This is a genomic window from Acinetobacter sp. YH12126, from assembly GCF_013418745.1.
In the GTDB taxonomy this organism is placed as follows: Bacteria; Pseudomonadota; Gammaproteobacteria; order Pseudomonadales; family Moraxellaceae; genus Acinetobacter; species Acinetobacter amyesii.
Map to the genome: position 1 here is coordinate 1 of NZ_VPBM01000008.1, position 194,892 is coordinate 194,892.

General features: G+C 41.6%; 176 protein-coding genes, 6 tRNA genes, 5 pseudogenes and 1 riboswitch. Of the genes and pseudogenes, 112 read left to right on the forward strand and 75 right to left on the reverse strand.

Annotated features, from left to right (window positions below):
• Positions 1-241: 241 nt before the first annotated feature.
• The 4 genes from FTU62_RS07145 to FTU62_RS07160 all read left to right on the forward strand — a co-directional run bounded on the left by FTU62_RS07145 (position 242) and on the right by FTU62_RS07160 (position 6,208).
• Complete coding sequence (locus FTU62_RS07145) at positions 242-1,441, forward strand: MFS transporter (RefSeq protein WP_180102287.1); 1,200 nt, start codon at positions 242-244, stop codon at positions 1,439-1,441.
• A gap of 402 nt (positions 1,442-1,843) precedes the next feature.
• The gene (locus tag FTU62_RS07150; protein ID WP_373886331.1) at positions 1,844-2,572 is read left to right on the forward strand and encodes a M48 family metallopeptidase; all 729 of its coding nucleotides are present in this window, start codon (positions 1,844-1,846) and stop codon (positions 2,570-2,572) included.
• A 247-nt stretch (positions 2,573-2,819) separates the two neighbouring features.
• Complete coding sequence (locus tag FTU62_RS07155) at positions 2,820-5,231, forward strand: YgiQ family radical SAM protein (protein WP_180102288.1); 2,412 nt, start codon at positions 2,820-2,822, stop codon at positions 5,229-5,231.
• Between the two features lie 434 nt (positions 5,232-5,665).
• Positions 5,666-6,208, forward strand: coding sequence for a DUF2726 domain-containing protein (locus FTU62_RS07160; RefSeq protein WP_078189487.1), 543 nt, complete (start codon positions 5,666-5,668; stop codon positions 6,206-6,208).
• Between the two features lie 81 nt (positions 6,209-6,289).
• Here the strand turns inward: FTU62_RS07160 and FTU62_RS07165 are convergent, their stop codons facing one another.
• The 6 genes from FTU62_RS07165 to mdtD all read right to left on the reverse strand — a co-directional run bounded on the left by FTU62_RS07165 (position 6,290) and on the right by mdtD (position 12,674).
• Complete coding sequence (locus FTU62_RS07165) at positions 6,290-6,646, reverse strand: RidA family protein (protein WP_180005213.1); 357 nt, start codon at positions 6,644-6,646, stop codon at positions 6,290-6,292.
• 29 nt (positions 6,647-6,675) lie between these two features.
• A complete protein-coding gene (shiA, locus tag FTU62_RS07170; RefSeq protein WP_180102371.1) occupies positions 6,676-7,992 on the reverse strand; it encodes a shikimate transporter in 1,317 nt (438 codons plus the stop codon).
• A gap of 235 nt (positions 7,993-8,227) precedes the next feature.
• The gene (gene dinB / locus FTU62_RS07175; RefSeq protein ID WP_180022089.1) at positions 8,228-9,283 is read right to left on the reverse strand and encodes a DNA polymerase IV; all 1,056 of its coding nucleotides are present in this window, start codon (positions 9,281-9,283) and stop codon (positions 8,228-8,230) included.
• Between the two features lie 63 nt (positions 9,284-9,346).
• Positions 9,347-10,360: an MBL fold metallo-hydrolase gene (locus tag FTU62_RS07180; protein WP_180102289.1), complete on the reverse strand. Its 1,014-nt coding sequence runs from the start codon at positions 10,358-10,360 to the stop codon at positions 9,347-9,349.
• 59 nt (positions 10,361-10,419) lie between these two features.
• Positions 10,420-11,205 (reverse strand): GH25 family lysozyme, encoded by a 786-nt coding sequence (locus FTU62_RS07185; protein ID WP_180102290.1) that lies wholly within the window; start codon positions 11,203-11,205, stop codon positions 10,420-10,422.
• 77 nt (positions 11,206-11,282) lie between these two features.
• Entirely contained in the window at positions 11,283-12,674 is a 1,392-nt protein-coding gene (gene mdtD / locus FTU62_RS07190) for a multidrug transporter subunit MdtD (protein WP_180102291.1), read from the reverse strand.
• Between the two features lie 200 nt (positions 12,675-12,874).
• On the opposite strand from mdtD, the gene FTU62_RS07195 reads away from it, so the two are divergent.
• Together FTU62_RS07195 and FTU62_RS07200 are read left to right on the forward strand one after the other, a co-directional pair.
• Positions 12,875-13,012 (forward strand): hypothetical protein, encoded by a 138-nt coding sequence (locus FTU62_RS07195; RefSeq protein WP_180008096.1) that lies wholly within the window; start codon positions 12,875-12,877, stop codon positions 13,010-13,012.
• A 156-nt stretch (positions 13,013-13,168) separates the two neighbouring features.
• Positions 13,169-14,134 (forward strand): hypothetical protein, encoded by a 966-nt coding sequence (locus FTU62_RS07200; RefSeq protein ID WP_078189479.1) that lies wholly within the window; start codon positions 13,169-13,171, stop codon positions 14,132-14,134.
• A gap of 87 nt (positions 14,135-14,221) precedes the next feature.
• Here FTU62_RS07200 and FTU62_RS07205 read toward each other — a convergent pair whose 3' ends face one another.
• Positions 14,222-14,842 carry a TIGR00730 family Rossman fold protein gene (locus FTU62_RS07205; RefSeq protein ID WP_078189478.1) on the reverse strand — a complete coding sequence of 207 codons (621 nt, stop codon included), beginning with the start codon at positions 14,840-14,842 and terminating at the stop codon, positions 14,222-14,224.
• A gap of 320 nt (positions 14,843-15,162) precedes the next feature.
• Between FTU62_RS07205 and FTU62_RS07210 the strand changes: the two genes are divergently transcribed.
• The 6 genes from FTU62_RS07210 to FTU62_RS07235 all read left to right on the forward strand — a co-directional run bounded on the left by FTU62_RS07210 (position 15,163) and on the right by FTU62_RS07235 (position 23,712).
• Entirely contained in the window at positions 15,163-16,734 is a 1,572-nt protein-coding gene (locus FTU62_RS07210; protein ID WP_180077193.1) for a TerC family protein, read from the forward strand.
• Positions 16,735-16,864: 130 nt separating this feature from the next.
• The gene (locus FTU62_RS07215; protein WP_180102292.1) at positions 16,865-17,332 is read left to right on the forward strand and encodes a YchJ family protein; all 468 of its coding nucleotides are present in this window, start codon (positions 16,865-16,867) and stop codon (positions 17,330-17,332) included.
• Between the two features lie 59 nt (positions 17,333-17,391).
• Positions 17,392-18,036, forward strand: coding sequence for a trimeric intracellular cation channel family protein (locus FTU62_RS07220; protein WP_078189475.1), 645 nt, complete (start codon positions 17,392-17,394; stop codon positions 18,034-18,036).
• A gap of 144 nt (positions 18,037-18,180) precedes the next feature.
• Positions 18,181-19,500, forward strand: a complete 1,320-nt coding sequence (locus FTU62_RS07225; protein WP_180077190.1) for an MFS transporter — start codon at positions 18,181-18,183, stop codon at positions 19,498-19,500.
• 163 nt (positions 19,501-19,663) lie between these two features.
• Positions 19,664-21,883, forward strand: coding sequence for a DNA topoisomerase IV subunit A (parC, locus tag FTU62_RS07230; protein WP_180102293.1), 2,220 nt, complete (start codon positions 19,664-19,666; stop codon positions 21,881-21,883).
• A gap of 149 nt (positions 21,884-22,032) precedes the next feature.
• A complete protein-coding gene (locus tag FTU62_RS07235; protein ID WP_078189472.1) occupies positions 22,033-23,712 on the forward strand; it encodes a long-chain-fatty-acid--CoA ligase in 1,680 nt (559 codons plus the stop codon).
• A gap of 58 nt (positions 23,713-23,770) precedes the next feature.
• On the opposite strand, the gene FTU62_RS07240 is transcribed toward FTU62_RS07235, so the two are convergent.
• Entirely contained in the window at positions 23,771-24,160 is a 390-nt protein-coding gene (locus FTU62_RS07240) for a hypothetical protein (RefSeq protein WP_180049881.1), read from the reverse strand.
• Positions 24,161-24,268: 108 nt separating this feature from the next.
• On the opposite strand from FTU62_RS07240, the gene FTU62_RS07245 reads away from it, so the two are divergent.
• Both FTU62_RS07245 and ppa read left to right on the forward strand, forming a co-directional pair.
• Entirely contained in the window at positions 24,269-24,667 is a 399-nt protein-coding gene (locus tag FTU62_RS07245) for an MAPEG family protein (protein ID WP_078189470.1), read from the forward strand.
• Between the two features lie 115 nt (positions 24,668-24,782).
• A complete protein-coding gene (gene ppa / locus FTU62_RS07250; RefSeq protein ID WP_078189469.1) occupies positions 24,783-25,319 on the forward strand; it encodes an inorganic diphosphatase in 537 nt (178 codons plus the stop codon).
• Between the two features lie 103 nt (positions 25,320-25,422).
• Here the strand turns inward: ppa and FTU62_RS07255 are convergent, their stop codons facing one another.
• The gene (locus FTU62_RS07255) at positions 25,423-26,715 is read right to left on the reverse strand and encodes an OprD family outer membrane porin (protein ID WP_180102294.1); all 1,293 of its coding nucleotides are present in this window, start codon (positions 26,713-26,715) and stop codon (positions 25,423-25,425) included.
• A gap of 715 nt (positions 26,716-27,430) precedes the next feature.
• Here FTU62_RS07255 and FTU62_RS07260 point away from each other — a divergent pair.
• Both FTU62_RS07260 and FTU62_RS07265 read left to right on the forward strand, forming a co-directional pair.
• Positions 27,431-28,207 carry a TorF family putative porin gene (locus FTU62_RS07260; RefSeq protein ID WP_180102295.1) on the forward strand — a complete coding sequence of 259 codons (777 nt, stop codon included), beginning with the start codon at positions 27,431-27,433 and terminating at the stop codon, positions 28,205-28,207.
• Positions 28,208-28,603: 396 nt separating this feature from the next.
• Entirely contained in the window at positions 28,604-29,335 is a 732-nt protein-coding gene (locus FTU62_RS07265) for a TorF family putative porin (RefSeq protein WP_180102296.1), read from the forward strand.
• Between the two features lie 43 nt (positions 29,336-29,378).
• Here the strand turns inward: FTU62_RS07265 and FTU62_RS07270 are convergent, their stop codons facing one another.
• Entirely contained in the window at positions 29,379-30,869 is a 1,491-nt protein-coding gene (locus tag FTU62_RS07270) for a YifB family Mg chelatase-like AAA ATPase (protein ID WP_180102297.1), read from the reverse strand.
• Between the two features lie 66 nt (positions 30,870-30,935).
• On the reverse strand, positions 30,936-31,163 hold the full coding sequence (locus FTU62_RS07275) for an accessory factor UbiK family protein (protein ID WP_078189551.1): 228 nt from the start codon (positions 31,161-31,163) through the stop codon (positions 30,936-30,938).
• 278 nt (positions 31,164-31,441) lie between these two features.
• Here FTU62_RS07275 and glnK point away from each other — a divergent pair, with 278 nt between their 5' ends.
• The 7 genes from glnK to FTU62_RS07310 all read left to right on the forward strand — a co-directional run bounded on the left by glnK (position 31,442) and on the right by FTU62_RS07310 (position 37,610).
• Positions 31,442-31,780 (forward strand): P-II family nitrogen regulator, encoded by a 339-nt coding sequence (gene glnK / locus FTU62_RS07280; protein WP_067763174.1) that lies wholly within the window; start codon positions 31,442-31,444, stop codon positions 31,778-31,780.
• 61 nt (positions 31,781-31,841) lie between these two features.
• Entirely contained in the window at positions 31,842-33,233 is a 1,392-nt protein-coding gene (locus tag FTU62_RS07285; protein WP_180102298.1) for an ammonium transporter, read from the forward strand.
• Positions 33,234-33,371: 138 nt separating this feature from the next.
• Positions 33,372-33,830: a transcriptional regulator NrdR gene (gene nrdR, locus FTU62_RS07290; RefSeq protein WP_067763170.1), complete on the forward strand. Its 459-nt coding sequence runs from the start codon at positions 33,372-33,374 to the stop codon at positions 33,828-33,830.
• Between the two features lie 36 nt (positions 33,831-33,866).
• Positions 33,867-34,970 carry a bifunctional diaminohydroxyphosphoribosylaminopyrimidine deaminase/5-amino-6-(5-phosphoribosylamino)uracil reductase RibD gene (ribD, locus tag FTU62_RS07295; protein ID WP_180024232.1) on the forward strand — a complete coding sequence of 368 codons (1,104 nt, stop codon included), beginning with the start codon at positions 33,867-33,869 and terminating at the stop codon, positions 34,968-34,970.
• Positions 34,967-36,259, forward strand: a complete 1,293-nt coding sequence (locus FTU62_RS07300; protein WP_078189462.1) for a DNA adenine methylase — start codon at positions 34,967-34,969, stop codon at positions 36,257-36,259. Before ribD ends, FTU62_RS07300 begins: the two co-directional genes overlap by 4 nt.
• A gap of 33 nt (positions 36,260-36,292) precedes the next feature.
• Complete coding sequence (locus FTU62_RS07305; protein ID WP_180102299.1) at positions 36,293-36,952, forward strand: riboflavin synthase; 660 nt, start codon at positions 36,293-36,295, stop codon at positions 36,950-36,952.
• Positions 36,953-37,064: 112 nt separating this feature from the next.
• Complete coding sequence (locus tag FTU62_RS07310) at positions 37,065-37,610, forward strand: VTT domain-containing protein (RefSeq protein ID WP_078189460.1); 546 nt, start codon at positions 37,065-37,067, stop codon at positions 37,608-37,610.
• A gap of 62 nt (positions 37,611-37,672) precedes the next feature.
• Here the strand turns inward: FTU62_RS07310 and FTU62_RS07315 are convergent, their stop codons facing one another.
• The 4 genes from FTU62_RS07315 to FTU62_RS07330 all read right to left on the reverse strand — a co-directional run bounded on the left by FTU62_RS07315 (position 37,673) and on the right by FTU62_RS07330 (position 40,560).
• Positions 37,673-37,891, reverse strand: coding sequence for a hypothetical protein (locus FTU62_RS07315; RefSeq protein ID WP_078192596.1), 219 nt, complete (start codon positions 37,889-37,891; stop codon positions 37,673-37,675).
• A 142-nt stretch (positions 37,892-38,033) separates the two neighbouring features.
• Entirely contained in the window at positions 38,034-38,672 is a 639-nt protein-coding gene (locus tag FTU62_RS07320; RefSeq protein WP_180008068.1) for a hypothetical protein, read from the reverse strand.
• A gap of 39 nt (positions 38,673-38,711) precedes the next feature.
• Positions 38,712-39,119, reverse strand: coding sequence for a DNA polymerase III subunit chi (locus FTU62_RS07325; protein WP_078192594.1), 408 nt, complete (start codon positions 39,117-39,119; stop codon positions 38,712-38,714).
• On the reverse strand, positions 39,112-40,560 hold the full coding sequence (locus FTU62_RS07330) for a leucyl aminopeptidase (RefSeq protein ID WP_180102300.1): 1,449 nt from the start codon (positions 40,558-40,560) through the stop codon (positions 39,112-39,114). The genes FTU62_RS07325 and FTU62_RS07330 overlap by 8 nt, the downstream gene beginning before the upstream one ends.
• Positions 40,561-40,719: 159 nt before the next feature.
• Between FTU62_RS07330 and lptF the strand changes: the two genes are divergently transcribed.
• From lptF to FTU62_RS07350, 4 genes are all read left to right on the forward strand, one after another.
• Complete coding sequence (gene lptF, locus FTU62_RS07335) at positions 40,720-41,820, forward strand: LPS export ABC transporter permease LptF (RefSeq protein WP_180102301.1); 1,101 nt, start codon at positions 40,720-40,722, stop codon at positions 41,818-41,820.
• Position 41,821: 1 nt separating this feature from the next.
• A complete protein-coding gene (gene lptG, locus FTU62_RS07340) occupies positions 41,822-42,892 on the forward strand; it encodes an LPS export ABC transporter permease LptG (RefSeq protein WP_180024238.1) in 1,071 nt (356 codons plus the stop codon).
• 122 nt (positions 42,893-43,014) lie between these two features.
• The gene (gpmI, locus tag FTU62_RS07345; protein WP_180064891.1) at positions 43,015-44,562 is read left to right on the forward strand and encodes a 2,3-bisphosphoglycerate-independent phosphoglycerate mutase; all 1,548 of its coding nucleotides are present in this window, start codon (positions 43,015-43,017) and stop codon (positions 44,560-44,562) included.
• Between the two features lie 17 nt (positions 44,563-44,579).
• Positions 44,580-45,755 (forward strand): S41 family peptidase, encoded by a 1,176-nt coding sequence (locus FTU62_RS07350; protein ID WP_180059120.1) that lies wholly within the window; start codon positions 44,580-44,582, stop codon positions 45,753-45,755.
• Between the two features lie 22 nt (positions 45,756-45,777).
• Here the strand turns inward: FTU62_RS07350 and FTU62_RS07355 are convergent, their stop codons facing one another.
• From FTU62_RS07355 to FTU62_RS07365, 3 genes are read right to left on the reverse strand one after another with little or no spacing between them, the layout of a single operon-like run.
• The gene (locus tag FTU62_RS07355) at positions 45,778-47,205 is read right to left on the reverse strand and encodes a sigma-54 dependent transcriptional regulator (RefSeq protein WP_180102302.1); all 1,428 of its coding nucleotides are present in this window, start codon (positions 47,203-47,205) and stop codon (positions 45,778-45,780) included.
• Between the two features lie 19 nt (positions 47,206-47,224).
• Positions 47,225-48,790 (reverse strand): PAS domain-containing sensor histidine kinase, encoded by a 1,566-nt coding sequence (locus tag FTU62_RS07360; protein WP_180102303.1) that lies wholly within the window; start codon positions 48,788-48,790, stop codon positions 47,225-47,227.
• A 22-nt stretch (positions 48,791-48,812) separates the two neighbouring features.
• The gene (locus FTU62_RS07365) at positions 48,813-49,448 is read right to left on the reverse strand and encodes a response regulator (RefSeq protein WP_078189449.1); all 636 of its coding nucleotides are present in this window, start codon (positions 49,446-49,448) and stop codon (positions 48,813-48,815) included.
• 211 nt (positions 49,449-49,659) lie between these two features.
• Between FTU62_RS07365 and FTU62_RS07370 the strand changes: the two genes are divergently transcribed.
• The gene (locus FTU62_RS07370) at positions 49,660-50,709 is read left to right on the forward strand and encodes a serine hydrolase (protein WP_143221671.1); all 1,050 of its coding nucleotides are present in this window, start codon (positions 49,660-49,662) and stop codon (positions 50,707-50,709) included.
• A 122-nt stretch (positions 50,710-50,831) separates the two neighbouring features.
• On the opposite strand, the gene thrC is transcribed toward FTU62_RS07370, so the two are convergent.
• From thrC to xerD, 4 genes are all read right to left on the reverse strand, one after another.
• The gene (gene thrC / locus FTU62_RS07375; protein WP_078192584.1) at positions 50,832-51,971 is read right to left on the reverse strand and encodes a threonine synthase; all 1,140 of its coding nucleotides are present in this window, start codon (positions 51,969-51,971) and stop codon (positions 50,832-50,834) included.
• Between the two features lie 62 nt (positions 51,972-52,033).
• Positions 52,034-53,338: a homoserine dehydrogenase gene (locus tag FTU62_RS07380; RefSeq protein ID WP_078192857.1), complete on the reverse strand. Its 1,305-nt coding sequence runs from the start codon at positions 53,336-53,338 to the stop codon at positions 52,034-52,036.
• 130 nt (positions 53,339-53,468) lie between these two features.
• Positions 53,469-54,281 (reverse strand): DsbC family protein, encoded by an 813-nt coding sequence (locus tag FTU62_RS07385; RefSeq protein WP_180102304.1) that lies wholly within the window; start codon positions 54,279-54,281, stop codon positions 53,469-53,471.
• A 96-nt stretch (positions 54,282-54,377) separates the two neighbouring features.
• Complete coding sequence (xerD, locus tag FTU62_RS07390) at positions 54,378-55,295, reverse strand: site-specific tyrosine recombinase XerD (protein ID WP_180008059.1); 918 nt, start codon at positions 55,293-55,295, stop codon at positions 54,378-54,380.
• A 172-nt stretch (positions 55,296-55,467) separates the two neighbouring features.
• Here xerD and FTU62_RS07395 point away from each other — a divergent pair, with 172 nt between their 5' ends.
• The 5 genes from FTU62_RS07395 (at position 55,468) to ftsW (ending at position 60,605) form a co-directional block, all read left to right on the forward strand.
• Positions 55,468-55,731, forward strand: a complete 264-nt coding sequence (locus FTU62_RS07395) for a FeoA family protein (RefSeq protein ID WP_180102305.1) — start codon at positions 55,468-55,470, stop codon at positions 55,729-55,731.
• Complete coding sequence (gene feoB / locus FTU62_RS07400; protein ID WP_180049853.1) at positions 55,728-57,593, forward strand: ferrous iron transport protein B; 1,866 nt, start codon at positions 55,728-55,730, stop codon at positions 57,591-57,593. The genes FTU62_RS07395 and feoB overlap by 4 nt, the downstream gene beginning before the upstream one ends.
• Before the next feature lie 36 nt (positions 57,594-57,629).
• A complete protein-coding gene (locus tag FTU62_RS07405) occupies positions 57,630-57,881 on the forward strand; it encodes a DUF6587 family protein (protein WP_180035955.1) in 252 nt (83 codons plus the stop codon).
• A gap of 159 nt (positions 57,882-58,040) precedes the next feature.
• A complete protein-coding gene (murD, locus tag FTU62_RS07410; protein WP_078192580.1) occupies positions 58,041-59,387 on the forward strand; it encodes a UDP-N-acetylmuramoyl-L-alanine--D-glutamate ligase in 1,347 nt (448 codons plus the stop codon).
• A 21-nt stretch (positions 59,388-59,408) separates the two neighbouring features.
• Positions 59,409-60,605 (forward strand): putative lipid II flippase FtsW, encoded by a 1,197-nt coding sequence (ftsW, locus tag FTU62_RS07415; protein WP_078192579.1) that lies wholly within the window; start codon positions 59,409-59,411, stop codon positions 60,603-60,605.
• Here the strand turns inward: ftsW and FTU62_RS07420 are convergent.
• From FTU62_RS07420 to FTU62_RS07450, 7 genes are all read right to left on the reverse strand, one after another.
• Complete coding sequence (locus FTU62_RS07420; RefSeq protein WP_180022060.1) at positions 60,594-60,854, reverse strand: zinc-ribbon domain-containing protein; 261 nt, start codon at positions 60,852-60,854, stop codon at positions 60,594-60,596. The genes ftsW and FTU62_RS07420 overlap by 12 nt on opposite strands.
• 85 nt (positions 60,855-60,939) lie before the next feature.
• Positions 60,940-61,857, reverse strand: coding sequence for a tRNA glutamyl-Q(34) synthetase GluQRS (gluQRS, locus tag FTU62_RS07425; protein WP_373886332.1), 918 nt, complete (start codon positions 61,855-61,857; stop codon positions 60,940-60,942).
• A 4-nt stretch (positions 61,858-61,861) separates the two neighbouring features.
• Entirely contained in the window at positions 61,862-62,389 is a 528-nt protein-coding gene (dksA, locus tag FTU62_RS07430) for an RNA polymerase-binding protein DksA (RefSeq protein ID WP_078189438.1), read from the reverse strand.
• Positions 62,390-62,598: 209 nt separating this feature from the next.
• A complete protein-coding gene (gene cpdA / locus FTU62_RS07435; RefSeq protein ID WP_180102307.1) occupies positions 62,599-63,402 on the reverse strand; it encodes a 3',5'-cyclic-AMP phosphodiesterase in 804 nt (267 codons plus the stop codon).
• A gap of 10 nt (positions 63,403-63,412) precedes the next feature.
• Positions 63,413-64,033: an NUDIX domain-containing protein gene (locus FTU62_RS07440; RefSeq protein WP_111884865.1), complete on the reverse strand. Its 621-nt coding sequence runs from the start codon at positions 64,031-64,033 to the stop codon at positions 63,413-63,415.
• Between the two features lie 76 nt (positions 64,034-64,109).
• A complete protein-coding gene (gene thiC, locus FTU62_RS07445) occupies positions 64,110-66,005 on the reverse strand; it encodes a phosphomethylpyrimidine synthase ThiC (protein ID WP_180102308.1) in 1,896 nt (631 codons plus the stop codon).
• A 116-nt stretch (positions 66,006-66,121) separates the two neighbouring features.
• A riboswitch (TPP riboswitch) is annotated at positions 66,122-66,248 on the reverse strand.
• A gap of 102 nt (positions 66,249-66,350) precedes the next feature.
• The gene (locus FTU62_RS07450) at positions 66,351-67,337 is read right to left on the reverse strand and encodes a hypothetical protein (RefSeq protein WP_180102372.1); all 987 of its coding nucleotides are present in this window, start codon (positions 67,335-67,337) and stop codon (positions 66,351-66,353) included.
• 314 nt (positions 67,338-67,651) lie between these two features.
• Here FTU62_RS07450 and FTU62_RS07455 point away from each other — a divergent pair, with 314 nt between their 5' ends.
• Together FTU62_RS07455 and phoU are read left to right on the forward strand one after the other, a co-directional pair.
• Positions 67,652-69,007 carry a TolC family outer membrane protein gene (locus tag FTU62_RS07455; RefSeq protein ID WP_180102309.1) on the forward strand — a complete coding sequence of 452 codons (1,356 nt, stop codon included), beginning with the start codon at positions 67,652-67,654 and terminating at the stop codon, positions 69,005-69,007.
• An 83-nt stretch (positions 69,008-69,090) separates the two neighbouring features.
• Positions 69,091-69,807, forward strand: a complete 717-nt coding sequence (phoU, locus tag FTU62_RS07460; protein ID WP_078189433.1) for a phosphate signaling complex protein PhoU — start codon at positions 69,091-69,093, stop codon at positions 69,805-69,807.
• A 58-nt stretch (positions 69,808-69,865) separates the two neighbouring features.
• Here phoU and FTU62_RS07465 read toward each other — a convergent pair whose 3' ends face one another.
• Positions 69,866-71,662 (reverse strand): ABC transporter ATP-binding protein, encoded by a 1,797-nt coding sequence (locus FTU62_RS07465; protein WP_078189432.1) that lies wholly within the window; start codon positions 71,660-71,662, stop codon positions 69,866-69,868.
• Between the two features lie 172 nt (positions 71,663-71,834).
• On the opposite strand from FTU62_RS07465, the gene FTU62_RS07470 reads away from it, so the two are divergent.
• Positions 71,835-72,461, forward strand: a complete 627-nt coding sequence (locus FTU62_RS07470; protein WP_180102310.1) for an alpha-ketoglutarate-dependent dioxygenase AlkB — start codon at positions 71,835-71,837, stop codon at positions 72,459-72,461.
• 231 nt (positions 72,462-72,692) lie between these two features.
• Here the strand turns inward: FTU62_RS07470 and FTU62_RS07475 are convergent, their stop codons facing one another.
• Positions 72,693-73,469, reverse strand: a complete 777-nt coding sequence (locus tag FTU62_RS07475) for an IclR family transcriptional regulator (RefSeq protein WP_111884870.1) — start codon at positions 73,467-73,469, stop codon at positions 72,693-72,695.
• Between the two features lie 462 nt (positions 73,470-73,931).
• Here FTU62_RS07475 and FTU62_RS07480 point away from each other — a divergent pair.
• The 3 genes and pseudogenes from FTU62_RS07480 to FTU62_RS07490 all read left to right on the forward strand — a co-directional run bounded on the left by FTU62_RS07480 (position 73,932) and on the right by FTU62_RS07490 (position 77,268).
• A pseudogene (locus tag FTU62_RS07480) lies at positions 73,932-76,030 on the forward strand (FUSC family protein).
• Positions 76,023-76,223, forward strand: coding sequence for a DUF1656 domain-containing protein (locus FTU62_RS07485; protein WP_180102311.1), 201 nt, complete (start codon positions 76,023-76,025; stop codon positions 76,221-76,223). Before FTU62_RS07480 ends, FTU62_RS07485 begins: the two are co-directional and overlap by 8 nt.
• A 40-nt stretch (positions 76,224-76,263) precedes the next feature.
• A complete protein-coding gene (locus tag FTU62_RS07490) occupies positions 76,264-77,268 on the forward strand; it encodes an HlyD family secretion protein (protein ID WP_180102312.1) in 1,005 nt (334 codons plus the stop codon).
• A 105-nt stretch (positions 77,269-77,373) separates the two neighbouring features.
• On the opposite strand, the gene ruvX is transcribed toward FTU62_RS07490, so the two are convergent.
• Positions 77,374-77,817, reverse strand: a complete 444-nt coding sequence (ruvX, locus tag FTU62_RS07495) for a Holliday junction resolvase RuvX (protein ID WP_078192570.1) — start codon at positions 77,815-77,817, stop codon at positions 77,374-77,376.
• Positions 77,810-78,364 carry a YqgE/AlgH family protein gene (locus FTU62_RS07500; protein WP_180102313.1) on the reverse strand — a complete coding sequence of 185 codons (555 nt, stop codon included), beginning with the start codon at positions 78,362-78,364 and terminating at the stop codon, positions 77,810-77,812. The genes ruvX and FTU62_RS07500 overlap by 8 nt, the downstream gene beginning before the upstream one ends.
• A gap of 308 nt (positions 78,365-78,672) precedes the next feature.
• Between FTU62_RS07500 and FTU62_RS07505 the strand changes: the two genes are divergently transcribed.
• Complete coding sequence (locus FTU62_RS07505) at positions 78,673-79,398, forward strand: hypothetical protein (protein ID WP_180102314.1); 726 nt, start codon at positions 78,673-78,675, stop codon at positions 79,396-79,398.
• Between the two features lie 61 nt (positions 79,399-79,459).
• Here FTU62_RS07505 and recN read toward each other — a convergent pair whose 3' ends face one another.
• Positions 79,460-81,121 (reverse strand): DNA repair protein RecN, encoded by a 1,662-nt coding sequence (gene recN / locus FTU62_RS07510; protein ID WP_180102315.1) that lies wholly within the window; start codon positions 81,119-81,121, stop codon positions 79,460-79,462.
• Between the two features lie 599 nt (positions 81,122-81,720).
• On the opposite strand from recN, the gene FTU62_RS07515 reads away from it, so the two are divergent.
• From FTU62_RS07515 to FTU62_RS07525, 3 genes are all read left to right on the forward strand, one after another.
• Entirely contained in the window at positions 81,721-82,044 is a 324-nt protein-coding gene (locus FTU62_RS07515; RefSeq protein WP_067763086.1) for a pyrimidine/purine nucleoside phosphorylase, read from the forward strand.
• Between the two features lie 176 nt (positions 82,045-82,220).
• Positions 82,221-82,979, forward strand: coding sequence for a 23S rRNA (guanosine(2251)-2'-O)-methyltransferase RlmB (gene rlmB / locus FTU62_RS07520; RefSeq protein ID WP_180024258.1), 759 nt, complete (start codon positions 82,221-82,223; stop codon positions 82,977-82,979).
• 8 nt (positions 82,980-82,987) lie between these two features.
• The gene (locus tag FTU62_RS07525; RefSeq protein WP_373886335.1) at positions 82,988-83,908 is read left to right on the forward strand and encodes a DMT family transporter; all 921 of its coding nucleotides are present in this window, start codon (positions 82,988-82,990) and stop codon (positions 83,906-83,908) included.
• A 13-nt stretch (positions 83,909-83,921) separates the two neighbouring features.
• On the opposite strand, the gene coaE is transcribed toward FTU62_RS07525, so the two are convergent.
• From coaE to pilB, 4 genes are read right to left on the reverse strand one after another with little or no spacing between them, the layout of a single operon-like run.
• The gene (coaE, locus tag FTU62_RS07530; protein ID WP_180102317.1) at positions 83,922-84,524 is read right to left on the reverse strand and encodes a dephospho-CoA kinase; all 603 of its coding nucleotides are present in this window, start codon (positions 84,522-84,524) and stop codon (positions 83,922-83,924) included.
• Between the two features lie 9 nt (positions 84,525-84,533).
• Positions 84,534-85,394, reverse strand: a complete 861-nt coding sequence (locus tag FTU62_RS07535; protein WP_180102318.1) for an A24 family peptidase — start codon at positions 85,392-85,394, stop codon at positions 84,534-84,536.
• Positions 85,394-86,620, reverse strand: a complete 1,227-nt coding sequence (locus FTU62_RS07540) for a type II secretion system F family protein (RefSeq protein ID WP_078192563.1) — start codon at positions 86,618-86,620, stop codon at positions 85,394-85,396. The genes FTU62_RS07535 and FTU62_RS07540 overlap by 1 nt, the downstream gene beginning before the upstream one ends.
• Positions 86,621-86,652: 32 nt before the next feature.
• Positions 86,653-88,362 carry a type IV-A pilus assembly ATPase PilB gene (gene pilB, locus FTU62_RS07545; protein WP_180102319.1) on the reverse strand — a complete coding sequence of 570 codons (1,710 nt, stop codon included), beginning with the start codon at positions 88,360-88,362 and terminating at the stop codon, positions 86,653-86,655.
• Between the two features lie 275 nt (positions 88,363-88,637).
• On the opposite strand from pilB, the gene tpiA reads away from it, so the two are divergent.
• The 13 genes from tpiA to FTU62_RS07610 all read left to right on the forward strand — a co-directional run bounded on the left by tpiA (position 88,638) and on the right by FTU62_RS07610 (position 96,877).
• A complete protein-coding gene (gene tpiA / locus FTU62_RS07550) occupies positions 88,638-89,429 on the forward strand; it encodes a triose-phosphate isomerase (RefSeq protein ID WP_180102320.1) in 792 nt (263 codons plus the stop codon).
• A 13-nt stretch (positions 89,430-89,442) separates the two neighbouring features.
• Positions 89,443-89,772 (forward strand): preprotein translocase subunit SecG, encoded by a 330-nt coding sequence (secG, locus tag FTU62_RS07555; RefSeq protein WP_078192560.1) that lies wholly within the window; start codon positions 89,443-89,445, stop codon positions 89,770-89,772.
• Between the two features lie 52 nt (positions 89,773-89,824).
• Positions 89,825-89,909: transfer RNA gene (locus tag FTU62_RS07560), tRNA-Leu, on the forward strand.
• Between the two features lie 48 nt (positions 89,910-89,957).
• Positions 89,958-90,034: transfer RNA gene (locus FTU62_RS07565), tRNA-Met, on the forward strand.
• Positions 90,035-90,107: 73 nt separating this feature from the next.
• Positions 90,108-90,184: transfer RNA gene (locus FTU62_RS07570), tRNA-Met, on the forward strand.
• 58 nt (positions 90,185-90,242) lie between these two features.
• A tRNA-Met gene (locus FTU62_RS07575) sits at positions 90,243-90,319 on the forward strand.
• A gap of 90 nt (positions 90,320-90,409) precedes the next feature.
• A tRNA-Met gene (locus FTU62_RS07580) sits at positions 90,410-90,486 on the forward strand.
• Between the two features lie 216 nt (positions 90,487-90,702).
• Positions 90,703-91,227, forward strand: a complete 525-nt coding sequence (rimP, locus tag FTU62_RS07585; protein ID WP_078192559.1) for a ribosome maturation factor RimP — start codon at positions 90,703-90,705, stop codon at positions 91,225-91,227.
• Positions 91,228-91,262: 35 nt separating this feature from the next.
• Positions 91,263-92,747, forward strand: a complete 1,485-nt coding sequence (gene nusA / locus FTU62_RS07590) for a transcription termination factor NusA (protein ID WP_078192558.1) — start codon at positions 91,263-91,265, stop codon at positions 92,745-92,747.
• A gap of 10 nt (positions 92,748-92,757) precedes the next feature.
• Complete coding sequence (gene infB / locus FTU62_RS07595) at positions 92,758-95,451, forward strand: translation initiation factor IF-2 (protein WP_111884116.1); 2,694 nt, start codon at positions 92,758-92,760, stop codon at positions 95,449-95,451.
• Positions 95,451-95,858 carry a ribosome-binding factor A gene (locus tag FTU62_RS07600; RefSeq protein WP_180102321.1) on the forward strand — a complete coding sequence of 136 codons (408 nt, stop codon included), beginning with the start codon at positions 95,451-95,453 and terminating at the stop codon, positions 95,856-95,858. The genes infB and FTU62_RS07600 overlap by 1 nt, the downstream gene beginning before the upstream one ends.
• Before the next feature lie 166 nt (positions 95,859-96,024).
• A complete protein-coding gene (locus FTU62_RS07605) occupies positions 96,025-96,279 on the forward strand; it encodes a hypothetical protein (protein ID WP_180102322.1) in 255 nt (84 codons plus the stop codon).
• Positions 96,263-96,877, forward strand: a complete 615-nt coding sequence (locus FTU62_RS07610) for a hypothetical protein (protein WP_180102323.1) — start codon at positions 96,263-96,265, stop codon at positions 96,875-96,877. Before FTU62_RS07605 ends, FTU62_RS07610 begins: the two co-directional genes overlap by 17 nt.
• A 2-nt stretch (positions 96,878-96,879) precedes the next feature.
• Here FTU62_RS07610 and FTU62_RS07615 read toward each other — a convergent pair whose 3' ends face one another.
• From FTU62_RS07615 to FTU62_RS07670, 12 genes are all read right to left on the reverse strand, one after another.
• Positions 96,880-97,281 (reverse strand): Na+/H+ antiporter subunit G, encoded by a 402-nt coding sequence (locus FTU62_RS07615; RefSeq protein WP_168378199.1) that lies wholly within the window; start codon positions 97,279-97,281, stop codon positions 96,880-96,882.
• Positions 97,282-97,293: 12 nt separating this feature from the next.
• The gene (locus tag FTU62_RS07620; RefSeq protein WP_078189410.1) at positions 97,294-97,569 is read right to left on the reverse strand and encodes a monovalent cation/H+ antiporter subunit F; all 276 of its coding nucleotides are present in this window, start codon (positions 97,567-97,569) and stop codon (positions 97,294-97,296) included.
• On the reverse strand, positions 97,566-98,087 hold the full coding sequence (locus tag FTU62_RS07625) for a Na+/H+ antiporter subunit E (protein WP_180102324.1): 522 nt from the start codon (positions 98,085-98,087) through the stop codon (positions 97,566-97,568). Before FTU62_RS07625 ends, FTU62_RS07620 begins: the two co-directional genes overlap by 4 nt.
• A 1-nt stretch (position 98,088) precedes the next feature.
• Positions 98,089-99,897 carry a monovalent cation/H+ antiporter subunit D gene (locus tag FTU62_RS07630; protein WP_180102325.1) on the reverse strand — a complete coding sequence of 603 codons (1,809 nt, stop codon included), beginning with the start codon at positions 99,895-99,897 and terminating at the stop codon, positions 98,089-98,091.
• On the reverse strand, positions 99,897-100,262 hold the full coding sequence (locus FTU62_RS07635; protein ID WP_078189407.1) for a Na+/H+ antiporter subunit C: 366 nt from the start codon (positions 100,260-100,262) through the stop codon (positions 99,897-99,899). Before FTU62_RS07635 ends, FTU62_RS07630 begins: the two co-directional genes overlap by 1 nt.
• A gap of 1 nt (position 100,263) precedes the next feature.
• Positions 100,264-103,104 carry a monovalent cation/H+ antiporter subunit A gene (locus tag FTU62_RS07640; protein ID WP_180102373.1) on the reverse strand — a complete coding sequence of 947 codons (2,841 nt, stop codon included), beginning with the start codon at positions 103,102-103,104 and terminating at the stop codon, positions 100,264-100,266.
• Between the two features lie 343 nt (positions 103,105-103,447).
• Entirely contained in the window at positions 103,448-104,851 is a 1,404-nt protein-coding gene (locus FTU62_RS07645) for an AAA family ATPase (protein ID WP_180102326.1), read from the reverse strand.
• 46 nt (positions 104,852-104,897) lie between these two features.
• A complete protein-coding gene (locus FTU62_RS07650) occupies positions 104,898-106,400 on the reverse strand; it encodes a UvrD-helicase domain-containing protein (protein ID WP_111884125.1) in 1,503 nt (500 codons plus the stop codon).
• 9 nt (positions 106,401-106,409) lie between these two features.
• Positions 106,410-107,192 (reverse strand): bifunctional phosphoribosyl-AMP cyclohydrolase/phosphoribosyl-ATP diphosphatase HisIE, encoded by a 783-nt coding sequence (hisIE, locus tag FTU62_RS07655; RefSeq protein ID WP_078189402.1) that lies wholly within the window; start codon positions 107,190-107,192, stop codon positions 106,410-106,412.
• A gap of 96 nt (positions 107,193-107,288) precedes the next feature.
• A complete protein-coding gene (locus FTU62_RS07660) occupies positions 107,289-108,590 on the reverse strand; it encodes an NAD(P)/FAD-dependent oxidoreductase (RefSeq protein ID WP_180102327.1) in 1,302 nt (433 codons plus the stop codon).
• 103 nt (positions 108,591-108,693) lie between these two features.
• Entirely contained in the window at positions 108,694-109,581 is an 888-nt protein-coding gene (locus FTU62_RS07665; protein ID WP_180024275.1) for an SDR family NAD(P)-dependent oxidoreductase, read from the reverse strand.
• A gap of 401 nt (positions 109,582-109,982) precedes the next feature.
• Positions 109,983-111,260 (reverse strand): O-acetylhomoserine aminocarboxypropyltransferase/cysteine synthase family protein, encoded by a 1,278-nt coding sequence (locus FTU62_RS07670; RefSeq protein WP_180102328.1) that lies wholly within the window; start codon positions 111,258-111,260, stop codon positions 109,983-109,985.
• A gap of 319 nt (positions 111,261-111,579) precedes the next feature.
• On the opposite strand from FTU62_RS07670, the gene ettA reads away from it, so the two are divergent.
• A complete protein-coding gene (gene ettA, locus FTU62_RS07675) occupies positions 111,580-113,241 on the forward strand; it encodes an energy-dependent translational throttle protein EttA (protein ID WP_078192544.1) in 1,662 nt (553 codons plus the stop codon).
• Between the two features lie 64 nt (positions 113,242-113,305).
• On the opposite strand, the gene FTU62_RS07680 is transcribed toward ettA, so the two are convergent.
• On the reverse strand, positions 113,306-113,545 hold the full coding sequence (locus FTU62_RS07680; RefSeq protein ID WP_180102329.1) for an SEL1-like repeat protein: 240 nt from the start codon (positions 113,543-113,545) through the stop codon (positions 113,306-113,308).
• 520 nt (positions 113,546-114,065) lie between these two features.
• Here FTU62_RS07680 and FTU62_RS07685 point away from each other — a divergent pair.
• Positions 114,066-115,037, forward strand: coding sequence for a zinc transporter (locus tag FTU62_RS07685; protein WP_180102330.1), 972 nt, complete (start codon positions 114,066-114,068; stop codon positions 115,035-115,037).
• 25 nt (positions 115,038-115,062) lie between these two features.
• On the opposite strand, the gene FTU62_RS07690 is transcribed toward FTU62_RS07685, so the two are convergent.
• The 4 genes from FTU62_RS07690 to FTU62_RS07705 form a co-directional block, all read right to left on the reverse strand.
• Entirely contained in the window at positions 115,063-115,404 is a 342-nt protein-coding gene (locus FTU62_RS07690; RefSeq protein WP_078189395.1) for a hypothetical protein, read from the reverse strand.
• 154 nt (positions 115,405-115,558) lie between these two features.
• Positions 115,559-115,634, reverse strand: a tRNA-Glu gene (locus FTU62_RS07695).
• Between the two features lie 91 nt (positions 115,635-115,725).
• Positions 115,726-117,234, reverse strand: coding sequence for a glutamate--tRNA ligase (gene gltX / locus FTU62_RS07700; protein ID WP_180102331.1), 1,509 nt, complete (start codon positions 117,232-117,234; stop codon positions 115,726-115,728).
• Between the two features lie 169 nt (positions 117,235-117,403).
• Positions 117,404-117,697, reverse strand: coding sequence for a hypothetical protein (locus FTU62_RS07705; protein ID WP_180102332.1), 294 nt, complete (start codon positions 117,695-117,697; stop codon positions 117,404-117,406).
• A 381-nt stretch (positions 117,698-118,078) separates the two neighbouring features.
• On the opposite strand from FTU62_RS07705, the gene FTU62_RS07710 reads away from it, so the two are divergent.
• From FTU62_RS07710 to FTU62_RS07750, 9 genes are all read left to right on the forward strand, one after another.
• Positions 118,079-119,086 carry a sulfate ABC transporter substrate-binding protein gene (locus FTU62_RS07710; protein WP_180102333.1) on the forward strand — a complete coding sequence of 336 codons (1,008 nt, stop codon included), beginning with the start codon at positions 118,079-118,081 and terminating at the stop codon, positions 119,084-119,086.
• Between the two features lie 249 nt (positions 119,087-119,335).
• Complete coding sequence (locus tag FTU62_RS07715) at positions 119,336-120,352, forward strand: sulfate ABC transporter substrate-binding protein (RefSeq protein WP_078192855.1); 1,017 nt, start codon at positions 119,336-119,338, stop codon at positions 120,350-120,352.
• A gap of 185 nt (positions 120,353-120,537) precedes the next feature.
• Complete coding sequence (gene rsmH / locus FTU62_RS07720; protein WP_180011304.1) at positions 120,538-121,449, forward strand: 16S rRNA (cytosine(1402)-N(4))-methyltransferase RsmH; 912 nt, start codon at positions 120,538-120,540, stop codon at positions 121,447-121,449.
• Between the two features lie 10 nt (positions 121,450-121,459).
• Positions 121,460-121,792, forward strand: a complete 333-nt coding sequence (gene ftsL / locus FTU62_RS07725) for a cell division protein FtsL (protein WP_078189390.1) — start codon at positions 121,460-121,462, stop codon at positions 121,790-121,792.
• Between the two features lie 12 nt (positions 121,793-121,804).
• A complete protein-coding gene (ftsI, locus tag FTU62_RS07730; protein ID WP_168378186.1) occupies positions 121,805-123,631 on the forward strand; it encodes a penicillin-binding protein PBP3 in 1,827 nt (608 codons plus the stop codon).
• Between the two features lie 10 nt (positions 123,632-123,641).
• On the forward strand, positions 123,642-125,138 hold the full coding sequence (locus FTU62_RS07735) for a UDP-N-acetylmuramoyl-L-alanyl-D-glutamate--2,6-diaminopimelate ligase (RefSeq protein WP_180102334.1): 1,497 nt from the start codon (positions 123,642-123,644) through the stop codon (positions 125,136-125,138).
• A gap of 9 nt (positions 125,139-125,147) precedes the next feature.
• The gene (gene murF / locus FTU62_RS07740) at positions 125,148-126,557 is read left to right on the forward strand and encodes a UDP-N-acetylmuramoyl-tripeptide--D-alanyl-D-alanine ligase (protein ID WP_180102335.1); all 1,410 of its coding nucleotides are present in this window, start codon (positions 125,148-125,150) and stop codon (positions 126,555-126,557) included.
• Positions 126,557-127,675: a phospho-N-acetylmuramoyl-pentapeptide-transferase gene (gene mraY / locus FTU62_RS07745; protein ID WP_180024283.1), complete on the forward strand. Its 1,119-nt coding sequence runs from the start codon at positions 126,557-126,559 to the stop codon at positions 127,673-127,675. The genes murF and mraY overlap by 1 nt, the downstream gene beginning before the upstream one ends.
• 77 nt (positions 127,676-127,752) lie before the next feature.
• Positions 127,753-128,556, forward strand: coding sequence for a putative RNA methyltransferase (locus FTU62_RS07750; RefSeq protein WP_180021660.1), 804 nt, complete (start codon positions 127,753-127,755; stop codon positions 128,554-128,556).
• 53 nt (positions 128,557-128,609) lie between these two features.
• Here the strand turns inward: FTU62_RS07750 and ponA are convergent, their stop codons facing one another.
• Positions 128,610-131,150: a penicillin-binding protein PBP1a gene (gene ponA / locus FTU62_RS07755; protein ID WP_180102336.1), complete on the reverse strand. Its 2,541-nt coding sequence runs from the start codon at positions 131,148-131,150 to the stop codon at positions 128,610-128,612.
• 165 nt (positions 131,151-131,315) lie between these two features.
• On the opposite strand from ponA, the gene FTU62_RS07760 reads away from it, so the two are divergent.
• The 17 genes and pseudogenes from FTU62_RS07760 (at position 131,316) to FTU62_RS07835 (ending at position 150,704) form a co-directional block, all read left to right on the forward strand.
• On the forward strand, positions 131,316-132,374 hold the full coding sequence (locus FTU62_RS07760) for a pilus assembly protein PilM (protein ID WP_078189383.1): 1,059 nt from the start codon (positions 131,316-131,318) through the stop codon (positions 132,372-132,374).
• Complete coding sequence (locus FTU62_RS07765; RefSeq protein WP_078189382.1) at positions 132,374-133,060, forward strand: PilN domain-containing protein; 687 nt, start codon at positions 132,374-132,376, stop codon at positions 133,058-133,060. Before FTU62_RS07760 ends, FTU62_RS07765 begins: the two co-directional genes overlap by 1 nt.
• A complete protein-coding gene (locus FTU62_RS07770) occupies positions 133,057-133,830 on the forward strand; it encodes a type 4a pilus biogenesis protein PilO (protein WP_180102337.1) in 774 nt (257 codons plus the stop codon). Before FTU62_RS07765 ends, FTU62_RS07770 begins: the two co-directional genes overlap by 4 nt.
• Complete coding sequence (locus tag FTU62_RS07775; RefSeq protein ID WP_111884140.1) at positions 133,830-134,357, forward strand: pilus assembly protein PilP; 528 nt, start codon at positions 133,830-133,832, stop codon at positions 134,355-134,357. Before FTU62_RS07770 ends, FTU62_RS07775 begins: the two co-directional genes overlap by 1 nt.
• A gap of 61 nt (positions 134,358-134,418) precedes the next feature.
• Complete coding sequence (gene pilQ / locus FTU62_RS07780; protein ID WP_180102374.1) at positions 134,419-136,551, forward strand: type IV pilus secretin PilQ family protein; 2,133 nt, start codon at positions 134,419-134,421, stop codon at positions 136,549-136,551.
• A 36-nt stretch (positions 136,552-136,587) separates the two neighbouring features.
• On the forward strand, positions 136,588-137,133 hold the full coding sequence (gene aroK, locus FTU62_RS07785) for a shikimate kinase AroK (protein ID WP_078189378.1): 546 nt from the start codon (positions 136,588-136,590) through the stop codon (positions 137,131-137,133).
• Positions 137,134-137,147: 14 nt separating this feature from the next.
• A complete protein-coding gene (gene aroB / locus FTU62_RS07790) occupies positions 137,148-138,230 on the forward strand; it encodes a 3-dehydroquinate synthase (protein WP_180102338.1) in 1,083 nt (360 codons plus the stop codon).
• Between the two features lie 7 nt (positions 138,231-138,237).
• Positions 138,238-139,077, forward strand: coding sequence for a hypothetical protein (locus FTU62_RS07795; RefSeq protein ID WP_180088925.1), 840 nt, complete (start codon positions 138,238-138,240; stop codon positions 139,075-139,077).
• 446 nt (positions 139,078-139,523) lie between these two features.
• Positions 139,524-143,999, forward strand: a complete 4,476-nt coding sequence (gltB, locus tag FTU62_RS07800) for a glutamate synthase large subunit (protein ID WP_180021664.1) — start codon at positions 139,524-139,526, stop codon at positions 143,997-143,999.
• Between the two features lie 69 nt (positions 144,000-144,068).
• Complete coding sequence (locus tag FTU62_RS07805) at positions 144,069-145,490, forward strand: FAD-dependent oxidoreductase (RefSeq protein WP_180024289.1); 1,422 nt, start codon at positions 144,069-144,071, stop codon at positions 145,488-145,490.
• A gap of 241 nt (positions 145,491-145,731) precedes the next feature.
• Complete coding sequence (locus FTU62_RS07810; protein WP_180102339.1) at positions 145,732-146,616, forward strand: metal-dependent hydrolase; 885 nt, start codon at positions 145,732-145,734, stop codon at positions 146,614-146,616.
• A gap of 161 nt (positions 146,617-146,777) precedes the next feature.
• A complete protein-coding gene (locus FTU62_RS07815; protein ID WP_078189372.1) occupies positions 146,778-147,368 on the forward strand; it encodes a LemA family protein in 591 nt (196 codons plus the stop codon).
• Between the two features lie 29 nt (positions 147,369-147,397).
• Complete coding sequence (locus FTU62_RS07820; RefSeq protein ID WP_180102340.1) at positions 147,398-148,465, forward strand: TPM domain-containing protein; 1,068 nt, start codon at positions 147,398-147,400, stop codon at positions 148,463-148,465.
• Complete coding sequence (locus FTU62_RS07825) at positions 148,459-149,019, forward strand: TPM domain-containing protein (protein WP_180102341.1); 561 nt, start codon at positions 148,459-148,461, stop codon at positions 149,017-149,019. The genes FTU62_RS07820 and FTU62_RS07825 overlap by 7 nt, the downstream gene beginning before the upstream one ends.
• Before the next feature lie 324 nt (positions 149,020-149,343).
• Positions 149,344-149,855, forward strand: a pseudogene (locus FTU62_RS17385) (hypothetical protein).
• Between the two features lie 170 nt (positions 149,856-150,025).
• Positions 150,026-150,391, forward strand: a complete 366-nt coding sequence (locus FTU62_RS07830) for an antitoxin Xre-like helix-turn-helix domain-containing protein (protein WP_180102342.1) — start codon at positions 150,026-150,028, stop codon at positions 150,389-150,391.
• Between the two features lie 79 nt (positions 150,392-150,470).
• On the forward strand, positions 150,471-150,704 hold the full coding sequence (locus tag FTU62_RS07835) for a hypothetical protein (protein ID WP_180102343.1): 234 nt from the start codon (positions 150,471-150,473) through the stop codon (positions 150,702-150,704).
• An 89-nt stretch (positions 150,705-150,793) separates the two neighbouring features.
• Here the strand turns inward: FTU62_RS07835 and FTU62_RS07840 are convergent, their stop codons facing one another.
• Entirely contained in the window at positions 150,794-151,060 is a 267-nt protein-coding gene (locus FTU62_RS07840; protein WP_180102344.1) for a hypothetical protein, read from the reverse strand.
• Between the two features lie 161 nt (positions 151,061-151,221).
• Between FTU62_RS07840 and FTU62_RS07845 the strand changes: the two genes are divergently transcribed.
• Positions 151,222-151,428: a helix-turn-helix transcriptional regulator gene (locus tag FTU62_RS07845; RefSeq protein ID WP_180102345.1), complete on the forward strand. Its 207-nt coding sequence runs from the start codon at positions 151,222-151,224 to the stop codon at positions 151,426-151,428.
• Between the two features lie 50 nt (positions 151,429-151,478).
• Here FTU62_RS07845 and FTU62_RS07850 read toward each other — a convergent pair whose 3' ends face one another.
• On the reverse strand, positions 151,479-152,435 hold the full coding sequence (locus tag FTU62_RS07850) for an Arc family DNA-binding protein (protein WP_180102346.1): 957 nt from the start codon (positions 152,433-152,435) through the stop codon (positions 151,479-151,481).
• A 444-nt stretch (positions 152,436-152,879) separates the two neighbouring features.
• Here FTU62_RS07850 and FTU62_RS07855 point away from each other — a divergent pair, with 444 nt between their 5' ends.
• Genes FTU62_RS07855 through FTU62_RS07870 form a run of 4 tightly spaced genes read left to right on the forward strand, consistent with a single transcriptional unit; the run spans position 152,880 to position 158,646 of the window.
• Entirely contained in the window at positions 152,880-154,307 is a 1,428-nt protein-coding gene (locus FTU62_RS07855) for a site-specific integrase (RefSeq protein ID WP_180102347.1), read from the forward strand.
• A complete protein-coding gene (locus FTU62_RS07860; protein ID WP_180102348.1) occupies positions 154,304-156,241 on the forward strand; it encodes a hypothetical protein in 1,938 nt (645 codons plus the stop codon). The genes FTU62_RS07855 and FTU62_RS07860 overlap by 4 nt, the downstream gene beginning before the upstream one ends.
• Entirely contained in the window at positions 156,238-158,292 is a 2,055-nt protein-coding gene (locus FTU62_RS07865; RefSeq protein ID WP_180102349.1) for a hypothetical protein, read from the forward strand. The genes FTU62_RS07860 and FTU62_RS07865 overlap by 4 nt, the downstream gene beginning before the upstream one ends.
• 3 nt (positions 158,293-158,295) lie before the next feature.
• Positions 158,296-158,646 (forward strand): hypothetical protein, encoded by a 351-nt coding sequence (locus FTU62_RS07870; RefSeq protein WP_180102350.1) that lies wholly within the window; start codon positions 158,296-158,298, stop codon positions 158,644-158,646.
• A 57-nt stretch (positions 158,647-158,703) separates the two neighbouring features.
• Here FTU62_RS07870 and FTU62_RS07875 read toward each other — a convergent pair whose 3' ends face one another.
• Positions 158,704-158,988, reverse strand: a complete 285-nt coding sequence (locus FTU62_RS07875) for a hypothetical protein (protein WP_180102351.1) — start codon at positions 158,986-158,988, stop codon at positions 158,704-158,706.
• Between the two features lie 80 nt (positions 158,989-159,068).
• The gene (locus tag FTU62_RS07880) at positions 159,069-159,488 is read right to left on the reverse strand and encodes a pilin (RefSeq protein ID WP_180102352.1); all 420 of its coding nucleotides are present in this window, start codon (positions 159,486-159,488) and stop codon (positions 159,069-159,071) included.
• 711 nt (positions 159,489-160,199) lie between these two features.
• On the opposite strand from FTU62_RS07880, the gene FTU62_RS07885 reads away from it, so the two are divergent.
• Positions 160,200-160,463, forward strand: coding sequence for a hypothetical protein (locus FTU62_RS07885; protein WP_180102353.1), 264 nt, complete (start codon positions 160,200-160,202; stop codon positions 160,461-160,463).
• A 241-nt stretch (positions 160,464-160,704) separates the two neighbouring features.
• Complete coding sequence (locus FTU62_RS07890) at positions 160,705-161,118, forward strand: pilin (RefSeq protein ID WP_180102354.1); 414 nt, start codon at positions 160,705-160,707, stop codon at positions 161,116-161,118.
• A 416-nt stretch (positions 161,119-161,534) separates the two neighbouring features.
• Here FTU62_RS07890 and FTU62_RS17395 read toward each other — a convergent pair.
• A pseudogene (locus tag FTU62_RS17395) lies at positions 161,535-161,666 on the reverse strand (prepilin-type N-terminal cleavage/methylation domain-containing protein); the annotation flags it as partial.
• Between the two features lie 204 nt (positions 161,667-161,870).
• On the opposite strand from FTU62_RS17395, the gene tfpZ reads away from it, so the two are divergent.
• Entirely contained in the window at positions 161,871-162,587 is a 717-nt protein-coding gene (tfpZ, locus tag FTU62_RS07900) for a TfpX/TfpZ family type IV pilin accessory protein (RefSeq protein ID WP_180102355.1), read from the forward strand.
• Between the two features lie 208 nt (positions 162,588-162,795).
• Here tfpZ and bfr read toward each other — a convergent pair whose 3' ends face one another.
• From bfr to gmk, 6 genes are all read right to left on the reverse strand, one after another.
• Positions 162,796-163,260, reverse strand: a complete 465-nt coding sequence (gene bfr / locus FTU62_RS07905; protein ID WP_180102356.1) for a bacterioferritin — start codon at positions 163,258-163,260, stop codon at positions 162,796-162,798.
• Positions 163,261-163,516: 256 nt separating this feature from the next.
• On the reverse strand, positions 163,517-163,711 hold the full coding sequence (locus FTU62_RS07910) for a bacterioferritin-associated ferredoxin (RefSeq protein WP_078192519.1): 195 nt from the start codon (positions 163,709-163,711) through the stop codon (positions 163,517-163,519).
• Between the two features lie 218 nt (positions 163,712-163,929).
• Positions 163,930-164,313 (reverse strand): RidA family protein, encoded by a 384-nt coding sequence (locus FTU62_RS07915; protein ID WP_078189365.1) that lies wholly within the window; start codon positions 164,311-164,313, stop codon positions 163,930-163,932.
• A gap of 54 nt (positions 164,314-164,367) precedes the next feature.
• Positions 164,368-166,473, reverse strand: a complete 2,106-nt coding sequence (locus FTU62_RS07920) for a bifunctional (p)ppGpp synthetase/guanosine-3',5'-bis(diphosphate) 3'-pyrophosphohydrolase (RefSeq protein WP_180102357.1) — start codon at positions 166,471-166,473, stop codon at positions 164,368-164,370.
• A 218-nt stretch (positions 166,474-166,691) separates the two neighbouring features.
• The gene (rpoZ, locus tag FTU62_RS07925; protein ID WP_067762989.1) at positions 166,692-166,973 is read right to left on the reverse strand and encodes a DNA-directed RNA polymerase subunit omega; all 282 of its coding nucleotides are present in this window, start codon (positions 166,971-166,973) and stop codon (positions 166,692-166,694) included.
• Positions 166,974-167,049: 76 nt separating this feature from the next.
• A complete protein-coding gene (gmk, locus tag FTU62_RS07930; RefSeq protein ID WP_078189363.1) occupies positions 167,050-167,673 on the reverse strand; it encodes a guanylate kinase in 624 nt (207 codons plus the stop codon).
• A gap of 133 nt (positions 167,674-167,806) precedes the next feature.
• On the opposite strand from gmk, the gene ispH reads away from it, so the two are divergent.
• From ispH to rplS, 12 genes are all read left to right on the forward strand, one after another.
• Positions 167,807-168,757, forward strand: coding sequence for a 4-hydroxy-3-methylbut-2-enyl diphosphate reductase (gene ispH / locus FTU62_RS07935; protein ID WP_180102358.1), 951 nt, complete (start codon positions 167,807-167,809; stop codon positions 168,755-168,757).
• A 165-nt stretch (positions 168,758-168,922) separates the two neighbouring features.
• The gene (locus FTU62_RS07940) at positions 168,923-169,411 is read left to right on the forward strand and encodes a GspH/FimT family pseudopilin (RefSeq protein ID WP_180102359.1); all 489 of its coding nucleotides are present in this window, start codon (positions 168,923-168,925) and stop codon (positions 169,409-169,411) included.
• Complete coding sequence (gene pilV, locus FTU62_RS07945) at positions 169,411-169,917, forward strand: type IV pilus modification protein PilV (protein ID WP_180102360.1); 507 nt, start codon at positions 169,411-169,413, stop codon at positions 169,915-169,917. The genes FTU62_RS07940 and pilV overlap by 1 nt, the downstream gene beginning before the upstream one ends.
• Positions 169,918-169,919: 2 nt before the next feature.
• Positions 169,920-170,933 (forward strand): PilW family protein, encoded by a 1,014-nt coding sequence (locus FTU62_RS07950; protein WP_180102361.1) that lies wholly within the window; start codon positions 169,920-169,922, stop codon positions 170,931-170,933.
• Positions 170,930-171,691, forward strand: coding sequence for a pilus assembly protein PilX (locus tag FTU62_RS07955; protein WP_180102362.1), 762 nt, complete (start codon positions 170,930-170,932; stop codon positions 171,689-171,691). Before FTU62_RS07950 ends, FTU62_RS07955 begins: the two co-directional genes overlap by 4 nt.
• 18 nt (positions 171,692-171,709) lie before the next feature.
• A complete protein-coding gene (locus FTU62_RS07960; RefSeq protein ID WP_257223103.1) occupies positions 171,710-175,711 on the forward strand; it encodes a pilus assembly protein PilY in 4,002 nt (1,333 codons plus the stop codon).
• Between the two features lie 9 nt (positions 175,712-175,720).
• Positions 175,721-176,182, forward strand: a complete 462-nt coding sequence (locus FTU62_RS07965) for a type IV pilin protein (RefSeq protein WP_306670174.1) — start codon at positions 175,721-175,723, stop codon at positions 176,180-176,182.
• A complete protein-coding gene (locus FTU62_RS07970) occupies positions 176,176-176,664 on the forward strand; it encodes a type IV pilin protein (RefSeq protein ID WP_218948604.1) in 489 nt (162 codons plus the stop codon). The genes FTU62_RS07965 and FTU62_RS07970 overlap by 7 nt, the downstream gene beginning before the upstream one ends.
• Positions 176,665-176,808: 144 nt before the next feature.
• A complete protein-coding gene (gene rpsP / locus FTU62_RS07975) occupies positions 176,809-177,066 on the forward strand; it encodes a 30S ribosomal protein S16 (protein WP_078189354.1) in 258 nt (85 codons plus the stop codon).
• A 17-nt stretch (positions 177,067-177,083) separates the two neighbouring features.
• Entirely contained in the window at positions 177,084-177,632 is a 549-nt protein-coding gene (gene rimM / locus FTU62_RS07980; protein ID WP_078189353.1) for a ribosome maturation factor RimM, read from the forward strand.
• Positions 177,633-177,674: 42 nt separating this feature from the next.
• Positions 177,675-178,415, forward strand: a complete 741-nt coding sequence (gene trmD / locus FTU62_RS07985) for a tRNA (guanosine(37)-N1)-methyltransferase TrmD (protein WP_180004770.1) — start codon at positions 177,675-177,677, stop codon at positions 178,413-178,415.
• Between the two features lie 139 nt (positions 178,416-178,554).
• Positions 178,555-178,926 carry a 50S ribosomal protein L19 gene (gene rplS, locus FTU62_RS07990; protein ID WP_078189351.1) on the forward strand — a complete coding sequence of 124 codons (372 nt, stop codon included), beginning with the start codon at positions 178,555-178,557 and terminating at the stop codon, positions 178,924-178,926.
• Between the two features lie 61 nt (positions 178,927-178,987).
• Here rplS and FTU62_RS07995 read toward each other — a convergent pair whose 3' ends face one another.
• The 4 genes from FTU62_RS07995 to FTU62_RS08010 form a co-directional block, all read right to left on the reverse strand.
• Positions 178,988-179,953, reverse strand: a complete 966-nt coding sequence (locus FTU62_RS07995; protein WP_180102363.1) for a triacylglycerol lipase — start codon at positions 179,951-179,953, stop codon at positions 178,988-178,990.
• Between the two features lie 202 nt (positions 179,954-180,155).
• Positions 180,156-181,166 carry a triacylglycerol lipase gene (locus tag FTU62_RS08000; RefSeq protein WP_180102364.1) on the reverse strand — a complete coding sequence of 337 codons (1,011 nt, stop codon included), beginning with the start codon at positions 181,164-181,166 and terminating at the stop codon, positions 180,156-180,158.
• Positions 181,167-181,533: 367 nt separating this feature from the next.
• A complete protein-coding gene (locus tag FTU62_RS08005) occupies positions 181,534-182,478 on the reverse strand; it encodes an esterase/lipase family protein (protein ID WP_373886339.1) in 945 nt (314 codons plus the stop codon).
• Between the two features lie 78 nt (positions 182,479-182,556).
• Positions 182,557-183,585 (reverse strand): lipase secretion chaperone, encoded by a 1,029-nt coding sequence (locus FTU62_RS08010; protein ID WP_180102366.1) that lies wholly within the window; start codon positions 183,583-183,585, stop codon positions 182,557-182,559.
• A gap of 153 nt (positions 183,586-183,738) precedes the next feature.
• Here FTU62_RS08010 and truB point away from each other — a divergent pair, with 153 nt between their 5' ends.
• The 3 genes from truB to FTU62_RS08025 all read left to right on the forward strand — a co-directional run bounded on the left by truB (position 183,739) and on the right by FTU62_RS08025 (position 186,032).
• Positions 183,739-184,647 carry a tRNA pseudouridine(55) synthase TruB gene (truB, locus tag FTU62_RS08015; RefSeq protein ID WP_180102367.1) on the forward strand — a complete coding sequence of 303 codons (909 nt, stop codon included), beginning with the start codon at positions 183,739-183,741 and terminating at the stop codon, positions 184,645-184,647.
• A gap of 24 nt (positions 184,648-184,671) precedes the next feature.
• Positions 184,672-185,445: a TSUP family transporter gene (locus tag FTU62_RS08020; RefSeq protein ID WP_180008735.1), complete on the forward strand. Its 774-nt coding sequence runs from the start codon at positions 184,672-184,674 to the stop codon at positions 185,443-185,445.
• A 125-nt stretch (positions 185,446-185,570) separates the two neighbouring features.
• Positions 185,571-186,032, forward strand: a complete 462-nt coding sequence (locus tag FTU62_RS08025; protein WP_168378156.1) for a hemerythrin domain-containing protein — start codon at positions 185,571-185,573, stop codon at positions 186,030-186,032.
• A gap of 143 nt (positions 186,033-186,175) precedes the next feature.
• Here the strand turns inward: FTU62_RS08025 and FTU62_RS08030 are convergent, their stop codons facing one another.
• The 3 genes from FTU62_RS08030 to serA form a co-directional block, all read right to left on the reverse strand.
• Entirely contained in the window at positions 186,176-187,045 is an 870-nt protein-coding gene (locus FTU62_RS08030) for a DMT family transporter (RefSeq protein ID WP_180102368.1), read from the reverse strand.
• Positions 187,046-187,162: 117 nt separating this feature from the next.
• Positions 187,163-188,032, reverse strand: a complete 870-nt coding sequence (locus FTU62_RS08035; protein WP_180102369.1) for an EamA family transporter — start codon at positions 188,030-188,032, stop codon at positions 187,163-187,165.
• Between the two features lie 117 nt (positions 188,033-188,149).
• A complete protein-coding gene (gene serA / locus FTU62_RS08040) occupies positions 188,150-189,382 on the reverse strand; it encodes a phosphoglycerate dehydrogenase (protein WP_078192852.1) in 1,233 nt (410 codons plus the stop codon).
• A 372-nt stretch (positions 189,383-189,754) separates the two neighbouring features.
• Between serA and FTU62_RS08045 the strand changes: the two genes are divergently transcribed.
• Positions 189,755-191,164 (forward strand): FAD-binding oxidoreductase, encoded by a 1,410-nt coding sequence (locus FTU62_RS08045; protein WP_078189543.1) that lies wholly within the window; start codon positions 189,755-189,757, stop codon positions 191,162-191,164.
• A gap of 193 nt (positions 191,165-191,357) precedes the next feature.
• A complete protein-coding gene (locus FTU62_RS08050; RefSeq protein ID WP_078192499.1) occupies positions 191,358-191,729 on the forward strand; it encodes a hypothetical protein in 372 nt (123 codons plus the stop codon).
• Positions 191,730-191,923: 194 nt separating this feature from the next.
• On the opposite strand, the gene FTU62_RS08055 is transcribed toward FTU62_RS08050, so the two are convergent.
• Positions 191,924-192,670 carry an IS5 family transposase gene (locus FTU62_RS08055; protein ID WP_180092519.1) on the reverse strand — a complete coding sequence of 249 codons (747 nt, stop codon included), beginning with the start codon at positions 192,668-192,670 and terminating at the stop codon, positions 191,924-191,926.
• Positions 192,671-192,836: 166 nt separating this feature from the next.
• On the opposite strand from FTU62_RS08055, the gene FTU62_RS08060 reads away from it, so the two are divergent.
• From FTU62_RS08060 to FTU62_RS08070, 3 genes and pseudogenes are all read left to right on the forward strand, one after another.
• On the forward strand, positions 192,837-193,601 hold the full coding sequence (locus FTU62_RS08060) for a DNA polymerase beta superfamily protein (RefSeq protein WP_180102370.1): 765 nt from the start codon (positions 192,837-192,839) through the stop codon (positions 193,599-193,601).
• 25 nt (positions 193,602-193,626) lie between these two features.
• Positions 193,627-194,551 (forward strand): annotated as a pseudogene (locus tag FTU62_RS08065) (pirin family protein).
• A 43-nt stretch (positions 194,552-194,594) separates the two neighbouring features.
• Positions 194,595-194,892, forward strand: a pseudogene (locus FTU62_RS08070) (RNA-guided endonuclease TnpB family protein); the annotation flags it as partial.

The following is a 194,892-nucleotide window of genomic DNA, read 5'->3' on the forward strand; positions in this document are numbered from 1 at the left end:
CTTCCCGAACTCAGAAGTGAAACCTCTTAGCGCTGATGGTAGTGTGGGGTTACCCATGTGAGAGTAAGTCATCGCCAGCTCATTATTCGAAACACCCCCTGACTCGTGCAGGGGGTGTTTTTTTATGTGGGGAAAAAGGGAGGGAAGGGGGAGAAAATAAAGAATTCTTCATTCATTTTTATGTGATTTTTAAATTAAAGGCAGAAAGGCGTATACTATCCTCGTCATTGATGGAAAGCTCATGTCTGATTTAGCCTCAAATTCTCCATATATTGAATATGGCACACGGCCATTTCTTGCCATTTTATTTTCTTTATTCTTAGCTGGCTTCGCAATTTTTACATCGTTGTATTGTGTACAACCGATGATGCCCATCCTTGCGGATTATTTTCATGTCAGTCCGACACATAGCAGTTTCCCTTTATCTTTTTCTACTATTGCTTTAGCAATAGGACTACTTTTCACTGGTTTAATTTCAGATCGATTCGGCCGCAAGCCTGTGATGGTCACCGCTTTATTTTTGGCGGCGTCACTTTTAATAATCAGTTCCATATTTCCACTTTGGGAAATATTTTTACTGAATCGCGTGCTGATCGGATTAAGTGTTAGCGGTGTAGCTGCTGTTGCAATGACTTATATTGGAGAGGAAATTGCGCAAAAAGATATAGGCTTTGCAATGGGCCTGTATATTTCAGGTACCGCAATAGGCGGAATGGGTGGTCGTCTCATTGCAGGGGTATTGATTGACTATATTAGTTGGCAAAATGCTATGATTATTATCGGTATCATTAATCTATGTATAGCCACAGCGTTCTTTTTATTACTTCCAGCATCTCAACATTTTCAAGCTTATCCCATTCGTTTCAACCGATTTTATGAATCTTTCGTTAAAAATTTAGTAGATCCTAAGCTTAGAATCTTATTCCTTCAAGGTTTTATCCTCATGGGATGTTTTGTCTCTATATTTAATTATATGAGCTACCACCTATTAGAAGAACCTTATCAACTTTCTCAAACTTGGATTGGGCTAATCTCCATAGCATATTTGGCAGGAATATATAGTTCACCTCGTGCTGCAAGTTGGGGAAAACGCTTTGGACGGGCAAAAGTTTTACCTGCGATGCTGATCATGATGTTGTTGGGGCTGTTGATTATACTCATTCCGGCATTTTGGTCAGTCATTTTGGGGCTGATTGTATTCACTTTCGCTTTTTTTGCAGCGCATTCCACTGCGAGTAGTTGGGTTTCGGTTCAATCTCTGCAGTACCGTGCCGTAGGTTCATCGCTGTATTTATTTTGCTACTATTTAGGTTCTAGTATCTTGGGTAGTAGTAGTGGTTTGGTTTGGGAAATGTCTGGTTGGATGGGGTTGACGAGCTTTATTGCTGTTATTTTGATGATCGGTTTATTTTTAGCAATAAAATTGAATAAATTAAAATAGGAATATGTGAATAAGCTATTATTTAATATTCGTTTTACATCTATTTTTTAATATAAATAACACTATAAAAATGGCTGAATTTACTATTTTTATGATTATACAACTTTGGTCTAATATTTCTTTTGAAAGGTGCCTCATAATAATGAAACGCATCAAAATATAATAAATAAAATATTTTTGGTTATCATTTTTTAAAATATAATATATTTTCAAGTTTTTGATATTTATAATTTATATGTATTTTTCGTATTTTTTTTTCATTTATTTTTAGTTGGAATTATATATAGATCATCATTGGTTTTAAAATGAAGGTGATTATGAGAAATATAACTATTTTAATGATGGCTTTGGTTTTTATCTTAATCTCAGCTTATGCAAATACCACGAATTTAGGGACAGCAGGTGCAGAGCGTAAACAGTTTTTTTATCGTTCCTCAAAAGTTATTAACTAAACAGGCAGATAGAACCTATCAACAATTTATTCATCAAGCGAAAAACAAGCAACTTTTGATCATAGATCCGAAATTGGATCAAATTTTAAATAAACTTAAGCAAAATGCGGAGTTTTACCGCCATGGTTCGAGTCAATGGGATTGGCAAGTCAGTGGGAATCTCAATAAAGATTTAAATGCACATGGTTTCCCGAGTGGGAAAATTGTCATTAACACGGGTTTGTATAGGAGTTTAAAGCTGACTGAAGATGAATTGGCATTTGTGATGGCGCATGAAATGGCACATGCTCTGCGTGATCATCATCGTGAGAAGATTTCCCTGCTGTTTGTAAGTCAGGTGGCGATGATTTCTTCAACTGCGGGTATCGGTACGCTTGCTACTGCGGCCAGTAGTGTGACTGGGCAAGCGGTTTTTCTGCCTAAAGTTTCAAAATTTGAACTAGAAGCTGATGTCCTTGCACTTGATCTGATGTCGAAAGCGGGCTTTGACCCAAATGCAGCATTGAGTTTTTGGCAAAAATATCAGCAGGAAACGACACGCCGTCAAATGCTTGATGTAAAACCATTGATGACTAAAGACAGTATAGATAAGCGTAAGATTTATATTGAAAAATATTTACCTGAAATGCACATTCAATTTCAACAGGCGCAGGCTTTAATGTTGAATAAAATGCGATAACTCATGGCACATTCTAGGTTGATTTAAACTAAAGCAAAGTTACAACTGATTTATTTAAATCTTGTTTTAAAGTCGATGCTTTAGCACTATTACATCTGATGTCTATATAAAACAATTCAATGATTCTGTAGCTATTGTATAAATTATAATCAAGCATGATGAATGGAATTCATGGTAAAATGATCGGCTTTCATCTTCTTTGATCTTTTTTCAGATCATTCCATCTGCCAGCCGAGAATTGCTAGCCATGTCTACTGCTTATACTATGCAGACTGCGCCAAAAGCGTTGTTTGATTACGACAAATATTGGGCGTCTTGTTTTGACCCTGCGCCATTTTTGCCGATGTCACGCGAAGAAATGGATCAACTCGGTTGGGACAGCTGCGACTTTATTTTGGTTTGTGGTGATGCATATATTGATCATCCATCATTCTGTTCAGGCATTATCGGCCGTACCCTTGAAGCACAAGGTTTCCGTGTCGGGATTATTGCTCAGCCAGACTGGACCAATGTAGAAGCCTTCCGTGTATTGGGTAAACCAAATATTGCTTGGGGCGTGACTGCCGGCAACATGGATTCGATGATCAACCGTTATACGGCAGACCGTAAAATCCGTTCGGATGATGCATATTCTCCGGATAATCAACCGAATAAACGTCCAGACCGTGCAGCAACGGTATATTGCCAACGTGTGCGTGAAGCTTATCCAGATGTGCCTGTATTATTGGGCGGTATTGAAGCCTCACTGCGCCGTATTGCACATTATGATTATTGGTCAGACAAAGTCCGCCGTTCAGTATTGATGGACTCGAAAGCCGATCTATTGATGTATGGTAATGGTGAACGTTCAATCACGGAAATCATGCATCGTTTGGCCCGCGGTGAAAAAATCCAAGAGATTACGGATGTCCGCGGTACAGCATTTATTGTGAATAAAAATAACCGGGCTTCAAAAGCGAAGTTTGTTGAAATTGCATCGAATGATGTCGATGCGATTGGCCGTGTCGATCCGATCATTAACCCGTACGTGATGACTGAAGACCTTGAAGGCTGTGAAATCGAGAAAGGCAAAGACAGCGTTACGCAATATCAGGGCTTCCAAAAAGAGGCGGTAGCAAATCCGATTGTTCGTGAAGGCGATAATTTAGACGCCGACACGCAAATCGTGCAGCTGCAACCTGCATCAAAAGCCATTAAGCATAAATTGCCGCCGCGTGAATTGGCGGTGATTCGTTTGCCTGCCTATGAAGATGTGGCGAATGATCCTGTGCTGTATGCACATGCCAACCGTATTTTGCATTTGGAAACCAATCCGGGCAATGCGCGCGCGATGGTACAAAAGCATGGTGAACGTGATGTCTGGTTAAATCCACCACCGATTCCATTGACGACGGAAGAGATGGACTACGTGTTTGATTTACCCTATGCACGTCTGCCACATCCTGCGTATGGTGAAGCGCGTTTTCCTGCCTTTGACATGATTAAGTTCTCTGTGAACATTATGCGCGGCTGTTTTGGCGGCTGTACCTTCTGCTCAATTACAGAGCATGAAGGGCGTATCATCCAAAACCGTTCTGAAGAATCGATTTTGCGTGAAGTTGAAAAAATTCGTGATACCGCACCGGGCTTTACTGGGATCATTTCTGACTTAGGCGGCCCAACGGCCAATATGTACCGTTTGGCATGTAAAGATCCTGAGATTGAAAAGAACTGCCGTAAGCCGTCGTGTGTATTCCCAGGTGTATGTCAAAACTTGCACACCGATCATGCGCCTTTAACCCAGTTATACCGTAAAGCACGTTCATTGCCGGGGATTAAAAAGATTCTGATCGGTTCTGGTTTACGCTATGACCTTGCGGTGTTAAACCCAGAATATGTCAAAGAATTGGTGACACATCACGTTGGCGGTTACCTGAAGATTGCGCCAGAACATACCGAAAAAGGTCCATTATCGAAGATGATGAAACCGGGGATCGGGACCTATGACCGTTTCAAACAAATGTTTGATCGTTTCAGTAAGGAAGCAGGGAAGGAGCAGTATCTCATTCCTTACTTTATCGCAGCGCATCCGGGTACGACTGACTATGACATGATGAACTTGGCGATTTGGCTGAAGAAAAATGGTTTCCGTGCCGATCAGGTGCAAACCTTTTATCCATCACCAATGGCGACCGCAACAACCATGTACTACACCGGTAAAAACCCGCTGGCTAAAGTGGCGCGTTATACCGAAAATGTCGATATCGTGAAAGGTGAAAAACGCCGCCGTTTACATAAAGCCTTCTTGCGTTACCATGATCCAAATAACTGGCCATTGCTGCGTGAAGCGCTCAAAGAAATGGGCCGTCAGGATCTGATTGGCAACTCAAAACAGCATTTGATTCCGACGTATCAACCGGCTGGCAGTGCTGAGGGTAAATACCAATCTGCACGTAAAAAGAACTCAAGCATTGCGGGTGATTCACAAAAACGTACAGGCGAACAAGGTAATCGGACTAAGGCTGCTCAATCGCGTCCTTCAAACACCAAGAAGCGTCCTGAGCGCGGTCAAATCTTGACGCAGCATACTGGTCTGCCGCCGCGTGAAACGGGTGATGCGAAAAAACCTTTTGGCGGTCCGAAACCCAAAGGAAAATCGAAGCCTAAATCACGCGCTTAAAATGATTAAATAAAAAAAGACACTTCGGTGTCTTTTTTTATGGGTGTTATGCTCGGCAGCATAAGAAAGTTTGCATTTTTATATGCTGTTACAAGCTCAATGCCATATGTGTGTCGGTTATCTCAATGAAATACGAGCAAAATTTGACAGCTTATCGGAATTGTCAGACAGTGAGAGGAAATGCACTTGCTGTCGTTTTAGCGAATGATCTAAAGTATCAATATATAGCAATGGATGCTATTACTCTGAACGAAGTGGCATGTGATGTTTGACGCTTTAAGTTTGCAACTTTTTGTCAGTTTAAATACGTATTGTGTGAAAGTTAGAGTTATTTTTTTTAATAGGAAATTAAAAAAATAATACTGGTTGTATACTTCGTATTCATAAGAAGTATGTCAAAAACCAAAAATATAAGAAATATAAAGGATTATGAGATGACTATATACATAGTAATAGGGAGTATTTTACTCTTCTGTGTGCTCATAATGGCTTGGAAAAGTTTAGAAGGTGATTCTAAGCAACAAGATAGCGCATTGAAACAACGTGCTATTTTCAACATTAATGAGCAATTAACCTACACGCGTTTAAAAGAAATTTTGCCTAAGCATACAATCCTTGCGCATGTGTCTTTTGATGCACTGTTGACCACGAAATATTATCGGACGCGGAACAAGTATCGAAATATGGTGGCGGACTTTGTCGTCCTCGATGAACAGCACCAAATCTTAGCGATCGTCGCTTTAGATGATCCAATGGTACTCAAACGGATGCAGCAGTCGCAATATCAAGATGCTTTGCTCGCTTTGGCAGGCTATCGTGTCATTCGTTATGATGATGTGCCTGAGTACGTTCAATTACGTGAAGATTTCTTAAATGAGCAGCGTGTACAAGCGCCATTTGTACCGGTTAATGATTTGAAAAAATATCATTTATATTCAGATTTGGAACGTAAAAAGATCAAAATTATTGGATCTTAGGGATTCAAAGAGCAAAGCCTTTTGCAAAAAAAAGCGTGTCTTTAGACATGCTTTTTTTTAATGGTTATTTAGGCTTAATGATTATTCAGGCTTAACGGCTACGACGGTTAATTCTACCAGTACACGCGGGTCGTATAATTTGGCTTCAACACAAGTTCTGGGTAATGCTTCAATGTCTGACACCCACGCATCCCATACCTCATTGAATGCGGCATAATCCTGTTCAATATCTTTCAGATAAATGGTCACTGACATAATCTGGCTTTTATCTGTACCGGCATCTGCAAGAAATTGATCAATGATCTCAAATGTTTGCTGTGTTTGTCCTTTGATGTCTAAATCAAGGTCTGTTGCCAATTGACCTGCTAAATGGATCAATTGACCGGAAATAGCGATTTCGGAAAAGCGTTTTGAAACATGCAGGCGTTGGATGGTCATGCGAAATATCCTGAAAGCAAAAAGGTCACTTAATCTTGAGTTTTAGGCATTGTAGTTGCAACCAAAGCCGTCAATAAACAGCCGACAGCAAGGTAGATTGCCACATAATGCCATGAACCATCACCCCAAATCACCAAAGCTGCTGCAATCATTGGGGTAAAGCCACCACCGATAATACTGGCTACTTGATAGCCGACACCTGCGCCACTGTAGCGATAGGCGGTACCAAACAAGGAGGTAAAAATCGGCTGGTGTACACTCACCACCATATCATGGGCAATATTGGCAAGGAAAATCGCACCGACAATAATCAACCAAGTATTTTGAGCATCAAGGGCCATAAAGAATGGAAAGGCAGAAAGCGCACCAATTAAGCCACCCAATACACACATCTTACGATGATCAAATCGATCTGCTAACCACGCAAAGAGGGGAATGCTGAAGCAGCTAATTGCACCAACCATTAAGGTGATATTCAGGAAGAACTGTTTGTCCATGCCCAATTGAGCGGTGGAATAATTCAGTGCAAAGTTCGTCACCAAATACATGGTGAGTAACTCGGTCAGGCGCAGCGCAATAATGTAGAAAAAGGCTTTTGGGTGTTGGCTAATCGCTTGCAGAATCGGTAATTTTTGTGGCGTTTGTTGAGCTTTGACCACATGGTCGACAAATTCTTGTGATTCGTCTTGATCACGTCGAATCCACATCGCGATAGCCAGCAAGACAATACTGGCAATAAAGGGAATTCGCCATGCCCAATCAGCAAAAGCATCTTCACCCAAAGTGGCAATAATCAACGACACAGCGCCTGTTGCCAGAACGAGTCCGACGCCATAGCCAATTTGTACACCACTGCTGTAAAAGGCTTTTTTGCCTTTCGGGGCATTTTCCACGGCCATCAGGGCAGCGCCGCCCCATTCACCACCGACGGCAAAACCTTGTATTGCCCGAAGTGTTACGAGCAGGATCGGGGCCAACCAACCGATGGCCGCAAAATTGGGTAATAAACCGATACCGACCGTCGAAATCCCCATCAGGATGACGGTGAGCACCAACATTTTTTTCCGACCCAGCTTGTCACCAAAATGTCCAAACACAATGCCGCCTAAGGGGCGGAACAGGAAGCCGACGCCAAAGGTCGCCAAGGCTGCCAAGGTTCCCATATTGTTGCCAATACTGGGGAAAAACTGATCTTTGAAAATGAGTGCGGCAACAATGCCATAAAGTAAAAAATCGTACCAATCGACTACGGCACCAATGAAGCTACTTAATGCGGCTTTACGCGCACGTTGTTCTTGATTTTGTGAAATATTTTGAGGATTTGGAGCAGATTTTGCAGAAGGCATACAGCGGGGTATTCCATGATTGACAACAGAGTTGCCCTGTAATATTCGGATTTGATCGTCACGCCAATCACAGGACAGCATGCTGAAAGTAAAGGTGATTTTCAGCATCTCAGCGCATACACGGATAATGTAGTGCGCTGATAGAGTACTCTAATTTTAGGCTTTGTGAATAGCAAATTGCTTTAATTTTGTTCTTCTGCCTAAATCTTAAGCAAATACGATCTTCTTGAAGTTTTTAGAGCAGCGAAAGTTGTGCTTCTTGGTTTTGCGCACTTAATTGATAGACCCCTATGCCAATCAGGCGAAATTGATCTTCCTCAGAAATATGCATTTCATGCAGTAATTGCTGTAACACCTGCGCAAGGTCTTCACGATTATTCAGCGATGTTTTAAAACTCTTACTGTGCTGTAGCACTTGGAAATTTTTGAGTTTTAATTTGGCCGATACACCGCGCGCGCTTAACTGCTTTTTTTCTAAACTAGACCAGACTTGGTCAATCAGTTTGGGCCAATAGGGCTGACATTGGCTCAATGTGAGATCATCATCAAAAGTGGTTTCTTTGGAAATCTGTTGACGTTCACGGCTAGATTGGACCGGTCGTTCATCAATGCCTTGTGCATACAGATAGAGTTGTCGTCCATATTTACCGAAATGATGAATCAGAACGGCTTCTTCAATTTGTTGTAAATCACCTAATGTATTGAGTTGCATGGCTTTTAATTTTTCTTGAGTCACTTTTCCCACACCAGGAATTTTTTTCAGTGCCAAGTCATGGATGAAATGCAGAACTTGTGATGGTTTGATAATACAAATGCCATTGGGTTTGTTCCAATCAGAAGCGACTTTAGCCAAAAATTTATTGGGCGCGACACCTGCAGAGGCAGTTAAACCAGTGCTTTGTAAAATCTCTGCCTGAATTCGCATAGCGACTTCAGTGGCACTCGGAATGTGTTGTAAATTTTCTGTGACATCCAAATAAGCTTCGTCTAAAGATAGTGGTTCAATCAGCGAGGTATAGCGTTGAAAAATGGCATGAATTTGCGCCGAAACGGCACGATATTTTTCAAAATTAGGTTCGATCACCACGACTTGTGGGCAGAGTTTACGGGCCTGTGCCATCGACATCGCAGAACGTAAACCAAATTCACGTGCAGGATAGGACGCGGCACAGATGACCGCACGAGGGTGATGTGAAGACACAACAACAGGAAGCTGTTTGAGTTCTGGGCGTTCCCGCAGCTCTACTGATGCAAAGAATGCATCCATGTCGATATGTATGATTTTCCTCATGCCTAGATAAATCAGTGCCTAAAAATTGAATTTCAGTATCGCACAGTCAATCCAGCGCTTTCCTCAATTTTTTAACTCGAACGACACAGGTTGACTGAGTAAAACCACCTTGGTGTTTTGAGCTGCTGCCGACTGTATCAATAGATTTAGGCTTTGAGGAGTGTCATCGGCAAAGCGAGGTAAAAATTCGAGCTCTGGATTCAGTGGTTTGAAAAAATTATCCCAATGAATTGGAATCACGGTGCTGGGTTGAAGGGTCGCTAAGGTTTCTTTGAAATATTGCTGTTGAAACGCTGGCGTTTGCTTGGAAAGCTGGGCGATGCCTAAAAATAAGGTATCGACTTTTAGTTCTTGCAACTGTTTGGGCACAGCACCCGTACTGGCTTTGACTAAACTGTAATGCGGCCCATGTTGGATGAGATAGTCATATGATCCACCTTCTTTAAACTGACTAAAATGTGCAGGGAGTTGCAGTGGCTGCGAAATTTGTTCCCCCAAATCATCATTAACGGCTGTTGGCGGAGTATGTTGCGAGGGGATCGCAGTAATGGTGAATTTACCGATTTGCATCGGCTGCCAAGCTTGAACTTCGTGCAATTGTGATTCAGCGATTGGCATTGCCCGTGCGATATTTAAGGTGCTTTTAGAGCCGACAATCATGGCCTTGGGGAGCTGGTGGGCCAACATTGGAATATCGAGCGCATGATCATAATGTGAATGAGTCACGAAAATAGCACGAGTGCGTTTTAAGTCGTATTGGTCGATATAGTTGTGTAATAAAGGCTGATCACTTTGAATCTGAGTGAATATGGTCTGACTGAGCGATGGCCGACTAAAAAAGCCATCGATGAGGACTTGCTCTTGGCCATCGTCAAACAGTAAGGTCGAAACGCCAAAGAACTTTACGTGATAGGGCGCCGCTGAGTGAGTATCTGTAGTGCTTTGTGCGGGATGTTGATAATGCCACGTTTTAAACGCTGCCAAGGTCCCTGAAGGTTGGATCAAATAAGCCAATATCCCGATGGCGAGGATCATAAAGACTGAAAATATAATAAGAAAAATTTTTAAAATACGCATCCTGCGACTCAGTTTTCATGGATTATTTGCTTCGATGTTGTCCTGAGTCGGTGAATAAATCAACGGGGTTTGATCGGGGAAACGCCATTTTTGTCTAAAAAATTAGTCCATGCATTGGCATCACCTGAAAATACATTTAAATCGACGGTGGTCGAGATGCCTTGAATTTTTCCTTGATTAGTATGTTGCCAAATCAGCCATTTCGGATTGTTTTTTAGATCGGGTGGGCCTTTATATTCGCGGACCCACAGCGGCGTCTGTTTAAACTCGCCAGCTAAGACAATATTATAAAAAGACTTCGAAGTATAAAAAATCGGTTGTTTGCCATAATGGCGGTGCAAGCGATCATGCATATAGCTGATTTCTTTGAGTAACTGCTCTTTGCTGTAGGTGTTAATGCAGTTGGTGTCATATTCCAAATCAATCACGGGAGGAAGGGCATCGGCTTTTTTCGGCACGGAAGCAATAAAATTTTCCGCCTGAATCTTGCCATCACGGCACAGACGGTAAAAATGATAGGCCCCAACTAAAAAGCCGTTTTCCCGTGCTTGTAACCAGTTATCTTGAAATTTCCGATCTTTAAAATCACCACCTTCTGTGGCTTTGAGATAAACGAATTGGTATTTTTTTGGTGAAATTTTTGACCATTGAATATCTTTTTGATGATGGGAAACATCAAAGCCTTTTACGGGATATTCTTCTGCAGATGCAGGGCGATGTGGCATCACGGCTGAATAACCTAATCCAGCCACCGCCAAGACGCCGCTGATAGCGCTGAGTGCAATAATCGGGCTGTATTTTTTGAGTGAACTTTTAGAGGTACGTGATTTGGCTTTTTTAGGCATGAAAATGTATCCAAGTATCCATTTTATCATAACCCTTTAAGGGCTGATCTGTCATAGATTTGCCCGATGACACAGGTTTAGACATCCACATGTTTAGGAATCTGCCAAAAAATCGCTGCGGTAATCAGGTTAATGCAGCCGAGTAAAATCAAGGTGCTATGGAATGCCGTTTCGATTTGTGCAGGACCATAATAGGCCGTAAATACGTTGACTAAAGTCCCTGCCAAAGCCACACCGATACTCATCGACACCATCATAATCATCGACAAGAAACTGTTGCCACTGCTGGCATCTTGTTGGGGTAAATCTTTGAGGGTTAAGGTATTCATCGAAACGAATTGCAGCGAGTTTAAAATACCAAAAATAAAAAAGTGTAAGGCACGTAACCAAGTGGGGGTTTCAGCCGTAGAGAGTGCAAAACTGCAAATACAGGCGCCGACCAAGAAGGTATTTACCAATAACACTTTACGATAGCCAAAGCGTTGAATAATTTGACGAATAATCGGTTTAGATGCCAATGAGCCGAGTACCGTCGGTATCATCAATAACCCTGTGATAAAGGGCTCAAAGCCAAAAGCCACTTGTAGCATTAAGGGAATCAAAAATGGCATGGCATTGCCGCCAAGGCGGGCAAAGAAGTTGCCGATAATGCCGATAGCATAGATCCGATTTTGAAATAATTTACTGCGAAACAGCGCATTGGCGTGGGTATGTGCATGAAAGGCATAGATCAAACTAGCGATGATCCCCGCAGCGACCAAAAGCAGGCTCCACCATAGCGGCAGATGCGGGCTGGCAAAGTTTTCAATGCCTAATGATAAACCCACCATGGCGACGACCAATAAGAAAAAACCCATAAAGTCGAATCGTTTTACGCTCGGTTCGGTCACATTGGGCATGGCTTTAAAGGTAATAAGTACCCCTAGCAGTCCCATTGGAATGTTTATTAAAAATATCCAATGCCATGTTGCGACTTCCACCATCCAACCGCCAAGGGTAGGACCAATTAAGGGCCCCATTAAACCAGCAAGGCTCATTAGACTCATGGCCGATAAAAACTGTGTCCGAGGAATCACTTTAAGCATCGCCAAACGCCCAACAGGTAGCAGTAATGCGCCACCTATGCCCTGAATTACCCGATAAACCAGCAGCTCATTCAGGCTATTGGCCATGCCGCAGCCCAGCGATGCTAACGTAAAAATAATGATGGCTGTGAAATAGGTATTTCGTACACCAAAACGATCGGCCAACCAACCACTTAAGGGAATACATGCTGCGACAGACAAGACATAGGCCACGACCACACTATGCATTTGAAGTGGGTCTTCACCTAGACTTCTCGCCATCGCTGGGATTGCGGTATTGACGATGGTCGTATCCAGGCCTTGCATAAAAAAGCCAATAGAGACCAATAGCACTAGAAGTCTAAATTCGGGTTGTAAAGCCTGATGCGTTGGCGTGCTATTCATAAGTCAATAAAGCTGAGATTTTTAAACAGTTTAAATGAATATTGCCATTTGGATGTAGTAAAAGCTTTGCATAATTGAGCCAAAAAATTGCAAGAAAAATGCAATGAGAGTTTCATCTCTATGCAACCTAATGTTTATAAATTGGTCATATTTTAATAAAAGACGAATGAAAACATGAAACTACAAGTTTCGGTACTGATATGGTTAAACAAGGCGATGTGGGACCTGAAGGTCTGATTTTTATTGCGGCCAAAGATTCGCCCAATGCCCAACCTTTGTTGGTGGTTGGAAATGAAGTGAACGGTAGCACGGCGGTTTATCAGATTAAATTGAAATAATTTAATTTTAAATTGTTGTTTTATCTAAAATTTTTATTTTAATGTCGAGAAAAGCACGGCACAAAATTGTATGAACGCCAGATAAACTGTCATAATGCGCTCAAGTCCTTCATTTATTGGAGGGCTTTTTCTTTATGGCAAAGGTGTTTTGTTTTCATGACAATCGAAATTCTGATGGTCATAGGCTTCTGTCTCGCGGCCTATTCTATTGTCGGTAATGATGTGCCACAGACATTGGGAACCTTTATTTCATCCAATGCGCATCGCCCTTGGTGGCTGTTGTGGATCTATGTCAGCAGTATTCTAGCCATTGTATTGGTTTATGGTTGGTACAGTTCTGGCGTGGGGGATGCATCTTATGGTCGTTTAGAAACGATTCCATTTCCCGCAGAAGGGGTCACGTGGCTCTATATTGTGCCACCGATCTTACTGATCATTTTGACTCGCTACGGGATACCGGTCAGCACCACATTCTTAGTGTTAACAATTTTCTCTCCGAGTAGTCTCGGCTCGATGTTAACTAAGTCGATGATGGGTTATGCGGTAGCTTTTGTTGTCGCGATTATTGTTTATCGTTTTGTGATTAAAGGCATCTCGGTTTATTTCAGTAAAACACGTGATGAAACCCCCTCGAATATTTGGGTGGGACTACAGTGGGTTTCGACGGCATTTTTATGGAGTCAGTGGCTGATTCAGGATTTGGCCAATATTTTTGTCTACGTCCCTCGTCAGGTGCCGCTGGAGTTCCTGATTTTTGCAATTGTGGTGTTTATCGTACTGCTTGGGATCATTTTGTACCAACGTGGTGGGGCGATTCAGGGCATTATCGACACCAAAACAGGTGTGGCTGATATCCGCTCGGCAACCATTATCGACTTTATGTATGCTTTGATTTTATTGGTGTTCAAAGAGTGGAGTAATATTCCAATGAGTACCACTTGGGTATTCTTGGGCTTACTTGCAGGACGTGAATTTGCTATGTCCATGCATTTACATGAAGTGAATAAATATCGAACTTCACGAAATGTCAGCAAAGATGCGATGAAATTGATGCTTGGTTTATTGATGAGTATTTTCTTAGCGACAACCTTGCCATGGTTCTATCGTGTGGTGTCCGGTTAAGTCGGCACGATCTCGATTTGAAGTAGGACATCGAGCAATAAAAAAAAGGGGAATACTTTATTCCCCTTTTTGACATCTAAAATACAGTTAGACCACGAAATTTTTTGGGCAATCTAAATTTTTTAGTGCGCTAAAGATCTGCTTCGAAGAATTACACACGATCAGTTTGGCACGATGCTGCGGCGGCAAGAAACCTTCAGCGACCGCATGGTCTAATTGTGCAATTAATGCATCATAGAAGCCATTGACGTTATAAAGCATCATCGGTTTTTGGTGTTGATTCAACTGTCCCCAAGTGGCGATTTCTAAAATTTCTTCAAATGTGCCAAGACCACCGGGCAGGGCAACAAAGGCACTTGCACGTTCTGCCATCATGGCTTTACGCTCATGCATACTGCGCACGACGTGTAATTCAGTCAAATGATTATGTGCAATTTCATAATCCAACATAAACTCAGGAATCACACCCACGGCTTCGCCGCCATGTTCGACCACAGCGTCAGCAACTTGACCCATCAGGCCAATACTGGCGCCACCATAGACCAGACCAAAACCATGTTCAGCCAAGCCTTGCGCTAATGCGATGGCTTTTTCTTGATAAATTGGATTGTTACCAGAGCGGGAGCCGCAATACAGTGCGATTAAAGGTTGTGTTGTAGCAGGAGAAGGATTACCACGTTTTTCTGTCATTTTTAATCCGCTATTCATTACGTTTTAATTTTACCTTAGCATGTTATTTTTTATGACACTACATTGGCAGCTAAATATGACAATTTAATGTCATCATTGGGTTTAAATTCTTCCATACTGAGATTGTACTTTGGTAAAAAAGGGTGAATTTTTACCTTAACTTGCTATACTTAAAACTTCATTTTAAGCTAAAGAACCGTCATGGGTAGTGGTTGTTGTCACTCAGCACACATTAAAATATTAGAAAGAACGCTATTAAAAGCGTTTGCGCATGTCCAATGCATTTCATCTTCAAATCAGCATGATCTACGTGTGAATAACATTCAGGAGATACAATTATGATCTTTGAATGGATGTCCGACCCATCTGCATGGGTGGGTTTATTGACACTGGTGGTGCTTGAGATTGTTTTAGGTATCGATAACCTGGTATTTATTGCGATTCTTGCGGAAAAATTACCGCCAGAACAGCGTAATACTGCACGGATTGTCGGCTTATTGCTTGCACTGTGTATGCGATTGATCTTACTGGCCTCGATTGCATGGGTGGTGACTCTAACCAACCCACTGTTCCATATTTTCGACCATCCATTTTCCGGTCGAGACCTGATTTTACTGTTTGGTGGGGTGTTCTTGCTATTTAAAGGCACCATGGAACTGCGTGAACGTCTTGAAAACAAGCCGATGCTAAAGGAAGAAAATCCTGTGCATGCGACGTTTTGGATGGTGATTGTGCAGATTGTGGTGCTCGATGCCGTGTTCTCGCTCGACAGCGTGATTACCGCTGTCGGGATGGTGAAACACCTTTCTGTCATGATGATGGCGGTCATTATTGCAGTCGGCATTATGCTGTGGGCATCTAAACCACTGATGAACTTCGTGAACCGTCACCCAACGGTGGTGATTCTGTGCCTGTGCTTCTTAATGATGATCGGTTTCTCGCTCTTAGTCGAAGGCTTTGGTTTCCATATTCCAAAAGGTTACTTATACGCGGCCATTGGTTTCTCTGTCATGATTGAGTTCTTGAACCAAACCATGCGTCATAATCAGGAAAAAATGGTCACAACCACAGACTTACGTTATCGCACAGCCTCAGCTGTGATGCGTATGCTCGGTGGGAAAAATGTTGCAGACAATCAAAATGAAAATGAAGATGTGCTTGCAACACGTGCTTTTGCTGATGAAGTCTTTGATGAAGACAACGGGGTTTACCACAGTGTCATGGTACAAGGGGTACTGGGTTTATCTGAGCGTCCAGTAAAGTCCGTGATGACACCTCGTCCTGAACTGGAATGGATTGATTTAGATGAAGAACCTGAGGCGATTCGTGCTCAATTACTCAGTACCACGCATTCACGTTTAATTGTGGCACATGGTGAGCTTGACAATATTGCGGGTGCGGTACTGACTCATAAAGTCATGAATGACTATATTGAAACGGGCGTACTCGATTTCGAAAAACATCTCCGTGAGCCAGTGGTGGTGCATGAAAATGCTCAAGTTTTGATGGTGATGGAACAATTGCGTCAAGCGCCGTTACAAATGGCTTTGGTGTTGAACGAATACGGTTCAATTGAAGGGATTGCAACACCGATTGATGTCTTAGAAGCGATTGCTGGTGAGTTCCCTGATGAAGATGAACCAGAGACGGCAGCAGAAAGTCTCGATGATGGTTCATTGTTACTCGATGGCTCAACCGACATTCGTCATGTGTCTTTATTGTTGGGTCGTGACTTGGTGGATGATGCTGAACAGTATTCGACATTGTCCGGATATATCTTATTTCATTTGGGCCGTTTACCAGCCAATGGTGAAAAATTCAAAGCGGATGAACACATCTTTGAAGTGGTCACAATGGATGGCCATAAGATCGAAAAAGTGCATGTCATTCCCATCCCAACTGAAGATTAAGCTGAGGTCAAGAGAACATTCAGCTTAATCTATATAGATCAATATTGATTCACATACTGCCGATGAAAATTGTGTGGAAAGATCCGTTAAAATAGCCTGCATTGTCAGGCTATTTTTTATGGAAACAAATATGTCACAAGTCCAGTGTCCATGTGGCAAAGGTGAGTATGCTAGCTGTTGTCAGCCCTTACATGCGGGGCGTGAAAATGCACAAACTGCAGAGCAATTGATGCGTTCACGTTATAGTGCTTTTGCACAGCATGAGATTGATTATATTGTACAAACAACTGCACTTGGACAGCAGCAAGCCTTGGATATTAGTGCCATTGCAGCGTGGAGTCAGGCCAATCAGTGGTTAAAGCTTGAAGTGGTACAGGCTCAAGAAAAGCTCGATAAAAACCATGCTCAAGTTGAATTTAAAGCCCATTATCACGATGGGCAGCAAGCGCAGGTACATCATGAAATTTCACATTTTGTGAAGTTCGAGCAGCGCTGGTATTTCCTTGATCCGACCACAGAGATGCAAATCACCATGAAGCAACCCTGTATTTGTGGTTCTGGACGAAAATTTAAACAATGTTGTGCGCAATTTTTATAACATTTGAGCAGATTTAGCTTAGAATAGCGCGCATCTCAACCCTCAGTGGAAGAAGGGCGATGTTACTTACCGTTATTTATATTATCGCAATCACGGCAGAAGCAATGACAGGTGCATTGTCTGCGGGTCGGCGGAGTATGGACTGGTTTGGGGTAACATTGATTGCCTGTGTCACGGCACTGGGGGGCGGTTCGGTTCGTGATGTGCTACTTGGGCACTATCCACTGACATGGGTTAAGCATCCAGAATATCTCATGCTGACCTGCTTTGCTGCATTTGTCACCATCCTGATTGCAAAGTGGATGCGTCATCTTCGTAATATCTTCTTGGTTCTCGATGCCCTTGGTCTCATAGGTTTTACCATTATTGGCTGTCAAATTGCTTTAGAAATGGGCCATGGTTTTGTCGTCTCTGCAGTAGCAGGGGTGTTAACTGGGGTCTCTGGCGGTATTTTACGAGACATCCTGTGTAACGATGTCCCGCTGGTGTTCCGTCGTGAACTTTATGCCAGTATTTCTTTTGTGTCCGTGATTTGTTATTGGCTCTGCATTGAGATTGGCTTATCGCTAGAATTGACCGTCATTGCGACGCTCATTTTCGGTTTCACCTTACGTCTGATCGCCATTTACTTTGGCTTAGAAATGCCTAAATTTATTTATAAAGATGATGATGATCAGTCAGTATCTTCAAAAGATTTGTCGTAGCCGCGTTGCTATAACATCACATTAAAATGCTAAAAAGACGGATCAATGGTCGGTCTTTTGCATGGATCTATACTAAAAAACGCAAAATCATACATCCTGTTGGGAAAGCAGTGTTCATCCTTCCACCAGTTCAGAGATCTTGTTATGGACTTAGTCTCACGTATACAACGCTTACCCATCGGTAAGTTTCACTACACTTTACTTTGGGTTATTGGCCTTGGCTGGATGTTTGATGCCATGGATACGGGACTCATTTCCTTTATCTTAGCGAAAATGGCTGAAGATTGGGCCATGACGCCAAATGATAAAAGTTGGGTGGTTTCGATTGGTTTTGTTGGGATGGCGATCGGCGCGGTGTTTTCTGGAGGACTGGCAGATCGCTTCGGCCGAAAAACAGTCTTTGCATGGACATTGGTGATTTATAGCTTAGCCACCGCTGCATGTGCGTTTGCACCTAATCTAACTTGGTTGTTGGTATTTCGTTTTATTGTCGGCTTAGGTTTAGGTGGACAACTCCCAGTCGCGGTGACTTTGGTCAGTGAATATATTCCAGCGCATGTGCGTGGCCGTTTTATTGTCTTACTAGAAAGTTTTTGGGGACTGGGCTGGTTGGTTGCTGCATTGGTCTCACGCTTTATTATTCCTGATTTTGGTTGGCATGCAGCGTTTCTAATTGGCGGTATTCCTGCATTATATGCAATCGTGATTTGGAAAATGGTGCCCGAATCGGTGCCTTATTTAATCAACCGTGGACGTTTTGATGAAGCACATGCATTGGTGAAAAAGATTGAAGCCAAATGTGGTGTGCAAGTGGTTGAAATTTTTGAGGTCAAACCGGTTGCAGAAAAACATGACATCAGTTTTTCACAGTTGTGGTCAGGCATTTTTGCACGTCGTACTTTAATGCTCTGGCTCATTTGGTTCGGTATCGTCTTTTCTTACTATGGCATTTTTACGTGGTTACCAAGTTTATTGGTCAAAGAGGGCTACACCATTGTTCAATCCTTTGAATATGTCTTGGTCATGATTTTGGCACAATTACCGGGTTATATTGCAGCGGCATGGTTGGTCGAAAAATTGGGTCGTAAAGCTACTTTGGCGGGCTTCATTGGGATGTGTGCCATTTCGGCATATTTCTTCGGTCAGTCTGGCAGTGTGACAGAGATTGTGATTTGGGGCTGTTTAATGTCTTTCTTTAATCTCGGTGCTTGGGGCGTACTTTATACCTATACACCAGAACAATATCCGGCCAATATTCGTGCCTTTGGTTCGGGCTGGGCGGGTGCCATTGGTCGGATTGGGGGCATTGCAGCACCTTTTGCCGTGACACATATGATGGATATGGATCATGGTTTTAGCTATGTCTTTATGATGTTTACAGCAGTCTTAATTGCAGTTGCCGTGGTGATTTTGGTTTTAGGTGAAGAAACTAAGGGCAAAACTTTAGAATCCATCGGTCTATAAAGACTGTTGAATTTTTAGTTGATCATGGTGAATAAAATGGATATTTTTACGCCATAAGACACAATTTGTCGCAGAGTGTTAGATCATCCCCTTGTATAGGGGACACCTGCGACATAGCATAAGAACCCAATAAAGAACGAACAATTTAGGATTACAGGTTGTTATGACAAGCCTTGCGCATCATGCGACAGAAAACCGTTCCGTAGCAGAATTTACCGAACAAGCATATCTCAACTACGCCATGTACGTGATTATGGATCGTGCATTGCCACATATCAGTGATGGTTTAAAACCCGTTCAGCGTCGTATCGTCTATGCGATGAGCGAACTCGGGCTAAAGCCAACGGGTAAGCCAAAAAAATCTGCACGTACGGTTGGTGATGTACTGGGTAAATACCATCCTCACGGTGACTTAGCTTGTTATGAAGCCATGGTGCTTATGGCGCAGCCGTTTAGTTATCGCTATCCATTTATTGAAGGTCAGGGAAACTGGGGTTCACCAGATGATCCGAAATCCTTTGCAGCGATGCGTTATACCGAAGCAAAACTGTCTGCGTATAGTGATTTATTACTGTCAGAGTTAGGGCAAGGAACCTGTGATTGGCAGGATAACTTTGATGGTTCGATGAAAGAGCCCGTGAATTTACCTGCACGTGTACCGAATATTTTACTCAACGGCACAACGGGCATTGCTGTGGGTATGGCAACCGATATCCCACCGCATAACTTACGTGAAGTGGTGAAGGGTACCATCGCCTTAATTCGCAATCCAAATTTAACCGATGAGAAAGTCGCAGAATATATTCCTGCGCCTGATTTGCCGACACGTGCGGAAATTATTACTTCTCCAGAAGAATTACTCAAAATTCAAACCACGGGTCGCGGTAGTTATCGAACTCGTGCAGTGTACAGCATTGAGAAAAATGAAATCGTGATTACGGAGCTGCCGTATCAGGTTTCAGGCTCAAAAGTGATCACGCAGATTGCAGATCAAATGCAGGCGAAGAAGTTGCCATTGGTCACGGACTTACGTGATGAGTCAGATCATAAAAACCCAACACGTTTAGTGATTGTCCTGCGCTCGAATCGTATTGATGCTGAATCGGTGATGAGTCATTTATTTGCAACCACTGACTTAGAGTCGAGCTATCGTGTCAATATGAACATGATTGGCGCTGACGGTCGTCCGCAAGTGAAATCGATCCGCCGTATTTTGTTGGAATGGATCGAAATCCGTAAAAATACCGTGACACGTCGTTTGACTTATCATCTGAATAAAATTGAAAAACGATTACACATACTTGCAGGCTTGATCATTGCCTATCTGAATATTGATGAAGTGATTCGTATTATTCGAGAAGAAGATCAGCCTAAACCGGTGTTGATGACGCATTTTAATATCGATGAAATTCAAGCCGAAGCCATTTTAGAACTCAAGTTACGTCATTTGGCAAAACTTGAAGAAATGGAAATGCGCCGTGAACAAGAAGAACTGGAAGCCAAAGCTGCCATTATTCGTGAACAATTGGCGAATCCTGAATCATTAAAAGCCTTGATCATTAATGAACTGAAAGAAGATGCGAAGACATTTGGTGATGACCGCCGTTCTCCAATTGTGAAACGTGCAGAAGCCCATGCGATTAATGAACAAGATATGCTTCCGGCAGATCCTGTGACTGTGGTGTTGTCTGAAGCGGGTTGGATTCGCTCGGCGAAAGGTCATGAAGTCGATGCTGAGAACTTAAATTTCCGTGCAGGTGACCAATATCTCAGCCATGCGCAAGGTAAATCGAATCAACGTGTGTATGTATTAGATGATGCCGGTCGTAGCTATGCTTTGGGCATCAATACTTTACCATCCGCGCGTGGTTTAGGTGAGCCTCTGAGTTCTAAACTTGCACCTGCAAGTGGTGTCGGCTTTAAACAAGTATTTATTGCTGAAGATGAAACAGAAGTCTTGGCGATGAGTAGTAAAGGCTATGGCTTTAAAACCCAAGCCAAAAACCTCGATACCAATGCAAAAGCAGGTAAAGCCTTCCTTACCTTATCTGAAGGCGCGGCGGTCATGAATTTAACGGCGATTGAGAATGCAACACATCTTGCACTCCTCAGTTCTGCGGGGCGTTTGCTGTTGGTTGAACTTGATGAATTACCAGTATTGAATAAGGGTAAAGGTAATAAATTGATACAACTTGAAGCAAAAGATCAAATAGTATCCATGACAACTTTGAATTTAGATGAAATAATTCAAGTGCTTGCAGGAAATCAACAATTAAAGCTTAAAGGCGACGATCTGCAAAAATATGTGGGTAAACGTGCATCGAAAGGCGTGTTGTTACCACGTGGATATCAAAAAGCAAATAAACTGTTCATTCAAAGATAATACTAGCATCCATGGAACGAAATACGTTATATATGCTGTTATTCGTGAAATGGATGCAATATTAAGCACAAACAAGTTAAATAATGACCGCTTAATATTGAAAAAAAACAGTTGGATTATTAAGGATTACGACAGGAGAATTGGGCGTTATGGAAAAGATTTGGTTCGCTGAATACCAAAAGACAGGGATTCCAGAAACTGTAGAATTACCCGCAGAAAATACCTCATTGGTCGATATTTTTGAGCGTAATTTTCAGAAGTTTGGCTCAAGAGATGCCTTTATCTTCATGGATAAGGTCTTAACTTTTAAAGAACTTGATGAAGCAAGCCGTAAATTTGCAACCTATTTGCAAAGTTTAGGTTTGGCACAAGGTTCACGCGTTGCAGTTATGATGCCTAACGTTCTTCAATATCCTGTTGTTGCATTAGGTGTATTCCGTGCTGGACTGGTATTGGTCAACGTGAATCCATTGTATACCTCTCGTGAGCTTGAACATCAATTAAATGACTCTGGTTCAGAGGCATTGGTTATCATTGAAAACTTTGCATCTGTTTACCAAGCGATTATTGGTAAAACCCCAGTAAAACATGTGATCGTGGCATCTGTGGGTGACATGCTCGGTACACTGAAAGGTACATTGGTTAACTTTGTATTACGTTCAGTGCGTAAACAAATTCCAGCTTGGAACATTCCAGGTCATATTCGCTTTAATGCAGCAATGTCTAAAGTGAGTGCAAACAATTACAAACGTCCAAACTTAACTCTAAGTGATACTGCAGTACTTCAATATACTGGTGGTACAACTGGCGTATCTAAAGGCGCAGAATTGACACATCGTAACCTTGTGTCAAACATGTTGCAGTGTGATGGTATTTTCCAAAGTAAATTTGGTCAGCAAGATGGTCAGCCAGATGATCGTATCTTCTGTGCATTACCGCTGTATCACATCTTTGCATTTATGGTGTGTGCACTTTACGGCATGTACAAAGGTCAGGCGAACGTATTGATTCCTAACCCGCGTGACCTACCTGCGGTAATGAAAGAATTACGTAAATACCAACCTTCATTCTTTCCAGCAGTGAACACTTTGTTTAATGCTTTGGTGAACAATGAAGAGTTCAAGCAACTTGACCACAGCAAGCTAAAAATGGCGATGGGTGGTGGTATGGCAGTACTTCCTTCGACTGCAGAAGCGTGGAAGAAAGTTACCGGTACCAATATCATCGAAGGTTATGGCTTATCAGAAACTTCACCTGTTGCAACTGCAAACCCTCCAGCATCAATGGAATTCAGCGGTACGATTGGTATTCCATTGCCACTGACTGAAGTTGCTATTTTAGATGATGATGGCAATGAAGTTGCTCAAGGTGAGCAAGGTGAAATTTCGATTCGTGGTCCTCAAGTCATGAAAGGCTATTGGAACCGTCCAGATGAAACTGCCAAAGTAATGACGGCGGACGGTTTCTTCCGTACTGGTGACATTGGTGTCATGGATCCACGCGGTTATGTGAAGATTGTAGACCGTAAAAAAGACATGATTTTGGTATCGGGTTTCAACGTTTATCCTTCTGAAATTGAAGAAGTTGTTGCAAAACATCCAAAAGTACTAGAAGTTGCTGCGATTGGTGTTCCTGATGAAAAATCAGGTGAAGTACCTAAATTATTCGTTGTGAAAAAAGATCCATCTTTAACGACTGAAGAAGTTTTGGCATTCGCAAAAGAAAACTTAACTGGCTATAAACGCCCACGTTATGTTGAATTTATGGATGAATTACCAAAATCGAATGTTGGTAAGATTCTACGTAAAGATTTGCGTAAAACAGCATAATATGATGCATAAAAAAAGCGCCTTCGGGCGCTTTTTTTATCGCTTTTAATTTAGATCATTAAAGATTACCTTTATTCATCGACCAGCGATCAAAGTAGCGACGTCCTACTCCAAAAACACCTAAGAAGATAAACATCGCGCCGAACTGACGACTAAAGCCAGATTGGTTATAGCTGCCATAGGTTAAAATATTGTCGACTAAACAATATAGTGCAATGACAATGACCCAATGCCAAAGGGGAAGTTGCTTGATGGAAACTGCATAGAATGCAATCCACATTATGACAAAGCTGAAAACAGTCGACCATACATTTAAGTTGGCACAGATCACAGCAAGTAAAAATGCAGTCACAGGAATGACAATTTTTAAAACACGATCGACGCGAAGCTGATGGCGTTTTTGCTCTTCAAGAACTTCAAATAATTGATCTTGATCAGAAGTACTCATAGAGGATCCTTTCATCTGCCGATTATAAAAACACTATATTTAACAAAAATTATTCACGAAATGCCATGGTATTATAGCAGCCATAAAAATCTTCCTGAGAAAAAACACATGCACAGCATCAGTGGGATCATCTATCTCATTTTGGCCGCTTGTTTACTGCCATATGTATTTACATTTATTGCGAAGCGAGCTGCAGGTTTTAAGTCGAGTGATAATCAAAATCCACGTGAAGTTTTAGCGCGCTCTACAGGGTTGGCGAGCCGCGCACATGCAGTGCAGCAAAATAGTTTTGAAAGTTTACCTTTATTTATTGCGGCTATATTAATGGCTGAATATATGGTGATTCATCAACAATACATCATGACCTTTGGGATTGCCTATCTCGTTTTACGCGTCATTTATGGGCTATGTTATTTAGCCAATTGGGCAACTTTACGTTCAATCATTTGGACCTTGTCGATGTTATGCCCGATTTGCCTGATGTTATTGGTTATTAAATTAAGCTAAATGTTCTGCTTGATGATTAAATTATCAGCATGATCGCTAAAATCACAAAAAAAGCGATAAAACCGTTATAATTGTGCCGGATTAAAAGATTTAACTTTGTTTAAAGAGTGATGCTATGAGCTACAGCAATATCCCAGCGGGTAAAGATGCACCAAACGACATCTATGTCATTATTGAAATTCCTGCAAATGCAGCACCAATCAAATACGAAATCGATAAAGATTCTGATGCGTTATTTGTAGACCGTTTCATGGGTACTGCAATGTTCTACCCAGCGAACTATGGTTATGTTCCAAATACATTATCTTTGGATGGTGACCCACTAGACGTACTTGTGGTAACTCCACATCCAGTAGAACCAGGTTCTGTAATTCGTTGCCGTCCTGTTGGTAAATTGAACATGGAAGATGACGGTGGTGTTGACGCAAAACTCGTTGCGGTTCCACACGACAAATTGACTCCGCTTTATAAAGATGTTCAAGAATATACAGATCTTCCTGCGTTATTGATCAATCAAATTGAACATTTCTTCCAACACTACAAAGACTTAGAGCCTGGTAAATGGGTTAAGTTAAGTGGTTGGGAAGGTGCTGATGTTGCTAAACAAGAAGTACTTAGCTCAATTGAAGCTTACAAAGCTGCGAACAAATAATATTGTTTTAAGCTGAGCATCGTTTTTATATAAAAACGATGCTCATAAAAAAACCTGCACAGTGTGCAGGTTTTTTTTTCGCTATCTTAGAGGAGCTGTGAAATTAAAATAATTTCACAGGGATGTCTAAGAATAAACGCCATTCGTTTGTATCGCCGATATAAGCATTTGTTTGGTAATCATCGCTAGCACGGTAGTATGAGTGACGAACACGTAAGCTTGCATCTTTGGCAAAACCAGATTGAACAGTATATTTCACTTGGTTAAAGAATTCGCGTTCTTGTGCATCGTCAGTTAAGCCAGCAACTTTGATGTCCCAGCCATATACAAATGCAGTTGTCCAAGTTAAACCAGGAACATTCATACCCGCAAAGTTATATGTGTATTGAACCTGAGCAGATTTTTCATCATTACCGATGAAGTCAGATAGATAAGAGTTTGGTAGGTAGATACTTTGACCGCCATCAGCATTTTCGCCATAGTCATAACCAGTGTTGCCACTGTTTTGTTGGTAAGCCAACATTACGTTATGGTTACCCGTGTTATACGTACCTGAAACCGCCCAAATCGAGTTTTGACGATCTGAGTCATCTGCAAGGATTTGTGAATAAGTACTACCTTCTTTGTCCCATTCAGTATGGTAACCACTAAAGTCAAAAGTTAATGTATCTTTGTTTGCTAATGGATAGGTATAGTTCACATTTGCATAATGGCGCTCAAGCGCTTCTTTGCTGTCTAAACCGTAGTATGACGCATTAAGCTGATCATTAAATTTGTATTTAGCACCCCAAACAATTGCGCGGTCTAATTTACGACCATCAGTATCAATTTGATCTGAGTATTGGTTTTTAGTGAATTTACCAGCTGTCAGTTCTAAGCCATTAATTTCACGGCTTGTTGCTAACACACCTTCAAAATATTCAGGAACCAAACGAGCTGTGTTACTTGCAAGTACAGGTAGATCTAGAACTTGAGTACCATAAGTCACAGTTGTATTTGAAATACGTGCTTTTACGTTCGCGCCACCACGAGCCCAATGATCATAAGTATCACCAGAGTTTTCTTTGCCATTCAACGTTTCACGAGGAATCATGTTGTTGCCGGCATTGTTGTTGTCACCGATTTTAAATGAACCATCACCAACAACACCTACACCAAAGCCAACAACACCTTGAGTGAAGCCTGAATCTAATTTCACAATCGCAGTTTGTGCCAGTGAGCTAGTGTCATCTACACCATTTTTCTTATCTCGCTTAATGTAACCTGTACGGAACAATACAGAGCCTTCGGCATCTTCCACAAAGCCTTTAGATTCACTTTGTTCGCTAGCAAAAGCAGTAGAAATAAGAGCAGCGTTTACTAAGACTGCAAGTGTTAGTTGTTGAGCTTTAAGCATTGGGAGAGAGCCTCATGCAAATTTGGTTAATATGTAGTGCGATTGTATATTTTTTCTTAAAAAAATCACTATTTTTAATGCGCTTATTACACTAAAGTTAGAAAATGGCCAGATCATTGGTCAATCTGTAATAAGCAAATGTTTCGTATGTTATTGTTGTTTAACAAATAGTTTATTTAAATTGAATATATATCAATCTAAAGAGAAGTTTATTCATTACTTATCATAAAAAAATATAAAAAATGGTAAAAACTTTCATTTAACTTGCTGATTTATCATCATTCTTCGCGAAAAATTGTGCTGAATCTAAATTCGTATTTTGATCAAAAAGTATAACAATGGCTGAGGTGCATGGCATCACTGTTCAGGCACAGTAAGCACTGTTGGCGTATTTTTAGTAAATAGAGAATGACTTTTAGCGAAGTCGTCAGAAATGTTTTCCTTAAAATCTAGCTCAATAAAAGATGATATTAATCGTGATAAATACATATAAATGAATGCATTAAATCATTGTTAAAGACTTGAACGTTATAAAAGATATTTTATGAATCAAAAGCTTAGTTTTTACTGTTTTATATAATCTTAGCTTTGTTTTTAAATGATTTAATTGATCAAAATAAGAAAAAAGGGGCTATACAGTGCGGTAAAATCGATTAAAATCGGCGCTAAATTTTACTCAACCCAATCCACGATCGATCCGATGTGGGGACTAAACATGATTCAATTTTATAAAAAAGCAATTTTAAGTATTTTAGTGACCCTAGCTACAGTCCCTGCATTTGCAGAACAAACTGAGCAAGCTACAACGGCACAAGGGAATTGGTCTGGAAGTGTGGGCGTGGTAAACAAATATGTGTACCGTGCGAGTGAAGAAAATGATCAAGCAGCATTACAAGCCGGACTTGAATATGCACACAACAGTGGGCTGTTCGCGGGTTATTGGGGTTCTACACTCAACTATGACCCTACGGACGATAGTCAGTCACATGGTTTTGAACATGATTTCTATGTCGGATATGGACGTGAACTGAATGAAGATTGGAGCTATAAGTCACAAGTGATGGCCTATGTCTATCAAGGTGGCGGTTCAGTTTATAACGATGACCGCTCTGAAAAGCGTCGCACAACGGGCGTCGAATTTATTCAGGACATAAGTTATAAAGATTTAACTGCAAGCATGGCTGTATTGTTGTCTGATGTTAATTATGGCAATGCAGGAGATGTATATCTGAATGCTGCTTATAGCTATGCATTACCTTATGATGTTTCATTAAATTCATCGCTTGGTGTTTCTGTTTTTAATGACAGTCGTGATGACAGCCTATTAACAACCACAGAAGATGTGGTGTTCACTGAAGCACGTTTAGGCTTGAGTAAATCGATTGCTGATACTGGATTTGAAATTGCTGCTGACTATGTATGGGGCGGTAAAGATCGTGAAGGCGAGCAATTAGATGATAACGTTGTGGTTGGATTGACCTATTCTTTCTAACATTAACGAGTTGACCTTATTGGGTCATATTCTTGAAAGTGCATAATGGTGATTGTGCACTTTTTTTATGCATTTTTGAGATCGGTGTTGAAAAAATATACTCAAAAAAGCGCATTTTTAAAATCCTGTTACATCTATCAACCTGAAGATTTAAATAATCTAAATAGATGAAAATCTGCATTCTAAAATAAATTAAAGAGAAAAAAGGCCAAATAGGATAATTAAAAAATAATAAATAAAAACAGTAATATATTGGTTTTTCATAAACCAAAATGGTGACTTTTATAAAAAAAATATGCGCTTATTTTTAAACATGGCACAGCGCTTGCTAATACCTCATTGAGTTCAACGAAATAACCAAAAAATACGTCGTCGCACGATGTGGGGGAACAAACCATGAAATTTGCACTTAAAGCTTTATCAATCGCTGTACTAGGAGCAGCATCGACGTTTACTTTTGCTGAAGTACCTGCTTCTGAGCATTCTGTATCCGGAAATATCGGCTTACTGTCTAGCTATAATTTACGTGGTATTACCAATGTGCCTGAAAATAGCGGCGCAACTATTCAAGGTGGTTTGGACTATAGCCATGCGTCAGGCTTCTATGCAGGTTACTGGGGTTCAACCTTAGATTATGCACTTGGTGAAGAAGGGCGTGATTCTTTTGAACATGACTTTTATGCAGGTTATAACGGCAAAATTACTGAAGATTTAGGTTATACCGTCGGTGGTACGTATTATTACTACTATGAATCGGATGTTGATTCAGATGGTTTCGAAACACTCTTAGGATTGAACTACAAAGACTTTAGCGTATCTGCGCAAACCTTAACGCAAAATACGACTTGGGGTAACAAGGGCGATACGTATATCTTAGGTAGCTACAGCTATGCATTGCCAAAAGATTTCACGCTAAATACTTCATTGGGTCTATATGCATATGGTGATGATGACGAATTTGTAGAAACCACTGAAGACTTTGGCTTCCGTCATTTTACAGCAGGTTTAAGTCATCCATTGGGTGACACTGGTGCGAGCGTAAATATGGATTATATCGTGGGTGGTTATGACCGTCTGGATGAAAAACAAAAGAATAAAGTCGTATTTGGCTTGAAATACGAATTCTAATGTTAAAAAGCATTAAAAATGGCGACCTAGGGTCGCCATTTTTTTAAGTATTGAGCTGGCTTCGATAGGACAGCGCTTCAGAAACGTGCTGAGCTTGAATATGTTCACTTTGAGCCAAGTCGGCAATGGTTCTGGCAACACGTAATACCCGATGATAAGCACGCGCAGATAAATTCATTCGTTGCTGTGCTAACTGTAAAATATTCTGCGCAGTAGCATCCAAAACCGCCTGTTGCTCCAATTGTGTTGGCGTGAGTGCCATATTGGATTTTTGCTGACGCTCTATTTGTAACTCATAGGCACGAATGACACGATGCCTAACCGTACTTGAGCTTTCAACCTCTTGCGAACTTTGTAATTCATGCGCTGCCAGTGGCGGGACATCTATATGTAAGTCAATACGATCTAATAATGGACCTGAAATACGGTTTTGATAGCGTTTAATACTTTCAGCACTACATTGACAGCGGCTGTCTTGGTTAAAGGCATAGCCGCATGGACAAGGATTCATTGCCGCAATCAGTTGAAAATTTGCAGGGAAGGTGATTTGACGAGAAGCCCGTGAAATCACAATTTCTTTGGATTCGAGTGGTTGCCGTAACACCTCCAAAACCTTTCGATCAAATTCAGGCAGCTCATCTAAAAATAAAACTCCTAAATGTGCCAAGGTGATTTCACCCGGTTTAGGATTTGATCCTCCACCGACGAGGGCAATCGCAGATGCGGTATGGTGTGGCGCACGAAATGGACGCTGCCCAAAATGATGATTTGCACCTGCAATAGAATAAATACTCGCGACTTGCAAATTTTCTTGCATATCTAAGGGGGGCAGAATACTGGGTAAACGCGAGGCGAGTAGCGTTTTGCCTGTGCCCGGTGGACCCCGAAATAGTAGAGAATGACCGCCAGCCGCTGCAATTTCTAAAGCACGACGTGGTCTGAGTTGACCTTTCACATCAGATAAATCAAAAGGGTAACTGTGTTGATTGGCTGACGATGTTGAAGGATGGCTACTGATTAAGGCCGAACGACTCAAATGTTCACATACATCCTTAAGATGCTGTGCAGGAAAAACTTGGAACTCCGGCAGTTGCGCCGCTTCATCGGCATTGAGTGCCGGTAGAATCAGATGATGCCCGATATGCTGACAGGCAATGGCTATGCTTAAGATGCCACTGACAGGTCGTAAATAACCATCAAGTGCCAATTCTCCAATAAATTCAAAGCCATCTGCTGCATTTTCAGGAAGTTGTCCCGACGCGATCAGAATCCCTAAAGCAATGGCGAGATCTAAACGTGAACCATCTTTGGGTAAATCTGCGGGTGCAAGATTAATGGTCAGACGTTTGGTTGGGAACTGAAAGCCGCTATTAATAATCGCAGAGCGGACACGGTCTTTACTTTCACGGACGGCGGCCTCAGGTAGGCCAACAATGGTCAATGAAGGCAGACCTTGGCTGACATGGACTTCAACTTCAATTTGGGGTGCATTTAAGCCGAGCAAACCCCGAGTATAGATTTTGGCAAAAGACATATTATTGTTCCGTTATGGTGCATTATTTTTAATCGTTATGCGTCTTTTGTTGCACTAAAAAGGTGCTTATTTTTTGTTCTGAATTTTTTGTTCGAGTTCTTCGACGTGTTTCAACAATTCATTTAAACGTAAATTGGCATTATTCAGTGCAGTACGTTGGCGTTCGATTTCTTCTTTAGATACGAGATCCATTTTGCTCACAGCTTCATTGAGTAAGCTGCGAAGATTATGTTCGACGTCTTTTTTCGGCTGATCGATTTGTTCTAATATCGCTTGTAATAAGGTTTCAATCATTGTTGTGACCATCCTCAGTGAATTGGTGGCAGCAGTTTAACACTGCCACATTCATGACCATAGTGCTTTCATTTAAATATGCGTTTAATCGATCAGTAAAATCGTAATTCTTCTAGTAAAAACGTCTATTTTTATAAGCATACGCAAGATTATCCGTATAAAATAGGTTATAAAGAAATCTCATGCTGAGCTGACTATTTTCCCCCGACTGTAGTCATATTGGCATGAAAATTGAACATAAAACCTTACAGGTGAAATAAGCCGAAGGAAAACAAAACATGAAGCTCGTAACTGCAATTGTAAAACCTTTTAAATTAGATGACGTGCGTGAAGCACTCTCTGAAAATGGTGTTCAAGGGATCACTGTCACTGAAGTTAAAGGCTTCGGTCGCCAGAAAGGTCACACTGAACTTTATCGTGGTGCTGAATATGTGGTTGATTTCTTACCAAAAGTAAAAATCGAAATCGCAATCAGTGATGAAATGGTCGATACCGTAATTGAATCAATTACTCGTGTTGCAAGCACAGGAAAAATTGGCGACGGTAAAATTTTTGTAAGCAATCTGGAACAAGTCATCCGTATCCGTACTGGTGAAACAGGTGCAGATGCCGTTTAAAAAATTGGCATGAAGTTTGCTGAGTAGCTAATAACTCAGAAAATCAGGTCGGGGGATACGAATGAAAAAGATGCTAATTGCACTCGGCTTGTCCAGTGCACTTTTAGGTGGTTCTGTTGCGTGGGCTGAAGAAAGCGCAACAGCACCTACAGAAGAAGTCACAGTAGTTGATACTGCAAATACAACAACGCTAAATACAACAGAAACTGCAGTTCCAGTTGAAGCAGCGCCAGCACCTGAAGAAGAAGAGCCTAAGCTCGATACAGGTGATACAGCATGGATTTTAGTGTCCACTGCACTTGTTTTACTCATGACAATTCCCGGTTTAGCATTATTTTACGGTGGTATGGTCCGTAAGAAAAATGTACTCAGCACGATGGCACACAGTTTCGTTGCGGCAGGTGTCGTGAGCTTAACGTGGGTGATTGTAGGTTATACCTTAGCATTTGGTGAAGGTAATGCCTTTATCGGTAGCTTAGACAAATTTATGTTGTCGGGTATCACCACAGAAGCCTTGTCCGGTACGATTCCAGAGATTCTTTTTGTTATTTTCCAAATGACATTTGCCATCATTACCGTTGCCATTATTAGCGGTTCGATTGCAGAACGTATGAAATTCGGTGCTTTCGTTGCGTTCATCGCAATTTGGAGTGTTGTGGTTTATGCACCAATTACCCACTGGGTATGGGGTGGTGGTTGGTTAGGAAACGACGGTGCGCTTGATTTTGCGGGTGGTACGGTTGTTCACATCAACTCAGGTATTGCGGGTCTTGTTGCAGCGTATATGCTTGGTAAACGTATGGGGCTTGGCCGTGAATCTATGGCGCCACATAATCTAACGCTAACTGTCATCGGTGCAAGCCTTGTATGGGTAGGTTGGTTCGGTTTCAACGGTGGTTCTGCTCTAGGTGCAAATGGTTCAGCTGGTTATGCATTGGTGGTAACACAAGTTGCAGCAGCGGCAGCAGCAGTGGCATGGTTAATTACTGAAAAAGTAGTTCGTGGTAAAGCGTCTGTCTTGGGTGGTGCTTCTGGTGCAGTAGCTGGCCTTGTGGTGATTACACCTGCGGCAGGTTTCGTAACAGTTGGTGGTGCTTTAGCGATGGGTCTGATCGGTGGTGTGGTTTGCTTCTGGGGTATTACTGCGCTGAAACGTGCGTTGAAAGCGGATGACTCTTTGGATGCGTTTGGTCTACATGGTGTCGGTGGTATCGTGGGTGCGATCCTTACAGCATTCTTTGCCAGCGAATTCATCATGGGTGATAAAGCACCGAGCAACTTAATGCATCAATTATGGGTTCAAGTCGAAGGTGTACTAGCGACTATTGCTTACTCAGCTGTGATGACATTCATTATCTTGAAAGTGATTGATCTAGTGATTGGCATCCGTGTTGAAGCTGATGACGAACGAATGGGTCTAGACTTAAGTCAACATGGCGAACGTGTAGAATAATAAGATCACAGTAAATCAATATATTGTGTAAAACAGCCCGAAAGGGCTGTTTTTTTTCCATATCTAGCGTAAAGCTCTACAAATTTCAAAATTTTTGCTACACTCTAAATCCATTCGGATTTGTTCAATTTAACCGCTATGCATTGTCCATTTTGCAACGCTGAAGACAGTAAAGTGATTGACTCACGTCTTGCTGCTGAAGGCTGTCAGATACGCCGCCGCCGTGAATGTATTAGTTGCGGTGAACGTTTTACAACTTTTGAAAGCTATGAAGTGGTGATGCCGCGTGTCATCAAGTCTGATTCAAAGAGCGAACCTTTTGATGAGGCCAAGCTCCGCCGCTCGCTGATGCATGCCTTGCAAAAGCGTCCAGTAACGCAAGAGCAAATTGAAACGGTACTCAGTGATATTCAATTGCAAATTCGCCGTTTGGGTGAACGTGACGTGAAATCACGCACCATTGGTGAAATTGTTATGCAGTCTTTGTTTGCTTTAGATCATGTGGCTTATGTACGTTTTGCTTCTGTGTATCAAGACTTTCAAGATGTAGAAGCTTTTCGTCGTCAAATTGAGCAAATGCAGCAGCGTGAGCACTAATGCACATCTGCTTCCATTTTTATCATGAGTGATTACATGTCTGAGTTAGATCAAGTGACTTTGCAGCAGCATCAACAGTGGATGCGGCGTGCAATTGCATTGGCACAGCAGGGGCAATACAGCACTCGTCCCAATCCCAATGTGGGCTGTGTGATTGTCAAAGACGGTCAATTGGTTGGTGAAGGTTTTCATCCAAAAGCGGGTCAGCCGCATGCAGAAGTCTTTGCAATGCGTGATGCAGGTGAGGCCGCACGTGGCGCAACCGCTTATGTGACTTTGGAGCCTTGCGCACACTATGGACGTACGCCACCTTGTGCCAAAGGCTTGGTGGAAGCAGGTGTTGCTCAAGTCGTTGTGGCATGTCCCGATCCGAATCCATTGGTTGCGGGTAAAGGTGTACAAATCTTACGTGATGCTGGCATTGAAGTGATCACAGGTATTTGTGAAGCAGAAGCACATCAATTGAATTTGGGCTTTTTAAAAGCCATGGCGACGGGCATGCCTTATGTTCGGCTCAAAGTCGCATCGAGCCTAGATGGGCGTACTGCCATGGCCTCGGGTGAGTCTAAGTGGATTACCGGTGCGATGGCGCGACAAGATGTACAGCATTGGCGTGCGATATCAGGTGCTGTGATTACTGGGATTGAAACAGTATTAGCCGACGATTGCTTACTCAACGTACGTCAGCTCGATGACGCTGTTGACATGCGTAACGTGGTTCAGCCGAAACGTATCGTGCTAGATCGTCAAGGCCGCTTGCCATTAAGCGCAAAAATATTGCAGCAACCTGAAACCGTGATGGTCATGGGGCCATATCGTCAGGAACTTGCTGACTTGGGCGTGGTACAATTTGAAATTCAGCCTTTGGCCGATCTGTTAGCAGCATGCGTTCAACAGTTCCAAATTTATGATGTCCTTGTGGAAGCCGGTGCGACACTTTCGACCGCTTTCTTACAAGAACATTTGATCGATGAAATGATCAGTTATGTTGCACCGACCTTGTTGGGTCAGTCAGCACGTGCGATGTTTAATGCGGAGTTTGACCGCATGGCAGAGCAGCTTCGATTTAAGCTGAAAGATGTCACTCAATTGGGTGATGACATCCGCTTAAGGTTAATCCCTTCTCAAGAGACGCTATGAATTCAGAGTCTACGGTTTATCACAAACGTCGTCATGCGGCTCGTACCACAGACGAATATCTTTTCCATCAGTTGGTTCCTTATTTGGGAAACAAACGCCGTCTATTACATCTGATTTTAGAAGCACTTGAGCAAACGGGAACCTTAAAACGCGAAGATGGTCGTGCGCCGATATTTGCTGACTTTTTTGCAGGCTCGGGTGTAGTGTCACGGTTGGCACGTCAAAACGGCTATCGTGTTATTGCCAATGACTGGGAACCCTACAGCCATGCTTTGAACAGTGCGATTCTCTCTTGTGTTGAAGCACCAGCGTTTAAAGAGTTGGGTGGCTATCAGAAAGCCATCGATTATCTGAACCGTTTGCCAGAAGTTAAAGGTTGGGTGACCCATAACTTGTGTCCACGTAATGATGAAATCTACGATCCTGCACGTGACCGTTTATTCTTTAAACGCCGTAACGGTATGCGTATCGATGCGATTCGTCAGCAAATTGCAACTTGGCAAGCTCAAGGCGCGATTGATGATGTGGAAATGAGTGCTTTATTAGCGCCGTTATTGTATTCAGCAAGTTTTGTCAGTAATACCAGCGGTGTATTTAAAAGCTTCCATCATGGTTGGGGCGGTAAAACCCAAGCGGCATTAGATCGTATCGGTTCTTTGTTATGGCTGACTCCAAGTCGTTTTTGTGAAATTGGTGATCCAAAAAAACCCGCCGCCGAAATGTGGTGTGTCGACGCACAGCATTTGGCTAATCAAATGAGTGGCTTTGAAGTGGATGTGGCTTATCTCGATCCACCGTATAACCAGCACGCTTACAGCAGTAACTACCATGTGTTGAATGCTTTAACGTTATGGGATCAGGTGGATTTACCAACACCAGACACCAAGGGTTTTAAGAGCGGAATCGATCGTGCATGGCGTAAAGAACGTCCAAGTCCATATAATTCTTCGAAGCATGCGAAAGAAGCTTATGAAAAATTATTAGAAACCATCAATGCACGTTACATCCTGACGAGCTATTCAACCGATGGTAATATCAGCGCCACAGATTTGTTACAAGCCAATTTAAAACGTGGCCGAGTAAGCTTATTGACGCAAGATGTACCACGTTACCGCGTGAGTAAGCAGCGTCAGTCTGAACGTGCACGCGTACTAGAGTTTATTGTCATCACGGATACGCATGCCAAATCAGGTCCACCAATCCGTCAGTTGTTGAGTCAATTGCACCATTTTGCAGAATTAGGTGGTGTCGATACCTCTGGCGTGAGTACGCAACTTGATTTGTGGTAAAAATCATCGCCCCATATTTTTCAGGGATTGAACATGTTTACAGGCATTATTGAAAGTCTAGGTAAAGTTGAAAGCATTCAAAACGTGGGTGGCGATGTCCGCTTGCGTATCCAGACAGATTTAGACATGACGGATGTGCATTTGGGGGATTCGATTGCCACCAATGGCATTTGCTTAACCGTGATCGACTTTGGCAGCAATTGGTATGCAGCCGATGTATCACGTGAAAGTTTAAATCGGACCACCTTGGAACACTGGAAAGCAGGGCAGGCGGTAAATGTGGAAAAAGCCATGTTGCCGACCACGCGTTTTGGTGGACATATTGTCAGTGGTCATGTCGATGCAGTGGGTGAAATCACTCAAGTTCGTTCAGATGCGCGTTCTATTTATTTTGAAGTGACCGCACCGAAAGAAATTGCACGCTATTTAGCGGAAAAAGGCTCTGTGACCGTGGATGGTATTAGCCTGACGATTAACCATTTACGTGGCAATGTGCTGAGCTTAAATTTAATTCCGCACACGGCTGAACGAACCAATATCGGTACTTGGAAAGCTGGGGCTAAAGTGAACTTGGAAGTGGATGTTTTAGCACGTTATATTGAGCGTTTATTGCTCGGCGATAAAGCCGCTGAGACCACAGCGCAATCTAAAATTAGCTTAGATTTTCTCGCTGAAAATGGCTTCTTGAAATAAGTTGATACCGAAGAAAACCAAACAGTCTGATTGAAAAATTAGACTGTTTTTTTATTTTTGGTGATAATGCGTCGCGGAATGACATATATGATGAATAATCAGACAGGTGATAATGATTGATTTCTTACTGAATCTGGAACAGTGGTTACCCATGTTATTGGAAAATTATGGTGTGTGGATTTATGCCATTTTATTTCTGGTGATATTTTCAGAAACGGGTTCAGTATTTATGTTCTTCCTGCCGGGAGACAGCCTATTGCTTGCCATCGGCGCATTATGCTCAACGACGGAAGTGGTGCATTTACACACTATGGGGCTGATGTTATTTGTCGCATCAGTCTTGGGCTACTGCGTCAATTACTACACGGGCAGCGTGCTAGGCATTAAGTACTTTAATAAGCACACACGTTACTTTAAGCCCGAATATATGGTCAAAACCAATAAATATTTTATGAAGCATGGCGGTAAAACGATTTTAGTCGCACGCTTTGTACCCTTTGTGCGTTCTTTTGCGCCTTTTGCCGCTGGGTCTGCACGCATGAGCCTTGGCACATTTATGTTCTATAACGTGCTAGGTGGTTTCATCTGGATTGGATTATTACTCGGTATCGGTTATTTCCTAGGACATACCGTTTCTGCAGTTGCAGATTTGGTCTAAGCCAAACTTAGACATAAAAAAAGCCCACAGTTGTGGGCTTTTTTTATGGGGTAGATGACCACTTAGTGTTTTGTAACGGTCACTACATCAAGGGTTTGAAAAATCGAGCTGTGGGGCGGTTGCTGAATGCTAAAACCACCTTTTTCTGATTCACGGCTGAGATAAACCGAAATACTGTGAAAGTCTGAATGACTCAGCCAAAGATCTTTGGCACGAATGTCCCATTGTTCTCCAGCAGATAGAGAGGATATTTTCTGGGTAATCTGGTGAATGATGTCCATATTGAATTCCCATCTGGATGCATGATTATATTTTTAGGATGCCTGAAGCATTGTATTTTGAGGGACAATGCTTCAGTCATATGAACATCATGTTGCAAATACATGTCAGTTTAATGACAGTGACCAGATTTCGATGCACGGCTTAAGATGCTTGGGACGATGTAGATTCTGTCGAAAAATTAGAGTTTTCTAAGATATAGTCAATTTCTTCTTGTGCGGCTGCTTTCAATTTTGCACGGAAATCACTGACGGCCATCTCGATTTGCGTTTCTGCCTCAAGTTCCAAACGCACGCGTACACTTTCAAGTTCTGACAACATTTGTCCTTCGCTCACCGATAAGCTTTGACTTAATCCCGCTAAACCCGTTTCAGGGTTTTTATGATAGCGAGCGGCATAGTGTTGTACTTCACGATTAAGATTATGCTGCATCATGGTGAGCGCTTGCGTTTGTGCAGCAAAGCGTAACTCTTCGTCACGTTTCAGTTGTTCTGCATAGGCTTGTTCAGCTTCACGTTTTTCTTCTAAGGCTTTTTCTAAAGCCAGTTGTTTACGTATACGAGCATCTTCTATCAACTGTGCTTTTAAATCTGCATAGGCAGACTCAATTTTGTCAAAAGACACTTGCTGCTGCTGTTGGTCATTGACCAGCCATTGTTGAATGTCTGTACTGGGATTGAGTACATCGCAAACGCGACCAAGGTCATCAATAAAGGTCTGACGAATAGCTTCAGGTACTTTTAACCAGCGCTGTTTAAAGTCTGGACCGACATTCAATGCCATGGTGCATCTCCTTGCAAATAGGGTAAAACCAATATCACGTTAAAGTTTATGGGTCTGCGGTTGAACGCCCAAACGTCGATATTGTTTATATTTTTCACGCCCGATAATTTTAGCGGGTTCGTTATTTTCAATAATTTCGATAATGTGACTAAAACTTGCGAACTGTTCAAGTGCTTGATCGTTAAAATTAAACACAATCCAGTCGGCTTGCTCAGGCAATTGGGCAGAAATACAGACCGTTGCCTCGGGTTGATCGATACCATGGGGAATGAAACCTGTGTGATCGAAACTCCACAGGCGTTCATCAAGTTGTTGCTGTAAGTCTGGGTCAGCACAATGTAGCCAAATACGTACAGGCTGACGCAGGATCTTACGGCATAAACGACAAGTGCTTTCGACTTGTCGTTCAGGACTTTTTTCAAATAAATAAAAGCTAACTTTAGCCATTCGCTTGAGCACGATTCGCTAAGAATTGCATTAATAATGGCACAGGACGACCTGTTGCGCCTTTATTTGCACCTGAGTTCCATGCAGTACCCGCAATGTCTAAATGCGCCCAACGGTATTCACGCGTAAAGCGTTGAAGGAAACATGCGGCTGTTACAGAACCTGCTTTTGGACCGCCAATGTTGGCAATATCTGCAAATGGAGAATCAAGTTGTTCTTGATAATCTTCAATCACTGGCATACGCCATACGCGGTCAAAGCTGTGTTGACCCGCAGCAGTCAATTCAGCCGCAAGTTCATCATCCGGAGTGAACATACCAGTAAGGACTGAACCTAATGCCACAACACATGCACCAGTGAGGGTTGCAATATCAATCACCAGTGCAGGATTAAAGCGTTTTACATAGGTCAAGGTATCGCACAGAACCAAACGACCTTCGGCATCGGTATTTAAAATTTCAACGGTTTGACCGCTCATGGTTGTCACGATGTCGCCCGGGCGAGTGGCATGACCAGACGGCATGTTTTCTGCAGCAGCAATTGCGCCGACCACATGAATCGGTAATTTCGCTTCACACAGCGCACGGATGGTACCCAAAACTGATGCAGAACCGCACATGTCGAATTTCATTTCGTCCATGCCCGCACCGGGTTTAAGTGAGATACCACCAGTATCAAAAGTCACACCTTTACCAACAAGCACCACTGGCGCTTCTTCACGGTTTGAAAGGTATTCGATGGTAATAATACGGCCTGGACGGTCAGAACCTTTGCTCACAGCAAGGAAAGCACCCATACCGAGATCAGCCATTTGCTGTTCATCGAGTACAGTCACTTTGAGTTGATCAGGGAATTCAGCTGCAAGCGCTTGAGCTTGTTCAGCCAAATATTCAGGGAAACAGATATTGCCCGGACGATTACCTAGGTCACGGGTAAAGCTTTGACCTGATTGCACTGCAGAAATTAATTCAAGCTGTGCAGTGGTTAATGGACTTTCAGTAGCGATTAAATGGATCTGCTCCAAAACAAATTCATTTTTCTTAGACTTGTATTCATCAAATGCATAAGCCGCTTGGGTCAGGCTAAGTGCAAATAAATAATGTTGTTCTAGTGGTAGAGCAGAGATATCGACACTGATCTGTTTGAATTTTTTTTGTGACGCTTTAATAATGGTTTGTGCAATTTTTGCAAATTTATTGACCTGTAATTCAGCAACTTTGCCGAGGCCTAAAAGTGCGCTATTGCGACAAGCGGCAATGTTCGCCACCAAAGGCAGGCTTTCATTGAGTGCTGCTTTAAATTGAGTTGCTTCAATTAAATTATCTAAATCATTGATTTGATATGAAGTAGCTGCATTTGTAACGTGCTCAGAATCTACTAATATCAACAAATATTGGCTGGACGCATTCGCTTGGAATGACGTATTAATAGAAAGTTTCATGTGCGGTATTTATGCCTTTTTAAATTTATAAACCATTAAACCATTGAAACATTTATATGAATAGAGTTTCAATGAGCAACAAGGGTATAGGTTTTATATTTTCTACATTCGGGTAAACTAACGCTAGTTTTTATTGGCCCTATTTTTGGAAGAATTAATTTGATTATTCGGCGTTATCTGGTCAAGCAAGTGGTGTCGACATCACTGGTTGTGATTGCCTTATTGACCTTGATCATGATGGGTGGTCGTTTGATCAAGTACTTTGGTGTGGCGGCGCAAGGTCGTTTAGATGCAAGTATTTTATTTAGCATTATTGGCTACCGTTTGCCTGAGTTTTTAACTTTAATTCTTCCGCTCGGTTTCTTTATTGGTCTGATGTTGGTCTTTGGTCGTCTGTATGTCGATCATGAAATGGCTGTGCTCAATGGTAGCGGCGTCAGTCGAAATCAATTGTCACGCTTATTGGTGCCGATGACTGTGGTCTTTATGGCTGTTCAAGCATTTTTGATGCTGTGGGCGTCGCCTTGGGGCATCCGTCAGTTTGAAGCATTAACGACTTCGCAAGCGGTACGAACAGGCTTTGACTTGGTTCGACCGAAAGAGTTTATTTCCTCTGGGCCCTATACCATTTATGCAGGCGACTTGTCAGAAGACCGTAAAAACTTAAAAGATATTTTCTTCTATCAGCGTGCAGAAAAAGAGGGTAAGCCTGATGTCATTATTTTGGCGAAGGAAGCGACCCGCGTCGAAGTGCCCGATGATAATGCCAATGTGGTGGATTTGGTTGAAGGCCGCCGTTACGAAATCTATCCGGGGCAACCGCGTTATTCTCAAGCTGAATTCCAAAGTTATCGTTTACGTTTAGAAAATGATAAAGAAGCAAAATTTGAAAGTACCGAAGTAGAAGCTTTACCAACCTCGAAGTTATGGGATAACCGTAACGATCCTGTGGTTGCCAGCGAACTCGGTTGGCGGATATTTGTGCCGTTCGCTATTTTGGTGGCGTTATTACTCGCTACCGCTTTGTCTGAAGTGAGTCCTCGTCAAGGGCGTTACCTGAAACTGTTCCCAGCTTTACTTATTTTTGCCAGTTTAATCGTAGCCTTAATGGCGATCAAAACGCGGATCAGTAAAGATGAAATGGGCATCTGGGCTTATCCACTGGTCTTAGTGATTTACGGCATTGCAGCAGCATTGTTCTCGCGTAAACAAAAATTAGCGCCCAAAATTAAGAAACAAATTCAGCGAGTGAGGTCTTAAAATGTTGGCACGTCGTATAGTTGCAAAACATGTGACCAAAACTACTGCCTTAGCCATGCTTGGTGCGACAGCGGTATTGGCTGGCTTACAAGTGCTTTTTACTTATTTAGGTGAATTGGGCTCGCTGAAAGAAGGCTATAACGCATGGAATGCTTTGCAGTATGTGTTATGGAGTTCACCGAATTATTTATATGAAATTTTACCGATTTCAGCCTTGATTGGCGCGGTACTGGGTTTAGGGACTCTAGCTTCAAACAGTGAATTGATTGTGATGCGTTCGGTCGGCATCAGCCTTTGGCGGATTGTGGGCTGGGTGATTCGTTCGGCACTCATTTTGGTGGTTTTATCCTTTGCATTAAGCGAATGGGTCATTCCCTATACCAATGAACAAGCCAAAAGCGTCAAAAGTCACCGCACTGCGGCTGAGTTGGGTGAAGTCAAAGGCTATTGGTCGCGTGAAGGTCAGCGCTTTATTTATATTGACTATGCCAATTCGCAAGGTCAAATTAAAGATGTTCAGGTTATTGATTTTGATGAAAAATATCGTTTGCGAGGCACTTTGGATGCGGAGCAAGGGAATTTTGTCCAAAATGGCTCTTGGTCGCTACAAAATTCAACCCAAGTGGATCTATTAGCGACGGGTGATGCTGTAGCGAAGCAAAATGCTGAACAGCCGCTTTCATTGGCCTTGCAACCTAAATATGTGCATATGGTTACCATTGACCCTGAAGATTTATCACCGAGTCAATTGGTGAGCTTTATGAGCTATATGCATGAATATAGCCAAGTCCCGAAAACTTACCAATTGGCGTTTTGGCAAAAGTTTGGTTCGCCCTTTGCTTTAATTGCCTTGGTGGTAATTGCGTGTTCATTTATTTTTGGACCTTTACGTCAACAGTCGATGGGTTTCCGCTTGGTGATTGCCTTATTTGCTGGACTGGGTTTTTACTACTTACAAGATTTCTTGGGTTATGCAAGTTTGGTGTACGCGCCATCGCCTGCATGGTTCGTCTTTATACCGATTATTTTGATGTTTGTAGCGGGTGGCTATCTGCTGCACCGCGCACGTTAAGTGCATGCAAGATTGAGTAAAACAATGTTGATGACCTAGATAAACCATGGTTGTCACATAGAGTCTTCACCGAAAATTCGGTAAGATAGTATGATTAATTTATAAACGAAAGAGTGTTCATTATGACGGATGCAACTGCTGGCAAAATCCCACACGTATTGGTAATTATGGATGGTGTGGGTCATCGCGAAGCGGTCGAGGACAATGCCTTTTTAGCAGCAAAACGACCAAACTTGACTGCAATGCAGGAAAAGCATCCGCATGGATTGATTTCAGGCTCTGGCGAAGACGTTGGTTTACCTGATGGTCAAATGGGTAACTCTGAAGTGGGCCACATGAACCTTGGTGCAGGACGTGTGCTGTATCAAGACTTTACTCGTATTACCAAAGATATTCGTACCGGTGCGTTCTTTGAACATGACGTTTTAGTCGATGCGGTTGAAAAAGCTAAAGCTGCAAATCGTGCTGTACATATCATGGGCTTGTTGTCTGAAGGTGGTGTGCATTCACATGAAGATCATATTGTGGCGATGGCTGAATTGGCATTAAAACGCGGTGCAAAAGTGTATCTTCATGCATTCCTTGATGGTCGTGATACGCCACCAAAAAGCGCACAACCTTCGCTTGAAAAATTAGATGCACTGTTTGCTCAGTATCCGGGTCAAGGTCGTATTGCCACCATGATTGGTCGTTACTTTGCAATGGATCGTGACAACCGTTGGGATCGTGTTGAGCAAGCCTATCGCCTATTAACTGAAGGTGAAGCAGTGCGCACTGCAGCGACTGCTGTTGAAGGTCTAGAGCAGGCTTACGCTGCTGAAGAATCAGATGAATTTGTGAAAGCGACGCGTATTGGTGATTTAGCACCGATCCAAGATGGTGATAGCGTTGTCTTTATGAACTTCCGTGCTGACCGTGCGCGTGAAATTACCAAAGCATTTGTGGAAAAAGATTTTGCAGGTTTTGAACGTAAAGTGGTTCCTGCTTTATCAAAATTTGTCATGTTGACACGTTACCAAGCAACAATTGATGCACCTGTGGCTTATATGCCAGAAGCGTTGCATAACTCGATTGGTGAATACCTGTCTAATTTGGGTAAAACACAACTGCGTATTGCTGAAACTGAAAAATATGCACACGTGACTTTCTTCTTCAGTGGTGGTCGTGAAGATGAATATCCGGGTGAAAAACGTATTTTGATTCCATCACCAAACGTTGCGACTTATGATTTAAAACCAGAAATGAGTGCTTATGAAGTCACTGATGAGTTGGTTGCCGCAATTAATTCAGGTGAGTACGACTTACTGGTGGTGAACTATGCCAATGGTGATATGGTTGGCCATACCGGTGTGTTTGATGCAGCAGTCAAAGCAGTTGAGGCCGTAGACACGTGCTTAGGTCGTGTATATGAAGCTGTGATGGCAAATAAAGGTCACATGCTCGTGACCGCCGATCATGGTAACGTAGAGCAAATGCAGGATTACCAAAGTGGTCAGGTGCATACTCAACATACCACTGAACTTGTGCCGTTTATCTATGTTGGCCCGACCAATGCAACAATTGCAGAAGGTGGTGTTTTGGCTGACGTAGCGCCGACAATGTTAACGCTTATGCACATTCCTGTACCAACAGAAATGCAAGGTCGTAACTTGATTACTCTTGAAGCTTAAAATGTAAGGAAGCATGAATGACTAAAGCACACTGGACGTCAGTTGTAAGCCTTACAGCCTTGCTGCTGTGTTCTAGTCATTCGACATGGGGAGCCGACAAAGCAAAGTCGGCTTTCGATGAATTTGATGGCAGCTATGAACAAAGTTATGCCGAAGTACCTGTCGAATCGATCCAACAATTTGTTCAAATCTATGGCATTGTCAAAGAAAATTATGTCGTTGAAAAAAATGACGATGCATTATTCCAACAAGCCATCAAAGGCATGGTCAGTGGTTTAGACCGCTATTCACGATATCTTTCACCTGAAGACTATAAGCAGCTTTTGCAATACACTGAAGGGGATATTGCGAGTGTCGATTTCAATTTGCGCTTTGATGTAGGTTTACAGCAATGGGTCATCACCAATTTAAAGCCTGATGCCGATTCAGCAAAGCTAGGTCTGAAAAATGGCGCGGCGGTGTTTAAAATTGATGATCAAGAACTCAAAAAACTTAATCAAGATCAAGTGCGACACCTGCTCACAGGCAGTATCGGCTCGACGCTGAATCTACAGCTAATAACTGCAAGTCAACCGGTCAATTTGGTCAGAAACACTAAAGTTGAAACAGATATAGAATCTAAATTATTAAATAATCAGGTTTTAGTTTTACACGTTAAAGTTTTTCAACAAGATACAGCCAATGAAATTAAGCGTTTAATTGAAAGTCATGGTTCACGTGTCAAAGCCGTATTGTTTGATTTAAGAAATAACCCCGGCGGGTTATTGTCCGCAGCAGTAGAGTCTGCCGATTTATTTTTGAATCAGGGTATTATCGTGTCGACTCGAAGTCGATCTGAAGGTGACCAACAATTTCAGGCTTTACCAAGTTTTGAATTTCAAAATATGAAAGTTGGTATTTTAATCAACAATCGTTCTGCTTCTGCCGCAGAGGTCTTTACCGCAGCATTAAAAGAGCATAAACGTGCATGGGTGGCGGGTGAGAAAAGTTATGGTAAAGGTGTGGTTCAAAAACTATTTCCATTGAGTAATGGTGCGGCTTTACAAATGACTGTGTCGCAATATCTGACACCGAATGGCAAAATGATTGAAGGAATTGGGGTGCAGCCAGACTATAACTATCCGCTGCAACATGATGCACGTGAAGATCACTATGTCGATCATGTTGCAGAGTTATTGCTGAATCAAAAATAAACAGCAATACGCTGGAAAACTTTTACTCTTCGTCTTCGGTATCTAAGCCGAATTTTTTCAAACGATAGCGTAATGAACGGAATGACATACCTAATTTTTTGGCGGCAAGTGTTCTGTTCCAGTGAGTCAAATTCAACGCATTCATGAGCACTTCTTTTTCGATATTTTCTAAAAAGAGCTCCAAACCTTCTTCAGGCAGTTTGCGAGGGACCACACTCTGTTCGTTGCTGTTTACAGCAAGCTGAGCAGAATCATTCGTTGTTGGAGCGGAATTGAACTGAGCACTCGGTTGTCTTAATGGCGCACTTTGCAGATGTTGAAGGTCAATTTGCTCATCATCGCAGAGGGTCATAGCACGTTCGATAATATTGCGGAGTTCACGAACATTACCTGGATAATATTGGCTAAGTAGGAAACTCTTCGCACGTTCAGTCAGAGGCTTAGTAGCAATTTCCCATTCATGGCTAATTTTTTGAATAAAATGTTGTGCCAATAAGAGGATGTCGTCGCCACGTTCACGTAAGGCAGGCAATACTAAATCCATCACATGGATACGGAAAAATAAATCTTGGCGGAATCGACCTTGTTGGACGAGAGCTTCTAAGTCCTGATGACTAGCACTGATCACACGGAAATCAACATCAATTTCACAGTCTGAACCTACGGGGCGAATACGTTTTTCCTGTACCGCGCGTAGCAGTTTAACTTGCATGGCTAAAGGTAATTCGGCAATTTCATCCAGAAATAAGCTACCACCATGTGCAGATTGAATCAGACCTTGTTTGTCTTGGGTGGCACCACTAAAGCTGCCTTTTTTATGGCCAAAAAGTTCACTTTCCATTAACTCTGTGGGAATTGCCCCACAGTTAATAGCAATAAAGGGCCCTTCATTACGGTTGCTTAAACGGTGAACCAGATTGGCCACGACCTCTTTACCCGTACCAGATTCACCCGTAATAAAAACAGGTGCTTGTGAACGTGCAATTTTCTTTAGAGTTCGACGCAATTGCTGGATTGGAAGCGATTCACCAATCAACATTTTATGTTCTAAAGCATCTTGCGAAGTAATGTCTTCGGCCAAAGGCTTATTCAGGGCTTTTTGTAGCAGTTGTTCAAGATGTTTTGGATTGATCGGTTTGCTGACAAAATCGAAAGCTCCCGCCTTTAATGCGGCAATGGCAATGTCCATGTTGCCATAGGCTGTTAGCACAGCAACTGGAAGGGCAGGACAGTGTTCATTCATCCAATCTAAAAGCTGTAGACCATTACCATCGGGCAAGTTGAGATCGGTTAGGCAGGCATCGTAGCTATAGGTAGACAAGGCTTTTTTAGCTTCGTCGAGGCGATGTGCAACATGCGTTTTAACCCCCATCCTTGATAAAGACATTTGCATCAGCATACATAAGTCTTCTTCGTCATCAACTAACAATACCAGTGGTTGTGAATCCACAGTTTTCCCCTAAAAACAATTAAATAACAGCTTGTAAGCACTCAATCCTAAAGCAAGCTCCCTGTTTTTGTTCTACATAGGAAAGCTGTGCTTGATTCGCTTCACAGAAGCTATGAGCAAGATATAATCCTAAACCAGTTCCAGTAATTTCGGTACTAAAAAATGGTTGAAATAACTGTGCGCGGTTTTGTAAAGCAACCCCATGACCAAAATCTCGGACATCGATCTGGACTTTTTTCTGATCGGTACGCGCCACCACTTCGATATACGACATGTCCGGATTGTTATGGCGAATCGCATTACGAATTAGGTTGATTAAAATTTGTCTGAACTGTGCCTCATCAAAATCAATCAAGGTTTTGGCTTGCACATTGAGCCGAATGTTCTGTTGAATGTCTGCCAGATCTTCTTGCAGGAACAGCGGTAAAAATTTTTCTAGATTCAGACGAGTCGGAAGGGTTTCCTTATTGCGCACCATATTTAGGGTGTCTTGAATAATTCGGTCAATCCGCACCGCTTGACGTGAAATCATATGATTCAACATGTGCTGTTGTTCGGTATCACTTTGCGGATATAAATCATTGGCATGCACAATTGCGGCTAAAGGATTGCGAATTTCGTGGGCAATACTGGCGGAGAGTTGACCTAAAGCGGCTAATTTTAATTGTTGCACTTGCTGATTGAGTTTTTGTGCATCTTGTAAAATCAGCAAGGTCAGCATTTGATGCGGCACAACGAGTTTTTGTACCAGTACCTGAATGTGATATTGGCTTTGTTGTGATTCAAATTGGAATTTTTCACCGCTTTTTAAATCTTCAAATTTGAGTAATTCAAATAAGTCGGGCTGCGTGGTATACAGTGGATATTGGTCATGATGATAAGAATTTGGCATGCCGAGTAAATGGCAAGCAGCAGGATTACTCAGCACCACATGACAGTTTTCATCCAAAACCAAATAGCCCGTATCAATCTGTTCTAAAATATAGCGGTTAATGTTTTGTAGCCGATGGAGCTCTAAGGATTGCGAAAAATTCAGATTTTCTAATAACTGGAAACGTTTCACGGCAATTTGTGCACTGCCATACACCACACAAAATAAAAAAGCCAAAATCGCACTGTTGGTTAAATTTTTGAGTGAGGTAAATTCAAGAATTGAACCTAAAAACAGTTGATACACCACGCAAATCACAGCGATGAGGGTGATGACTAAAGCTTTTTGGGCATCTAATAACAGGGATGCTGCAAAAATCGTAATCACAAACAGCAAACTCAAATGTAAATTAGGTCCATCGATGGCTAAGGTCAGTAAGCTCAGCGAAATGACATCTACAATGAATAACAGTAGTAACTGGTTTGGGATCCGGACTTTGAAACGTCCAAGTGACATGAATTGAATGCTGGTAAACAGCAAATAAATCGTCAATACATATAGGTATAAACGTGGGTATTCATAATCTGAAGTGAATTGAGTGTAGGTCAGTAAAAAGACCAGTAACAGACAGGCACTGATGATAAAGCGATAAGCACTGTACCAAAGACCCAAATGATACTGGTTCAATTCACTATGAATTGAACGCTGTGTCATAAGTAACAGGATGTACGTTGTGTTAAGGTTTGATTAACCCGTAGCGAATCGCCAAGTGAGTTAGTTTGACATCACTATCAATATTCAGTTTTTCAAAAATGCGGTAACGGTAGGTATTCACTGTTTTAACACTAACGAATAATTTATCGGAAATTTCTTGTGCACTAATACAATTGACCACCATCATGGCAACTTGCATTTCACGCTCAGACAGGGCGTCAAAAGGCGATTGTTGTGTATCAGACAAATATGAGCTGGCCAGTTGTTCTGCAATGTCTGCACTGAAATATTTGCCGCCTTGCATCACTTTATTAATCGCACGGACCATTTCAGTAACTGGTGCACCTTTGGTGATATAGCCTTTGGCACCTGCTTTTAACAATAAAGACGGATAGGGTTCTTCAGCAAGTCCACTGACTGCGAGGACTTTTGTATCTGGCGCTGTTTGGAGTAGGCGACGTGTGGTTTCTACCCCCCCGATCCCTGGCATATTGACATCTAATAGTACGACGTTTGGATGATGTTGGCGAACAAGTGTAATCGCATCTTCACCAGATTCGGCTTGTCCAATAACTTGGACATCTGCATGGTCTTCGAGCATACGGCAAATACCAGTACGGACTAATTCATGGTCATCTACCACCAAAACTGTGATCACCTACACTCTCCCTCAAGTCAAAACCTGTTTTTTTGTTACATAAAGCAAAATAAGCTTGCAATGAAACGACAAAATTAGCAATCCTATTCTTATATGAAATGAAAAACTTCATACACAATGTGTGAGCAAAAAATGTTCGTAGTTGTGACCAATGTACGGCATATTGCTGGTCTTGCGCAAATGTTTAGTATCCTGAGTTGAGTGAGCAATGGTGAAAAAATTAAATAAATCCTTCATGCACGTTTTGGGCATGTCAATTTTATTCAGTATGAGCAGTTTCAGTTCTGCTGAAATTGTGATGAATAGTGCTGCAAATCAGCAGTCAAATATTAGCTGGTCATCTGAAGATGCAAACCAGTTACTCAACGGTGACGTGTCTTATAGCGCTGAAGAGCCATCTCCTCAAGGGTCAACGAAAGTGACTACTTCTGTACGTAGTACAGGCGGCGTGGTACAGACAGCACCATCGAAAACGGTCCGTATTATTGATACCAATCAATACGCAGGACAGCCCTCTGTAAATGCGCGTGCAGCACTGGTTATGGATGGTCAAACTGGTGAAGTGCTATATAGCAAAAATAGCAATACCGCTTTACCGATTGCATCAATTACCAAACTCATGACAGCAGTAGTGATTTCAGATGCCCGATTAAACATGTCTGAAAAGATTACCTTACAACAGTCTGATTTCTCATGTTCAGGTTGTAAAAGCTCAAGTTCAACGCTGCGTGCTGGCGACAGTATGAATCGTGCAGAAGCATTGCTGTTTGCTTTGATGAAATCTGAAAACCCAGCTGCTTCGGCATTAGCACGTACTTATCCAGGTGGTCGTTCTGCATTTATTGCAGCGATGAATGCGAAAGCACGCTCATTAGGGATGAACTCGACTCATTATGTGGAATCGACTGGCTTGCACCCAGGCAATGTCGCTTCGGCACGTGACTTAGGTATTTTGGTGAATACCGCTTCGCAGTATGGTTTGATTCGTCAATTTTCAACCACACCAAGTTATGACTTTAATTTGGGCTACCGCGTGTTGAAATCAAACAATACCAATGCTTTAGTACGTAATGGTGGTTGGAATATTAATATTTCAAAAACTGGATTTATTAATGAAGCAGGGCGCTGTGTGGTGATGCATACCACACTGAATAACCGTCCAGCGGTGGTGGTGTTATTGGGTGCGGATTCTTCAGTTGCACGAACCAATGATGCGACTCGTTTAATGAATTGGGCGAGCCAGTTACCAAAACGTATTTAATAAGATTTCAGATTTTTCATTCTTTCGGTATTTGGATTTACTCAACGTTTAAATGCTGAAGTGAATGCAAGATATAAAAAGCCCTGCAAGAGCAGGGCTTTTTTATTTAGTCAGCATATGAATTACATATTTGACAGAATTGAATCGCGAACTTGATCCATAGTTGCATCAATCGACAACATTACGGCATCTTGGCATTGCTTGATGGCAGTGTCAGGATCTTTTAAACCGTTACCTGTCACAGTACATACGATCACAGAACCTTCAGCAATTTTACCTGCTTTGATGTCACGAATCGCGCCACCGATAGACGCTGCAGAAGCAGGTTCTACGAATACACCTTCGTACATAGACAGTAGACGCTGTGCTTCTAAGATTTCAGCATCTTGAAGTTCATCGAACCAACCTTCTGAATCGCGGACTACTGCTTTAGCATGGTTCCAGCTTTGTGGATTACCGATACGGATTGCAGTTGCTACTGTTTCAGGGTTTTCTACAGGTGCGCCGCGTAGGAATGGTGCCGCACCAGCAGCTTGGTAACCCACCATTGTTGGTAGACCCGCAGGTTTTGGACCTGTGAATTGATCAGTTTCAGGATCATAAACGACTTGTACAAATTCTTCTTTAGGCTGATTCGCCACAGCTTCGGTATAACCCATCCAGTGTGCTGTGATGTTACCCGCATTACCTACAGGTAGGCAGTGGTAATCTGGCGCACGACCTAATTCGTCAACGATTTCGTAAGCAATGGTTTTTTGACCTTGCAGACGGTATGGGTTGATTGAGTTTACAATCGTAACTGGTGCTTGATCTGCAACTTCTTTTACAAGACGCATACCGTCATCGAAGTTACCGTGAATTTGCATCGTTACCGCGCCATACATCATCGCTTGTGCCATTTTACCCATGGCAATTTTGCCTTCTGGGATGAGCACAAATGCTTTAATGCCTGCACGTGCAGCATAAGCAGCCGCTGCAGCAGATGTATTACCTGTAGAGGCACAGATAATTGCTTTAGAGCCTTCTTCAACTGCTTTTGTTACAGCCATGGTCATACCACGGTCTTTAAATGAACCAGTCGGGTTTAAGCCCTCGTACTTCACATAAATTTCAACATTTTTGCCAATAATGCGTGGAATATTCTCAAGCTTAATCAGTGGTGTATTACCTTCGCCCAAAGAAATTGCGCGAGTAGTTGCAGATACGGGTAAACGGTCGCGATAGCGGTCAACTAAACCAGTATAACGATTGGCATTAGACATGATGATGTTCCAATTGTGTGTAGAGCTTGGCGAGAGGAACTGAAATATTCCCCTCGACCCGATTAATTATCAAGCGATTCTAAACGAATTCGTACAATTTCGCCATGAATGACAGGCAATGCTTGAATTTGTTGAAGGGCTTCATCCATTTTAGATTCTTTAACTGGATCAGTCAGAATCACGATAGGAATAAGATCTTTTAAGCGCGGCTGTTGCATGATCGCATCGATGCTGATTCCTGCACGGCTTAAAATCGTAGTGACATCAGCAAGAACGCCAGTTTGATCTTCGGCATTAATACGGATGTAATATCCAGTGGTCATTTCTTCACGTGGAAGAATTGGTAAATCGGTCAGTGCTTCAAAAGCAAGCTGTGGAATTGTACCTGCGCCATCTTCGGTATATGAGATGTCACGGACAATATCGACAACGTCGGCAACCACTGCTGATGCTGTCGGGCCTGCACCTGCACCTGCGCCATAGTAAAGCGTTGGACCAACGGCATTGGCTTGAACCAATACGGCATTTTTAACGCCATTTACATTGGCAATCAGTTGGTCTTCAGGGATCAGCGTTGGATGAACACGAAGCTCAATGCCAGTTGCAGCACGACGTGCAATACCTAAATGTTTAATACGGAAACCAAGGTCTTCAGCATATTTGACATCTTGTGCAGTAACTTTGCTGATGCCTTCCGTGAAGACTTTGTCAAACTGGAGCGGGATACCAAAAGCAATAGAAGCCAGCAATGTTAACTTGTGCGCCGCATCGATCCCTTCGACGTCGAATGTTGGATCTGCTTCTGCATAACCGAGTTCTTGCGCTTCTTTGAGAACGTCTGCAAAGGCACGACCTTTTTCACGCATTTCAGTCAGGATAAAGTTACCAGTACCGTTAATGATACCTGCAAGCCAGTCAATTTTATTGGCTGCCAAACCCTCACGGAGGACTTTAATAATTGGGATACCACCTGCGACAGCTGCTTCATAAGCAATCTGAACGTGATGATCATCGGCCAATTTAAATAATTCATTCCCGTGTTCAGCTAATAACGCTTTGTTGGCTGTGACCACTTGTTTGCCATGAACGATTGCTTCACGAATCACTTCATACGCAGGGTGAATGCCGCCCATAACTTCAACCACAACGTCTACATCGGGTTGACGGACGATATCCAATAAATCAGCACTTTGCTTCACTGAAGCAGGCAGTTCTAAATCAGGACGAGGGCGACGCGTACCCACATGGGTAATTTCAATTTCACGACCGGTGCGACGTTTAATCTCAGCAGCATTTTCTTTTAGTAGTTTAAGGGCACCACCACCCACAGTACCAAGACCGAGGATTGCCAGACGAACTGGTTTCACGTCACACTCCATTTATTTCATCATTGCTTTAAGTGAGTTTAGATCATAGCTAAAAAAACGTTCGGACTCTAGGGTAGAAATCACTTTATTCCCACCCATAAAAAACATTCATTTAGCCTATAAAAATTAGTTATTTAAGCGCACTTTCAAGTTCGGAAGCCGACATGTAAGCACCGATGTGTTTGCCTTCTGCGTTATAGATCGCTGGCGTACCATTCACACCAATATTTAGACCCATTTCATACATGCTGCGCACAGGGTTTTGACATGATGCTGGCTCGATTTGCTCACCGGCAATGGCTTTATCAAATGCGGCACGACGATCTTTGCTACACCAGATAGTTTCCATCATTGGCATGTGTTGTTCACCACGTGGCCAAGCGATGTAACGGACTTCAATGCCACGGGCATTAATATCATCCATTTGTTCATGTAATTTGTGGCAATAAGGACAGCTGACATCGGTAAACACATAAATCACGTGTTTGGTTTTACCTTTGGCTTTATAGATCAGTAGGTCTTCAGTTTTTAATTGATCAAATAATTTTTTGTTAGCCTCTGCTTGTAGGGTATCGCCTACATTAAAGAGTTGCTTTTCACCTAAACGAACCACGTCGCCTTGGAAAATGTATTTACCATCAGCTGTAGCATAGACCGCAGGCATGCCTTCAAAGCTTACCCAAAACAAATTAGGAACTTCAGTCGCTTTCACCCCAGTGACTTTGGCATTGATATTGGCTTTTTGCAGATTGGATTGCAAAGTATCAATTAAACGCTGCTGAGCATTACGTTCAGATAAATTCGAAGCTTCACCAGTTGCAGGCGTACTTGCCGTTAATGTCGCATCTTTCTTTTCGTCATTATTTGAATTAGAACAAGCCACTAACGCCATACTGGCAACAAGTGTCGATGCGAGAAAAATTTTTGAACGGGTAAATAACATAAACAACCCTTTTCTTTTAGCTTTATCAAACAGGTGAGTAAGCATAGCAAAAAATATCGGGCACAATAGAACTTCTTGGTCTGATATTTCCTGCCGTTAAGCTCTCGGATGATAGTCTGCATGTAATTTTTGCATACGAATCTGCGCAACATGGGTATAAATTTGTGTGGTGGATAAGTCACTGTGGCCGAGCAGCATCTGCACGACACGTAAGTCGGCACCGTGGTTGAGCAAATGCGTGGCAAAGGCGTGGCGTAAGGTATGTGGTGATAATTCGGCTTGAATGCCTGCAATGAGCGCATAGCGTTTAATCGCGTACCAAAAGTTTTGGCGACTCATCATTCCACCGAGTTGAGTGAGAAATAAAGCATCGGTTGCGCTTTTGTATAAGACGGGACGTGCTTCAGCTAAATACTTCTCGATCCATTCCACCGCCATTTGACCTAAAGGAACTAAGCGTTCTTTATTGCCTTTACCGGTAATTCGTAAATAGCCTTGTTTAAGATTGATCAGTTCTAATCTTAAATTTAATAACTCAGAGACACGTAAACCACAGGCATACAGCACTTCGAGCATGGCACGATCACGTAGACCCAATGCGGTGTTGAGGTCTGGGGCATTAATCAGGGCTTCAACATCTGCTTCAGATAAATCCTTTGGTAGGGCACGACCCAATTTGGGTGTTTTATGGATTGCAACAGGATTGTCACTGCGTATTTTTTGTTCACGCAAGAACTTGAAAAATGAACGCAGTGCAGAAAGTGAGCGGGCGATCGAGCGAGGGCTTTTTCCTTGTTTAGTCAGGCTAAGCAAGACATCTGAAATGTCGTCACTGCTCCAATCAGTCATGACATGCGTATGACATTCACTGCATTGAATTAAATCAGATAAATATGCATTTCGGGTATGTGGGCTGACGGTTTGAGCAATTAAATCATCACGATATCCGTGTAAAAAACTGAGTGTTTCTGGAATTTGGACTGGGGTAGGAATACGTGGTTTTTTATTTAACATGTGCCGCTCATTTTTGAAATTAAACCAAGAAATCACAATGGTTTAATGCAATGTAATTTAAAAAAATAGTCGTGTCGATGCTAGATTGTTAAATGAGAATTGAAATCGAATCCGATTTGTTAATTATTCTCATTTGTTTGTATAATATTCAAAATTTTTTAGGGTTAGTTGCGTGCGATTATCTGATTTGAAAGTGAAACAAAGCGCAGTCATTCATAAGGTACATCGTAACCAGAATGGCAACAATGTTCCGGCTGATTTAGTCGCTAGCCGTTTAGAGACTTTGGGTTTTGTTCCCGGAACAAAAGTACAGGTGATTACCAAAGGTATTTTTGGTGGTGACCCGATTTTAATTCAAGTTGGGTTTACTCGCTTCGCACTGCGAAAAGTAGAAGCTGAAAAAGTGGAAATAGCAATGGAAGGGGCATCAGCATGAGTGATGCGTTACGTATTGCCCTCGTTGGTAATCCAAACTGTGGTAAAACTTCATTATTCAATCATTTAACGGGCACACGTCAGAAAGTTGCAAACTATGCTGGGGTAACGGTTGAGCGAAAGGTGGGTCAATTTACTTTGCCATCGGGTAAATCTGTTCGAGTTTTGGATTTGCCGGGGACGTATAGCCTAGAAGCGACGAGTCCTGATGAAGCCATTACGCGTGATGTCGTGCAAGGTAAAATTGCAGAAGAAGGGCATCAAGATGTCTTTTTATGTGTAGTTGATGCGACAAACTTAAAATTGCACCTCGGTTTGGTCATGGAAATGATCGATTTGGGTCGTCCAATTTTACTTGTCCTCAACATGATGGATGAAGCACGTCGTCGTGGCATGCAAATCAATACCCAAAAGCTGTCTCAGCGTTTGGGCGTTCCTGTTGTAGAAACCGTTGCTGTACGTAATGCAGGTATTGAAAACTTAATGGGCGCTTTGGATGCCGAAGGCTTCAGAAAACCAGATGCGTCATTAAGTGATACCAATCTTTCTGGGACTAACCACGAAAAAATTGAACAAATTTTAAAAGACGTGGTGGTGTTTGTTGATCATGAAGATAAACGCTCAGACTTTCTCGATAAAATTTTTCTACATCCAGTCTTTGGTTTAATTACCTTAGCGGTGATGATGTTTATTATCTTCCAAGCGGTGTTTGCGTGGGCTGCGCCGTTTATGGATGGTATTGAAACCTTCTTCGGTTGGTTCGGTGAATTAGTCGGTGAACACATTTCACATCCACTCCTGAACAGCTTGGTGGTTGATGGGATCATTGCTGGTGCAGGCGGTGTAGTGGTGTTCTTGCCGCAGATTTTAATTTTATTCTTCTTTATTTTGGTTTTAGAAGAATCAGGTTATTTACCACGTGCAGCATTCTTGCTAGATAAGCTGATGTTTAAAGCGGGTTTGAGTGGACGTGCTTTTATTCCTTTGCTGTCGAGCTTTGCCTGTGCTGTACCGGGCATCATGGCAACTCGGAGTATTCAAGACCCCCGAGATCGTCTGGTAACGATTTTAGTTGCGCCATTGATGACCTGTTCGGCACGTTTACCGGTTTATGCCTTGCTGATCTCAGCATTTATTCCACAGCAAATGGTCTGGGGCGTCTTTAACTTACAAGGCTTGGTGTTATTTGCATTATATGCAGCAGGGATTGTGAGTGCCTTAATTGTGGCAACAGTGCTGAAATTCTTCCAAAAAGATAAATCACAGCATGCCTTATTGATGGAACTTCCAAGCTACCGTTTCCCAGATATTAAGAGTGTTTGGATTGGTTTACTGGACCGTGCCAAGATCTTCTTGAAGCGTGTTGGTGGCATCATCTTCGCTTTATCGATTTTATTATGGTTCTTGTGTACTTTCCCGCAACCGCCAGAAGGCGCAACTTTGCCGGATATTGATTATTCATTGGCAGGTATGCTTGGGCATGTATTACAACCGATCTTTGCACCATTAGGTTTTAATTGGCAGATCTGTATTGCCTTAATTCCAGCGATGGCGGCACGTGAAGTTGTTGTAGCGGCATTGGGTACGGTGTATGCCTTGTCTGCAACAGATGAAGATGCCATGTCTCAAGGTCTGGCAAATTTAATTAGTAGCGATGGGTCATTGGGTTGGTCATTGGCAACCGGTCTATCATTATTGGTATGGTTTATTTATGCGCCACATTGCTTGGCGACACTGGCGACAGTTAAACGTGAAACTGGCTCCTTGAAAACGGTGAGTTTCATGACTATCTATTTATTTGGTTTGGCTTATCTAATGGCATTCATCACGTATCAAATTGCAACACGCTATTTTGGATCGTGAATTGTGAATGGCAAAAGCTGAACAAAGGAGAGAGACATGCTTGAATCAATAATTATTGCGGTATTGGTGATTTGGAGTGCTGTCGTGGTGTTTAAGAAGGTATTTCCAAAAACATCGAACTCAGTCTTCACAACTTTTTCTGAGCACTGTGCAAACCGTGGTTGGAACAGTTTAGCCAAATGGTTAAAGCCCAAAATGGCCGCAGGCTGTGCAGGCGGTTGTGGATGTTCAGCTTCGGATAATCCATCTGCAAAAAAAGCTGAAGTACAAGCGGTGAAATGGAAATAAACTCACCGTCAATTGCTTGAAGAAACCGCCCAAGATGGGCGGTTTTTTTACGAGCGGACACAAAAAAACTGCGAGAAAGTGAAAACATAAAAAGCATTCAAAACAGCAAAGTGCTAACATTTTGTCAGATTTAAAAACCGACCAAAAAATGGGGCGAAAATGTTAATACAGCGTGGTGGATTGAAGGTTGTTGCCGGATTAGGGATTTCTGGTGTTTCTGCAGTGAATTTCTTACATAGCCATGGCTACCGCGTTGCAGTCACCGATTCACGAGCAGTCCCACCGGGTCATGATCAAATTCCCAGTGATGTACAAACCAGTTTTGGTCAGTTGGATCAAGATTTATTACTCCAAGCAGAAGAAATTATTATCAGCCCGGGGCTAGATCCAAAATTACCGCAAATTCAGGCGGCCATTGCAGCCAATATTCCTGTGGTTTCTGAAATTCAAATTTTACGTCGTGCGACGGATAAGCCAATTGTCGCGATTACAGGTTCGAATGCGAAAAGTACCGTAACGACTTTATTTGGTCTTATGGCAGCAGATGCAGGCAAAAAAGTGGCAGTGGGTGGCAACTTGGGTCGTCCAGCTTTGGATCTCACCAAAGATGATCCTGAACTTTATGTTTTAGAGCTTTCAAGTTTTCAATTAGAAACCACGTCGAACTTGGCAGCAGAAGTGGCTGTTGTATTGAACATGAGTGAAGACCATTTGGACCGTCATGGCGATATGATGGGCTATCACACTGCGAAGCATCGTATTTTCCAAGCGGTGAAAAAAGTGGTGTATAACCGTGATGACTCATTAACACGTCCATTGGTTCCAGATGTCACCCCAATGCAAAGCTTTGGCCTAAATGCTCCAGATATGAATCAGTTTGGTATTTTACGCGATACTGATGGCACAATTTGGTTGGCACGTGGTCGTGAGCGTTTACTGAAAAGTGCAGATATGTATATCCAAGGGACACATAATGTGGCAAACGCCTTGGCATGTTTAGCTTTGGGTGAAGCGATTGGTTTGCCACTCGAAGGCATGTTGGAAACTTTGAAAACATTTAAAGGTTTAGAGCACCGCTGTGAATTTGTCAAAGAAGTGCATGGTGTTCGTTATTATAATGACTCTAAAGGCACCAATATTGGTGCGACTTTAGCTGCGATTGATGGTCTAGGTGCTGCGATTGAAGCTAAAGGCGGTAAAGTGGCGATTATTTTAGGTGGTCAAGGCAAAGGGCAGGACTTTACTGCGCTGCGTGATTCACTTTCAAAATATGCCAAAGTTGCGGTATTGATTGGTGAAGATCGTCCAATTATTGAAAAAGCGATTGAAGGGACAACCACGCTGATTCATGCTGAAAGTTTGAAACAAGCGGTTGAGCTGTGCCAACAAAATGCGGTAGCCAATGATGTGGTGTTATTGTCTCCAGCGTGCGCAAGTTTTGATATGTTTAAAGGCTACAGTGAGCGTGGACACCAATTTGTTGATTGTGTGAATGCACTCGTTTAAAAGAACGATAAGGAAAGTTGTATGGCTGGGTTGGCTCAGACGACCATAAATAGAATAAATGAAGTTGTAGAGCGTTGGCTTCCTCGGTTACCTGCCGAGGTCAACGTGCGCAATGTTCTGGTGTTCTGTGTTTTGGCATTGTTGTGTATTGGTTCGATCATGGTGGCATCTGCATCGATGCCTTATGCAGAACGCATGCATGAAAATGCCTTTCATTACATTTCACGACACGGTATTTCGATTGCCGCCGCCGCCGCCGCCGCCTATATCGCCTATAAAGTGCCGTTGAATGTTTGGTTTAATAACACTTTCTTTTTATGGATTATCACGATTATCTTACTGGCTGCTGTATTGGCTGTCGGGACAGAGGTCAATGGTTCTAAACGTTGGATTCGTATTGCTGGTTTCACCTTACAGGCTTCGGAAGTCGCCAAAGTCATGATGGCGATATTTACCGCGGACTATGTGGTACGGCGTGCCGAAGAAGTCCGTAATAATATTAAGGGCTTGGTGCGTTTGGCAGTGATTATGGCTGCAACTGTCGGTTTGGTCATGGCAGAGCCCGATTTAGGGGCGACGGTGGTGATTGCCTTAACCATGCTAGGGGTATTCTTCCTCGCAGGAGCACCGTTGATTCAGTTCGCAATTGCCTTTGGTGCGATCATCATGGCCTTTGTGTTCTTGATTTTATTTGAACCTTACCGTTTAGAACGTTTGATGTCGTTCTCAAATCCATGGAATGATCCATTAGGCGCAGGCTACCAGTTGTCGAATGCATTAATGGCTTTTGGTCGCGGTGAATGGTTTGGTGTCGGCTTGGGTCATAGTATTCAAAAAATGTCGTATTTACCTGAGGCTCATACCGACTTCATGTTGGCGGTTTTGGGCGAAGAATTTGGCTTCTTTGGGATTTTGACCGTATTGACGCTGTCATTTGTGATGTTGATCTGCTGTATTCGCATTGGTCATCGTGCTTTACGTCATCAATACTTACGTGCAGGCTACTTGGCTTATGGCATTAGTATTATCTTCTTGCTGCAAATTTTGGTGAATGCCGGCATGAACATGGGCATGCTTCCTACCAAAGGTTTGACCTTACCGTTTATTAGTTATGGGGGGTCTTCTTTGATTATCTGTGCGGTTATGGTGAGTCTGATCTTAAAGATCGATGCGACGACCAAAGAAGTGAACCCAAGTAAAGAAGAATCAAGCTTCTAAATTCGTATCTCGTTGCGGATCGGGAGATGCATGGTGGAGGACACTGGCTGGCATCTCCGTTCCACAATGGAGACATTTGACCAAGCTCGCCTTGGCTTTAGAAAGGGGAATCAATGGGATAAAAAATAAAGAAAAATAATTACGTTGCTGTTTTAACTCATACTGAGTTCTGCTGCGGCACACAGGGCAAGTAAATTGGCTCTTTTCAATGACTTTGGTTTTCGGACCAAATCCAAAAATAAAAAACATTAGGCTCTCCAATGGTCAATTGATCACTTTATTAAAGCATAATTCAATTGAAAATCGAGTGATTGGCTTAGATCCATATTTGGGTTTATTGATAGATTTGAGGTAATGCTGTGCCATGGGGAATATGTTGAATATCCCACTGCGCAATCGCCTGTTGCAGCATAATGCGCGGCGTGTCTAAGTCGACTGGCGGTTGATGTAGGGCCTGCAATGCTTGTTGCAATAAAGGTGCTGCTTGGTTTAAATCAAGAGCTTGAGCCATATTCTGTTTTGACAGCTTTTGTCCCTGATTATTCATTGCTAATGGCAAGTGCATGTATTCAAGGCGCGGATAACCCAAAACCTGTCCGAGCCAAATTTGACGTTCGGTATTGTCTAATAGATCAGCCCCACGTACAACATGGGTCATCCCTTGTAGGTAGTCATCAACCACGACAGCAAGTTGATAATTGATAATGCCATCACGGCGTTTTAAGACAAAGTCACCCAAATCCTGTTGCAGATTGGAGCAATGCATCCCTTGTAAGCGGTCGGTAAAACAAATGTTCTGTGCATCGACTTTGATTCGAATGGCCTGATCCTGAAGAGGAAGGCCAAGATTACGACATGTACCTTGATAGATATGATTCGAACCGAGCATTTTTCGGGTGCATTGACAAGCATAGACCAAGTCTTGGGCATGCAAATGCGCAATGACTTGCTCATAGATTTCGAGGCGGTCTTTTTGGAAAATGATCTCGGTATCTGGTTCGAATTGAAATGCATCAATACAACGTAAGATATGTTCTTCGCTGCCGGGAAATATACGTGGAATGTCGGTATCTTCGATACGAACGACCCATTGCCCTTGATGGGCACGGGCATCGCAGTAGCTTGCGACTGCTGTAATTAAAGAGCCAAAATGCAAAGGGCCGGTTGGCGATGGCGCAAACCGACCCACGTAATGCTCTGCAGCTTTCCCTCCCTTTTTTAAAGGGAGGGCTAGAGAGGAATTACTCAACACAGAATTAACCGTTATTTTGCTTCTCTTTGATCTCTGCAAGTGTTTTGCAGTCGATACATAAAGTTGCTGTTGGACGTGCTTCTAGGCGACGTAAGCCAATTTCGATACCACACGTTTCACAGAAGCCGTAGTCATCATTTTTGATCGCTTCAATTGATTGTTCAATTTTACGGATCAGTTTACGTTCACGGTCACGTGTACGAAGTTCAATCGCAAATTCTTCTTCTTGCGTTGCACGGTCGTTCACATCTGGAAGTGCAGTATTTTCGTCTTGCATGGTATTCAAAGTACGGTCTACTTCAGACATTAACTCAGCTTTCCACGCCAATAAGATGTGACGGAAATGCTCAAGTTGCCCTTCAGACATGTATTCTTCATTCTTTTTAGGCTGATAAGGTTCAATACCAAATAAGCTTGCAGTAGAACCACCTTCAGTCGCCTTTGGCTTTGATTTGCGCACGCGTTTGGTAGACTTTTCGTCTACTACATCAGTTTGTTCGTCTAAGACTTGATTTTGGTTGTCATTCGCCATGTAGGGCATTCCTCATCATATGCATATATCTATACGCAAAAAATATGGTGATATGCAAGTTTTTTATCCACCCAACACAGAGTTTCCTTCTGTGGGGGTCGTCATCATATAGACTTTTTCTGCTTATTGATAGTCTTTGATGTTTGGATTCTAACTATCACTTTTCCTTTAGAAGCCATAAAGTAAAGCAAAAAAATCAAATTGAAAAGTTAATAACCTGAAATTTCAACATTAATTTGAGGTTGTTCCAATTTGACCCGAACAACTTCAGTTTTAAATTCACCATTATCATTCAGATAGAGTGCACGATACCCTGGTAAAGCCTCATCTAAGGCAAAATTTTCACTATGTGGTTTGAACTGAACACTGGTCGAAGGCGTCGATAAAAACTGAATATTGCGCCATTGATTAGACGAGTCTTGATGTACGTGTCCGCATAGTACAATTTTGACATTGTCATGGCGTGAAAGCACATCTATGAGATGTTCAGCGTTCTTTAGTTTATGCTGATCTATCCAATGCGATTGCATGGCAAAAGGGTGGTGGTGGCATGCCACAATGATGTGTTGCTGTGGGTGTGCTGTGAGTAACTGATCTAATTGTTCCAACTGCTGTTGTGATACCCAACCATCCACTTTTCCTTTAACCGCACTGTTCAGTAAAATCAGACACCAATTGCCTAATGCGATGCAGTGAGCACGATCTTCCTGTTGATGAAATGGGAAGCAAGACGCTTCGTCATGGTTCCCCGGAATCTGATAAAACGGAAACGGCTGCTGTTGCATATATTTGAGATAACGCGCATAGGTACGCTCTACCGGCACTTGTGCAAGATCGCCAGTATGGACAAGCGTATCGATGTGATGATGGTTCAACTGAATTTGTTGAATCACATCGTGAAAACTCTGCTCTGGATTCATGCGGACAAATTCAAGATCTTCCTGATCCATTAAATGTGTGTCCGAGATCTGGATCAGTGTCCAGTCGTATTGTGGTGTATCCCTTAAAGTCATGTCCTTCCCCTTAGACATTCCTTGTAGTATGTATTTGTTGTTGTAACCATTGCAAGGCCATAATGACAGGTGCGTTTTTTAGCCGACCATTGGTTAATAATTCAGGAATATCAGCATAGTTTAAGATATGCAATTGAATATTTTCTCCTTCATCAGGCATGCCAAAGACTCCCCCATGTTCAGGCAGTTCTGCTTCAGCACTATAAAGGTGGAATAATTCCGCGCAGGCACCCGCAGAGGGATAAAAACTAAATAAATGCTGTAGTGCATCTAATTCACAGCCTGATTCTTCCAAACTTTCACGGCGGATGCAGCTTTCAGCAGATTCATCACCATCGAGCACGCCGGCAATAATCTCTAGTTGCCATGGCGAAGTTTCATCATCAATCGCCCCAATGCGGAATTGTTCAATTAAGGCAAATTTTTGTTGTTGATGACTATAGATCAGCACACCTGCTGCTTCAGGACGATGAATCAATTCACGCTGAATGGTTGGAATCATGCTGTCTTGATGGAATAAGCGGTGTCGAAGCTGAACTTTTTCAACTTGAATAAAGCCTTTATAAAGATGTTCACGCCCTTCAATGCTGTAATCTTTTTTGTTATAGGTGGCCTGTTTAATAATATTCATAAGCGCTAATTAGGATGAAATCTTCCATTTCATCCTAACCGAGATTTTGTTGAATACAAAAGATTTTTTTTAAGCTTTACACTTTGTGGTACAACTTTTGACCATGTTCATGATAGGCCGCTTTCATGCTCTGTAAACCTGTTTCAATTTCAGGATTAGATTCTGAAGAAAGCTGCATATCTTGCTGATTTTTTGCATAATCTCTCACATTTTGTGTGATTTTCATCGAGCAAAATTTAGGTCCACACATCGAACAAAAATGGGCTGATTTATGTGCTTCTTTCGGCATAGTTTCATCATGCATGCTACGCGCTGTATCAGGGTCTAAGCTCAGATTAAATTGGTCTTCCCAGCGGAATTCAAAGCGTGCTTTGGATAATGCATTATCACGAGCCTGCGCACCGGGATGACCTTTGGCAAGGTCTGCGGCATGGGCTGCAATTTTGTAGGTGATAATGCCATCTTTGACGTCTTTTTTATCTGGTAGACCTAGATGCTCTTTCGGGGTCACATAACACAGCATGGCGGTGCCGTACCAACCAATCATTGCTGCACCTATCGCAGAGGTAATGTGGTCATAGCCGGGGGCAATATCGGTGGTGAGTGGTCCAAGGGTATAGAAAGGCGCTTCTTTGCAAACTTCTAGTTGTAGATCCATATTTTCTTTGATCATGTGCATTGGTACATGGCCTGGGCCTTCAATCATGACTTGTACATCATGTTCCCATGCACGGTGAGTCAATTCACCTAAGGTGCGTAATTCACTAAATTGAGCTTTATCGTTGGCATCTTGAATACACCCTGGACGTAAACCATCACCTAAACTGAATGACACATCATAGGCTTTCATGATTTCGCAGATTTCATCAAAATGCGTATACAGGAAGTTTTCTTCATGATGCGCTAAGCACCACTGCGCCATGATGGATCCGCCACGTGACACAATCCCAGTTAAACGGTTGGCGGTGAGTGGAACATAACGAAGCAGCACGCCTGCGTGAATCGTAAAGTAATCGACACCTTGCTCGGCTTGTTCAATCAGTGTGTCTTTGAAAATTTCCCAGGTTAAGTCCTCTGCAACACCATCAACTTTTTCCAAAGCTTGGTAAATCGGCACGGTGCCAATCGGTACAGGGGAGTTGCGAATAATCCATTCGCGGGTCTCATGGATATTTTTACCTGTCGATAAATCCATGATGGTGTCAGCGCCCCAACGAGTTGCCCAAGTCATTTTTGCCACTTCTTCATCAATGCTTGAACCAAGTGCTGAGTTACCAATGTTGGCATTGATTTTCACCAAGAAGTTACGACCAATAATCATCGGTTCACATTCAGGGTGGTTAATGTTGGCAGGGATAATGGCACGACCTTCAGCCACTTCTTGACGTACAAATTCTGGGGTGATTTCAGTTAAATTGCGTGCGCCAAAATTTTGACCGGCATGTTGGCGCATATCAACACCTTCACGCTGACGCTGATTTTCACGAATCGCAATGTATTCCATTTCAGGGGTGATGATGCCTTGTTTGGCATAGTGCATTTGAGAGACATTGTGCCCACGACGAGCGCGACGGGGTTTTGAAATATGCGCAAAACGAATCTCTGCAGTACGAATATCTCGAAGACGCTCTTGTCCAAATTTTGAAGTTAAGGTATCGAGTATTTCCGTATCATTTCGAGACTCGATCCAAGATTCACGGACATTAGGTAGACCTTGATTCAGGTCAATTTGAATATTGGGGTCTGTATAAGCACCAGAGGTGTCATAAACCATGATCGGCAGATTTTTTTCTCCACCCAGACCTGTAGGCGTATCTGTAAGGCTAATTTCACGCATTGGTACACGAATATCTGGACGTGAGCCTTGGATATAGACTTTTTTTGACGCGGGGAGAATACGAGTGAGATCTTTAGCATCTTGTTCATGTTGAGCAGCGCGATCTGAAGCGGTGAGATTCGTTAATTGGTTCATTGCAATGATCCTTATGAATGACATCAACGAATCAAGCACGACCAAAAACGTGGCAGTTTATCTGATGGATTCACCTGAAAATAAAGGCGTAAAACCAAGAGATAAGAAGGGCTTAAGTTTTTAGATGGCTTGATTCCTACGCAGGTATTAACCTGATCAGGTTCAACGGTACTCATCCTTAAATTTAGCGAACTAAATTTAGATGATCTCAGCAGGAAATTACCTGCGCTCCGTCAAGCTTTGTACGGATATTAGCATGAAGGCTGTTTTAAAACAGTGTTATTTTTCATCGATTTTGCAGTGCAGAATTTTGGCTAGGCCCGTGTGCAATTGAACTTGCATTGGCTAAGTAGAGGACTGATTTACACAGATGGCGTCACTAAAACAGTCTTTCTTATAATGCGGATCAGGATTGCGGACACCAATGAAATTCAACAGCTGCGCTTCTGATCGCTGATTAGATGCAGCAGTATTTTGATCTAATAATTTTAAAAATAAACGCGCCTGATCTGCCAATTTGGAGTTTTTTAATTGAGCCAAGCGTTCAATTTCTTCTAAAGAACTGGCTTGAATACTGAGGCGGTCTGAAAAATCATTAGAAACGGGACTATGCGCTGAACCAATAAACAGCAACTGGCTGTATTGGTACAGCAATTGTTGTGCATCTTTTTTGTAGGGGCTATCTGGATATTGTTTCAGATAGTCTTCCCAAAAAATGGCACGTGTCGCAATCTCTTGTGGCTCAATGGCTAAACTTTTTTGTAGCAAGGCGGGTTGTGCATTTTGTTCAGCCAGTTTTTCAATGAAGACCTGCTCGGATTCTTCCATATAAGGCGCAAAAATTTTGGCTAAATATTCAGGACTGCGGCGATAGCGTAACTGTCCTTCACCTGCATCGAACAATTCCACATAGGCTTGGCCTTTATGTTTCAGTAAATACTGATCTCGGGCAGTGAGCTGCTCATAATGATTTTGTTGAATGGTGGGATGCTGAGCCATATCAAAGGCAAATTGTTCGAACGCCATTTGCTGTTGAGCTGTACGTTCAACATGTAAAAAGTTGCGATACATTTGATTGGACAAACGCAGTAATTTTTTTTGTTCGTCCGCTTTTAATAGCGGTAAGCAGACTTTGAGATCTTGGTTGATTTGTTCTAAAGCGAAAGTTGTTCGTTGATCGTCTATTTCCAGCATGTTTTTTTCAAGTTTTTGGCACAGCAAAGACAAATCGACTGCTTCTTTTTGAACAGTCTTATTGTTGGGAAACTCTGGTGCAGGTTGAGGTTCAGGCTGTTGTTGGCATCCATTCAACATACTGAAACATAAAAACATTGCACTAAACTTTGCAGGCAGCTGAAAAAATTTTGACACAGGAACTCGATGCGCTATAGAAGTGGTATTGTCCGATGGAATGTCGACTATTTTATAGATGAAACACGTGCAATATGTGTACTATTGTACAGTTCTTTGTTATAGCGTTGTGAGTAGTGTCCGAAAACGACTGAAATTATCCGGTTTTGTCGCATTTGATATAAAAAATTAATAAAAATCATACGGAAATTTGCAAGGATATGATTAGTATCTGCTTAGTTTTAGGCTTGAATATTCAATCTCGGGTATTTGAATATTAGGAATTTACAAAAAAAATGAACAAAAAAGTTGTGGTGGGTCTTTGTTTGCTTTTCACGAGTCAATGGGCGTGTGCGCTAGATCTTGTGCAAGCTTATGAACGTGCAAAACAAGAAGACCCCAATTGGCAAGCCAATAAACTACAATATGAAGCGGATAAATTGAATTTGGGGATTGCCAGTGGGAACTTACTCCCGACGGTAACAATCTCCGGAAATGTGACCCGAAAAAATCAAAATTCCAACCAAAGCGGCGCTCAAGCCGGGCTGATCATGCCAGACAGCACCACAACAAGACAAATTGCGCTCACTGCCCGTCAGCCCATTTTTCGTTGGGATGCATGGGAAGGGCTGAAGCAAGTCAAGACCTCGATTAATTTAAGTGAAATCAATCTGCGGATTCAAAAACAAGATCATATTTTAAATGTCTCTGAAGCTTATTTTAATGTCCTACGTCAGCAAGCATTGACGGTTGCCAACTTACAAGAAGAACAGGCGCTATCGGAACAGCTGCGCATGATGAATGCTAAATTAAAAGAAGGTTTGGTGGCAAAAAGTGATGTCAGCGAAGCCAATGCTCAATATCAAAATGCTCGGGCCAACCGCATGGCGACTAATGTTCAATTGGTTTTGGCGCAGGAACAATTACAACAGTTGATTGGGCCATATCGAGAAAATTTGGCGGTGTTACGTGAAGATTTTCAGTTTGAAAAACCGATTCCAAACAATGTACAAGCGTGGGAAGAACTGGCTCAGGAGCAGAACCTAGGCATTTTACAAGCGCGTATGCAACAACGTTATGCGGAAGATGGCAAACGCGTCGAAAAAGCTGCCTTATATCCTCAGATTGAAGCGGTAGGGACCTATGGTTATAACAAGCAAAGTCCACAATCCATCATGTCGCAAGATGGTCAATTTGATCAGGTGGGGATTGAAATGAACTGGAATGTGTTTAATGGTGGACGGACACAGAAATCCATTAAGCAAGCGGCGATCAATGTTGAAAAAAGCCAAGCACAGGTGGATGCAGCGATTCGAAAAGCACAAACCGATGTAAAAAAATCTTATATGCAAGTCGAAACGGATCAAAGTAAATTACAGGCACGTAAAGCCGCGATGGATTCTTCCGCGCAAGTGTCGTTGGCCTCACAAGCCCAGTATCAGGAAGGTCTGAAAACTATGGTTGATGTGCTGTTGGCACAGCGTAATGCTTTTTCAGCCCGTCAAGATTATTTAAATTCCAAGTACGATTATTTAATACATGTACTGCAACTTAAAGCCTCCGTTGGGAAATTAACGGAAGCTGATTTAGTGGAAATGAATGCGTGGTTGGTCGATCAGAAAAATCAGCCATCGATCCTACTAAAGAAATAATCCATGGTCATAAAAGTTTCACAATCAATATGCTTTAATATGGCACTAAAATCTGCCGATTCACGTTGTAGTGGAGACTCGCTTTGCCTAATAATCCTGTTTTAAACCATCATATTTCTTCGCAATTCAATGAAGAGTTGCAGGATGTGCATACCAAATTTATGACCATGGGTGGTTTGGTGGAGCAGCAGGTTGCAAATGCCATTCATGCCTTATTGGATACGGATGCAACAATGGCGATCGATGTTCAATTTCAAGACAATACGGTGAACCGTATGGAAACTGAAATTGATGAAGCGCTTACCCTAATTTTGGCGCGTCGTCATCCTGCTGCAATTGATCTACGCATGGTGATTGCGATGTCGAAAGCCAACACCGATTTAGAACGGATTGGTGATGAAGCGGCAAAAATTGCCCGTATTGCACAAAGCTTGTGTGAAGAGGGTGGTTCACCGCGGGGTTATATGGAAACACGGCATATTGGCAACCAAGTCCGCGTGATGATTCATGATGCGCTCGATGCCTTTGCACGTTTGGATGTAGATCAGGCTTTACGTGTTCTTTTGGCCGATGCTGATATTGACCGCGAGTACCAATCAGCAACCCGTACCCTCATGACGTATATGATAGAAGATCCACGCCACATTACTCGGGTCATGAATGTACTTTGGGTGCTGCGTTCACTTGAACGTATTGGTGACCATGCTCGTAATATCTCTGAACAAGTGATTTATATGGTGAAAGGTCTAGATGTCCGTCACACCAGTGTTGAAGAAATTGAGCAAAAAGTTCAGCGTTAATTGATTAACATCAAGATGAACGAAGCCCATCAAACGATGGGCTTTTTTCGGTCTAAAATTAACTATGTGTTTCTTCGTCTTCCTCAAAAGTTCGGGCAATTTTGTCAATGTTTAAACTTTTCGCCATTGCATCGAAGATTTGCTTATAGGCACCTTCTTGATGGTACAAATCATGATGCTCCCCGTGTTCTACGATTTGTCCATCTTTCATGACGTAGGTGTAATCGGCATCGATAATTTGCGACAAACTATGCGAAATCATGATAACGGTACGCCCTTGCTTAATTTGATCCAGACTATTTTTAATTTGTTCAGCCGCGATAGCATCTAAACTTGCAGTCGGTTCATCCAAGAAAATAATCGGCGGATTTTTTAGGAACATACGTGCCAAGGCAATGCGCTGTTGCTGTCCACCTGAAAGCAGTAAGGCATCTGCTTCATAGGCATGCGGCAGTTTTAAGATCTGATCATGGATCGAGGCTTTCCGTGCTGCATCAAAGACTTCTTGCTCTGTGGCTGTACTTTTTCCATAGCGAATATTTTCAAAAATTGAACCTGGGAAAATATGATTTTTTTGTAAAACCAAACCAATATTTTCACGTAAATACTGCGTATCAATCTGTTCTAAATCGATGCCATCGAGTTTGATATTGCCCGCTTGAGGATGATAAAACTTATCCAGTAAGCTAATTAATGTCGATTTACCAGCCCCAGATAAACCAACCAAGGCGGTGATTTTGTTCGGTTGGATGGTCATGTTGATGCGGTGCAGTGCCTGAAAGCCATTGGGATAGCTAAAGTCGACATTGCTCAATTCAAATTGACCTTGAATCGGAGGCTGGGCAGTGCCACTGGTTTCAATTTCATGATCCGCTTCTAAGATGTTAAAGAAGCTTTCCGAATAAATCATCGCAGAGTTAATTTCATCATAGATACGATGCAGCGAGCGAATCGGGGCAGAGACATTATTAAATAACAACACGTGATACATAATCATCCCGATACTCATTTGCCCATCCAAAACAAAATAGGCTGTCAGAATGATGATCAGTACCACACCGACCTGTTCAATAAAGGTTTTGAGTCCGTCAAAGATATAACTGGTTTGCCGTGTCTGCATCTGGTTTTCAGTCAGCGACTTTTGCAGATTTAATTGCTTTTTCGATTCGACGGCTTCTTTGTTAAAAGATTTAATGACCGTTATCGAATTGATAATACTCAGAATACCTTGATTTTTCTTTTCAAAATTATCGCGTAGGGCACGGCGTTTGCCTGCCAGTTTTTGTGATTGTTTGAAGGTCAGCCAAAAATAAATCGGCACGATAATTGTGGCCACCACGCCAACCCAAACATTGGCATAATACATTAAGCCCAGTGCAATAATCGCACTGGTAAATAGCGGTAAAATATCAATAAAAAAGATTTGAACCAGTCGTGTGAGCGAGCTAACCCCCCGATCAATTCGAGTTTGGAGTTTGCCTGCTTGGTTGTCTTGTTGATCGAAGAATGCCAATCGATAGGTGATAAATTTTTCAATAATGCCTTGGGACAAATCCTGAGAAATTAAAATACGTAATTTTTCACCAAACGATTTTTGTCCAAATTGCACGATGGCATTGATGACTTCTTTTCCCAGTAAAACTACGGTGATAGTGATTAATATATGCCAACCATTGGCTAGACCGAGGCCTTGTTGTAAAAGCTGATTGATGCTGTCTACGGCATATTTGAGTGTCAGGGCATTCACCTGTGCCGTGAGTGAGCCAATTAAGGTCAAGATCAGCGTCACGACCACCAGCCAGCGGTATGGCTGTACGAATGGACGTAATTTTTGGAAAAGCTGCCACAGGTTCATAAGCAATTATTTTTATTGTGAATATGAGCTTTAGTCTAAGACTGAAAATTCTATGCGACAAGTAATGACAATGTTTTGATTTGTGACGAGAGTTTTTCGGCTAAGATATTTTTTAAATGTGCTCACGACATCAGCATCACGCTGCTGTGCCAAATAGTGTTGAGTTGAACCGATGAATTATGAATTATTTACGCCTGAACCGCATGCAAATCTGTTGCCCTATGATGGTGAAGTTGAAGATTATGGATTGATCTTCAATGCTGAAGACAGTGAAAAATATTTACGCTATTTCCTCACGCAGTTGGCTTGGCAGCATGATGAAGTCATTTTGCATGGACAGTATTTTCAAACGGAACGAAAAGTGGTTTGGTATGGAGATGCTCATTATGAGTATCACTATTCAGGCATGCAAAAGCAGGCATTGATCTGGAATCCAGCTTTACTGCGCTTAAAGCAACATATTGAGCAACGGGTGGGTCAGACGTTTAATTCCTGTTTGGCCAATTTATACGAAAATGGTACGCAAGCGGTGGGGTGGCATAGTGATGATGAGCCATCTTTGCTTTCACCCACACAGCAGGTGGTGATCGCATCTTTGAGTTTTGGCGCAAGCCGAAAGTTTTGCTTTAAACATAAAAGCACTCAAGAGAAAGTACAGCTTTTACTGCAAAGTGGACAGTTGATCGTGATGCGTGGGCAAACCCAACGATATTGGAAACATGCCCTAATGAAGTCGATGAAAGTGACCGAGCCGAGGGTGAATTTAACCTTTCGTTATTTCTATGATCAACAGCCGTAAAAAAAAGCCCATATCTAGATGAGCTTTTTTCTTTCTCTGAGGAAGAGTATAGCGCCAATCAACTGAAATCATGGAACACATGGTTGAGATGACTGCTAAAGAACAATAATCATATTATGATAATTTATCCAATATTTATAATTAATAAATTCAATTAATAATATAAATTTATCAGATTAATTAAATATCATCTTTACAACATCGCATCAGTTGTGCGCAAACTGATCAGATTTAAATGGCGTCCGATTCTTCCATCATACTGCTGTATTTTTTCTCAATACGCGCTGTACAGTCTTGCATCATTTCTACGATTTTTTGAAAATTCATAAATTCAAAACGATTTTTAGACGCCAATAGGGTCAAAGCAAGCGGGGGTTCTTTACTGGAAAATTTAATCGGAATCGATAGGCTCGACATATTCGGGTCAACTTCACCATTGGAAAAATAATAACCCTGCTTTTTAATCTTTTTCATTTGCTGCATAAATTCTTCTTCATTATGCGCAAAACCAACTTGAGATAACTCGTCCGCAAAACGGTGGTAATAATCTAAAATCCGTTGCTTAGGTAACTGCGACAAAATCACTTTAGACGATGAGCCTTTGTACATTGGACGTGGGCTACCTCGACCATATGCCAAGGCAGTATAGTCCTTATACAGTTCATGATGTACATCAATACATGAGTCGATATTCAGATGCGTCAATAAGCAACAAGACTCTGTGCGTTCCACAATTTCTTTCATGAAGGGAATGCTAATTTGCACCAATGGATCGGTGGTGCGAGAAATAAAATCAAGCACAGCAATTTTTGAACCCAGTGTGTAATCGCCAGAAGTCCCACTGAGGCGCTGCAATAATTCAGCAGAAACCAGTTCTTTTAAATAGCGATAGCTCGTTGGTTTAGATAAGCCTAATTCTTCACTAATAATGTCGACATTGATGATGGGACGAGCAACTGAAAATAAGTCGAGTACGGTGAGAATTTTACCAAAACTGGAAAGCGCCATAAGAACCTGCTTGGTCACAATAAAAATGAATCGTTAAGTTACTTTATAACAAATTGCTCGGCCTGATGTTGCGCTTTTCTACACTGGAAATGAAACAAATCTGAAATATCACAGGGTTTCTTGGGTTATTCTGATAAAAGCATAATAAAAAATTGAAATACGCATTTAAAATATAGATCAATTATCAAAATAAGATATTTATATTGACTTTAATTTGTTTTTTAGCAAAATTGTTGTGAAAATATCTTATATTGAATAAATATTGCCCATTCTTTCGATGCGCAGGCAATGTTGCACACTACTTTTTGTATTCAAATGGTTTGAAACACGATTTGAATCGCTTCTTTACTTATTGAAATTTCTAGTCATTCCTGTGCCGTGATACAGGTTGTGCTGTCGAATGTTTAAGCATTCGATACGAGGCCGTTTTCACTAAAAAGAAGCAAACCGATGAGATCAATCATGCTGCTGACGAAACAAATACTCGCTTTTCGGCCCAATAAAATGGACTGGATTTTTGCGACCAAAACGTTCATCGCGGGCATGTTGGCATTGTATGTAGCCTTTGTACTGAATTTGGCTTATCCGATTTGGGCAATTGGCACCGTTTTCGTGATCGCGAATCCATATTCAGGGATGACGTCTTCAAAAAGTTTGTATCGTGTATTAGGAACATTCTTAGGGGCGGCCGTGTCGGTGGTGGCACTGCCACATCTCATCCATATGCCAGTACTGTTTACAGTGTTTTTAGCGGTTTGGGTTGGGTTTTGCTTGTATTTGTCACTGCTAGACCGTACGCCTCGTAGTTATGTTTCCATGTTGGCGGGTTATACCACGGTCATTATTTGTTTTAACGTCGTGTATTTTATTGATACCGCTTCGATCTTCGATATGGCCTTGGGGCGTTTTCTCGAAATTACGGTGGGTGTGGTATGTAGTGCCATCGTGACTACGACATTATTTCCAATGCATATTGGTCCTGCGGTTGAAACACGGGTGAGCAAAACCTTTGCCGATACCAAAGAAATTTTTGATCAGATTTTATAGAGCCTGCCGAACTAGAAAATTATTCAAAAAACCTCGGCAATATTGCACGAGATATCGCGGATATACATGTCATGGCGGTGCATTTGTCTTATGAAAAATCAACCTTAAAAGGCATGACACGTCCGTTGCAGGAAATCTTGCATCAGTTGAGTTTGTTGGTCAGTAACTTGGTGGCCATGTCTGAGCGGATGAAACAATTAGACGGTCTGGACACACATTATCGGACGGCACTCAAGCAAGCCCATGAACATATTGCCGCGTTTTTATTAGATCAACATCAGATTGAGGAAAGTAAACTTAATCAATTGCCTGAACAGTTTGAGCAAGATTTTCAACACATTCAGACACAGGCATTGCCAACACAGCAGGTGATTTTGGGTAGTCTAAAAATGGATATTCGCCATTTTATTCAGAATATCCGTGCGATTCGCTTGCTTTGGCAGCGGGTACAGCAAGGCGACTCCACTTTACCAACCACACTGACCGCCTTGAGCAATAGTCATTATCCGACTTTGCACCGAGATGCGGGGGTTGCTATTCGTGGCGGAGTGTCTGCGTGTCTGATTATTTTAATTTCCACGGGTTTTTGGATCGTTAGTGGGTGGAAAGCTGGATTTATGATGGCTGAAATGGCTGCGATCAGTGCCTGTATTTTAACGGCAATGGATAATCCTGTTCCTGCATTGAAAATGTTTATTCGCGCGAATATGTATGCAGCGGTCGTGGTCTTTATCTACGCCTATGGCATTTTCCCGCATGTGACCGCCTTTTGGCAGTTGATCGTGGTGTTAGCACCGTTTGTGATGTTCTGTCTGATGCTGTTTTTACATCCACCTTTGATTGGAATTAGCTTGCCATTACTGATGGGGGCGATTATGGGACTGAATATTCAAAACCGCTTTAGCCTCGATCAGGTGTTTTTCTTTGATGCATCGATTGGGACGGTTTTGGGACCCATTATTTCGGTGTTTATTATTCATTTAGTGCGTGCAATGTCACCAGATATGACGGCCCAACGCATCCTTTCTCAGCATTATAAGGCACTGCGTCAGGCTTTATATCTGCCGTACGGCTTACCGTTTCGGGTGCATTTACGCAGTATGTTGGACCGAATCGGCATCCTAAACAGCAAAATGGTGCAATCAGGAAATTTGAAACAACAGATCGAGTGGGCTTTGGTGGAAGCCAGTGCGGTGATTGATTTGACCCGCTTACAAGAACTGATGAATAAACTCGATCCGAATGATGCACTGGTCGGTGAACTCGAAGAGTTACAACAAGATTTAGATGACTATTTTCGGGCCATGGAACAAGGGCAAAAGAATGTCTTTATGAGCTTGAAACAGCAAATTGTAGAGCGAGTTCAACGATTGAATCAGGCCGTTCAGGGTGTGGAAAACGACGATGTTATGCATCGAATTCAGTATTCACTGAACAATATTCAAAGCAGTTTGTGTCATGTCCTAACACAGCAGACTCCAAATCATTTACAGGTCGAGGCACAACATGGGTGAGCTAAATGTATATGGCGTCTATGTGCCCATTCTATTGATTCAAGCGGTATTGGCCTATCTGTTATTACGGGTCATCATGCGTTTGCTTGACCGATGGATGGCACCAGATTGGGTGCCGATGCCCAATATTTTTTATTTGGGTGTATTTGTGATGTTGCTTTGGCTGGTGCATGAAATCTTTATTTTCTGCTAGTTCTAAGCCCCTAAAAAAATGAAATGATTGAGGTAATCGTATGACCAATTTGAATGTCCGAAAATATGTTCGGCCTGTATTGTTGATAATTGTGCTATGTGGCGCATTACTTGCGCTGAAACATATTTGGGACTATTACAATTCGGAACCTTGGACGCGTGATGGGCGGGTACGTGGTGACGTGATTCAAGTGTCATCGGATGTTTCAGGTTTGGTCACAGACGTTTTAGTTCAAGACAACCAACAAGTGAAAAAAGGCCAAGTGCTGTTTCGTATAGATGTGGCACGTCAAGCCTTGGATGTTGAGCAAGCCAAATCTGACCTGGCGAAAGCCAAAGCAGGACTGGCAGGGGCTGAAGCGCAGCTTGCTGAAGCCAAAGCCAATCTAGTGAAGTCACAAGCCAATATCAATCTTGCAGATAAAAATGCAAATCGTTATGCAAGTTTGATGGACGGTGCGATTTCAAAACAAGAACAAGATCAAATATTTGCAGTACGTGATCAATCCCATGCAGAGCATGAGCAAACTCAGGCCGCGATTGAACAAGCCAAAGCCAGTGTGGTGCAGCAAAAAGCCCTAATTGAAGCGGCCAATAGCAGTTTGCATTTGGCTGAGTTGAATTTAAACCGTTCGGAAGTGGTTGCACCAACAGATGGAACTTTGTCTAACTTTGAACTCAAAGCAGGGAATTATGTCAAAGTCGGCCAAGCCGTAGCAGCCTTAATTGACCGTCAACAATTATATGTTGTGGGATATTTTGAAGAAACCAAACTGGATAAGATCTATGTTGGCGCACCAGCAACAATCCAACTGATGGGAAGTTCTGAAGTTTATAAAGGCCATGTACAAGGCGTTGCAACAGGGATTGAAGACCGTGAACGTACCTCGACTGATGGTTTACTGGCTAATGTCAATCCAACCTTTAGTTGGGTCCGTTTGGCACAGCGTGTACCAGTGAAAATTGTACTGGATGAAGTACCGCATGATCAGTTGGCTTTTGTCGCGGGTCGAACCACCACGATTCATATTGTGGATAAAAACTAAGTTATCCCCAATCATTTCATTTGCGCAGCATCGAGTGATCAATCTTGCGCATAAAAAAGCATCCTTTTTCGGATGCTTTTTTATTTGCCTGTTTGTTGAAAGCGCTTAAGGTTTTAGCCCGACTGGATTTCGATACCAACTTTCAATAAACAATGCTGCAGCAAGGCTGTCGGCAGAAAGATTCTTCGCACGGCCTTGGGCTTGATAATGATCTAATTCATCACGCGCTTCACGTGTCGTTAAGCGTTCATCGACCATCAAGGTTTCAATATTGGTTTGGTGGCGAAGGCGTCGTGCAAATTTACGCGCACGTGTGGAGAGTTCAGATTCGCTATCATCCATATTGAGCGGTAGACCCACGATGAACAAATCCGGCTGATACTGTTTCACAATCTTGAGTAGATTATCCCAATTGGGAATGCCATCTTTCATGGGAAAGAGTGGCAGGGGATTTGCACTTTCAATCAGGGCTTGTCCCACAGCCATTCCTGTTTTTTGTGTGCCAAAGTCAAAGGCCATAATCATTTGATATTGTGGTAAATCAGGCATGTCCAATCTCAGATGATAACCACATGCGGTCTACGCCCATTTTTTTATAGGCAGCATCCCAGCGGTCGTCATAAGGTAAGTTAAATATTAAATCCATGTCTGAGTCACAAATGAGCCAATCACCCCGAGCAATTTCTTTTTCTAATTGGCTTTTACCCCAACTGGCATAGCCTAGAGCCACCTGATAACGACCCACACCTTCATTGTGTGCAATCGCATCTAAAATATCTTTAGACGTGGTAATACAGACATTTTCACCTACAGCAATAGACGAATGCCATGTCGGTTGACCAGTATGAAGAACAAAACCTGCCTCTGGGCGCAAAGGTCCACCTTGCAACACTTCATGAGGATGCACATTATCTGCCTCAATTTCCAAATCATTCAAGAGTTCTTTGATCTGTAAACCTGATGGACGATTAATAATGATGCCTTGGGCGCCATCTTCATCATGTCGCGCTAAATAAATCACCGTATTGGCAAAGAATTCATCGTTCATTTCGGGTGGAGCAATCAGGCAGCGGTGTGTGAGGTATTGTTTAGTCACCTAATGGCTTCTCCTTATTGGGGTAAGTTTCATTCTTGGGGGGAATTGCATTCGAATAACGTTGTATTTATCAACATACTAGACTCACAAGTTTTCAACAATGAGTTTTTCTGCAAATTCAATATTTGTCATGCTCGACCAGTGAGGGACATGCTAAAAATCTTCATCGTGCAGGCGGGTCTGCAATGTGGTGAATTGTGAAGCGATGATTGGTGATTTGAACAACAGCAGTACAAAAGTGAGGAGAAGATATACGTGATGGATGACTGAGATTGCTTAAAATAGCAGGATAAACTGAGGGTAAAACAATGACACATTATTCAAAAATAATAGGGATGGCACTCTGTGCAAGCCTACCTATTTCAGGCTTTGCAGGAAGCGCTGACTTACAAAAACATGAATCTCAGGTGATTAAAAAATATAAAAACTTAAATTTTTATGAGGTCAATGAAACGATAGAACGTGAAATTGTGGATGTCATTGCGGCAGATCCGAGCAGTTTTCACTACGGATTTACGCAACTCGAAAAGCAAGGTTTTGTTCATGTGCAATATTCACCAGATAAAAAACTTAAATTTTATAGTTTTGATGTGTCTGGCGGAGGCACGATGGGGGAGTGGAGCAGCTATGTGCAATATGCAACGGGAAAAACGCAACATTTAGATCAATTTGACTCAGGCTATATCAATCAAATTTTGCCGGTCAACATCCAAAATAAAACCGTATATTTGGTGAAGAGTTATTATAAAGGTGATAATTGCAGTGGACTACATCATCTAAGAGCTGTTGAAGTTGGACCAAAACAGTTACTTAAATCTTATGTATTTCAAACTAAGCAAAAGAAACTAGATCAAATCTCGGTAGATTATGGCTGCCATTATGAAACCGATCGTCGTAGCGGTAATGAATATCTCAAAATCAGTCCGAAACACGTGGATGTTATGTTACTCAATCAACAACATCAGCCGCAGTATAAATATTTACGCTATAGCTTGGGCTCAAAAGGCTTTGTGTATCAGGGGATTTTCAAATAGTGTATTTAAGAAAAAAGCCTGTGTACTTTGAATACACAGGCTTTTTTGAAAGCATCAAAAATTAACTATGTTGAAATTTTAATTGTCGCAACTGTTTTGCGTGTTGTAAGGTCGTTTGACTAATCTCCACACCACCAGTCATTCGAGCCAGCTCTTGGATCCGATCATCTTCTTCTAATTCGATAATGGTACTGCTTGCAGGATCCGTTTGACGTTTTTTCACCAAGAGATGTTGGTCAGATTGGGCAGCGACTTGGGCTTGGTGAGTAATACATAAAATTTGAACATGCTGTGCCAAATCAGCCAACAAACGCCCGACAATTTCTGCCGTTCCGCCACTGATCCCGACATCAATTTCATCAAAGACTAACACTTCGGATTCGGTTTTTTCAGCATTCATCACTTGCATGACTAAGGCAATACGTGACAATTCACCCCCCGATGCCACGCGTGCTAAAGGCTGAGCAGGAATCCCTTTGTTTGCGGTGAACAGCAGTTGAATAAAGCTCAAACCTTCACTTGAAGCTTGTTCTAGAGGCTCAAATTTAAATTCAAAATGAGCCTCTGGGAGCGCGAGCTGTTTCACTTGTTCAGTCAACTGCTTCGCCAATGGGGTAGACGCTTCACGACGAATATCATCCAAATGCTGTGCTTTAGTTAAAAAGTCTTGATGAGACACTTCCACTTGTTCAGCTAAGGTTTCAGGATCCTCAAGCTGATGTAATTGTTCAAGCTCAAGTTGCCACGCATCATAATCATTTTTTAAGTCTTCAGGCTGAGTACGATATTTACGCGCTAAGCGATGAAAAACTTCCAGTTTGGTATTTAATTCGTCCATACGTTCAGGATCAAAACTTTGACGATCAATAAACTGACGTAAATTTGCGGTGGCATCTTCAATTTCACTTTGAGCGTTCAGTAGCGACGTATAAATTTCAGAAAGTTGTTCACTACGTCCTGCATGCGATTCAATTCGACGAATGATCGCGCCCATTTCTTGATTGATATTTTGCTCGGCATCATCGAGGGCATTTAGACCATAGCTACAGTCTTGCATGATATGTTCATGATGACTGAGACGGTCAAATTCTTGCTCGATTTCCTTGTAGTCTGTTTGCACAAGGTATTCAAGTTCTTCTAATTGAAGTTCAAGCGTTTCTATCCGTTGCTTACGTGTGGCTTGGGCATCGAGTGCTGCTTGGTGCTGTCGAATATCCTTTTGCCACTTGCTATAGGCATCACGAACGGCTTGAGCCGGCTGATAAAAATTGTAATAGCGATCTAGCCAATGTTTTGGATAGGGCGGTTCTAAGAGTTGTTGTTGGCTGTGTTGGCTATAGAGTTGTACCAATAAGCGGCCAATTTCTTTTAACTCAGATAAGCTGCTCGGACGTCCATTAATCCATGCTTTGCTACGACCTGTTGCAAAAATCACGCGACGTAAATGGATTTCTCCAGACTCATCATCCAGCTCATGTTCTTTGAGCCACAGTGCTTCAGGACTGTGCTCTTGGTAGCTAAAGGTCGCTGTCACATCGGCTTTGTCTGATCCATAGCGCACATAGTTGGTGTCTGTTCGTTCACCTAAACATGCTGATAGTGCGTCTAGCAGCAAAGATTTACCAGCACCTGTTTCACCCGTCAGGACGTTAAAGCCTTGTTCAATGTCGATGGCTAAATGGTCGGCTAATGCAAAATTGATCAGAGTTAAATGTGTCAGCATAAACGCATCCGAGCTGCGAAAAGTTCTAGTTAAAGATAATTAAGTTTTGTTTTGGTCACAAGATAAGTTTTATTTTAAGATGACGAAAAACCTCATAATTCTATCCTAAATTTCAGTTTAATAAGAAATTAGTTTCGTATCTGCCGTAAGCACGCAGTGTAGTGATGCAAAGAGTAAATGATCTTGCATAACGTGAGCTTAAACCATCCAACATTTTGCTAAGTTCTCACAAAACACGTTTGTGTATGTATTCTTGTATCTAATCTAAAGTGTTATTGCCTTAAAACGTCATGATTTGGTCTCTTAAATCCGTCCATATAATTCATTATCCATGTATATCTGTGAAATGATTTTGCAGCGTTTCTATAGACCCTAACTAGGACTTTAGTGGATGAAATAAATAAAGTATTTTGTACAAAAGTACAGTTTGTTTTAGATTCTCAATGTCAAGATAGTGAGATGGTATTGGGACATATCCACTTCTCAGATTTTTGTAATTATCTATCTCAAAATTTTCAACACTGATTGATTAGTTTTTGCAGCACAATTAAACTACTTCGATCAAAATATTATAAATATGCTTTATCTGGAGAAAACGCATGTCAGCACAGTTTGATCATGTATCAGTCATCAAAAAATCAAATGTTTATTTTGGCGGTCTATGTATCAGCCACACTGTGCAATTTGAAGATGGAACCAAGAAAACACTGGGTGTGTTGCTTCCAACTGAACAAGCGCTGACTTTTGAAACCCATGTACCTGAACGTATGGAAATTATTTCAGGTGAATGTCGTGTTCAAATTGCTGATAGCGAAGAAAGCGAACTATTCCGTGCGGGTCAATCATTCTACGTGCCAGGTAATAGCCGTTTTAAAATTGAAACAGATGAAGTCTTGGATTATGTGTGCCACTTAGAAGGCTAATAATTCAATCCATTTAGGCACAGTTTTTTAACTTCAAATCGGTTAAACTATGTGTCATAGCATAAATCCTGTAAAGCTTGCTTTGCAGGATTTTTCTTTTTGATAACCTAAGCTGTGCGCTGGGTGATCATACCCTGTTTAAAAGTTTATCGAAGTTTGCAAATTAGAGGTCGTTCATGGCGAAACCGGAATATTATTATGGCGTTCATTCAGTGGAGTCATTACTGGAACTTGAGCCAGAACGCGTATTAACTTTATTTGCGTTAAAAGGACGTGATGATCAGCGTTTAAAACGTATTTTTGAGTTGGCAGAACCGTTTGGTGTCAGCATTCAAAAAGCTAGCCGTGATAGTTTGGAAAAACTTGCGGGACAACCGTTCCATCAAGGTGTGGTCGCGGCTGTACGCCCCCATCCAGTCTTAAACGAAAAAGATTTAGAGGCTTTATTACAAGCCAATCCCAATGCGTTGCTATTGGCTTTAGATCATATTACAGACCCACATAACCTTGGTGCATGTATCCGTACAGCAGCAGCTATGGGCGTTGAAGCCGTGATTGCACCGCGTGATCGTTCAGCGACACTTACCCCAACAGCCCGTAAAGTTGCTGCTGGTGGTGCTGAAAAAGTGAAGTTTATTCAGGTGACCAACTTGGCACGTACATTGGCTCAAATCAAAGAAGATTTTAACGTGCGTGTGGTCGGCACCATGCTAGATGAAAAAGCGTTGCCGATTCAAAAATTTGACTTCACTGGTACGGGTGTATGTGTGGTGATGGGCGCTGAAGATACAGGTTTGCGTCCTATTACGCAGGCGCAATGTGATCAAACTGTTTTCATTCCAATGGCTGGTAACTTGCAAAGCTTAAATGTCAGTGTCGCAACCGGTATGGCATTGTATGAAGCATGTCGTCAACGTAATAATGAATTGAAATAGAAGTGATGATGTCTCCCCAAAAGCAAGGTTATTTATATGTTTTCATTACCATGTGTATTTGGGGCGGATTCACCTTAACAGCGCGTTTAAGCGCCAATTGGGGAATCAGTGCTTGGGATATCACGGCACTTCGGTTTGCTTTGGCATTTTGCATCTTAATGCCAATTTTGATTTATAAAAAAGATACGGCTTTTTTATGGAAGAAAGAGCCTTTTATCCTCGCCATGCTCGGCGGGGTGACCTATTGTTTAACAGCCTATAGCGCATTTCATTATGCTCCTGCGGCCCATGCTGCAATTTTCCTCAATGGTTGTATTCCCTTATGTACGGCCATAGCCGCGTTTCTGATCTTCAAACAGCCGATCGATAAGCATACGTGGATCAGTGTGGTGATTATGGTCTCTGCCATTAGCTTAATGAGCTATTTAATGTACGTCGAGACTGGTATGGCATTTGGTTTAGGTGATTTGCTATTTTTTATCAGTGCCATTTGGTGGGGGATATTTACGGTATTGCTTAAGCAATGGAGGCTCTCTGCTTGGCATGCCATGGCGGGGGTTGCGGTTTGGTCTGCCGTGGTATTCGTGCCTATTTATCTACTATTTTTCCCTAAACATTGGTCTGACCCAGAGCCATTGCAACTCATTGGACAAGTTATCTTTCACGGTATTTTTGTGGTGATTATTGCGACTTTAACGTATGTAGAGGCGATCAAGCGTCTGGGTGCATTTAAAGCCGGAAGTATCGTAACTTTGGCACCTTTTATTGCTGCAATTTTAGCGGTACCGCTGCTGAATGAACCCTTAAGTTTTGCAATTGTGTGTGGATTGGTCGGGATGGGGATTGGAGCGATTCAACCTTGGAAATGGTTGGGACGAAAGGATAGTCTAGAGCAGCAACTCGAACAACAAAAAAAGCAGTCTGAGTAAGACTGCTTTTTATTTAGCTTTTTTCAGCGTGCGCTAAGTACTTAAGATGCAATGGCTGAAGCTGCGCATAAAGATGATCTAAATGACCATCATTCAGCACGATATCATCGGCGATTTTTTGCTTTTCCTGACGTGACATTTGTACGTGAATAATTTTTTGGATTTGCTCGATAGTTTGACCATCACGCTGTGATGCACGCTGAATTTGCAATTGTTCTGTGGCATCAATAAGTAAGGTGTGATTGGTTAATTCATGTTGATTGGTTTCAAATAACAGCGGCGAAACCAAGATGACATAGGGGCTGGTGGCTTCATTTAACTGTTGGATAATGGACTGACGTATTGCAGGATGGGTAATGGCTTCAAGTGTTTGACGTGCTGTAGGATCTTTAAAGATATATTCACGTAAAGCGCGCCGATTTAACTCACCATTCGCAAGTAAAACCCAATCACCAAATTGTTGTTGAATCTGAATCAGTGCGGGTTGCCCCGGTTCGACAACCTCGCGAGCAACGATATCAGCATCGACGACTTGAATGCCTTGGAGTTCAAACCAATTGCTTGCAGCAGATTTTCCGCTACCGATACCACCTGTTAAACCCAAGACAAATGTCATACAACGACCTTACTGACCCAAATAAATTTTCATAATTTGATCACCCCATAAAAAGGCGATCCATCCAGCGATGGCAATATAGGGACCAAATGCAAAAGGTTGGTTTTCTTTACGAACTTTGAGCAAAATAATGCCAATGATTGCACCTACCAGTGAAGAGAGTAATACAATCAGTGGGAGCAGGAAAGGGCCCATCCATGCACCCAACGCAGCTAAAAGTTTAAAGTCACCATAGCCCATGCCTTCTTTGCCAGTGATGATTTTAAATAAAAAGTAAACAATCCATAGGCATAAGAACCCGATGATATACCCCCAAATGGCTGAGGTTGCAGAGGTATAAATGGCATAGCTATTCACGCCAAGCCCGAGTGCAGCCAAAGGAAGGGTATAGCGGTCTGGTAAAAGTTGGGTGTCAAAGTCAATAAATGTTAAGGCAATCAATACATAAGTCAGCACTAGACCAAACAGCATTTGGATAGTTGGACCAAAAACTGCAACAACAATCAGCGCACAGATCATGGTAAGTAATTCGATCAGTGGATAACGGCTACTGATCGGGTTTTGGCAACTTCCACATTTTCCGCGTAACACGATCCAACTGATAACCGGAATGTTTTGATACCAACGAATGGGCGTTTTGCATTTTGGGCAGGTTGAAGCAGGTGTGCTCAGTGTGATCTTTGTTTCGTCAATAATCGGTTGATCCGGATGTAAAAACAGTTGGCAATCCGTACGCCATTCTTGTTCCATCATCTTTGGTGTGCGGTAAATTACCACATTCAAAAAACTACCGATGCAAAGACTAAAAATCCCAACTGCGATATACATCGCAATTGGGGTATTAATTAAATATGTTATTAATTCTTGCATTAAACCACAGAACCCATTTGGAAGATTGGAAGATACATTGCAATCACAAGACCACCAACGAGGACACCTAGTACCGCCATAATTAAGGGTTCCATCATCGAGGTTAAGCCATCTACGGCATTATCCACTTCATTTTCATAATGCGTTGCCACTTTATCTAGCATAGCATCCAAGGCACCGGATTCTTCACCAATAGCCACCATTTGAATCGCCATAGATGGGAATTTATCGGTGACACGCATAGCAAATTGCAGTTGTTGACCAGTCGCCACATCTTCACGAATTTTCATGACCGCTGTTTCATAGACCACGTTGTTGGTTGCACCTGCAGTTGATTCGAGCGCATCGATTAAGGGTACGCCCGCGGCGAATGTGGTTGCCAAGGTACGGCTATAGCGGGCAATAATTGCTTTATAAACCAAATCACCAAAAATCGGTGCTTTGAGTGCAGCTTTGTCTAAGAAGTCTCTGAAAGCTTTGCTACGTTTTTTTGCTTCCATGAAACCAGCAATCACAGCGCCAATTCCAATGATGAGGAAGAACCAATATTTTTGCATCCATTCCGACATGTTCACTACCATTTTGGTAAAGGCAGGTAGGTCTGCACCAAACGATGAAAACAAGTCTTGGAATACGGGAACTACTTTCACCATCAAAATGATCGTCACAATAACAGCGACAACAATTACCGCAGCTGGGTATTTCATGGCTTTTTTAATTTTTTGCTTAAGCAATTCACTTTTTTCTTTGTAAATTGCAACACGGTCTAGCATAGTTTCAAGTGCACCCGACTGTTCACCTGATTCAACCAAGGAGCAAAATAGGTTATCGAAATACTGCGGATATTTTCGCAGCGCACCGGCAAAGGTATTACCGCCTTCAACTTCACCTTTGATCCCCAGGACCACTTCACGCATGGCTGGGTTTTCTAAGCCTTCCGCTACGATTTCGAACCCCTGAACGAGCGGTACACCGGCTTTCATCATGGTTGCAAGTTGGCGCGTGAATACCGTGATATCCAAAGTGGATACTTTCTTTTTCATCAAGCCTTCGAGAATGTTTTTACGTTTTTCTCGAATGGTTTTAATGGTGATGCCTTGCTTACGTAAAGTGACTTTAGCTAAAGCCATATTACGCGAAGGCATTTCCCCTTTGATTTTCGCCCCTTTGCGATCCACGCCTTCATAACTGAAGGTTGGCATCATCTGCGCTTTTTTTACAGCCATGAATTTATCCTTATTTTTAAATACTAATTCACTTACTCACTGGTCACACGATTGACTTCTTGAAGTGAAGTCACCCCCTGCATGACCTTAATTAAGCCTGAACGGCGTAAATTGTTGAAACCTGCTTGATTTGAAGCTTCGGCAATTTGTAAGGCATTGCCGTCTTCCATAATAATTCTTGAAATTTCAGGTGTCACTTTCATGACTTCGTAAATACCCACACGACCTTTATAGCCTTCACGGCATTCGGCACAACCCACAGGCTGGTATATTTGGAATTCTGGTGTATTTAAATCATCTTCGGTAAAACCAAGCTCCAATAGACTTTGTTTTGGTACGTCTACTGTTTCTTTACATTGTGAACATAGGCGACGTGCAAGTCGCTGCGCAATGACAAGGTTCACGGATGTCGCGATGTTAAATGAAGGCACGCCCATATTGCGTAGGCGTGTCAGTGTTTCAGGTGCACTATTGGTATGCAGTGTAGACATCACCATGTGACCCGTTTGAGCTGCTTTAATGGCAATTTCAGCCGTTTCTAAATCTCGAATCTCACCGACCATCACAATATCAGGGTCTTGACGTAAGAATGATTTTAAGGCTGCAGAGAAGGTGAGGCCGACTTTATTATTTACGTTGACCTGATTGATCCCTTCTAAGTTAATTTCCACAGGATCCTCGGCCGTTGAAATGTTGGTATCTTCACGGTTGAGAATATTTAAACCTGTATATAGAGATACGGTTTTACCGGAACCCGTTGGACCGGTAATGAGTAGCATGCCTTGTGGTTTTTCTAAAGCCTGCATGAACAGTTCTTTTTGATCAGGTTCATAACCCAACGCATCAATCCCTAGCATCGCACTAGACGGATCAAGGATACGTAGAACAAGTTTTTCACCAAACAATGTTGGTAAAGAGTTCACACGGAAGTCGATAGCTTTGTTCTTTGACAGCTTTAACTTGATACGACCGTCTTGAGGTATACGCTTTTCCGAGATGTCCATTTGTGACATGACTTTTAAACGTGAAGCGAGTCGTGTAGCGAGCTGCAAGGGCGGATTTGTAATTGTTCTTAACACGCCATCGACACGGTAGCGGACGCGATAGGTTTTTTCGTAGGGTTCAAAATGTAAGTCAGATGCACCCATACGAATTGCGTCGACTAGCAGCTTATTGATATATTTAACAATCGGAGCTTCATCCCCCGTTGCCTCATCTTCATCTTCTTTCGCTGGATCAATAGTTTCCTGTTCTAAATCAAGATCAAAGTCATCATCAAAGTCAAAAGTACTTTCTTCAGAAAAGTTCTGTTCAATTAACTTTTCAAGTTTGTCATGTTCAACAATAATGGTTTCAGTATTCAGCTTACTACCAAATCGAATGGCATCCACTGCTTCAATATTGGTGGGATTACTGATCGCAACGAATAATAAATTGCCATGTTTAAAAATAGGCAAAATGCGATGCTTGGTAATGAGTTTATCTTCAAATTCATCACGTATAATTAAAGACGTATCATAAGTTGAAATATCAAAAACCGGTTCACCGAACTCTATCGAGATGGTTTCTGCGATCAGGCGTGCTGAAAGGTGATATTCCTGAATCAAATGCGGCACGATATCTTGATGAGCCTTTTTTGAATTTTGCAGCGCTGCTTGCATTTTTTCGGCAGACAGATGCCCTTCGTCAACTAAGCGACGAATAAACCCCGTAAATCTTGAAGAACCTTGAACTGCTGTCATGCTTTTACTTGCCTATGCTTCAGTCTGTTTATAATTGGTATAGCAAAATTATACTTTTGTTGCACAAAAATACCATATCTTAAAGTGTTGTCACTAGCTAAGAATTGGTAAAAAGCATGAACCAGTCCTTAAATCTGCTTAATTTTTTTACAGAAAAGTGAAGATCTTGGAATGACTGGTGTGTTTCGAAGATGCAAATGTGTTGAAATTTATCTTCAAAATTATGAATTACGTGTAGAATGTGCCCGATTTCATCTTTGTCATGTGGGATAAATATGTCGGGTTCGACGATTACGCCTTGGGTAGTGGGTAACTGGAAAATGAACCCATTGCAAGCCGATGCTGGCGCACTTCTTAAGAATTTTAAGCAATTATTAGATGAACAAAATATTGCTGAAGCGGCATGTCATATTGGGGTTGCACCAACAGCTATTGCTTTGACCACGGTGCAAAATGAATTAGCACAAGCAAACCGTAATATTATGACCGTTGCACAAGACGTTTCTCGCTTCGCAGGTACCGGCGCATATACGGGTGAGCTCAGTGCAGAGCTATTAAAAGATTATGGTGTTGAATTTGTACTGATTGGTCATTCGGAACGCCGTGAAATATTCGCTGATCAACCGCATATCATTAATGAAAAAGTAAAAAATGCATTAAACGCAGGTTTGACTGTGATTTATTGTGTGGGTGAAAGCTTAGAACAACGTGAAAGAGGTCAAGCAGAACAGGTTGTGTTACAACAAATATGTGATATTGCTACTGTCGTACAAGCAGAGCAGTGGAAACAAATTGTGGTTGCTTATGAGCCAATTTGGGCTATTGGCACAGGTAAAACGGCGTCACCTGAAGATGCGCAAGCGATGCATGCTAAAATTCGTGAAGGTTTAAGCCAAATCACCCCAATGGGACTTCATACTGCGATTCTTTATGGTGGTAGTGTAAAACCTGAAAATGCAGTAGAGTTGGCAGCCTGTCCAGATATCAATGGTGCGCTGGTCGGTGGTGCATCATTAAATGCAGAGTCGTTTTATAAAATTGCTCAAGCATTTGCATATACAAAATAATTAGGAGTTCAGCATGCATACGTTTGTGCTGGTGGTACATATTATCTTAGCGATTTTAATGATCGTGCTGATTTTAGTTCAGCATGGTAAAGGCGCAGATGCGGGTGCATCTTTTGGTGGCGGCGGTGCTGCAACTGTATTTGGTGCATCGGGTTCGGGTAACTTTATGACCCGTTTGACTGCGATTTTAACGGCTTTGTTCTTCGTTACGAGCTTGACACTTGCTGTGTTTGCAAAGAAACAAACGACAGATGCTTATAGTCTGAATGCGATTTCTTCAGTACCGACTGCGCCTGCAAAATCGGCTGAAACTTCGCCAACTGCACCAAAAAGCGCTGAATAATTTATTTAGCACTTTCTTTTTTGACGTGTTGAGACTAGAATGCGTCACAGCTGCGGTGGTGGTGGAATTGGTAGACACGCTACCTTGAGGTGGTAGTGCTTTCGGGCGTGGGGGTTCAAGTCCCCCCTTCCGCACCAACTTATAATCCAGAACATAAGTTGGTGTATGCAGCAAAACTCTGTTGATGCGGGATGGAGCAGTCTGGTAGCTCGTCGGGCTCATAACCCGAAGGTCGTTGGTTCAAATCCAGCTCCCGCTACCAATCAATTCTATTTTTAAGATGCAAACTTTTAAATGGACAGCTTTTAAAGCTGAGAAAACTATTTGCATATTGATGCGGGGTGGAGCAGTCTGGTAGCTCGTCGGGCTCATAACCCGAAGGTCGTTGGTTCAAATCCAGCCCCCGCTACCAATCTTATATAGCACACAATCTATATAAGCAGTTTATCTGAAAGTCATTGTGATGTTGATGCGGGATGGAGCAGTCTGGTAGCTCGTCGGGCTCATAACCCGAAGGTCGTTGGTTCAAATCCAGCTCCCGCTACCAATCCTCTGAGATGCAACTCAGTAGGGCAATTCTTCAGGTTGTTTTAGATTGAAAATGACCAAGAAATTGTATATAATTTTTGCATGTTGATGCGGGATGGAGCAGTCTGGTAGCTCGTCGGGCTCATAACCCGAAGGTCGTTGGTTCAAATCCAGCTCCCGCTACCAAGTTTCTAAAAGAGGCTCACAACTAGGTGGGCCTTTTTGCACAGTGGACTATGGTTTTCTGTGTAATAATGGGGCGATTTACGCCCTTTTTTATTGGCTATCGTGTAGTGTCGACAGTATTTTGGTCAAACCGTCATGTTTCACTACTACTATAGTTTCGCATTGGTCTGTAGTGGTCATTTCGACCATCGAATCGCACAAATTTGACGAGAGTAAATGAAGCTATCAAATAAAACTCAAGCACTTCAGGACTTAATTGCCCCAGCGGTGCAAGCATGTGATGTAGAACTTTGGGGGATTGATTTCCAGCCTCAAGGAAAACGTTCACTGTTACGTATTTATATCGACCGTGAAGTTGATGAAAATGCAGAACCTGTCATCAATGAAGATGGCGAAGTTGAGCAAGGCCGTGGTATCGGCGTGCAGGACTGTGTTCGTGTCACTCAGCAAGTGGGTGCGATGTTGGATGTACATGATCCAATTTCAGGCGAATATGCATTGGAAGTGTCATCTCCAGGTTGGGATCGTCAGTTCTTTAAATTGGAACAAATGACGGCATACATTGGTCAGCAAGTCGCTTTGCGTTTGATCAGTGCTGTAGATAATCGTCGTAAATTCCAAGCCAAACTTGTAAACGTAGACCTTGAGAACGAAATGATTCAGGTTGAAGTTGAAAAGCAGCAAGTGTTGGATATTGACAGCCACAATATTGATAAAGCAAATCTGGTTTTCCAAGATTAATTTAATAAATAAGAATCTGAACGAATAGGTGACTTATGGCTCGTGAAATTCTTACCGTAGTAGAAACGGTTAGTAACGAAAAAGGTGTAAGTCGTGATGCAATTTTTGAAGCGCTTGAACAAGCTTTAGTTGCAGCGACTAAGAAGAAATTCTACGAGGGAACTCACTCGGAAGAAGCTCGTCTACGTGTAGAAATCGACCGTCGTACTGGTGATTACCGTACTTTCCGTCAATGGGAAGTGGTTGCCGACGAAGATCACGAAATGCCAGCATGCCAAGATGCGATCTCTGATGTAGATCCTGCAAAATGGGCAATTGGGGATATCCGTGAACTTGAAGTTGAATCGATTGATTTCGGTCGAATTGCGGCACAAATTGCGAAACAAGTGATTGTTCAAAAAATTCGTGAAGCAGAGCGTGCACTAATTGCAGATGCTTACGAATCTAAAGTTGGTGAACTCATCTACGGTGAAGTGAAAAAACAAACCAAAGATGGCTTTATCATTGATTTAGGTGACAATGCAGAAGCATATCTTGCGCGTGAAGAAATGATCGCTAAAGAAATTCTACGTCCTAAACAACGTGTAAACGCGATTTTGTTTAACGTAAACCGTGAAGGCCGTGGTGCTCAGTTATTACTTTCTCGTTCTAAACCAGAAATGCTTATTGCATTGATGAAGAAAGAAATTCCTGAAATTGCTGAAGAAATCATTGAGATTAAGGCTGCTGCACGCCAACCTGGCGTTCGTGCTAAAATCGCTGTGAAAACAAACGATCACCGTATTGATCCTGTAGGTGCATGTATTGGTATGCGTGGTACACGTATCCAAGCAGTTCAATCAGAGTTAAATGGTGAGCGTATTGATGTAGTCGTTTGGTCTGATGACGCGGCACAGTACATTGCAAGTGCTCTAGAGCCTGCTGATGTATCAGGTATCGTGATTGATGAAGAAGAACGTACTGCAGATATTATTTTTGCAACAAGTGATCAGTTAGCACGTGCAATTGGCTCTCAAGGTCAAAACGTACGCTTAGCATCTGAATTGACTGGTTACAAGCTCAATATGATGCTTGAAGAAGAATATCACGCACGCCAACAAAACGAAGCGCAACAATATTTAGATATGTTTGTTACACGTCTAGATATTGATGAAGACTTAGCGATGGCGTTAGTTGAAATGGGTTTCACATCATTAGAAGAAATCGCGTATGTTCCTGCGGAAACATTCGATGAGATCGAACTTGATGCTGAAACTGTTGAAATGCTACAAGGTCGTGCAAAAGAAATTGCATTGGCTGATGCATTGAAGCAACAAGAAAACATCCAAGAGCCAAGCGAAGAGCTTGCTGCAATGGAAGGCGTGACTAAAGAAATCGCATATGCGCTTGCCGCTCGCGGTGTGGTAACTGTAGATGATCTTGCAGATCAAGCCACTGACGATATCTCTGATATCGAAGGTTTAGGTGCTGAAAAAGCAGGTCAACTTATTATGAAAGCGCGCGAATCATGGTTTAACTAGGAGGTAATATATGACGGACAAGTCGATTAAGGAGTTAGCTCTCAGCGTGGGTCGTCCAGTTGAGAAGCTACTGGAACAGGTTCGTGATGCGGGTTTACCACAAACTAAACCTGACGATATTATCTCCACTGAACAACAAAATGCCCTCGTTAACCATTTGAAAAAAGTTCATGGTCAGGATGCGGGCAATGCAGGACAAATCACGTTGAAACGTAAAACTACCAGTACTGCTAAAGTGGCGAGTACATCGGGCAAGGCAAAAACGATTAATGTAGAAGTTCGTAAGAAACATACATTTGTTAAACCGGATCCTGAGCAAATTAAAGCTGAAGCATTAGCGAAAGCACAAGCTGACCAACAAGCACGTAAACAGGAACCTAAGGTTGAAGCGAAAGCTGAAGAACCGAAGCAACAACCAGTATCTAAAGCGAAACAAGCTTTAGAAGCAATGCGCGCTGCTGCGAAGCAAGAACATGCGAAGCAAGAAACACCGAAAGCTGCGGTTGTTGTAAAACGTAAGTCAAACAACAAGCCAATTACAAAACCTGTTGAAACTCTAGAACAGAAAAAAGCACGTGAAGCTCAAGCAGCACAATTGAAAGCTGTAGAAGAAGCGGCGCGTCGTAAAGCCGCTGAAGAAGCGCAACAACGTACGCTTGAGCAAATGCGTCAAATGGCGTCTAAGTATTCTAACGAAGACACTACTGCGACCATTCGTGTTGTAGATGATTCTCCGCTTGCTGCCGGCCTTGTAGGTCAGGCATATGAAGATTCATTTGCGAAAGAAGACCGTGAAATTAAACGTGGTACCAATACCAACAATTCACGTTCACCTAAAAAAGGTGGTCGTCGTGGCGAAGAGCAATCTTTCCGTGATAACTCACATAAACGTGGTTTGAAAACAAGTCAAGCGAACAAGCATGGCTTTGAAAAACCAGTTAAAAAACAAGTTTATGATGTTGAAATTGGTGAAACAATTGTTGTTGCTGACTTGGCTGCGAAAATGGCGGTTAAAGTTCGCGAAGTTATCAAATCACTCATGAAAATGGGCGAATTGGTTACTCAAAACCAAGCGATTGATCAAGAAATTGCAGCACTTGTTGTTGAAGAAATGGGTCACAATCCAGTACTTGTTTCGGATACACAAGCAGAAGACAACTTACTTGAAGCAGCTGAAGAAGCGCGTGGTGTCCAAACCACTCGTCCGCCAGTTGTGACAATTATGGGTCACGTTGACCATGGTAAAACATCACTTCTTGACCGTATTCGTCGCTCTAAAGTGGCTGCAGGTGAAGCAGGTGGTATCACACAGCATATTGGTGCTTACCATGTGAAAACTGAAAAAGGTATTATTACTTTCTTAGATACACCGGGACACGCAGCATTTACTGCAATGCGTTCACGTGGTGCGAAATCTACAGATATCGTAGTGTTGGTTGTTGCAGCAGATGATGGTGTTATGCCACAAACTGCGGAAGCGATTGACCATGCACGTGCAGCAGGTACGCCAATTATTGTTGCTATCAACAAAATGGATAAAGAGTCTGCTGATCCAGATCGCGTATTGAATGAGTTGACGACGAAAGAAATCGTACCTGAGCAATGGGGCGGTGACGTTCCCGTGGCAATGGTTTCTGCGCATTCAGGTGCAGGTATCGACGAACTTCTTGACTTGATCTCAATTCAAGCCGAACTTCTTGAGCTTAAAGCATCTGAAGAGGGTGCAGCACAAGGTGTTGTAATTGAAGCACGTGTAGACAAAGGGCGTGGTGCGGTAACATCGATTCTTGTTCAAAACGGTACATTGAAAGTGGGTGACCTTGTTCTTGCAGGTTCGTCATACGGTCGTGTACGTGCGATGACAGATGAAAATGGTCAACGTATTAAATCTGCTGGTCCTTCGATTCCTGTGGAAATCTTGGGTCTACCAGAAGCGCCAATGGCAGGTGATGAAGTTCTTGTTGTAAATGACGAGAAAAAAGCACGTGAAGTTGCTGATGCGCGTATGGATCGTGAACGTCAAAAACGTCTTGAACGTCAATCTGCGATGCGTCTTGAAAATATCATGGCGTCTATGGGCAAGAAAGATGTGCCTATTGTCAACGTGGTATTGAAAACAGACGTACGTGGTACTTTGGAAGCATTACACGTTGCACTTGCTGAACTTGCAACTGATGAAGTGAAAGTACGTATTATTGGTTCAGGTGTTGGTGCGATCACTGAGTCTGACGTAACACTTGCTGAATCTTCAGAAGCGGTTCTTCTCGGCTTTAACGTACGTGCTGATAATACTGCACGTCAAAAAGCTGATGCTGATGGTATCGACATTCGTTACTACTCGATCATCTATCAATTAATTGATGATGTGAAAGATGCGATGAGCGGTAAATTGGCGCCTGAACACCGTGAAACAATTCTGGGTGTTGCTGAAGTACGTGAAGTGTTCCACTCAAGTAAATTCGGTGCTGCTGCAGGTTGTATGGTACTTGAAGGTACATTACACCGTAATAAACCGATTCGCGTATTACGTGATGACGTGGTGGTATTCCAAGGCGAGCTTGAATCTCTTCGTCGCTACAAAGATGTGGTTGAAGAAGTTCGTGCTGGTATGGAATGTGGTCTTGCGGTGAAAGGCTATAAAGACATCAAAGCACAAGATAAGATCGAAGTGTACGATGTTCAATTGATTAAACGGAGTCTTTAATGGCGGGTAGTCAACGTCTGAAGCGTATGGCGGATACAGTACAACGTGAGTTGTCAGAACTGATCCGTCAGGAGCTGAAAGATCCACGCTTAGGTGGTCTTGTGACCATCTCTGCCGTGAAGGTGAGCCCAGACTTAGGATATGCCGAAGTTTATGTGACTGTAATGGGGCGTGAGCTAGGCGATGAGCAAAGTGAAGCTGCAAATATAGAAACTTTAGATGTCTTGAATAAAGCATCTGGTTTCTTGCGTCATGAACTGAGTCGTCGTATCAAAACACGTATTACGCCACGTTTGCGTTTCCATTACGACAAAACAAATGCTTATGGCAACTATATGTTTGGTCTAATTGCGGAAGCGGTCAAGGACTTACCTCCTACTGACGAAGCAAAAAAAGATGATGAATAATTCAGTTCGCTGAATGAAAAAAGCCACCTTCGGGTGGCTTTTTTATGTTTGAATAGCAGTAACTTAAAAACTCAATCACTTTAAAATTATAATGTGCTAATGAAAGACAGGTCGAACATGATATTCAATCCGCCTATCTGTAAAAACAATGAAATGAAAAAAAATCATGCTATTGAGCAGCATATTACTCATCACTATGCCAAGTTGGGCATGTTTAAATACCTATGTAGAAGATTTTTATACATCTGATTCACAAAAAGAAAATCAATGCGAAGAACATCATGACGAAAAATTGAATAACTTTGTATCAAGGCATCCTAGCCCAATAGACTATCAGGCAGAAAATGATTATGCCGTACATCAGATCTACGCAGGCCGTTACGATTTAGCCATTAAGGTTTTACGTGCAATTGGAAATTGAGCATCCAGGTTTACCGAAGACGGCAGTGAATTTAGGCACAGCTTATGAGTTGATCGGCAATATTAAACTGGCCAAAAATTGGATTGCAGAAGGTATGAAGCGTGATCCATTGATACATCTTGGCAGTGAATGGATTCATCTGAATATTTTAGAAGCCAAAACCAAGCGCGCGACACCAAAATATTTTCATGAATATCCATTGTTAAATGTACATTATGGAACAGGCTATGTTCCTGATGCGCACTGGAAGAATCAGCGCAAACCCACAACAGCGGAATACGATGCCATACGAGAACAGGTCAGCTTACAAATCAGTGAGCGGAAGAATTTTGTTTCAAGACAGGATGCCGTGATGGCACAGCTGTTTTATGAATTGGCGAATCTTGAGATGAGACAGAATCAGCCTGGCTGGTATAACAATTTTCAAAGTAGTTTTGAGACTAACTTACTGATTGATTTAGCTAGGCAGTATGGTTTAAAAAAAACACCTTATAACCAAAAACGTTTGCAATATATGGCTCAAGGGAATGTAATTGAGAAATTATGGATGAAAATTAAAGATTTTTGGGCTATAAGGGATAATCAAAACTGGATCTAGATTTAATCCAGATCCTCCGGTTTTGAATGGACTTTAGAGTGAAATGCACGGCGGCGAGTTCGCTGCCAAGGAAGAGGGCGATTAAGCGCTTCTGGTGCATCACCACTCATCGAGCGCAGTCGTAAATGTAATGCGGCTTGTGCCATGAGGTTTGCAGAAACCGGTGCAGTGATAAAAGCAAAAAGCGTGATCAGGATTTCTGCAAATCCAAAACGGCCTTGAAATGCCGCATAAATAATTGCAGCTATTAGAAAACTTCCTAAGCCTAAGGTGCTCGATTTGGTCGGTGCGTGCAGACGCATAAATAAGTCGGGTAGGCGAACCATGCCAATACCGCCGACCAACATGAAAAAAGCGCCAATAACCAAAAAAATCGAGACCAAAATTTCCATGACTAATTGCATATTAATGTACTCCTAGTCGATGACGTGGCCAGTGGTGAAATATCGTGCTAAAGCGGCTGTAGACACAAACCCCAGCATGGCAACCAATAAAGCCCCTTCAAACATCGATGTACTTGCCCAATAAATACCTAAAATGACAATTAAACAGGTAGCATTTAAAAATAAGGTATCTAAAGCAAGTAGCCGGTCTACGATTGAGGGTCCCATCACCAAGCGAATGAGACACAGTAACATCGAGATCGTCACAGCAACTAAACAGATGCCAAGCGCATACGGTAAAATTGTCATGCGGATTCTCCTGTATCAGCGCCAAAAATGAGGATGAGAGGGCGTTCATAGCGCTCTTTAATGGTTTGAATTTCCGCTTCAGGGTCATCCGTGCTCAGCGCATGGACCAAAATATCACCACGGTCTTGGTCAATCCCAGCAGACACCGTACCGGGTGTGGTGGTGATGATCATCGCAAGTAAAGAATTGACTTCCTCATGCTGTGTATCGAGAGGAACACGGAACCATTTCGGATGAAGTTTATGTGTTGGCCCAAGGACGAGTTTTGCAACATGGATATTACTGACAATAATATCCCACAGCACCACAAAGAATAATTTACATGCCGCCAGCCAGTTGATATTCGGCGTTCGGTCAATAAAAGGGCGAACCATTCGCGGAATAACAATGGCTAAAACCAAGGCCATACAGAGTGTGGCCGCATCTAGACTGTGCGCCAACATAACCCAGCTCAGACCAACCATGACTGATACCAATGGATGCGGAAACCAGCGATTTAATACAGATGTTTTCGCCATGTTAAGGTGCCTCCATCGGTTTTAGTTGGGTCTCTTCAGGTAGTTTTTCTTCTTGTTGCTGTCCCTGAATTTGGCGTTGCTTGTACTCAGAAATATGCTCGCCATGTAGAGTTTCAGGTGCGATCAATGCAGGAATGAGGTGTGCATTTGGATCGGCTGATTCACCACCATATTTGGTTTCAGGTAAATTTTCAGGATCATAAGGTTGAACACTGATGATTTGGCCTTCTTCATCCTTTTTCAGTAGCAACGATTCATATAATGGATTGTCTTGAATTTGCTGTGCAGTTTTGTAGGTATAGTCATAGATCGGCGCAGCAAAAACCATATATCCCACAAGCGCTGTTAACAGCAGATAAATGGTTTTGTCATTACGAAGCGGTGCCTTATTCGGCAAAGCCTGATAACGCTGATATTCTTCAGTATCAATATCATCTTCTGGGCGAGATGAACGCCAGAAAAGCACAAAACCAACTCGGGTGAATGCGATAATACTGAGTAAACTCACCAACAAAACAATTAAAATAATCATGACTTGGTAAGGTGAATTGGCTGTTGCTTGTAAGATAAATACTTTACCCAAAAAGCCGCTAAATGGTGGTAGACCAGCCATCATCAACGCAATGATGAAATAGCAGACAGCAACTGTATTATGCTGTTTCATGCGGGGCGCAATTTTAAAATGATCTTTAAATTCGCCGCGTTGTGAGGTAATCCAACCCGATAGAATATAAAAAGCTGCACCAATAATGGTACTGTGAATCAGGTAATAAAGTCCTGCAGCCCATGCATCCGTATTAAAGAGTGAAATCGCAACCAATATTGTCCCGATAGAAGACAAAATCATAAAACCGACAAAACGACGTAAACGATCGGTTCCGATAGCACCATAAGCACCATAGAGCGAGGTTACTAAGCCAATCGGTAACAGCCACTGTTGTAAGATTTCACGGCTAATCCCATCGTCAAACACAGTACCATTGACACGGAGAATGGCATAGATGCCGACCTTGGTCATAATGGTGAACAAGGCTGCGACAGGCGTGGTTGCCACAGCATAGGTCTTTGGTAACCAGAACCCTACAGGCAGCATTGCAGCTTTGATGCCAAAGACGGTAAACAGTAACAATGCACCAGCCACTGCGATACGATGTTGATCCGCTTCAAGCAAAGGCATAAGTCGTGCAACATCAGCCATATTTAAGCTACCTACACTGCCGTAAATCATCCCGAGTCCAATCAGGAAAAGGGCAGAGGCAAATAGGTTAATGGTGACGTAATGAATACCAAGCTGAAAACGTGCTTTGCCTTGACCATGTAAGAGCAAAACATATGATGCCATCAACAGGATTTCAAAGAACACAAACAGGTTAAATAAATCGCCTGTCAGGAACGCACCACACAAACCCATCAGTAAGAAATGGCACATGGCATGGAAATAACGACCACGTTCGTCCCATTCTTTGCTAGCAAACCACATCACTGGCACAGCAAGTCCATAGGTTAGCACCAACATGAAAGCAGAGAGTCGATCTAAGACTAAAACGATGCCGAATGGTGCGGCCCATTCACTCAAGTTATAAACCAAAACTTGACCAGAGCTGGCAATCATCAAATAACTGATGGATGTGATCAGTCCGAGGATACCAGAGACATAACTGATTCCGCGACGCCAAGGTTGTCGCCAGTCATGCGCCAACGAGCCAGAACCGGGGTTGCCCAGCAGGACTAAAATAAATGCAGTAATTGCAGGAATTAAAATACTGAAAATCGGGCTATGCGTAGTCCAAAATTGGATGAAGTCATGCATTATGGCTCATCCTCCCGCGGGTCAATTTGCGGTATTTCTTCTTTGGAGTCCACATGATCTGTTCCAGTTTCATAGCGGCTACGCAGAGCCAATTGTACGATAAAGGCAGTGGTCGCAAAGCCAATCACAATGGCTGTCAGGACCAAGGCTTGTGGTAAAGGATCGGTCGCTTTGGTGGTTTCAGTTAACACGGCAGGTGCGTTGACATGAATACGTCCCATGACAAATAAAAATAAGTTCACGGCATAGCCAATCATGGCTAAACCCAGTACGACAGGAAAGGTACGTGCCCGCAAAATCAGGTAGACCCCTGTTGCAGTCAGTAAGCCAATGGCTGAAGCGAGTAAAAATTCTAAACTAATCATCTTATTCGCCTCTTGGAACTGGACCAGACATACTCGAGTGACGCGAGTCGCCTAAGACGGAAATCATTAACATCGTCGCGCCCACAACGGTGATGTAGACACCTGTGTCGAAGAGGGCAGCGGAGGCAAGGTGCATTTCACCTAAAATGGGTGGCGATACATAGATATGAGCACTGGTCAGGAATGGACGCCCCCATAGCCAAGCCGCGATACCTGTCAGCCCCGCAATGGTTAAACCAATACCAATCCAAACTTCATATAAGCGACCTGATTTTGCACCAATCAGTTGTTCAGCACGGTCTTGGCCGAGCGCAATATATTGAATCACTAAGGCTAAAGAGGTAATTAAGCCTGCAATAAAGCCACCGCCTGGTAAATTATGACCCCGTAGGAAAATATATAAGCTGATGACGAGTGCTAAAGGCAAAATCCATGATGATGTAATACGGAACATCAGTGGTGACGGATTAAAACGATAGGTCAGACCTTGCGTAATGGTGGTACCATGAGCACGCATACCATCCATCATGCACAGCGTACCAATTGCGGCAATTCCCAGTACGGTAATTTCACCAAAGGTATCGAAGCCACGGAAGTCGACCAAGATCACGTTGACCACATTGGTACCACCACCAAGTGGGATGGATTGCTGCATAAAGAACCATGAGATGGAATTATGATCGCGGGTCATGATCAGCCATGAAATCCATGCGATCCCTAAACCTGCAATAATCGCAATTATTGCATCTCGCCAACGACGAGACACACTCGACTCATAAGGGGTGAGCTGTGGTAATAATGATAAGCTCATGAGTAAGAGCACGGTGGTCACCACGTCAACAGTAATCTGCGTGAGCGCCAAATCTGGAGCGGAGAAACAGATAAACACCATAGTCACAACCAGACCGACTGCACCACTGATGAGGACGGCTTTAATCCGTTCATGGTGGAACCAAAGCATCATCCAACATGCAGAGAATAATAATAGCCACAGAACGATTGCGATGATTGGTGCATGTATCAGTTCACGGCTGCCTGTGCCGATACCTTGCAGCCAAAATGGAACGATGACGATGGCTACACTAAAGATTAAAATCCACAATACATAGCTTTGTAATTTGCCGTTTTCAGTAAAGCGACGGAATTTTCTTGAGCTGAGTAAAAGATATTTTAAAAATAAGTCGAACAGCACTTTACCTTGCAAACGACCCAAAAATGGATCTAAGTCGATCCGCCGTAATTTGCCGCCCTTTGCCAATGCGAAGTAGAAAATTAAACCACCCAATAGTGCTATTACACTCATCAAAAGCGGTGCATTTAAACCATGCCAAATCGCTAAATGTGTACCTTCAAACGCAGGGTTTTGAATACTCGCACGTGCTGTGCTGTTGACTATATGCTCAACCAATAGGGCAGGGAATAATCCAACTAAAATACATAAAGCAGCCAGTAAGGTTGCTGGTGCGCGCATACCAAACGGTGGTTCATGTGCTTCTTTATTGGGAACTTCTTTCCCCAATGGGCCATCAAAAAATACCCCATGAACCAAACGTACCGAATACGCGACAGCAAAGATACCGGCAAAGGTGGCAATGATGGCTGACACGATCATCACTGGCCCAGTCAGGTTGGCTAACAGTTCAGTAAAGAACATCTCTTTAGAAAGGAAACCATTGGTTAATGGGACACCTGCCATAGAGGCCGCAGTGATCATGGTCAGCGTTGCGGTAAACGGAAGTAATTGCCATAAACCAGAGAGTTTTCGTAAATCACGTGTGCCTGATTCGTGGTCAATAATCCCCGCGATCATAAATAGGGCTGCTTTGAAGGTCGCATGGTTAATGATATGGAAAATGGCAGCGGCAACTGCGAGGGGAGAGCCGATCCCGAGTAAGCAAACAATCAGACCTAAATGACTGATGGTGGAATAGGCCAACAGCCCTTTTAAATCTTCTTTGAAAATGGCAAAGAAAGCCGCCATACATAAGGTAAATAAGCCAATAAAGGTGACCAAGTTGTGATACAACGCCGCACCTGCAAAGATCGGCAATAAGCGTGCAAGCAAGAAAATTCCGGCTTTCACCATTGTAGCAGAGTGTAGATAAGCCGAGACGGGGGTCGGTGCCGCCATGGCATTTGGCAACCAAAAATGGAAAGGGAACTGCGCACTTTTGGTAAATGCCCCCATTAAAATTAATAGGAGTGTGGGCACAAAAAGTGGATGCTGCTGAATTTGGCTACTCATCGTCAGGATTTGGTCAATCTGATAGGTGCCCGTGATTTGCGCCAATAGGATAAAACCACCCAGCATACATAAACCACCCATACCTGTAATGGTCAAAGCCATTCGAGAGCCACGCTGAGCAGCGTCGTAATTGCTCCAATAACCGACCAAAAGGAAAGATGAAATACTGGTGAGTTCCCAGAAAATGAGTAATAAAATTAAATTATTAGACAATGAAATGCCGAGCATGGCAGCCATGAACAGCATCAATAAAACATACAGTTTACTGAGCGAATTCTTTGGACTTAAATAATAGTAGGCATAGATATAAATTAAGGTGCCGATCCCGGTAATGAGCAGGGAAAACAATAAGCCCAGTGCATCGAGACGGAAGCTGAAATCTATGCCAACTTGAGTGAGCCATGGCCATGTTTGAATGATGGTTTTGCCATTAAATACATCTTGAGCCTGACTCAATAATAAAACTAAACTGCTGAGGCTGACGCCAATCGCCCCTAAAGCTGTTACCCCGCGAGAGAATTGCTTCAACCACGAGACAAGTGTTGTGCCTAGTATTAACGGTAACAATATAATAATCGGTAGCACACTCGTATCCATTGTCATGATTAGGCGGTGAAACCTAGGTGTATTTCATCTTTCAAGGATTACAGGACAGCAAAGAGCAGTCCAAAAATTCAATCTTGAAAGCCATGTGTGTCAAAAAAAATTAAAAACAAGCTGTGTTGCGCAACTCGTGAAGCGATAGCAATTTCCGATGTTACTATGAAAATTGCAAATAAAACCGATCATATTACATGCGTAAAACAACATCAATCTTTTTTATGAACCACTTACACATTATACGCCTGACGAAACTGTCTAGACATCTATTGCGGCCTTATTGCTGAATATTTAAACATCGAGGCTATGGATTACACTCAGTCAATCAACCTCAGTATTTTTAACTCAGCGGTTGGATCGTAACGTCCTGATCACCTCGCTGTGATAAAGCCCTAACCAATTCTTGTTGCTGTTGCTCGGTCAGTTGTGTCTGAATTAATTGCAACATATGCTGGATAGAATCTGGACTGTTCAACGGCTCATTTAATTCAGTCTCTTCAGTTTTAGGTGGAAGCGATGGTTTAGATCCGAGTTGCAACTGCTGATAAATTTGATCATAGGTTTCTTGTAGTTTTTCAGGCTGAATCTCACTGAGCTTTTTATTCTGTAATTGTAAGCACTGAAAGCGAGAAGCCTGTTCCATTAGTTCAGGACGGTTGCCGCTGGCAATGATTTGGAGTCGTGGAAACGCTTGATTTAAACGGGTCAAAATCACTTGAGTCATATTTTGATCGAGTTGGTGGTCTATGGCGTCGATCAATAAAATCCCGTCACCTTCTTGGCAAGGATATAAGCTATGAGGATTGAGTAGACACAGGCGACGTACAATATCACCAATTAAGGCCACAAGGTTGCGCACACTATTCGATAGCTGTTGAAATAACATGTCTTTGCCTTGATAGCAGACCATTAACTGTAATTTGGGGTGATATTGCAGATAAATATTACTCACATCGGGCAACACGGTCTCTAAAGCTTGTTTTAATGATCTGAGTGATGGCGCGTGTAGGTCGGCCTGAGCTTGTGCTAGTTTATGCCCAAAAAGAGGCGTGTCTGATGCGTTGGGTATATCGGCTTGGGTTTTAGGATGTAATAAATTTTGAATTAATTCGGCACTTTGCGCATTTTCAATGTCGGATATTTCTCGAAACCACTCAAAAAAACGAATAAACGTGGTAAAGGGAATGGCCGATATTTCATAAGCATGCGAAGGCTGAAAAATAGCAGGATTATTTTTATTGAGAATATTCACATCGTTGACGAAACGTTCAGCAGGGTAATAGGCAATGAGTGGCAACCCTTGTAACGGATCGGCTTTGAGGGCTTTTTGATACAGCGCAACCATCGATTCTAATTGCTGTGTTTCAGCCTTACTGAGACCGACGCCTTGACTGTTTAAGGTTTTGTACAATTGCCATGAACAACATTGTGGGTCTTGGTCTTGTTGATCACTTGAAAGCTGAAATGAGCCAATCTCTTCGGGAAAACTGACTTGAATATCAAGTTTCGATTGCAAGCGATTTAACATGATGTCTTGATCGAGCATTACCACGCCTGCGGTACGTAAATCTTTATAACGTGCAGCGAACCAAGTGAGGGCCTGATAACTAAAGCGTAGTAGGGAGGTTTTTCCAGAACTTTGATCACCCAAAATTAAGGTGATCGGCAGATCGTGGTAATTAAAATTGAGGGTGATATCAGTAAAATGAAGGGTGTGCTTGAGTTGGATCGATTGTAATTTCATGGTGCACCTTTTACTGATTTATTGTTTATTCACCTTTTTCATCATACTAGCTGACCGCTTGTGCCAAAGATTTGGGCATTTGACGTTTTAAGTGCTGCATCAAGTCATAAATATGATGGATATTTAAACTTACTTTAGCACGTGTGCAAGCCACGTAAAGTAACCGTAACTCTTCGTCACTAATTTTATAATCTTTATCGTTGAGCTTAAATTGGTAGTCATCTTCAATATGTACCCGATCCCATTCTAAACCTTTGGCTTTATGGGCGGTCGAGATGATGTAGTCGGCTTGATCAATCGGGGTGATTTTCGCCAGCGCCTTTTTCAGTGGGTCAGTACCGTGGTCATCGACCAACTTCACTAGCGGTTTAATATCGCTGCCGTCATTGGTTTCACAATATTCATGCACATCATGCCATGAGTTAAACCACGCAAGCTCTGGGACATCGACTACGCGCTTGCCTTGCTTGAGCATGGCTGCAGCATCGACAAAACGATTGAGTCGCGCATGATCTGCTTGCAGGCTAACTTTTTCGCCCTTAACCAAACCCGCCAATAACAGTTCCATCGCACGTGCATTGGTACGACATAAAATGGCATCGCGCATCTTGGTATGCGGCTTATTGACCACTTTAGAGTTGAGCTGCGGATTACCCAATAACGGTACGGTTTCATTCAGTGCGCCCAGCAGAGCATTGGCGTTCAAGGCAATTTCTTCACCAAAACGGAACGACGTGGTTAAACGGGATTCGGGTAAAGGGAGTTGCTGCATGGCATTGACTGCGCCACGCCATGCATAAATTTGTTGATGCGCATCGCCGACATAGATGACTTGGGTATTCCGCTGCTTCAGTAAAATCCCTAGCATTAGTGGGTCAGCATCCTGAGCTTCATCAAACAACACGTAGTCGGCAGGAATATTCGGTTCAGACAGAGCCCAGAGTTTTAAATAAATATCGTGTCCAATTCCTGCTGCATGGTTCGGATCAATCGACTCTAACCAACGACGTTCAATGGCAGGATATAAGTGCTTTTGTAAGCTTTCGATATCGTCAGGATGCAACCAACTCGGCGCTTGTAGATGTCGTGGGGCAGGGTATTGCGAACTGGTCGAACAGAAATAACTGACAGCGTTTGCCACCAGACTTGCCAAACGCGAAGGCATGAGTACATATTTTTCATAACGACCGCCCATCATACGACGTAAGGTGATCGGTTCTAGTCGATATTCTTTGGCAATAAAGCTCGGACTTAAACGCGGTAGACGCAGTTTGTCAGTCACTCCACGTGGAACACTGCGATAGGCCAATGAGTGGAAGGTTCGACAGTCGACATTTTGATGAAAACGATTCTGTGCTTCGGTGGCAATGGCTTTGTTAAAGGCCAAGTACATGCCACGCCGCTGAGGCATGGCATCACTGATCATTTGCAGTGTGGTTGTTTTACCTGTGCCAGCATAGGCAATCACTTTAAATGATTTACCAAGACGTGCGTTATCTATGGCGGTGGCCTGCTCATAGGTCGCGGTCGGTTTTTTAAGATCTGGCACGGTTGCGTCTTAGTGCTGACGGTTGGCTTTTTCAACCAAACCGGAAAGGCCTTGACGACGAGCGAGTTCGTTAAGTACCAATTGAGGATCAATATCGAAATAACCCAACATCACAATGGTATGGAACCAAAGGTCTGCTACTTCGTAAATCAAATCGTTTTTGTTGTCTTCATTGGCTTCGATTTTGAAATCTTTAGCGGCAATGATGGTTTCAACGCTTTCTTCACCGATTTTTTCTAAGATTTTATTCAGGCCTTTATGGTAAAGCTTCGCCACATAAGAGGACTCAGGATCAGCTTGTTTGCGTTCAGCCATCATTTTACCTAAGTAGTCGAGTACTTCGACTTGCTCAGATTGCGCATTGGATGCATTCATCGCAAGAGTATGTGGATTTGCTGATTTTGCACCATAAATTGCAGCAGGATCTTTCAATTGCGCATCGACAATTTCCCAGCCATTGGCAGTAAGCTTGCGGTAGAAGCATGACTCACGGCCGGTATGGCAGGCAATGCCGCCATGCTGTTCAATTTGTAGCACAATCACGTCAGCATCACAGTCCAAACGGATTTCATGTACGGTTTGGAAATGGCCAGATTCTTCACCTTTATGCCATAGCTTATTGCGTGAACGTGAAAAGTACACCGCTTGATTTTTTTCTGCAGTTTGCGCCAACGCTTCACGGTTCATCCATGCCACCATCAATACGCGCCCGCTTTGATGATGCTGTGCAATAGCAGGCACTAAGCCTTGTTCGTTAAATTTTACTTCATCGAGCCATTGCAGGTTGTTCATGAGGATTTCACCAATTCAAAAATCAAAAAATAAATGCCGCAGCATTTGAGCAGCACTATAGTGTAAGCCATCAAGAGAATGATGGGGAGTTAATTCTTAATCAAATTTTAAATTGCGCAGTTCAGCCGCAGAATCATCTACAGGCTTTCGGGCAATGTCAGCATAATTCATTTGCCCAAATGCACCCGTTTTTAAGCCGGAAATCGTAATCGCCATTTCTTTGCGGAAAAACGGCAGCTGGTACATAGCACGAAATGAAAAATCACGGAGCGGCGCTGTCCAGCGATGATGTGATTGATAAAAAGGAGTCAGCAGGCGGCTAAAAAGTTGGTAAAACCGTACGGACGGCAACCGCAGTTGATGATACTGCTGCCAGAGGTTTTGCAGTGAGGAGTCCTGTTGATATTGGAGCAGGGCCTGACTGATGGCCCATGCATCGAGCAAAGCCATGTTGGCGCCTTGTCCAAGCTGTGGACTCATGGCATGAGCAGCATCGCCTAATATGCCGATACGACCTTCACCAAGTTTGCTCAGCACCACATCACGATAATTGGCAGATAGCCATTGCTGCGGATCATCTGGATGTGGAATCACATGCGCTAACCATTCTGCAACACTCGGCCAGCGTTTCGAAACTTCAAGCAACCATTGCTGCTGTGCGCTTTTGGTTTTTAAGAATTCTTCTAAATCTGCTGTAGGTAGGCTCCAGAAAATGCTCGAAAGACGCTGTTCAGGCTGCGTTGGAATTGCTCCCGTTGGCATCACACCCATCATGATATTGGAACGGTCATAGAACTGATGCAAGATCTGCGGATTGAGTACTTCGCATTCAGGCACGATGATCCACTTCGCCCCCCAAGGATAGGCTTGGTTGAGCTTTTCCCACGCTTTAGGACGTAAATGGCTGCGTGCACCATTGGCGATCAGCACGAGATCAAACTGACGTTGAAAAGATTGATCTGCGGACTGCCCAATTACGTTTATACCCTCAGTGGATTCTTGAAGTTCATGCACTTCATGCGCCATGCACCACTCAACGTGTTGAGGATATTCACCGACTTTGGATGCGAGGACATGACAGAGCGTGGCACGGTGAATGCCGAGTCCATATGAACGTTCATCGACTTGTCGATAATGACTGTTAATCAGCAAGTCGCCGCCAGCCAGTTGACCTTCCAGACCTGTTACCACAGCACCTAGGCTTAAGGCATGTTCCAAAATGCCTAAATGTTCGAAAACCGCCAGCCCGGCGGGTTGTAATAATAATCCTGCGCCCACAGGTTCAAGTTGTGAGACTTTTTCATATAAGCAGATTTGATGGCCTTGATTAGCAAGTATTGCTGCAGCAGCCAATCCCGCAGTACCTGCACCGATGATGGCAATGTTGTGAGTTTTCATTGTTATAAAAGTTGATTTTATCTCAGCCCAATGTAGCAAAGATGCTGCATAAAACCCAATAAAAAAAGCCCTTATAAGGGCTTTTTTAGGGGGGAGTCAGGTCTTACCAGTGTTCACCAGGGAATAGGCGAGCATATGCTTTTTGTACCCAATTGAGTTTTTCTTGCTTACCAATAGACGCTGAAGAGCTTGGGAATAGGTTATAACCAATCGACATGAGTTTGTTATTAATGTCAGGAGCAATGGAGTAAGTTATCGAAGCCAAACGGCCCAAATTGGTCGCCACTTTCTTCGGACGTTTCACGATGGCATAGGCAATCAGGTCGGTTGCTTGTTCTGGAGAAAGGGTTGGTACGTATTTATAAATTTTGGTTGGGGCGATCATTGGTGTGCGCACCAATGGCATATATACCGACGTGATGGCAATATTATGCGAGTGAACTTCAGCACTTAGGCAACGACTGAAAGCATCTAATGCGGCTTTAGACGCAACATATGCAGAGAAGCGCGTTGCATTGGCCAATACACCAATCGAGCTGATATTAATGATATGACCTTCACGACGAATCATCATTTTTGGCAACAGGTTCATGACCAAACGTACCGCGCCAAAATAGTTCAACTGCATAGTACGTTCAAAATCATGGAAACGATCAGTTGATTCATGCACGGCACGGCGAATAGAACGGCCAGCGTTATTAATTAAGATGTCAATATGATCGACGGAAGCGAGGATTTGTTGTGCCACAGCATCAATGGATTCCATATCATTGAGGTCACATGGGAAAACATCAGCTTTACCGCCAGTGGCTTCAATTTCAGCTTTTACGGCATCAAGAGTTTCTTTGGTACGTGCAACCAATAGAACATGTGCGCCTGCGTTGGCAAGGCGATGCGCTGTGGTTAAACCGATACCACTTGATGCACCGGTGATTAAAATGGTCTTGCCGTTAACACGGTCAACGAAACGTTTCTCAAGTCTTGAATTCACGATGAGGTTCCCTGTTAAATCAGTTTTATTGTATTCATTTATCGGCCCGACAATGCTATGTGCAGGGCTGTTTTAAGTCAGCGGTATGATAGCGTTTTATTTAAAAAAAGCCATATGATAAGTAATTGATAATAAAATAATATTTAGAGTTTTTACTCTAAATTAAAATCCCTATTTACTCATTTTTTAACACATAAATATGTGAAAGAGAAGTGCTTTTATCCACATCGTTGCAACGTAAAAAAGTCGATTTTCAAGATAAATAAAATTGTAAATAAATATAGAAGCAGGGCCATAGATGCGCAAAATTGAAAGGCGGATAATGTGGGGGTGGTTATTTAAATGAAATGGAAATAAAAACAGGCCTTAAAAATAAGACCTGTGGATTGTGCAATTATGGTTTAAACAGCAGCTAAGGCTTGCTCTAAGTCTGCAATCAAGTCATCCGCATGTTCGATCCCAATCGATAAACGAACCATATCAATGCTGACCCCCGCTGCTTTGAGTTCATCTTCATTGAGCTGACGATGTGTCGTGGTCGCAGGATGGCAGGCTAAACTTTTGGCATCACCAATATTCACAAGGCGAGTAAACAACTGTAAGGCATCGATGAAACGTGTGCCACCTGCAAGGCCATCTTGAACGCCGAATGAAAGAATTGCAGATGGTTTGCCTTTGACATATTTTTGCGCCAAAGCATGTTGTGGGTGGTCTTTTAGGCCAGCGTAGTTAACCCATTTTACTTTTGGATGCGCTTGTAAATATTCAGCCACTTTTTGCGCATTTTCGGTATGGCGTTCCATGCGCAGGCTCAGGGTTTCCAAACCTTGTAAGATCAAAAACACATTGTGCGGGCTGATCGCAGCGCCAGTATTACGTAATGGCACTACACGCGCACGGGCAATGTAGGCTGCTTCACCTAAAGCTTCGACATAATTCACCCCGTGGTAGCTTGGATCAGCGGTATTCAGTGATTTAAAACGTTCAGGGTATTTGCCCCAAGGGAACTTGCCGCTATCGACAATAATGCCGCCGATCGAATTACCATGACCGCCAATATATTTGGTGAGAGAGTGCACCACGATGTCGGCACCAAATTCAAATGATTTTTGCAGGACGGGAGTAGCTACGGTATTGTCCACTACTACAGGTATGCCAAATTCATGCGCAATTTTCGAAATTGCTTCGAGGTCAATAATATTGCCCAATGGGTTACCAATCGATTCGACAAAGACCAACTTGGTTTTGTCATCGATGAGGCTGCGCAGCGCTTCGGGGTTTTGATAATCAAAGAAGCGAACTTCTATGCCTTGTTTCGGCAGGGTGTGGGCAAACAGATTATATGTGCCGCCATATAGGGTCGAAACGGAAGCGATATTGTCGCCTGCTTCAGCAATGGTTTGAATCGCATATGTAATGGCCGCCATACCAGAGGCTAAGGCCAAAGCGCCTATACCGCCTTCGAGTGCTGCAACACGCTGTTCAAGTACCGCCGTGGTTGGATTCATAATGCGGGTATAAATATTACCCTGAACTTTTAAGTCAAATAAATCAGCACCATGCTGTGTGTTATCAAAGGAATATGAGGTGGTTTGATAAATCGGCACCGCAACCGCTTTGGTGGTTGCTTCCGGGGTATACCCCGCGTGAATTGCTAAAGTTTCGTCTTTATATGTCATGATTACATCATCTAGGTGAGCTAATTTTTTAAATAGTCTATCATTTATATATATGAATAAAAGTGCTTTATTTATAAAATGAATATCATAATTATTCATATTGTTGAAAAATTTTCAGCTAAAGATGAGCGAAATCATGCTTAAAAACGCATGTTTAAATTTTGTTCGCCATTAAACTTGTAACAATGCATTGAAGGCGTGTGCGAAACCTTATTTTTTCACGACTTTATGCGTATAATAGCCGATTATTTTTTCGCTCAATTGAGCAGGGGCAACTTTGTGTTGTTCCGTATATGTTTTGACTATTGAGGAGTCCTAAGTGGCCCAATATATTTACACGATGAACCGTGTGTCGAAGATGGTTCCGCCTAAGCGCGAAATCCTGAAAGACATCTCTTTATCATTTTTCCCAGGCGCAAAAATTGGTGTGCTTGGTCTAAACGGTGCAGGTAAATCTACCTTGCTTCGTATTATGGCGGGCGTAGATAAAGATTTCTCAGGTGAAGCACGTGCTCAACCGGGTATCAAAATTGGTTACCTTGAACAAGAGCCGCCATTGGATGAAAGCAAAGACGTTCGTGGTAACGTTGAAGACGGTTTACGTGAGCCGTTAGATGCTTTGGCGCGTCTTGATGAAGTGTTTGCAGAATATGCAGCAGAAGATGCTGACTTTGATGCACTTGCAAAAGAACAAGAGAAGTTAGAAGCCATTATCCATTCATGGGATGCACATAACATTGTGAACCAAATGGATCAGGCTGCTGCAGCGTTGAACCTTCCAGCTTGGGATGCAGATGTATCTAAGCTGTCTGGTGGTGAGCGCCGTCGTGTTGCACTTTGCCGTTTGTTATTGTCTAAACCAGACATGTTACTTCTAGATGAACCAACGAACCATTTGGATGCTTCATCAGTATCATGGTTGGAACGTTTCTTGAAAGACTTCCCAGGTACGATCGTTGCGATTACCCATGACCGTTACTTCTTGGATAATGTGGCAGAGTGGATTCTTGAGCTTGACCGCGGCATGGGTATTCCATACCAAGGCAACTACTCTTCTTGGTTAGAGCAGAAAAATGCCCGTTTAGAGCAAGAACAAAAGCAAGAAGAATCTTTTGCTAAAGCATTGAAAAAAGAACTTGAATGGGTTCGTTCAAATGCTAAAGGTCAGCAAAAGAAAAACAAAGCGCGTATGGAGCGTTTTGAAGAGCTTAACTCACGCGAATTCCAACAGCGTAACGAAACGTCTGAAATCTATATTCCACCTGGTCCACGTCTAGGTAATAAAGTTGTAGAAGTTGAAGGTATTAGTAAATCCTTTGGTGACCGTACACTTTATAAAGATTTATCGTTCGTTGTACCACCTGCTGCAATTGTAGGTATCGTGGGCGAAAACGGTGCGGGTAAAACCACATTATTCCGTATGATGACAGGCGAACAACAACCAGATACAGGTACAATTACACTGGGTGAGTCTGTTAAAGTGGCTTATGTTGGTCAGATTCGTGACACCTTAGATGACAACAAAACTGTTTGGGAAGAAGTTTCTGGCGGTTTAGATATCTTGAAAATTGGTGAATACGAAATCGCATCTCGTGCGTATATCGGTCGCTTTAACTTCAAAGGTCAAGATCAGCAAAAACGTGTAGGTCAATTGTCAGGTGGTGAACGAAACCGTTTACAACTTGCGAAAATCCTGCAAATGGGTGCAAACGTCATCTTACTCGATGAACCGTCAAACGACTTGGATATTGAAACTTTACGCGCGCTTGAAGATGCTATTCTGGTATTCCCAGGTACTGTCATGGTGATCTCGCATGACCGTTGGTTCCTCGACCGTATTGCAACGCACATCTTGTCATTTGAAGGTGAAACCCCTGAATTCTTCACAGGTAACTACCATGAATTTGAAGAATACCGTCGTAAACGTGATGGTGATGACCTTGTTGCAAAGCGTCAAAAATACCGCAAAATTGGCAACTAAGTTCCAGTTTTAAAATAAAAAAACCAGCCTGCGGGCTGGTTTTTTATTGCTTAGGGTGTGATGACTATACGACAATGTCTTCATAGGCATGATGTAAGACGTAGTCTGCATGTTCATGGCCTTGTGCAGCAGCTTTACTGAGCCAAAGTTCTGCAAGTTCATAATTACGGTCCAAGCCGAGTTCTCCACGTAAATAACCGAGACCTAAGCGATATTGGGCATCTTTATGACCTTTTAATGCGGCACTTAAAAAATTCCACATAGCATTGCGATAGTCAGTAGGGGATTGGTCTGCTGAATCCATAGTATGGTGACTGAGAAAGTCTTGATGGTGTTGAGCCGCAAGAAGTTCAAAATAAGTGCCTTGGGCATAATTACCCTAGGCTTCTGGAACCGAAAGATGCATTCCTTGCAACTTTGGATTCATCTGTTGTGATAACAGTGCATAGACTTTTTTCAGAGCTTGTATCATCATTGTTAAACTCCTTGCTTAAAAATATAACCACTTGATTAATAAAAAATTAATTGCAGTCATTCGCGCGCTGTGTTGATTGATTTAATTGTTTTGTGCAGAACACTAAGATGAAATTAGCGTGCTTGTCATGATGTGTGAATAGTTCTTGAAAAATATCTATAAGTGATTTCAGTCATCTAGATTGCGAAAAATTAATTTGAATAAATTGAAAGTAGATGCTGAAAAAAGCAGTTTTAAAGTTTGAAGGTAAAACGTAGTACTGAAGGTTGAATAATGTAATTTTATTACGTTTACTGCACCTGTTAAGCTCAAGACTGAAGAACATATAATTTATAAAGGTCAGAAAATAATGAGTGAGCATCATGGGCATGACCACAGCCATGCCGTTGTGACGGAAGGGAATGTCAAAAAATTAAGTTTTGCCTTAGCACTGACCACAACGTTTTTGATTATTGAAGTCATTGCTGGATTTATGACGCAAAGTTTGGCGCTATTGTCAGATGCGGCACATATGTTCACCGATGCTGCAGCCCTTGCCATAGCATTGGTCGCGATTAAAATTGGCAAGCTTCCTGCTGACAACAAACGCACCTTTGGCTATCAGCGTTTTGAGATTTTGGCTGCCTTGTTTAATGCCTTGATGTTATTTGTAGTTGCAATATATATTTTGTATGAGGCCTATCAGCGCTTTTCAGCGCCGCCGGAAATTCAAAGTATGGGCATGATGATGGTCGCAGTTATTGGTTTGATCATTAACTTAATCTCGATGCGTATTTTATTTTCCAGTTCACAAGAAAGCTTGAATGTGAAGGGGGCGTATCTAGAAGTGTTGAGTGATGCCCTAGGTTCGGTTGGTGTAATTATTGGTGCAGCGATTATTTATTTTACGGGCTGGATGTGGGTCGATACACTAATTGCGGTGCTCATTGGCTTTTGGGTCTTACCAAGGACTTGGATTTTACTCAAACAAAGTATCAATATTTTATTAGAAGGCGTGCCTGAAGAAATTGACATAGAAAAGTTACGTAATGATTTATTGGCACTCAATGGGGTAGAGAGTATTCACCAGTTAAAGGTCTGGGCAATAACATCAAAGAATGTGCATTTGACAGTTCATCTCTTTGCACCTGAAGCCGATCGTAATGCCTTGTATTTTGAGGCGATTGAAATGTTGCAACATGAACATGGAATCACGGAGATGACATTACAAATCGAAGAAGATGAATGTGTGGTACACCAACATACCCAAAAGTCTGATCATGCACATGGGCATCATCAAGATGATCACGCGCATTCTCATGATGAATCACATCAGCACTAATGCTGATGTAATTTAAATAGCCGGCTTAGATTTCCCACTCATGATTACATTCGCGGCATTTCCATTTTTTCTGTGATTGCATAAAACCTTGCATTGAAATTTTGAAATCTGGCAGATCGCGATAGAACATGAAGCCAGCAATCAAGCAAGCAATAAATACAACAACAGTCGCAGTTTGTAATGTAGTACCTGCACCGTCACCAAAAATCCACATTGCGATGCTGATAATCACCAACAGTAAAAGAATAAATACCGCAGGGATGAGGATAATCAGGCTTTTAGGCACGACAGGACGAGCAACAGGCTGGCCTGCTTGCGCAAGGGGCATAATTTTAGGGCTTTGACATTTTGGGCAACGGTATTGCATTGCAACTCCATAATTTTAATCTATGGTTTATTTTAATCAGAATGACGCAGAAAGCAAAAATACCGTAAATTTAAATTAGATAAAATTTAGGCAATAAAAAACCCAAGTCATAATGCTTGGGTTTTTTATAAGATGATTTGCATCACCTTGAATATGGCGTCCCTACGGGGATTCGAACCCCGGTTACCGCCGTGAAAGGGCGATGTCCTAGGCCTCTAGACGATAGGGACAATTTGAGGCAACTTAGAGTGGGTTGACACCATCTCTCGGTATGGGCGCTATATTAGGGGGATAACGCCCATCCGTCAACTAAAAAATCAATTAAGCTTCATCAACTGCATCATTTTTCGACAGTTTTAAGCTTTCATTGAGTTTTTCCCATGCTTTTGTTTCTTTTTTACTCGGGCCGCCCACAATTTCAAGTGCATGACGTAAGCGAGCAAAGGTTAAATCAGGACCAATGGTTACCATCGATTGCATAACCGGTGTCGAAGATGTCGAACCAGCAATTGCAATAAAGAAGGTTGGCATGAAGTCACGAAGTTTAATGTCCATTTGGTTCGCCAAATCCATAAGCGTTTGGCTGACGGTGTCATTGTTCCAAGTGAACATACTTTCTAGACGCCAAATGGCAAATTGAAGGCTTTGACGCACTTGTTCTTCGGTCAATTTTTTGCTTTCAAACTGTTCTTTGCTGAGTGTTGGGAATTGGTTGAAATAAAAACCTGCCCAATTCACTGCTTCAGACAATAAATTAATACGCGGTTGAATCGCAGCCGCAATTTCTTCCAAGGTATTACGATCTGCTTTCCAAGCAAGCAGGGTGTCGAGCAATTGACCTGGTGTTAAACCTTTAATCCATTGACCATTTAACCAGTTCAACTTTTCAACATCAAAGATTGGACCGCCTAGTGATACACGTTGAATGTCAAAGTGTTCAATCATTTCAGCCAAAGTGAATTTTTCACTTTCATCTGGCATTGACCAACCCATACGGCCTAAGTAGTTCAATAATGCTTCAGGTAAAACGCCGATGTCTTTGTAGTAGTTAATTGATGTTGGGTTTTTGCGCTTAGACAGTTTTGATTTATCTGGGTTACGTAACAGCGGCATGTGGCAAAGTACAGGCATGTCCCAACCAAAATATTTGTACAATAATTGGTGTTTAGGCGCAGATGGAATCCATTCTTCACCACGAATCACGTGAGTGATTTCCATTAAATGGTCATCAACCACGTTTGCTAAGTGATACGTCGGTAAACCATCGGTTTTCAGTAGAATTTGCATGTCAACTTGCGCCCAAGGAATTTCGACTTCACCACGTAGTAAGTCGTTAAATTTACAAATCCCTTCTTCAGGCACTTTCATTCGAATAACATGCGGTTCACCAGCAGCCAAACGCTGTGCAACTTCTTCTGCAGTGTGTTTTAAGCCACGACCGTCATAACGCGGTGATTCACCACGCGCTTGTTGTTCCGCACGCATTTGATCGAGTTCTTCTGCTGTTGCGAAGCAGTAGAATGCATGGCCTTTTTCAACCAGTTCCAAAGCATATTGTTTATAAATGTCCATACGTTCAGATTGACGGTATGGCGCATGAGGGCCACCCACATCTGGACCTTCTGACCAGTTCAAACCTAACCAACGCAATGAATCTAAAATCATTTTCTCAGATTCTGGGGTAGAGCGCAGTTGGTCTGTATCTTCAATACGAAGAATAAATTCACCGCCATGTTGCTTCGCAAAACATAAGTTAAACAATGCAATATAAGCAGTCCCAACATGCGGGAAACCAGTAGGAGAAGGTGCGATACGAGTACGAACAGTCATAATCAGCTTTTAATCAGAATGTAAATTGGGATCTATTATAACGAAAAAGCCTGATCACTTAATGCTTAATTCAACATTGAATGATCAGGCGTTTTTTAGTATTTTTTAGACGACAGTAGGGGAACTCGTCTAAAACAATAGCTTGGACAGCATCGGTATGCTGATGTCGTTATGAGTTGCTACCAGAAAAAATGGCTTGAACAAAACGAGAAAAACTTTGGTTTTGTGATGCAAAGAAACTTTGAGTTGGTGCTGCTTTAATAGACGTAAGTACTTTTAAATTATCGTCTGTATGGCCTTTACCTTCAGATTTTTGCTGATTAATCGCTTTTTCGATCAATGAGGTACGTTCAGCAGGCATCGTAAGTTTGTTATTCGATGCGGTGCTGGTTGCAGCACACAAAGCAGTCTGTGCAGTAACGCTTAAACTTAAGCCTAGGCATAGTGCGTATGAAAATTTCATGTCCAAATCTCCCCCTAGTTTTGGTGATGGAACTTTTTATTTGCAAAATAGTTTTAATATTTAGACTACGATTTAACCATCTTTCGTAATTAAAAAGTAGAACTACGTCACAATTTTTACAAAAAAACTAAAAAAGTCTGTACTAGGATTACCTAAATAGACTGTTTTCTCCAGATTTTCGGATGTTTTAGCAAACAACTATGAAGATAGCATGGAGATCGCTTCTGATTGTTGCTGTATTAGCAGAATTAAAGCTTTAAATACGTGATTTTTAGATATCTTTAAAACAGAAATAGATTTGAATTTATATTATAGGTAGCTGATTGTTAAAGTTATTTTTGATTTATATAGTGCTCTCAAGATCAATTTGAGTTTGAGCAGATGAAAAAAATAATAGCATCGGGTATTTTCGCTTTATTGGGTGGGGTAGCAGTACAGGTATATGCCGCAAAAGATTTCTTAAATGTCTCATATGATCCAACACGTGAGTTTTATCAGGAATATAACCAAGAATTTGGACAATATTGGAAAAAACGTACAGGACAAGAGATTAATTTTAAACAATCTCACGGTGGCTCTGGCAAACAAGCTCGTGCAGTAGCAACGGGTTTACAAGCGGATGTAGTCACTTTGGCATTGGCAAATGATATTGATGAAATCGTAGCGACCGGACAAATCAATAAAAATTGGCAAAAACAATTTCCACATAATTCTGCTCCCTATACCTCAACCATCGTATTTTTGGTGCGTAAGGGCAACCCGAAAAAAATTAAAGATTGGAATGACCTGACCAAACCGGGTGTTGAAATTATTACACCAAATCCAAAAACAGGTGGGGCACCGCGTTGGATCTATTTATCAGCTTGGGGATATGCTTTAAAACAACCGGGTGGAAATGATGCCAAAGCCAAAGAATTGGTGAAAAAACTCTATAGCAATGTCAAAGTATTGGATTCTGGTGCACGTGGTTCGCTCACGACCTTTGCTGAGCGTGGCATTGGAGATGTCTTATTGTCTTGGGAAAATGAGGCACTATTAGCGACCCAGGGCTTTGGCAAAGATAAATATGACATTGTTTATCCTTCTATTTCGATTTTAGCCGAGCCTTCGGTGGCTGTGGTAGATAAAACCGTCGATAAAAATGGTAATCGAAATTTGGCGAAGGGTTATTTAAACTATCTATATTCACCTAAGGGCCAAGAGCTAGCAGGTAAATATTTCTTCCGCCCTCGCGATGCAAAAGCCACTGCAAAATATGCTGCTCAGTTCCCGAAAGTTCAAACCTTTACCATTGATAAAGTGTTTGGCGGTTGGGCCAAAGCGCAAAAGACACATTTTGTGAATGGTGCGATTTTTGATCAAATTTATAGTGAAAAGAATAAAGAGTAAAACGACCCACTATAATGTGCGCTGTAAAAACGGATAATTGGGGTTATCCGTTTTTTTGCATATGTAATGCATAAAAATCTATATATAGAGAATAAGTAGATTGTTTTTGTGTATTTTAATATGAAAAACAAACAATTAAATTCGTAGCGTTAGCTGTATTCAGCAAAGGGTCTAAACACGCTGCAATTGCGATTTATGACTTTATTTCATATATTTAGCAGTATTGAATATAACTTTATGCTGGCTGTTATGAAAACTCAATTTAAGGCATGGCTCAGTGCTGCGTTGCTTGCCACTGGTGTTGCTTTCTCTGCGTCTGCTCAGGCCGCTGATCGTGAATTTTTAAACGTTTCTTATGATGCAACGCGTGAATTTTATGACGAATTTAATAAGTCATTTGGTGCATATTGGAAAGAGCGTACGGGTAAAACGGTCGCATTTAAACAATCACACGGTGGCTCAGGTAAACAAGCCCGTTCCGTGGTTGATGGTTTAAAAGGTGATGTCGTGACTTTGGCTTTGGCCAATGATATCGAGGAAATTGTAAAGTCTGGTCAGATTCAGCCGGGTTGGCAAAAAGAGTTTCCACATAACTCAGCGCCATATACGTCAACGATTGTCTTCATGGTGCGTAAGGGCAACCCGAAACATATTAAAGATTGGTCTGATTTAACCAAACCGGGCGTACAAATTATTACCCCGAACCCGAAAACTGGCGGTCTCCCACGTTGGGTTTACTTGTCAGCTTGGGGTTATGCTTTGAAACAGCCGGGTGGTAATGAAGCCAAAGCCAAAGATTTCGTGGGTAAAATGTACCATAACGTAAAAGTGATGGACTCTGCGGCACGTGCATCGATGACTACTTTTGCTGAACGAGGCATCGGTGATGTGTTATTGACTTGGGAAAACGAAGCTTTAGTTACGCAAAAAACTTTGGGTAAAAACAAATTTGATATCGTATATCCATCGATGTCGATTTTGACTGAGCCTTCAGTGGCAATCGTAGACAAAACTGTCGATAAAAATGGTAATAAATGGTTAGCTCAAGGCTATATCAATTATCTTTATTCTCCATTAGGTCAAGAGATGGCAGCTCGTCATTTCTATCGTCCACGTAATGCAGCAGTTTTAGCAAAATATAAAACTCAGTTCCCACCTTTAAAAACTTTTACTATTGATGAAGTCTTTGGTGGCTGGGCAAAAGCACAACAAACACATTTTGTGAATGGTGCGATCTTCGATCAGATCTACAATAACAAGCGCTAATACATCGAAATCTAGGATTTGAGATGTTCAAAGACCTCCTTCGGGAGGTTTTTTAATGGATGGCAAAAAATAAAAACGGTTTTCTCTATAGAAAGTAATATTTCTGTACAAAAAGACGTTTGGAGCTTTGCTAAAACAAGGTAATAATGTGCAGTTACATTTTTAGCTGTGTTGAACGAACCCTTATGTCGCATATTTCTGTATTACTTCATGAAACTGTTGATGCTTTACTGGCAGATCGCAATACAGGAATTTTCGTAGATGGCACATTTGGGCGTGGTGGTCATACGCGTTTATTACTGTCTAAATTAGATGAAAACGCACGTGTTTATGCCTTTGATAAAGACCCGCAAGCGTTGGCTGTTGCAGCAGAATTAGAACAAGAAGATGCGCGTTTTAAAATCATTCACGCTAGTTTTGCCGATTTAAAAGAGGAACTGCGTAGTCGTGGTATCGACTTGGTCGACGGTATTATGGCGGATTTAGGGGTATCATCTCCGCAGCTAGACCAAGCAGAGCGTGGCTTTAGCTTTATGAAAGATGGCCCACTCGATATGCGTATGGACAATTCACAAGGTCCAACAGCCGCAGAGTGGTTGGTTGATATTGAAGAAGAAGATTTAGCTAATATTATTTTTAAATATGGTGAAGAGCGTTATAGCCGCCGTATTGCCAAAGCGATTAAAGCGGCAGGGTATATTGAAACCACAGCTCAATTGGCCGAAATCGTGAAAGTTGCCCACCCGAAATGGGAAAAAAATAAACATGCAGCGACACGAACTTTCCAAGCAATTCGTATTGCTATTAACAAAGAACTCGACGATATTGATATCTTCTTACCTCAAGCGGTGGAGATGCTGAAACCTGAAGGCACTCTGGCAGTGATCAGTTTCCACTCTTTAGAGGATCGTTTAATTAAACAATTTATCCAAAAAGAATCTACACTTGCAGAAGACACAGGCTGGGGTTTACCACAAAAACGCGAAGATACCCGCCGCTTAAAAAAAGTGTCACGAATTAAAGCAAGTGAAGAAGAAGTTAAAGCCAATCCACGATCTCGTAGTGCTTGGCTTCGTGTGGCAGAGCGTTTAGCTTAAAAGGCAAAGAATGAAAACCGAAGCAATCGAAAAAAACTCTGATCAATCGCAGTCAAAGAAAATCATTACATACGGCATTTTATTGCTCTTGGTTTTTGTGAGTGCGATTATGGTTGTATTTCAAGTCTTTGAATATCGACAAGATTATCGTCAATTGAGTACCTATATGCGTGAAAGGGATGACCTCAATGCAGAATGGGGACGTTTGCTGATCGAACAACAAACTTTTGGTGCAACAGCCCAAATTGGGACACGTGCAGTTACCCAATTACGGATGTATTCGCCTCCTATTGCACAAACCGTTGTTATTTCATTGCCACAAACTCCAGAACAGAAAAAATAGGCTGCCGGTCACATGGTTGAAAAGAGAAACAAACAAACTCCGCGTAAAAAACAGCAGTCTGTTACTGGTCGTACAGCCATTTCGGTGGAGATGTGGCGCTATCACTTGATGTGGGCGGTGGTTTTACTGTGCTTTATTGCATTGGTCGGGCGGGCTTTTTATGTACAAATCATCAATAAAGACTTTTTACAAAATAAAGCCAATGCCAAAATTTTAAGAACTGAAACCTTAAAAGCCATGCGCGGTGTAATCTATGACCGTCACGGCGTTCCTTTAGCCATTAGTACTCCGATCATGAAAATCGTGATCGATCCACGTGATTATTTTGACAATAAAAAACTCTTTGAAGAAATTACGGCCGAATTGGCTAAAGATCCAAACAATCGTAAGTTAAAACGTCAATTACCAGATAAAAATCTGAATTTAGATGAACTCGCTGATGCTGTAGGGATGGATCGTGCTGAACTGAGACGCAAAATGAATGAGCGTCCACGTTCACGTTATTTAGTTTTAAAGAAAGAAGTGCCACCACAACAAGCTGAATTGATCATGAAACGTGACTTTCAGGGGGTATATACCGAGAAAAACTATAAGCGCTACTATCCACAGCCTCAGCCAAACTCACAAATTATTGGTTTAACCAATAGTGAGGGTATGGGCATCGAAGGTTTAGAGATGCAATTGAATGAACGTCTTGCAGGCGTAGATGGTGCGCAGCAAATTGTCCGAGATAAAAAAGGCAACCGCGTAAAAGACCCTGAGATCGTGAAAGAAGTTGAGTCGGGTGAAAATATCACGCTGAGTATTGATTCACGTTTGCAGTACATTATGTATCGTGAGTTGACTGCAGCCGGGGTAGCCAATAACGCACGTTCTGCCACAGCGATTGCTGTCGATGTCAAAACGGGTGAAATTTTAGCGATGACCTCTTGGCCGTCTTACAACCCAAATGATAAAAAAGGTGTCTTAAATAAAGATGCCATGCGTAACCGTGGTGCAATTGACTCATTTGAGCCGGGTTCAACTATGAAGCCAATGACCGTGGCAATGGCATTGGAAAGCGGTAAATACACGGCAAATACCGTTGTAAATACCACACCGGGTTCTATGCGCGTTGGCAATCATACTATTCGAGATACGCATAACTATGGTCCGTTGACTTTGGGCGGCATTATTCAAAAATCGTCTAACGTTGGTGTGGCAAAAATCGCTTTATCTCTCCCTTATGAAACATTACCGACCTTCTATCAACGCCTGGGCTTTGGTCAACGTTCAGCGGTGAAATTCCCCGGCGAAAGTGCTGGTCTGATTTTGCCGAAGAGCAAATGGAATGTATCAGAAGTAGCAACCATGGCTTATGGTTATGGTTTGAACGCTACGGTACTCCAACTGGCTGATGCATATGCCATGATTGCCAACAAGGGCGTCAAAATGCCACTGAGCTTGTACAAGCTTGAGGAAAAGCCGAAAGGTGAGCAGATGGTTGACCCTAAAATTGCTGATCAAGTGCTTTTAATGATGGAAGCGGTGACCTTACCGGGTGGTACGGCACGTCAAGCCAATATTCCGGGTTATCGCGTGGCAGGTAAAACTGGTACAGCACATAAATTACGTGCAGACCGTAAAGGTTATTCGACTTCAGAATATCGTGCACTCTTTGCTGGTGTCGCACCAGTGAGTGATCCACGTTTGGCCATGATTGTTGTGGTGGAAAACCCAACAGGTCAGTATTACGGTGGCCTGGTGGCTGCACCCGTTTTTGCTCGTGTAATGCAAGAATCTTTACGTTTAATGAACGTACCTTTAGATAAACCTTTAGACACTCCTAAGATCCAGTAATAGGTGATGAATGAAAATTACGTTTCAAGATCTATACACCGTTGAACAGCCCGCTGAATGGATGTCGCAATCCTTTCAGGGCTTCAATCTGGATAGTCGCAAAGTTACAGCAGGGCAAATATTTATTGCCCTGACTTCGTTTTCGCAACCTGAAAAAACAGCACAATTTGCACGTGCAGCGTTAGAGAATGGCGCGTTGGCTGTCATTTCAGAAACTGATTTGGGCTTGGATCAAAGTGTCGTGATCGCGGATGTGCGTCAATTGATGGGGCAGTGGCAAAAGCAATATTTACAGGCGACTCAACCAGCTCAAGCTGCACGAATTTTGGCAGTGACGGGTACCAATGGTAAAACCACGATCTCTCGTTTAATCGCTGAATTACTCATGCTGCAAGGCAAAAAATGTGCAGTGATGGGAACCACTGGAAACGGAATTTTACCGAATTTAGAAGCCTCATCTCACACTACTTTAGATGCGTTACATATGCAAAATGCATTGCATGCGTATGCGCTTGAGGGTGCAGAGTTTGCTGCCATAGAGGCAAGTTCGCATGGCTTAGAACAAGGTCGATTAAATGGCTGTGCAATTGAAATTGCCGCATATAGCAATTTAAGTCGTGACCATTTGGATTATCATAAAACCCTTGAAGCCTATGCTGAAGCGAAATCACGTTTATTTCAGTTTCCATCGCTCAAAGTTGCAGTCATCAATCTCGATGATGAACATGCAGAAGTGATGCTGAATGCCGCACGCCAAAACCCGGCTCAGCCTAAAATTTTGACTTATTCAACGCGTCAGGCTGCGGATTATCAAGTGACGGATATTCAATACAGCTTAACGGGCGCACAATTTAAATTGCGTACTGCTCAAGCTGAATTTGTGGTGCAAAGTCCATTATTGGGACACTTCAATATTGAAAATATTGTGGCGAGCTTAATTTCAGCGGAGCAAGCGGGTTTTGACTTATCTGCCTTGATCGCAACTGCGCCCGAGTTAAAAGGTGCACCGGGTCGTATGCAAGTGATTCGTGATGATGAACGCCTGTTCGTGGTGGATTATGCACATACACCAGATGCTTTAGTTCAAGTGTTACAGACTTTAAAACGTCATGTATCGCAACAGTTATGGGCGGTGTTTGGCTGTGGTGGTGATCGTGACCGTGGTAAGCGTCCATTGATGACACAAGCGGCATTAAACCATGCAGATGTTGCGTTGATTACCTCGGATAATCCACGTACTGAAAACCCAGAACAAATTTTTGCAGATATGAAGGCTGGTATTGATTTTACTGGAAAAACTGTCCATGAAATCCATGACCGCCGTGAAGCGATTAAATTCGCAGTCAACCATGCGCAAGCGGGTGATATTGTGGTGATTGCTGGTAAAGGCCATGAAAACTATCAAGAAATTGATGGTGTTCGACATTGGTTTGATGATGTGGTGGAAGTGAAATCAGCGATTGATTCCCAGCATCACAACACTGACTCGGCTTATCCAGCGCAATAGGAAACAGATATGCATACTTCAACGACCAGTACGGTTCCGTTAGAACCATGGACTGCCGAACAGTTGGTTCAAGCGACACAAGGTCACTGGCATAACAATCAAGCGCCGACAGGTTCTGTAAAACGAATTTTGACCGACTCACGTCATGCAGAGCAAGGTGACGCTTTTCTTGCCCTGAAAGGTGAACGCTTTGATGCGCATGATTTCCTTGCCCAAGTGGCTGAAAATGGTTGTGAAATTGCCATTGTCAGTCATCCGGTCGATGTGGATATTTATCAGTTGGTGGTTGCAGATACACGTTTGGCGCTTGGACATTTGGGTGCATTTCGTCGTGCCCAAAACCCAGCTTTAAAAGTCATTGCCTTGACAGGAAGCAGTGGTAAAACCACAACCAAAGAGATGCTCGGGAGTATCCTTTCTCGTCTTGCACCAACATTAATTACGCGCGGTAATTTAAATAATGACCTTGGTGTGCCGATGATGTTACTTGAGTTGCGTCCAGAACATCAGTATGCCGTGATGGAGCTTGGTGCCAGTCATAAAGGTGAAATTGATTACACCTCAAATTTGGTACAGCCTCAGGTTGCCGGAATTTTAAATATTGGCACCGCTCATATGGGTGAATTTGGTGGGCGTGATGGCATTTGTCGTGCCAAGTCTGAAATTTATGCACATATAGCGAAAACAGGAACATCGATTGTGCCTGCGGCAGATGATTTTACAGATGCCATTCGTCAAGCTGTGCAAACTGAGCAATTAATGAGTTTTGGTCAGGGCGGGGATGTCTTTGCGACTGAGACGGAGCTTCAGGCTCAATCTTCACGTTTTATCTTAAATACCCCACAAGGTGCACGTCCTGTTCAACTGCCATTTGCTGGTGAACATAATGTGCAAAATGCCACTGCAGCCGCAGCTTTCGCGTTGTCGATTGGTGTGAGTTTAGATGATATCGTTGTGGGGCTTGAACATGCGACAGGTGCCAAAGGCCGTCTAAACTTTATTCAACACAAAGATTATTTGTTTATTGATGATACTTACAATGCAAATCCAACCTCAATGCGTGCTGCTGCTGATGTACTTGCGCAGCAAGATGGCATCAAAGTCATGGTCATTGGGGATATTGGTGAGTTAGGTTCATCTGCTGCACAGCAGCACTACATGTTGGGACGTGATCTTGTATCACACTCTGGTCTTCAATTTGTCGTTGCTGTCGGTGAGTTTTCACCTGCTGTGCAAGAAGGCGCGCGCAGTACACAATATGGTAAAAAATTACAGGCCTTTCTTACTCAAGAACAGGCTTTACCGTTATTAATTAGTCTAGTCAAAACACATCAGCCTCAGTCCATGAGTTTCCTGTTTAAAGGTTCTCGTTATACCCACATGGAAACTTTGATGGCTGAATTGATGGAGAAACTTTAATGCTGTTATGGTTATTTGAGCAGCTTGCGGGTTATCACAGCTCGTTTCAGGTTGTTCGTTATTTAACGCTTCGTTCGCTACTCAGTGTCTTAACGGCATTGGCCATTGGTCTGTTACTTGGACCTGTGATGATTCGCAAATTGCAAGCTCTCAAATATGGTCAGGCAGTCAGTTCATTTGCACCTGAAAATCATGCAAAAAAAATGGGCACACCGACTATGGGCGGTGTGTTGATTTTACTGTCTATTGGGATTTCAACCTTACTTTGGGCCGATCTTTCAAACCCTTATGTATGGATTGTTCTTGGCGTGATGGTGATCTTTGGTGCTGTGGGTTGGGCAGATGACTGGATTAAAATCCGTTATAAAGACAATGCCGGTCTGCCTGCGAAGAAGAAATTCTTTTGGACTTCTGTGGCATCGTTAGGCGCCGGTATTGCGCTCTATGTGATTGCGACACAGCAAGCAAACCCAGTACATACCTCAAATATGTTGGATCTGCTGATTCCATTCTTTAAAGAAATTAGCATTCCGTTGTCTATTATTCCACTCGGTATTGGCTTTATTGTCTTTACTTATTTGGTGATTAACGGTGCATCTAATGCGGTGAACTTAACCGATGGTTTAGATGGTCTGGCGATTATGCCGATCGTTTTGGTTGCCGCAGGTTTAGGTGTATTTGCTTATCTGGCTGGTGATGTTCGTTTTGCCGATTATTTACATATTCCTTATGTGAAATATGCATCTGAACTGGTCGTGATCTGTGCGGCAATAATCGGTGCTGGTTTGGCATTCTTATGGTTTAATGCGCATCCTGCTCAAGTGTTTATGGGTGATGTCGGTGCCTTATCTCTAGGTGCGATGCTCGGTACGATCGCAGTCATGGTTCGTCAAGAAATCGTTTTTGCCATTATGGGCGGTGTCTTTGTGGTTGAAGCTATTTCTGTTTTCTTGCAAATTGGCTCACTACGTATGCGGAACAAGCGTGTATTCTTAATGGCACCGCTGCACCATCACTATGAGAAAAAGGGATGGCGTGAAACTCAGGTGGTGATTCGTTTTTGGATTATCACAATTATGCTGGTAGTTTTGGGTCTAATGACTTTAAAATTACGTTAAGCAAATAAATAAACGAAACCGGCATTTGCTCCCACAGATGCCGGTTTTTTTATTTCAAAAATATAGTGGAGTAAATGATGAACCTGTTGATGTGTCCTGTATGCCGTGAAGCATTGAAACTCACAGAGCGGACATGGCGCTGTGAAAATAATCATAGCTATGATGTTGCAAAACAAGGCTATGTCAATTTACATGTGGTTCAACATAAACACAGTAAAAACCCGGGTGATACGCCTGAATCTGTACAGGCGCGTCGAGCATTTTTAAGTGCAGGTCACTATGCACCTTTGCAACAGGCAGTAGTGGCTTTGATTCAAAAATTAAGGGTTGAAAACTTGTTGGATATTGGCTGTGGTGAAGGCTATTACACCAATGCAATGCAAGCTGAAGTATTACAGTGTGTGGGTGTCGATATTGCTAAAAATGCAGTACAAGTGGCCGCTAAACTGAATAAAGAGGTGACTTGGGTGGTTGGGACAGGGGCAACCTTACCTGTATTAGATCATTCGATTGACTTGTGTACGAGTTTATTTAGTCCTATTCCTCAAGAAGAAATCCTTCGTGTGTTAAAGCCTGAAGGGCACTTGATGGTGGTTACACCTGCGCCAGAGCATCTTTATGCAATGCGTGAAGCCCTGTTTGAAGAAGTAAAACTACATGAACCGCATAAATTTGTGGAACAACTGGCGAATGATTTTGAATTGGAAAGTGAGCAAGTGGTACAAGCGAAAATGTCACTTTCTCAGCAGGATCTCAAAAACTTAATTGCAATGACACCTTATGCCTATAAAGTCAAAGCTGAGCGTCGAGAAGCTCTAGAAAAAAATGAACAATTTGAGTTGCAAGCGCAGTATCAAATTTATCTCTTTAAAAAGAAATAATGCATTGGAAGTGATAAAAAAGCCCTCGTTTGAGGGCTTTTTTTATGCAGTATTTACTGAACTTGATCGATGAGATGATCAAGTGCGTCCGTTTTATGCTCTGCACCTTGTGGTTTAGGCTGCATTGGCGGAGGCGCAGTTCGAGTCGGTGCAAGATTGGTTTCAGTAGACCCAGGAAGGTCGTCAAAATCATTTTGCGAAGCCTGAGGCTTCGGTGCAACAGGAGCAGGACGATACAGCGGTTGAGCCATTGGTGGCGTTGCTGCACGATCTTGTTCAGGTTGACCTTGAGTCGCTTTAGCCGAATTACGGTTGATTGGATTCTTGGCATGGGTGTCTAAACGCACCCAAGCTTCAGGTGTGCCTTTAAGTGATTTCGCCATAAAATCTGACCAAATAGGCAATGCTGCAACACCACCATATTCACGGCGACCTAAAGTAGAGGGTTGGTCAAAACCGACCCAAGCCACAGTGACCAATTTTCCATTAAATCCAGCAAACCACGCGTCTTTTGCATCATTGGTTGTACCGGTTTTACCGCCTAAATCACCGCGACCAATTTTTAAAGCCGCACGACCTGTACCGTGTTGGATCACGTCACGCAAGATGTTCGCCATATCAAAGGCTGAACTTGACTTCAAAATCCGCTGAGCTTGTTTATAGTTTGCTGCTTCAGTATCGGAAATTTTTGATTCAGCGGGCTTGTTATCCTGATTGGTGACTTCAATCACTTCATCATCCGGCGTGGTCGGATCTGCAGATTCAACTTCGTCCTTTTGATTGATACATTGAATACATGCATATTCAGGATTGGCTTGATAAATGACTTTGCCATAAGCATCTTCAATACGGCTAATAAAATGGGGTTGAATACGATATCCACCGTTGGCAAAAGTCGCATAACCTGTCGCCATTTGAATCGGCAACACCTGTGGGGTACCTAAAGCAATGGTGTAGTTACGTGGAATTTGGTTTTCTTGTAAGCCAAAATCCATAAATAATTGGCGAGTACGTTCAATTCCGACGACTTGTAATAAGCGAACTGAAACTGTGTTACGTGATAAATAGAGGGCACGGCGTAGAGGTATCATCCCTAAATAGCGACCGTCAGAGTTTTTAGGCGTCCACTTGCCAATCGTAATTGGATTGTCATTGACCATGGAATACGGAGTCATGCCACGTTCAAGTGCTAAAGCATAAACAAAGGGTTTAATGGTTGAACCCGGCTGACGCCAGCCTTGTAAGGCACGGTTAAATTTAGATTGATAAAAATTATAACCACCGACAATGGCTTCAATACCACCATTGTTGGGATTAAGGGCAATCAATTGACCTTGTGCTTTTGGAATTTGTACCAAAGCCCATGAGCTTTTATCCGCGTTCGGACGTAGGCGAATAATATCTTTTACTTTTACAATTTGTGAGGCTTTGCTTGGCGCATTGCCTACACTATTGGCATTGCGATAGGGACGTGCCCAAGACAGACCTGACCATGGAACAGTCACACTACTGCCGTCTTGCATCAACACTTCGATACTGGTGTTGTTGACTTTAGTGACTTCGGCAGGATAAGTGTTAGCATATGGAATAAAGTTTTTTAATGGCTCATCATGTGCTTCTGCACCACGCCAACCATGTCGTCTATCGTAAGCTTCAAGACCATCTTGCACAGCTTGCTCAGCATAGGCTTGGCGTTGGCTGTTGATGGTGGTATAGACTTTATAGCCAGAATCCGTCGCTTGTTCACCAAACTTTTCTACCAATTCTGAGCGAACCATTTCCCCGACGTAGGGGAATTTGTTGCTGACCCCGCGGTCAGGCATATCGAGATTAATCGGTTCAGCAATCGCTTTTTGATATTCAGATTGATTGATATAACCCAATTGCAACATACGTCCTAAAATCCAATTACGACGCTCTAAAGCACGTTTTGGGTTGGCTACAGGATTATATTTTGATGGTGCTTTGGGTAAGCCTGAAATCATTGCCATTTGAGCCAAACTCAAATCTTGCAAGCTCTTGTTATAATAAATTTTTGCAGCTGCAGCGATCCCGTAAGCATTTTTGCCCAAAAAGATTTTGTTGACATACAGCGTTAAAATTTCTTCTTTGCTTAGATTCTGTTCAATTTTTCGAGCAAGGAAAACTTCAGTCAGTTTACGTTTTAAAGTACGTTCTGGAGTCAGATAATAGTTTTTTGCAACCTGCATGGTAATAGTTGAACCACCGGTTTGCACATCTGAACCCGTAATACTTTCACTGACAGCACGCCCCAATCCTTTGAAACTAATACCGCTGTGTTCAAAAAATGAAGAATCTTCCGCAGCTAAAAAGCCATGAATGAAATGAGACGGGATTTGGTCGTACTCTACAGGGACCGAAAGTTTGCCACCGTATTCTGCAATCAGCTCATTATCAGCACTATAAACCTGCAATGGTTTTAATAATGGAGCCTTTTTTAAGATGGACATTTCAGGCAAAGACGGGGCAATATAGAGATACATGCCATAGAAACCCATTGGAATTGCGACCAAAATAATAATAATGGCCAAAAAAAATGGATGAACAAGGCCTGAACAAGATAGCTTTTTCATAACAAGTAAGTTTTAATAAGAGCTAATGGCAAACTAATTGGTGGTCAGTATATCCTTTCGATATACGGATTGTTAGATGAGTTATTGTATCTGTATAAAATTATAGACCAATGCTAATTAGTGGGTTAATTTTTTTGGGGATAAAAAAATAATAGGAATTATATTGTGCTCAGGTTATATCGTAAGCCAAATAAGGGGTTAATAGGAGTAGATATTAGTTCGACTTCTGTTAAGGTTTTGGAACTTTCTGTAAAGAGTGGGCGGTATTGGGTAGAAAGCTATGCTTTGGTCCCATTACCAGAAGGAAGTGTTGTTGAAAAGAACATATTGAATCCGGAAGCTGTCGGTGACTGTTTAGAGCGCGCAATTAATTTGGCCAATACACAGACGACCAATGCAGCTTTGGCGGTTCCAACGTCGATGGTGATTACAAAAATCATCGAAATGGATGCAGATATGAATGATGATGAACGTGAAATTCAGATTCGTGATGATGCTGAGCAATATATTCCGTTCCCATTGGATGAAGCAAGCCTTGATTTTGAGGTCTTGCCGGATCGTCTATCTAATCCAAATCGTGTCAATGTTTTACTTGTCGCTACACGTATTGAAAATGTCGAAGCGCGTGCGGAAGTTATTCAGCTTGCGGGTCTGACACCAAAAATTGGCGATGTAGAAAGCTTTGCAATTGAAAATGCATTTAAAGTTTTCTCAGATACTTTGCCAATGGGTGTAAATACCGTGGGTATTTTAGATATTGGTCATAGTATGACGACCTTATCTGTCATGCAGAATAACAAAGTGATTTATACCCGTGAGCAAGTGTTTGGTGGCAAACAATTGACACAGGAAATTCAAAATCGCTATGCATTGTCTTTCGAAGAAGCGGGTCGTGCGAAAAAAACACGTGCTTTGCCAGATGATTATGATGTTGAAGTCTTAGAACCTTTCTTAGAAGCTGTCGTTCAACAAGCAGCGCGTTCTTTACAGTTCTTCTTCTCATCTTCACAGTTCAACGAAATTGATCATATTTTATTGGCAGGGGGGAATGCCAATATTCCGGGGCTTGCAAAACTACTTCAACAAAAATTGGGTTACCGCGTCACGATTGCCAATCCATTCTTACAAATGGGTTTTTCACCTCAAATTGATATTAAAAAAATTGAAAATGATGCCTCATCACTCATGGTGGCATGCGGTCTAGCATTGAGGAGTTTTGATTAATGGCAAAAATTAACTTGCTCCCTTGGCGTGATGAGCTAAGAGAGAAACGAAAAAAAGAATTTATTGCACTTTGTATTGGGGCTTTCTTAATTGGGGTAATTGGGGTTGGTTTAACATGGTTGTACTTTGATCACAAATTAAAAGATCAAGAACAAGCGAACCAATTGATTATCAGTCATAACCAAAACTTAGATGTTCAATTAAAGTCTTTGGATGGTTTACAAGAACAGCGTAATGCCATTATTGAACGAATGAAGTTGATTCAAGGCTTACAAGGTCAACGTCCAATCGCTGTACATCTTGTAGATGAATTGGTTCGTGTGACACCTGCCAATATGTACATCACAAAATTTGAACGTAATGGCGACAAATTTATGATCGAAGGGCGTGCGGAAAGTCCAAACACTGTTGCAGATCTACTGCGTAATTTGGAAGCATCACCTTGGTATCGTAATGCCTTCATGAGCTCATTCCTTGTGGCGGAAGAGAAAAAAGACAAAGCACCGACGTCAGTGGTTCCTCGCGTAGAAGAATCTTATGGTGCATTTACTGTGACTGCTGATTTGGAGCAAATTGCGCAGCCGACCATTAATGATCCAGCAGCAAATGCAGGACAGTCAGCTTCATCGGCGCAAACATCTGACGCACAAACTGCAGCAACACCAACTCCGGAGGCTGCAAAATGAGTCGTGATGAATTTGAACAATTGAATCAAGATGCTGTGGTCATTCCGAAAAAGAAAATGACTTTTGATAAGTTTGTACAGCAGTTCAATACGCTAGATCCGAATAACTATGGTAGTTGGCCAATTTCAGTCAAAATTACATGTTGGATTTTTATCATTATCCTTGTGGCAATTTTGGGCTATTTCTTGGCGATTAAAGGCAAGATTGAAGCTATTTCAAGTGCCAATGCACAAGAACAAAATTTGTTAAATGAGTTTCGTGAAAAAGATTCAAAACTACGTAATTTGCAACAATATCAATTGCAGTTGCAGGATATGGAAGCACGTTTTAATCAACAGTTAGAACAATTGCCGAAAGAAACTGAAATTCCAGGTTTGGTTGAAGATATCAACTTAACAGGCGTGAATTCTGGATTGAAATTTAAAATTATTCGTCTTGAGCCTGAAGTGAAGCAAGAGTTCTTTACGGAACAGCCAATTCATATTGAGGCAACAGGTGATTACCACGCCTTTGGTTCATTTGTAAGTAGTATTGCGGGGCTTTCACGGATTGTGACTTTGCATAATTTAACGATTACAGCAACTGAAAATAAAGAAAAGAACTCAGATATTCCAAAAATTGACTATGTGATTTCTGCAAAAACATATCGTTATGAAGGGAATGCTGAGCAGTCATCTAATGCTGGGGCAAATAGCACGGATGGGAAAGGTGCTCAGGATAGTAAAAATAAATCTATGAATACTTCAAAGAAAAGTAAGGGAGCGAAGTAATGAAAATAACTAAGTTCACATTTGCTTCTCTTGCTGTTTTCTTTTTAGCAGGTTGCGAATCACGAATTGATGTAGTCAATCAAGAGATGGCAAATATACGCAATCAAGCTCCACTAGCGATTGAACCAGCGCCAGATTTTGTACCTGTCGAAACTTTTAATTATGCGGCGCATTCTTTAAAAAGTCCGTTCTTGCCAAGTTCATTGGCAGCAGAACTTAAAATCATGGCAGGTAAGCGTGTTTATCCAAACTTGAGCCGTCAGCCTCAACCTTTGGAGAGTTATGCACTCGAAACCCTGAATATGAAGGGTAGTATGCGTAACCAATCTGGGCAAATATTAGCCTTGATTCAGACACCTGATGGTGAAGTTGAGCGTATTCAACGTGGAAGTTATATGGGGCTCAATCATGGTCGAGTGGTAAATATTACCCCGACTCAAATTGATTTGATTGAGATTATTCCGGATGGGCGAGAAGGATATGTAGAGCGTCCTAGAAGTCTCATATTAATTGGACCAGCACCTTAAGCTTAAAGGAATAAAAATGAAGAATAGTGTACAAGATTTTATTTTTGGGGATGGCAATACAATGAATCATGTGTTTCGTCAGTTTTCGATGGGGGCTGTTGCAATGGCGATGATGCAAGTTGCCAATGCTCAGGTGAGTGTAACCAATGTGGTACCAATGCAAATTCCAGGTCAAGGGACTGAAATTCGCGTGATGTTTAATGGCTTGCCGCCGCAACCACAAGCTTATCAACTCGATCAACCATCACGATTGGTTTTAGACTTTGATAAAGCACAGCAAAATTTAAAACAAAGTTCAATTCCTGTTGCAACGGCTGAAGCGAGCACTGTGGATGTGAGTTCGGATGCACAACGTGCGCGCTTAACTGTGAATTTAGCCAATGCTGGCGCTTTTACCACGCGTGTTGAAGGTAATACCTTTATTTTAAAAATCAACTCTGCACAAGCTGCAAATTATGTACAGCCTGTAGCACAACGTCAGCAACAGGGCATCTCAAATATTGGTTTCCACCGTGGTTCTAATGGTGAAGGTCAAGTTGTTGTTGATTTACTGGGGGGAAATACCCCCGTTGATGTTCAACAGCAAGGCAGTAAAGTGGTGATCCGTACTTTAGGCAATAAAGTACCTGCACATTTGACTCGCCGTTTAAATGTCAATGATTTTGCAACACCTGTTGCAACGGTAGATGCACATAATGATGGCGGTAATGGTGTGATTACCATTCAGTCGACGGGCAGCTATGAATATATGGCGTACCAAACTGATAATAAATTAACGGTAAGTTTGAAACGTCCGGAAGATAAGAATCCATTACGTCCTAAAGCTGCCAATCATTATACCGGTAAGAAGATTTCATTAGACTTCCAAGATATTGAAGTACGTCGTGTGCTGCAACTTTTGGCTGATTTTACTGAAATCAATATGGTTGCTGCTGATACGGTTCAAGGAAATATTACACTTCGTTTGAAAGACGTGCCTTGGGATCAAGCACTAGATATCGTATTGAAAACCAAGAATTTGGACAAACGTCGTAATGGTAATGTGATTTGGATTGCGCCTGTATCTGAGTTGATTAAAGCGGAAGAAGAAGAAGCGAAAGCGATTGCACAAAGTGTAAAGCTAGCTCCTCTTCAAACTGAATACATTCAACTCAGTTATGCTAAGGCAACAGACGTCGAAAAACTTATTACAGAAGGTCGGAATTCTAAAAACTCAAACTCAAACTCAAACTCAAACTCATCAAATAGTAATGATTATACTGGTGAAAATGTCGGAAGTTTGCTTAGCCCACGTGGAACAGTTTCAACTGACCCCCGGACTAATACTTTAATAATTAATGATACCTCTACTAAAATTGATCAAATTCGTAAGATGATTGATCTTTTAGATGTATCGGTAAAACAAGTGATGGTAGAAGCACGTATTGTAAAAGCTTCTACCGACTTTACCAAAGAAATGGGTGTGAAATGGGGTCTCTTGTCTCAAGGGATTAACCAAAATGACCATTTATTGGTGGGTGGTAGTGATACTACGCTTTGGGACTTAAAAACACCGGATGATGATGGGAAATATACGATTCAACGTCCAAGTAACTTAAACGTGGACTTAGGGGTGACTACTGCAGGTGCCAGTCGAATTGCGTTCGGCTTAATCAGTCTTTCTGATTTTATGTTGGATTTAGAGCTTTCTGCTTTACAAGCAGATGGTTATGGTGAAGTCATTTCTACACCAAAGGTACTGACAGCGGATAAACAACAAGCGAAAGTGGCTTCGGGACAAGAAATTCCGTATCAAACCACAACGGGTACAGGTTCAAATGCGACTTCTTCTACCGAGTTTAAAGAAGCTTTATTAAGTTTGGATGTCACGCCTAGCATTACTCCAGATGGTAAAGTGCAAATGAAGCTGAATATCAAGAGCGACTCACCAGCAGGTTATGCACAAAATGGTGAAATCATCCTGAATAAAAATGAAATTAATACCGATGTCTTAGTCAACAATGGTGAAACTGTTGTGCTCGGCGGTATTTTTAATCAGGAAACACAAAGTAAGCAAACTAAAGTACCGTTCTTAGGTGATATTCCTTATGTTGGTCGCTTATTCCGTAAAGATACGAAAAGCGATGCAAAAAATGAGTTGCTGATTTTTGTTACTCCGCGAATTGTTAATGACAGTGTTACGAGAAATCATTAATATATTTTCAATTTAACAAAAGAAATAGGTGACTCCTTGCCAAGCAAAGAGTTTGAAACCCTACCAAATATCTATTTGGTAGGGCCAATGGGGGCAGGAAAAACAACCGTAGGGCGACATTTAGCAGAATTGTTAGGACGTGAATTTCTAGACAGTGATCATGAAATTGAACGTAAAACAGGTGCGACCATTCCTTGGATTTTTGAAAAGGAAGGGGAAAAAGGCTTTAGAAGTCGTGAAACGAATGTCATTGATGAGTTAACTGCAAAGAAACAACTGGTCTTGGCGACTGGCGGTGGTGCTGTGACTCAGCCCCCAAATCGTGAATTTTTAAAACAACGTGGTATTGTTGTTTATCTATATACTCCGGTGGAAATTCAGTTACAACGAACCTACCGCGACAAAAATCGCCCACTTCTTCAAGTGGAAAATCCAGAGCAAAAGCTACGAGATTTATTGGCTGCCCGTGATCCTCTTTATCGTGAAGTCGCGCACTATATTATTGAAACCAATCAAGGTGCCGCGAGAGATCTTGCGCAAAAAATTTTTAATTTAATTGTTTCACAAAATATATCTCGTTAGAAAAGGTTAAATTCATGCAAACCTTACATGTTGAACTCGGTGATCGTCGCTACCCTATTTTTATTGGGAGTGACCTTAATCCACAAACTTTACTTGAGCCTTATATTCAGGGTAAACAAGTAATGATTGTTTCTAATACCACAGTGGCCCCGCTCTATTTAAAACATTATGTAGAAGCAATTGAGGCATTAGGGAAAACTGTTGCGACATGTATTTTGCCTGATGGTGAAAAGTATAAAAATTTAGACCATTTGAATTTAATTTTTGATGCCTTGCTTGAAGAAGGCTTTAACCGCGATTGTACGGTTTTGGCATTAGGTGGTGGTGTTATTGGAGATATGACCGGTTTTGCCTCTGCATGCTATCAACGCGGTGTGTATTTTATTCAAGTGCCGACGACTTTACTTTCTCAAGTGGATTCAAGTGTTGGTGGCAAAACAGGGATTAACCATCCACTAGGTAAAAACATGATTGGTGCCTTTCAGCAACCCCAAGTGGTCCTTGCGGATATGGCGCAATTAAAAACTTTGCCAACGCGTGAACTTTCTGCAGGTTTGGCTGAAGTGATCAAATATGCGTTGTTGGGTGATGTTGAATTCTTAACTTGGCTTGAACAGCATATGGATGCTTTAGTTGCAGGTGATGCAACTTTGTTGGCTGAAGCGGTTTATCGTTCATGTGCCCATAAAGCGCGTATTGTGGCCAATGATGAAAAAGAACAAGGTGAGCGTGCGTTATTAAACTTGGGTCATACCTTTGGTCATGCGATTGAATCATACTTGGGGTATGGTGAATGGTTACATGGCGAAGCCGTTGCAACAGGGATGGTGATGGCTGCAGATTTGTCCCATCGTATGGGCTGGATCACAGTTGAAGATTTAGAGCGTACAAAAAAAATCATTTTACGTGCACAATTACCGATAGTTTGTCCTAAAATTCCGCTAGAGGAATTTTTGGCGTATATGTCCCATGATAAAAAAGTATTGAATGGGCAATTACGACTTATTTTACTCAAATCATTAGGTCAGGCCATCATCACCAAAGAGTTTGATGTCGAATTAATGAAACAGGCAATTTTGGCAAATCAGGCAGAGTAGGTACATCATGGCAGCGCGGCAGTCTCAATGGCAAAAAGTTCATCACTACACATGGTTGGTGGGTGGGGCTGTGTGTCTGTTCGCTGCATTGGTTTTTTGGGCGATTACAGATACCAAAGAATTGGTTGAAGTTGAAAAACAAGCGGAAACCGAAGTCGATTTACAAATTCAGCCAGAGAAAGTGGCAGCAATGTCCCATCTTGGTGCATTAAATGACGAAGTGCGTCCGCTTGATATGACGACCCGTGTGGTTGCTACAGCTCAACATGAACCAGAATTCCGCGGCACTAAATTTATCAATGATTCTGCCAAGCTTTATGGTATTGAATTATTTAGGGTTTCTGAAGAAGATATTTTAAAAAGCTTTTTACGCAAGCAGCCTGAGCGTCACAAATTTATTTATCTACGTCTTTCTGGTGAAGACCATCCTGAGCAATACGTCATTTTAACAGGACCATATTCCTCGCAAAATGATGCGAAAACTGCAATGTCGAGCCTCAATATTGCTTTGCCTGCATCAATTAAACCTAAGGTTGTGGAATTTAAACAATATCAAGCATATGTGAATGATTTGGGCACGGAAGAAATGTCGTCGAGTCAAAAGTTATATGCTGTTAAATTAAAATCTGTGCCTTTACCGAAAATTGATGAAGCCCAAATCGCTGCACGAAAAGCAGCGGCTGCAGCGACGGTAACAACACCAACTAATGCAACGACAAGTACTACGGTGACTCGTCGTGATGCTGAAGGAAATGTGATTGATGTGCAAAAATCACAAAGTAGTGTAGATGCACCACGTCCAAAACCTGCACCGGTAGAACAAGAAGTAACCGATCCATTTAATTAGTTCTAAAATAGCGCAAGACGTCTTAGGAAAAGCCTAAACTGCACAGAAAAAGTGCATAAAATAAAAAAAGAACAATTTGAATAATTTGTTATAACTAAAAAATGCTTGTAATCAGCCATCTTAGGAGAAAATGCATCAAGTTGGCATATAAATTGCTTGATTGGTGCGTAAATTGAACTTTTCTCCCTGTTTTGGCGCGAAAATGATTCGATAAAAGTGCGAAGTCATTAATCCAGTCGTTATCCCTGATCTGAACTGCAAAAGCAGAAAATTTGACTTTTTATTCATGCATCAAAGATGAATTCGGTTTATCTTAAGGGTGTGAATAAGAAATAATTTTGCTCGACAGAACAATTCATGTGAGTAAGTTAAGACGAATCGCAACGAGAAATTAGTTTGTTAAGTGCTCGAAAGAGCTGTAAAGAAAAGAAGGGTACGCTATGCACATGCCATCGCCTAATACTGTAGCTCCCGCTCAAGGTTTATACCAACCGGATGAGTTTAAAGATAACTGTGGTTTCGGTTTAATCGCCCATATGCAGGGTGATGCAAGCCATGATCTCGTTAAAACCGCAATGCATAGTTTAAGTTGTATGACCCACCGTGGTGGTATTGCCGCAGATGGCAAAACCGGTGACGGCTGTGGTCTACTCCTTGCTATGCCAAAAGAATTTTTCCGTGAAGAAGCGAAAAAACTCAGTGACATTACATTGAGTGAAATCTTTGCTGTGGGTACGGTATTTCTAAATCTAGACCCTGCATTAGCCGCACATGCAAAACAAATTTTAACCAAAGAAATCGAAGACGAAGGCTGTAAAGTCATCGCTTGGCGTGTTGTGCCAACCAATAACGATGCGTTGGGTTCAATCGCGATGCAGTCATTACCTGCATTTGAACAAATTATCGTGAATTGCCCAATGGGTGTTTCAGAGGTTGAATTCAACCGTAAGTTGGTGATGGCACGTCGTCGTGCAGAACAACAACTGACTGCTGACCCATACTTCTATGTAACCACTTTATGCTCAACTGTGATCAGCTATAAAGGTTTGATGATGCCAGCAGCCATTGCTGACTTCTATACCGATCTTGCTGATGAGCGTTTAAAGTCACACATCGTGGTATTCCATCAGCGTTTCTCAACCAATACCTTACCGCGTTGGCCTTTGGCACAGCCGTTCCGTTACTTGGCGCACAATGGTGAAATTAACACCATTACCGCAAACCGTAACTGGGCGATGGCGCGTACACCAAAATTTGAAAACCCATTATTGCCGGGTTTAACTGAGCTGAATCCAATCGTAAACCGTACAGGTTCGGATTCTTCAAGCTTAGACAATATGCTGGAAATCCTTGTTGGTGGCGGTATGGACTTGTTTCGTGCGCTACGCATGTTGGTTCCACCAGCTTGGCAAAACGTTGAAACTTTAGATGCGGATTTACGTGCATTCTATGAATTCAACTCGAAGCATATGGAAGCTTGGGATGGTCCAGCAGGTCTGGTAATTCAAGATGGTCGTCATGCGATTTGTATGCTTGACCGTAATGGTTTACGTCCAGCACGTTGGGTGATTACCAAAAATGGTTACATCACTTTGGCATCAGAAATTGGTGTTTGGGGTTATGAACCTGAAGACGTTGTGTCTAAAGGTCGTGTCGGTCCGGGTCAAATTTTGGTGATCGATACCTTTACTGGCAAAATGCTCGATACTCAAGATGTGAGTAATCACCTCAAACGTATGCGTCCTTACCGTCAGTGGTTACGTGAAAACTCAGTACGTGTACAAGGCAGTCCAGAGCTGGAAGAATATTTATGTGATCAAGGCTTAAAAGGCGATGACCTGAAAGCTTCACAAAAAATGTTCATGGTGACATTTGAAGAACGTGACCAATTGCTTCGTCCAATCGCTGAAAGTGGTCAGGAAGCCGTGGGCTCAATGGGTGATGATACGCCAATGGCAGTATTGTCTCGTCAGGTGCGCCATGTGTCTGACTACTTCCGTCAGCAGTTCGCTCAGGTTACGAATCCGCCAATCGATCCATTACGTGAATCGATCGTAATGTCGTTAGAGACATGTCTCGGCCGTGAACAAAATGTATTTGAACAAGGTCCAGAGCATGCAGATCGTCTGATCATTTCAAGCCCAGTACTGTCAAATTCGAAAATGCATCAAATTCGTACTCTTGGTCGTAAAGGTTACGAAATTGCAGACATCGACCTGAACTATGCAGAAGATGAAGGCTTAGAAGCTGCTATCGCACGTATTTGTGAAGAATCTGCGCAAGCGATTCGCGATGGAAAAACTTTACTTGTATTGTCTGATAAGAAAATTCGTCAAGGTTTCTTACCTGCAAATGCATTGATGGCAACTGGTGCGGTTCACCACTATTTAATCAATGTGGGTCTACGTACAGATGCCAACATCATTGTCGAAACTGGTTTGGCGCGTGATGCGCATCAGTTTGCGGTGATTCTTGGTTTCGGTGCGACAGCGATCTATCCTTACCTTGCATATGACGTGATTAATGACTTGATCGCCAAAGGTGAGTTGCTGGGTGACCCAATTCATGCGCAAGCGAACTTCCGTAAAGGTATTGAGAAAGGCTTATTGAAAGTACTTTCTAAGATGGGTATTTCTACTGTTGCCTCTTACCGTGGCGGTCAGCTGTTTGAAGCAGTCGGCCTCTCTGATGAAGTGGTTGCAAAATGCTTTACGGGTGTACCGAGTCGTATTAAAGGCGCAACATTCTCTGATCTAGAAAATGACTTGAAAAAATTGGCAGATTTGGCGTGGAAATCACGTAAGCCAATCGATCAAGGCGGTATGCTTAAATTTGTATTCGGTAAGGAATATCACGCATTTAACCCAGACGTGATCAATGCGCTGCATAAATCTGTGCGTTCTGGTAATTATGCGGACTTTAAAGAATACGCAGAGCTAGTGAATAACCGTCCAATCGCGACGATTCGTGACTTATTCAAGCTGAAAACAGATCAATCGATTGCACTCGATCAAGTTGAATCCGTAGAAGAAATTCTGCCGCGTTTTGACTCGGCAGGGATGTCTTTAGGTGCTTTATCACCTGAAGCGCACGAAGCTATTGCAATCGCAATGAATACCATTGGCGGTCGCTCGAACTCGGGTGAGGGCGGCGAAGACCCAGCGCGTTACGGCACTATCCGTAACTCGAAAATCAAACAAATTGCATCTGGCCGTTTTGGTGTGACCCCTGCATATCTAACTTCTGCAGAAGTCCTTCAAATTAAAGTGGCGCAAGGTGCAAAACCAGGTGAAGGTGGTCAGTTGCCGGGCGGTAAAGTGAATGGCTTAATTGCACGTTTACGTTACTCAGTACCGGGTGTGACATTAATTTCTCCGCCACCGCATCACGACATCTACTCAATCGAAGATTTATCACAGTTAATTTTCGATTTAAAACAGGTTAACCCACAGGCGATGGTGTCCGTTAAGCTGGTTTCTGAGCCGGGTGTTGGTACGATTGCGGCAGGTGTAGCAAAAGCATACGCAGACTTCATTACCATTTCTGGTTATGACGGTGGTACAGCGGCTTCTCCACTTTCTTCAATTCACCATGCAGGTTCACCATGGGAACTTGGTCTGAGCGAGGCGCATCAAGCACTTCGCGTAAATGACCTACGTGGTAAAGTACGTGTACAAACTGATGGTGGTTTGAAAACAGGTCTAGACGTTGTAAAAGCAGCGATTCTAGGGGCTGAAAGTTTCGGTTTCGGTTCTACGCCAATGATCGCATTGGGTTGTAAATACCTACGTATTTGCCACTTAAACAACTGTGCGACCGGTGTTGCAACACAACAAGATCATTTACGTCAGGAACACTATATCGGTGAGCCTGAAATGCTGATCAACTTCTTCCACTTTATTGCGGAAGAAACACGTGAATGGTTAGCAGCGCTAGGCGTTGCAAGTCTGAAAGATTTGATTGGCCGTACAGATTTACTGGAAATGCTTCCGGGTGAAACTGAAAAACATGCACACCTTGATTTGAGCGCATTGCTCCAATCGCATCCTGCGGCTGAAGGCAAAGCACAGTACTGTGAAGTACAAGGTAATGCACCATTCGATAAAGGTTTATTGGCTGAGAAAATGGTAGCTGAAATGCTGCCAGCGATTGAAGCAGGCACAGGCGGTGAATATAGCTTCACTATCGGTAACTGTGACCGTTCAATTGGCGCGCGTATTTCGGGTGAGATTGCAAAACGTTATGGCAACCTCAGTATGGAAGCGCACCCTGTTAAAGTTAAATTAACAGGGACTGCAGGTCAGTCATTGGGTGTTTGGAACGCCGGCGGTTTACACATCAGCCTAGAGGGTGATGCGAATGACTACGTGGGTAAAGGTATGGCTGGTGGTCGTATCTCGATCTTCCCACCGAAAGGTTCACCATTCCAAACGCAAAATACTGCGATTATTGGTAACACCTGTTTGTATGGTGCAACAGGCGGTAAATTGTTTGCTGCAGGTACAGCAGGCGAGCGTTTTGCTGTACGTAACTCAGGTGCGTTTGCCGTGATTGAAGGTGCAGGCGACCACTGCTGTGAATACATGACGGGTGGTATCGTGACTGTATTGGGTAAAGTGGGTCATAACTTTGGTGCGGGTATGACAGGCGGTTTCGCTTATGTGCTCGACCTCGACAATGACTTTGTTGACCATTACAACCACGAACTGATTGAATTGAACCGTATCTCTACAGAATCGATGGAAGAACACAAAGAGTTCTTGTGCCGTATCTTAGATGAACATATTAAAGAAACAGGTAGTGCTTGGGCGTATAAGATCCGCAACGAGTTTGACTTCTATAGCCGCAAATTCTGGCTTGTGAAACCAAAAGCTGCTAATTTGCAGACTTTGTTGAAAACAACTCAAGCTGATCCACAATAATTCCACTACTGCAGATTTGATAGGCAGGTGTAAGTCCAAACATGCTTACACCTACCCACGGAGAGAGACATGGCAGAGCGCCTAAATAATGACTTTCAGTTCCTGGATGTAGCACGCCAAGATCCAGAGAAAAAAGATCTAGTTGTCCGCAAAGCAGAATTTGTGGAAATCTATAAACCGTTTACAGCTGAAGTTGCAAAAAACCAAACACACCGCTGCTTAGGTTGCGGTAACCCGTATTGTGAATGGAAATGTCCAGTACATAACTACATTCCAAACTGGCTAAAACTGATTGCAGAAGGTCGCATTTTCCAAGCAGCAGAATTGTGTCATCAAACCAACACTTTGCCTGAAGTTTGTGGTCGTGTGTGCCCGCAAGACCGTTTATGTGAAGGCGCATGTACGCTAAATGACGGCTTTGGTGCAGTCACCATTGGTAATGCTGAAAAATACATTAACGATACAGCCTTTGCATTGGGCTGGCGCCCAGATATGTCACACGTTAAGTGGACAGACAAAAAAGTTGCGATTATTGGTGCAGGTCCTGCTGGCCTTGGCTGTGCAGATATTCTTGTACGTAATGGTGTGAAGCCAGTCGTATTTGATAAGCGTCCTGAAATTGGTGGTTTGCTGACATTTGGTATTCCAGAATTCAAAATGGAAAAAGACGTAATGAAACGTCGCCGTGAGATTTTCTCTGGCATGGGCGTTGAATTCCGTCTAAATACTGAAATTGGTAAAGATGTGACGATTGATCAGCTTTTGGCTGATTACGACGCTGTATTCATGGGTATGGGAACCTATACTTACATGAAGGGCGGTTTCGCGGGTGAAGACCTTGTTGGTGTTCATGATGCACTGGATTTCTTGATTGCCAATGTCAACCGTACGCAAGGTTGGGAAAAAGATCCATCTGAATACATCAGCATGGAAGGCAAAAAAGTGATTGTTCTCGGTGGTGGTGATACCGCGATGGACTGTAACCGTACCTCGATCCGTCAAGGTGCCGAATCCGTTGTCTGTGCCTACCGTCGTGATGAAGAAAACATGCCGGGTTCACGTCGTGAAGTGAAAAATGCGCGAGAAGAAGGCGTAGATTTCCAATTTAATCGTCAGCCGATTGAAATTGTAGGTGAAAATGGCAAAGTAACGGGTGTTAAAGTTGTGACTACACAGCTTGGTGCGCCTGATAGTCGCGGTCGTCGTAGCCCTGAGCCAGTTCCAGGTTCAGAAGAAATTTTACCAGCAGATGCAGTATTGCTAGCCTTTGGTTTTCGTACAAGCCCCGCAGATTGGTTTACTACATCAAACATCAGTATGGATGGTTCAGGTCGCGTCATTGCTGCTGAACAGCAAGAATTTAAGTTCCAAACATCGAATCCGAAAATTTTTGCCGGCGGTGATATGGTACGTGGATCTGACCTTGTGGTAACCGCAATCTGGGAAGGTCGCCAAGCTGCCGAAGGTATTCTTGACTATTTAGATGTTTAAGTCATGACATGCCAGTGATTGCATTGGATTTATTCAAAAAAACTCGCTTCGGCGGGTTTTTTATTTTTTGGAATTTACCTCAAATGACACGTAAATGGATTTTGCAGATAAATACGCTGAAAAGTTGTCAGACAGTGCTTTAGAATGGTGAATTATGCAAATGTGCTAGCACATTTTGCCATGTGTGAAAGAGCTTAGGAATTACATACTGCGATCATGATCTAAATCTTAGGAAGCGACCATGACGCAAGTGACGACACAAAAAACATATCTAAATCGTCCTAAAGCCATTGGCATTACGGTACGTCGAGCACAATTCAATCCTAAAGCGATTCGTCGGCATTATTTTGCCAACTCACCGGTGATGTCGCATTTGTTGACGGCATTGTCATCGACCTTTCCCATTGGTGAGCAATTCTTTGTGCATAGCGTGCGTAATGTACGCGATAAAGTCAGTGATGAAAAATTGCAAGCTGAGATCGCGGCATTCATTGGGCAAGAAGCGATGCACTCCAAAGCCCATGCTGAATTTAACGATGCTTGGCGCAGTGAAAGCTATAATTTAGATCGTTTCCAAGCATGGCTGGCGCGTAAAGACAGCTATGTAAAAAACTTACATCCAAAGATTCAACTTGCAATCACCTGTGCATTTGAACATTTTACCGCATTGCTCGGTGGTTATATTTTAAGACATCCTGAAGTGCTCAGTACTTTAGATGATGATGCGGTGAAACTTTGGGTGTGGCATGCGATTGAAGAGATTGAGCATCGCGCAGTGGCATTCGATGTATATCAGCATGTCTATGGTGATGATAAAATACGTCGCATGATTATGCGCAGTGTGACCACAGGTTTTGCTAGTCTCACGTTTTATTCTGCAACTAAGCTATTTATGCAGGATAAGAAAAAAAGTTTGCCAAAGCTGGGCGGAAATATTTTCGGGGCGTATTTATTGGCAAAAATGTTTATTCAATTGACGCCAGAATATTTGTCATATTACAAAGCAGAATTTCATCCGAGCGAAATTGATTACAGTCAGATCGTGAAATATTGGAAAGAACGCCTTGCTGATGAATATCAAATGGAAAGTTTTCAGACTGAAATTACACCGCAATTGTATAGTTAATTCAAAATGTTAAAAAAGCCCGAGTTATGGGCTTTTTTTTATGCTAAATATTTTTCGAGTAGATCAGTTTAATCACAAAGAAAATACATAATTCATTCGAAAAATAAGGTTAGAATGAATTTATTTAAACAATTACAAATAAATACTTGAGGTTAAGGGTTATGAATTCAATGAAAAAAAGCATGCTCGCAATCGCATTAGTCAGTACGTTGACCCTGAGTGGTTGTGGTTATAACACATTACAAGTTAAAGACGAAGCCGTTACAGCAGCATGGTCTGAAGTGCAAAACCAATATCAACGCCGTGCAGATTTGGTACCGAATCTTGTCAATGTGGTTAAAGGTTACGCGAAACATGAGGAACAAGTGCTGACCGAAGTGACTCAAGCACGTGCCAATGTTGCGGGCTTAAAAGTGGATAAGGAAGTTTTAGAAGATCCAGCACTGTTCCAAAAATATCAAGAAGCGCAAGCGCAGATGACCAGCGCACTTTCTCGTTTAATTGCAGTCTCGGAAAATTATCCAGACTTAAAAGCCAATGAGCAATTCCGTGATTTACAGGTACAGCTTGAAGGCACTGAAAACAGGATCGCTGTCGCACGTAATCGCTACATTACTACGGTACAAGACTTTAACGGCTATGCACGCCAGTTCCCGCAAGTGATGACAGCTAAAGTCATCGGCATGGATACTAAGCCTAACTTTAGCGCAGAGCAAAGTGCACAAACTGCACCGAAAGTTGATTTTAATTAATTGGCATCACTGCATTGTGAGGTGGGCTGATGGTGGATTTTGAGCTAAAACATACAGGTTTGTTGTGGTTGCAGCGCATGGTTTTAGCATGCTTATTGTGTGTGGTGGGTTTCACACATGCAGAAACTGCCACCGCTACAGATGTAGATGCTGAAACAGTTGTTGTCGGTAAAATATTAAAAGATCAACAGTCAGCTACGCAAAAAGATACAATAGCACAGCCTGAAATCAAAATTCAGCAGCCGAATATCGCTAATGATATGGCAGATGGCGAGTCGATTCGTGGCTTGCCGACGCTAAATGAACCGGTAGTTGATCAAGCAAATTTACTTTCGGCTGCTGAAAAGCAAGCCATTAGCCAGAAAATTTTACAGTTACACGAACAAGGCAAGGCACAAGTTGGCATCGTGATTGTGCCAACCACAGGTCAAGAAGATATTTTTGATTACGCCATGCGTGTTGCAGAAAAATGGCAACTCGGTTCAGCAAAACGTGACAATGGGATATTGATGGCGATCGCTGTGAATGATCGTCGTATACAGATTCTGACTGGATATGGCTTTGAAGGCATTATGCCGGACATTATTGTTAGTCGAATTATCCGTAATCAAATCACGCCGTATTTTAAGCAAGCTCAGTATGCTCAAGGCATTGATGCTGGCTTAACGGAAATAACACGTATTTTAAATCAAGACCCTGAAGTTGCAGCTCAAGCAGCCCAAGAGTTAAAAGAACGTCAGGAACAAGCCTTACACGAGCAACAAGCCAAAGAGAAAACGTTTACAACGGTTCTCATCATTTTGGTGATTGGTATTTTTGCATCCTTTATTGTGGGTAAGCGCTTAAGTGCGTCAACTGCTGCTGTTGCAGGTACCGTTGCGGGTTTGGTCAACGGTGCAGGTCTACTCACCAGTCTGTTGATGGGTGGAGCAATTTTCTTTCTACTCATCACTGCCATTGCTCAAACCATTTTTCAAATGTTCCTTGCTGGTGGTGGGGGCAGTGGAGGCCGTAGCGGAGGTGGTGGCTTTGGTGGCGGCGGCTATAGCGGAGGCGGTGGTGGCTTTGGCGGTGGGGGAGCATCAGGTTCATGGTAACGAAAACAGAAACAACAGAAATTGTCACCTGTCCTAAAACACAGGAAATACAGCAACCAAGTTTTAAACGCTGGTTGAAGCACTTCTTTTATATGCCTGCAGCAAACCGCTTTTTTAATAAGCAAGATCAGCAGGCGATTGCTCAGGCGGTGACAGAAGCTGAACATGGCCATGTGGGCGAAATACAAGTGGTGATCGAAGGGCATATTCCTTCGAACCAAGCCTATTATCAAAATACCCGCGCACGTGCTGAACAGCTCTTTGCTGAATTGGGTGTGTGGGATACAGAATTTAATAGTGGTGTTTTGCTTTATTTAAACTTATGTGAACGTCAGGTTGAAATTGTCATTGATCGCGGGATGAGACAGGCAACCGATGCCCAAGTGTGGCAGGCTATTTGCGCGCGAATTATCCAAAACATGCAAAATAAACAATACCGAATAGCTTTAACGGTTGGTGTAAAAGAGATTGGTGATGTGATGGATCACTTTTATGCAGGGAAGTCTGTAGATAGAACGAATGAAATTGGAAATGCGCCAATAATTCTGCGCTAAAAAACGGTGATAAAGTGACACAAATCGTCACTTTTAAACACAAAAAGAGACGTAATGATTACAAAAAATAAAAATATTTTTTTAAAGTGCTGTTTTTTCTGTCATTTTCACTATAATAAATCTTGGCACGCTCTGTGCTATTTATAAAACAAGCTACATAGCTTTATTAAATAATTAAATTAAAAAACATTTGTGGAGAATGTTATGAAATCAGTTCAAAAGGGTTTCACTCTTATCGATACTCCATAAGTGTCCATATAAAATAAACAATCCATAAGTAAGTCAATATGGACATCAGAAAATAACTACAAACTATATCTGACTATGAAGTACAAATATTCCCTTGCTCTTCTCTTACTTATTTCCACAGTTACTCAAGCACAAACGTTAGACATAGTTAAATATTCAGTATTTCGTCAATTTCTCAAATTGCTTGGAATCAAAAAATCCAGACAGAACTTCAAAAGCTGTTAAAGCACGACCATCAAGAATTTCAATCTAACTTTGAAAATTACTCAGCCCCCTATTTACTGAGAACAGATGAGGCTTTGTATTATGAAGGTAGGTCTGTATATAGTTTAGATGCATCTTCCGCTGTCATCTTTAAAGATGGGCGATTGTTTGCTGCAATTTATTTTGCCGAAACCAAAATGTTAAAATACTTTAGCAATCATGTGAGTTGCTTAGAACAGTTACATCCAGCGATTTAAGTATTTGCTCATCAACGTGAAATTAAACATATCAAATATGCAACCGCAGGAATAGAAGCTGCGTTAAAATATAATTTTGGTTCGTTTTCTAAATGCGATGCTTACATAGAAAAGCTAAACAAATGAAGTTGAATCAAATAATCAAGTTTAGCGTATTTTATGATTTACTCTGAATCTTGTAGAAGCTATTGGTTACATGTAATATTTTTGAGAGGCTTTAATGATGGAGCTGATTATGATATTGCTAGGTTTAAGTTTAAGGCTTGACCAATAAAATAAGAGCTTGGGGTGATGTTATGACACTATCAGAACAACAGACGTCCTCAAAGGCTGTACTGGGAAAAGCGGTACTTAGAGCTGCTGAGCACCTCCATCTTAGTCAGTCTCAGCTTGCAAGAGTGCTGGGTATGGATGTCGTAGCAATAACCCAATTGCAAAACCAGACTGAAATAGATCCGAACTCTAAACAAGGTAAATTAGCATTGTTGCTGATTCGCCTATATCAAGCATTATATACTTTGACGGGTGGTGATAGGGAGTGGATAAATCACTTTCTAGCTTCAGAAAATCGAGTGACGGGAGGTATTCCTGCTAATCAAATTGAAACGATGGATGGATTGATTTCTATCCTTAATTTTATTGAATCGATAAGAGCAAAGTAGTGATGCTAATTACTCTCATTCTATGAGTCAGTAAATCATCATACTGACAAGTAACCATGAATTTAAAATGGCGTAGCACATGGAAATTAAAGAATTACAGCATGTCGAAATTATCACAGATGTGCTTTGTGATGCATGCGATAAGTCTACTCAGCTGAATTATGGGGAACTTAAGGCCGAATGGGGTTATGGTTCAACATATGATGGTGAAAAATATAGGGTTCAACTCTGTGAGGTATGTTTTTTTCGTATACTTAGAATTATAAAAGAAGAGAAATTGGATTCGGTAAAAAGTAATGCTAACCAATCGTAATTCTAAGATTTGATTAAATACTCAGCAATGATTGTTTGTAGGCTCAATATAAATTCAGGGAGATGATCGTCATCTCCCTTTTATATAGCTTATTCGCTAAAGTTTGCAAACATAATTTTGGGAAAGTTTTTCATAAAGTTGCGTCGAACTTGATTGAAATCATTGAGGTCATTTTGAGTTTTTGAAAAATGATTTACCCATGCTAAAGTTGCATCTTGATCATTTAAATTAGGATTAACATTCAAAAATAAAGCCAAATCAAATGTCCGGTCAATATTGAACTCTTTGATTAGAGCAACGGCAGTTGAGCGAATTTCTTCTGAAACAGAGAATTTTGGGGAAAAATAGTTATTCATAGCTTAGCTTCCATAGAAACAATATATAATGATGTTTAGAAAGGTTAATTTATTTTTTATAAATAAAAATAACCTGCTGTAGGGTAAAATTAGCACGGTAATTTTTATTTAGCAAGTAGAAATAACCTACAGAAAGTCATTTTATTTTTTTTTGAGTTATTATGGTTAGATGTAAGTTATCAATATTAATGGGTGAGCGTAAAATTTTAAAGTTAAGTGAGGTTGCTCAAGCGACTGGAATTAACCGTAATACTTTGACGAGCCTGTATTATGATCGTGCTATTCGGGTTGAGCTTTCAGTAGCAGATACTTTGTGTAAATATTTTAATTGCACTATGCAGGATTTATTTGAATATGTCGATGAGTAAAATCTGATTATACTAAGTGTGCTTTGGAAATTATGATGATTAATAATCACTTAATCTTTATCACAAATTTTGGAAGAAAAAGCATTTATAGCGATATCAGATGTTTGGTCCCAGTCATACCATGTAGTTAAAAAATCCTTACGAATATTTTTTGCATCCGTAGCATTCCAAAAAGCTTCCCACCAAATACTTGTACGTTCTTTCTTTAATAGAGTTAAGGGGTGTTCTTCGCGTGTCAGAATTTTTTCAAATAATTGATTGTTAATTAAATAAGAATTTGTTTTTGTTATGTATTTTGTTGATTTATATAGGTGCGAGCACAAACGAGAAAAGTCTTCCAACATGTTTCTACCACCTACACCATTGTAAGTGGAAACATGAATATTGGTAGTTAGTACTTCAACACGCCATTCTTGTAGTACCTTTATGACAAGTAAATTACCTTCTTGAGAGGTATCTCGAACAAAAATAATTTCTTGAACTTCAGACTCAAGTTTGGAAATAGGGTCTATATAAGAAAATAAAGATTTAATGTTTGAATCTACATTATGTTCAATTTTCCAGCGAGATGTTGGAATTGGGTGTCCATCTCCGTGCACCAACCAATCCTCATTAAAATATAAATAGGCTGCAATTTTCTCCAATTCAGCAAAAGAAGGCTCTTGCTTTGCTTGTAGCCAGTTTAAAAAAATTTCAGCATTTTCATAGCCGCACATTTTAGCAATATGTGAATATTTTACTACATTCATTTTAAAACTATTAATCAGATTCAAGCTATAAGCTAATCTTTCCGCTACTTCTGCTTTTCTATCAATGAGTTGGTAGTGGGCAAGTTTTAAATTTTTCGAGTTGGTTTCAAGAGGGCTTACGAAATGAAAACTTTTTTCAAGTCGATCAACGATTTCAGCGTTCATTGAACGCTTTTCTTGATTTGCAGCTTCCTCAATTTTTTGTTTTAGGTCACTTGGGACACGAATTTTTAATTGAGCATCTGGTGTTGCTAACATAAATAATACAATCCAATGTTGATAATCTTATTAAAAACAATTCTAATCAATTTGTGGATTTAATTACACCAACTTAATAAACCAAAGTGGTTCAAATGAAACTAGCAAGTTCCTCGACACAACTTAAGCTGCGTATTTCACCAGTATTAAAAACTTGGTTAAAAAAAGAAGCTCAGTTGCAAAATAGATCATTAAATTCACAAGTGAATTTTATTTTAACTCAATTTAAGGAAAGCATGGAGAATCGATTAAAAAATTGAATTAACTTTTTATTCGGCAAAAAGTATAAAAGCCCATACTTAAAACATTAATGTTGTTAGTATGAGCCTTTATATAGTGTCTTGATTGGCGTCCAGACACTTCTATTTTGATGAATAGGGACAATCTTGTCAATCCTATCTCAAAATCGCTTTTTGCCTGTTTTTTAATAAACAGGAGACTCAAATGAGCACTAAATTTAAAAATGGTCAGTCGCGCTACCGGTCCGAAGCTGAAGTTGTGACTCTCACAAAATTTCAGTTGTCTACATTAACTCAAGCAGTACGTTGTTTAGATGATGCAGAATTTGAAAAGTATGGTGATGTCTATTTAGAATTCCCCGTAATTATTCAAGGGGATGGCAGCGCATCAGAAATTTTTAATCTGTACTTGTTGAAGAAACTAGAGCAAACATTAAATTATAACTTTAAGACCTTTGGATCAATAGCAGATCAATTGGTCGATTTTTTACGCTTCTTGGAAGATGAAAAGCTTGACTGTTTAAAGTTTAATAAAGTGAAACAACTGAATGCAATTTTTAAATACCGTACTCGATTAATAGAGCAGACCAATGCAGACTTGATTAAACCAAGCACCGCTCGTGGCAGAATTAATGCCGCGGTGAATTTTTATCGACTTCTTGTGACAGAAGATTTGGTTGATCATCAGCGTTATGGTATCCCTTTTCAAGATGTCTACAAATACATTGCAGTGGATAATGAATTTGGCGCAAGTAGGCAAATGGCGATCAAGTCACATGATCTTTCGATTTGTGTTCCAGGTAAAGCCCCAAACCCTGAAGCTATTATCGATGGCGGTGAGCTGAGACCGCTGATATTTGAAGAGCAAGCGATAGTATTAAAAGCACTGCAAAAATCATCACGTGAATATCAGTTAATATTTTATCTTGCACTTTTTACAGGTGCTCGCCTGCAAACGATTTGTACTTTGCGGATTAAATATTTGGTAGAGCGTCAGCCAGATAGTCATGGTTTTATTCGCCTGCCAGTAGGTGCGGGTACTGGCATCGATACCAAGTTTCAAAAGCCAATGACGTTGTTGATTCCACAGTGGCTAGCGCACGACATTAAAATCTATATTAATAGTGAACAGGCTCGTCAACGTAGAATAAAGTCAAATTATGGTGATTCAAATGAAAATTATGTGTTTCTCACCAAGTTAGGCACTCCTTTTTATACAAGTAAAGTAGAACAACAGGAACTAACTGAAAGAATCAAAGCCTCAGAATCCATTACTGAAAAACTTAAACTGTACGAAGGTGAAGCAGTACGTAGCTATTTAAAAATAGTGTTATTACCTACAATCAGATTAATTGATACGCAATTTCAAAGTTTTAAATTTCATGATTTGCGTGCTAGTTTTGGTATGAATCTGCTCGAGAGTCAGTTGAAATACCTACCTGATGGACATAGCCACATGACAGCAGTGGAATATGTGCAAGCTAGAATGGGTCATAGCAACATAAAAACTACCTTGCAGTATCTGAATTATAAATCACGGTTACAGTGGCGAAGTAAAGTTCAGCATGAGTATGAATCGAGTTTAATGCAATACGTGATGTCTTCTGTGAATAAAACAGGAGATGCTTTATGAATTTTAATAGCTCTCCTTTTTTTGTAGATATTTCTAATGTAGACATACAAATTACAGAACATGAACGCCTTGTGCTTGTAGGTAAAGATAAAACAGCTGCTTCTGGTTCTAAGAATTTGGATATTGGAATATTGTTTTATAAAAAAAGAGCATCTAGAGATGTTTTGTCTGAACAGCAAATGTCTGCCTCTTTTGATGAAAAAAGACGCTACTTTTTGCAATGCTTGACAGATTATTTGATGCAAATGAATGGATCAGATTTATCAAAAGGACTCTTTTATTACACTAGTAAAATGTTTCTAGATTGGGTGGATCAGCAAAAGAAAGTTTTTGATCTATCGGATAAAATCAGTGTGATAGATGCTTACCAGCGTTACAGTAAGCATCTCGTCGATCGGACTTTGCTATCTGATACAGTAGCAAAATATTTAGTAGCCCATACAGCTAAGATTTATCAACGCAATGTAGCCAAAGTGATCGCTTATGCGTTTAACTGTCATGAAGCTGATATTTTCGCACAAGCACTGCAAGTACAGTCACAGCGCTATGATGTTCCTATCTTGCCTTTAGCTGAACAGGATCATCAGAAGACTTATGCTACCTTGTTGAATGTATTTCTAGAAATTCATCGTATCGTTGTGCAGGAGGGAAATTTCCCCGCTCATTTTCAATCGATTGATGAAGAAAGTTTCTTTTTCTATTCCGGTTTTCATCATCAAACTGAAAAACAGCATATTCAATTTGATATGCAAAGCTATTTAGCCAAATATGCAGTTATCCCAGCTTTTTCCAAAATGCTGGCTGATTTTGAGCTTGCTGAAGATAGTGAGCATAGAAAACGCTTACGTGAAAACCGTAATGAAACCCTGCATAAATTGCAACAACGTAATGTAGATAAGCGACACATAGAGCGTGAAAGACTCGCCTCCTATGGTTTAGTCATCGGTATGCTGTTATTTATTGCACAGACTGGAGCAAATTTAGACACGGCTCAGCAATTGCAACTGGAGACTATGAAAGTTTTGCCCTCCACTCAGGGCAGGCGATTTTCAGGCACGAAAAGCCGTGCAGGCGGAAAACAAGTTCAACCTGAATTTGGGATTCAATTTGAGCCAATTTTTAGGAAAATTTTGGAACTTAGAGCTTGGTATATTCAAGATGAGCAGTGTGGTTTTGTCTTTCCACTGCGTAATGAAATTCAAAAATTTGGACCAGTTGGATACGGCAAGCTGCAATTAGTCAAAAGATTTTTAAAGCGTATTTTTCCAAAAATGTTTTGGATTACTCCGCAGCAATGGCGTAAGCACGTCAGTAGTCAATATGTTGAGCTGAGTAATGGTGATCTCTTGCTCGAAGCTGAAAAAATGGGGCATTCACTCGATACAGCCCGAAATAATTATGTGCGTACTTCATTTAAAGAAGCAGGTCAGCAAATTTCTCAATTTTTTAATGAGCTGCGAAGCATTTCGGTTGCAAAAACTCGAACTGTTGAACATATTGCTGTGCAAACTATTGATGTGACTCTAGATAGTCATATCTTACCTGTCGGTGCATGCACTACTACAATACTACAACCTGAAAAAGCGCTCGGTTTAACCGAGCAAGCTCCTACACCTAACTGCCAACAATTTGAGCATTGCCTGTTCTGCCAGCACTATGCAATTCATGCCGATGACGAAGACGTACGTAAGCTTTTGTCACTAAAAAGTTTACTCGGCTACGTCAAACAAAAAGCAACTAATCTAATCAAGTGGGAACAACAGTTCGGGGTTGTACTACATCGTATTGATGAAGTGCTCACTGAGCTGTCGAACACTTACGCTACTTTACGAGATCGTATTTTCTCGATTCAAGAAGAGGTTGAAAGTGGCGATTTAGATGCATATTGGCTGAATCATTTTGAGTTGCTTGTCGAGCTAGGATGGGTGTCATGAGTTCCTTTAATTCTTATTTATATGCGATTGGTGCTAAACAATTTTTACCAGATGAGTATCATCTTGAAAATAATCAGCTTACTGTTCCTGCATCCTTTATTCTATCCCGAATGCCAAATAGTGCAACATTGTCTAAATACGGAGATGATATTTGGGACTTCTCACCCTATTTACCGAATTGCCATTGTAGATTAAATTTTAATACATGGCTTCACAGTGCACGTGAAGATGATTTTCTCTTCTGTCAAATTCGCACAGAAATGAAAAAAATCGCTTTTGCGCTGCTATACGTCAAAACAGGTAAGCCGATTATCAAAAGTATTGAAAATCGGCATACTGTACTACGACATTTAGCTGCAATTGCGTATAGAAATGGCTGCACTTTACAGCAATTATTTACAGATGCAGTCTATATTACAAAATTACAAGAAGCGTATGTGGGATTCAGTTTTAGAATTGCTTCATGTCTCAAGGCTTTGCTGAAAGATTGCTTTTCTATACAGCAGCAATACCCTGACCTTATTCCTGCATTTACTCTCTATAAGCCGATTTTGCATCTGGAAAAAGTCATTGCCAAATTGCGGATACAATCTAACAAAATTGGACCGCAAACCAAACTTATTCCATCTAGAATTTATATAAAATTAATCAATGGGTTGTCTGAAAAGCTGACTGAGTTTAACCAAAATGCACCTGCCTTACAGCAATGGTTTCAGCGTATCCTGCAAGACAAGAATTTTGCTCGTATGCCGGCTGAGTTTAAACGAACACAGCATGCAACAAGTTTTACCGATGCTCGTGATTTGCTTGGTTTAACTGATTTTTTTGAAAATAATAACATTCAAAAACACGCGAATCTAACTCGCTATATCACGTTAATTCAAGGTATAGCGAAGCTTTGGATTCACCTATTCACAGGTATGCGTGACAATGAAGTGAATCAACTGTCTTATGACTGCTATCAAACTGTTCAGAGTAATGAGCATGTTGTGCATGTACTGATGGGTTATACCTCTAAACTGCATGGCGGTGGTAATAAATCGACATATTGGATCACGTTTGAAGATATTCAGTTTGGTATTAATGCAGCACAAAGTATTGGCGAAATCTATGCCTTGCTCAATCCGCATTATGATATGTCTAATCCTGCAGAATACCCGCTATTTCCAACAAGATTTTCTCAAAAATATAGACATAAAAAAAATCTGAATATCAAGAAGGAAACGGATTATGTATCACACTTTAACGGAGCACCTATTCGTTCATATTCGAGTTTTAATCATTACATACCTCGAATTCTGTCTGTTGTTGGTGATGATCTACGAATTTGTGAAGAGGATCTGGCGGAGTTAGAAGCTTTCGATGGTTTCCGCAATTGGCGTGAAGAAAAAGACTGTCAAATTGGTGAATATTGGAATATTTGTACGCATCAATTTAGACGCTCGTTAGCTGTATATGGTGCGCGTTCAGGGATTATTGGGCTAGCAGCTTTGTCGGTTCAATATAAGCATTTAACCGAAGCAATGACACTTTATTACCGAGACAATGCAGTATTTGCTCCGAATATTTTAGCCAGCGATAGCCAAAAGGAATTTATTCAAGAGCTGGAATATCAGCGGTTAGTGCATTCTTATGCGCAATTTGAAGAGGGTGTGATTAATAGCTCTAGTAAGCTATTTGGTGGTGCGGGAACCTACTTACAGTTGCAAAAAGACCGTGAGCAATTGTTGACGGTTTTTCCAGACCGTGATGGAACCATCAAGCGCATGAAGAGGGGGGAAATTGCCTATAAACCGAGTCTTTTTGGTGCTTGTACAAATCCAGATTCTTGCGAAAAAATTTCTTTTACAGCTATGACTAGTTGCTTGAGTTGTGCTCATGCGGTATTTGATTCCGTCAGTGCTGATAAAATGCAGAAAGCAGTTCAGAAATTGCAACGAGTGCGAGATGCGCAAGTACATAGTAGTTTGCTGTACAAACAAATGGACAGCGACATTACAGCTTTAGATAAAATGATTCGAAAAATTAAAACGATCAATATTGAGATTTAAAACATGACTGCACTTAATGATTATAAAGCCGCTTTAGAGCGGTTAAAAGCCAATAAACCAAACGTCCTACCCAAAGGTTCTGCGATTAATAATGATACTGTGGCACTTGAGGCTGGGCGTAAGCGGGGTTCGATTAAGAAAAGCCGTCATGCTGCACTTATAGAGGCAATTGAGCTAGCTGCGCAGGAAATGGGGCAAGAAAACCTTTCTCCTGCACAACAGATTGAACAGGCAAAAATCAAGACCAAGGCGGTTAAAACAGATTATGAGCAGTTAAAGGAGGATTATGAAAAACTGCTGGAAAAGATGAATTCGCTGTTGTTGGAAAATTTTGAGTTGAGGCAGAAAGCCTAAGATTAAGTGATCATACCGCTAACTTAATAATTAGCGGTAAATTAATTTTAGATGAATTCAACTTTCATAATGATTGAGTAGAGATAAACCTGAGCTTAAGCGATCAGAAAGAATGGATGTTGCTTTTTCTGAAAATTTAATATCTTGTATTAACCATTGCTGAAAAATTTCAGAATCTATTTCAGATTGATCCAAGTGAATTTGAATAATAAAGTCATACCATGCAAGTTCATCACTTGAATTGAAATTTGCATTCATGCTTGGATTGACTAAGGCTTTAAATGTATTGAGTTTCTGTCGTGCTTGTGGCGATAAGTTTTTTTCTAGTGCTTCTAAAAGCATAAATTTCTCCTTTTAGAGTGATAAAAACAAAAAAAACGCATCAAATTTGATGCGTCTTTATTTAAATTACTCAAGACCTATTATTGGTATGCTTTTGGAAGAATATTTACGTCAGATGGTGTTCCAGTATGAGAATAAGACCAAAGACCATCAGTGGTTCGAGTTACAACTAATGCTACACCAGTAAGTTGAGATGGAGCATTCGCTAATGTACAAGTAAGTGTACCAGCACCAGCAGCAATCGTGCTCACAGTAGTACAATTTGCAGTGGCAAGATCCACCCCTTGGGCGGTCCAATCACTAGCAGCTGGAGCAACAACACCATCATTAATGAGTTGGTCTGCTATAGTTTTAACACCAGCTAGTTCAGCAGCAGCAGCAGCAGCTTTAGAGCGTGCTTGATATTTACTATATGCTGGAATCGCAATCGCAGCTAGAATACCAATAATAGCGACAACAATCATGAGCTCGATGAGCGTAAAGCCTTTTTGTGCGTTCATAACATTCTCCACAAATGTTTTGTTAATTTAGTTATAAGCTTTGTAAGCTGGTTTATAGTTTGCACAAAGTGTGCCAAAGCATATTATCTAAATATCTCACATGAAATCAATACATTGTTTATGTGATTAACAGTCACAAAAAAATATTAGGTAATTTTATGTAATAAAGTGACGTAAATTGTCAGCTTTGTATGCATTGTGATAGTGCTTATGGTCAATCGTTTTGGGTTAAGACAGGCTTAACATTTGCTCACTTAAAAGAAAGGGTCGTGCAGGGAGAAGCGGTTAAGGGTTTGAGCAGTGCCTAGCATACTTTAAAAAGAAAAGTAGCGCCCTAATGCCAGTCAGTTAAGAAATTGACTGGCGTTTTCTTTTTAAATCCTAGAGGTTATTCGATACGCGATAACGTCATCCGCAACCTGTCCGACTTTTTAAAGGAACTGTTTTTGCAACAAAGGTTGTTTTACATGCAGACAGTGAACAGGTTTTGCGGATGACAAATGTTTTTGGTTCTTTTGGCGAAACAAAAGAACAAAACGAACTCCTAAAATTAAATTTAAAACGGTAAGACTCCGTAATAAAGAACTAAAAAGTTAAGGGACTTAATACGAAACTCCTTAACTGATTAGCATTACAGTAGCATCCCACTTATTTTGTGCCGTGGCAGTTGCCTAGGATAGAGAAGAATTCAATTGAGATCAGGAGTCGCCTATGGAAATCAAACAACTGCAACAAGTCGAAGTCATAACAGATGTGGTTTGTGATGTATGTAACCAATCAACAAAATTAGAGTTTGCAACCTTATCGGCACACTGGGGTTATGGTTCTACACATGATGGAGAACGATATGAGTTGCAGTTGTGTGAGAAATGCTTTTTTTATGTGCTGGCGATATTAAAGAAAGAGCGTAGAGATGCGTTTATGTTTGATGAAAATTTTGATCCTGCAAGCCTAGATGAGTTTGGGCTGAAGTGAACCTATCATTCATTGGAATGGGTTCTAAGAATCCCAAATGTAATGGTCTAATATTCTCAGCTCTACCATGAAGCATTTGTTTCTGAAAAATTTATCTTACCGTACTCAACCAAGACCTTTTTTTGATATGGACAAACTTAAAAAATTTGTCCATTAAAAAGCATGTCCATATGGACAAAATGGATGGTGAATTAAATTAATATAATTCAATGGTTTGAGGTGTGTCCATATAAAGTGACTTATGGAATATATCGAATTAATGATCGTTGTTGCAATTATTGGTATTCTTGCTGCAATCGCGATTCCTGCTTACCAAGACTACATTGCGCGTTCGCAAATGACTGAAGCAATGTCACTTGCTTCTGGCCAAAAAACCAATGTAACTGAAACGTATGGCCAAATTGGTACTTTCACTGGTATTTCTTCAGGTTCTAACGGTATCCCTGCAGCTACCGACATCACTGGTGCTTATGTTGCCCAAGTTGCTGTGGCTGATGGTGTGATCACTGCAACAATGAAAGGTACTGGTGTTTCTGCGGGTATCGTAAGCAAAACTTTAACTTTAACTCCTGCTGATGCAACAGGTTCTGTAACTTGGACTTGCTCATCAAATGCTGCTCAAAAATATGTACCAAAAGCGTGTGCAGGTCAGTAATATTAGGCATAAAAAAAAGCTGCTTCGGCAGCTTTTTTTATAGCTAAAATTGAGCGGTATGTGATGACAGATATAAAAAAGGCTGCATAGCAGCCTTATTTGATATGTATTTAAATTCCTTGACAGGTCAAAGGTAATAACGTTTGTGCAATATCGCTCGAGGTACAGTCCCATTGGCTAACACTCGGGTTACTTGGGTCGGTCATCATGCCAAATTTAGATTTTTTGACAGCAGCCCTGCAGACATATTACTGCTTTTAAAAGTAATGGCAAGGTTATATTGGTCGCCACTACGCGTAGTGATATTCACTTATGCCAAATAGCGGTGCGCTCACGCCTAAATTGTTGAGGGTGGGGCAGTTGCCAGTTTACCAAAATGTATCACTGACTTTGTTTTTAAAACTGGCTGCAAAAGTGAGTGCTTCAGTGACTTGGGCACGTGCAATGTAGTTTTGATAAGCAGGAATCGCAACCGCGGCTAAAATACCAATGATCGCCACAACAATCATGAGTTCGATAAGGGTAAACCCGTGTTGAGATGTTTTCATGTCAGTACTCACTCAATGGTGATTATTCTATTTAAGTCTTATCGCAAATTATATGCCATAAAAAAACTTTTAATAATCAATTTGTTATAAATATAATTTAATTTTATTATGGTAAGATTATGACAAATTTTGTAGAAATATAGCAATTTCTGCTGTTGTTGGATTTTATTGTTTTTTGTCATTGCATGATTATAGGAAATAAAAATGCAGTTAGGTAAGAGATCTCGATACTTTTTATCACATTTGTTCTGCTCAATTTTTATTGCATGCATGGTATTAGCACTAATTTTTTGCGTGTGGTATCCAACGCCCTTGGCAAAAGCCGTAGGTGTGAGTCACATTTTATTTATGCTGATTGGCATTGATTTGGTGATTGGGCCAATTCTAAGTTTTATTGTGTATAAAGAAGGCAAGAAAACGCTTGTCTTTGATTTAAGTGTGATTATTGTGTTGCAGCTGTGTGCGCTTGGTTATGGACTCTATAATATTGCACAAGGGCGTCCGGCATGGCTGGTCTATTACAAAAATAGTTATGAGCTGATTCGACATAGTGATGTAGTCGCACCGGCAGGTCAAGCTGTGTCTAGCCCATGGCTAGGTCCTCAATATACCGCAGTAAAATTAAGCCAAGACCCTAAAAAATATGATGAAGAACTCACGCTTGAATTAAAAGGTTATAGTTTGGCGCAATTTCAGGAGCGTCATATTGCATGGTCAAAAGCCAAAGACGACATGCAAAAGTATGCGATACCTGTACAACAGTTGACTCAGTTTAATGATTCAGCCTTGGTTCAGGCTCAATTGCAGAAATACCCTCAAGCACGCTATTTCTTCCCATTAAAAGCACTTGAACAAGATATGACAGTTTTGGTTGCTCAGAACTTTGATGTGATTGACATTGTAGATCTGCGACCGTGGTAAGAATAAGTTTATAAAAAAGTAGATTACCTTTTAATTTGTGATTTACTTATTGTGTAATATCTGGATGCATCGATGGTTTTATGAAAGCCATAATTTTAATCATACTGATTTTTCCTTCGTAGTTTATCCCTATTCCTTACTGTCCGTGGGTCATATATTAAATGGGGTATAAGCATTTTTTGGTCTATTTAGCAACCATGTCTTAAAACTACAGTTGGCTCTGAATGTAATTCTCTATACCAACAGATTCAACTAAATCAAGCTGAGTTGTTGCCCAATCCAACCATTCTTCTTCTTTTTCTAAGATTTCTTGAGCCAGATCTCGAGTGACATAATCTAACTGTTCTTCTGCTAGTTTAACTGCAGTTTGAATGGCTTCAATGTTCTCTTTGACTTTACGTACATCACAATTTAAGACTTCAACGGTATGCTGACCGATATAGAGTTTACCGAGGTGCTGCAAGTTTGGCAGGCCTTCTAAAAATAGAATACGCTCAATAATTTTATCAGCATGCTTCATTTGACGAATTGATTCTTTATATTCCGCAGAACCCAGTTGCTCAATGCCCCAATCGTTAAACATACGTGAATGAAGAAAATATTGGTTAATTGCAGTTAAATGATGATAAAGCACCTGATTTAACTGATTAATTACATCACGATTGCCTTTCATGTCTGACTCCTTAACTGCAATAAAGCTCGAACTAAGCAATATAAATTCGATATTAGAATAGAAATATCTTAAACAACAAAGTGTAATTTAGCGAGTGTTTTATAGAACAGCAAATGAAAATCACAATCAAAACAAGGCACTAATTTTCAGGTTTTAATAAATAAAAACCCGCTTAGAGTCAGAAGCGGGGGAGGAGGAATGGTCTGAGACCATTGGTTTTATAATTATGATTGTTGAGAAAATTTAAAAGCTTGGCTTATGCAGCAATTGCGATACGGGCTGCAATTTGTGCAACTTCATCACTGATGATCATACGTGCTTCAGGAGCACAGCGACCACAACAGGTGCCTAAATCGAGCATATCGCGAACTTCACGATAGCTTTCTGCGCCATTGGCAATTGCATCTTTAATGTCTTGATCAGTAATACCACGGCACAAACAAACGTACATGAAATTAAACCAAGTGAATAAATGGGATAAGTAATATTATTGATAATTATTATCGTCTGTCAATGAAAATCATTTAAAAATGCTTTTAAGGTGATTGAGTTTTTGAATAAAAACTGTCATTTAAGCGGAAATCCGAGTGATGCTCAGATTTTCGCTTAAGATTTTTTGATCTTTTAGAATGAGATTTTTTGTGAAAGGCTTGGTTGAGATATTACAAGTTATTGATTAATAATCACTACGCCATCCATTTCAACCAAAGCACCTTTTGGTAGACTTGCTACACCGAGTGCTGCACGTGCTGGGTAGGGTTGAGCAAAGTATTCGCCCATAATTTGGTTGACCAATTGGAAGTTAGAAAGGTCGGTGAGGAAAATATTCAGCTTAGCGATATCGGCTAGCGTACCACCTGCAGCTTCACATACCGCTTTTAAGTTGTCGAATACACGGCGAATTTGAGCTTCAATGCCTTCTACCAGCTCCATGCTATATGGATCTAAGCCAATTTGACCTGATAAATACAAAGTGTCGCCCACTAAAATGGCTTGTGAGTAAGTACCAATTGCAGCGGGTGCATTTTCAGTATGGATTACCTGGCGGGACATCTATTTCTCCTATTATCATCACAGACACGTCACATATACATATGTGGTGTCAGGTTAGCTGGCAACTTTCGCAGGTTCATTTATAGCAACAGGTTGTGCCAAACGACTGATGCGTGGGAAGCCAAAATGCATTCTTAAATTACGGATAATTTCGGCAATTTGTTTACGGTTATGTACAACAATATTCACATAGGTTTTTTCTTCATGTGAGCGGACAGTTTCTACACCGACTTTTTCTTTACGGCATAGATAGATCAGTTCTGAAATTTGCTCATCATTTAACAGGATGTTTAGGCATAAATAGGCTGTAAAACTAATGTCTTCACTGTCTTCTGTTGTCCAGTGTAAAGGCATGATATTTTCAGGATGTAAATGCTGTTCATGCAATAAGTTGTGACAACGTGAACGGTGCACAATCAAACCACGACGTGATAAATGCCCTTGTATTGGATCACCTAAAACCGGGTTACAGCAGTGCGCATATTTAACGTCGACACCATCTGTGCCCAAGATCAAGCGTGCAGAATTTGAAGTCTGAAAGGTGTCTTGAGCATATAAATGATTGGCAACCAATTGAGGTAGTAAGTCACCGACTGCAATCTGTTCAAACAATTGTTCTTTATCATTTAAATGACGCCAATTCAGCACATTTTCCCAATCGGCTAATGTCAAATCACTCACAGAACGGTTAAAGAGTTTTAATGCGCGATTTAAAGCTTGCTGACCAACTAAACGTTGTTCGTCTTGGTCTTGGTCACGAAGGATATTTTGTAATGCACGACGGGCTTTTTGGGTGTTAATAAAGCTCAGCCAGTCAGGGTTTGGTGTTGCAAGAACATCGGTGATAATTTCAACCACTTGACCACTCAATAATGGTGTTGAAAGGGGCTTGGTTTCCCCATCAATTTTCGCACCAACGGCATGATTGCCCAAAAATAAGCTTGCTGAATAAGCGAAATCAACCGCTGTGGCACCCTGAGGGAGTTCATGCAAATGACCGTGTGGGGTATAAACCCAAATTTTCTCTTGATGTAGATAATCGAGTAATTCACTAAATGTGGTCTTGGCACATGCGCCATCGACTAACACGTTTAAATTTTGCATGGAGGCTTGGATCGCTGAGCGACAAGCTTGTGGTGCATTTTCACCAAGAACCACACCAAAGCGCGCTGCTTTGCGCATCAGCTCCGTTTGGATGGTCAGCGATAAAATGGTTTTTTCACCTTTTAAGCGCATCATCAGTGACTGGTTGCCACCAGGGAGTGGGCGACGGATATGATCGGCGTAATTTAGAACTTTAAAGCTTTCTTTGAGGATATCAGCAAGTCGGTCACAGTCTGCAATGCTTTGTAAAATAATTTCAAAGGCATGACTATGGGTGAGCTCTTGCAGATCGATATCGTTTTTTACAAAGTGACGAAGTAATTCAATATTATTATTCTTCTTTTTAATTCGACCTGAAATATGGTGTTGTTCTAGTAAGGCGGTGAGGTTGTTTTCCCACTTGGTTTGGTATTCGCAGCGTTTCGGTTTGGTTTGTAATAAAGCTTCTTGAACATTGTTATACATATCTAAATCTAGATTTTGATAACACAAATGTTCAAGGTTGTCGGCCATTTCATTCATACCGACAAGGCGTGCCATAGGCACAAAAATTTCAAAGGTTTCTTGGGCAATACGAGCACGTTTGTCAGGGCGTAAAGCACCTAGTGTGGTCATATTATGATAGCGATCTGCTAGTTTAATAATAATGACACGTGGGTCTTGTAGTGTGGCTTGCAGAATTTTACGGAAAGATGCTGCCTTATTATATTCTTTATCACTAGAGTGGCTGAGTTTAGTGACGCCGTCGACGAGTTCAGCAACGGTCAGACCAAATTTTTCAGTAATATCTTGTTTTGTAAATTCGGTATCTTCGATGACATCATGTAGTAAAGCAGCCATTAAAGTTTCCGCATCAAGACGCATATGCGCCAAAATACAGCTCACCGCAATTGGGTGGAGGATGTAGGGTTCGCCACTTTTACGTGTAATGCCATCATGGGCAATATCCGCATAGTCGCAAGCTTCAAGCACGCGTTCGACATCACTTACTGAAAGGTAAGCGTCGATTATCACATTTAACTGTTGCTTGGCTTGGCTGACCATTGGGCCTGGCATAGAACACCCTTTTACTACTAATTTACAAATGAAACGGTTAATACTTTAATGAAATGCATATTGCATGACTTGTCAATTTTTTAGTTTAAAAAAATGAAAATCTTTTTCGCTTGCTTTGCACTTCTTAAGCTTATGTTATAACTGTTCTGAGTAAAATATTAAAGAGAATCCATAAAAAAAGCCTAGTTAAAAACTAGGCTTTTAAGGTCAGGTTTATCTTATTGGAAAGAAAAACCGTCTAAGTTTAGGTTATTTGCAGAAAGTGCAAGGTCTAAACTTGAAGTTTGGTAGTCTTGTTCACGTTGTTTCAAAATGTCTTTAGAAACGTGACCCGCTGCGATTTCACGAAGAGCAACAACGGTTGGTTTGTCATTGTCCCACTCAACAGTAGGTTCGATACCTTGACGTGCCAATTGACGCGCGCGTTTGCTTGCCACTAGTACAAGCTCAAAGCGGTTGTCTACATGGTCTAAACAATCTTCAACGGTTACGCGTGCCATAAGAATTCTCGTTTGAATATAAATTTTTAACAGACTGTGCAGTATAAGGTGCTTTGTCTATAGACTCAAGTTTTAATCACTGTTCTGTAGGGGTGATTAATTTCTCAATCAGTTTTTCATGGCGCATGGCTTGTTGTTTTAAAACAAGACGATTGGCAATAATCACAGACTCTAAGTCATGCAGTGCTTTATTAAAGTCATCATTAATAATGACATAGTCAAAATTAACGTATTGCTGCATATCTTCTACGGCACAGCTGAGGCGATGTTCAATCACTTCAACAGAGTCTGTACCACGATTGGATAAACGTTGACGTAAATCGAACTGACTCGGAGGGAGAATAAAAATTTGTCTAGATTCAGGAAAAAGTTTACGAACCTGTTCAGCACCTTGCCAGTCAATTTCAAGTAAAACGTCATGACCTTTGGCCAATTGTTCTTTTACTGTGCGCTGCGCAGTACCGTAATAATTACCAAAAACTTCTGCATATTCAATGAAGCCACCTTCATTCACTAAAGATAGAAAATCTTCTTTTTTTGCAAAATGGTAATGTACGCCGTCTAATTCGCCAGGACGCTGACCACGAGTGGTATGAGAAACAGAGACATGTAAATTGTTTACACGTTCAAGCAGGGCTTTAACGAGGGATGTTTTGCCCGTTCCCGAAGCAGCAGAAACGACAAACAAGAGACCCGACATGATATTTTTCCTGATATGATAAAATATCTTCTCTATTTTAGAGCAGACGCGCGCCAAACAAAATAGTTAGACGTCTATTGTTTACATTTATTTCAAGTGATACCCGTAAAATTGAGTGGGCATTGAGGATTCTATGGAAATTGTTTTAGCTAATCCACGCGGTTTCTGTGCAGGTGTTGATCGCGCCATCGCGATTGTGAACCGTGCACTGGAATGCTTTAATCCCCCAATATATGTGCGTCATGAGGTAGTGCATAATAAATTTGTGGTGGACGACTTGCGTCAACGCGGTGCGATATTTGTGGATGAACTGGATGAAGTGCCTGATGACAATATCGTGATCTTCAGTGCGCATGGTGTATCTAAAGCGGTACAACAAGAAGCTGAACGCCGTGGGCTAAAAGTTTTTGATGCGACTTGCCCTTTGGTGACTAAAGTACATATCGAAGTGACCAAGTACGCACGTGAAGGTGTGGAAGCAATTTTGATTGGTCATGAAGGTCACCCTGAGGTTGAAGGGACAATGGGCCAATATGACACCAAAAATGGTGGTTCGATTTATTTGGTTGAAGATGAACAAGATGTTGCTGATCTAAAAGTAGTGCATCCTGAAAAAGTAGCGTTTGTAACTCAGACGACGCTTTCTATAGACGATACAGCAAAAGTCATTGATGCCCTACGTCAGAAGTTCCCTGAAATTCAGGGGCCGCGTAAAGATGATATTTGTTATGCCACTCAAAACCGCCAAGATGCCGTACGTGATCTGGCCGCGCAATGTGATGTTGTATTGGTTGTGGGGTCCCCGAACTCTTCGAACTCGAACCGATTACGTGAATTGGCTGAACGGATGGGTAAGCATGCGTATTTGGTGGACAATGCAGATCAGTTGCAGCAAGAATGGTTTAATGAACACACAAAAATTGGTGTAACTGCAGGAGCATCTGCACCTGAAATATTAATTAAACAAGTAATTCAGCGACTGCAAGATTGGGGAGCAAAAGCGCCGCAAGAGTTGGATGGTCGTGAAGAAAATATTACATTTAGTTTGCCAAAAGAGTTACGTATTCCTGTAACTCAGGCATAAAGTGTTAATGACTTAACATTCTGAATTTTTTTAAGAATTGACAGATAATTGCTTTTTGGCAATTATCTGTTTTTTTATGCCTTTTATCCTTATTTGTGTTTGTTTTGTAATTTAATTGGATATTATTTTTAATAGGGTAAATTTTGGCGCGCCTTGGGGGGGAGTATGCAGAAAAATAATGGATTTACGTTAATTGAGTTACTGGTGACGATTGCAGTACTAGGGATTATTGCAACGATCGCTGCGCCTTCTTTCAATAGTTTAATTCGGAATCAAAATTTAACAAAAAGTACCCGTGATTTATATGGCTTAATTATGGAAGCACGTGCCCAAGCAGTTTTAGTTCGTCAGGATGTAAAGTTAGAAATTGTAGAAGATCAGGAAAAGTTGATTGAACGTTCTGATGAAATTGCTGCGGATGCTACCTTAAAAAAGCAGAGAGAAAGTAAGCTTTTATATCTTTGGGGGCCAACTGGAAAGTCGATATTGTCGGGGACAGAAACTTCAATTACGTTTGAAATGACTGGAAAAGTGAAGGGTGCAAGTTCAGATACAACAATTGTAATCTGCGATGAAGCAGAGGGTGATAAATCAAAAACAATAACAATAACAAAAATGGGTTCACTCCGACCAATTAGCGAGGGAGATTGCTAATGCGCTATACAAAGCATCAATTAGGTGTTGGATTGATGGAAATATTAGTAGCTCTTCTGATTCTCGCATTGGGTGTGTTGGGATTTATTGCTCTGCAATATAGGGCAGTTGAGGCAACTTCTGAAGGGAGCTATCGAGTTCAGGCAATTAATTTATCGCGAGATTTTGCTGAAAGAATTAGGGTAAATCGTGGCGCTTTGGATAATTATGTGGATGAAATAGCAGATGCTGATGCTCAAGCTGAATATAGTAAAAACTGTTCAGCAGAAGAGTGTTCAACAGGTGAAATGGCAGATTATGACGTAGCACAGGTTGTGCAGCGTGCTAACTCGGTAGGGATGACAGTCAACTTGTTAGATTGTCAAGGTAATAGTGATGATCGTAAATGTATCTATGTTGCTTGGGGAAATACAGCAGCAACAGATGGGCAAGAAGATGCAGGAAATTGTACAACAGGGACAGTTTATGATCCGTCATCAACCTGTTTGATTATGGAGGTGTATTAAAAATGCCATTAAATTCATATAAACAGACAGGTTTTACCTTAATTGAGTTAATGATATCGCTGGCTCTAGGGTTGATTATAATGGCTGCAGCGATCATGTTATTTGTAACAGGTCAAAAAAGCAGTGCATTACAACAAGGGTTTGCAAATATTCAGGACGATGCGAACTTTGGATTGGGATACATAGCACAGGATATCAGACATACAAATCTTAATAGTCTAAATTCTGGAATTAATGATCGAACGATTCAAGGTGGGATTGTACTTACTTCTAGTGCTAATGGTTTTAAAGACACAACAGTTACACCAAATATTACTTACAGTAATTTGCCTGAAAACTTAATAGGAACAACCGTAGCAACGAACTTATTGTCAAGTGGAGCTACGGGTTTGTCTAATGTACGAGGGGAAAGTAGTGATCAATTGGTCATTCAGTATAGACCTCAATATACAAGAGTTGGCAGTAATTGGGTTGGGGGTTTTGATTGTGAAGGAGAAGAAATCAAGTTCCCAGTAATGACTGGTGGGGTTGAAACACCATTGCGCATAATCGTACAGCGTTATTTTCTTAGGGAAGATACCAATAAAGATAGCAAGGAGCCAAATACTGCTTTGGCCTTGGCGTGTGATGCTGGGTGGTACAGTGAATCGGGTACTCCGCTACCAGATAAGATCGAGTCTTTTGGTAATGATGGCGAAGTTATTATGAAGCGGGTCGATTATTTTCATGTCATGCTGGGTATCCAGAATGGTGAAAAGCTTCGATATATTTCTATTAATGATTATATGGCACTTAGTGCTCCCCGACCACGTATCTTATCTGTTCAATTAGGAGCATTAGTTCGTTCTGTACAAGGTGTGGGGAATGAACCAATGATTAAAGATGATCAAGAGTTTCAAGTACTCGATAAAAAAGTAACAGTGAAAGTACCGACTAACACAACAAGCAAATATGTCCGTCAGGTGGTTTCTCAAACAGTTGCACTGCGTAATACTTTTGGGGAGAGAGGACAATGAATAAAAGTCAGCGAGGAGCAACTTTAATTGTTGTTCTTATTCTACTTGTTGCTATTACGGTTATAGGAACATTGGCAATCCGTCAAAGTATGGTGACTTTAAATATTGCAACAAATAGTCAGGCCACTCAATTGATGCTCCAGAACGCAGATGCTGCATTTTTTAATGTGGAGAAAGAAAATAATATTATTCAGTCATTAAGCAGTAGCGGAATGTTTGGGTATATTGATGGTGCAGTGAATAAAGATAAAGAACTTGTATTTTGTTTTCGTGGTGCGGATCAAGCTAATTTTTTCGATATTACTCTTGCCAGCATCATTGAATGGAATGCGCCTGATGTAAAACCTAAAAATGATAGCTTTGGTAAAGATGGATATTGTAAAACGAATGTAAGTGGAACAAATTTTTTTACGAGTGGTCGTAAGGCTGTCATGACTCAAGTTGCTGTTAAATATTCATCAGAAGCAGAGAAAGATGCATTCTATGGGCAAATTTTAGGAACAGATGATAATACTGTGAAATTGCAACGAAGTAAGCCAGTTAAAGTTTTTGCCGTTTCAATCATGCCGGCCTTAACTACTGCAGATAAAACAAAAATTGATGAATGTCTTGACTCTCACATGAATGAGGTTGTTATTCCGAGTGGTGTAACTCCATCTACAGGGGCGGATAAAAGTGTAACTCAGTGTTTGTCAGAACTAAATGTACCTTTTGAATCGACAGTCACTGAATATGTAATTGCTCAAGATTTCGTGTAATAGGGGAAGTAAGAAAAGATGAAAACGATGCAAAATAAAAATCATACTTCTTATCGTCATAAGCTGCTTGTTGCCAGTATTGCTGCATTATCTACTGTGATGATTACAGGTACAACCACGCAAGCTAGTGACATAGATATTTATCAACAAGCCCGTTCAGGTAATATTACTTTAATGATGTTATTTGATATTTCAGGAAGTATGGGGGCTCCACAGCTTACAAATAATAGAGATGCTTGTGATGTCCCAAGTCACATTAGTATGGGGTCATCTGGTACGGAAACATCAACAAATGGTTCACCAACTTATACTAGATATTACTGTCAGGTGACTGCACGAGCTTATAAATATAGATCATGGCGTAATGGTGGAGGATATGGTACCCATAACCGTTGGCAAAAATGTGAAAATGATGCTGAAACTAAAGAAGGGTGTACTTGGGGGGACGTACTAACCACAATACCATCGGATCATAATAGTTATACTAATGAAAATGGCTCTGGGGGGTATAACTATCGATATGAAGGTGAACAGCGTCACTATTATGATCGTTTGACTCGGATTAAAGATGCTATGTTCGATTTGTTACATGGCAATACAAGTAAAGGAATTACAGCAGTAACTGATGATAAGATTATTGGGTTATCAGCTTATTCTTTCAATGGAACAGGTAGTAACGGTTATATATTGGTACCAGCACGACGTTTAGATGAAAATGTCACAATAAATGGTGTAACAAAAACACAGCGTGCTTGGTTACTAGAGGCTGTAGCGACCAAATTATATGCTCGTGGTGGTACTCCAACAGCAAATGCTTATGCTGAAGCTGCTGCATACATGATGGGCACTAAAACTTTTAATGATACTGAGTTATATAGTGGAACTACCGGTAAGCAAGTATTCTTTACCTATAATGATGGAGGCCTGAAATATACTCAATGTATGAGCTGGGATACAAACGGTGTTTGTAATTACTGGCCTTCAACAAGTCACTCTAATACAGCAGCACGAGATTTTAACTTCCTACCTATTGATTTGACTAAATATACGGCGTCATCATGTACAGTAGGAGTTAAAAGTAGTGCTACAGGCAGCACCTCTAATAAGACAGGTACTTGTTATATTTATACAGGGCCAGTTGTTCGTGATAGTTCACTTGAAAATGGTTTTAACTATTCAATCAGTTCAGCTAAAGTTAGTAATGCTACTAAATACGAGATGCCTTCATCTCTAAGTCAAACTCCCGAAGAAAAGCAATGCAGTGGACAAGGAATTTATGTACTGACGGACGGTGAGCCAAGTGGCCAGTCTAATGAACAAAAAGCAATGAGAAACGCTCTTAATGATAATAGTTTCTCTTGTACTCAAAGTGCAGACGGTACTAACTGTGTTTTAAACTTTAGTAATCGTTTATTAAGTAATAACCCGACATCATTACAAATTAAAACAGCAGTTGTAGGCTTTGGTAATTCTTTTAATAGTATTCCATCATTTGACCGTAATAAAACACGTGAACAGAATTTAGCTGCATTAGGTAGTATTAATACGGCAACTAAAAGAGCCGCAGAATGGGGAATCCGTGGAGGTGGTGGATGGTATTCAGGCTCAAGTTCAAAAGATGTTGTGGATAGTGTCAATCACTTTATTAATGATTTAACCACAGAAATTCCTTCAGTTACCACCGGTTCGCCAACTATTCCTAAGGATGCATTAAATCCGGCTGTATTACAGGATGATGCTTATTATCAACAGTTCCAGCCAACGCCAGATAAAACATTCCAATTATGGACGGGTAACTTAAAGAAATATTTAGTAGATGAAAATGGGGTATTAAAAGGCAAGAATGGCAACAAAATAGTCGATGATGATGGAAAGATCCTTGATAATTTTGATTATTGGGCTGAGTCAATAACACCGGCTAATGTTGATATGGATGAAAATACTCTGGGAAGTACAAAATTTGCTTTACGTGGTGGATTCTGGTCTAAATTGGCTTTAAGAACAGATCCATTAAACAATCCAAGTACTGGAACGATAAAGCGTAAAGTTTTTACTGATCGTAAATATTCTTCTGGCTCTGCTGGAGATTCTATATTTTCTGGAATTTCTAGCGGCGATTTAAGACAAGTTAAACCTACTGATTTGACTGATAATGTATACAAGTATGACCAGTATAGAGGATATCTAATACGGTCATTAGGATATAACATTGATGCAGCAAATCCGCCAACTGATTTAAATGCTTTGATTTTAGAGCCAGAATTTCGTCAAACTGGTGCAGTCATGCATTCATATCCACTTATGTTAACAAATAAGGGGAAGCTTGCTTTCAATACAACAGACAAGAGAATGGATTCAACAAATCGTGAAGACTACATCTTGTTTGGTACCACACAGGGTATGTTGCATGTGGTGAAAGCTGGAGAGTCTGGTAAAGCGGGTGGAGGTGAAGAGGTCTTTACATTTATACCAAATGAGATGCTAGAAAAACAAAGAAAGGCACTTGATGTACCTGAAGCAACTAATGGCGGGTTAAATAATCTGTTTTATGGTATAGATGGACCTTGGACTGCATATACTGAATATGTTATTGATGATTCTGGTAATTTAACAGTTGGAACGGGTAAAGGCGGTCAGAAGGGAGTACAGGATGTCTATGGCGGTTTACGCATGGGTGGCAAAAGTTACTATGCGTTGAATCTTCAGAATATTAATAATCCTAAACTCAAGTTTCATATAGATCCATCTGGAAATTGTAGTAATTCGAATCCTTTGGGTTGTATGGGACAAAGCTGGTCAAAGCCCACTATTGGCTTTGTGAATTGGGCTGGAAAGCGTACACGTGTAATGTTTGTTGGTGGTGGTTACGATATGGGATATGAAAATCCCGCATATAACCAAACTAATAAAATTGGTGCAGGTGTATATATGTTCGCAGCCGATGATATAGGTACGATCAAAGCTGGAGATTTATTGTGGTGGGGTAGTGCCAATGCTACATCAAGTGCAAATACAACAACTAGTGGGGTAGTTGGTACTCACCACGCAGAAATGCAATATAGTGTAGTCAGTGAAATTCGAAGTGTAGATCGTAATGGCGATGATCTGATAGATCATATTTATTTTGGTGATCTCGGTGGGCAAATTTTCCGTGTAGATTTTGATAATACGCAATCTACAATTGGTAAGGTTGTAAAAGCCCCAGTTCGTCTCTTTGATGGTCATGCAAGTGGAGGTAAAAGCCCTCGTTTTTATGATATGCCAGCTTTTTCACTCTATAGTAATAATGGCAATATTTTCGCACTAATTTCTCAGGGTAGTGGTAACCGTAGTAAACCATTATTTGCAGATAGTAGTTATGAATACGATGCAATTTATAATATTTATGATAAAGACGTATCCCGCAAAGATTTATTTGGAGCGACATCTTGGTTAACTAAAGATATTGAAGTCTCAGAATTAATTAAACTTACCGATGATGATCGTAAAAATGACACTACAATCAAAGCACCTGCTAGTTCTGACGGTTGGTACTATGAGTTTAGCAACTGTCTAACAGGGCATGGTGATTGTGATGATTATACCAAGCAGACAGAAAAGGTTTTTGGAACCCCAGTTGCTTTAAATAATAAATTATTTGTTTCAACATTTGATGCAAGTAAAGATGGTCTGTCTGGCGACTGCGGTGCAGGTGTGAAAGGGGCAAGTTTGATGACCACTTTCTGCTTGCCTTATGGACAGTGTAAGAGTTCAGACCCTACAGGTTCGGGACGTTCATTTATTGGTGCAGGCATTCACACCATTACTGTCGGTAACGACAATAAAAAAGGCGGTGGTTCCGGTGGTGGTTCTGGCGGTGGTTCCGGTGGTGGCTCTGGTGATGAGCGACCAACAAGTGCTTCAAATTACTGTATTTCAACTGGTGGGCGTATGACAATTACAGTAACAGGAGCAGGTGGTGCAAGCGAAGAAACACAAATGTGCTTAATTCCTCAACGCTGGTACCAGAAATTTCGTTAAGGTGAGTTTATGAATAAAATGAATAAATTTGCTGAACGAGGTTTTACTCTGATAGAACTTATGGTCGTGGTAGTAATTGTGGCAATTTTTGCTGCAATTGCTATCCCGAGTTATCAGAATTATATTCGGCGTGCAGAGGCATCCCAAGTGCAACAAGAAATTCAAAGATTAGCCAGTGAATTGTCTAAGTGGAAGTCTCGGAATTTCAGTTATCAAGGATTCAATTTAACGCCACAAACCATAAGAAATTACACTATTGAAATCAAAGATGGAACCGATACTGCTTTTAAACTAGATGATAAAGATGGTACTGAATACAAGGCTAATGGCCAGCAATGGGTAATTAAAGCAATTCATGCAGATGGAACGAATGTCTCTTTCTTGCAAACCAGTACAGGATTAAAGTGTAAAAATAAAGCAAAGGCAAATATTACCTATAGCAGCTGTGGTACAGGGGGTGAAGAATGGTGATTAGAAACCGACAGACAGGCTTCACTTTTATTGAGTTAATGATAGTTGTTGCTATTATTGGCATTCTGGCTGCAATTGCTTATCCCTCCTATCAACAACACGTGCGTAAAACAAAAAGAACGGATATGCAGGCAAGTATGCTACAGATTGCTTCCCAGATACAGCGTTATAAAATTGCAAATTTTAAGGTAAAAGGTGCAGTTGCTAATGATTTTGGGATTAAAGCAGCCTATCCGGAACAAGGGACTCCTCTTTATACAGTAGCTTTAAAATGGATTGATACAGATGGGAGTGTAAAAGATACGACACCTTTAGGTTCTGAAAGATGGGTCTTGATTGCAACACCAATTTCGACTGCAACACAATATCGTGATGGCCATATTGGTTTGAATTTTAAAGGTGAGCGTTGTTGGACCCAAGGTACAGATAATTCTGGTACAGCATGTACTCCATCTGCCACCTCAAACTGGGACGGCAAATAACCTTAAATTCAAAATTGTGGATAAACACTTTTTGATCTTTCATTCAGGGCAAATTTCACGTAAAATATTGCCCTCTATGAAAGGGGTTTGAAATGTATCGATGGTCGGTACAGGGATAATCCGTAAAAACTATAAGGTTCTATCATGGTTGTTATTCGTCTTGCACGCGGTGGTGCTAAAAAACGTCCGTTCTATCAAATCATTGTGACTGATAGCCGTAATGCACGTGACGGTCGTTTCATCGAACGTATCGGTTTCTTCAACCCTACAGCTCAAGGTAAAGCAGAAAAACTTCGTTTAGATGCTGACCGTTTTGCTCACTGGGTTTCACAAGGTGCTCAACCTTCAGAACGTGTTGCTTCTTTAGCTGCTGAAGCTAAGAAAGCTGCAGCTACTGCTTAATTAGTAGTAGGTTACCCATGACACCAACACAGAATGTTCCCGAAGATCGTATTCAGATTGGACAGCTACGTTCAGCATATGGATTAAATGGGTGGCTCTGGGTCTATTCCAATACAGAACCTATGAGCAATATTTTTGACTACCTCCCTTGGTACATTGAGACCAAAGCAGGTTGGCAAACAGTAGATGTAAAACGTTGGAAACCACATGGCAAAGGCTTGGTTGTTTCGCTAAAAGGTGTGAGTGATCGTACCGCGGCAGATAACTTGGTTGGCGCAAATATCTGGATTTCTAAATCGCAACTGCCTCAAGCAGGCGTGGACGAGTATTACTGGTCAGATTTGAAGGGCTTAACAGTGTTAGGTCTTGGAGAAGATGAACAAGAAGTCAACCTCGGTCAAATCCATGAATTGTTTGAAACAGGTGCTAACGACGTGATGGTAGTTCGCGCTACTGCTGACAGTGTCGATAGCGAAGAGCGAATGATTCCATGGCATAAAGATGTAGTACAGCGTGTTGATCTCGAAGCTGGTCGTATCTACGTAAATTGGGGCGTAGATTATTAATCCTTTAAGGATTGACGCAGCAGGAAAATAGAGGAGTCTGCGATGTTTTTTGCAGTCATTACGCTTTTTCCTGAAATGTTTGAAGCGATTACAGCCTACGGTATTAGCGGGCGCGCAGCAAAACGTGACATTGTGCAAGTTCATTGTATCAATCCACGCGAATTTGCTGAGGGCAACTACAAAAGAGTGGATGAACGTCCATTTGGTGGTGGTCCAGGTATGGTGATGATGGCTGAGCCATTAGCGAAAGCAATTCATCGTGCCAAAGAGCTTGCCAAGCAAGCGGGTGCTGTTCATGTCCCTGTGGTGTATATGTCGCCGCAAGGAAAGACCTTAAATGAACCTGCGGTACAAGATTTCGTCAAATATGATGGTTTGATTGTATTGTGTGGTCGTTATGAAGGTGTAGATGAGCGTTTGATCCAACAATATGTTGATCAGGAATGGTCAATAGGCGATTACGTTTTATCTGGTGGTGAACTCCCTGCGATGGTTTTATTGGATAGTGTGATTCGGAGACTTCCGGGTGCAATGTCTGATGAGCAATCACATGTGCAAGACTCATTTGTGGATGGTCTTTTAGATTGCCCACAATATACCAAGCCAGACCATTTTGAAGGTTTAGATGTTCCTGAAGTATTAAAATCGGGACATCATGCCAATATTGAGAAATGGCGGTTTTTGCAGCGATATCAACGCACTTTAGAACGCCGACCTGAGTTGGTTGAAAAAGTTGAATTGACCAAGCAGCAAAAGAAATGGCTAAAAGATTCCAAGGTTTAAATTTTTTAAATCTTATATTAGGCTCTTTATGCATTGAAGCGGTCAAGCATAAAGGGAAAGTCAATCGGGTCTATGCGCTTTAGCCTCTAGCCCCAGCGATGATTAGACCTCTTCTAACTCGCATAATCGGAGATACCCCATGAGCGGTAAACATCCTTTAGTACAAGCTGTTGAAAATGCACAGTTGAAACAAGACATCCCTGCTTTTGCTCCTGGTGACACAGTAGTTGTTCAAGTTAAAGTAAAAGAAGGTGAGCGTGAACGTCTTCAGGCATTTGAAGGTGTTGTAATTGCTAAGAAAAATCGTGGTTTGAACTCTGCGTTCACAGTACGTAAAATTTCTAGCGGTTTCGGTGTTGAGCGTGTATTCCAAACTCACTCACCAATCGTTGCTGGTATCGAAGTGAAACGTCGAGGTGACGTTCGTCGTGCTAAACTTTACTACCTACGTGAATTGTCTGGTAAAGCTGCACGTATTCGTGAAAAATTACCAGCTCGTAAAGCAAAATAATTTGTTTTACAACGCTGTAAAAAATGCGCCTTTTGGCGCATTTTTTATGCGAGAAAGAAAATTATAAACCTTGAGATTTTAGCCGGTTTGCATGTTGACGATAGACATCGACAGGATCTGGTGCGAACAACGCTTTGAGACCAAGCACTTGGTTGACTTCATCTAAATGGTTCCAGTTGTAGTTATCACGAATGGTTTTACCAAACTTGGCACTACAGCGTGATACGAGGCCATCATTGTCTTTTCCGCCATCGATCAGTAATGCGGTCACTTTTAGTGCTGAGTCTAAATCTAAAATATTGGTGATTTGGCCCACACCTGTAAATGAATAGTTATAAATGCCTTTTTCCACGCTATTACCATCAGCACAATTGGATTTAGGCAAGCCCAGAGGGAATGCGGTATTGTACTTTGCAGAACCCGCTAGCGTTAAACTTGAACCACCTGCCAATGCATCATGAGGATAAGTCTTTGGATCTAGACCTTGCGCCCAAACAATGGCTTTAGAGACAAAATTCACAGCTCCGACCAAGGGTGCTTCGACAGCGGTGCCTTCAGCTTTTAAAATTAAATCTGCAACAGGGGAGCCTTGATGAGGTCCTGCAACACTGGTTAATGAAGCCACGACATCTGGGCGCACACCGGCAACATAACGAATCGTTGGTCCACCATGACTATGTCCAATCAAATTCACTTTATCTGCACCGGTGAGTGCTCGGATTTCAAGGACCTGTTGTAAAAGTTGTTCGCCACGTACTTCGGTGGAGTTAAACGGCGATACGCGCGTTGCCCAGACATTTGCACCATTGCGGGCAAGATCAGGCAGGATTTGATACCAATAGTCGAGTCCAAAAGAGTCCGTACCAACGGTAATGAAACCACCCATACCATGGTTAAATACGATTGGATATTTGGTCTTTGCATAGCTAGAACTAGCTTTGGCGGTGACTTGGGTTGCTTGCGATGCAGATACATTACCGATGCATGTAGCTGCAATTAAACCTGCTAAAAATGGTCCGTATTTCATGAGCGATCCTCAATGTATTATTGTTTTATGACAATATTTATTGTCACTTCTAATAAAGCAATAAAGATCACCTGTTGCAAATTGAAAAAGATTAACTGTGACGCTAAATGTAACAAAATAAAAGAGCATGATTTATCAGATCGATTAAAGTAAATAAGAGGGCCGAAGCCCCCTTATTGCATTTAAATTTCAACGATAAGAATTAAAGTCCTTGCAGTTTTAAACGGTTTGCATGTTGACGGTACAGCGCCACAGGATCTTGTGCAAATAGCCCTGTTAAGCCAAACATCATATTGGCTAAATCGGTATGGTTAAGTTTGTAGCTATCGTTAATGACTTTACCGATATAAGCACTACAACGTGCAACCATACCGTCATTGTCTTTATTGCCATACGACAATGGCCCGAGTTGCATTAGGATCGTATCGATATCAAGTAGATTTGTGGTTTGCGCAACACCGGTCCATGAATAGTACTGAATGCCTTTGCTGTCGACTTGCTTTAAGTTTTTGCTGCAATTTTCTGAAGATGCCAAAACACCGTCAGCTACAGCAGATTTTGCAACCGTACTGTTAAATGCAGCAGAACCTGTTTGTGATAATGATTTCATAGAAGCATCGAAATCAATTTCAAGCTCAGGTTTTGCCTGACCTAAAGCAATCAGTGGGCCGACAATATAATCACCTAAAATATTGAAGGCAGTACGAGAAAGTGAGTTGCCTTGAATATCATCCGCTACTTTAGAGCCGTGATAGGTACCTGCAACACCTGTAATAGACGCAATGTACTGTGGTTTTGTTTGAGCAACATACAATACAGTTGGACCACCATGAGAGTGACCGATTAAGTTAAGTTTTGGCTTCCCTGTAATAGCCAAAACATCTTCAACTTGTGCAATTAACTGCTCACCACGATGTGCTGTGGTATTTGCAGGAGATAATTGCGCTGCGAATACGGTTGAGCCATTTCGTGCCATATCTGGCAAGATTTGGTACCAATAATCTAGTCCGATGGTGTCAGTGCCGATACGTGACCAACCGAGCCAACCATGCACCATTAAAATTGGATATTTGGTTTTTGCGTAGTCAGATTTTGCCGTTTCCTTCACCTGGAGGACGCTAGGCGCAGCTTGAGTGCTTGCCGATATACTCATCGCTAAGCCTGCAACTGCAGCTGCAGAGGCCATCTTGGCCGTGTTTACTAAAGATCGCATAAATGTTCCTTGATCTGATGTTGTTTTTATTACTTTTTAATCATGAAAATACTCTCTGTTTTTAAGCAACATCTTTGTGATTGGCTAGGCCATATCTTTGATTTTAGAGAGTTTGAATAGACAAAGATGCATTGTCATTTTTTCATGCTCGGTTTGAAATTCCATGTCATTTTAGGACATGGGCTGCATTCAGATGATATGCATATTTATATACATTTGTCTTTTATTTTGATCGCTTATTTTAGTTGTTATGATTTAATAACTTATTGAATTAATTTGTTTAATGCTTACAAATAAAAACATTGTAAACAAAAAAGGACGTCCAAAGACGTCCTGTTCAGTACTTAAAGGGAACCGACTTTTGAAGTTACAGTCCCTGTAATTTTAAACGATTGGCATGTTGGCGATAGAGCGCAACTGGGTCAGGTGAAAATAGGCTGCGTAGACCAAAGACCATATTCACTTCATCTAAGTGGTTGTGATTGTAGTCGTCACGGATCACTTGTCCGATGTGGGTGCTACAGCGGCCAACCAAACCGTCATTGTCACGATTTCCATAGGCCAAAGGTGCAAGCTGACTAATCACTGTATCTAGTACATCTAATAGATTCGTGGTTTGTGCTGTACCTGTCCATGAGTAGTAATACACGCCATTGTCGACTTTGGCACCCGACTGATTACAGTTCGCAGCCAGTGCTGCGGTTGGAAATTTTGCATTAAATTCAGCAGAACCTTTTTCACTGATCGCTGTAAGTGATGCATCAACACTGTTGGGTAGACTCGAGTTGCCTTCAGCCCAAGTAATAATCGGTGCTAAGAGTTGATCGCCAAGGACTCCAAAGACTGAGTTAATAGTTTTATTCGCTTGGATTTTATCTGCGACTAGAGAGCCACGATAAGTGCCTGCAACCCCAGTCACCGAAGCCACATATTCAGGTTTGATCGCTGCAATGTAGCGAGTTGTCGGTCCACCATGTGAATGACCAATGAGGTTCACTTTGGGTTGGCCGGTCAGAGCAAGAACTTCTTCGACTTGAGAGAGCAATTGCTCACCACGGACTTCTGTCGACTCTAGCGGTGAAACTTGGGCAGCAAAGGTATTGGCCCCATTACGAGCTAAATCTGGCAAAATTTGATAAAAATAATCCATGCCAAAGCTGTCAAAACCAATGCGAGTAAACCCGAACATGCCATGAGTAAATACAATCGGATATTTGGTCTTGGCATAGCTTGCCGAGCTATTGGCGGTGACATGTTGGAGTCCAGCCGCAGCTTGGGACTGTGTATTTGCGATCGCTGCTGATGCAGCCATAATTGCGCATAAAAGAGCTTGTGATTTTTTCATCATTTCATCCTGAAATTGAAGTTATTTTTAAATTGTTATTTGCACTTATTCTGCGAAAGGTAATTTTCCACCCTGATCATGCACAGATTCAAAGGTACTGACGCGGAGCTGATCTTCCTTCGATTTAAAATGTTGATTACGGAGCTGCTGTACTGCTTGTTGTTTAGCGCTGTCACTCATATTGCTTTTCACAATACTGTCACGCTCTGTGAGATATTGATTCACACTAGATTTCCAAGAGCTGCGCTGGGTGTCTAGATTTTCAAGGCGCTGAGTGGCTTCTGGACCAACTAAATTTAACCGCATTTGATGGATTTCTTCGCTTGAACCACCACGGGCTTTAATGTCCGCTGTGAGTTTGCGTAAATCTTCAAGTTTATTGATTTGTTCCAGATTTTCTTTCCAGTCTTCTGGGAGCTCATCAAACAGAGCTTTTAGTTTTTTGGCTTTTTCTGATTCAGACAGTTTTTTGTCATTCACCACTTCCATACGTTTTAGGGTGTATTCGTGATAGGTATTTTCCTTGCCAAATAAACCTTCAATTTCATAATCAGAAAAGAACTGTTTTCTTAAATTCTGAGTGCTGCTATAGATCGAGCGATAATATTGTGGTGATTCTTTGTCGTCACTTGGTGGCTGTAAATGACCTAATTGTTCACGATATTTCATATAGCGATCCCACAAATCATAAATTTGGGATAGCGCAGGTTCTTTATGACCTTGTGCAATGTAGGTTTTAAAATCCTTTTTGATTTGATCTATCGACTTTTCACCATATTGAGTGATGAAATATTCAAAACAATTCCGTGTTTGTTCGTTCACGATCAGACGGTTTGAACCATCCATACTGATTTGACAGTTAACTTCCGTGTCTTGTTGACTTGGACTGAGCAGTGAAGAACCGCTTGTGGCTTGTGCTGTAGCATTTTCGCCCTGCGCTAAAGGCGTATTTTGTTGTTGAACCGATTGATCTGAAGGATCATTTTGTGATGCTTTTGGCGCCAGCCAAAATATAAATGCAGCAACAGCGATAACGACCAAGGCAATGATGAGCCAAAGTTTATTTTTTTGCATATCCCAATGCACCTTTATTCCGTTTTTAATTGTTTTAGAGTTCTAAATGCGAACTCAATATGACATAAAATGCAGATAAAAACATAGAAGAGTTGTAAACGTTAGAGGTGGGTTGTTACCATTGCGCTGTTCCTGTATTAGCCAAATTTTGACATGAAAAAAGCCTCTCCTAAGATCCAACGTCGTCCTGTACATGGTGTATTTCTTTTGAATAAGCCATTAGGTATTAGCTCGAATGCAGCCTTACAGAAGGTGCGTTGGTTGTTTCGTGCACAAAAAGCAGGACATACTGGTGCGCTTGATCCGCTGGCTTCAGGTTTATTGCCGATTTGTTTGGGTGAAGCAACAAAGTTTTCGCATTTTTTATTGGATTCGACTAAACGTTATAAAACCACCGTCTTTTTAGGACACAGCACCACGACGGGTGATGTGGAAGGTGAGGTACTGATGGAACAAGCCGTACCTGTTTTGACCGAGGCATCTATTCAGCAGGTGTTGGCACAGTTCGTGGGAGATATTCAACAAATTCCACCGATGTATTCTGCGCTGAAAAAAGAAGGTCGCCCGCTGTACGAGTTGGCGCGTAAAGGCATAGAAATAGAGCGTGAAGCACGTCCGATTTCGATTTATGCCATCGAGTTATTATCATTTGATGAGAATAGTATTACACTCGACATCACCTGTTCCAAAGGCACGTATATTCGTGTTTTAGGCGAAGATATTGCCAAAGCATTAGGTACTTTTGGACATTTGACCTATCTACACCGTACGCAAACGGGGCATTTTGACCTTAATCCAACTTACACCATTGAATATTTGGAAAGCTTGACTGAAGTGGAGCGTGAAGCATTATTGCTGCCGGTGTATTCACCCGTCGATCATTTCTGCAAAGTGCAAGCGCCAGAAGGGCGTGCAGAATATTTCAGTCGTGGCATGGAAAGTAATATTGAACATGAGGCAGAAGCGCAGGTCTTGGTATTTGAAGGTGAGCGTTGTTTAGGGCTGGCTGAAATTACAGACCGTAAACGTTTGGTGCCTAAGCGTGTGTTAAATCTAGAGTAGCTGATACAGCATTGAAGAGTTCTTATGGACATTGAAATTATTTTAAGCCTCTTATTTTTTGCATTTTTTGCCGGTGCAATTGATGCAGCAGTGGGGGGCGGAGGATTAATTCAAATTCCAGCCATTATGAATGCCATGCCGCACTTATCTCCGGCGACGGTGTTTGGCACCAATAAGTTGTCTTCGATCTTTGGTACGGCTTCAGCGTCCTATTCCTTTTTACGCCAAGTTAAACTACGTTGGAAATTACTTGCGGTCATTGCAAGTTGTGCATTCGTTGCCTCCTTTGTGGGCGCAGCTTGTGTATCGATGATTCCAAAAGAAGTCTTACGGCCTTTTGTTTTGGTCATGTTGATCGTGATTGCGATCTATACCTTTGCCAAAAAACAATTTGGTCAGGTGCATGTACGCCAAGAACTGACCCCTAAAATTCTCGGTCTTGCCGCTCTTGGTAGTTTGGTGATTGGCTTTTATGACGGCATCTTTGGGCCAGGCACGGGCAGTTTCTTTATCTTCTTTTTTATTCGTTATCTACAAGCCGACTTTTTACATGCCTCTGCTTTGTCTAAAGTGGCTAACTTAACCACCAATTTGGCTGCATTGAGTTTTTTTGCGCCCACAGGCCATGTGTTATTTGCTATAGGCTTAATGATGGCTGTGGCGAATATATTAGGCTCGATCGTTGGTGTACGTGCGGCGATTAAATACGGCAGTGGCTTTATTCGAATTCTATTTTTGATTTTGGTGAGTATTTTGATTGTACGGCTAGGGTATCAAACCTTTACGGGACAAGCTTAAAACAAAACTTAACAGAGCTGCGCTGTATTCTGATGCGGATATGTTTAGTATAAAAATGAAGCACTTTATTTTGCTGAATTAAAAAAATACTCAGCTATCGCTAAGCATCAGAGGGCATCATCAGAATGAATATTTTTGAAGCTTTACGTCAAAGTCATGAACAACAAAGAGCGCTTGCAGAACAATTAGTACAAACTTCTGGTGATAGTCCAGAACGTCGGGATTTGTTTGACCGACTTAAAAATGAATTATTCGCGCATGCTGTCGGGGAAGACCGATATTTTTATATTCCTTTAATGATGACCGATTCGGGGCTGAATATTACCCGTCATGCCTTGGCTGAACATCATGAAATGGACGAACTTTTAGAGCAGTTGACTGAGACTGAATTTAGCAATCCGGGCTGGCTGGCCATTGCCAAAAAACTTTCAGAAACTGTGCATCATCATTTACAGGAAGAGGAACACGGTTTCTTTCAACAAGCCGGTAAAATATTGGATGATAAGCAAAAAGAAGCTTTGGCTAAACAATACTTAGCCGAGTATAAAAAATATAAAAAAGCAGATAAAGACAGCCTGACTGGTTAAGTCCTTTATAGAAGCTAGACTTTTTCGAACCTTGTATTTAAAAGCCTTGTATTTAAAAGCTTAGATGTAGGAGTTCTTAGACAAGGTGTTGAAAAATGGCGGCAATCCCGCCATTTTTATTTAACTATTTTGCCTTTAAAAATTTAGTTGGCTGTTTCCGATTTAGAGGAACGCATCGTCACCCCGACTGAGGCGAGCATAATGCACACCAGAGCGAGCCATTGCCACATGCCGATACGTTCTCCCAATAAAACCATACCCGTAATAGCTGCCAAAGCAGGTGAGATACTCGACAATGTTCCATAACTCAGCTTACTTAGAATCTTTAAGGCTTTGAGGTCTAGGGCATAGGGAATCGCTGTGGCTAAAATGGCAATCAATAGTGCTTTAGGCCAATATTGTGTATCCAATAAAGCTGCTGCGTTGTTATAGAGGCCGATGGGTAATAAGGTCAATGCCGATAAACTAATGGCAATGGTCAGTGCATGCATGCCAATATTTTGGTGTACCACTTTTTGCCCGAAATAAATATAAAAGGCCCAACAAAGTCCGGCAGCCAATGCACACGCCGCACCAATCAGTGAGAAATTTCCGCTCTGGGCTTGTCCCCAAGGCACCATCAGCGCAATCCCTAAGATCGCCAAAAACACCCAAATATAGTCACTACGATTTTTTATCGACAGCAGTGCCAAACCCAGTGGGCCAATAAACTCGAGTCCAACGGCAATGCCTTGAGGGAGTTTGCCCAGTGACATATAGAACAAGACATTCATGAGGCACAGTGCTGCGCTATAGCAGAGCAGATCGCGCCATTTTAAAAACGACAGCCGTTTTAAAATGTGCCATGAACGAAACATTAAACAAATAATAATTGAAGCAAAACAGAGTCGTAAAATGGTCACACTGAGTGGATCAAGCACCAAAAATAATTGTTTGGCGAATGATGCACTGATTTGATAGGAGATCATGGAGAGCACCATGAAAACAACAGCGAGAAGTTGTGAATTTGGCATGCGGCACACAGTTGTTGGGCGGTGTTGAGCCCTATTTTTGAGTCAATACAGTATAGCGGTTAATGCTAACAATTGAGTGAATTTTAACATTTGACCAAATCATGATGGATTTTGAATTTAAATGACTTTGGCTTTTTGCGTGGTATAGGTACACCCAATCGATGCACAGATGATGACAGCAAGGGCTAACCACTGGGTCCACAGCAATTGTTCATTTAAGAAAACAAAACCAGAGAGTGCTGCAATTGCAGGTTCTAGGCTCATGAGCGTTCCGAAACTGAGCGCCGTTAAATTGCGGAGCGCAATCATTTCTAGAGTAAAAGGTAAAGCACTGGCTAGGATCGCAAGTGCAATAAAATACAGCAGACTACTTGGCTCAAACGCCTGTGCCGGCATACCTGCAAAGAGTGCGATGGGCATCAAAACACACATGCCGACGAACATGCCTAAGCAAACGGTATGATTGCCTGAGACCCCTGACGGTTTTTGACCAGCCACGATATAGAGTGCCCAACAGGCACCTGCGCCAAGGGCGAGGGCAATGCCAACAGGATCAAGTCGTTGTGCAGCTTGGTCAAAAGGAAAGAGCAGGATAAGGCCTAAAATAGCCAGTCCGACCCAAATAAAGTCAAATTTTCGGCGTGCAGCAAATAGTGCGACACTGAGCGGACCAATAAATTCAAAAGAGACGGCAATGCCGAGCGGGAGTCGATCAATCGACAAGTAAAATAATACATTCATCCCTGCTAAGGCACAGCCATAGCTCAGAATAGATGACCATTTCACTTGTTTAAAATTGATCTGCCAAACTTTAAAAATAATCGCCAAAATTAAAGCGCCTAGCATTAAACGCATCGCCGAAACGGTCAGTATGGGAAATTGACCGAAAAGATATTTGGCAAACGAACCACTGCTTTGCATACTGATCATTGCAATAAGCAAGATCAGTGGTGCTTGTAGAGCAGGGATAATTTTAAAATTTGGCATAGACTAAATTTGTTTCGATGACTCGAATAGCGGGAGATTGGCAAAAGCCAGATTTTAAAAGTCTACTACAATAAAAAAACCACAGCCCGAAGGCTGTGGCTTCAGTGTCTAATTAAATTAGAACAATACGCGAACGCGGATGGTACCTTCAACTTCGTGAAGAGTATCCAAAGCTTCTTTAGATGCAGTTGCATCAACGTCCATCACAAGATAACCCACATCGCCTTTGGTCATTAAAGACTGACCAGAGATGTTGATACCGTGTTCAGCAAACAAGTTGTTGATTTTTGAAAGAACGCCTGGCACGTTTTTGTGGATATGAAGTAAACGGTGTTTGCCTTCAGTCAACGGTAAGGCGATTTCTGGGAAGTTCACTGCAGATAAAGTCATACCTTTATCAGAGTAAGCAACGAATTTTTCAGCAACTTCAAGACCGATGTTTGCTTGCGCTTCCATCGTAGAACCACCTACGTGAGGGGTTAAAATCACGTTGTCTAAGCCACGAAGTGGAGAAACAAATTCTTCACCGTTTGCTTTTGGTTCTTTCGGGAATACGTCAACCGCAGCACCAGCAATGTGACCAGATTTGATTGCATCAGCAAGATCTTCAATGATGACACATGTACCACGTGCAGCATTGAGGAAGATTGCGCCTTCTTTCATTTGAGCAAATTGGTCTTTGCCGAAGAAGTTGCGAGTTGATGGAACGTCTGGAACGTGTAGAGATACGACGTCTGCATTGGCAAGAAGTTCACCCATAGAACCGACTTGACGTGCATTACCCATTGGAAGTTTAGTTACGGCATCGTAATAAATTACGTGCATACCTAAACTTTCAGCAAGTACAGAAAGTTGCGAGCCAATCGAACCGTAACCAACAATACCTAAAGTTTTACCACGAGTTTCAAATGAACCAACTGCAGACTTGTTCCAACCACCACGGTGAGTTGAAGCAGATTTTGCAGGAACACCACGAAGTAATAGAATCGCTTCAGCAAGTACTAGTTCAGCAACTGAACGCGTATTTGAGTATGGTGCGTTAAATACTGGAATACCGCGAATCATTGCAGCATTTAAGTTCACTTGGTTTGTACCGATACAGAAACAACCCACAGCAATCAGTTTGTTCGCCGCTTCAAAAACTTCTTCAGTTAATTGAGTACGTGAACGAATACCAATGAAGTGAGCATCTTTAACCGCTTCTTTCAACGCTTCACCCTCAAGCGCAGTTTTACGGTAGTCAATGTTGGTGTATCCAGCAGCATTTAGAGTGTCGATTGCGTTTTGGTGAACGCCTTCTAACAACAAGAAACGAATTTTATCTTTAGGTAAAGAAAGATGTTGGCTCATTACGGCTCCGCTACAAAGGCCAAATTTAGTGCGCATATAATAGCATAGGAAGTCGCCTGATATACATTTCCTTTATGACTGACGTCATGGCTATTTTGGCGAATGATGAGTCAATTTTTTTAGATTTGGTCTAATTAACTTGGTCATATTCCTCGTGACATTTTGAAATCACGTTTTTCTTTGGGTTTTGTCAAAAAAAGCCCAGTTATAGCTTATAATGGTGCCGCTCAAAATCATCATGACCAATTCCCTGACATTTTGATGCGCTCTGTTTCAGGCTTTTTCCCTTGAAATATGCGTTACCGCAGTTTTGACTGAATGAAGTCTGGACCTTTAAAAAAACTTGTTTACTTCTTGCAAGGTCTGAAAACGATGAATGCTCCAGTCGCTTTAACCCCAGAGTTATTGACCCAATTGACCGCTATTGTTGGCGAAAGCCGAATTAAAACTGATGCGGATAGTCTCCAAAATTGGGGTCGTGACCATACTAAGCACTTCGATCCAAACCCGTCGGTCGTCGTTTTCCCTTCAAGCACAGAACAAGTTCAACAGATTGTAAAACTTGCCAACCAATTTAATGTAGCGATCACACCAAGTGGCGGTCGTACAGGTTTATCTGCGGGTGCTGTGGCTGCTAACGGTGAAATCGTGGTGAGCATGGACAAGATGAACCAAATCTTGGAATTCTTCCCAGCTGACCGTATGGTACGCGTACAAGCAGGCGTGGTGACTGAACAACTTCAGAACTATGCTGAAGAACAGGGCATGTACTACCCAGTTGATTTTGCATCTTCAGGTTCATCTCAAATTGGCGGCAACATTGGTACCAACGCAGGTGGTATTAAAGTCATCAAATACGGCATGACTCGTAACTGGGTGTTGGGCATGACCGTGGTTACAGGTAAAGGTGACATCCTGCGCTTGAACAAAGGCATGATCAAAAACGCGACTGGTTATGCGCTTCAACACTTATTTATTGGTGGTGAAGGTACGCTAGGTTTAGTGACTGAAGCTGAAATCAAACTTGAACGCCAACCCCATGACTTACAAGTGTTGGTTCTCGGTGTGCCTGATTTTGATGCGATTATGCCTGTTCTACATGCCTTCCAAAAGAAAATCGACCTGACTGCATTTGAGTTCTTTGGTGAGCTTGCGATGCAAAAAGTATTGGACAATGGTCATGTGCAACGTCCGTTTGAAACACCATGTCCGTTCTATGTATTACTTGAGTTTGAAGCACCATTTGAACCGATCATGGATGCGGCAATGGAAATTTTTGAACATTGCATGGAACAAGGTTGGGTACTGGATGGCGTGATGAGCCAAAGCTTAGACCAAGTACATAGCTTATGGCGTTTACGCGAAGACATTTCAGAGTCAATCGCACCGTTCACACCATACAAAAATGACATCTCAGTTCTGATTACACATGTTCCTGCATTTATTAAAGAAATTGATGCAATTGTGGAAGCGAATTACCCAGACTTTGAAATTTGCTGGTTCGGTCATATTGGTGACGGTAACTTGCACTTAAATATTTTGAAACCTGCGGATTTAAGTAAAGATGAATTCTTTGCAAAATGCCAAGTGGTAAACAAATACGTATTTGAAACTGTGAAAAAATATGACGGTTCAATTTCAGCAGAACATGGCGTGGGTATGACCAAAAAGCCTTACCTCGATTACACACGTTCAGCAGAAGAAATCGAATATATGAAAGCATTGAAAAAAGTATTCGATCCAAATGCAATTATGAACCCAGGTAAATTGTTCGATCTTTAATTTTTTTAAAGACGTACTAGAACGCATCTTCGGGTGCGTTTTTTTATGGCTATAGCACGCCTTTTTAGCCGCACATGGATGAGAAACAGCACGTTGATTTTGTGGAGTGAGGTACTTCTTTTACATTGCTTAAATAGTGTTTTGGACAAATGTTCGGCATGATAGGACTGAATAATAAATTTGAGTTGCTTCTATGTATCGTTTAATTGCTGTGTCTGCATTGTGTGTGGGGATGTTGGCGGGTTGTGCGACAACGCAGAAAATTGTGTCTAAAGTCGGTTCTTCTGCTACGCCACTCGATCAGGTATTAAAAGAACGTCCTGATTTGCGTAAAGAGCTGTCGACTGTAGAAATTCGTCAGTACTTTAACCGTGTCGAGTCGCCAAATGCGGGGCAGGTGAAAGTGACGGAAACAGGTTTGATGGATGATTCGGTGAAATCAATTCGTACTATTTATAGTTTTAGATTGGTGGATGGTGACTGGCAGCGTGTAAATACGCAAAAGGAATATCAGTGCCAACGTGGTAAAAATACCAAGACTTTCCAATCGGCGAAGTGTCCTTAATAAATCTTTGATTTATGGTTGGAATTTAGGCATGTGTGCCTCATAAAAAGCGTATCGATTGATGCGCTTTTTTATTTCAGAAAGAACAAGCTAGCGTGACAATTCAAATCAAATTTTGAATATATCTTCATATTATTTAATTTATTTCTTAATCAATGTTAGGGTGTGTTGACATTTACAGCCGATAAATTGAGCTAAAGAGGCAACCATATAAATATACAAGTTAAAGCAACAGCGCTTTGATAGTTACGTTTTAGCTTATCGTATCTTGTGGCAATTCCTCTAAATTGTTTTAATCTACAAAATGCATTTTCAACTAAATGTCTGATTTTATACATATACCAGTCCATATCATCATTGCTAGATTTGGCATTTGATCTTCGAGGAATGTTTGCTTTCGTATTACTTTCTCTAATTTTCTTTCTGAAACTTTCTGAATCATAGCCTTTATCTGCACATAGCATTTCTGACTCTGTTAAATCTAATTTTGATACAAGATCAGGTGCAACCTTAATATCATGTGAAGTTCCATCTGAAATAATAAATTCAATAGGATTACCATTTGAATCGATTGCTAAATGTATTTTTGAACTATTACCACCAATACTTTTGGAAATACTTTGATTCTTAATACCAGCTGAATGTTGATGCGCTCGTACATGGCTCCCATCGATAAAAATCCACTCTTTATCAGCATGCTGGCTGAATAATTTAAAAATATTCATAAACTTACTATTTTTAGACCATCGATTATATTTCTTAAAAATAGAATTTGATTTACCAAACTCTTGAGGTAAATCACGCCAAGGACAGCCTGTTCTAATTCGAAATAAAATCGCTTCAATAAAATTCCGTAAATTTAATTTGAGATAAATATTAAAGTGACGGAAAATAGCAAGTAACTTGGACCAGTGTTGATCATTTAGCATTGTTCGAGGCATAGCGAGTGTAAAATTGGGTTTGGCGATTTAATTTTACTATCTCGCTATTTTTTTAATCAACAAATGTCAACAGACCCTAAATAAAGTTGAATTAAAGTTTTATAAAATCCACAGTTTGGCCATATTAATGGTATAAAAACAGTCACACTGCCTAAAACATAAATTTATGAACATCCAACAAGAAATCCAAAAATTATTCCAAAACCGAGATGAATTTCCATTATTTTATATTGAGAGTGGCAGTCGATTATGGGGCATGGCAAGTCCAGACAGTGATTATGATGTACGAGGTTTTCATCTCCCGTCTAAAGCACAATATTATGACTATCGGAAACATCGTGACCTTATTGAAATCATGGATGGTGATTTTGATTTCGTCTCTTTTGATTTGAATAAAATGTTTGGTCTATTGGCAAAGAGCAATCCGACAGTATTGGAATGGGTCCGCGCACATATTATTTATTTGAATCAGTTTCCTGAGTGGGAGAATTTTCGTGAGGGTCTACTTGAGCGTATAGATTATAAGGCTTTGTATTATCATTATTTATCACTGGCAAAAGGTGGTATGAATGTCATGCAAACGGCAGAGAATTTTACCTATAAAAAAGTGTTCTATTCGATTCGAGGGTTAATGTCTGCTGAGTTGGCTACACAAAAAATTATGCCTGAACTATTGATTACACAGTTGTTTGAACAGATTGATGCACAAGATCCATTGCGTCATTGGGCAGAAGATTATTTGGAAATTAAAAAACAGCAAAAAGAAAAGGCACAAGTTCCATTGGCTGAGCAAACCCAAATTTTAAAATTGCTGAATGATAAAATTGAAGCACTTAATGCAAAGCCGATAGAAGCAACCAATGATTTACACAAATTACAGTCTTATCTCACAGAGTATAGTTTCCGTATAAAACAGCATTTTTACGATTAAAATTTATTTTCTATACAATTGTATGATGAAAACCCTCGCTTTTATTCACGTCAATGATTCAGGCTCACCTGTCGGTGACTTTGCTCCAGTGACTTCAGTTTTTTCCCATTATGAATTGGGAAATACCGTTTCGCCTTTTTTATTGCTCGACCACTTAGGGCCTGGGGTTTTGAAACCAACCAAACTGAAAAAAGGCGTATTGGAACATCCACATCGAGGGTTTGAAACCGTCACATTAGTGTTTAAAGGCGAACTCGAACATCATGATACGACTGGCGGCGGTGGAGTCATTGGTGAGGGCGATGTACAGTGGATGACTGCTGCTTCAGGCATACAACACGAAGAAGTTTTTAGCCAAGCCTTTGCTCAGCGGGGTGGAGCATTTGAAATTTTGCAACTTTGGGTCAATCTGCCTGCCAAAGATAAAATGAATCCTGCACGTTATCAGAGCTTAGCCAAAGCCAATATTCCAAAGGTCGATTTAGCCCAAGATGCAGGTTATGTAAGGATTATTGCAGGGCATTATTTAACAGCCGACGGCCCCGCAGAAACACATACGCCTATGCAGGTATTTGATGTCTTTGTCAGAGCCAATCAAAGCATCACCCTGCCTGCACAGGAAGGGGATACCACGCTTGTGTATTTACGCTCAGGCAAACTGAAATTTAATGAAACGGATGAACAGTTAAATGCACAGCATATGGCAGTTATGTCGAGCCAAGGTGAAAATGTCGAATTGACGGCAGTCGAAGATAGCCACATGTTGTATTTATCAGCGCAGCCTTTAAATGAACCCATTTATGGGCGGTTATTTTGTGATGAATCATTTTGCTGAAGTCATGCAAGCCTATGAGGACCTAAAACAAGGCCGCTTTATCAAATGGAGCGTAAAACTCTGTCCTTCAGGTCAGAGATATAAGCAACACGACCTGAAGTGTCGTTTGATTTAACTAAGGACTATTTTCCTTGAGTTTTGATTGTTAATATAAGTACATGAAAACCCTTAAATTACGTATAAAAGACAAACATTGCAAGGTGTTAGACCAACTAGCATCAGAAGTGAACTTCGTCTGGAATTATGTCAATGATTTAGGGTTTAGGCATTTGAAGCGGAAAGGTGAATTTCTCTCTGCTTTTGATATTGCCAAATATACGAAAGGCACGTCCAAAGAATGTAATTTACATAGTCAAACCATTCAGGCTGTAACTGAAGAATTAGTCACCCGAAGAAAGCAATTTAAAAAGGCAAAGCTGAAATGGCGTGTCAGCAATAAAAAATCAGCAAGGCGCT

Coding starts and splice junctions, on each gene's coding strand:
- FTU62_RS07145 (WP_180102287.1), top strand. CDS start 242: ATGTCTGATTTAGCCTCAAATTCTCCATATATTGAATATGGCACACGG.
- FTU62_RS07155 (WP_180102288.1), top strand. CDS start 2,820: ATGTCTACTGCTTATACTATGCAGACTGCGCCAAAAGCGTTGTTTGAT.
- FTU62_RS07160 (WP_078189487.1), top strand. CDS start 5,666: ATGACTATATACATAGTAATAGGGAGTATTTTACTCTTCTGTGTGCTC.
- FTU62_RS07165 (WP_180005213.1), bottom strand. CDS start 6,646: ATGACCATCCAACGCCTGCATGTTTCAAAACGCTTTTCCGAAATCGCT.
- shiA (WP_180102371.1), bottom strand. CDS start 7,992: ATGCCTTCTGCAAAATCTGCTCCAAATCCTCAAAATATTTCACAAAAT.
- dinB (WP_180022089.1), bottom strand. CDS start 9,283: ATGAGGAAAATCATACATATCGACATGGATGCATTCTTTGCATCAGTA.
- FTU62_RS07180 (WP_180102289.1), bottom strand. CDS start 10,360: ATGCGTATTTTAAAAATTTTTCTTATTATATTTTCAGTCTTTATGATC.
- FTU62_RS07185 (WP_180102290.1), bottom strand. CDS start 11,205: ATGCCTAAAAAAGCCAAATCACGTACCTCTAAAAGTTCACTCAAAAAA.
- mdtD (WP_180102291.1), bottom strand. CDS start 12,674: ATGAATAGCACGCCAACGCATCAGGCTTTACAACCCGAATTTAGACTT.
- FTU62_RS07195 (WP_180008096.1), top strand. CDS start 12,875: ATGGTTAAACAAGGCGATGTGGGACCTGAAGGTCTGATTTTTATTGCG.
- FTU62_RS07200 (WP_078189479.1), top strand. CDS start 13,169: ATGACAATCGAAATTCTGATGGTCATAGGCTTCTGTCTCGCGGCCTAT.
- FTU62_RS07205 (WP_078189478.1), bottom strand. CDS start 14,842: ATGAATAGCGGATTAAAAATGACAGAAAAACGTGGTAATCCTTCTCCT.
- FTU62_RS07210 (WP_180077193.1), top strand. CDS start 15,163: ATGATCTTTGAATGGATGTCCGACCCATCTGCATGGGTGGGTTTATTG.
- FTU62_RS07215 (WP_180102292.1), top strand. CDS start 16,865: ATGTCACAAGTCCAGTGTCCATGTGGCAAAGGTGAGTATGCTAGCTGT.
- FTU62_RS07220 (WP_078189475.1), top strand. CDS start 17,392: ATGTTACTTACCGTTATTTATATTATCGCAATCACGGCAGAAGCAATG.
- FTU62_RS07225 (WP_180077190.1), top strand. CDS start 18,181: ATGGACTTAGTCTCACGTATACAACGCTTACCCATCGGTAAGTTTCAC.
- parC (WP_180102293.1), top strand. CDS start 19,664: ATGACAAGCCTTGCGCATCATGCGACAGAAAACCGTTCCGTAGCAGAA.
- FTU62_RS07235 (WP_078189472.1), top strand. CDS start 22,033: ATGGAAAAGATTTGGTTCGCTGAATACCAAAAGACAGGGATTCCAGAA.
- FTU62_RS07240 (WP_180049881.1), bottom strand. CDS start 24,160: ATGAGTACTTCTGATCAAGATCAATTATTTGAAGTTCTTGAAGAGCAA.
- FTU62_RS07245 (WP_078189470.1), top strand. CDS start 24,269: ATGCACAGCATCAGTGGGATCATCTATCTCATTTTGGCCGCTTGTTTA.
- ppa (WP_078189469.1), top strand. CDS start 24,783: ATGAGCTACAGCAATATCCCAGCGGGTAAAGATGCACCAAACGACATC.
- FTU62_RS07255 (WP_180102294.1), bottom strand. CDS start 26,715: ATGCTTAAAGCTCAACAACTAACACTTGCAGTCTTAGTAAACGCTGCT.
- FTU62_RS07260 (WP_180102295.1), top strand. CDS start 27,431: ATGATTCAATTTTATAAAAAAGCAATTTTAAGTATTTTAGTGACCCTA.
- FTU62_RS07265 (WP_180102296.1), top strand. CDS start 28,604: ATGAAATTTGCACTTAAAGCTTTATCAATCGCTGTACTAGGAGCAGCA.
- FTU62_RS07270 (WP_180102297.1), bottom strand. CDS start 30,869: ATGTCTTTTGCCAAAATCTATACTCGGGGTTTGCTCGGCTTAAATGCA.
- FTU62_RS07275 (WP_078189551.1), bottom strand. CDS start 31,163: ATGATTGAAACCTTATTACAAGCGATATTAGAACAAATCGATCAGCCG.
- glnK (WP_067763174.1), top strand. CDS start 31,442: ATGAAGCTCGTAACTGCAATTGTAAAACCTTTTAAATTAGATGACGTG.
- FTU62_RS07285 (WP_180102298.1), top strand. CDS start 31,842: ATGAAAAAGATGCTAATTGCACTCGGCTTGTCCAGTGCACTTTTAGGT.
- nrdR (WP_067763170.1), top strand. CDS start 33,372: ATGCATTGTCCATTTTGCAACGCTGAAGACAGTAAAGTGATTGACTCA.
- ribD (WP_180024232.1), top strand. CDS start 33,867: ATGTCTGAGTTAGATCAAGTGACTTTGCAGCAGCATCAACAGTGGATG.
- FTU62_RS07300 (WP_078189462.1), top strand. CDS start 34,967: ATGAATTCAGAGTCTACGGTTTATCACAAACGTCGTCATGCGGCTCGT.
- FTU62_RS07305 (WP_180102299.1), top strand. CDS start 36,293: ATGTTTACAGGCATTATTGAAAGTCTAGGTAAAGTTGAAAGCATTCAA.
- FTU62_RS07310 (WP_078189460.1), top strand. CDS start 37,065: ATGATTGATTTCTTACTGAATCTGGAACAGTGGTTACCCATGTTATTG.
- FTU62_RS07315 (WP_078192596.1), bottom strand. CDS start 37,891: ATGGACATCATTCACCAGATTACCCAGAAAATATCCTCTCTATCTGCT.
- FTU62_RS07320 (WP_180008068.1), bottom strand. CDS start 38,672: ATGGCATTGAATGTCGGTCCAGACTTTAAACAGCGCTGGTTAAAAGTA.
- FTU62_RS07325 (WP_078192594.1), bottom strand. CDS start 39,119: ATGGCTAAAGTTAGCTTTTATTTATTTGAAAAAAGTCCTGAACGACAA.
- FTU62_RS07330 (WP_180102300.1), bottom strand. CDS start 40,560: ATGAAACTTTCTATTAATACGTCATTCCAAGCGAATGCGTCCAGCCAA.
- lptG (WP_180024238.1), top strand. CDS start 41,822: ATGTTGGCACGTCGTATAGTTGCAAAACATGTGACCAAAACTACTGCC.
- gpmI (WP_180064891.1), top strand. CDS start 43,015: ATGACGGATGCAACTGCTGGCAAAATCCCACACGTATTGGTAATTATG.
- FTU62_RS07350 (WP_180059120.1), top strand. CDS start 44,580: ATGACTAAAGCACACTGGACGTCAGTTGTAAGCCTTACAGCCTTGCTG.
- FTU62_RS07360 (WP_180102303.1), bottom strand. CDS start 48,790: ATGACACAGCGTTCAATTCATAGTGAATTGAACCAGTATCATTTGGGT.
- thrC (WP_078192584.1), bottom strand. CDS start 51,971: ATGTCTAATGCCAATCGTTATACTGGTTTAGTTGACCGCTATCGCGAC.
- FTU62_RS07385 (WP_180102304.1), bottom strand. CDS start 54,281: ATGTTATTTACCCGTTCAAAAATTTTTCTCGCATCGACACTTGTTGCC.
- xerD (WP_180008059.1), bottom strand. CDS start 55,295: ATGTTAAATAAAAAACCACGTATTCCTACCCCAGTCCAAATTCCAGAA.
- feoB (WP_180049853.1), top strand. CDS start 55,728: ATGAGTGATGCGTTACGTATTGCCCTCGTTGGTAATCCAAACTGTGGT.
- FTU62_RS07405 (WP_180035955.1), top strand. CDS start 57,630: ATGCTTGAATCAATAATTATTGCGGTATTGGTGATTTGGAGTGCTGTC.
- murD (WP_078192580.1), top strand. CDS start 58,041: ATGTTAATACAGCGTGGTGGATTGAAGGTTGTTGCCGGATTAGGGATT.
- ftsW (WP_078192579.1), top strand. CDS start 59,409: ATGGCTGGGTTGGCTCAGACGACCATAAATAGAATAAATGAAGTTGTA.
- FTU62_RS07420 (WP_180022060.1), bottom strand. CDS start 60,854: ATGTTTTTTATTTTTGGATTTGGTCCGAAAACCAAAGTCATTGAAAAG.
- dksA (WP_078189438.1), bottom strand. CDS start 62,389: ATGGCGAATGACAACCAAAATCAAGTCTTAGACGAACAAACTGATGTA.
- cpdA (WP_180102307.1), bottom strand. CDS start 63,402: ATGACTTTAAGGGATACACCACAATACGACTGGACACTGATCCAGATC.
- FTU62_RS07440 (WP_111884865.1), bottom strand. CDS start 64,033: ATGAATATTATTAAACAGGCCACCTATAACAAAAAAGATTACAGCATT.
- thiC (WP_180102308.1), bottom strand. CDS start 66,005: ATGAACCAATTAACGAATCTCACCGCTTCAGATCGCGCTGCTCAACAT.
- FTU62_RS07450 (WP_180102372.1), bottom strand. CDS start 67,337: ATGTTTTTATGTTTCAGTATGTTGAATGGATGCCAACAACAGCCTGAA.
- FTU62_RS07455 (WP_180102309.1), top strand. CDS start 67,652: ATGAACAAAAAAGTTGTGGTGGGTCTTTGTTTGCTTTTCACGAGTCAA.
- FTU62_RS07465 (WP_078189432.1), bottom strand. CDS start 71,662: ATGAACCTGTGGCAGCTTTTCCAAAAATTACGTCCATTCGTACAGCCA.
- FTU62_RS07470 (WP_180102310.1), top strand. CDS start 71,835: ATGAATTATGAATTATTTACGCCTGAACCGCATGCAAATCTGTTGCCC.
- FTU62_RS07475 (WP_111884870.1), bottom strand. CDS start 73,469: ATGGCGCTTTCCAGTTTTGGTAAAATTCTCACCGTACTCGACTTATTT.
- FTU62_RS07485 (WP_180102311.1), top strand. CDS start 76,023: ATGGGTGAGCTAAATGTATATGGCGTCTATGTGCCCATTCTATTGATT.
- FTU62_RS07490 (WP_180102312.1), top strand. CDS start 76,264: ATGACCAATTTGAATGTCCGAAAATATGTTCGGCCTGTATTGTTGATA.
- ruvX (WP_078192570.1), bottom strand. CDS start 77,817: ATGCCTGATTTACCACAATATCAAATGATTATGGCCTTTGACTTTGGC.
- FTU62_RS07505 (WP_180102314.1), top strand. CDS start 78,673: ATGACACATTATTCAAAAATAATAGGGATGGCACTCTGTGCAAGCCTA.
- recN (WP_180102315.1), bottom strand. CDS start 81,121: ATGCTGACACATTTAACTCTGATCAATTTTGCATTAGCCGACCATTTA.
- FTU62_RS07515 (WP_067763086.1), top strand. CDS start 81,721: ATGTCAGCACAGTTTGATCATGTATCAGTCATCAAAAAATCAAATGTT.
- rlmB (WP_180024258.1), top strand. CDS start 82,221: ATGGCGAAACCGGAATATTATTATGGCGTTCATTCAGTGGAGTCATTA.
- FTU62_RS07525 (WP_373886335.1), top strand. CDS start 82,988: ATGTCTCCCCAAAAGCAAGGTTATTTATATGTTTTCATTACCATGTGT.
- coaE (WP_180102317.1), bottom strand. CDS start 84,524: ATGACATTTGTCTTGGGTTTAACAGGTGGTATCGGTAGCGGAAAATCT.
- FTU62_RS07535 (WP_180102318.1), bottom strand. CDS start 85,394: ATGCAAGAATTAATAACATATTTAATTAATACCCCAATTGCGATGTAT.
- FTU62_RS07540 (WP_078192563.1), bottom strand. CDS start 86,620: ATGGCTGTAAAAAAAGCGCAGATGATGCCAACCTTCAGTTATGAAGGC.
- pilB (WP_180102319.1), bottom strand. CDS start 88,362: ATGACAGCAGTTCAAGGTTCTTCAAGATTTACGGGGTTTATTCGTCGC.
- tpiA (WP_180102320.1), top strand. CDS start 88,638: ATGTCGGGTTCGACGATTACGCCTTGGGTAGTGGGTAACTGGAAAATG.
- secG (WP_078192560.1), top strand. CDS start 89,443: ATGCATACGTTTGTGCTGGTGGTACATATTATCTTAGCGATTTTAATG.
- rimP (WP_078192559.1), top strand. CDS start 90,703: ATGAAGCTATCAAATAAAACTCAAGCACTTCAGGACTTAATTGCCCCA.
- nusA (WP_078192558.1), top strand. CDS start 91,263: ATGGCTCGTGAAATTCTTACCGTAGTAGAAACGGTTAGTAACGAAAAA.
- infB (WP_111884116.1), top strand. CDS start 92,758: ATGACGGACAAGTCGATTAAGGAGTTAGCTCTCAGCGTGGGTCGTCCA.
- FTU62_RS07600 (WP_180102321.1), top strand. CDS start 95,451: ATGGCGGGTAGTCAACGTCTGAAGCGTATGGCGGATACAGTACAACGT.
- FTU62_RS07605 (WP_180102322.1), top strand. CDS start 96,025: ATGCTATTGAGCAGCATATTACTCATCACTATGCCAAGTTGGGCATGT.
- FTU62_RS07615 (WP_168378199.1), bottom strand. CDS start 97,281: ATGCAATTAGTCATGGAAATTTTGGTCTCGATTTTTTTGGTTATTGGC.
- FTU62_RS07620 (WP_078189410.1), bottom strand. CDS start 97,569: ATGACAATTTTACCGTATGCGCTTGGCATCTGTTTAGTTGCTGTGACG.
- FTU62_RS07625 (WP_180102324.1), bottom strand. CDS start 98,087: ATGGCGAAAACATCTGTATTAAATCGCTGGTTTCCGCATCCATTGGTA.
- FTU62_RS07630 (WP_180102325.1), bottom strand. CDS start 99,897: ATGCATGACTTCATCCAATTTTGGACTACGCATAGCCCGATTTTCAGT.
- FTU62_RS07635 (WP_078189407.1), bottom strand. CDS start 100,262: ATGATTAGTTTAGAATTTTTACTCGCTTCAGCCATTGGCTTACTGACT.
- FTU62_RS07640 (WP_180102373.1), bottom strand. CDS start 103,104: ATGGATACGAGTGTGCTACCGATTATTATATTGTTACCGTTAATACTA.
- FTU62_RS07645 (WP_180102326.1), bottom strand. CDS start 104,851: ATGAAATTACAATCGATCCAACTCAAGCACACCCTTCATTTTACTGAT.
- hisIE (WP_078189402.1), bottom strand. CDS start 107,192: ATGAACAACCTGCAATGGCTCGATGAAGTAAAATTTAACGAACAAGGC.
- FTU62_RS07660 (WP_180102327.1), bottom strand. CDS start 108,590: ATGAAAACTCACAACATTGCCATCATCGGTGCAGGTACTGCGGGATTG.
- FTU62_RS07670 (WP_180102328.1), bottom strand. CDS start 111,260: ATGACATATAAAGACGAAACTTTAGCAATTCACGCGGGGTATACCCCG.
- FTU62_RS07680 (WP_180102329.1), bottom strand. CDS start 113,545: ATGGATTCAGCAGACCAATCCCCTACTGACTATCGCAATGCTATGTGG.
- FTU62_RS07685 (WP_180102330.1), top strand. CDS start 114,066: ATGAGTGAGCATCATGGGCATGACCACAGCCATGCCGTTGTGACGGAA.
- FTU62_RS07690 (WP_078189395.1), bottom strand. CDS start 115,404: ATGCAATACCGTTGCCCAAAATGTCAAAGCCCTAAAATTATGCCCCTT.
- gltX (WP_180102331.1), bottom strand. CDS start 117,234: ATGACTGTTCGTACTCGTATCGCACCTTCTCCTACTGGTTTCCCGCAT.
- FTU62_RS07705 (WP_180102332.1), bottom strand. CDS start 117,697: ATGAAATTTTCATACGCACTATGCCTAGGCTTAAGTTTAAGCGTTACT.
- FTU62_RS07710 (WP_180102333.1), top strand. CDS start 118,079: ATGAAAAAAATAATAGCATCGGGTATTTTCGCTTTATTGGGTGGGGTA.
- FTU62_RS07715 (WP_078192855.1), top strand. CDS start 119,336: ATGAAAACTCAATTTAAGGCATGGCTCAGTGCTGCGTTGCTTGCCACT.
- rsmH (WP_180011304.1), top strand. CDS start 120,538: ATGTCGCATATTTCTGTATTACTTCATGAAACTGTTGATGCTTTACTG.
- ftsL (WP_078189390.1), top strand. CDS start 121,460: ATGAAAACCGAAGCAATCGAAAAAAACTCTGATCAATCGCAGTCAAAG.
- ftsI (WP_168378186.1), top strand. CDS start 121,805: ATGGTTGAAAAGAGAAACAAACAAACTCCGCGTAAAAAACAGCAGTCT.
- FTU62_RS07735 (WP_180102334.1), top strand. CDS start 123,642: ATGAAAATTACGTTTCAAGATCTATACACCGTTGAACAGCCCGCTGAA.
- murF (WP_180102335.1), top strand. CDS start 125,148: ATGCATACTTCAACGACCAGTACGGTTCCGTTAGAACCATGGACTGCC.
- mraY (WP_180024283.1), top strand. CDS start 126,557: ATGCTGTTATGGTTATTTGAGCAGCTTGCGGGTTATCACAGCTCGTTT.
- FTU62_RS07750 (WP_180021660.1), top strand. CDS start 127,753: ATGAACCTGTTGATGTGTCCTGTATGCCGTGAAGCATTGAAACTCACA.
- ponA (WP_180102336.1), bottom strand. CDS start 131,150: ATGAAAAAGCTATCTTGTTCAGGCCTTGTTCATCCATTTTTTTTGGCC.
- FTU62_RS07765 (WP_078189382.1), top strand. CDS start 132,374: ATGGCAAAAATTAACTTGCTCCCTTGGCGTGATGAGCTAAGAGAGAAA.
- FTU62_RS07770 (WP_180102337.1), top strand. CDS start 133,057: ATGAGTCGTGATGAATTTGAACAATTGAATCAAGATGCTGTGGTCATT.
- FTU62_RS07775 (WP_111884140.1), top strand. CDS start 133,830: ATGAAAATAACTAAGTTCACATTTGCTTCTCTTGCTGTTTTCTTTTTA.
- pilQ (WP_180102374.1), top strand. CDS start 134,419: ATGAATCATGTGTTTCGTCAGTTTTCGATGGGGGCTGTTGCAATGGCG.
- aroB (WP_180102338.1), top strand. CDS start 137,148: ATGCAAACCTTACATGTTGAACTCGGTGATCGTCGCTACCCTATTTTT.
- FTU62_RS07795 (WP_180088925.1), top strand. CDS start 138,238: ATGGCAGCGCGGCAGTCTCAATGGCAAAAAGTTCATCACTACACATGG.
- gltB (WP_180021664.1), top strand. CDS start 139,524: ATGCCATCGCCTAATACTGTAGCTCCCGCTCAAGGTTTATACCAACCG.
- FTU62_RS07805 (WP_180024289.1), top strand. CDS start 144,069: ATGGCAGAGCGCCTAAATAATGACTTTCAGTTCCTGGATGTAGCACGC.
- FTU62_RS07810 (WP_180102339.1), top strand. CDS start 145,732: ATGACGCAAGTGACGACACAAAAAACATATCTAAATCGTCCTAAAGCC.
- FTU62_RS07815 (WP_078189372.1), top strand. CDS start 146,778: ATGAATTCAATGAAAAAAAGCATGCTCGCAATCGCATTAGTCAGTACG.
- FTU62_RS07820 (WP_180102340.1), top strand. CDS start 147,398: ATGGTGGATTTTGAGCTAAAACATACAGGTTTGTTGTGGTTGCAGCGC.
- FTU62_RS07825 (WP_180102341.1), top strand. CDS start 148,459: ATGGTAACGAAAACAGAAACAACAGAAATTGTCACCTGTCCTAAAACA.
- FTU62_RS07830 (WP_180102342.1), top strand. CDS start 150,026: ATGACACTATCAGAACAACAGACGTCCTCAAAGGCTGTACTGGGAAAA.
- FTU62_RS07835 (WP_180102343.1), top strand. CDS start 150,471: ATGGAAATTAAAGAATTACAGCATGTCGAAATTATCACAGATGTGCTT.
- FTU62_RS07840 (WP_180102344.1), bottom strand. CDS start 151,060: ATGAATAACTATTTTTCCCCAAAATTCTCTGTTTCAGAAGAAATTCGC.
- FTU62_RS07845 (WP_180102345.1), top strand. CDS start 151,222: ATGGTTAGATGTAAGTTATCAATATTAATGGGTGAGCGTAAAATTTTA.
- FTU62_RS07850 (WP_180102346.1), bottom strand. CDS start 152,435: ATGTTAGCAACACCAGATGCTCAATTAAAAATTCGTGTCCCAAGTGAC.
- FTU62_RS07855 (WP_180102347.1), top strand. CDS start 152,880: ATGAGCACTAAATTTAAAAATGGTCAGTCGCGCTACCGGTCCGAAGCT.
- FTU62_RS07860 (WP_180102348.1), top strand. CDS start 154,304: ATGAATTTTAATAGCTCTCCTTTTTTTGTAGATATTTCTAATGTAGAC.
- FTU62_RS07865 (WP_180102349.1), top strand. CDS start 156,238: ATGAGTTCCTTTAATTCTTATTTATATGCGATTGGTGCTAAACAATTT.
- FTU62_RS07870 (WP_180102350.1), top strand. CDS start 158,296: ATGACTGCACTTAATGATTATAAAGCCGCTTTAGAGCGGTTAAAAGCC.
- FTU62_RS07875 (WP_180102351.1), bottom strand. CDS start 158,988: ATGCTTTTAGAAGCACTAGAAAAAAACTTATCGCCACAAGCACGACAG.
- FTU62_RS07880 (WP_180102352.1), bottom strand. CDS start 159,488: ATGAACGCACAAAAAGGCTTTACGCTCATCGAGCTCATGATTGTTGTC.
- FTU62_RS07885 (WP_180102353.1), top strand. CDS start 160,200: ATGGAAATCAAACAACTGCAACAAGTCGAAGTCATAACAGATGTGGTT.
- FTU62_RS07890 (WP_180102354.1), top strand. CDS start 160,705: ATGGAATATATCGAATTAATGATCGTTGTTGCAATTATTGGTATTCTT.
- tfpZ (WP_180102355.1), top strand. CDS start 161,871: ATGCAGTTAGGTAAGAGATCTCGATACTTTTTATCACATTTGTTCTGC.
- bfr (WP_180102356.1), bottom strand. CDS start 163,260: ATGAAAGGCAATCGTGATGTAATTAATCAGTTAAATCAGGTGCTTTAT.
- FTU62_RS07910 (WP_078192519.1), bottom strand. CDS start 163,711: ATGTACGTTTGTTTGTGCCGTGGTATTACTGATCAAGACATTAAAGAT.
- FTU62_RS07915 (WP_078189365.1), bottom strand. CDS start 164,313: ATGTCCCGCCAGGTAATCCATACTGAAAATGCACCCGCTGCAATTGGT.
- FTU62_RS07920 (WP_180102357.1), bottom strand. CDS start 166,473: ATGCCAGGCCCAATGGTCAGCCAAGCCAAGCAACAGTTAAATGTGATA.
- rpoZ (WP_067762989.1), bottom strand. CDS start 166,973: ATGGCACGCGTAACCGTTGAAGATTGTTTAGACCATGTAGACAACCGC.
- gmk (WP_078189363.1), bottom strand. CDS start 167,673: ATGTCGGGTCTCTTGTTTGTCGTTTCTGCTGCTTCGGGAACGGGCAAA.
- ispH (WP_180102358.1), top strand. CDS start 167,807: ATGGAAATTGTTTTAGCTAATCCACGCGGTTTCTGTGCAGGTGTTGAT.
- FTU62_RS07940 (WP_180102359.1), top strand. CDS start 168,923: ATGCAGAAAAATAATGGATTTACGTTAATTGAGTTACTGGTGACGATT.
- pilV (WP_180102360.1), top strand. CDS start 169,411: ATGCGCTATACAAAGCATCAATTAGGTGTTGGATTGATGGAAATATTA.
- FTU62_RS07950 (WP_180102361.1), top strand. CDS start 169,920: ATGCCATTAAATTCATATAAACAGACAGGTTTTACCTTAATTGAGTTA.
- FTU62_RS07955 (WP_180102362.1), top strand. CDS start 170,930: ATGAATAAAAGTCAGCGAGGAGCAACTTTAATTGTTGTTCTTATTCTA.
- FTU62_RS07960 (WP_257223103.1), top strand. CDS start 171,710: ATGAAAACGATGCAAAATAAAAATCATACTTCTTATCGTCATAAGCTG.
- FTU62_RS07965 (WP_306670174.1), top strand. CDS start 175,721: ATGAATAAAATGAATAAATTTGCTGAACGAGGTTTTACTCTGATAGAA.
- FTU62_RS07970 (WP_218948604.1), top strand. CDS start 176,176: ATGGTGATTAGAAACCGACAGACAGGCTTCACTTTTATTGAGTTAATG.
- rpsP (WP_078189354.1), top strand. CDS start 176,809: ATGGTTGTTATTCGTCTTGCACGCGGTGGTGCTAAAAAACGTCCGTTC.
- rimM (WP_078189353.1), top strand. CDS start 177,084: ATGACACCAACACAGAATGTTCCCGAAGATCGTATTCAGATTGGACAG.
- trmD (WP_180004770.1), top strand. CDS start 177,675: ATGTTTTTTGCAGTCATTACGCTTTTTCCTGAAATGTTTGAAGCGATT.
- rplS (WP_078189351.1), top strand. CDS start 178,555: ATGAGCGGTAAACATCCTTTAGTACAAGCTGTTGAAAATGCACAGTTG.
- FTU62_RS07995 (WP_180102363.1), bottom strand. CDS start 179,953: ATGAAATACGGACCATTTTTAGCAGGTTTAATTGCAGCTACATGCATC.
- FTU62_RS08000 (WP_180102364.1), bottom strand. CDS start 181,166: ATGCGATCTTTAGTAAACACGGCCAAGATGGCCTCTGCAGCTGCAGTT.
- FTU62_RS08005 (WP_373886339.1), bottom strand. CDS start 182,478: ATGGCTGCATCAGCAGCGATCGCAAATACACAGTCCCAAGCTGCGGCT.
- FTU62_RS08010 (WP_180102366.1), bottom strand. CDS start 183,585: ATGCAAAAAAATAAACTTTGGCTCATCATTGCCTTGGTCGTTATCGCT.
- truB (WP_180102367.1), top strand. CDS start 183,739: ATGAAAAAAGCCTCTCCTAAGATCCAACGTCGTCCTGTACATGGTGTA.
- FTU62_RS08020 (WP_180008735.1), top strand. CDS start 184,672: ATGGACATTGAAATTATTTTAAGCCTCTTATTTTTTGCATTTTTTGCC.
- FTU62_RS08025 (WP_168378156.1), top strand. CDS start 185,571: ATGAATATTTTTGAAGCTTTACGTCAAAGTCATGAACAACAAAGAGCG.
- FTU62_RS08030 (WP_180102368.1), bottom strand. CDS start 187,045: ATGCCAAATTCACAACTTCTCGCTGTTGTTTTCATGGTGCTCTCCATG.
- FTU62_RS08035 (WP_180102369.1), bottom strand. CDS start 188,032: ATGCCAAATTTTAAAATTATCCCTGCTCTACAAGCACCACTGATCTTG.
- serA (WP_078192852.1), bottom strand. CDS start 189,382: ATGAGCCAACATCTTTCTTTACCTAAAGATAAAATTCGTTTCTTGTTG.
- FTU62_RS08045 (WP_078189543.1), top strand. CDS start 189,755: ATGAATGCTCCAGTCGCTTTAACCCCAGAGTTATTGACCCAATTGACC.
- FTU62_RS08050 (WP_078192499.1), top strand. CDS start 191,358: ATGTATCGTTTAATTGCTGTGTCTGCATTGTGTGTGGGGATGTTGGCG.
- FTU62_RS08055 (WP_180092519.1), bottom strand. CDS start 192,670: ATGCCTCGAACAATGCTAAATGATCAACACTGGTCCAAGTTACTTGCT.
- FTU62_RS08060 (WP_180102370.1), top strand. CDS start 192,837: ATGAACATCCAACAAGAAATCCAAAAATTATTCCAAAACCGAGATGAA.